This is a genomic window from Thauera sp. SDU_THAU2 (assembly GCF_038260575.1).
In the GTDB taxonomy this organism is placed as follows: Bacteria; Pseudomonadota; Gammaproteobacteria; order Burkholderiales; family Rhodocyclaceae; genus Thauera.
In genome coordinates this window covers 4515312-4741466 of sequence record NZ_JBBWUN010000003.1, presented here as the reverse complement: position 1 = coordinate 4741466, position 226155 = coordinate 4515312, and the positions used below count along the sequence as shown (strand labels likewise).

The window sequence follows — 226155 nt, the reverse complement described above, 5'->3', positions numbered from 1 at the left end:
AAGCGCGTGATCGGCCGCCTGACCGTGGCCGACGTGGTCGACTACATCCGCGAGGAATCGGAAGCCGAAATTCTGAGCAACGCCGGCCTGCGCGAGGAAGAGGACATCTTCGCCTCGGTGTGGGATTCGGTGAAGAACCGCTGGGCCTGGCTGGCGATCAACCTGGTCACGGCCTTCGTTGCTTCGCGCGTGATCGGCCTGTTCGAGGACTCGATCGAGAAGCTGGTGGCATTGGCGACGCTGATGCCGATCGTCGCCGGCATCGGCGGCAATTCGGGCAACCAGACGACGACAATGATCGTGCGCGCGATCGCGATGGGCCAGGTCGAGCAATCCGCGATGCAGCGCCTGCTGCGCAAGGAGCTCGGCGTGGCGCTGATCAACGGCGTGGTCTGGGGCGGGCTGCTGGGCGGGCTGGCATGGTGGCTGTACGACAGCGCCTCGCTGGGCCTGGTGATGACCGGCGCGACGACGCTGAATCTCTTGCTGGCCGCCAGCGCCGGCGTGATCATTCCGATGCTGCGCCAGCGCCTCGGCGCCGACCCGGCGATCGGCGGCTCGGTGATGATCACCGCGCTCACCGATTCGGGCGGCTTCTTCATCTTCCTCGGCCTGGCGACGCTGTTCCTGCTCTGAGCGGCCATGCCCGCCAGGGCAGCCGCCTCGTCGGAGGCACCCCTGCGGGGCATGTTCCGCCCGCAGCAAACAGGAGCTCGACCCACCATGAACGACGGCCCGAATCCTGCCGGCCTCCACCGCCTGATCACCGGGCAGATGGCGGACGCCCTGATCTATGCCGACCGCAACGGCATCATCCGTGTCTGGAACAGCGCCGCCGAGGCGCTGTTCGGCTTTCCGGCCGCCACTGCCATCGGCCAGAGCCTGGACCTGATCATCCCGGAACGGCTGCGCGCGACGCACTGGGCCGGTTACGACCGCGCGCTGGAGAGCGGCGCCACCCGCCTCGGCCGCCGCGCGATGCTGACCCGCGCGCAGAACCAGGCAGGTCAAACGATCTATGTGGAAATGAGTTTCGCCGTCGTCGCCGACCCGGCCACCGGCGTGCTCGGCTCGGTGGCAGTGGCCCGCGACGGCACCGCCCGCCGTGAACTGGAACTCGCCCGCCGCGTGGCGTCCTAAGCCAGCGCCGCGAACACCTCGCGCGCCGTCGCCACCGTCGCGTCGATCTCGGCCTCGCCGTGCGCGGCCGAGACGAAGCCCGCCTCGAAGGCCGACGGCGCGAAATAGTGGCCGGCGTCCAGCATGGCGTGGAAGAAGCGGCTGAAGCGATCCTTGTCCGCCGTCATCACTTCGGCGAACGAGGCCGGCACCTTGTCGGCGAAATACAGGCCGAACATGCCGCCGACGGAATCGGCGCTGAACGTCACGCCAGCCGCCCGCGCCGCAGCGCTCAAGCCATCGACCAGCCGCCTGGCGCTGGCCGTCAGACCCTCGTAGAAACCCGGCTCGCGCGTCAGCTTCAGCGACACCAGGCCCGCCGCCACCGCCACCGGGCTGCCCGACAGCGTGCCGGCCTGGTACACGGCGCCGAGCGGCGCGATCTTTTCCATGATGTCGCGGCGGCCGCCGAAAGCGCCCACCGGCATGCCGCCGCCGATGACCTTGCCCAGCGTGGTCAGGTCGGGCGTGATGCCGTACAGGCCCTGCACGCCCTGCGGGCCGACGCGGAAGCCGGTCATGACCTCGTCGAAGATCAGCACCGCGCCGTACTGCGTGCACAGGCTGCGCAGGCCTTCGAGGAAGCCGGGACGGGGCTTGATCAGGTTCATGTTGCCGGCCACCGGCTCGACGATGATCGCGGCGATCTCGTCGCCGCGGGCCTTGAACACCTCTTCGACCTGTTGCAGGTCGTTGAAGTCGAGCACGATGGTGTGCTTGGCGAAATCGGCCGGCACGCCGCCCGAGGACGGGTTGCCGAAAGTCAGCAGGCCGGAGCCGGCCTTCACCAGCAGGCTGTCGGCGTGGCCGTGGTAGCAGCCTTCGAACTTGATGATGGCGTCACGGCCGGTGAAACCGCGGGCAAGGCGGATCGCGCTCATCGTCGCCTCGGTGCCGGAGCTGACCAGGCGCACCATGTCGACCGACGGCAGCAGCGCGCAGATCAGTTCGGCCATCTCGATCTCGGCTTCGGTCGGGGCGCCGAAGGACAGGCCTTTCAGCGCCGCCTCGCGCACCGCCTCGACGATCGCCGGGTGGGCGTGGCCGGCGATCGCCGGCCCCCAGGAGCCGACATAGTCGATGTAGGCCTTGCCGTCGGCATCCCACACCCGTGCGCCCTCCGCCCGTTCGAGGAAGCGCGGCGTGCCGCCGACCGAACGGAAAGCACGGACCGGCGAATTGACGCCGCCGGGAATGGTCTGCTGGGCACGCTGGAAGAGGGTTTCGTTACGGCTGGCCATGGGGTCTTCGTCCTCGGCTGGATTCCAAAGGCGACATTATCGTCCCCGCTGCCGCGCAGGGTCCAGCATCGGGATCAAGGCAGATCCGGCTTGCTTCGATACCGCGGCTGCCGTTGACGCAACTCAAGCCCGCCCCGTTTACGCCTGGAACAGGGCCCGATAGGCTGCGGCGCGGACCGCCGGATCGGGCGCCGCGAACACGTCGCCGATCACCGCGATCAGGTCCGCGCCGGCGGCGACCACTTCAGCGGCGTTGTCCAGCGTGATGCCGCCGATCGCCGCCACCGGCAAACCCAGCTCCGCCTTCGCCTGGCCGAGCAGCGCGAACGGCGCGGGCGGCGCGGAAGGCTTGGTGGAGGACGGGAACATGGCGCCGAAGGCGACGTAATCCACGCCGGCGGCGGCACCGGCGCGGGCGCGTGCCAGGTCGGCATAGCAGGTCACGCCCAGGATGCAGCCGCTGCCGAGCGCCCGCCGGGCAGCGGCGGGATCGCCGTCGTCGCGGCCGAGATGGACGCCGTCGGCACCGACTTCGAGCGCCAGCGCGAGATCGTCGTTGATGATCAGCGGCACGCCCGCCGCACGGCACAGCTCCCGCAGCGCCGCGGCCTGCGTGCGCCGTTGCGCCGCTGCGGCGAGCTTGTTGCGGTATTGCAGCAGCGCCGGCCGGCCGGCCAGCACCTGCGCGGTCAGGGCGACGAGCCGTTCGTCGTCGGTTTCGTCGGGCGTCACCGCATACAGGCCGCGCAAGGCCATGCTCTCACTCATCGTCCTCTCCATCGTTGCCGCTCTTGCCGCGCGCCCAGAAGAAACGGTCGGGCAGCGCCCGTCCCATGCCGGCCCGGTAGGCATGGCGCAGCGCCTGCTGGGTGAATTCCTGCGCTTCGCGCACCGCCTCGGGCAAGGCCATGCCGTGTGCCAGCGCTGCCGCCGCGGCGGCAGCCAGCGTGGTGCCGGCACCGAGGAAGCGCCCACCGAGACGTGGCCAGACGTCGGTGCGCAAAGTGCCTTCCTGCCCAATCAGGCGATTGACGACCTCGGGCGCATGCTCGCCGCCGCCGGTCAGCAGGATGTATTCGGTGCCGCAGTCAAGCACCCTTTCGATGGCGTCGTCGAGCCCCGGCAGTTCGTCACTTGTCGTCGCCGCCACCGGCCACGCCGGCCAGGCGGCACAGCTCGTGCCGGCCAACCACCAGCAGCGTGGTCTGCGGCAGCACCAGGTCGGCCAGCGCCGCAGCCATCTCGTCGCCGGCCTCGCCCAGGTCGCCGGCGGCATACAGCGCCGGCTCGACGACCAGCGGCAGGCCGGGGTAGTCGGACAGCAGCTCGGCGATGGCGAGGGCATTGTCGACGCTGCCGCAGAAACCGAGCTTGAAGCCTTCGACCGGGATGTCCTCGAGCACCGCGCGCGCCTGCGCGACGACGATCTCGACATCCTGCGGCCATATTTCGTCGGCGCTGCGCGTGTCGCGCAGCAGCGCCGCAGTCTGCACCGGCAGGGGGTGGCAGCCCATGCTCGACAGGGTCAGCACGTCGGCCGCGAGGCCGCTGCCGGCCGTCGCATCTCCTGCGCCGAAGCACAGCACGGCCGGCGGCAAGTCCGGAATTTCAATCGGCATGGGTGAGAAGTCCGCCACGGAGGCGGCATTTGGAATGGGTTAAGATGCGCCTGATTTTACCCTCTGCCCTCACCTGGGTCGAACCATGGCCGACACTGCTCCCGACACCTCGTACAAGACCTGGATGTGCCGGATCTGCGGCTTCATCTACGACGAAGCCGCCGGTCTGCCGGACGAAGGCATTCCGCCCGGCACCCGCTGGGAGGACATCCCGGCCGACTGGACCTGTCCCGACTGCCAGGCCGGCAAGGACGATTTCGAACTGGTCGAGATCTGAGTCCCGGCCCCTCGGCACGATGAACAACCAAGGATGACTTGAATGGACATTGCCGGACTGAAGGTCATGGTCATCGACGACAGCAACACCATCCGCCGCAGCGCCGAAATCTTCCTCGGCCAGGCCGGATGCGAAGTCCTGCTCGCCGAAGACGGCTTCGACGCCCTGGCCAAGATCACCGACCACAAGCCCGACGTGATCTTCGTCGACATCATGATGCCCCGGCTGGACGGCTACCAGACCTGTGCGCTGATCAAGAAGAACGCACGCCTGACCGCCACCCCGGTGATCATGCTGTCGTCCCGCGACGGCCTGTTCGACCGCGCCCGCGGCCGCATGGTGGGCTCGGACGAATACCTCACCAAGCCTTTCACCAAGGACAGCCTGCTCAAGGCCGTCTCGACCCACGCCCGTCGCGATACGACGCGCTGAATCCCTTTTCCGCAGGACTTCGACAATGCCGATCAGCACGATTCTCGTGGTGGACGACTCCCCCACCGAACGCCTGGCCCTGCAGGAGCTGCTGTCCCGCGAGGGCTACAAGGTCCTGACCGCCGAATCCGGCGAGCAGGCGGTGGAACGCAGCAAGGCCGACAAGCCCGACCTGATCCTGATGGACGTCGTCATGCCCGGCATGAACGGCTACCAGGCCACCCGCACGATCTCGCGCCACGAGAGCACGCGCAGCATCCCGATCATCCTGTGCACCAGCAAGGGCCAGGAGACCGACAAGATCTGGGGCATGCGCCAGGGCGCCCTGGCCTACCTGGTCAAGCCAGTCGACCACGACGAACTGCTCGCCCGCATCCGGGCCATCGGCTGAGGCGGCCATGGCCAGACGCAGCAGCCTGCGCGAATTCCAGGAACGCCTCGCCCGCCGCCTCGCCGAGGCCCGCACGGCCGACCGCCGCGGCCTGCTCGGTTTCCAGGCGGGCAGCGAGAACTGGCTGATCGACCTCGCCGAAGCCGGCGAGATCCTGCCGCCACCGCCGCTGGCCGCGGTGCCGCTGACGCAGCCCTGGTACCGCGGCCTGGCCAATGTGCGCGGCACGCTGTACGGCGTCGTGGACCTGGCCTGCTTCCACGGCCAGGCGCCGACACCGGCCGGCGGGCGCTCGCGCATGCTGCTGGCGGGCACCCGGCTCGGCATCCACTGCGCACTGCTGGTGACGGCGTCGGCCGGCCTGCGCAGCGAGGACGATTTCGAAGCCGATCCCGGCGGCGACACACGCCCCTGGGTCGGCAAGCGCCTGCGCGACGCCCAGGGCCACCCCTGGCTGCAGCTCGACGCCGCCAGGCTGCTGGCGGCCCCCCGCTTCCTGGACGCTTCGTTCGAATGAATCCTCCGGCCTTCCGCCCGACTCCCGCTTACCCCACGCACATGGTGGAGCACGCAACATGGCATTGAAACTATTCGGCAAGAAAACGGCCTCCGCCGACAACGACAGCGCGACCATCATGGAATCGCCGCCGGCCCGCAAGGCGGAGCCGCCGCCGGCCGGCACGGCGGGGATGCGCAACTACGGCATCCTGTTCGGCATCTTCGCCCTCGCCACCGCCGGCCTGGTGGTCTTCCAGCAGCGCGAATCGGCCAACGCCACGCTGCAGATCAGCGCCTCGAGCGAAATCCAGATGCTGTCGCAGCGTATCGCCAAATCGGCCCAGCTCGCGCTGCGCGGCGACAACGCCGCCTTCGCCGAACTCGGCAGCAGCCGCGACCGCTTCGCCACGCTGCTGCAGGCGCTCGAACAGGGCGGCGCTGTGGACGCCTCCAGCATTCCGCCGGTGACGGCCTCGCTCCGGCCGCAGGTCGAAGCGCTGAGCGCCGCCTGGCAGGGCACCGAGCGCAACGCCGCCCAGTTGCTGTCGCAGCGCCAGAGCCTGATCGCGCTCGGCAGCGCCGTCGCCACCATCACCCGGGACGACGCCGCGCTGCTGGAGCAGAGCGAAAGGATCGCTCGCCAGCTCGGCGCCGACGGCGCCGCGGCAGGGCCGGCCAGCCGCAGCATGATGCTGAGCCAGCGCATCGCCAAGAACGCCAACGCCCTGCTGGTGGGCGACAGCATCGAGCCGGAAGTCGCCTTCGTCCTCGGCCGCGACATCGAAACCCTGCGCAGCGAGATCGACGCGCTCACGCAGATCGCCGGCGACAGCGAACTGCGCGACAGCGTCGCCGCGCTCGCCGCCGCGGCCACGCCCACGTTCGAAGCCGCCGGCGAGATCCTCGGCAACATCCAGAAATCCGTGCAGGCCAAACAGGCCGGCAGCCGCATCTTCGGCGACTCGGTGCCGCTGCTCGCCCGCAGCACCGAACTGACCGAGGGCCTCAAGCAGGCCCACGGCGGCCTCGGCCTGCTCCACGCCCTGATCGCCGCCAGCGCGCTCGCCAGCGTGCTGGCCCTGCTGGCGATGGCCCGCGCCTACCGCAGCGACATGGCCCGGCGCCGCGCCGCCACCGAGCAGCAGCGCCAGGACGCCGAGAACGAGCGCAACCTCACCCAGCAGGCCATCCTGCGGCTGATGAACGAAATGGGCGACCTCGCCGACGGCGACCTCACCGTGCGCGCCACCGTCACCGAGGACATCACCGGCGCCATCGCCGACTCGGTCAACTACACCGTCGAAGAACTGTCGGTGCTGGTCGGCCGCATCAACGACGCCGCCACCCGCGTGACCACCGCCACCGAAGCCGCTCAGCGCACCTCGCGCGAACTGCTCGACGCCACCGAACGCCAGTCGCGCGAAATCGAGGAAGCGGGCGCCACGGTGCAGCGCATGGCGCAATCGATGACCGACTCGTCCGAACGCGCACTGCAGTCCGCGCAGGTGGCGAGGCGCTCGCTGGACGCCGCGCGCAAGGGCGCGAATGCGGTGGAGAACACCATCCGCGGCATGAACGGCATCCGCGGCCAGATCCAGGAAACCTCGAAGCGCATCAAGCGCCTGGGCGAATCCTCGCAGGAGATCGGCGAAATCGTCGAACTGATTTCGGACATCACCGAGCAGACCAACGTGCTCGCGCTCAACGCCGCCATCCAGGCCGCCTCGGCCGGCGAGGCGGGCCGGGGCTTCACCGTCGTCGCGGAAGAAGTGCAGCGCCTGGCCGAGCGCTCGGCGGAAGCGACCAAGCAGATCGCCGCGATCGTCAAGACCATCCAGACCGACACTCAGGACGCGGTCGGCGCGATGGAGAACGCCACCCGCGACGTCGTCGCCGGCACCCAGCTGTCCGACGCCGCCGGCCAGGCGCTGTCCGAGATCGACCAGGTCTCGCTCGAAGCCGCCCGCCTGATCGAACGCATCTCGACCGACACCCAGGAACAGGCCGCCACCGCCAGCCGCGTCGCCGAGACGATGAAGAACATCCTCACCGTCACCGAGCAGACCACCTTCGGCACCCAGCAGACCGCGGTGTCGATCGGCCAGCTCGCCGACCTCGCCGTCGAACTGAAGGGCTCGGTCTCGGGCTTCAAGGTCTGAACCCCGCCCGGAACGCCAGCCATGACACACGCCACCGAGACGGATCTGGGGCCGCTGACCTGGGTCAAGGGAGAGATCGACACGGCACTGCAGCGCGCCGCCGACGCCCTGGCCGAAGCCGGTGCTGCCGAGGACGCCGCCGCCCGCCTGCAGTTCGCCCAGACGCATCTGCACCAGGTCCGCGGTGCGCTGTCCATCATCGGCCTCGACGGCCCGACCCAGTTCGCCGACGGCACCGAGCAGTTTCTCGGCCAGATGTCGCGCGGCGAGTGCCCGATCGATGCCGAGCGCCTGTCGCTGGCCTCGCGCGCCGTCGCCAGCCTCGGCAACTACCTCGAGGAAATCGCCCACGGCGCCCCCGACCAGGCGCTCAGGCTGGCCCCGCTGTACGAGGAGATCGCCGCCGTCCGCGGCCTGCCGCTGCCCTGCGCCGCCGACCTGTTCCACCCCGACCTGTCACGCCGCCCCCCGCGGCGGGAAAAGGCGCCGCCCGCGCTCGATGCCACCGTCGCCCAGGCCGCGCTGCGCCATGCGCGCTCGCGCTTCGAACGCGGCCTGCTCGAATGGCTGCGCGGCGACGCCCGCAAGGGCGCACAGGTGATGCGCGACGCCATCGCCACCGTCGAGGTCCTGCAGCCGACGCCGGCCCAGCGCAGCCTGTGGTGGGCCGCGCTGGCCTTCTACGACGGCCTGATCGACCGCAGCCAGCCGATCGACACGCCGCTCAAGCGCCTGTGCGCCCAGATCGATGCACAGTTCCGCCGCCTGCTCGGCGGCACGCCGACCGTACCCGACCGCCTGCTGCGCGACATCCTCTACCGCGTCGCGACGATGCCGGCGAACACCGCCCAGCAACAGGCGGTGCGGACCTGCTGGCAGCTCGACGCCCTGCTGCCGCCGGATGGCGCCGCCGTCAGCGACATTCCGCTCGGCCCGCTGCTCCGGACCCTGCGGCAATCGCTGGACGGCGTACGTGCGCAGTGGGATGAATTCTGCGGCGGCACCGCCATCGCCCTGGCCACGTTCGACGACAAGCTGGCCGCGCTCGCCCGCGCCGCGCAGCCGCTCGGGCGCCCGGCCACGCAAGGCCTGCTCGACGGCCTGCAGCAAACGGCGCAATGGCTGCGCCGCGACCCGCTGCAGCACTCCGATGCGCTGGCGCTCGAAGTCGCCACCGCGCTGCTGCTGCTCGAAACCGATTTCGGCGAGCACATCCCGGACACCGGCCTGGCCGCGCAGATGGACCAGCGCCTGGCACGGCTGCAAACCCTGCAGCGCGGCGAAACGCCAGCCGCCGACCTTGCCGTCACCGGCCTCAGCGGCGCCCGCGAGACCCAGGAGAAGCAGGCGCTCGCCCAGCTCTGCCACGAGATGCGCGCCAGCCTCGCCCAGGTCGAGCAGACGCTGGACGACTATTTCCGCAACCAGGCCAGGCACGAGCCGCTCGCCCAGCTTCACCAGCCGCTGCAGCAGATCGTCGGCGCCCTGAGCCTGCTCGGCGAAACCCGCGCGCTCGAACTGGTGCGCGACGCCGGCACCCGCATCGCCCACCTCGCCAAGGCCCCGGCCGAAGCCGACCGCAGCGCCTTCGAAACTCTGGCCCATCAGTTGTCGGCACTCGGCTTCTATCTCGAAGCCCTGCCGCTCGGCACCGCCAGGCTGGACGAACTGCTCGACCCCGAACATCGGCGCACGCCCGCTTCAGGTCCGGAAACGGACACGACAGAGGACGCGGTGGCGCCCGGAGCACAGCCGACCCCAGCGGCCGAGGCGCCGGCTTCGGCGGCCGGCGCAGCGCAGCCCGACGGCAGCGGCCTGCCCGCTCCATCGCTTGCTTCGCCCGCGCAGGAGGCAGCCGAAGCGATCCCCGCCGGCGAAGCGCAGCCGCCGGCAGTTGCCGGAGCCGCCGCCGACACCGCGCTGGACGAGGCCTCGCTCGAAGAACTGGAAGCACTGGTGCCGCCCGAACCCGCGCCGCTCGAGGCCGCGGCGGCCCCCGCCATCCCGCCCCCCTCGCTGCCCGGCAGCGACGCCGAGATCGATGCGGAACTGCTGTGCATCTTCATCGAGGAAGCGACCGAAGTCCTCGCCACCATCGGCGAGCAGCTCGAACTCGCCCGCAGCGAGCCGCAGCAGCTCGAACACCTGACCACGATCCGGCGCGGCTTCCACACGCTCAAGGGCAGCGGCCGCATGGTCGGGCTGAACGCCCTGGGCGAAACCGCCTGGGGCATGGAGCAGACGCTGAACCGCTGGCTGCAGCTCGACTGGCCGCTGACGCCCGCCGTGCTGCACCTCATCGATGCGGCACACCAGGTGTTCTCGGCCTGGGTCGAAGTGCTCCGCGACGGCAGCGGCGCCATCCCGGACACCCAGGCCCTGCTCGCCGAGGCCGAGCGCCTGCGCAACGGCGAGACGGCGATCGTCGAACCTGCGGCCATCGACGCGCCCCGGCCCGACGGCCTTGCCGCAGCCGAAGACGGACCCGAATTTCCCGCCCTCGACCTGTCGGCTGACGGCGAAATCCTGCCGCTGCCGGCGGCAGGCGCGGCCGAAGCCGAAGCCGAAGCCGAAGCCGAAGCCGAAGCCGAAGCCGAAGCCGAAGCCGAAGCCGAAGCCGAAGCCGAAGCCGAAGCCGAAGCCGAAGCCGAAGCCGAAGCCGAAGCCGAAGCCGAAGCCGAAGCCGAAGCCGGCAGCGATGATGCTGTGCCGGATGCCGCCCCGGCAATGGCGATCGCAGCGTCCGCAGCCGGCCTGCCGGAGGCCGATGCCGCGGAAGCCCTCGATCTTCCGCCGCCGCAGGATACGGCGCCGCTCGAAGCCACCATCGCGCCCTCTGCGACCGAGGCCGAGCCCCAGCCTGCCGCCGAAGACCGCGACGACGCGCCGCTGCCTGCGGCCGATGTCGTCCGCATCGGCGACGTCGACATCTCGCCCGCCCTGTTCGCGCTCTACCAGGCCGAAGCGCTGCAGCACATCGGCACGCTGGAGCAGGAAGTCGCCCAGCTTTCGCGGCACCCGGAGGAATCGCCGAGCGAGGCCGCGCTGCGCGCCGCCCACACCCTGGCCGGCATCTCGGGCACGGCACAACTGCCGCCCCCGCGGGAACTGGCGCGCGCACTCGAAAGTGCGCTCGGCCGCCTGCGCGATCAGGGCAGGGCGACGGCCGACGACGAACTGGCCCTGCTCCGCGACGCCGCCGGCACGCTGCGGCTGATGCTGGCCGAGATCGGCATGCAGCTCATGCCAGCCCGCGCGGAAACCCTGGCGATCGAGCTGGAGGCATGCGGCTACGCCCGCAGCGTGCCGCAAACCGGCGATGCCGCCGGGCCAGCAGCCGAACCGGTTCCGGCATCGGCCCCGGCAGCCGACGCCCGCAGCGCGGCAGCCAGCCTGCTGCCGCCGCCGCAGGACGAACTCGACCCGCAACTGCTGCCGATCTTCCTAGAGGAAGCCGCCGAGCTGTTCGGCACGCTGCATGCCGCGCTGCGCGACTGGCAGGCCGTCCCCGGTGCCGCGCAGCCGCCCGCGACCATCGCCCGCCTGCTGCATTCGCTGAAAGGCAGCGCGCGCATGGCCGGCGCGATGACGCTCGGCAGCCATCTGCACGAGCTCGAATCCCGCCTCGAAGACGGCCTGGCCGACAAGAGCGATCCCCGGACACTGGCCGACGATCTGGTCCTCGGCCTCGATGCCGCCGAACAGATGATCGACGGCATCGCCGGCCTGCAGGCCGAGGCACCGGCGCAGCCGGCGGTGGACATCCCGACCGCCGCGACCACAGCGGCTGCGCCTGCGCCCGCCCCCGCTGCCGAAGCCGAACCGATCGCCGCGGCGACGCTGCGCGTGCGGGCGGAACAGGTCGACCGCTTCGTCAACCAGGCCGGCGAAATCGGCATCGCGCGCACCCGCATCGAAGGCGAGCTGCGCACGCTGCGCCGTTCGCTGCACGATCTCACCGAGAACGTCATCCGCCTGCGCAACCAGCTGCGCGAAGTCGAGATCCAGGCCGAAGTGCAGATGCAGTCGCGCATCGCCCAGGCCGAATCGCAGCACGGCGAATTCGATCCGCTGGAAATGGACCGCTACACGCGCCTGCAGGAACTGACGCGGATGATGGCCGAGAGCGTCAACGACGTAACGACCGTGCAGCAGACCCTGCTGCAAGACCTCGACGGCGCCGACCTCGCGCTCGGCAGCCAGGCGCGCACCGCCCGCGAACTGCAGCAAGGCCTGATGCGCGTGCGCATGCTGCCTTCGACAGCCTCGCCGACCGCCTCTACCGCGTCGTGCGCCAGAGCGCGAAGGAGCTCGGCAAGCGCGCCAGGCTCGACATCCGCGGCGGCCGCATCGAGATCGACCGCAGCGTGCTGGAACAGATGGCGGCACCGCTCGAACACCTGCTGCGCAACGCCGTCGCCCACGGCATCGAGGCGCCGCAGCAACGCCACGACGCCGGCAAGCCCGAGACAGGCCAGATCGTGCTGAGCGCGACCCAGGAAGGCAACGAGATCGCCATCGAACTCAGCGACGACGGCCGCGGCCTCGACTTCGAGCGCATCGCCGAGCGCGCCCGCGCCGGCGGCCTGATCGGCGCCGACGAACATCCCGACGCCAGGCGCCTGACCAACCTGATCTTCCTGTCCGGCTTCAGCACCGCCCGGCAGGTGTCGGAAGTCTCCGGCCGCGGCGTCGGCATGGACGTGGTCAAGTCGCAGACCGCCGCGGTCGGCGGCCGCATCGACGTCAGCAGCCAGGCCGGCCGGGGCACCAGCGTCCGCATCCACCTGCCGCTGACGCTGGCGGTGACGCAGGCCCTGCTGGTGCAGGCCTGCGGCCGCAGCTGGGCAATCCCGTCGAACCTGGTGGCGCAGGCCATGGAGCTCAAGCCCGACGCCTTGCGCCGCGTGCAGGCCGAGCACGGCACCGACTGGCAGGGCGAGCGCTACGCCTACCGCTACCTGCCGCGCCTGCTCGGCGATCGCGACTCCCGGCCGGAAGAGCAGCGCTACAACTGGCTGCTGCTGCTGCGCGCCGGCGCCCTGACGCTGGCGCTGCATGTCGACAGCCTGCAGGGCAACCAGGAAATCGTCGTCAAGAACGCCGGCCCGCAGCTCGCCCGCATCGTCGGCATGGCCGGCGCCACGATCCTCGCCGACGGCGAGATCGCGCTGATCCTGAACCCGGTGGCGCTCGCCAGCCGCAGCCTGGGCAGCGACGCAGGGGACGGCGAAGAGGACAACGGGAGCGAATCGGGCATCCGGGCCGGAACCCCGTCGACGCTGCTGCGCCAGCCCACGGTGATGGTGGTCGACGACTCGCTGACGGTACGCCGCGTCACCGGCCGCCTGCTGGAACGCGAAGGCTATCGCGTGATCACCGCCAAGGACGGCGTCGATGCGCTGGAGCAACTGGTCGACATCCTGCCCGACGTCGTGCTGTCGGACATCGAAATGCCGCGCATGGACGGCTTCGACCTGGTCCGCAACCTCCGCGCCGACGAACGCACCCGCGCGCTGCCGGTGATCATGATCACCTCCCGCCTGGCCGACAAGCACCGCCGCTACGCCGAGGAGATCGGTGCCAACCACTACCTGGGCAAGCCCTACCAGGAAGAGGAACTGCTGGCGCTGCTGGCAGGCTATACCCGGGCCCGGGCCGAAACCGCCTGAGCTTTCATGCGCTCCGCCCGGCGACGCCGGGCGGAGCATGCCGCCATCCCCACGACATTCCCTGCCGCGCCCGAAGGATCGTGAAGCGAATTCACGAGGACCTGCTATTCTCGAATCGGGTGGCGCTCGATGAACACCGTCATGCGGCGTGCCCCACGTTCGCACCTGTCTCCGGGTAGCGCTCTCCTCCCCACCACGAGGATTTTCCATCATGTCCGACGCCAGCCCCCGCGAGATCACCTTCCTGATTCCGGGCCAGCGCCCGGCATCCCGCAGCGGCGACATCGCCCCCGCCTCCACCTCGTCGGACCTGCCCGGCAGCCGCAAGGATTTCATTCAACTGGCCACCCGCCGCGACGGCGGGCCGATGCTGCGCACCAGCGCAACGGTCGGCGAAGACGTGGTGGTGCTGCACATCGAGGGCGGGCCGGAACTGGTGCTGCACCCGGAGGCGGCACGCGACCTGCTGCTGGCACAGGCCGACGCGCAAGCACTGAAGCGCGGCGCGAAGGGAGAGCTGCAGTATCCCGACGAAGTACCGGTACCGGCCGAGCTGCAGTGGCGCGGACTGGAGAAGGCGGCGGTTTCGCGCGGCCCCGGCTTTCTGGGCAAGGTGCTGCTGAAGACCGTGGAGATCATCACCAATGTGCTCGGCGACCGCGAGCCTGCCAAGCGAGCTGCCGCAGCCATCGCGCGGCAGATCGACAGCGGCGTCACGCCCGGCGTTTACCAATTGAAGGCCAAGCAGCTCGGCAAGCTCAAGAACGACAGGCGGCTGAGCAGCATCTCCTTATCGGCGCCGGACAAGCCCGTGCTGGTGCTGCTGCACGGCACTTTCGTCGACACCGCCAGCACCTTCGGCAAGCTGTGGGAGCATCACCCGGCCCGGGTGGGCGAGCTGTTCACCCACTACGCCGACCAGGTCTATGCGCTGGACCACGCGACGCTGGGCGAAGGCCCGATCGGCAACGCCCTGCAACTGGTCCAGGCACTGCCCAAGGGCGTGCCGGTCAAGCTGCACCTGGTCTCGCATTCGCGCGGCGGCCTGGTGGCCGAAGTGCTGGCGCGCATGGCAGCCACGCGTGAGCTCACCGACGCGGACCGTGCGATCTTCGAGGACGAGAAGCACCGCGACCAGCTCCAGCAACTGCAGGCCCTGGCCAAGGCACTGGGCGAACGCGAGGTGACGGTCGAGCGCGTGGTGCGCGTGGCCTGCCCGGCCCGCGGCACGCTGCTGGCATCGCGCCGGCTGGACGCCTACCTGTCGATCGTGCGCTGGTCCTTGAAGCTGGCCGGCATACCGGTGCTACCGGCACTGACGGATTTCCTGGCTGCCGTCGCACGCGAGCGCTTCGACCCGGAGACGCTGCCCGGCCTGTACGCGATGACGCCGGACAATCCGCTGGTCCAGTGGCTCAACAATGCCCAGGCGCTGGTTCCGGGCAAGCTGCGCGTGGTGGCCGGCGACATCGAGGGCGATTCGGTGCTGAGCTGGCTCAAGACCCTGCTGGCTGATGCCTTCTACTGGACCGACAACGACATCGTGGTCCAGACCAGCTCGATGTACGGTGGCTCGCCGCGCAACGAGGGCGCGAGCTACATGCTCGACAAGAGCGCGGACGCCACCCATTTCAACTATTTCCGCAACAAGCTCACGGCCGACGCCATCGTCGATGGGCTGCTGCGCGACGCGCCTGCGGGCTTCGCGCCGATCGGCCCGCTGTCGTGGAAGGGCGAAAGCGCGGACGGGCGCCGCGCCGCAATGCGCAGCCAGTCCGTGCCGATGCCGGAGCGGCCGGCGGTGTTCCTGCTGCCGGGCATCCTGGGCAGCCACATCCAGGTCGATGGCAAGCGCGTCTGGCTGAGCTGGCGCGTGCTCGGCGGCCTGCTGCGGCTGGCCTACGAACCGGGGCAGCACAACATCCGCGACGATGGGCCGCTCGGCAATTTCTACGACGATCTGGTCGAACATCTCGAACAGAGCCACGAGGTGATCCCCTTCGGCTTCGACTGGCGCCGGCCGCTGGAGGAAGAAGCGCGCCGACTCGGCCAGCGCGTCGCCGAGGCGCTGGACGCGCGTGCGGCCAGCGGGCAGCCGGTGCGCTTCGTCGCCCATTCCATGGGCGGGCTGCTGGTGCGCACCATGATGCTGGAGTGCCCGGAAGTCTGGCAGCGCGTGTGCCTGCATGAAGGCGGGCGCCTGCTGATGCTGGGCACGCCGAATGGCGGTTCCTGGGCGCCGATGCAGACGCTGTCCGGCGACGACAACTTCGGCAACCTGCTGGCCAACGTGGGCGCCCCCTTCCGCGATCGCAAGGCGCGCCAGGCCATGGCGGAGTTTCCGGGCTTCCTGCAGCTGCAGGCGGGCCTGACGGACCCCCGGCTGGAACTGTCGAAAGCAGAAACCTGGAAGAAGCTGGCAGACGAAGACCTGCGGCGCGTACGCGAGGCCAGCCTGTGGCACGACGTCGGCCTGCAGCTCGGTGCTTACGAATGGGGCGTGCCGACGAAGGACGTTCTGGATCAGGCCGTCGCGCTGCGGCGGCGCCTGGACGAGCAGCGCGACAGGGACTTGCAGCGCTGGGCCGATCGCCTGCTGCTGGTCGTGGGGCAGTCGCGCTACACCCCCGACGGCTATGAGTGGGCGAACGACGGCCTCGTCTACCTCGATCTCCGCGACGGCGGCGACGGCCGGGTGACGCTGGCATCGGCGAGGCTGCCGCAGGTGCGGACCTGGACGCTGGATGTCGAGCACGGCAAGCTGCCCTCGCACCGCAGGTCTTTCGAGGCCTTCCGCGAACTGCTGGAGAAAGGCGATACCTCACAGCTGAAGCTGCTGACGACCGAGGCCCGGCGCGACGGCAGCCGGGAAGATGCGCTCGAGACCGTATCGCACGTGCGCAGCCGCCCTTCGCGCGGCCGCCTGGCCGGCGAGCGCCCGGCCGATTCGATGGACGTGGTGTTCGCACTGGCGCAGAGGCAGCAGGATGACACCGCCGCACGCCAGGCAGCGCCCGCACTTCGCGTCACGGTGCTCAACGCCAACCTGGCTTTCGTGCGCCAGCCGCTGCTGGTGGGGCACTACACTGCATCGCGGCTGTCCGGCGCCGAAGTGGCGGTGAATGCGCTGGTGGGCGGCGTGATGGAGGATGCGCTGTCGGTCGGCCGCTATCCGCAGACGATCGGGACGGCGCAGATCTTCCTGAACCACGCGGCGCCGCAGCACGATGCCCTGCTGCCCCAGCCCGAGGGGGTGATCGTGGTCGGCCTCGGCGCCGAAGGCAATCTGACCGAGGCGACGCTGGCCGAGTCGGTCTGCCAGGGTGTGCTGGCCTGGGCCGAACGCCAGGCCGAAGCCGACCAGGGGCCTGCCGGCATCGAACTGGCAGCCGTGCTGATCGGCAGCGGCGGCATCGGCATCCAGCCGGGCAACTCGGCACGCGCCATCGCCCATGGCGTGCGCGCCGCCAACAGCCGCATCGCGCAGTTGAACCAGCGCCGCAGGCGCGCGGTCTGGCCGCACATCGCCCATCTGCAGTTGGTCGAGCTCTACCTGGAGCGCGCCGCCGAAGCCTGGCGCGGGCTGCAGGTGCATGCGACGGCGAGGCCGGGCGAGCTCGACATCACGCCGACGGTCGAAACCGGCACCGCATCCCTGCGCCGGCAGGTGGATTCGGCCTACCGCGGAGCTGCATACGACTTCATCTCCATCACCTCGATGGGTGGCCGCACGGAGCGCCAGACCGCTGCCGCGCAGCAAACCGCCGAGCCGCTGGGCAGCACCGACATCCAGTTCCGCCTGGACACGAAGCGGGCACGCACCGAAGTACGGGCACTGAGCTCGCAGCCACGCCTGCTGCAGGAGATGCTGAGCCGGGCCTCGAACGACCACCAGTGCGGGCCGCAGATCGGGCGCACGCTGTTCCAGCTGCTGGTGCCGCTGGAGATCGAACCCTTCCTGGCCGGGCGCAGCCAGATGGTGCTGGAGGTGGACAAGGGCACGGCCGTCGTCCCCTGGGAACTGCTGGACACCGCGCCGGAACGCGGCCGGGAGCACGAGCACATGCCCTGGGGCATCCGCAGCCGGCTGATCCGCAAGCTCAGGACCAGCAGCTACCGTGATGCGGTGCGCGACACCGGCCGTGAAGACCATGTGCTGATCGTCGGCGAACCGAAATGCGATCCGGCGCGCTACGGCCGGCTCGAAGGCGCGCTGAACGAATCCCGTGCCGTCAGCAAGCTGATGAAGAGCCGGCGCGGCGTCGGGCCGGACCATACCTTCGATCTGCTGGGCGGGCATGATGCGACGACGATCATCAATGCGCTGATGTCCCACCCCTACCGGATCGTGCACGTGGCAGGCCATGGCGAGCCCGGCGCCGAAGGCGGCGTGGTGCTGTCCGAAGGCACGGTGCTGGGGCCGCGCGAGATCAGGCAGATGCGTGCGGTGCCGGAACTGGTGTTCGTCAACTGCTGCCATCTGGCGGCACTGCCGGCACAGCAATTCGCCCAGGCGCCGGACCCGTTCAACCGCAGCGACTTCGCCGCCAGCACGGCCGAGGCACTGATCGAAATCGGCGTGCGCTGCGTGGTGGCAGCGGGCTGGGCAGTGGACGACGAGCCGGCCCAGCTGTTTGCGGAAACCTTCTACCAGGCCTTGCTGGACCGCAGGACTTTCATGGAAGCCGTCGGCAATGCACGCGAGGCGACCTGGCGCAGCTATCCCGACAGCAACACCTGGGCGGCTTATCAATGCTACGGCGACCCGGAATGGCGCCTGCGCAGCCCGAACGACGACGATGCCGCGAAACCCGCAGCGATCACGGACGTGCAGAGCGAATACAGCGGCATCGCCTCGGCGACGGGCCTGAAGATCGCGCTGGAGAAGATCGCCACCGATGCCCGATATGGCCAGGGCGACCGCAGCGTGCTGCAGGAACACGTGCGCCACCTTGCTGCACGCTTCGGGGCCGGCTGGGGGCGAAACATCGGTTCGGTGGCCGAGGCGCTCGGCGCCGCGTATATCGAGACAGGGCTCGTCGATGAGGGCATCGAGTGGTATGAGCATGCGCTGACCGTCGAAGACGGCAGCGCCTCGCTGAGGGCTGCCGAACAACTGGCCAACCAACGCGCGCGGCGGGCATGGAAGCGCGTTTCAAAGCTGGATGTCGACGCCGGTGCGCCAAAATCGAAACAGGGCAAAATCCACAAGGAGCTCGACGACAAGCTCGAATCCGCTCGCGACGAGATCACGAGCGCACGGCATGCGCTCGAAACCCTGGTGAAGCTGAAGCCCACGATCGAACGCCATTCATTGAACGGCTCGGCTTGCAAACGCCTTGCCATGGTCGAGCGCAAGGCATGCGGCATCGCGCAGGCGTGGCTGGAAACCGCCGGCAAGGACGAAGCCGCGAACAAGGATGCGCAGCAGCAACTGACTGCTTGCCAGAAGGCTGAGGACAAAGCGCTGGAAGCGATGGCGGCTGCCTACAAGCGTGGCAAGGAACTTGCCCTCGAACAGGGTCACCCGCAGTTCTTCTATCCCGCCATCAACTACATCGCGGCCATGCTGGTATGCCCGCAAAGGCCCGGCAAGACAGGGTTCCCGGCCGAGGATGTGGCGGCCGTGCGCCAGTCGCTGGACGAGCAGCTCGCACGCAAGGCCGATTTCTGGCTGGTGGCCAGCCGCATCGAACTCGACCTGTATCTCGCCATGGCCGAAGGCCGGCTGCAGCAGGCGCTGCCGCAGATCGAAGCGCTGTTCCAGGATCTATACAGCCGCGTGCCCTCGCCCAACGCATGGGCGACGCTATATGACCAGGAGAAATTCGTGATCGAACGTTGGTGCGCCCGGCACGGCGATGCAAAAGGCGACATCGAGGCCGCCGATCGCCTGCTGCAACTGCTGCTGCAACACGCGGAAGGGAGATGAGGAATGCGACGGAAAGGATGAGGCCCATCATCGACGGCGACAGGAGGCAGTTCCTGCGCCGGATTTCATGACGGGGCTCACCGCTTGCCGCCGCCCCGTGCGGATGGCCAGCTGTACCTCGTCAAAGCTCCACCACCCTCACCTCCGGCGCAATGCCGGTCGCCCGCGCCGTCTTGCAGAAGCTCCGATCGAAAGTGTGCAGCAGCGCGGTGCCGCAAGCGGAGAGATGCAGCGCATCGGCGAAGTCGGCGCCCTGGGCATACCAGTCGAGTGCGCTGCCGACCTCTTCTGCCGCCTCCACAACGACATCGTCGGTGGCCAGCAGGGCGCCGAAGAATTCCTGCAGCTCGGCCGGCGTCTTGCGGTAGCGGGAACGCAGCACCCATTCCGTTTCGAGCAACACCGTGCGAGACAGGAAAATCGTGTTTCCTGCAATCAACTTGCGCACCACGGCCAATTGCTCGGGATGGTCGGCGACCAGCGCACGTACCAGCATGTTGGTGTCCAGCGCAATCATCAGCCCTGTCCTTCCGCGTCACCATCGTCCCGAACATGGTCGACCGGCCGGCAGAGTTCTTCGGTGGAGAGGGGCGGACCTTCGTGCTTGAGCGAACCGATCAAGTCTGCGAAGCGGCGGCCCGTTTCCTTCGGCATGGCCTTGAGCGTGACACCGGAAGCGCTGGACACCAAGGTGAGCCGCGTTCCAGCCTCCCAATGCAGCGCATCACGGATCTCCTTCGGGATCACGATCTGACCTTTGCTGGACAACGTCGTGGTAGCGACTGGCATGGTCCACTCCAACCGTGTAAGAAATAAAGTAAGACGAATTGTCCGCTCAGCCTGAAAGCTTGGCAAGGCGGTTCATGCCACGGCCGCCGCCATCCGCCGCAAGGCCTCGTCCAGCGTCGCGCGTGGGCAGCCGAAGTTCAGCCGCAGCCAGCCTGGCGCGCCGAAGGGGCGGCCGTCCGAGAGGCCGACACCGGCGGCTTCGAAGAAGGCCGCCGGGTCGTCGATGCCGCGCTCGGCCATCAAACCGCGGCAGTCGATCCAGGCCAGGTAGGTGGCTTCGGGCGAGGTCGTTGCCAGGCCCGGCATCGCCGCCACCGCTTCCAGCACGCGGGCGCGGTTGCCGCGCAGGTAGTCGAGCAGCGCGGCGCGCCACGGCCCGCCGTCGCGGTAGGCGGCTTCGGTCGCCACCATGCCCAGCACGTTGGCGTGCGGTATCAGGCCGCGCATCGCATGGCGGTAGCGGCGGCGCAGCGCAGCGTCCGGGATCACCGCGAAGGCGCAGTACAGCGCGGGGATGTTCCAGGTCTTGGACGGCGCCATCAGCGTGATCGTGCGCCGTGCCGTGGCCTCGTCCAGCGCGGCGATGGGCCGGTGCGGGCGCTCCTCGTCGAGCACCAGGCCGCAGTGGATCTCGTCGGCGCAGATCAGCAGATCCCGGCGCTCGGCAAAATCCGCCAGCCGGCGCAATTCGTCGGTATCGAACACGCGCCCGACCGGGTTGTGCGGCGAGCACAGCAGCAGCATGCGGCTGCGCGCGTCCGCGGCGCGCTCCAGCGCCTCCCAGTCCCATTGCCAGCGGCCGTCGCGCAGCACCAGTTCGCAGCGCTGCAGCACGCGGCCGGTGTTGGCCGGCGCGGACAGGAAAGGAGGATAGACCGGCGCGGCGGTCAGCACGCCGTCGCCCGGCTCGCCGGCCAGCAGGCAGGCGAGGTTGAAGCCCGTCACCACGCCGGGCAGCCACACCAGCCAGTCGGGCTCGATCGTCCAGCCATGGTCGCGCTGCAGGCCCTCGGCCACCGCCTGCTCCAGCGAAGGCCAGGCATCGGTGTAGCCGAACACGCCATGGTCGAGGCGCCGGCGCAGCGCTTCGATGACGGCAGGCGGCGCAGCGAAGTCCATGTCCGCCACCCACAGCGGCAGCACGTCACGGCCGGCATAGCGGCCCCACTTCTCGCCCGGCATGCCGCGGCGGTCGATGATGCAGTCGAAGTCGAACGGGGCGGCGGAATGGTCTGGGGCGTTCATGGTCGGCAGACAGTCGGGAACAGGGCCCTGCATTGTCCCGCAACTGCACGATGTATCCAGTGTTTCGATCAGGCCTTCAACACGCCGAAGCGCTTCAGCGTGCGCTCGCGTGCCGCCGCATGGTCGACGACCGGCGCGGGGTAGTCGACGCCGATCCGGGTGCGGCACGCGTTCTGGTCGATGCCGCCCATGGTCCACGGCGCATGGATGAAGGCGTCGGGCACACGCGCCAGTTCCGGCAGGTAGCGGCGGATGAAGCGCCCTCCGGGGTCGAACTTCTGCGATTGCGTCACCGGGTTGAAGATGCGGAAGTACGGCTGCGCGTCGCAGCCGGTCGATGCGGCCCACTGCCAGCCGCCATTGTTGGCGGCGAGGTCGTAGTCGTTCAGGTGTACGGCGAAATGGCGCTCGCCCAGGCGCCAGTCGATGCCGAGGTCCTTGCTCAGGAAAGAGGCGACGATCATGCGCAGGCGGTTGTGCATGTAGCCGGTCTGCGCCAGTTGCCGCATCGCGGCGTCGACGATCGGGTAGCCGGTGCGCGCCTCGGCCCAGGCGGCGAACAGCTCGGGCGCGTCGTCCCACGCCACGCCGTCGTACTCGGGCCGGAAGGCCCGCGCCACCACATGCGGGTGATGCCACAGGATCTGGTGGTAGAAATCGCGCCAGATAAGCTCGCCGAGCCAGGCTTGCGCCCCTTCGCCGCCATCGCGCCAGGCGTGCGCGGCGAGCTGGCGGATCGACACGGTGCCGAAGCGCAGATGGACCGACAGGTAGCTGACGCCCTTGATCGCCGGAAAATCCCGCGTCTGCGCATAGCGTCCGATGCGCGCGGCGAAGTCCTCGAACAACCTGCGTCCGCCGCTCATGCCCGTCGGCATCCGCAGCTCGGCAAGGCCGGCCGGCTCGAAACCGATGCCGGCAAGGCGGGGCAGCGCTTCGCCCGCGGGTTTGGGCGCCAGGCGGTGCGCGTACCGCTCCACCGGGTAGGACTTCACCTGGAAATCGTCGACCGCCTTCAGCCACGCGTTCCGGTACGGGGTGAACACGCTGAAAGGCTTGCCGGCCTGGGTCAGCACCTCGCCGCGCTCGAAGACCACCTGGTCCTTGAAGTCCTCGTAGCCGATGCCGGCCTCGGCCAGCCGCTGCGCCACCCGGCTGTCGCGCACGATCGCGTCCGGCTCGTAGTCGCGATTGACGAAGACCTTGTCCACGCCCAGCTCCACCGCGAGACGCGGAATTTCGTCCTCGGCGCGCCCGTGGCGCACGATGATGCCTGCACCCTGTCCGCCGGCTGCGCGCGACATGGCGTCGAGCGCAGCATCCAGCTCGGCGAGGCTGGCATGGATGAACTCGACGCGGCGGTCGCGGCGCGACGGCAAGGCGTCGAGGATGGCGGTATCGAACACGAAGGCGCAATACACGCGGCCGGCGAAACGCAGCGCCCGATACAGCGCGGCGTGATCGAAGCTGCGCAGGTCTCGGCGAAACCAGACGAGGGCTGAATTCATCGTTGCGATCCGGATGGACGGGAAGCGATTATCGGCTCACCCGGCCGTTTCTGCGACGCAGGCCCGCAGCAGAGCCGGAATCGCGGCCGGCATCCTTTCCTCGCCACACAAGAACGCGGGCGAAGTGCGTAAAATGGCAGGCATGGAAACCCCCACGGCCAACTTCACGCATCACTTCCTGATCGCCATGCCCCACATGGCCGATCCCCATTTCGCCCGCGCGCTGACCTACATCGCCGAGCACAACGAACAGGGCGCGCTGGGCATCATCGTCAACCGCCCGATCGACATGACGCTGGCCACGCTGTTCGAACGCATCGAGGTGCCGCTCGAAGCAGAAGGCTTCGACACCCAGCCGGTGTATTTCGGCGGGCCGGTGCAGACCGATCGCGGCTTCGTGCTGCACCGGCCGCTCGGCGACTGGCACTCGACGCTGAAGGTCAGCGACGAGGTCGGCCTCACCAGCAGCCGCGACGTGCTGCAGGCGATCGGCGCCCAGGGCGAGCCGCGCGAAGTGCTGGTCACGCTCGGTTATGCCGGCTGGACCGCCGGCCAACTGGAACAGGAACTGATGGACAACGCCTGGCTGACGGTGCCAGCGGACATGTCGATCGTGTTCGAACTGCCGCCCGAAGAGCGCCTGGCCGCCGCGATGCAGAAGCTGGGCGTCGATTTCGCCAACCTCAGCGAGGTCGCGGGGCATGCCTGACGCGGCATCCGCCGCCCCGCCTACCCTGCCCGCGCGCGGCACCCTGCTCGGCTTCGATTTCGGCCTGGCACGCATCGGCGTGGCCGGCGGCGAACTCGAAACCGGCCAGGCCAGCGCGCTGACCACGCTGCACGACGAATCCAACGACGCCCGCTTCAAGGCCATCGCCAGGCTGATCGCCGAATGGCGGCCGGTGGCGCTGGTGGTCGGCATCCCCGTCCATCTCGACGGTAGCGAACACGAACTCACGGCCCGCTGCCGCCGCTTCGCCAACCAGTTGCACGGCCGCTTCGGCCTGCCGGTCTTCCCCGCCGACGAACGCCTGTCCTCGGTCGCCGCCGAAGCCGAACTCTCCCGCGCCGGCCTCAAGGGCTGGGGCGAACGCAAGGCGGTGCTCGACGCCGCTGCCGCCCGGATCATCCTGCAAACCTTCCTGGACGCCCATCGCCATGAACATTCTCGATGCTGAAGCCCTGTGCCGGCAGCTCGCCGAGCAGATCCGCCCCCACGTCACGCCGGCCACCGCGCTGGTCGGCATCTACACCGGCGGCCTGTGGCTGGCCGAACGCCTGCACAAGGAACTCGGCATCAGCCAGCCGCTGGGCGCGATCGACGTTTCCTTCTACCGCGACGACTACGGCAGCAAGGGCCTGCACGCCAAGCCGCAGCGCACCGGGATCCCGTTCAGCGTCGAAAGCGCGCACATCATCCTGGTCGACGACGTGCTCTACACCGGCCGCACCACCCGCGCCGCGCTGAACGGCCTGTTCGACTTCGGCCGCCCGGCCAGGATCGAGCTGGCAGTGCTGGTCGACCGCGGCAGCCGCGAGTTGCCGATCGCCGCCCGCTACTGCGCCCACACCCTGCCCGAAGCCCTGCCGCGCGACCAGAACCTGGAGCTGCAGCGCGACGAGACCGGCAAGCTCACGCTGGAACTGACCCAGCTCGGCTGATGCCCGATCTGCCGTAACACGCTTCCGACAAAACCCTTACACCCCATCGCCAATCGCTGATTCCGAGGCAAGCCCGATGCGCAACCCCCAGCTCAACAAGCACGGCGAACTTCAGCATCTGCTGACGCTCGACGGTCTCCCGCGCGACATCATCACCGCCATCCTCGACACCGCCGCGCCCTTCACCGAAGTGGCCGAGCGCGAGGTCAAGAAGCTGCCGCTGCTGCGCGGCAAGAGCGTGTTCAACCTGTTCTTCGAGAACTCGACGCGCACCCGCACCACCTTCGAGATCGCCGCCAAGCGCCTGTCGGCCGACGTGGTGAACCTGAACATCAACACCAGTTCGGCCTCGAAGGGCGAAAGCCTGCTCGACACCGTCGACAACCTGTGCGCGATGCAGGCCGACATGTTCGTCGTGCGCCACGCCGCCAGCGGCGCGCCGATGCTGATCGCCCAGCACCTGCAGGCCACCGGCCGCGACCACATCCACGTCGTCAATGCCGGCGACGGCCGCCATGCGCACCCGACGCAAGGCCTGCTGGACATGTACACCATCCGCCACTTCAAGCAGGACTTCAGCCAGCTCACGGTGGCCATCGTCGGCGACGTGCTGCACTCGCGCGTCGCGCGCAGCCAGATCGCCGCACTGAGCACGCTCGGCGTACCCGAAATCCGCGTCATCGGCCCCAGGACCCTGCTGCCCACCGAAGTCGAAAGGCTCGGCGTGCGCGTGTTCCACGACATGCGCGAAGGCCTGAAGAACGTGGACGTGGTGATGATGCTGCGCCTGCAGAACGAACGCATGAACGGCGCCCTGCTGCCCACGCCGCAGGAATACTTCAAGGTCTGGGGCCTGACCGCCGACAAGCTGGCGCTGGCCAAGCCCGACGCCATCGTGCTGCACCCGGGACCGATGAACCGCGGCGTCGAGATCGATTCGGCGGTGGCCGACGGCGCGCAGGCGGTGATCCTGCCCCAGGTCACCTTCGGCATCGCCGTGCGCATGGCGGTGATGAGCATGCTGGGCAGCCACTGAGCCCCGGACAGTACAGGCACAAGGATTCGCGAATGAACATCCTGATTTCCAACGGCCGCGTCGTCGATCCGGCCCGCCGCACCGACGCGGTGCAGAACGTCTATGTCGCCGGCGGCAAGATCGTCGCCCTCGGCAATGCCCCCGACGGCTTCGTCGCCGAACGCACGCTCGACGCCGGCGGGCTGGTCGTCGCCCCCGGCTTCATCGACCTCGCCGCCCGCCTGCGCGAGCCCGGCTTCGAATACCGCGCCACGCTCGAATCCGAGATGGAAGCAGCGATGGCCGGCGGCGTCACCAGCCTGGCGATCCCGCCCGACACCGACCCCGCGCTGGACGAGCCTGGCCTGGTCGAGATGCTGACCTACCGCGCCAAGAAGCTGAACCGCGCCCACATCTACCCGGTCGGCGCGCTCACCATCGGCCTCAAGGGCGAGCGCCTGTCCGAGATGGCCGAACTCGTCGAAGCCGGCTGCGTCGCCTTCTCGCAGGCCAACGTGCCGATCGTCGACAACGGCGTGCTGATGCGCGCGATGCAGTACGCCGCCACCTTCGGCTTCCGCGTCTGGCTGCAGCCGCTGGCGCCCTTCCTCGCCCGCGGCGGCAACGCCCACGACGGCGAAGTCGCCACCCGCCTCGGCCTCGCCGGCATGCCGGTGGCGGCCGAGACGGTGGCGCTGTACACCTACCTGGAACTGGCCAAGATCACCGGCGCGCGCCTGCACATCACCCGCTTGTCGTCCGCCGCCGGGCTGGAACTGATCGAGCGCGCACGGACCGAAGGTATGGACGTGAGCTGCGACGTGTCGATCAACCATGTGCACCTGTGCGACATGGACATCGGCTACTTCAACTCCAACTGCCACCTGATCCCGCCGCTGCGCAGCCAGCGCGACCGCGAAGCGCTGTGCCGAGGCCTCGCCGAAGGCCGCATCGATGCGATGTGCTCGGACCATACGCCGGTGGACGACGACGGCAAACAGGCGCCCTTCGCCGAATCCGAACCCGGCGCCACCGGCCTCGAACTGCTGCTGCCGCTGACGCTGAAATGGGCCGAGCGCGCCGGCCTGCCGCTGCTCGACGGCCTCGCCCGCATCACCTCGGATGCGGCGAAGATCATCGGCATCACCAAGGCCGGCCACCTGTCGCCGGGCGCCCGTGCCGACATCTGCGTGTTCGACCCCGCCACCCACGTCACCATCGCCCACGACACGCTGAAGAGCCAGGGCAAGAACACGCCTTTCCTCGGCATGGAACTGCCGGGCAAGGTGCGCTACACGCTGGTCGAAGGCCAGGTGATGTACGAAGGCTGAACGGCCAGCACAGCAAGAACGCGCCCGCCGCCGGGGTATGCTCCCCGGCGGCGGGCGTTATACTTTCTGCAGCCCCATCCGCAGCAATACATGAGGAGCACGACATGGGCCAGGCTCTGCGCAACGACCGAACCTACACCTATGCCGATTACCTGACGTGGCCGGACGACGTCCGCTACGAGTTGATCGACGGCGTGCCCCATGCAATGTCGCCGGCACCGTCGCGAACGCATCAGGAAATTCTGCAGCAGATTGCAAGCCAGGTGCTCAACGCGCTGGACGGCAAGCCCTGCCGTCCCTACATCGCCCCTTTCGACGTGCGCCTGCCGCGCGGCAATGAAGCCAACGGCGACATCGACACCGTGGTTCAACCCGATCTCGTCGTCGTCTGCGACCGCAGCAAACTCGACGAGCGCGGCTGCCGCGGCGCGCCGGACTGGATCGTCGAAGTACTGTCGCCCTCGACCGCGGGCCACGACCTCATCACCAAGCGCCGACTGTACGAACGCGCCGGCGTGCGCGAATACTGGCTGGTGCATCCGGTCGACCACGTCGTCACCGTGTATCGCCTGCAGGACGGCGCCTTCGGCGCCCCCGACATCCACGAACTGAAGGAAACGCTCGCCGTCGGCGTGCTGCCCGAGATCGTCATCGACTGGGAGCGCGCGCTGCGCAACGTGGGCTAATCAGCCGCCGAACAGCAGCGGCGCGAAGTTGCCGCGCATGCCTCCGAGCAGCATCAGCACGATCTGCAGCACCAGCAGCAGCACCAGCGGCGACAGGTCGATATTGGCGATCGTCGGCACGATGCGGCGGAAAGGACGCAGGAAAGGTTCGGCCAGCGCATGCAGCAGCGGCGCCAGCGGCGCGTGCGGACTGACCCAGGACAGCACCGCCGAACCGAGCACGACGGCGAACAGCAGATACACCATCATGCGGATCAGCTCGATCAGGCCGACGCCCCACAGGCCCACCAGCACCGAACCGACGTTGCCGCTGAACACCGCGCCGCGCAGGCTCAGTTCGATGGCGACCAGCAGTACCTGCACCACCCAGGCCGGCAGCAGGCTGGCCATATCCAGGCCGAACAGGCCGGGCACGAAGCGGCGCAGCGGCCGCACCAGCCAGTCGGTGGTGGAGACGACGAACTGGCCGATCTGGTTGCGGAAGGAGATGCGCTGCCACTGCATGTAGAAGCGTGCCAGCAGCATCAGCGTCAGGAAGCCGCCGGCGACGTCGAGGACCAGCAGCAGGATGTTGGCGAGCATCGTGGATCAGTCCTTGCCGAGTTCGGCGCCCAGTTCCTGTCCGCGTGCCCGCGCCGCGCCGACCGCCTTGACCAGCGCACCGTGCCAGCCGGACTCGGCCAGGCTGTTCAGCGCCGCCGCGGTGGTGCCGCCCTTGGAGGTCACCTTCTCGCGCAGCACCGCGGGCGAATCCTCGGAGCCGGCCGCCAGCCTGGCCGCGCCGAGCACGGTATCGATCGCCAGCCGGCGCGCATCGGCTTCGTCGAAACCGACTGCGCGCCCGGCGTCTTCCAGCGCCTCGATGAAATGGAACACATAGGCGGGGCCGCTGCCGGAAATCGCCGTCACCGCGTCCATCTGGTCTTCGGTGTCGGCCCACACCACGCTGCCGACCGCGGCCAGGATGCGCTCGGCGGCCTCGCGGCCGTCGGCATCGACGCTCGGGTCGGCATACAGCCCGGTGACGCCGGCACCGATCAGCGCCGGCGTATTGGGCATGCAGCGCACCAGCCGGCAGTAAGGCTGGCCCGGCGCTCCCAGCCAGCGGCCGAGATCGACCAGGCGCAGGCCGGCGGCGATGCTGACGACGATCTGCTTGTCCAGCTTACCTGCGATCGGCGCCAGCGCGTCCTTCATCTGCTGCGGCTTGACCGCCAGCATCAATACGTCGCAATCGAGCGCCGCCGCATCGAAGGATTCCACCGCGCGCAGACCGAAGCGTTCGGCCAGCCGCGCACGCGTCTCGGCACCGAGGTCGACGACCTGGATGTTCGCCGCTTCGAAACCACGCTCGATCATGCCGCCGATCAGGGCCGCCGCCATGTTGCCACCGCCCAGGAAAGTGATCTTCATGATGTCCTTCTCTCTGTGAATGCCGGACCAGACGCCCGGCTGTCATCCATTGAATGCGCCTGTCGGCTCAAGACTCCACCGCCGGCCGCATGCGCTCGCCGAAAATCGCCGTGCCCACGCGCACCATCGTCGCACCTTCGGCCACCGCCGGCTCGATGTCGTGCGACATGCCCATCGACAAGGTGTCGAGCACCAGTCCCTGGTCCGCCAGTTCCGCCTTCAGCGCGCGCAGCGGCGCGAAGCGCGAGCGCAGCAAGGCTTCGTCGCCGGTCGGTTCGGGAATGCACATCAGCCCGCGCAACTGCAGGCGCGGCAGCGCGGCCACCGCTTTCGCCAGCGCCGCGGCATCGTCCGGCGCGACGCCGCTCTTGCTGTCCTCGCCACTGACATTGACCTGGATGCAGACATTCAGCGGCGGCAGATGCATGTCGCGCTGCGCCGACAGGCGCTCGGCGATCTTCAGCCGGTCGATGCTGTGCACCCAATCGAAGGCATTTGCCACCGGCCGCGTCTTGTTGCTCTGCAGCGGGCCGATGAAGTGCCATTCGAGCGGCCCATCCAGCCCCTCCTTAGGCATCGATCCGCGCAGCGCCTCGACCTTGGCGACGCCTTCCTGCACGTAGTTCTCGCCGAAGGCATGCTGGCCCGCGGCGGCGCTTCGCGCACCGCATCGGCCTGCCAGGTCTTGCTGACGGCGAGCAGCCGGACCGAGGCCGGATCGCGCCCGGCCGCCTTCGCCGCCGCTGCGACGCGAGCCTGCACGGCCCGCAGGCGCTGCTCGATTGTCGTCATGTCCGTGGTCCCTACTTCCTCTGGCTGAAGCGGCGAAAAGTATAACATTCCGCACCGATCGATCTTTTTGGGCGCCGCCCTCCCAGGGAACACGATGGACATCACCGAACTGCTCGCCTTCGCCGTCAAGAACAAGGCTTCCGACCTGCACCTTTCGGCCGGCCTGCCGCCGATGATCCGCGTCCATGGCGACGTGCGCCGGATCAACCTGCCGCCGATGGAGCACAAGGACGTGCACGCCATGGTGTACGACATCATGAACGACGGCCAGCGCAAGCAGTTCGAGGAAACCTGGGAGTGCGACTTCTCCTTCGCCGTGCCCAACCTCGCCCGCTTCCGCGTCAACGCCTTCAACCAGAACCGCGGCGCCGGCGCGGTGTTCCGCACCATTCCGTCCAAGGTGTTGACGCTCGAAGAGCTGAACTGCCCGAAGATCTTCAAGGAGATCGCCGACACGCCGCGCGGCATCGTGCTGGTCACCGGCCCCACCGGCTCGGGCAAGTCGACCACGCTGGCGGCGATGATCGACTACATCAACGAGAACGAGTACGGCCACATCCTGACCGTCGAGGACCCGATCGAATTCGTGCATGAATCCAAGCGCTGCCTGATCAACCAGCGCGAGGTGCACCGCGACACGATGTCCTTCAACAACGCCCTGCGCGCCTCACTTGCGCGAGGACCCGGACGTGATCCTGGTGGGCGAAATGCGCGACCTCGAAACCATCCGCCTGGCGCTGACCGCGGCCGAGACCGGCCACCTGGTGTTCGGCACCCTGCACACCTCGTCGGCGGCCAAGACCATCGACCGTATCGTCGACGTCTTCCCCGCCGCCGAGAAGGACATGGTGCGCTCGATGCTGTCCGAATCGCTGCGCGCGGTGATCTCGCAGACCCTGCTCAAGACCAAGGACGGCCAGGGCCGCGTCGCCGCGCACGAGATCATGATCGGCACCCCGGCGATCCGCAATCTGATCCGCGAGAACAAGATCGCGCAGATGTACTCGTCGATCCAGACCGGCCAGAACGTCGGCATGCAGACCCTGGACCAGTGCCTGGCCGACCTGGTGCGGCGCAATGTGGTGTCGCCGGTCGAGGCGCGCCTGCGCGCCCAGAACAAGGACAGCATCGCCGGCTGAACGCAGGCCGCCACCCCTCCTCCACGCCTCCCGGCCCCGCACCCGACTCCACAGGAGAGCTCGCCCCGATGGAACGCGACCAGGCACTCAAGTTCATGCACGATCTGCTGCGGCTGATGCTGCAGAAGAACGGCTCCGACCTGTTCCTCACCGTCGGCTTTCCGCCGGCGATCAAGATCGACGGCCGCATCACGCCGCAATCCAACCAGGCGATGCAGCCCCAGCACACCGCCGAACTCGCGCGCGCGATCATGAACGACCGCCAGGCGGCCGAGTTCGAGGCCACCAAGGAATGCAACTTCGGCATCTCGCCGGCAGGCATCGGCCGCTTCCGCGCCAACGCTTTCGTCCAGCAGGGCAAGGTCGGGCTGGTGCTGCGCACCATCCCGCAGCGCATTCCCGGCCTGGAAGAACTGGGCATGCCGCCGGTGCTGAACGACGTGGCGATGAGCAAGCGCGGCCTGGTGGTGTTCGTCGGCGGCACCGGCACCGGCAAGACGACTTCGCTCGCCGCCATGGTCGATCATCGCAACGAGAACAGCTACGGCCACATCATCACGGTCGAGGACCCGATCGAGTTCGTGCACCCGCACAAGAACTGCATCGTCACCCAGCGCGAGATCGGCATCGACTCCGACTCGTGGGAGGCCGCGCTCAAGAACACCCTGCGCCAGGCGCCGGACGTCATCCTGATGGGCGAGATCCGCGACCGCGAGACCATGGACTACGCCATCGCCTTCGCCGAGACCGGCCACCTGTGCCTGGCCACGCTGCACGCCAACAGCGCCAACCAGGCGATCGACCGCATCATCAACTTCTTCCCCGAGGAGCGCCGCCAGCAACTGCTGATGGACCTGTCGCTGAACCTGCGCGCGATGATCTCGCAGCGGCTGCTGCCGCTGAAGGAACGCAAGGGCCGCGTGCCGGCGGTGGAAGTGATGCTGAACTCGCCGCTGATCTCCGACCTGATCTTCAAGGGCAACATCCCCGAGATCAAGGAAGTCATGAAGCGCTCGCGCGAAAGCGGCATGCAGACTTTCGACCAGGCTTTGTTCGAGCTCTACGAGACCGGCAAGATCACTACGAAGACGCGCTGCGCAACGCCGATTCCATCAACGACCTGCGCCTGCAGATCAAGCTCCACAGCAAGCTCGGCGAACAGCCGAGCAGCGGCGGGCTGCAGGACCTCGGCCTGGTCTGAGGCTCAGCCGGCCTGGTCCGGCGCCCGCTCCTTGCGGCGATTGCTGCCGCTGACCATGCGGTACTCGAGCAGCCGGCATTCCAGTGCGCCGTTGAACAGCGGCGTGCGCTTGCTGGCCTTCAGGCCGATCAGCTTCGGCAGCGCCGGATCGGCGCTGAAGAAATAACAGCGCCAGCCGCCCCAGCGCTGCTTCAGCGCATCGCCCAGGCGCGGATAGAAGGCGGCCAGCTCCTCGGCCTCGCCGATGCGCACACCGTAGGGCGGGTTCGCCACCATCACACCTTCGGCCGCGGGCGGCGTCCGCTCCAGCACATCGGCGCGGTCCAGCGTCACGCACTTGACCAGCCCGCCGGCATCCAGATTCACCCGCGTGCGCCGCACCCATTCGCCGACGATGTCCGAGCCGAAGATCGGCAGCACACGCGGCGCCTGGCGCCGAGATTCCGCGGCGCGGCGCACCGCCGCCCAGCCGCTGCGGTCGTGGTGGCGGAACTTCTCGAAGCCGAAGCCGCGCCCCAGCCCCGGCGCGATGTCGAGCGCCATCATCGCCGCCTCGATCAGGAAGGTGCCGCTGCCGCACATCGGATCGAGCAGCACTTCGCCCGGCGTCCACCCGGACAGGCGCAGGATGCCGGCGGCCAGGTTCTCCTTCAGCGGCGCCTCGACCGCGGCGGGCTTGAAGCCGCGCTTGTACAGCGGCTCGCCCGAGGTATCGACGTACAGCGTCGCCGTGTCCTCGGTCAGGAAGAGATGGATGCGCACCGCCGGATTCGCCGTATCGACGCTCGGGCGCCGGCCGCTGACGGTGCGGAAGTGGTCGCACACCGCGTCCTTGACCCGCAGCGTGATGAACTCCAGGCTCTTCAGCGGCGACTTGCGCGCGGTGACGTAGATGCGGATCGTGTCGTCGGCGGTGAACCACTTCGCCCAGGTCACGCTGTAGGCGAGCTTGTAGATGTCGATCTCGGCCCGATAGCGGCCCTGCGCCACCCGCCACAGCACGCGCGTGGCGAGCCGGCTTTCCAGGTTGGCGCGATGGCAGGCCGCCCAGTCGCCCTGCCAGGCCACCCCGCCATGCACCGCCTGCGCGCCCTTGGCGCCGAACGACCGCAGTTCGTCGGCGAGCAGGGCTTCGAGGCCTCGCGGACAGGGTGAAAAGAAGGCTTCGGCCATTGCAGGCTCCGGACAGAAAGAGGAGCGCATTGTACCGCCCGCCGCGGACCTGCCGGGCGGAACGCTGCGTGTCCGGTGCCGCGGACGCGATATGAGCAGGAAATATGCATTTTGGCGTTTTCCATGTATCTCTGCCCCCGCCTGGGGCTATTATTCAAAATGTAAGAAAAAACGTCGGGCGACAGCGGCCAGCGCATCGTCCACTGCCGCGAGGACCACCATGGACATCAGACCTCAGCAGCGACCGCCTACCCCGCGCGCAGCCGGGATGTCGCCCTTCCTGCTCGCCCTCGCCCTGCTCGGCCACTGTGCCGCCGCCCAGGCGCAGCAGGATTTCGACTACATCGTCCAGCCCGGCGACAACCCGTGGAACATCACCACGCGTTATCTCAAGCACATCAACTACTGGCCGCGGATCCAGGACTACAACCAGATCCTCCAGCCGACCCGGATTCCGCCCGGCACCCGGCTGCGCATGCCGTTCGCGTGGATGCGGGCCGAAGCCGTGTCGGCACGCGTGCTCGACGTGCTCGGCACCGTCGAGCACGACAGCGGCGGCCGGACGAGCAGCCTCTCGCCCGGCATGACGCTCTCCGCCGGCGCCCTGATCCGCACCGGCCATGACGGCAGCGTGACGCTGCAGCTTCCGGACGGCAGCCGCAGCCTGATCGAAGCCAACTCCGAACTGCAGATACACACGCTGCATCGCCTGCAGGCCTCGGACGGGCAACTGGTCGGCATCGAACTGAAGCACGGCCGTATCGACAACAGCGTACAGTCCGTCCGGCACAGCGGCGGCCGCTACACCATCGAGACACCCGCTGCGGTGGCGGCCGTCCGCGGCACCGAATTCCGTGTCGCGGCGCTGGCCGACGGCATGCTGGCGGAAACGGTCAGCGGCGAAGTTTCCCTGCGCAACCAGCGCGGCGAGACCCGCCTCGGCTCCGCCACAGGCGCGTATGCAGCCGCGGGCAAGGCGCCCGGGCAAGCCGTCCGCCTGCTGCCTGCGCCGAGCGTGGAAGCCGTGCCCGGCGTCATCGACCGCCTGCCCTTCCGCCTGCCGATCGACGCCGTCGCCGGGGCGGTGCAGTACCGTACCCAAATCTCTCCGCAGCAGAACTTCACCGCGCTCGCTTCGGACGTCGTCGCCGACGAGGCCGCGGTGCTCGGCAGCGCCGCGCTGGCCGACGGCCGCTACCGCATGCGTGTGCGCGCCATCGACAGCCGCGGCCTGGAGGGCTTGAGCGCCGAGCGCGAGATCGTCGTCGATGCGCGGCCGGAGCCGCCCTTCCCCAGCCAGCCGCCGGCAGGCGGCTTCGCCGTGGAAGACAAGGTCGCCTTCCGCTGGGCTCGCGTCCCCGACGCCCGGGCCTACCATTTCCAGCTCGCCACCGACATCAGCTTCGCTGCACCCGTCGTCGCCCACGAAGCACTCGACGGCACCGAACTCGTTGTCGACGACGGCCTGCCCGCCGGCGATTATTTCTGGCGCATCGCCGTCAGCACGGCGGCCGAAGGCCGCGGACCGTGGTCCGATCCCCAACCCTTCCGGCGCCCGCCGGCCGGCCCTTCCGCCACGGCGGCCGAAGTGGATGGCGACACGCTCCGGCTGCACTGGCGCGCCGGCGGCGAGGGCGATCGCTACCAGATCCAGCTCAGCCGTGACGCCGGCTTCGATTCACCCGAGCACGAGTTCGACACCACCACCCCGGAGATCGCCCTCCACCAGCCCGAAGCGGGAACCTGGCACGTGCGCATCCGCATCCAGGAACCCGGCAGCCCGCCCGGCCCCTGGGGCCAGCCGCAACAGATCGACGTACCGCACAGCCGCTGGCAGGCGCTCTTCCTGCTGCTGCCGGTCATCCTCGCCCTATGATCTCCATCGCCCCTCCATCCACGAGAAGCGCTCCTCCGCCCCCGGGGAGAGCGAAGGGAGGCCGTTGCGGCGCATGGCGCCAGTTCGATGGATGGCAGCACGCGCGCATGATCCTGAACTTCCTGGCCGGGGTGAAAGGAGGCTAGCCCAGTGAGCCGCAGTCGCCTGGCCGAGGCCTCCGGACGCCACCTGCCATGGGCGGCGGCAGCCGTTCTCGCCTGCGCGCTGTCGCTGCTGTCGTGGCTGCCGGTGCAGCGCTTCGACCTGCTCGCCTACGACACGCTCGAACCGCTGTTCCACGGCAAGGCCCGCACGCAGGATTCGGTCGTGATCGCGATCGACGACGCCGCGCTCGACGCGCTCGGGCGCTGGCCCTGGGGCCGTGCCGTGCATGCCCGGTTGATCGACCGGCTCAGCGCCGCCGGGGTATCCGCCATCGGCATGTCGATCCTGTTTGCCGAACCCTCGGCCGACGACCAGCGGCTGGCCGCAGCGATTGCCGCCTCCGGCCGCGTGGTCCTGCCGGTCGCACCACGCGAGGCCGGAGACGCCGGCGGCGGCGTGGCCGACCTGCTGCCCACGCCCGAACTCGGCGCCGCCGCGGCCGCGCTCGGCCATGTCGACGTCGAGCTCGACGCCGACGCCCTGGTGCGCCGCACCTACAGCCGCGCCGGCAGCGGCACACCGCGCTGGGAAGCGCTTGCGCTGGCAACGCTGCGTCTGTCCAGCCCGGCCGGCCACGCGGCGGCCCTCGAACAGCAGGCGCAGGCCGGCGCGTGGATTCGCCGCATCGCTTCCAGTCCGCTGTGGGTACGCGAAGGCGAGCTGCTGCTGCCCTATCCCGTCGCCGAAACCGAACCGGTCCGAGTTTCGTATCACAGCCTGCTCGAACGCCCCGAACTGGCCGAGCAACTGCGCGGCAGAACCGTGTTCGTCGGCCCCACGGCCAACGGCCTCGACGCCAGCCTGCCCACGCCCGATTCTCGCCACAGCCAACCGATGGCGGCGGTCGAATTCCATGCCCGCGCTTACGACGCCCTGCGCAGCGGCCTGGTCTATCGCGGTGCCGGCGGCAGCGCAGCCCTGAGCCTGGGCCTGGCCTTGCTGGCGCTCGCCGCCGTCGTCCACGCCCGCATCCAGTCACCTTCCACGGCCGCTGCCGCAGTAGCCGGCCTCGCGCTTCTTCCGCTCGCCGCCAGCGGCATGGCACTCAATGCCTGGCAGCTGTGGATCCCGCCGAGCCCTGCGCTGAGCAGCCTGCTGTTCGGCAGCCTGCTGTGGTTCGGACTGCACCTGCAGCGCACCCGCGGCAGGCTGCGCCACGCCCAGCAGGACGCCGACGCCACGCTGCGCTCGATCGCCGACGCGGTATTCACCATCGACGAAGGCACCCGCGTCACGCTGACCAATCCGGTCGCGGAACGCCTGACCGGGCTGAAGCGCGACGAAGCCCAGGGCAGCCTGATCGGCAGCCTGGTTCGGGAACACACGGAGCAGACCTCGCAGATCGTCGCAACCGTGCTCGCCTGTCTGAAGAACCGGCACACGATACGCCTGCCGGAGCCGATCGAATGGCAGGGCCCCGACGGCAGCAGCTACGCCCTCAAGCTCACCGCGACGCCGGTCGGCGATGCCGGCGGCGGCGCGGTACTGGCGTTCAACGACGTCACCGACGCCATCGCCGCCACCGTCCGGCTGCAGCACGAGGCCACCCATGATCTGCTGACCGGATTGCCCAACCGCGCCCTGCTGCTCGATCGCCTGCGCCTGGCGCTGGCCAACGCGCAGCGCCACAACAGCATGCTGGCGCTGCTGTTCGTCGACCTCGACCGCTTCAAGCGCATCAACGACAGCCTGGGGCACGATGCCGGAGACGCGGTGCTGCGGGACGTGGCCGCGCGCCTGCAGGCGTCGGTGCGGGTCAGCGACACCATCGCGCGCTGGGGCGGCGATGAATTCATCATCCTGATGGACAAGCTGGAGGACCGCAACGCGGTGATCGCGGTGGCGCTCAAGGTGCTCGAAATCCTCGATCGCGAATTCGAGGCCGACGGCAACACCGGCCTGCTGCTGTCATGCAGCATCGGCATCAGCGTCGGGCCCGACGACAGTCCGAATGCCGAAACCCTGCTGTCGATGGCCGACAAGGCCATGTACCGGGGCAAGATCGAAGGCGGCAGCCGCTACACCTTCTATTCGCCGGAGATGAACACCTGGTCGCGCGACCGCCTGGACATGGAAACCGCGCTGCGCCATGGCCTGGCCAACCAGGAGTTCGAGCTGTTCTACCAACCGCAGATCGAGATCGCCAGCGGCCGCCTGACCGGCCTCGAATCGCTGATCCGCTGGCAACGTCCGGACAAGGGGCGGGTGATGCCGGACGAGTTCATTCCCGCAGCGGAGGAATCGGGCATCATCCGCGGCATCGGCGAATGGGCGATCCATGCCGCGATGAGGCAGACCGCGCACTGGAACCGCGAAGGGCTGCTCACGGTGCCGCTCGCGGTCAACGTATCGGCGCGCCAGTTCTCCGACATGACCATCGTCGACACCATCCGCGAAGGCCTCGCCGACAGCGGGCTCGCGCCGTCGATGCTGAAAGTGGAACTGACCGAATCGACCGCGATGCGCAATCCCGGCTACGCCGCCGAACTGCTGCACAGCATCCACAATCTGGGCGTCAGCATCGCGGTGGACGATTTCGGCACCGGCTATTCCTCGCTGTCGCTGCTCAAGCGCTTTCCGGTTTCGGAACTGAAGATCGACAGGAGCTTCGTCGGCGACGTCAACGACCACGACGCCGCCGCCATCGTGCGCGGCACCATCGCGCTGGCCCACGGCCTCGGCATGACCGTGGTGGCCGAAGGCGTCGAGACCCAGGCGCAATTGCGCTTTCTCGCCGACCACGGCTGTGACGTCGCCCAGGGCTACCTGTTCGCCCAGCCCCTGCCGCCGGACGAGATCCGCAACTGGCTCAGCGGCCCGCCGCCGCACGTGCTGCACGCCATCGACCTGCTTTCCAGCAAGTGAGCACCCGCGGCCCGGGTCCGCCTCGCCCTGCTTGCCGGCGAGCCGCTACAATCGACAGCCTGTCCCGAGACCTCAGCGCCCGCACGATGTCCACACCCGCTCCACGTCCAGCCGACCGCCGCGTCACCGGGGTACTGCTCGCCGGCGGCCAGGGCAGCCGCATGGGCGGCGTCGACAAGGGCCTCACGGAGCTGGCCGGCAGGCCGATGGCGGCGCACGCGCTCGAGCGCCTCGCACCGCAGGTGGATGAGCTCGTCATCAATGCCAATCGCAACCTCGATGCCTGGCGCAGCTTCGGCCACCCGGTGTTCGGCGACGACATCGGCGGCTTCGCCGGTCCGCTTGCCGGCCTGCATGCCGCACTGCTGCACGCCCGCCACCCGCTGGTCGCCACCGTGCCCTGCGATTCGCCCTTCCTGCCGGGCGATCTCGTCGACCGTCTCGCCGGCGCACTGCACACGGCCGGCGCCCAGCTCGCCGTCGCGCGCACCTTCGACCGGCTGCAGCCGGTGTTCTGCCTGTGCCGCCGCGAACTCGCCGGCCCGCTCGCCGACTACCTTCGCGGCGGCGGGCGCGGCGTCGCCCGCTGGCACGACACGCTGGACGTGGTAGAAGTGTCCTTCGACGACGAAGCCGCCGCCTTCCGCAACATCAACACCCCTGCGGAACTCGCGGAGGCCGGCCGCAGCATGAGCCTCGACGGCGCCCCGGCCGTCACCGACATCCAACAAAGGAACCCGACATGAAGCAATACGACTACATCGCAATCGGCGGCGGCAGCGGCGGCGTCGCCACCGCCCGGCGCGCGGCGGAATACGGTGCCCGCGTACTGCTGGTCGAAGCCGCCCGCCTCGGCGGCACCTGCGTGAACGTCGGCTGCGTGCCGAAGAAGGTGATGTGGTACGCCTCCAACATCGCCCAGACCATGCGCGACGCGCCCGGTTACGGCTTCGACGCGCCGGCAAGCCGCTTCGACTGGAACACGCTCAAGACCCGCCGCGACGCCTACATCGCCCGCCTCAACGGCATCTACGCCAACATGCTGGACAAGGCCGGCGTCGACGTCGTCGAAGGCTTCGCCCGCTTCGTCGATGCCCGCACGATCGAAGTCGAGGGCCAGCGCTACAGCGCGCCGCACATCGTCATCGCCACCGGCGGCCGCCCTGCGCTGCCGGACATCGAAGGCGCCGAACTCGGCATCGACTCGGACGGCTTCTTCGCCCTCGACCGGCAGCCGCGCCGCGTCGCCGTCGTCGGCGCCGGCTACATCGCGGTGGAGCTGGCCGGCGTGTTCAACGGCCTCGGCAGTCAAGTCGACATGCTGGTGCGCGGCCCCCACCTGCTGCGCCCCTTCGACGCCATGCTGCGCGACGAACTCGGCGAACAGATGCAGGCCGCCGGCGTGCGCCTGAACTTCGGCATCCAACCCAAGGCGGTCAGCCGCCAAGCCGACGGCAGCCTGCGCATCGATTGCGGCGACGGCAAGGCCTTCGAAGCCGACGCGCTGGTGTGGGCCACCGGCCGCCGCGCCAACACCGACCGCCTGAATCTCGACGCCGCCGGCATCGCCGCCGACGACAAGGGCGTCATCCGCACCGACGCCTTCCAGAACACCACGGTGCCCGGCATCTACGCCATCGGCGACATCACCGGCCGTGCCGAACTCACGCCGGTCGCCATCGCCGCCGGCCGCAAGCTCGCCGCCCGCCTGTTCCTGGACCAGCCCGACAGCCGGCTCGACTACGACGACATCCCCACCGTCATCTTCAGCCACCCGCCGATCGGCACCGTCGGCCTCACCGAAGAAGAAGCCCGCAAGCGCTTCGGCGAAGTCAAGGTCCACCACCCGCTTTACCGCGATGTACCACGCGCTGACCGAGCACCGTCCGCGGACGGCGATGAAGCTGGTCTGCGAAGGTGCAGACGAACGCATCGTCGGCCTGCACGTCATCGGCGACGGCGCCGACGAGATGCTGCAGGGCTTCGCCGTCGCCGTCCGCATGGGCGCGCGCAAGGCCGACTTCGACCGCAGCGTCGCCATCCACCCCACCAGTGCCGAAGAATTCGTCACGCTGCGCTGAGGACCGGACGCCATGCCGATGAGCTACGAACAGCATCTGGACGAAGTCGCCACCCTGCTCTACGAACGCTACGAGCAGAGCGAAGAAGCCGCGATCAAGCTGGTCATGGCCGCGCAGGAGGACGACTTCTTCAGCGGCCACGACGACGATCCGTCCATCTGTACGCAGGAACGCGCGGAGGCCGACGCCCGCGCGGTTTACCGGAAGTACGGCCAGCCGCGCCCGGCGGCGGCTGCACAAAAACAGGCGGAACAGCGGCCAAAGCGGAAACCCAAAAGGAAATGAGGTGGCGATTCAAGGGCGAAGCGCTGGATGGCGTACGCCCTTGAACCAGCAATGATGGCCCCGGTCTTGCACGATCGGCAGCACTTCGCCATCGACTGCATGCGCGGGAACCTGCAGCGATCGCCGGCCCGCCATGGCCGGACGGACACGCCTACTTCCAGATCATCCAGCGAAGCCCCGAAGTTGATGTGGAAAGGCTGGCCGTCGATGACCAGCGCCGGCACCGACTTGACGCCAAGGCCCTCGGCTTCGGCGATGCGGGATTTCTGCTCGCCCAGATGCACGACTTCGACCGTATAGCGCGCAGGGTCGAGCGCGCTGGCGAACTGCTGCTCCGCAGATACGCAAACCGGGCAACCCGCGTGGAAGAACACAGCCTTGCTCATGATGACTCTCCTCGGTTCAATGGACATTGATGCATCGACTCGATGCATTTTGAGCATAGACTCCATACATCACGCTGGTCAAGTCATGCATCGAGGCGATACATTATCTCCATGAGCTCCGCCACCCTGTACCTCGAACGCCTGAGCGCACTGCTCCAGCAGGCCGTGCGCGAGGACGCCGCGCGCCACGGCCTGCTGCCGATCCACATCCAGGTGCTGCAATACCTCGCCCAGGCCAACCAGTACAGCGACCTGCCGATCGCCATCGCCGACTACTTCGGCATCACCCGCGGCACGGTATCGCAGACCCTGGCCGTGCTCGAACGCAAGGCGCTGATCGTCAAGCAGGCCGACGCGCGCCACGGCAAGCGCATCCACCTGAAGCTGACACCTGCCGGCATGGCGGTGCTGCAGGACAGCTGGGCCGAGCGCATGCAGCGCGCACTCGACATGCAGCCCGACGGCGCCGCGCTCGCCGGCACCCTGCGCGACATCCTCGTCGCCCTGCAACGCCTCAACGGCCAGCACGCCTTCGGCATCTGCCGGCAATGCGCCCACTTCCGCACCGACGGCGCCACCACGCACTGCGGCCTCACCGGCGAAGCGCTGGCCATCGAACAGACCGGGAAAATCTGCCGGGAATGGGCAACGCCCGCCTGACGTCGCACGTCGAATTCAGTCCGCATATAATCCCATTCGTCATTAAACCGGGATTGTGCGATGCCAGCGCCGAGCCACGACCAGAACTTCAAGAACCTGATCCTCGACTACCCTCGGCAGGCGCTGGCCTTCTTCGCACCCGACGAAGCCCACGATCTGGATGACGCGGTGCGCATCACCCCGATCCGGCAGGAACAACTCAAGGACCGCCTCGGCGACCGCTTCCACGAACTCGACGTGCCGTTGCTGGCCGAATGGCCCGACGGCCGACGCGAAGCACTGCTGTTCGTGCTGGAGGAAGAAAGCGCACCAGGCCGTTTCTCCATCCACCGACTGGTGTCTTACTGCGCTACGCTCGCCGAGTTGATGGAAACCGACCGCGTGGTGCCGGTGGTGATCTTCCTGCGCGGCGGCGAACGGATACGCCGCCATCTGGACTTGGGCAGCGAGCGGCACACCTATCTGCGCTTCGACTATCTCGCCTGCATCCTCGCCGATACCCCGGCCGACGCCTGGCTGGACAGCTCCAACCTCGTCGCCCGGCTCAACCTGCCCAACATGCGCTGGCCGCGCGAGCGAAAACTGGAGATCTACGCCCAGGCCGTGCGCGGCCTGATCGGGCTCGAACCGAGCATCGAAAAACGTATCAAATACATGGACTTCATCGACATCTACAGTCCGCTTGACGATAATGAACGGCGGCTGTACGAACTACGCTACCCGCAGGAGAACGAGGAAATGCTGACCTGGAGCGAACGCGCCCGCCATGCCGGATTGGAACAAGGCCTTCAACAAGGTTTGTTACAGGGCCTGGAAAAGGGACGCGAGGAAGGACGCGAGGACGGCGAGCGCGAATTGCTGAGCCGCCTGCTCGCGCGCCGTTTCGGCCCGCTCGATGGCCGGACCGCCGAACGCCTGCAGCGGGCGACCCGCGCCGATCTCGAACGCTGGGGAGACAGGCTGCTGGATGCGCAAACGCTCGAAGACGTCTTCGACACGCATTGAAGCCGCGGCATCGCATCTCCCAGCCAGCCTCAACGCTTCAACGCCTTTCCTCCGACGCGACATCGCGCTCCCGCTTGCTCCGGACAGCCTGAGCACCGCCAAATCGCCCGTCGCTGTCCGCAGCTCCCGGACATGCAGCCCGACTCTGTACGGTCATTTGCGCCGAATGACCGGCATGACTCCGAAGCGGAAAGCCGGAATGTCAACTTTTGACAATCCCGCTTTCCGCTTTGTCACATCCCGCCGCGCCCTGCTGTCAACCCGGCGGTAAAAAATCACGGAAACTTGCCCGAATTTGCGCTCCTGAACCTGGCACGGCTTTCGCTAAGTACATTCCAAGCGGATCACCGCCGTACTCAAGGAGCAAGGCAAATGAAAAAGATTCAGAAGGGTTTCACGCTGATCGAATTGATGATCGTCGTGGCGATCATCGGCATTCTGGCTGCGGTGGCAATTCCGCAGTTCAACAATTATCGAGCAAAGGCAAACGACTCGACTGCTAATGCCGACGCCAAAAATGCAATCACGGTCATGATGGCCGCACAGAACTAATCATTAAGAATACTCTAAGCAGGAGTAACAATTATGTTTATTAAGAAAACTTTAGGCATTCTGCTCGGCATCGCAGTCTCCGCCTCCGTAATGGCGGCTGATGACGCAGGAACTCCATTCACAAGCGGAGAACCGATCACCAATGATGCTGCTGGCTGCTCCCTGTTGAGAGAAGCTGTTCGGATCAATCTTTCGAATCTTGTTTATGGTGCCTATGCTTGCAATACGGCAAGCAACCGAATCGCTGTAGCCACATGCCATCCAAACGGCCAAAAGGGAGCATGGACGGTAACTCCGATGATCCCCGATCCTGATTGGGTCGATCCGAATGATGGTTCCACTGCCCCCATGATCCCCGGACAACCCCAACAAGCCACGGGAGGGAGGGCTTACACTACTAGTAGCGATGGAGGACGTGTTATTGAAGCGAACTCCCAGAACTGCGTAGTTACTGGTGGCTCAGTGACTGCAGAAGCTGCAGAACGAGCTGGCCTGTAAGCTATCATGTATCCTAGAGGCTGTTGGAATCTCCCAACAGCCTCTCTATATCGGGGACAATGGCGAGCCAGATGAATATCCCTCCGTTCTCGAGACTCTATTTCCAGCATACGGTAATTTGATTTCCAACCTTTTGCTTTAAGCAGAAAGTATACCGGCGATGCTCTTTTCCCCGCTTCTTTTTATTGCCTTACGCCTTGCGCTTCGGGCTCGCTTTCTTTCCTTCGCTCTGTGGTTGTCAGTTTTCCTGATAGCCACCGTCTTGATGGTCAACCAGTTCAGCGGCCGCCAACCTGCTACCGTGGCGCTGGACGTAGGTCTATCAACAATTCGCCTCGTCTTGCCGTTGCTTTCAACTCTTCTCCTCCAAGAACTCCTCTCCCGCGAGTTCGACCGCAAGCTCTACCTCAGCTCCCTGACCTACCCTCGCCCGCGCCATCAGTTCCTGCTCGGCCGCGTCGCCGCCATCGCGCTGCTGATGCTCGGCCTGCTCGCCGTGCTCGGTGTCTTGCTCGCCGGCCTGACCACCTGGATCGGCCATAGTTACGAGCAGTCCACGCCCCCCGATCTCGGCCTGCCCTATCTCGTCACCCTCGCTTTCATCGCCCTCGACCTGCTGGTCGTGCTCGCCATTGGCACGCTGATCGCCGTCACCACCACCACGCCCAGTTTCGTCCTCATCGGCACCCTCGGCTTCATGCTGGTGGCCCGCTCCTATTCGGCCATCGTCGCGCTGCTGACGCGCGACAGCACGCTGGTCGGCCATGCCGACACTTACCAGTCGTCGCTGAGCCTGCTCGGCTATCTGCTGCCCGATCTGGCCGCGCTGGATGTGCGGATGATCTCGCTCTACGGCCAGTGGCAGTTCCTGCCCGAGGACTGGGCGCTGCGCGTGGTGTCGGCGCTGGCTTATGCAGCGGCGCTGCTGGGGCTGTCGGTATGGGCGCTGAACCGCAAGAAGTTCGCATGATGGATCGGAGGAACCTCGCTCCGCTGGCGGTCGCGGTGGCCGGCTTCGGGCTGTTTGCCGTGATCTGGGCAACGCGTCCGCCCGTCAATGCCGCGCCACCGGTCGAGGTGTTCGACCGTGTGGTGCTGTCGGCGCCGGTACAGGTGCTGCTGACCGGCGGCGACCGCTTCCTGGCGGCGAACTTCGAGTCGATCCGCGCCGTCGCCACCGCCAGTGACGCGCCGGAGGCGGCGGAAGCCAATGCCTCTTTCGCGATCCGTGCGCGGCGCGTGGTGGCGCAGTTGAATCCCTGCCACGAGGACAACTACTACCAGGGCAATGCGCTGCTGACCTGGGGCGGCGCGGTGGCCGAAGGCAACGACTTGCTCGAGCGCGCGACCGACTGCCGCTTCTGGGACGAGGTGCCGCCCTTCTTCTACGGCTTCAACCAGTATTTCTTCCTGCACGACGTCGACGGCGCCCGCGCTGCGCTGGAGACTGCTGCCGAGCGTGCCACCGACAACGCGGCCGGCTTTCGCAAATTCGCCATCATGCTGGCCGCGGGCGAGTTGAAGGACGACAGCGCGGCGCTGGAGTTCCTGCAGCGCGAGCGCGCCCAGACGAGCGATCCCAAACTGCAGGGCATGCTCGACAAGCGCATCGTCCGGCTGCAGGGCCTGATGACGCTGCGCGCCGCCCAGCAGCGCTACGAGGCACGCTTTGGCCAGGCGCTGACCAACCCGCAGGCGCTGATCGACAGCGGCGAACTGGACGCCTTTCCGGACGATCCGCTGCGCATCGGCTATGAGTTCGCCGAGGGGCGTTTCCGCTTACGGGAGCTGAAGATCGCCGGGCTCGAAAGGCCGTAGGCAAGGGGTATCCAAACCGTCCTTGCCACAGAACGAGGCACCCGCCCAAGCTACCGGCATCGCCGACCTTCTCTTGGCGGCAACCTCGATTTGTTACCGAGCGCTTGCCTTCAGGCTAGAATCAAGGCGTCAACTCTGTACAGCCACCATCATGACCATCACTGCACGAGACATCGTTTCGCTGACCACCGCCCGTGCCCAGTTGTCTGAGCTGGCGGATCAGGTCAAAGCAGGCGCGGAGAAGATCATCACCAAGAATGGTGAGAGCTATGTCGCACTGATCGATGCACAACGCCTGGATCACTACCATCGGCTCGAACGCGCGCACATCCATATGCTGCTGATCGACGATGCCGCAAGCGGCTTGCGAGACGTTGCCGAGGGCCGCAGCCGGGACGCCCGCACGGCAATCGCCGATTTCAAGACACGCCGCGCCAAGGGATGAGCAGGATCGCTGCCGTCCTCGTCACCCGAAGCTTCGAGCTTCATCTCGAAGCCATCGAAGGTTTCCTGGACGAAACCGATGCGTCCGGGCATTTCGATACGCTCCTCGATACCCTGCACGACGTGGTGATCCCGAACCTCGAGCGCCACCCGGACATGGGCTGTGATTTCCTCGCCCGCCCTGCGCAATCCATCGAAGCGGCCTCACAGCTCGAGCGGCTCGTCTCACAACTCGAAAAGCTGGACCCCACGGCCAGCCTGCGGGAATACGTGACGGCACAACATCTGGTGCTGTATGCGCACATCGGCGACACCGTGCATCTGCTCGCCATCCGTCACCACCGCCAGCTATCGTTCGATTTCGAATCGCTGCGCATGTGGAGTAGCCAAGGAAACCACCCATGACATCCGCTCTCGAATTCCGCTCCGTCAGCAAGACCTTCCATTCGCGCGGCAAGACCGTGCAGGCCCTGCACGGCGTCAGTTTCGAGGTCAGCGAAGGCGAGGTCTTCGGCTTCGTCGGCCCCAACGGCGCGGGCAAGTCGACCACGATCAAGGTGATGCTCGACGTCATCAACGACTATGAAGGCGAGGTGAAGCTGTACGGCGTTTCGGCGCGCGAGGCGGCTTCGCGCAAGGGCATCGCCTACGTGCCGGAATCGCCCGCGCTGTACGAGCAATTCACGCCGATGGAAATCCTGCGCATGGCGCTGGACATGTACGACATCCGCCGCGCGGATGCCGAGGCCTGGTGCATGCAGTGGCTGGAACGCTTCTCGGTGGCGCAGAACGCCCGGCGCCGCATCCGCGAGTTGTCGAAGGGCAACGTGCAGCGGGTGGCGCTGGCCCATGCGCTGGTCGTCGAACCGCGCCTGCTGGTGCTGGACGAGCCGCTGTCGGGCCTGGACCCGGTAGGGCGCAAGGACGTGGTGGACATCCTCGCCGACTACAAGCGCGAAGGCGGCGCGATCTTCTTCACCTCGCACGTGCTGCACGACGTCGAGCGCATCGCCGACCGCTTCGGCTTCATCCACCAGGGCGAACTGCTGACCACGCGCTCGCCGCGCGACCTGGTCAGCGAACGCGCCGACCGCTTCATCGTCCGCTACCAGGCCAATGCGCCGCTCGACGGCGAACACGCGGTGATCCGCGAAGGCGAGTACGAACAGGAACTGGACGAATCCGCGCTGCCCGCCTTCCTCACCCGCCTGCAGACCGCCGGCGGCCGGCTGGTGACGGTGAAGCCGGCGGTGTCGCTGGAGACGGTGTTCTTCAAGATTCTGGAAGAACGGCAGCCGGCCTGAAGGGCAACGCGAGCCTAAGCTCCCTCCACGCCTTCGAATACCTCGGCCACCGGGCAGCGGAAATCTACGCTGGCCAGTTCCAGCTCTTCATCCGCTGCAAACGGATAGAGCACCCAGTGCCCGGTGGCATCGCGGCGGAAGACTTCGACGCGGCGCTGCTCCACCGAAACCAGCACGTACTCCTGCAATGAGGGCAGCGTGCGGTAAGCAGCGAACTTGTCGCCACGGTCGTAGGCTTCAGTGCTGGGCGACAGCACTTCGACGACCAGCACCGGATGGCGCTTGACGTGGCTTGCCTCGGGCGTGCGGTCGCGCGGGTCGCAGGTGATGAGGATGTCCGGGTAATAAAAGCTGTTTGCTGCTTCGACATGGACCTTCATGTCGGCGATGAAGGTCTTGCAGGGCTTGCCACGCAAAAGAGCATGCAAGCTGGCAAACAGGTTTCCCGCCACCGTGCCCTGCGCGTCGGAAGCACCGCCCATGGCGAACACTTCGCCGTCCACGTATTCGCTGCGGAAGGGCTGTTCGCTTTCCCAGGCCAGGTAATCGTCTGGCCCGAACGAAGTCTTGGGCTGGGGCAGGCTCATGATCTTTCTCGTAGCAGGTCGGGGATCGAAGCACTCGCCGGGCCAGTTTAACAGCGCAAGCAGGTCCGGTTGCAGCGACCACATTCACCAGAGTGTGCGGGTTCCAAAATGCTCGAACGCAGGGTCGCGCGTAAGCAGCACGAGTTTCTCCAGTTGGCTCTGTGCAGCAAGCATGCGATCGAAGGGATCCCGATGCTCGACGGCATAAGCACCTGCTGTCAGACAATGGTAGTAAGTGATCGGAAGGTGCTCGAAACCATCTGCCGATACCAATTCGGCAAACCTGCCGACCGCCTCATCGGCTTCACCCAGTTTGCCGAGCCGATGCTTCGTCGCCAGTTCCCAGGCGCTGGCTGCACTGACGAAAACCGGGTTGGCTGGATCGGCAATTGCCCGCCGGGCAAGGACCGAAAGCCTTGGATCATCGAGCCACCACCACAACAGCGTATGCGTATCGAGCAACAGGCCGGTCATCGCCATCATTCCCAGGCGGAAAGCTCTTCGTCGGACAGAGGCTCGAAAAAAGCCTCATCGAATTGCTTGCCTGCCAGTCGGCCTGGTTGACGTATGCAAGTCTCGGGCGCCAGCGGCATCAGGCGCGCATAAGGCTTGCCCGCCTTGGCGAGGATGATCTCCTGTCCGGCATGGGCCTGCTCGAGCAGGCGAGACAATTGCGTCTTGGCCTCATGGACATTGACGGTGAGCGGCATGACCTTCTCCAATCGAACTAAGTCACTGGACCAAGTCTAGCTTGAAACGTTTCATCGGCGTGACTCCTGGATTCAGAACGGCTTGAGCACGACGAGGAAGACCACGACGAAGAGAACGAGCACCGGAATCTCGTTGAACACCCGGAACCACACGTGGCTGCGGGTGTTGCGGCCCTCGGCGAAGGCACGCAGCAGGCGGCCGCAGTAGAGGTGGTAGCCGATCAGGAAGACGACGAGCAGGGTCTTGGCGTGAAGCCAGCCGCCGGTGAAGCCGTAGCCGAACCACAGCCAGAAGCCCAGCACCACGGCGAGGATGCCCAGCGGCGTCATGAAACGGTAGAGCTTCATTTCCATCATCGCCAGACGCTCGCGGGTGGCGGCGTCCTCGACCATGGCGTGATTGACGAACAGGCGCGGCAGGTAGAACAGGCCGGCGAACCAGCTCACGACGAAGATGATGTGCAAGGCCTTGATGGTCAGCATGTCGATGAATCCCGATGATGGAGAAAAGGGAAGACGGAAGCGGCGGCTCAGTGCTTGCCCGGCAGTGCGCGCAGTCCATCCGCCACCGTCGGGTAGCGCAGCGCCGTGCGCAGTTCCCGCTTGATGCGGCGGTTGTCGAGCCGGCGCGATTCGCCCATGAAGGACAGCGTCAGCGGCGACAGCCGCTGGACGATCTGCTCGCGCGGCAGCCGCGGCGGACGCGGCAGCGCCAGCGCGTCGGCCACGGCGTCGAAATACTCGCCCATCTTCAGGCCGGAGTCGTCGCTGGCGTTATACACGCGGCCGGCGCCGGCACGGAACATCGCCATACAGGCCAGCCGGGCAAGGTCGTCGGCATGGATGTGGTTGGTGAAGACGTCGTCTGCCGCTGCGAGCACCGGGTCGCCGCGCCGCAGGCGTTCGAGCGGCAGGCGGTCCGCGGCGTAGATGCCGGGCGCCCGCAGCACGCTGACGCGCACGCCGTTGCGGCGCCCGAAGCGGCGCAGCCGGCGCTCGGCATCGACCCGCCGCAATGCCCGCGCGGTGCTGGCGCGACAGGGCCGCGTCTCGTCGACGAAGGCGCCGCCGCAGTCGCCGTAAACCCCTGTCGTACTTATGTATACGAGGCCCTGTGGTGAACTCCGGCCCGCTCCGGATGCGGCCAGGAAGCGTTTCATCCGGGTGTCGGCGGCCCCCTGCGCAGGCGGCGGAGCGAAGTACAATACGACATCGGCAAGCCCGGCCAGCCTGATCAGACTCCTGCGGTCGTCGAGATCGGCCCGTACCGGCACCGCGCCCGCAATGCGCAGCGCGTCGGCCGCATCGGCATGGCGTACGAGGGCGAGAACACGAAAGCGCTGCGTCAACCACGGCAGGCAGCGGGCGGCGACATCGCCACTGCCAACGATCAGGACTCTTTTCATCCCGTCATTATCACACGCACCATGAGCTACCGGATTTCCCTCCAGCCCGGCGACCATTCGTTCGACGCCGCCGACGGCCAGACCGTTCTCGAAGCCGCCCAGGACGCCGGCCTGCTGCTGCCGCACAGTTGCCGCGACGGCGCCTGTGGCGCCTGCAAGGGCAGGATCGTGCAGGGCTCGGTGGATTACGGCAAATACTCCGCCGGTGCGCTGAGCGCCGCCGACCAGGCCGAGGGTTATGCGCTGTTCTGCTGTGCGAAGCCGCTTTCCGACCTGGTGCTGGAGGCGCGCAACGTCACCCGCGCCGGCGACATCCCGGTCAAAAAGCTACCCAGCCGGGTGCAGAAGCTGCAGCGGCTGGCCGACGACGTGATGCTGCTCGACCTCAAGCTGCCGGCCAGCGAGGCCTTCCGCTTCAAGGCCGGCCAGTACATCGACATCCTGCTCGCCGACGGCCAGCGCCGCAGCTTCTCGATCGCCAACGCGCCGCACGATGCCAGCCACATCGAACTGCACGTGCGCCGCATCGACGGCGGCCGCTTCACGTCCCACGTCTTCGAGGGCATGAAGGAGAAGGAAATCCTGCGCCTGGAGGGTCCGCTGGGCAGCTTCTGGCTGCGCGAGGATTCGCCGCGCCCGATCGTTTTGGTCGCGGGCGGCACCGGCTTCGCGCCGATCAAGAGCATCGTCGAGCACGCGATCGAGACCGGCCTGCAGCGTCCGATCACGCTGTACTGGGGTTCGCGCGACCGCGCCGGCCTGTATCTGGACGAACTGGCGCGCAGCTGGGAAAGCCGCCTGCCGAACCTGCGCTACATTCCGGTGCTGTCGGACGAAAAACCCGGCGACGCCTGGGACGGCCGCCGCGGCCTGGTGCACCAGGCCGTGCTGGACGACTTCGCCGACCTGTCGGGCCACGAGGTCTACGCCTGTGGCGCACCGGCGATGATCGATGCGGCACGGGTGGGTTTCCATACGGAGCGCGGCCTGCCCGAGGACGCCTTCTTCGCCGACGCCTTCACCTTCGCCAGCCCGGCAAACTGAGCCGCCCACCGGAGCCGCAATGAGCCAGACCGTCCTGCTGACCCGAGAGCCCGTGGTCAACAAGCGCCACGCGATCACCGCGAACCGCATCGTCGCCCACGGTCCCAATGTCGCTGCGGTGGTCGAGGCACTGAACGCGCAGGCGGCAGCCTGGCCGGCTCAGCACGCCGTTTTCGTCAGCCTCGGGCGCCTGGTGCCGACAGCGGAACTGATGAACTGGCAGATGCCGGACAACGCCACGATCGAGATTCCGGCCCAGACCCTGGGCCATCCGCACACGCAGGCGCTGATGGCCCAGTTGCAGGAGGCCGGCCGGCCGATGAACCTGACCTGGTACGCCCGGCGCCGCCCTGCCGGCCGGCATCGACTGGCGCTTCGTGCTGATGGATGCGCGCCGCGTCGCTTCCCCGGCCGGCGCGCCCGGCCTCAAGCTGGCCTGGGGCCTGGCCGACACCGGCGCCTTCCCGCCGGCGATCGGCGCCGGCTTCGACGGCGCCTCGGGCTGGTTCTTCCTGCGCGGCAACCCGCCCGCCCGGGAACTGTCGCCCAACCATGCGCAGATCATTCGCCTGCTCAATCTGGTGCGCAACAATGGCGAAATCCGCGACATCGAAGCGGTGCTGAAGCAGGACGTCGCGCTGTCGTACAAGCTGCTGCGCTACATCAACTCGGCCGGTTTCGGCCTGATGTGCGAGATCCAGTCCTTCCGCCACGCGGTCAGCATCCTCGGCTATGCCACGCTCAACAAATGGCTGTCGCTGCTGCTCGTCACCGCCAGCCGCGACCCGAGCGCGCCGGCGATGATGCAGACCGCGATCGCCCGCGGCCGCTTCATGGAAGAAATCGGCGCCGGCTACTTCGACGCCGCCGAGCGCGACAACCTCTTCATCACCGGCGCGTTCTCGCTGCTGCCGCTGCTGCTCGGCACTTCGATGCAATCGGTGCTCGACGAAATGAACCTGCCCGCCAGCATCACCGATGCCCTGGTGCATGGCGAGGGCGAATTCGCCCCCTTCCTGCGGCTGGCGCAACAGTGCGAGAACTTCGACGGCAGCGGCCTGGCCAAGGCGGTCGACGACCTTCACCTGCCCCGCGAGCGCGTCAACCACGCCTTGCTGACCGGCCTCGGCTTCGCCGACAGCCTGCAGGCCTGAGAAGCCTGACGCCGGCTGCAAACTCGGTCACATGCGGGATCGGCACGACCCGCTAGAATCCTCCCAAGCCTCCCACCCGCGCGCCTCGCCGCCCATGCTTCCCGCCGCATTCTGCACTCTCGCACGCCAGCCCCGGACCGACGGCGCGGTGACCATCCTGCGCCTGCTGGCGGCCAGTTCGCCCAACTGGCCGGAAGTCGCCCTCGTCGCCGCCCGCGACCCCGTGCTGAGCCTCGCCCTGCTGATTGCCCAGCCGCTGGCCGGCAACGAACTCGCCGACGGGCTCAACAGCGTGCTGCGCCGGCGCCTCGAACGCATCGGCATCGACCTGCTGCGGGCCTGGCTGGTGGGGATCGGGCAAGCGGCCGGCCATGACGCGGCGGCATCCGAGCAAACCTTGCTGCAGGCCGAATGCGCGCTGCATCTCGCGATCGAAACACGCTATGCACGCCCCGACGAAGCCTACCTGGCCGGGTTGTGGCACGGTTTCGCCCCCCTTCGCCCGATGGCGGCAAAACCGCCGCCCCGGCCCGGCATGCGTCTTCGCTGGCCGCGCTGGTCCATGATTGCGGACTGCCCGCCAGCCTCGGCGACGCGCTCGAGCTGGGTGCCGTACTGGAAGAACAGCTCGCGAGCGCACACCCTTTGCTTCCCATCGTCGCCGCGGCGCTGCGGCTGGCCGACCCGCAATGGCAGGAGCGGCTGCCCGAAGCCGCCCGCCTGACCGGACTCCCTGAAGGGGTGTTGAGCAGCCTGCGCGCCGATGTGGGCTACATCGTCTCCGGCCATGCCGCCTATCCGCCGCGGCCTGCCCCGGCGGCCGACGCCCCGACAGCCGATGCTGCGGCAGCCGATGCTGCGGCAGCCGGCTCCGTGGCAGTCGCGCCGCTGGCCGACGACCCTTACCGCAGTGCCGGCATGCTCGGCCTGCTGACGGCGGCATTCGTCGACCTCGGCCCCGCGCAGGTCGAAGACCGCCTCGCCATTGCCTGCCCCCTGTTCGGCCTGCACGGCATCCCCACGCTGCTGGCGGCCGACGAAGACGGCATCCTGCGCCCCATGCTGTCCGCCACGGCGGGCAGCGCCGCCGCGCTCATCGACGAACTGCGGCTCAGACTGGACGACGAAACCAGCGTCGTCGCACTGTGCGCGCGCAACGAACACACTACCCGCTTCGTCCGGCACGGCGGCCGCAGCGGACGCAGCCTGGCCGACTGGCAGATCGCCCGCTGGCTCGGCTCCGGCGGTTTCTGCTGCCTGCCGCTCACCACCAACGGCAAACCCGTGGTGGCACTGATCGGTATGGACCATGAAGGCGAACTCGACAGCGATCTTTGCTGGCGCTACGCCGCGCTGCTCGGCGCCGCAGTACGCTCGCTGCGTGCCGCACAGCGGACGCAGAACGAAATCAGCAGCCGCGAAGCGGTGCTGCATCAGCGTTTCCACGATCATCTGCGCAAGATCGTGCACGAAGCGAGCAATCCGCTGACGGTCATCAAGAGCCGGCTGGAAATGCTCGGCATCCAGCGCCCGGACGACACGCCGCTGAAGGACGAACTGGTGCTGCTCAACACCGAGCTGGACCGCATCGACAACCTGCTGCGCAGCGCCAGCGCGTTGCCGCAGGAAGCCCCCGAGACGCCGCGCTGCCAGATACCGGCACTGTTGCTCGACATGCGCTCGATCTACGGCGACACGCTGTTCGGCCAGCGCGGCATCCAGTTCGAACTGCGTGCGGCCGGACAGCTTCCGCCTGCGGCGATTCCCGCCTCCGCGCTCAGGCAGGTCTTGCTCAACCTGTTCCGCAACGCCTCCGAAGCGCTGCAGCCCGGCAGGCGCCTGGTGGTGTCGGCGCTGCCGCAGATCATCGTCGATGGCCGCGCCAGCCTCGAGATCCGCCTCGTCGACAACGGCCCCGGCCTGCCGCCGGAACGCATGGCCGATCCGTTCTCGCCGCAGCGCAGCCAGAAGGGCGGCAAGCATCAAGGCGTCGGCCTCAGCATCGTGCACGACATCCTGTCACGCTGGGGCGCAACCCTGCTCTGCCGAAGCCAGCCGGGCAACGGCACCAGCTTCCAGATCTTTCTGCCACTGGAACAATCGGCCTGAATATTGCATCATGTTGTGATAATTAACATTTAGACATAAATTTGACGACTCATGTCGATTCCGGGCGATAAACCTTTCCAGCCCACAAAAAGCCTCGGCCCTGTGGAACCCGATTTCCGCATCCTGATCGTCGATGATGATCCGGCGCTGCGGCGCACCTTTCCGCACGTGCTCGCCCACCCCGGCCGCAGCTTCGACGAAACGGGCAGCATCGCCGAAGCCATCGTCCGGCTGGAACAGCAGCATTACGACCTGGTCCTGCTCGACTACCGGCTGCCGGACGCTTCCGGCCTCGCCCTGCTCGACTGGCTGGTCGAGCGCCGGCGCGACGAAGCCGTCATCATCATCAGCGGCGAAGACGCCATCGATGCCGCGATCGGCGCGCTGCGCCGCGGCGCGGACGACTACGTGCGCAAGCCCTACCACGTCGCCCAGCTGCAGCGCGCGGTGGAAAGCACGCTGCACAAGGGCGCGCTCGAGAAGGCCAACCGCGCGATGAGCCAGCGCCTCAGGGCCTCCGAGCAGTTGCACCGCTACCTGGTCGAAAGCTCGCCCGACCTCATCTTCACCCTCGATGCCGAAGGCCGCTTCAGCTACATCAACCCGCGCATCAAGCCCCTGCTCGGCTTCGAACGCAACGCGCTGATGCGGCGCCCGTTCACGACCCTGGTCATGCCCGAGGACATCGACCGGATCTGCAACCTGCTCAATCAGCCCAGCCGGATGCCGGGCGAGAGCTTCAACGTCGAACTGCGCCTGCGCCGCAGCCGCGGCAGCAGCATCGACGACTGCGTCACGGTGTCGCTCACCGGCCTGCCGATGCTGGCCCAGCCCGGCGACAGCCGCAGCGCCGGGCTCTACGGCGTCGCCCGCGACATCTCCGAACGCAAGCGGGCCGAGGAGATCATCTCCTTCCAGGCCTATCACGACCAATTGACGCACCTGCCGAACCGGGTGCTGTTCAAGGACCGCCTCGAACTGGCGATCGCGCAGGCCCAGCGCCGCACCGGCGCTCTGGCGGTGATGTTCATCGACATCGACCGCTTCAAGCTGGTCAACGACACCTACGGCCACGCCGAAGGCGATGCCCTGCTGCGCGCGATCGCAGCCCGCCTGTCGACCACGCTGCGCCGCGGCGACACGCTGGCCCGGCTCGGCGGCGACGAATTCACGATCCTGCTGCCCGACATCAACGTCCCTGAAGACGCGGAAACCATCGCCACCAAGATCCTCGACGCCCTTGCCGCACCGATCACGCTGAGCCAGGGCGATTACCGCGCGACCATGAGCATCGGCATCGCCCTGTTCCCGCGCGACGGCACCACGGCCGAAGACCTGACGCGCCACGCCGACATCGCCATGTACCAGGTCAAGCGCTCGGGCAAGAATGCCTTCCGCTTCTTCGATCCGGCGCTGAACACCCATCATCACGAGCGCATCACGCTGGAAAACGACTTGCGCAACGCCCTGCTGCGCGGCGAGTTCGAACTGCACTACCAGCCCCAGGTCAGCATCGCCCGCCGCCAGATCGTCGGCATGGAAGCGCTGCTGAGATGGCGGCACCCGGTACTCGGCTCCCTGTCGCCCAACACTTTCATCCAGGTCGCCGAAGAGCTGGGCATGATCGGCGAGATCAGCCGCTGGGTCATGGAAGAGGCCTGCACCCAGTTGGCGCAGTGGCGCAGCGCGGGCCACCTCGAACTGCGCATGTCGGTGAACCTGTCGCCGCTGGATTTCGACAAGCGCGACATCGTCAGCTCGATCACCGGCTGCCTGGCCCGCCATGCGCTGCCGCCGGGCCAGATCGAGCTGGAGATCACCGAGAGCCTGATGATGAACGACACCGCCGACGTCGCCACCAAGGTCCGGGAACTGCGCAGCGCCGGTCTCAGCGTCGCCATCGACGACTTCGGCACCGGCTACTCGGCACTCGCCTATCTGCAGAAATTTCCGGTCAGCACGCTGAAGATCGATCGCAGCTTCGTCCGCGACCTCGACGGCCCGAGCACCAATCCGATCATTTCGGCCATCACCGGCATCGCCCGCGGCTTCGCCCTCGACATCGTCGCCGAGGGCGTGGAACAGCCCGAGCAGGCCGAAGCCTTGCAAATGCTGGGCTGCGACGTCATGCAGGGCTACTGGTTCGCACGCCCGGCACCGGCCCACGAAGCACAGGAATGGCTGGCACAGCCGGCGCGGCTGTTCGCCGGCCACTGATTCCCGGCGCTGTAGACACAAAAAGCCGGCATCTCTGCCGGCCTGCACCAAGGCGCCGCCCGCAGGCGGCGCCCATCATCCCGGAAGCGGGATCACTTCTGCGACAGGATCCACTCCACCAGCGCCTTGGCGTCGGCGTCATTGACCTGCGGGTTGGGAGGCATCGGAATCTGGCCCCAGTTGCCCACGCCGCCCTTCTGGATCTTGGTGGCCAGCGTGGCGGCGGCATCGGCCTGGCCGGCATACTTGGCCGCGACATCCTTGTAGGATGGGCCGACCAGCTTCTTCTCCACCGAATGACAGGCCATACAGTTCTTGGCCTTGGCCAGGTCGGCACTGGCGAAGGCCGGTGCGCTCGAAAGAAGACCCGCGGTTAGCGCGGCAGCGACGAACAGTTTCATGTTTATTTCCTCGTTGATGGTGTTGGCCCTGTGGGGGCGGCCCGATGTTAACCCAGCACCTGAGCCATTCCCACCCGAAATCCCCACATAAAACAACATCTTCGTAAGAAATTCACAGAATCGGTCCGTGGATTTGACTCACATCAAAACCACATCCGGCGCTACTGCCTGACCTCCATGCGCTCGTCCGCCGGCAAGCCCTCGCGGCTGGCGCGGAAAGGGTTGATGTCGAGTCCACCCCGGCGCGTGTAGCGCGCCCACACTGCCAGCTCGCGCGGCCTGCAGCGCGCCATCAGGTCGCAGAACACGCGTTCGACGCATTGCTCGTGGAATTCGTTGTGGCCGCGGAAGGACACGATGTAGCGCAGCAGGCCTTCACGCTCGATCGCCGGTCCGCTGTAGCGCACCACCAGCATGCCCCAGTCGGGCTGGCCGGTGACCAGGCAGTTCGACTTCAGCAGGTGGGAATACAGGGTTTCGGTCACCTCCTCGCCGCCGGCGCGCAACTGCTCGGGCGCCGGCTGGTAGGTGTCGATGTCGAGCTCCAGACCGTCGAGGCAGATCCCGTCCGGATAGGCCGAAGCCCATTGCGGGCGCAGCGCCAAGGGTTCGACGCTCACCGCCACCTGCGCGCCGGCAGCGGCCGAGAGGTCGCGCGCGATCAGGCCGCGCACCTCGTCCGCATCCGCGCAGTGCTGCTGGTTGAAGGCGTTGAGATAGAGCTTCAGCGACTTGGACTCGATCAGCCGCGGCGAGGACGCCGGCACGCGAAAACTCGCCAATGCCACCACCGGTTTGCCGCGCGGATCGAGCCAGGACAGTTCGTAGGCGTTCCACAGGTCTTCGCCGACGAAAGGCAGCGCATCGGGCTTCAGCCCCAGCTCGTCGCGCTTCAACTGCCGCTCGATCGGGAACAGCAGTTCGGGCGCGTAAGTGTCGCGGTAGGCGACGGCGCGGCCGAGCGGGGAGGATTCGGCGCCGTGCGTGCGGCTGCCAGCGGGATTCGCGGAGGTGCTCATCGGTGTGCTCATTTCGGCAGGGAATGATCGAACAGGGCATCGAGGTCGCAGGCGGCTTCGACCGCGTCGGCCAGGCGCTCCAGATCCGCTTCGCGGCGCGCCGCCAGGTCGACCTGCTGCGCACCGCCCAGCCCGGCCCAGGCGAGCAGCGCCGCCAGCGCCGCCGGCGCGTCGAACAGGCCGTGCAGGTAGCTACCGAGGATCTGGCCGTCTTCCGACACCGCGCCATCGGCGCGCCGACCCACCGCCCCCGCGTCCAGCCACAGTGCCGGACGCTGCAGCGCGGGGCCGGCGGACACGCCCATGTGGATTTCGTAGCCGCGCACCGGTGCTTCGCCGCCGAGCGCGGCATCGAGCCGGCCGGCGGCATTGACGAGCTGCTTGTGCGCTTCCAGCGTCGTCTTCATGTTCAGCCAGCCCAGCCCGGGCGTCGTCCCGGGCGCGCCCTCCAGCCCCAGCGGGTCGGCCAGTTGCCGGCCCAGCATCTGGAAGCCGCCGCAGATGCCGACGAGCTTGCCGCCATAGCGCAGGTGGCGCCGGATCGCCTCCTCCCAGCCCTGTTCGCGCAGCCAGGCCAGGTCGGAGCGCACGCTCTTGGAGCCGGGCAGCACGATCAGGTCGGCCGGCGGAATCGTCTGCCCCGGCCCGACCCAGCGGAAATCGACCTGTGGATGCAGTCGCAGCGCGTCGACATCGGTATGGTTGGAAATGCGCGGATACACCGGCGCCACCACGCGCAGCGCGCCCTCGCCGGCACGCACGTCGGCCGCGCCATCGGCCAGCGCATCCTCGGCGTCGAGGAACAGCCCGTGCAGATAGGGCAGCACACCGAACACCTTGCGCCCGGTGCGCGCCTCCAGCCAGTCGAGGCCGGACTGCAGCAGGCCGATGTCGCCGCGGAAGCGGTTGATGATGAAGCCCCGCACCCGCGCCTGCTCGGACGGCGACAGCAGCTCGAGGGTGCCGACCAGGTGGGCGAAGACGCCGCCGCGGTCGATGTCGGCCACCAGCACCACCGGCACGTCCGCCGCCTCGGCAAAGCCCATGTTGGCGATGTCGCGGTCGCGCAGATTGATCTCGGCCGGGCTGCCGGCGCCTTCGACCAGCAGCGCATCGTATTTCGCGCCCAGGCGGCCCCAGCTCTGCAGCACCGCCGCCATCGCGGTGGGCTTGTAGGCGTGGTAGTCACGCGCCGACAGGTTGGCGACCGCGCGGCCGTGGATGATGACCTGGGCGCCGATGTCGCTGGACGGCTTGAGCAGCACCGGATTGAAGTCGGTATGCGGCTCGACGCCGGCGGCGAGAGCCTGCAGCGCCTGGGCGCGGCCGATCTCGCCGCCATCGACGGTGACGGCGGAGTTCAGCGCCATGTTCTGCGGCTTGAACGGCGCCACCGCCAGGCCGCGGCGGCGCAGCGCACGTGCCAGCCCGGCAACCAGCGTGCTCTTGCCGGCATCGGAAGTGGTGCCCTGCACCATCAGGGTGATCGGAGGGGACATGGCGTAGAATCCGGGATCCTCGGGTAAGGGGGGCGCCTAGCCGGGCGCTTGGCCAGGGGCATGAAGCCAGCGGGCGAAAATCAGGCGCGGAATTATCGCCGATACCGCCGTCCCGGGCACGAAACTGCTTCTTGGCCGGGCTCCCCCTGAGCCGGGCGCCCCTGACCGGGCGCCCCTGACCGGGCGTCCCTAAGCCGGGCGCCCCTGACCAGGCGTCCCTCTCCTCTGCCCGCCCTCACGAGGAGAAGGGAGAAAACAATACGGTTTCATGCGTCCATCCAGCCCTTCACCTCCATCCCCCTGCCCTCATCCTCGATGCTGCTTTCGCTCCCGACCGTCCTTGTGCTGAAGATGGCTGCCGGCCTGCTGGCCGACCGGCTGTTCGGTGAAGTCCGCCGCTTCCATCCGCTGGTGGGCTTCGGCCGCTGGGCACGCGCGGTCGAAGCCACCGTGCGCCGCCTGTTCGGCGAGCAGCGCGTCGCCGGCGTGCTGGCCTGGGCGCTTGCCGTGCTGCCCTGGGCAGCGCTGGCGCCATGGCTGCGCGGCCTGCACCCACTGGCGCACTGGCCGGTGGACATCGTGCTGCTGTATTTCGCCCTCGGCGGGCAGAGCCTCGCCGAGCATGCCGAAGCCATCGCCGTACCGCTCGACGCCGGCGACCTGGACGAAGCACGCCGCCGCGTGGGCTGGATCGTCAGCCGCGACACCCGTGCGCTGGACGCCGAAGGCGTGGCCCGCGCAGGCACCGAGTCGGTGCTGGAAAACGGCAACGACGCGGTGTTCGGCGCGCTGTTCTGGTTCCTGCTGGGCGGCGGCGTGGGCGTGCTGCTGTTCCGCCTGGCGAACACGCTGGATGCGATGTGGGGTTATCGCACGCCGCGCTACCTGCACTTCGGCTGGGCCGCTGCGCGCATCGACGACCTGCTCAATGCCGCACCCGCCCGCCTCACCGCGCTGACCTACGCCCTGCTCGGCAACACCCGGCGCGCGCTGGCCTGCTGGCGTGCACAGGCGCCGGCCTGGGACAGCCCCAATGCCGGCCCGGTGATGGCCGCCGGTGCGGGCGCGATCGGCGTCGCGCTGGGCGGCGCGGCGATCTACCACGGCAAGCTGGAGCAGCGTCCACCGCTCGGCGAAGGTCCGCCGCCGGATGCCCGCGCCATCCGCGCCGCCGTCGCGCTGGTGCGGCGCGGCGTGCTGCTGTGGTGGCTCGTCGCCGCGGCGGTGGCGCTTGCCTTCCCGCTCGTCTTCCCACTCGCAGGCCCGTTCCATGCTTGAGCACGGCGGACGCCTGCGCCGCGCCGCGCAGCAATACGGCATCGCCCTGGACCAGTGGCTGGACCTGTCCACCGGCATCAACCCCTGCGCCTATCCCGTTCCCGACATCCCGCTGTCGGCCTGGCATCGCCTGCCCGAAGACGACGACGGCCTGGAAGCCGCCGCGGCGCGCTACTACGGCAGCGATGCGCTACTGCCGGTGGCCGGCTCGCAGCCGGCGATCCAGGCCCTGCCCGCCGTGCTGCCCGGCCGGCGCGTCAGCCTGCTGGCGCCGAGCTACGCCGAGCATGCCCACGCCTGGCTGGCGCGCGAGCCACGATGGTTCGGCGACGACATCGATGGCGCAGAAGCGGCGGTGGATGCCAGCGACATCGTCGTGCTGGTTCAGCCCAACAACCCCACCGGCCTGCTGTTCGAGCGCGACCGCCTGCTGGATTGGCGCACCCGGCTCGCCCGGCGCGGCGGCTGGCTGGTGGTGGACGAAGCCTTCATCGACACCACGCCCGAAGCCAGCCTGGTGCCGGAAGCCGGCACCGACGGCCTGGTGGTGCTGCGTTCGCTGGGCAAGTTCTTCGGCCTCGCCGGCGCGCGCGTCGGCTTCGTCTTCGCCCCGGCGACGGTACGCCGGCAACTGGCCGAAATCCTCGGTCCGTGGACGGTCAGCGGCCCGGCACGCCATGCAGCGGGCGCCGCGCTGGCCGACGCTGCATGGCAGGCACAGGCACGCGCGCGGCTGGTGGCCGACGGCGAACGCCTCGCCGAGCTGCTGCACGCCGCCGGACCGGGTCGGCCCGGCGGCCCCAGCCTGTTCAAATGGCTGCCGACGCCCCGCGCCGCCGAATTGCACGATGCACTCGCCCGGCACGGCGTCCTCGTCCGCCTGTTCGACGGCGCGCCGCCGGGCGGCGCCTTGCCCGCCGTACCGCCTTCCCTGCGCTTCGGCCTGCCGCCCGACGAAGCGGGCTGGCGGCGGCTGGAACACGCACTGCGCGAATGCGCACCGGAGCGCTCCGCACCATGACCCTCGCACGCCTGCTCGCTTTCTTCGCTGCCATCGCCTGCCTGGGCCCAGGCATGGCCCTTGCGGCCCCGGCCGCGGTCGAAACCATCGACGACAGCGGCGCAGCCGTCAGGCTCGAACGCCCGGCGCAGCGCATCGTCAGCCTCGCGCCTCACATCACCGAGCTGCTGTTCGCCGCGGGCGCCGGCCCGCGGGTCGTCGGCGTGGTCGCCTACAGCGATTTCCCGCCCGAAGCGAAGTCGCTGCCGCAGGTGGGCGGCTACACCCAGGTCAACCTGGAAGCCGTGGCCGCGCTGCGGCCCGACCTCGTCGTCGCCTGGCGCAGCGGCAACCGCGACGCCCACCTCGACCGCCTGCGCGCGCTGGGCATCCCGGTCTTCATCAACGAGCCGCGCAGCCTCGACGACGTCGCCCGCAGCCTGGAAAAGCTCGGCCGCCTGGCCGGCACCGATGCCATCGCCGCCGAAGCGGCGCAGGTTTTTCGCACCCGCCACGCCGACCTCGCCAAGCGCTACCGCGACCGGCCGCCGGTGAGCACCTTCTACCAGGTCTGGAACGAGCCGATGGTGACGATCAACGACGAGCACCTGATCGCCGACGCCATCCGCCTGTGCGGCGGGCGCAACGTCTTCGGCAGCCTCGACACGCTGGCACCGAAGGTCGGCATCGAGGCGGTGCTCGCCGCCAACCCGGAAGCGATCGTCGCCAGCGGCATGGGCGAGGCGCGCCCCGACTGGCTGGACCAGTGGAAGCGCTGGCCGGATCTGGCCGCCAATACCAACGGCCACCTGTTCTTCGTTCCGCCCGACCTCCTGCAGCGCCACACGCCGCGCATCCTGGACGGCGCCGCCCGCCTGTGCGAGCAGCTCGAATCGGTGCGGGCCGACCGCGGCGACGCGCCGGCCGCACGCTGACAGTCGGCAGGGCGGGCAGAGCGGAGCGAAACCCGTCACGCCCAGCCACAGGCGAACCCCACCGATCTTGACGCCCCAATCCCGGAATGGTGGCTTTCGCCTTCGGCTCCACCCTGCCGCTTCAGCCGCGACGAGACGCTGATCAGCAAGCCCGAAACACGGACTGGCAGCGAAGAAAATCAGTTTTCGTTAATATTCTGCGTACGACAGCACACGCAGGAGACGCCCGATGCGCACGCCACAACCCGACTCACCCCCGTCCTGTCGCTCGCGCCGGCGCTTCGTGCAAACGGGGCTTGCCGGCGCGGCCGCATTCGGCCTCGCCGGCAACTGGTCGCGGCTGTCGGCCTTCGCCGCCGACATCGACAATTTCGTCCGCGGCCCCGCCGTGCCCGACATCGCGCCCACGCAACTGTCGGAACACGTCTGGATGATCTGGTCGAAGGACGGCTTCCCGACGCCCGAGAACCAGGGAATGATGAGCAACATCACCTTCGTCCTCAGCCGCGAAGGCGTGGTGGTGCTCGACCCGGGCGGTTCGGTGCAGATCGGCGAGATGGCGCTGCGCATGCTCCGCCGCATCACCGACAAGCCGGTGGTGGCGGTCTTCAACTCCCACTACCACGGCGATCACTGGCTGGCGAACCACGCTTTCGAGGACGCCTTCGGCAAGGATCTGCCGATCTATGCCCATCCGGTAACGAAGCGGGAAATCGAAGGCATCCAGGGCAGCGCTTGGCACAGCCTGATGGAGCGCTGGACGAACCAGGCCACCGCCGGCACCCGCATCGTGCCGCCCACGCGCACCGTCGAGCACGGCGCCGAATTCGACTTCGGCGACGTCACGCTGCGCATCCACCACTACGGCACGGCCCACACGCCGGGCGACATCTGCGTCGAAGTCGTGCAGGACGGCCTGACCCATGTCGGCGACATCGCCATGGACCGCCGCATCGCCAACATGGACGACGGCTCCTACGTCGGCACCTTCCGCTTCTACGACGAACTGGAAAGGAACGCGCCCTCGCGCATCTGGGTGCCCGGCCACGGCCACCCCGGCGCCGAGGTGCTGAACTGGAACCGTGCGATGTTCGAGGGCATCTACGAAAACTGCCTGAAAGCGGTCGAAGACGGCCGCGGCGCCGACAGCGCTCGCGAGGCGGTGTTGAAAGACCCCCGCGTCGCCGGCCGCGCCGCCGATACCGCGGGCTTCGAATCGAACATCGGCAAGTACGTCAGCCTGGCCTATCTGGAAGCCGAGCAGAACGCTTTCTGAACCGCATGCGCGCGGGTCTTGCCGACCGCTTCCGGCGGACGCAGGAACTCAGAACGAACGCTGCAGCAGCGCCAGGCGGATGCGCTCGATCGCGTGCGAGGGGCTCAGGCCCTTCGGGCAGACTTCGGTGCAGTTCATGATCGTGCGGCAGCGGTACAGGCGGTAGACGTCGTCGAGGTAATCCAGGCGCTCGGCCGTGGCGGTGTCGCGGCTGTCGGCGATGAAGCGATAGGCCTGCAGCAACCCGGCAGGGCCGACGAACTTGTCGGGGTTCCACCAGTAGGACGGACAGAAGGCGCTGCAGCAGGCGCACAGGATGCATTCGTAGAGGCCGTCGAGGCGGGCGCGCTGTTCGGGCGTCTGCAGCCGCTCGCGCTCGGGCGGCAGGCCGTCGGCCATCAGGTAGGGCCTGATCGAATGGTAGTGGGCGAAAAACTGCGTCATGTCCACGATCAGATCGCGGATCACCGGGAAGCCGGGCAAGGGGCGCAGCACCACCGGCTCGGCCAGCCCGTCCAGTGCGGTCAGGCAGGCGAGGCCGTTGCGGCCGTTGATGTTCATCGCGTCGGAGCCGCATACGCCCTCGCGACAGGAGCGGCGGAAGGCCAGGCTGTCGTCGACCGTGCGCAGGCGCATCAGCAGGTCGAGCAGTTTCTTGTCGCCGGCCTCGGCTTCGATCTCGTAGGCCTGCATGCGTGGCCTGTCGCCGGTTTCCGGGTTGAAGCGGTAGATCGAGAGCTTCATGTCGTCTCCTCCGCGCGGGCCTTGCCGGCAGTGGTCAGGCGAGCGGGGCGAAATGGGTGGCGAGCGTCAGCAGCACGCGCACGAGCACCGCGAACAGGATGAGCGCAAGCAGCGTCAGCACGACCAGGCGCGGGGCGCGGGGGTGGATGTAGTCGAGCACGATGTCGCGCATGCCGACCCAGGCGTGCGCGCACAGCGCAGCGAACAGCAGCATGATCAACGGGCCGCCGTGAAGGCCGGTGGCGAAAGCGTGCCAATGCGCATACTCGAGCGGCGGGCCGGACAGCAGCGCCAGGCCGCCGGCCGCGAGCAGGATCAGCACCAGCAGCGCGCTGATGCGCTGCATCAGCCAGGCGCTCTGGCCGCGGAACAGTCTCATGACAGCCCCCGCCAGGCAGCGAACAGGGCGGCGAGCAGCGCAATCGCCAGCACTGCGCGGGCACTGGCACGTGCCGTACCGAGCGCGCTGCCGACACCGACGTCCATCAGCAGGTGGCGGATGCCGGCGAGCAGGTGGTGCGTTGCTGCCCACGCCAGGATCGTGCCGAGCACGATCCGCCACGGTGCCGGCAGCAAGCTGCGCAGGGCCTCGAACTGCGCCTCGCCACGCAGCGACATGTCCAGCCCGAGTGCCAGCGGCGGCAGGGCGAGGAAAAGCAGGACGCCGGAGACCCGGTGGAGGATCGATGCGATCGCACCGATCGGAAAGCGGATCCGGAAGAGATCCAGGAACACGGAGCGCGAGTCGCCGGGTTTCGCCATGCCCTCCTCCCTCATCCGCTCTGCAGCGGCCGTGCGAAGTCTGCCGGAGCTGCATCTGCGCCGGCTTCTCGTCTGACCATAGACCATGAAACGGGAAAAGGCCTGCTCAGGCGGGCGTCGGAAGCATCGGGGGAGGGGCGCAGTCGAATCGTGCCCGGGCCAAGCCATGGCCGTGCGACCAGAGAGCTTTCATCGGCCGTGTTCTGGGCGGTCCGGCGTCGGGCCGATGAGCGTCGGGCCTGGCATCGCGGCCGCGGCGCTTCCGGCCTGCGAGGCGCTCCTCTCAGCCTTCGAACATCTCGTAGCGCCTGCGCCTGTTCTTGCGCCACGCCCGCCACCAGGCGCGGTCGAAGGACATCGCCAGGCGCGGCAGCACCGGCGCGAGGAAATGCACGGCGGCCGAAGTCCCTTCGCCTGCGGGCACCCGGCAAGGCACGCGCAGCGCGCTCAAACGCTGCTGCAGGGACGGATGGAAGGCGTAGCGCTCGTCCAGGCTCTCCTCGACCGCCACCGCATGGTCGGACACCGTGCGCATGAAGCCCGCCTCCACGCCGAGCGCCATGTCGCGGAACGGCCATAATGCCGGCCGCGCGCGGCTGGCGTTGTAGGCCTCGATCTGCGGCCAGAAATCGTGTTCCAGGAAATGCGACTTGAGGCTGACTTCGACCAGTGCCTCGCCCATCAGGTCATGGCCGACGAGCTCGGCCGCAATGGCATCCGCCTCGAACTCCTCGATGCGCGCCAGGCGCAGCATCTGGACGCAGAAGCCGACCGACTTCTCGTCCAGCCACGGCGCGATGCAGGCAAACCCGGTGCTCGCACGATCCAGGGTCCGCGCCCACCACGCGCGCAATGCCCCGGCGACGCCGGCCCAGCCGCGCCGCTGGGCCGAAAGATGCCCCAGCTCATGAGCCAGTACCGCGGTGAACTGTGCCGGCGACAGGCTGTGCGCAAGCGGCAGGCCGATCATCAGGCAGGTGCTCAGCGGCCCGGCCACGCCCCAGGCAGGCCGCTGGTGGATGTGCGCGTTCATGTCGTCGGTGATGAACACGTGCTGGATCGGCTCGATGCCCAGCCGCGCGGCCATGGTATCGAGCAGCGCAAACAACCCCCCGGCCGTCTCGCGTGTCAGGCAGATGCCCTGCGGCCGGGGCGGTGCGCTGAACAGAACGTCGGCGACCGCGGCGCTGCACAGCGACAACAGCACTGCGCACAGGCTCCACAAGCCGCTGGCGAAGGGATGGCCGCTGACGACCGCATCCCAGCTGCAGGCCAGCGCATGCACCACCCCGCCGACCAGGACGGCGAGCAGCAGCATGCCCCCGGCAAAACCGGCCAGGGCGAGCAAGGTCAGGCGCCGGGCGAGGCGTGCGCGCAATACGAACAGCCTTTTGCCGGAAGCGGGCGATCTCATGAGAAACGGAGTACCTGAGAACATAGAGCACCATTCTGAACCGGGAACTTTAACGCATTCCACACAGGGTTCTCACTGGCACGACCGGGCTTCCGGCACCGTGCCCCACCTTCCACCGCCCGGGCAAACGCGGCGCCCGCTCCATGCCTCTTCCTGCGCACGAGCACTGGCGCTCCTTCATGCCTTTCGATTATGCCTTATGGATTATTACGAATGGATTTTCATCTTGCAACATATTTTTCTTACATAATTTGTTTTTTGCTCTGCAGCAGGACTTTTGCGTGATGTGTTAGGAGCCAGGCAGCGACGGCTGCCGGCTGGACCGCTCGCAAGCCTGGGCATCGATTCGGGCACAGCTGCGATGCTGCCCGAGATATACCCATCTTTTCGCTGCTGTGCACAAAAAGCTCGCATCGAGCCCGCATAGCCTCTATAGTGCCGACTCGCCGTGGCTTGACCGATCGATCGCGGCGATTCCTGCAACGATCCGGCCGGCCCCTGCCGCGGATCTCTCCCGCCAGTCCGGATTGGTGTCGCCACGAATGCGCGACGGACTGGCGCCGGAAACCATCGAATGAATTCCGAAGTCGTCACTTTCGCCAGCCTCGGGCTGGCCGAACCCATCCTGCGCGCCATCGGCGAAGCGGGCTATACCTCGCCGACGCCGATCCAGGCCCAGGCCATTCCGCAAGTACTCGCCGGCGGCGACCTGCTCGCCGCCGCCCAGACCGGCACCGGCAAGACCGCCGGTTTCACGCTGCCGCTGCTGCACATGCTGTCGCAGACCCACGCCCACCCGCACCCGCCCGGCCGCCCGCGCTGCCTGATCCTGACGCCGACGCGCGAACTCGCCGCGCAGGTCGAGGAATCGGTCAAGACCTACGGCAAGCACCTGCCGCTGACTTCGCTGGTGATGTTCGGCGGCGTCAACATCAATCCGCAGATCGGCGCGCTGAAAAAGCGCGTGGACATCCTGGTCGCCACGCCCGGCCGCCTGCTCGACCACGTCGGGCAGAAAACCGTGGACCTGTCCGGCGTCGAGATCCTGGTGCTGGACGAAGCCGACCGCATGCTCGACATGGGCTTCATCCGCGACATCCGCAAGGTACTCGCGCTGCTGCCGAAGAAGCGCCAGAACCTGCTGTTCTCGGCCACGTTCTCGGACGAGATCCGCGAACTGGCCCACGGCCTGCTGCACGATCCGGCCACGGTCGAAGTCGCGCCGCGCAACACCACCGCCGAACGCGTCGACCAGGCGGTCTACATGATCGGCCAGAAGCAGAAGCGCGAACTGCTCGCCCACCTGATCAAGGAAAAGCAGTGGTTCCAGGCGCTGGTGTTCACCCGCACCAAGCATGGCGCCAACAAGCTGGCCGAATACCTCACCAAGCACGGCATCGCCGCCGCCGCGATCCACGGCAACAAGAGCCAGGCGGCGCGCACGCGGGCACTGGCGCAGTTCAAGGACGGCTCGCTGCCGGTGCTGGTGGCGACCGACATCGCCGCACGCGGCCTCGACATCGACCAGTTGCCGCAGGTGGTCAACTTCGAGCTGCCCAACGTGCCGGAAGACTATGTGCACCGCATCGGCCGCACCGGCCGCGCCGGCGCCGCCGGCAACGCCATCTCGCTGGTCGATGACGAAGAGATCAAGCTGCTGACCGCGATCGAGCGCCTGATCAAGCGCCGCATCGACCGTGCCGTGGCCGAGGACTTCGTGCCCAGCGCCGGCGCCGAAGCCGCCCATGACGCCGACCACCAGCGCGAACCCTTGCAGCGCCGTGGCGGCGGCCGTCCCGGCCAGGGCCGCAATGGCGCCCAGTCCGGCGCACCACGCGGCGATCGTGCCAACGCCGGCGGACGCGGCACCGGCCAGGGCAAATCGGGCAGCCGCTCGCAGCCGCGCCGCGGCGAGGCCGACGGCAACCGCGCACCGCGCAGCAGCGAGCCACGCGAGATCAACGGCAACCGCATGCAGCCCTCGCGCCCCGATGTGGACGGCAATCGTGTTTCCCATGCGTCGCGCCGCGGTGAAGCCAACGGCAACCGCGCCGTCGACAACCGCCGCGCGGACGTCGATGGCAATCGAGCCCGCGCCAGCCGTCCCGCCGCGCCGCGCGCAGCCTTGTTCTCCGCCAAGCCCGGCAACGGCAACCGCTGAACCTGAAGCGCCGGGCCGGCACAAGCACGCGTGCCGGCCCGCTCCCACCCGACTCGCGGCTTGCCAAACCCCCGGGCCCTCACTTAAGCTTCGCGCGCATTCGATCCAGGTGCCCTGTCACGCCGTCGCGGACAGGGTGAAACGGGAAGTCCGGTGATACCGCCTCCAGCGGCCATTCCGGCGCAGCCCCCGCTGCTGTAGTCCTGACGGATTCCGCCCCCTGCCACTGGGCCATGCCCGGGAAGGCCGCGGACATCCGGACGAAGGAGAGCCAGAAGACCGGCCTGGTCGATTGAAGGTCACTGCCCCGGGGTGCGGGCGATCGCCGTCTGGCCTGCCGTCCCGGCTTTGGCCTTCCGTTCTCCGTCCCCAGGCCGATCGTCGCCACAGCCGCAGCCATGGACCAGGACAACACGCGCCACGACCTCTCTTTTTCCCACGCCTTCAGGGCCGGCACGGTGCAAGCGCCCGGCGCCGGCAGCTGAGATGGCCGTGCGCCTGCTCGCCGCGCTGCTGGCCCTGCTGCCCGGCACTTTCGCCTTCGCTGCGTCCGGCACGGCGCTGCCGCGCGTGATGTCGACCAACCTGTGCGCCGACATGCTGGTGCTCGGCCTCGCCGACCCGGCGCAGATCGTCTCGGTGTCGCGCAAGAGCCAGGACCCGCGTCGTACCGACATGTACGAACAGGCTCGCCGCCATCCCGTCAACGACGGCAGCGCCGAGGAAGTGCTGGCCCTGCGCCCCGATGTCGTGCTGGCGTCGCGGCGCTGGCAGGCACGCCACCAGGCCGCGCTGTTCGAGCGCCACGGCATCGAGATCGTCACCGTGCCCTACCCCACCGACTGGGACGGCATCTTCGCCAGCACCCGGCAGATCGCCGGCCGGCTCGGCCGCAGCGCCGCCGGCGAGGCGCTGGTGGCGAACGTCCAGGCCCGCATCGCCCACCTGCAGGCGATCACGCATCCGGCCCGCGCGCTCTACCTGCGCCCCAACGGCGGCACTGCCGGCGCCGGCACCTATGTCGACGCGGTGTTCCAGGCCGCCAGCGTGCGCAACCACGCGACCGAATCCGGCCGCCGCGGCTGGGGCCGGGTCGCGCTGGAGGACGTGGTGACCGACCCGCCCGATGTCTTCGTCGTCAGCAGCATGCTCAACGACACCGCGTATGCCCGCTCCGGCTTCGCCCGCCATCCGCTGATGCGGACGCTGCTCGCCGAACGCCCGGTGGTCCGCATGGACGGCAACGACTGGGGCTGCAGCAACTGGCAGCTCATCGAGGCCGCCGAAGACATCGCCGCACAATTGGCCCGCCTGAGCCCGCCGGCCCAGTTGTCCCTGAGCCAGGCGCCCCTCTCCCCAAGCGGCGGAGGGGTCGAGGGGGAAACGACGAACGGCAGGCAGCAAATCACAGCCTCACCGACACAGGTGCCACAATGACGGCCGGCCAAGCCACATCCCGTACACCGCTGCCGCGCACCGGCCAACACGCGCTGCCGCTCAACGGCCTGCTCGCGCTGGCCCTGCTTGCGCTCGCGCTGGTTTCGCTCGGCATCGGCCCGGTGCAACTGGCGCTGACCGACGTCGCCGCCGCGCTGCTGCCGGTCGGCGATGGCGCGTCCGAAGCGCTGGCCCGCCAGCATGCCATCGTCGCCGAGATCCGCCTGCCGCGCGTGCTGCTGGCGATCCTGGTCGGCGCTTCGCTCGGCATGTCGGGCGCGGCGCTGCAGGGCCTGCTGCGCAATCCGCTCGCCGAGCCGGGCCTGCTCGGCATCAGCTCCAGCGCCAGCCTGGGCGCAGTGCTGTGCCTGTACTTCGGCCTCGCCCAGTTGACGCCCTGGCTGCTGCCGGCTGCGGCGATGAGCTGCGCCGGCCTGGCGACGCTGGTGCTGTACCGCATCGCCCGCCGCGGCACCGGCAACCTGACGCTGATCCTGGCCGGCGTGGCGCTGTCCTCGCTGGCCGGCGCGCTGACTTCGCTGGCGATCAACCTCGCCCCCAACCCGACCGACGTCCAGGACATCGTGCTGTGGCTGCTCGGTTCGCTGGCCGATCGCAGCTTCGACGACATCCGCCTGTGCCTGCCTTTCGTGCTCACCGGCCTCGCCCTGCTGGCCGCCTGCGGGCGCGACCTCGACGCGCTGTCGGTGGGCGAGGACGAAGCCGCCAGCATGGGCGTCAATCTCGCCCGCCTGCGCGCGCAGGTGGTCGTCGGCACCGCGCTGTGCGTCGGCGCCAGCGTCGCCGTGACCGGCGCGATCGGCTTCGTCGGCCTGGTGGTGCCGCACATGCTGCGCCGCGCCGTGGGCTACCACCCGGCGCGCCTGCTGGTGTCGAGCGCACTCGGCGGCGCGGTGCTGCTGCTGGCCGCCGACGTCGTGCTGCGCCTGGTCAGCGGCGGCTTCGAACTGATGCTGGGCGTGGTCACGGCATTGATCGGCGCGCCCTTCTTCTTCGTGCTGGTGCTGCGCGAACGGCTGGGGCGGGCATGACGCGGCTGCTCATCGAATCCCTCTTCGTGCGCCGCGGCAGCGCGACCCTGGTCGACGGCGTCTCGACCGAAATCGGCCAGGGCGAACTGTTCGGCCTGATCGGCCCCAACGGCGCCGGCAAGAGCAGCCTGCTGCGGGCGGTGGCGCAGTTGCTGCCGCACCAGGGCGCGATCCGGCTCGACGGCACACCGCTGGCCGCGCTGTCGCCGCGCCAGCGCGCCACCCGGCTGGCCTATCTCGCCCAGGGCGACCATGCCGCCTGGCCGCTGACGGTGCGCGACTTCGTCGCCCTCGGCCGCCTGCCACACCGCCCACGCTGGCGCGCGGCACCGGACGGCGACGAGGCCGTCACCCGGGCGATGGCCCAGATGCGGCTGGAAGCGCTGGCCGAGCGCCGGCTCGATCAATTGTCCGGCGGTGAACGCGCCCGCGCCCGGCTGGCACGCGCCCTGGCCGTCGATGCGCCGCTGCTGCTGGCCGACGAGCCGGTCGCGGCGCTCGACCCCTTCCACCAGCTGAGCGTGATGGAACTGCTGCGCGAGCAGTGCGCGCTCGGCCGCACGGTGATGGTGGTGCTGCACGACTTGACGCTGGCCAGCCGCTTCTGCCACCGCGTGCTGCTGATGGACCACGGCCGCGCCGTGGCCTGCGGCGCCCCGCGCACCGTGCTCACCGCCGCCAACCTGCAGCGCGTGTACCAGGTGCAGGCAATGCTGGGCGAGCACGAACGCCAGCCCTACGTCGTACCCTGGCGCTGCCGGCCCGAAGGCGCGGCACAAGCACCTGAGAACGATGTGGGCGCATCGGCGCCTGCACCCTCCAGCAAAGATTCGCATGCCGGAACGGCTGCTCCGCCCGCAAGCGCGTTCGCATCCCCCAGCCGCTGAATTCCCGACCTTCCAGGAGAAACTCCATGTCCGTCCAGGCCAGAATCCCCGCCACCATCGTCACCGGCTTCCTCGGCAGCGGCAAGACCACGCTGCTGCGCCACATCCTGAACAACGCCGAGGGCCGCCGCATCGCCGTGATCGTCAATGAGTTCGGCGAGCTCGGCATCGACGGCGACATCCTGCGCGGCTGCGGCATCGGCTGCGACGAGGACGGCCAGGAACGTCCGGGCGAACTGTTCGAGCTGGCCAACGGCTGCCTGTGCTGCACCGTGCAGGAAGAGTTCTACCCGGTGATGCGCGAACTGATCGCGCGCCGTGGCGAGATCGACCACATCCTGATCGAGACGTCCGGCCTGGCCCTGCCCAAGCCGCTGGTGCAGGCCTTCAACTGGCCCGAGATCCGCAACGCCTGCACGGTGGATGCGGTCGTCACCGTGGTCGACGTGCCCGCCGCCGCGTCCGGCCAGTTCGCCGCCAATCCGCCGGCGGTCGATGCCCAGCGCCGCGCCGATCCCAACCTGGACCACGAATCGCCGCTGCACGAGCTGTTCGAGGACCAGTTGTCGGCCGCCGATCTGGTCGTGCTGTCCAAGACCGACCTCGCCGACGCCGAGGCCCGCGCCCGCGTCGAAGCCCTGGTGCGCGAGGAGCTGCCGCCCGAGGTGAAGATCGTCGCCGCCGACCAGGGCCGCATCGACCTCGGCATCGTGCTCGGCCTCGGCGCCGCCTCGGAAGAGAACATCCACCTGCGCCAGAGCCACCACGATCACGAGGAAGGCGAGGAGCATGACCACGATCACGACGCCTTCGACTCGGTGGTGATCGATCTGCCGCTGGTCGAGCGCGAGCGCCTGCTCGAGATCCTGCACACGCTCACCGCCGAAAACGCCATCTACCGCGTCAAGGGCTTCGTCGCCCTGCCCGGCAAGCCGATGCGCCTGGTGGTACATGGCGTCGGCCGCCGCTTCGACAGCTACTTCGACCGCCGCTGGCTGGCCGACGAGACGCCGCGCACCCACCTGGTGCTGATCGGCGAAGACCTCGATGCCAACACCCTGCGCGACGCCCTGAACGCGGCCGCCATCGCTGCCGACGCCCCCGCCGGAGCCGCCTGATGCACCTGCTCGCGGCCCAGCCCGGCGGCTTCGTCGACGACGCCTCGGTCATCACGCGCATCGCGCAGGATCCGGCCGACATCGTCATCCTCAGCGCCGCCGACACCACGCTGGCGCTGCTCGCCGCCGCCTGGCCGGCCGCGAGCGAGGGCATCGAAGGTTTTCCGAGCCTGCGGCTGGCCAACCTGCTGCACCTGCGCCAGCCGGCTTCGGTCGACCTCTACCTCGACGACGTGCTGCAGCATGCCCGCGTCATCGTCATCGACCACCTCGGCGGCGAGAGCTACTGGCCCTACGGCACCGAGCGCATCGGCGAACTGTGCCGCGCGCGCGGCATCGCGCTGGTGATGTTCTCCGGCGACACCACCGAAGACAGCAATCTGCTGCAGAAGAGCACGGTCGATGCCGATACCTGCCGCACGCTGTGGCGCTACCTGCGCGAAGGCGGGCCGGCCAACGCACGCGCCTTCCACCAGTTCCTCGCCGCGCAGTTCTTCGCGCTGCCCTTGCAGATGCCGCCGCCGCGGCCGCTGCCCTCGGTGGCGGTGTTCCACCCGCGCCAGGAACTCGGCTCGGTGGAAAGCTGGCAAAGGGACTGGCAGCCCGGCGCACCCTGCGTCGCCGTGCTGTTCTACCGCGCCCACCTGCAGGCCGGCAACACCGCGGTGTTCGCCCACCTGTGCGACACGCTGGCCGCGCGCGGCCTGAACCCGCTGCCGATCGCGCTGCTGTCGCTGAAGGACGCGCTGTGCGCCGACACCCTGCGCCGGCTGTGCCGCGAGCACGAAGTGGCGCTGATCCTCAACACCACCGCGTTCTCGCAGTCCGCGCTGGACGATCCCGGCGACCATGCGCTGGTCGACGACATCCCGGTGCTGCAGCTCATCCTGTCCGGCGGCAACGAGGAAGGCTGGCGGACCGATCCGCACGGCCTGGCGCCGCGCGACATCGCCATGCACATCGCCCTGCCCGAAGTGGACGGCCGCATCATCAGCCGCGCGGTCAGCTTCAAGGGCTTGTCGCACCGCTGCGAACTGACCCAGTGCGACGTCGTGCAATACCGCCCGCAGCCCGAGCGCATGGCCTTCGTCGCCGAGCTGGCGCGGCGCTGGTGCCGGCTGCGCGCGCTGCCCAACGCCGGCAAGCGGCTGGCGCTGATCCTGGCCAACTACCCCAGCCGCGAAGGCCGGCTGGGCAACGGCGTCGGCCTCGACACCCCGGCCTCGGTGATCACCATCCTCGAACGCCTGCGCGACGAGGGCTATGCCACCGAGGCCATCCCGGCCGACGGCGACGCACTGATGCTGCAGTTGAAGGAAGGCATCACCAACGATCCCGAGCAGTGGGCCTTACGCCCGGCGCGGCAGAGCCTAGCGATGGAGACCTACCTCGCCTTCTTCGAGCGCCTGCCGCAGGCCGTGCGCAACGCGGTGAACGAACGCTGGGGCCCGCCGGCCGGCGACCCGATGACGCGCCAGGGCCGCTTCATGATCGCCGGGCTGCGCTGCGGCCAGGTCTTCGTCGGCATCCAGCCCGCGCGCGGCTACGAGCTCGACGCCCAGGCCAGCTACCACGACCCCGACCTGGTGCCGCCGCACCACTACCTCGCCTTCTACTGCTGGCTGCGCGAAGTCTGGCGCAGCGACGCCATCGTGCACGTCGGCAAGCACGGCAACCTCGAATGGCTGCCGGGCAAGAGCGTGGCGCTGTCGGACGAATGCTGGCCCGACGTCGCCTTCGGCCCGCTGCCCCACCTCTACCCCTTCATCGTCAACGACCCCGGCGAAGGCACCCAGGCCAAGCGCCGCGCCCAGGCGGTGATCATCGACCACCTGATGCCGCCGCTGACCCGCGCCGAAAGCTACGGCCCGACGCGCGACCTCGAACGCCAGGTCGACGAATACTACGAAGCGCTGATGCTCGACCCGCGCCGCGCCGAGCTGCTGCGCCGCCAGATCCTCGACCACATCCTGCGCCACGACCTGCACCGCGACCTCGGCTTCGACGAACCGAAGACGGCCGAAGAGGAACAGCGCCTGCTCAACCGCACCGACGCCTACCTGTGCGACCTGAAGGAAGCGCAGATCCGCGACGGCCTGCACATCTTCGGCCGCTCGCCCACCGCACGGCTGCGGCGCGACACCCTGCTCGCGCTCGCGCGCCATCCGGTCGGCGACGGCCGCGGCGGCAAGGAAGGCCTGACCCGCGCGCTGGCGACCGACCTCGGCCTGTGCAGCGAAGGCTTCAACCCGCTCGACTCCGACTGGGGCCAGCCCTGGCACGGCCAGCGCCCGGCCGTACTCGCGGAACTCGGCGACGGCCTGTGGCGCAACGCCGGCGATACCCGCGAGCGGCTCGAACTGCTGGCATTGCAGGTGCTGGAACAAGGCCTGCCGGCAAGCCACGACTGGCCGCTCGCCGGCGCCGTGCTCGAACGCATCGACCACGAACTGCGCCCGCGCCTCGACGCCTGCGGCGAACAGGAACTGCTGCAACTCACGCGCGGCCTCGCCGGCCGCTTCGTGCCGCCGGGCCCGAGCGGCGCCCCCACCCGCGGCCGCCCCGACGTGCTGCCGACCGGGCGCAACTTCTACTCGGTCGACACCCGCGCCGTGCCCACGCAGACGAGCTGGGCGCTCGGCCTGAAGTCCGCCGCGCTGCTCGTCGAACGCTATGTGCAAGAGCACGGCGACTACCCGCGCGCGATCGGCCTGTCGGTATGGGGCACGGCGACGATGCGCACCGGCGGCGACGACATCGCCCAGGCCTTCGCGCTGATCGGCGTGCGGCCCAAGTGGGCCGACGGCAGCCACCGCGTGGCCGACTTCGAGATCCTGCCGATGTCGCTGTTCGACCGTCCGCGCATCGACGTCACGCTGCGCGTGTCCGGCTTCTTCCGCGACGCCTTCGCCAACGTCATCCGCCTGTTCGATGCCGCAGTGCAGGCCGTCGCCGAGCTGGACGAAGCCGAGGACGTCAACCCGATCCGCGCCCGCATCCTGCGCGAAGCCGCCACACTGGCCGCCGAAGGCATGGATGCGAGCGAGGCCCGCCGCCACGCCGGCCACCGCATCTTCGGCGCCAAGCCCGGTGCCTACGGCGCCGGCCTGCAAGGCCTGATCGACGGCCGCAACTGGGACGACGACGCCGACCTCGCCACCGCCTGGCTCGAATGGGGCGGCCACGCCTACGGCCAGCACGACTACGGCAGCGAGGCCCGCAACACCTTCGCCCGCCGCCTGTCCGGCATCGACCTGGTGATGCAGAACCAGGACAACCGCGAGCACGACCTGCTCGACTCCGACGACTACTACCAGTTCCAGGGCGGCATGACCGCCGCGGTGCGCCACCTGTCCGGCAGCCAGCCGGCGGTGTATTTCGGCGACCACGCCAACCCGCAGGCACCGGTGGTGCGCTCGCTGGAGGAGGAAATCAGCCGCGTCGTGCGCTCGCGCGTGACCAACCCGAAATGGATCGCCGGCATCAAGCGCCACGGCTACAAAGGCGCGTTCGAGATGGCGGCCACGGTCGATTACCTGTTCGCCTTCGACGCCACCGCCCGCGTCGTCCGCGACGACCAGTACGCCCGCGTCGCCGACGCCTATATCGAAGACACCCACACCCGCGACTTCCTGCAGCGCCACAACCCCGACGCGCTGCGCGAGATGTGCGAACGCCTGCTCGAAGCCATTCAGCGCGGCCTGTGGCAGGAACCCGGCGACTGGCGCGAACGCATCGAGCAGCACCTGCTCGCCGCCGAACAGCATCTGGAAAAACGATGAACGCCTCCACGACCTCCGCCGTGCCCCGATATCCTTTCGCCGCGCTGCACGGCCAGCCGCGCCTGCGCACCGCGCTGCTGCTCGCCGCCGTCGACCCGCTGATCGGCGGCGTGCTGATCGAAGGTCCGCGCGGCACGGCCAAATCCACCAGCGCACGCGCGCTCGCCGAGCTGCTGCCGAAGGACCACGGCGGCGGCCGCTTCGTCGACTTGCCGCTGGGCACCAGCGAGGAACAGCTCGTCGGCTCGCTCGACCTCGAAGCCGCGCTGCAGGACGGCCAGGTGCGCTTCCGCCCCGGCCTGCTTGCCCAGGCCCACGACGGTCTGCTCTACATCGACGAAGTCAATCTGCTCGCCGACGGCCTGGTCGACCTGCTGCTCGACGTCTGCGCCAGCGGCATCAACCGCGTCGAGCGCGACGGCGTCTCGCACCAGCACCCGGCAAGACTGACTCTGGTCGGCACCATGAACCCGGAAGAAGGCGAGTTGCGCCCGCAACTGCTGGACCGCTTCGGCCTGTTCGTGCGCCTGGACGAAGCCATCGCCCCCGCCGCGCGCCAGGCCATCGTGCGCGCCCGGCTGGCCTTCGATGCCGACCCGGCCGGCTTCGTCCGCCGCTTCGAGGCCGAACAGCGCGAACTTGCCGGGCGCATCGCCCGCGCCCGCACGGCACTGGCCGGCATCGGCTTCAGCGACGCGACCCACGACCGCGTCGCGACGCTGTGCCACGCCGCCCAGGTCGAAGGCGTGCGCGCCGACCTCGTGATGCTGCGCGCCGCGCGTGCCCATGCCGCGCTCGACAGCCGCGGCGAGATCACCGATACCGACATCGACGCCGTGGCCGAACTGGTGCTCGCCCACCGCCGCAAGGCGGCCGAGGATGTTCCGCCGCAGCGCCGCGACGAATCGGTGCCTAACGACACCCCCCAACGCAAGGATGCCACGAACGATCAAACTGATTCGGGCAGCTCCGAGAGCTCCGGCCAGCAAGATCAACAGGACCAGCAGGACGACTGGGGCGCCCTGCCGCCGCAGCCGGTGCCCATCCAGGCGGTCAAGAACGTCAGGCCGCTGCGCCCAAAAAAGCCCTGACGCGTCCGGCGGCCGCGCCCGGCAGGGCGACCGCCGGACGCGTTGCCAGCCCGACAAAAAAAGGCCGCCCTGGCCCGGTCGCCGGCACGCGCATCGACTGGCCGCGCACGCTCGCGGCCAAGGCGAACACGACTCTCGCCCCCGCCCACCTGCGCTGGCGCGCGCAGCCGGCCGGCGGCGGCGTGCTGCACTGCATCCTGCTCGACTGCTCGGCCTCGATGCTGCGCGGCAAGCGCCTGTCGCTGGCCAAGGGCCTACTGCTGCGCTGGACCGCCGAGTTCTACCGCCGCCGCGAAGACCTCGCCGTGATCGGCTTCTCCGGCGAGCAGGCGCGCGTGCTGCAGCCGCCGCGCAAGGCCGTCGCCTTCAACGAAGCCTGGATCGCCGCCATCCCCGGCGGCGGCGGCACCCCGGCGCAGTCGGCCGTCGCCCTTGCCGACACCCTGCTGCGCAAACGCCGCCGCGCCGTGCCCGAACAACACGTCGCGCTGTGGCTGCTGACCGACGCCCGCTTCGACGACATCCCGCCGCGCCCGCGCGACGCCGATATCTGCACGGTGGTGGATTTCGACGATGCGGCAGTCGCACTCGGCCGCGCGACACGCATCGGCGCAGCCTGGGATGCGGAAGTGGTCCGCGCAACCGATCTGCTTGGAGTCCTATGAACTGTTCCCTATTCACCTGTAGTTAGCTGCACCCAACCCGCATCATTTCCCTGGAGAAAACCATGCACATCGAACCCGGAATCGTCGAAGGCTCCAAGATGCTCCTGAGCTACGGCACCGCCGCCGCCGCGCTCGCCTACACCGCCAAGACCTCGCTCGACACCATCCGGCGCGACGGCGCCGCTTCGCTGCTGCTGCGCGCCGCGCTGGCGAGCCTGCTGGTGTTCTGCTTCTTCGAGGTCTTCCCCCACCACCCGGTCGGCGTCTCGGAAGTCCACCTGATCCTCGGCACCACGCTGCTGCTGATCTTCGGCCTCGCCCCCGCGGCAATCGGGCTGGCCGGCGGCCTGCTGGCGCAAGGTCTGCTGTTCGCCCCCTTCGACCTGCCGCAGTACGGCATCAACGTCACCACCCTGCTGGTGCCGCTGTTCGCCACCGCCGTGCTGGCGAAGAAGATCATCCCCGCACACACGCCCTACGTGGACATCCGCTACGGCCAGGCGCTGAAACTCTCGCTCGCCTACCAGGGCGGCATCGTCGCCTGGGTCGCCTTCTGGGCCTTCTACGGCCAGGGCATCGGCGCCGACAACCTGGCGGAAGTCGTCTCCTTCGGCGCCGCCTACATGACCGTCGCCATCGTCGAACCGCTGATCGACCTCGCCGTGCTCGCCGCGGCCAAGTTCCTCAACGGTCTGCGCAACACGATATTCGTCGAAAAAAGGCTGTATAGCGGGACGCAGGGCTAAACAAAAGACGGCGGGCGTGCAGAAAGCCCGCCGATGCAAGGCCAAAAAACGCGATACGGCTATTGAGTAGCGCAGCAGAACGGCTCAATAGCCACGTAGCGCATCACCATCCCGGAAGATTCTTTCCAGCGCTCCAATCAAGATACGGGCCAAGATCCTCAAGCGCCCTGTCTTCAAGCAAACCAGTAACGACCTCGACCCCCGCAGCCCTGAGAATTTCTATCCCTGCCCCCGCGTTGCGTGGATCGGGATCAAACATGGCGACAACCACGCTCGAAATGCCACGAGCCACGAGCATCCTGGCACAGGACGGTGTCCTCCCATGGAATGAACAAGGCTCAAGCGTGACGTATGCAGTCACTCCGGATGCTTCTCCAAACACTTGAGAGAGCGCCATCGCCTCGGCGTGATGTTCCCCTGGTTTCTGAGTGAAGCCGCTCGCAATGACTCGACCACTCTTCACCAGGACACAGCCGACAGGTGGGTTGGGAAGGCACGCTGGCAGCGCCTTCCGACCTTCCAGCAGGGCAAGATGCATGAAGTGTTCTTCTGGAGAAAACATGGTTGCTGAAGATCCAGCTAACCCGCTGGACGTTCCGCAAACTGGGGCAGCGAGTCAGAACCTCGTACCAGTCGGCCTTGGAAGCGACGAAGATATGCGCAGAAGGACGCACTGATTCGAGCGGTGTGTCGAGGGTTCCCAGTCGCAGCCGAAGTACGCCCGGCATGCTGTCCCGCTTGCTGAAGATCGGCGAGCCGCAAGTGGAACAGAACAAGCGATGGACGCCTTCTGGCGTACTGAACGATTTCAGCGAATCCTTCCCGCTCGCGAGTTCGAACGCGGCCTCATCCACAGTGGCATTCGCGGCAAACACCGAGCCGTTGGCCTTGCGGCAACGGGAGCAATGACAGAAAGCCGCAGCACGAAGATCGCCACGAATCACGTACTTGACGGAACCACACAAGCAGCTACCTTCGTGCATCGGAAGCCTCCTTATCTCACAGGCCAAGGATGAACTTTGCCCATCCCGCGTTTGGCACCAAGCACCCTCTGGAACCACTTTGGAATTTACAACGTTTCCTGCCGGGCACCCACTTGGATCAACCGCCCTTCGCCTTACGGTTCGTGAAGAAGCGTCTATGCAACGGGACACAAGCCTAAACAGCACACGGCGGACATATGGAACACCCACCGTTTCAAGACAGCCATACCGCAATAGTTCACCGTACTTTTCAGCCCATCATTTGACGCCGAAGGCCATCCAGCCCGATCCCCACTCATTGTTGCCGATGGGCACGAGCAGTATCTGCCTGCCGTTCGCCATGTAGGTGATCGGCCCGCCGGTGGTGCCGGCCGGAATGGGGCTCTGCCAGAGCGTGTCACCGGTCGTCTTGTCGTAGGCGCGCAGCCAGGTGTTCTCCTTGAGTCCGGCTTTGCCGTACAAGGCGTCCGAAGCATCGCCGAGGAAGAGCAACGACTTCGTCACCAGCGCCACCGGCCGGCCGATGTTGCCGAGCGGCGGCAGGTTCAGGTCCTTCAGCAGCGGATGGTTGCGGGGGCCGTCGCCGTTGGCCACCGTCCACAGCTTGTCACCCTTGTTCATGTCGAATGCGGTGATGCGTCCATAGGGCCCTTTCAGCAGCGGCAAGCCGTCCGGGCCAGGGCCATAGGCCGACATGATCTCCCTTGGCGGCCTGCTTACCCGATAAGCGATCTTGTCCTTGCCTTCATCCGTCACCTTGGTCAGGGCCAGCACGGCCGGCAGGGTCATCGACACCGCGTAATAACGCCCGGTCTCGGGGTCGAAGGCGCCGGTGTTCCAGTTGCCGCTGCCCCAGCCGCCCGGCATCAGCAGCGTGCCCTTCTTGCCGCCGTTTGCGCTTTCGTCGAGCGTCGGCGGCATGAACAAGGGGCCGTGGTTGAAGCCGGCCAGCAAGGCCTTGGCCTTCTCCTTCAGTTCGGGCGTGTAATCGATCAGCTCATCCTCGCTGATGCCCTGACGGTCGAAGGCGGGCGGTTTGGTCGGAAAGGGCTGGGTCGGAGACAGCTGCTCACCCGGCGTCGTCGATTGCGGCACCGGCCGCTCCTCGATCGGCCACACCGGCTCGCCGTTTCGGCGGTCGAACACATAGAGAAAACCGGTCTTGCCCGGCTGGATCACCGCCGGGATGCGCTTGCCGTCCACCTTCAGGTCGGCCAGCGTCGGTGGTGCAGCGACGTCAGAATCCCATACGTCGTGATGAACCAGCTGGAAATGCCACACCAGCTTGCCGGTTCTGGCGTCGAGGGCAACCAGGCTGTTGGCATAGAGATTGTTGCCTGGCCGATGTCCCCCATAAAAGGCGTTGGTGGGCGAGGACAGCGGCACATAGACGATCCCCAGCTCCTCGTCGGCGGCCAGCGGCGCCCAGGCGCCCATGTTGCCGGTATAGCTCGCGGCCTCCGGCGTCCAGGTCTCGTAACCCGGCTCGCCCGGACGCGGCAGGATGTGGAAGGTCCACAACTGCCTGCCGGTGCGCACGTCGTAGCCGCGGATGTCCTCCGGCCGGGCTTCCTTGGTGTCGCCGCCATCGGCATAGCCGCCGCCGGCCTTGCCGCCGCCCTGCCCACCGATGACGATGACGTCGCCGACGATGATCGGACCGTTGAAGCCGAAGAAAGGCGCCTCGTCGAGCGTATTGCGGTTGAGCGAGACGCGGCCCTGGTCGCCGAAGCTGGCGATCGGCGTACCGTCACCGGCGTCGAGCGCATAAAGATACTCGCCGCGGACCGAGATGATCCGCTTGTCTGCACCCTGCTCCCAATAATCGACGGTGCGGGTGCTCTGCCCCGAGGCCTCCTTGAGCGTGTTGGCGAAGGGCTGCTGCACCCACTTGGTGGCGCCGGTCGCCGGATCGAAGGCCTCGACCAGACCGACCGCGTTGGGCGCATAGAGCACGCCGTTGATCAGAATCGGCGTACCGCGCAGATAGCCCGATGGCGTGAGATCGGGGAACGCGTCCTTGATCGATGCATCCAGCCCCGGCCGCGTCCACAGCGGCTGCAGGCGCGACACGTTGCCCTTGTCGATCTGGCCGAGCGGTGAATAGCGGTCGAAGCGCTTGCTGCCGCCGAAGTAAGACCATTCGCTTCCCGCACTCTCCGCCGAGGCAGCAAGGCCCGCTCCGGCCAGCAGCAGCGCCATCGCCAGCGGGGCCAACAGACTTTTCCTACGCATTCAGGAATTCCTTCCGATCAGGTTGTTCATACTCGAAGACATCACGTGCTCAGTCGCTTGGCTCGGTCATCGTCACCGCATCCAGCTCGTTCGCGTCGGCATAACCGGCGGCAGGCAGCGCCTGCCTGTTGGCACCGAGAATGAAAGCGGTGATATCCACCACCGTCTTCGCCTCCAGACTGCCCGGATCATCCAGCGGCATCGTGCTGATGATCCGGCCATAAAGCTGGCGCGCCGACTTTCCTTCCCACGACGCCCAGAACGCCTCGCCGGCAAGCTCCGGCGCGTGATCCGTGCCGGCCAGGTCGCTGCCATGACAGGCCGCGCAATGTCTGGCATAAGCCGCAGCGCCTGACATGACCTGGGGCAGCCGAGCCGTCGTGGATTCAGCCATCAGCGCCGTATTGCCGGCGGCGATCGAAGGCATGGCCAAGATTGTCGCGATGAGCGTTCCCAGCCGGAATTTCGATTGAGTCATGGCACCGCTTTGCAAAAAACATCGAACACCCGCCGTGGCCTTGCGATCCGCCTCGCAACGTGGCGCTGCCCTATGGCAACGCGCCAGGGAGACGATGCGGTATCACGACAAGGGCACATCATGAATATTCCACTCCAAATGCACGTTGCTCCCATTGGCATTGCAATGCGATCAACGTCGAAGGAAACCGTGGAATACGACACCGGCTGGCCGGCACCAGGTGAATGCTCGACCTGTACAGAATCACCACCCCCTCCCCCGCCTGAAACAATGTTTCCCGGGGGAGGGTTACACGAGCTCAATAACTGGTTTCTAGAACCTTACGCTCATGCCGACAGTGAATCTTCTGCCATCAAGCAATTGCCCGTAAGTGGCATTGGTGATTTTCTTGTTGGCTGCATTATAAACGCCAGCCTGGAAGCTTAGGTCTTCCTTCGCCCTGAATACGACGCCCGCATCAAAGGTGCCATATCCTGGTGCGCCTTCGCTGTTATTGGCGCCACTTTTCCTGCCCCTGTAATTATATGTCGTCCAGGCATTCCAGGCGTCTGAAACATCCCAGTCGAGTCCAACATTCACCATGTTCTTCGAGATGTCATTCAAAGGCTTGCCTTTGTACTGCCCGCTTTTTTGCTCGGAGTCGGTATATGTGTAACTCGTTCTTACGGTCAAGTTGTGAAGAATATCGTAGTCCAGGCTGAACTCGACACCCTTCAGTTCAGCCTTGTCGATATTCTCGCTTGTCTGCAGGAAATAGTAGTTGTTTGGCCCGTACCTGCAATTCCAGGCGGCGGGGTTGTTTCTGTTCGCACTTCCTGTCACATCGGTCTGGCAAAGATTTTTGGTGGCTATCTTGTCCTTGAAGTCCGTGTGGAAAAGCGTCAGGCTGCCAAACAGGCCGATATCGTGGTTCGTGTAGTTGAGCCCGATTTCAGTGCTCGTGCTTTTTTCCGGATCCAGGTCTTCGCTACCCAGCAACAATCCTCTGGGGTATGCCGCCGGCGAACCACCGCCTCCCGTTCCCTGTCCGAAGTTCTCCAGGGTTTGCGCAATTCTTGGCTGCTTGTATCCAGTACTGACACCGCCCTTTACGGTCCAGGTATTTGTCAAATGATAAACACCGTAAATTCTGGGCGTAATATGGTTGCCGAATACCTCGTCCTTGATGTACCTAAGCCCCGTCGTCAAGGCAAAGTCATCTGTCAGGCCCCACTCATCTTCCACGAACAGTGCCATTTCCCATCTGTCGGCACTGGCCTGGCCAATGGGGTTCCAGTTGTTTCCGTTCGTGAGCTTTTCCTTCTTGTACTCCCCGCCAAAAGTGATGACGTGGTTTCCTGCAACGAGAGACGACTGTGTATTCAATGTATCGATGGCCTCTTTTATCGGCCCCTGATTGAAGAATGTTTCCGTTTCTTCTCGCTGGTAATATGTTGTCGTAATAAAATTATTGAATCGCCCGCTATGGGAAATCAAATAATCGGTTTTCTCGATTTCGCTGCTCGAGCCTGTCGCCGTTTGGGCTATGCTTTTGCCCGGAGTCGTCGTGTAATCCTGTTTTGTATGCCCATACCTGAGGCTCAGGTCATTTTTCTCATTCAAGTTCCAGGTGAGCTCAGCGCCGAGCTTCCTGACTTTTCTCTCTTCTTTGCCGCCGCTGATATTTCTACTGCTCAACTCGCTTTCATCATTTCCTTGCAAGGTGCCATCCACGCTCAGAGCCAGCCTGTCCTTGATCAGCGGCCCGGTCAGGTACAGGCTCGTACCCCATTCATCCTCGGATATGTCGTTGTCGGATTTCGTGTATTCGGTGGTTATTCCACCTTTCCAGGCATCGCTGGACGCCTTTTTTGTGATGATGTTTATGACCCCGCCCATCGCGTCGGAGCCATACAGGGATGACATGGGCCCCCTGACCACTTCCACTCTTTCGATCATCTCGATGGGAGGCAGGTAGTTGGATACATTCCCGTAATTTCCGGTATTCGCCCAGATGTTTCGTCCCTGGCTTACCGGCTTGCCGTTGATCAGGAATTTTGTATAGAGATAGCTCATGCCCCTGATGTTTATCTCTTGCCTATTTGCACTGCCAGACACAAATACACCCGGGATGTTTTTTACGGCATCGGTGACATCCCTATACGCTTTCTTCTGCAACTCTTCGCCAGTGATTACCGAGATGGACGCAGGTGCATCAGCGATTTGTTGCTCGAATCCGGACGCCGTAATGACGACGGTATCCAAAGCCCTGTCTTTATTCTCTGTTTCAGCAAATGCCTGAACGTTCGCCAACATTAATGCTGCAGCAACGGACGATAGACGTGCTGTGTGCGTATCCATTTATACAATTCCTCGGATTGGGGGATTGAAACATTATTCCACACTAGATAAATGCAGATGATAATGATTATTGTCTGTATTAAAAATTTACCTTTTTTGGGTGCAAGAGTCAAGATGGCAGCCATGTTCCTGATGCTGTCTGGATTCTGGATTGCAGCACTGGGATGGGTCGGCTTTCGTGCTGGGCATGCCATTCAAGACATGGCTGAATACACTAAAGGAGGCTCACAAGCTGGCGGTAAAGGCGCCAGCGTCATGACGGACGCAGGCGAATCCGGTGGCGCGATCAAGCTGGTGCGCAAGCGGCCCGCCGCCGACTTCCAGGCCCACGTCGAAGCGCAACTGGGCTCATGGGATGGCAAGCATGTGGCGGGCAACATCTCCGGCCAGCAGGTGGAGCCGGATGCCATTCGTGAACGGTTGGTAGCCGTGGTGGATCGTTCCGATTCCTTCGTGGATCACATGCACGAGTTCTGATGCGGCGCGTGCAACCCGCGTTCCGGGCTGTGCACGAAGAAGCTGTACCGGGCGGGCATTCATGCCTGCCCTTGAATCACCGTACAGTCCCGGCGGCGCTCGTGTGGCCGAACACCTGCCCGATGGAGACCGCACCCGGCGCGTAGGCGGACATGGCGGCGCCGAGGATGGCGACAAAGACCGCCGTCGCGGCAAACGGGACGACGGTGCGGCTGACGGCACTCGTGAGCCAATGCCGGGGGTCGTGACCGCGCAGATGGCGGAACAGGGCATAGGAAAGCGCACCATCCACGAGGACTTCGGCAAAGACGACCGGCGCGATGTAGATGACGTAGAGCGATGCAATGGCGAGGCCAACGGCAAGCGCCAGCGCGACGAGCGGAATTGCGAGTTCGTCCGCATCTTCGATGGGGCTGAGCACCTCTTTGAATGGTGCGCTGGCGCCCGTGGCCAGACCGTCTGGAGGGATTGCGATCACATCGCTTGCGCCAGATGAGGCCTCGAAGGAGGCGGATGCCCCACCGCCACCGAAATCACCGCCTTCGCCACTGCGGAACTCCGGTGCCGGAGAGCCTTGCCCGCGGCCCGTATTGCCGAAACCCGGCGAGAGATCGGGCAGATCCAGATAATCCTCGGCATTGGTGCGAAGCCAGAGCCAGACAAGGAACAGAAAGCACAGGTAGGCGCAGCAAACCGCGAGCGGGTAGCGAATAGCCATGCTGTCCAGGCCGAGCTGGAGCATCACGAAGGAGCTCAGCAAACCGAAGCCGCCGGTCAAGGCTGCGATGAGCGTCATCTGGGCGCGGGGAAAGGACCGATCGAGCAGTCGCTGCCTGACCCGGGCCACAGCCAAGGAACGGAGAAAGGCGGGAGAACGCTGTCGCATCTGCTGAATTCTTCATTGGCCGCGAGGCCAGCTCAGCAGATCGTCGAGGTGCGCGCGCACCTCCGGCCATTCACCCTGGTGCAGGCTGTACATCACCGTGTCGCGGATGCTGCCGTCGCGTCGCAGCGCATGGCCGCGGATCACGCCATCCTTTTTCGCGCCCAGGCGCTCGATCGCACGCTGGCTGGCAAAGTTGAAATTGTCGGTGCGCCAGCCAACCACGTTGCAGCCCAGGGTATCGAAAGCATGTGTCAATAGCAGCAGCTTGCAGACGGTATTGACGTGCGTGCGCTGCACCCGCTTTGCGTACCAGGTGTAGCCGATTTCCAGCCGCCTCACGGCAGGCAGGATGTCGTGATAGCTCGTGGAGCCGAGAACCGTGCCGCTGACCTCTTCGATGACGGCAAAGGCAAAGCGCTGGCCTTCCTCACGGCTTTTCAAGGCTGCTTCGACATACCCGCGTGTCTCATCGGGCTCAGGCACCGACGTGACACGCAGCTTCCACAACTCTCCGTCAGCGGCGGCGGCACGCAGGCCGGCTTCATGCTCGAGAGTGAGCGGAAGGAGTTGGACGCCGTGAGCAGCGAGAACAACGGGTTCGACAAAAGCCATATGTACGCTCGAATGTCTTCCTGAATCAAACCGGTCAGGCCTGCGATCCAGTCATGGATGACGGGACTGAGCCAATGCGATCGCAGCCTGGATCGCAGCCCGAGCCTGGGGGCTGTTCTTCCAGCAGGTGGAGCCGACGATGGCCGAGGCTCGGGAGACGATATCCAGCGCATTCGCTTTACTCAGATGGGCCAGGGACTCGAACCCCATCTGCTCGAGGCGGGCCACCACCGTGGGGCCTACTCCCTTCACGCCCAGCAAGGCCTTACGTTCTTCAGGCAAAAACGGCACGGTATTTCTCCATCGAAGTGCAGCAGTTCCTCAATTGCTCTCTTCTTGCTGCACAGCCGGCTCCAGCACCGGCAACGCCCCTACCAGGCACGATGTCAGCCACGAAACGGCTCCTGAGTGCGCGGAGCATCCGGCGCCTGCTCGTCCAGAGACTCACGATACCTGATGCAGCCACGCATGAAGTGCGGCCACTCTGGAACGGCTATCCTGGGTTCCACTTTCTCCGGCAGGAGCGCCCACAGCGCCGGATGGTGCCAGCACAGATCATGGCCGGTACTGTCCCTGTGCGCGCGGATGCCTTGACGCAGCTTGAGAACCTCCACGATCAACTGCTCTCGCGACATATCCTGCAGGTCGGCGTCCATTGTCTTTCCAGTATGGCCTCAGTTGCCGGACGCCCATGGCGCCCCTTTCAGCTCGACGACATTTCCTTCCGGATCGCTTACATAGATCGACGGCCCCTGGCCTTCCGCCCCATAGCGGGATTCGACGGCACCCGGCTCGACGCCTTTGCTCTTCAAGTGGCGAACGATCTCCTCGGCGTCGAAGGGATCGATGCGAAGGCAGAAATGATCCAGGTTCCTGCCTTCCTTCCCCGGAGCAACTCCGCCCATGCTGCCCAGGCGGCCATCCACGGGAATCAGGTCTATCAGCGAATCGCCAGCCCTGAGCTGGTACAGGCCAAGCTCATCCTGGACCCTCTCCAGCGAGCAGCCAATCACGCCGACGTAGAAATCGAGCATCGCCCGGACATCGGCCACCCTGAGCACGAGGTGGTCTATATGCCTGATTTTCAGCATCTCAACGCCCCCTCTGACAAATACACGGCAAAGAAAGATCGATTGCGATCACCACGTCTGCCACCCAATCGCCAGGCCGATAGTCAGACCCCCTGGAACAGAAGATCCAATGCGCTCGTAATCTCAGCACGCCTGTCCTCAAGTCCGGGCACTGTGGCCGTCAACATGCGCGCAGGAACCGCTGCCATGAATTGGGTCACCATCGACACCTCTTTGCCCTCCACCTCGAAAACCGGATTCAGCGTCTTCGCCGGCTTTGGTGCCCTGTCCAATGGCAGCAGAGGCACAACCATCCGTGTATTCAGATGATCCAGCAGATCGGCCTGGACATCGAGCAGATAACCTACCCCTTCCGGATGCCGGTAAACCCCGAAGCGGGCCATCAGAAACCCCTGTACTGCGCCAGCGGCAAACCATGCTCCTGGACATAGGCATTGGAGCTCTCCAGCGCCTCTCGATTCTCCGCCAGCCAACGCTCGCCCCTTTTCGCGGCTACTGCGCTCGCCAGCCCTGCCTCGGCTGCCTGCGAAATATCGATATGCAGCACTTCGGCCTCGGCAAGCAGCGCTTCGTCCAGCGAAACCTTGGCAGCTTTTCGCGCAATACCGGACGTAGCGGATACGGTAGCAACCATTGTCTTTTCCTCATGATGGAGCGACGGACTCTCACGTCGAAGCATGGGCAGAAACACCCGACCTGTAAACCGTCACCCTCGGTTGCGCTGCACTCACCGCCTCGAATCACCCTCACCCCGATACACGCAACACTCCTCATCCACCGTCCCTTGATCCAGATGTTGGTCGACGATGCGGTCGATGGCCGCCTCGTCCAATTTTCCGTACCAGGTTCCATCGGGATAGACGATCATCAGCGGCCCGTGGTTGCAGGGATACTGGCAACTGGTCTGCAGCATCATCACGGTTTTCTGCAGTTTGCCGCTGGCACGCAGGCGGTCGCCGAGGTGCTGCCAGAGCGTGGCGCCGCCGAGCGCGGCGCAGCGCGGCCCGAGGCAGAACAGCACGTGGCGTTTGTGGGGCGGGATGTTCGACCAGGCGATGGGATCGCGCTGCCAGTCGCCGCCCGCGGAGTCCGCCACGTCGGGCAGTTGATCGGCGACGCAGGCCTGGCGGGCGAGCATGGCCGGGAGTTCCGGCAGGCTGCCGAGCGCAGGGGCAAAGGCGATTTCGGGCAGGGGCACATCTGCCGGCTGGCGAGCACGCCAGCGCATCGCGACCTTGTGCAGCCAGCGCAGCAGGGATTTGTCGCCGGGGATGAATACCGGCAACACGACGATCCTATGTACGCCGGCGCAGGCGTCCAGCGCTTCCGGCAGCGAAGGTGCTTCGCGGTCGACAAAGGCGGGTTCCACCCGGGTATCGGGCAGGGCCGCACGCACGCCTTCGATCATGGATTCCATCTCTTCCCTGGCGGCGGGGCCGAGGCCGCCGCGTCCCAGCAGGATGATGGCAGGCGGCGTTTGCGACATATCAGACGGGTTCATCGGGCATGAATTCGATATGGGGTTTGCCCGTCTGCGAATGCAGGCGGACGGCGGCGCGGACGCCATAAACACTGGCGATGGTTTCTTCGGTCAGCACCTCGGCGGGAGATCCACTGGCTGCGAGGCGACCGCTCTGCAGCAGGTAGAGCCGGTCGCAGTAGTGCGCGGCGATATGCAGCTCGTGCAAGGCGGCGATGGCGGTGACGCCCAGGCTGCGGATCAGGTTCATGATCTCGAACTGGTAGCGCACGTCCAGGTGATTGGTTGGCTCGTCCAGCACCAGCAAGCCGGCTTCCTGGGCGAGCGCGCGAGCCATCAGCACACGCTGCTTCTCGCCGCCGGACAGGGTGGCGAAGCTGCGTTCAGCCATGACCAGCACGCCGGTGCGCTGCATCGCGGACTGAACGATGTCGGCATCGCGCCGGTCGTCGCGGGCGAAGGGCGATTTGTGCGGCGTGCGCCCCATGGAGACCATCTCGCGCACGCTGAAGCCGCCGAAATCACCGCCGGCGTCGAAACCGCCGCCCTGCTCCTGCGCCAGCACCGCCATCAGGCGGGCGTTCTCGCGCGCGGAGATGTCCCATACGTCGCGGCCATCGATCGACACCGCGCCCGCCGTCGGCCGCAGGATGCGGTAGATCATGCGCAGCACGGTGGATTTGCCGCTGCCGTTGGGGCCGATCAGGCCGACCAGTTCGCCGTCGCCGACGTGCAGCGACACGTCCTCGACGATCGCCCGCGCCGTGCCGGAATGGGACGGACGCCAGTGCAGCTGGCTTGCCTGCAGCTTCATCGCCCCACTCCGGGCGACATGCCGCGCCGATACAGCATCCAGACGAAGAAGGGACCGCCGATCAGCGAGGTGATGATGCCGACCGGCAGTTCGGTGGGCGCAAAGGCGATGCGCGCGCCCGCATCCACCCACACCAGGAAGATGGCGCCGACCAGCGCCGCCACCGGCAGCACGCGGCGGTGCTCGGTGCCCACCAGCATGCGGGTGACGTGCGGCACCATCAGGCCGATGAAGCCGATGGCGCCGCTGACGGCCACCATCACGCCGGTCAGCAGCGACACAAGCACGAACAGGCCGCGCCGCATCCGCGTCGTATCCACGCCCAGGGTGCTGGCGGTTTCGTCGCCGGCGAGCAGGGCATTCAAGCCGCGCGCCTGCAGCAGCAGCCAGGCGATGCCCGCGACCAGCACCAGCGCCGGCAGGCCGAGTTCGTCCCAGCGCGTGCCGGCCAGGCTGCCCAATGTCCACGACAGCACCGCATTGGCCAGTTCGCGCTGCCCGGCGGTCAGCGTGATCAGGCTGGTGATGCCGCTGAGGCAATAACCGATCGCCACCCCGCCCAGGATCAACCGCGGCGCCAGCAGCCGGCCGCTGCTGTGCGCCAGCCAATACACCGCGACGCAGGCCAGCAGCGCACCGCAGAACGCGCCCAGCGGCAAGGCATAGATGCCGGCGAAGCCCAGCACGCCGTACGCCAGCACCATCACCGCGCCGACCGAGGCGCCGGACGACACGCCAAGCAGATAGGGGTCGGCCAGCGGGTTGCGCACCATCGCCTGCATGGTCACGCCGACCACCGCCAGCCCGGCGCCCACCAGCGCCGCCAGCAGCACGCGCGGCATGCGTATCAGCCACACGATCTGATGCTGGGCATGCGTCCATTCGCCCGGCGCCGAGTCCAGCCCCAGCCGCAGCGCAAGCTCGTGGCCGGCGATGCGCCAGACGCTGCCCGGCGAGATATCCACCGGCCCCAGCGTGATGCCGAAGGTGATCGAGAGCAGCAGCAGGCCGGCCAGCGCGAGCAGCAGCACCGGCATGCGCCGCCGCCGTGCAGAAAGGACGTCCGCGGCTTCCCCGCTTCGGACTGGCAGTACGTCCTGCTGCCTCACTGCATCCGTCCGGGATGGAAGGCCTGCGCCAGCGTGCGCACGCGCGCGACGTTGCTCGGCCCGGGCGTGGCCTCGGCATAGGTGAGGACGACGAAATTCCCGCGCCGGATCGCCTCGACTTCGGACAGCTCGGGCCTGGAGCGCAGGAAGTCGATCTTGCCCTCGGGATCGGGGTGGTCGTAGTCGATGATCACGATCCACTCGGGGTTGCGCTCGACGACGTCTTCCCAGTTGCCGCGCGGCCAGTTGCTGGGAATGTCGTCGAAGATGTTGCTGCCGCCGGCGGCTTCGATCATGGCATTGGGCATGCCGAAACGGCCCGCGGTGGTGAAAGCATCGGTGCCGCCGTCATAAACGAACACCTTCGGCCGCGATTCGATGCCTGCCAGTGCATCGGTGATGGCCTGCAGCTCGGCGCGCTGCTGCGCGACCAGCGCCTGGGCGCGCTGTTCGATGCGGAAGATCCGGCCGAGATTGAGCATGTCGTTGAAGGTGTCCTCCAGCGACACCCGGGTGCGCGCCACCTTGCGCACGCAGGACTCGGTCAGGATGTAGGACTGGATGCCGAACTCCCGCAATGCCGCCGGCGTCACCTCGCCTTCGCGGAAGCCGTAGCTCCAGCCGGCGAAGACGAAATCGGCCCGGGCACCGACGATCGCCTCGATGTTCATGCCTTTCCGGGACAACTCGGGCACCTTGGCCAGTTGCTCGCGGTATTCCGGCGCGATGTTCTTGTTGCCGCGGATGCCGCTGTAGCCGACCAGACGGTCGCCAAGACCTAGATACAGGAAGATCTCGGTGATGTTGACGTCGTGCGTGACGGCCCGCTGCGGCACGCTGTCGTAGCGCAGCGTTTCGCCGCAGACGTCGATGCTGACCGGCTGCACCCGATCTTCGGCCACCGGCGGCGCCGAGGTGACCGGCGGCGCATCCGGTGCGCAGGCTCCCAGCACGCCGGCACCGGCCATCAGCAGAAAACGATTGATCCACATTGTTGTTCCCTCAACGGCCGTGCCGGCCGAGCACCGGCACGGCCGATGGCATCAGAACTTCATCTCGGCAATCAACTCCACCCTGCGGTCGTCGCCCATGACGAAGTTGCCGCCGTAGGAAGCCGCCGCATAGACCTTGTCGGTCAGGTTGCGGCCGAGCAGCCGCAGCGTGGTGTTCTGGTCGTATTGCCAACTGATGGCGGCGTCGAACACGGTGTAGGACGGCAGCGTCAGCGAGTTGGCGTTGTTGGCGTAGCGCTTGCCGACATAGCGCGCACCCAGCGAAGCCTGCCAGTCGCCGATCAGGTAATGCCCCCACAGGTTGGCGATGTTGCGGGCCACATTGGCAGGCCGGTTGCCGGCGCGGTCGGCGCCACCGGCTTCGACCAGTTCGTCGAACTCGGCATCGATCAGTGCGTAGTTGCCTTCGAACATCAGCTGCCGGGTCGGCCGCAGCACTGCAGTCAACTCGATCCCCTTGGAATGCTGGCTGCCGCCCTGCACCGAAATCGCCGGCTGCACCGGGTCGCGGGTGATGATGTCGTCCTTCTCGATGCGGTAGATCGCCGCCGTCCATTCGCCGAGGCCCTGGCCGAACTGCTGCTTCAGGCCCACTTCGACCTGCTTCGCCGAAGCGAGCTTGAACGCGCTGTTGGCCAGGCTCAGCGACAGCATGTTGTCGATCGGGTCGTAGCCCTTGCTGACCTGGCCATAAACGCTGAGATCGTCGCTGACGAAGTGCGTCAGCCCCAGCCGCCACGAAGTGCCGGACAGCTTCTTGCCGAAGGACACGCCGGTCAGCCGGTCGCGGCGGTCGTAGTCGCTCAGGTCGCGGCGCGCGCCGAACAGCAGCTGCCACTTGTCGCTGAAGCGCCAGGCATCCTCGAAGTAGAAGGCATTCTGGGTGGTGTCGGTATCGGTCTTGGGCTGGGTGACGCCCGGGTTCACCCACAGACCATGGATCGGATCGCGCGCATCGACGCTGGACGAACCACCGTAGGGCGCGTTGTTGGAAAGCCGCAGGTCGGCCTGCGAGTATTCCCAGCCGAGCACCGCCTTGTGCTGGCCGGCGGTGATGGTCGCTTCCAGGCGGTTGCCCGTCTGCTCCAGGTCGTGGAAGATTTCCAGGTAGTCGGAGCGCGACACCGTGTCCGTCGCCGGGTCGTAGCGATAGCCCTCGACGTTCTTCCAGTGCCGGTCGGAAGCGAAGTGATAGACCTCGTTGCGGATGCTCAGCCACTCGTTGGCCGTCCATTCGGCCCGCGCGCGCAGGCGGGTGTCCTTGTAGCGGACGACGCCGTCGGTGACGTTGTAGTTCTCGTGGCGCAGATGCTTCATCACCTTGCCGTTGTAGACCGGCGTGCCCCAGTAGTCCCCCGGCTTCTGCTCGCTGAAGTCGGCCAGAAGTTCGAAGCGCAGATCGCTCGACGGCTGCAGTCGCAGCGTGCTCATGAGCTTGCCGCCGTGCGAACGCGCATGGTCGCGCTTGGCATCCGACTGGTGGCCATAGACGTCGACGCGATAGCTGGCGATCTCGCCGATGGGGCCGGTGGCGCCCAAGCCCAGGCGGTAGGTGTCGTACTGGCCCAGGCCCAGCAGCAGTTCGGTGGAACGCTCGCGGCTGGGCTGCTTGCGCACCGCGTTGATGACGGCGCCCGCCGTGCCGGCGCCAGAGACGATCGAAGCCGGGCCGCGCAGCACTTCGATGCGCTCGTAACCCCAACTGGTGTTGGGATAGTTGATCGTGCCGGCGGCGGTGCCGATGCGCGCGCCGTCTTCGGCGACACCAACCGAATTCACGCCCGCGAAACCGCGCACGGAAAACGACAGGCCGCCGTTGCCGCCGGTGCCCTGCGAAGTCAGGCCGGTCGTGCGGGTGACGGCCTCGACGACGCCGAAGTCGCCGCGCCGGCGCATCGTGTCGGCATCCATCTGCTCCAGGCTGGCTGGCAGCTCCTGCGCGGACAGGCCGGTGCGGCTGCCGGTGGCGGACGGCCGGTTCAGGCCCAGGCTGCCGTCGGGCACGGCCGTCACCTCCACCGGTGCCAAGGTGGTCTGCGCCACGGCGGGCGCGGACAGGAATGCCGCCAGCAGGGCGAAGGGGAGCGGGCGAAGCTTCGCCGGGCTACGGCGGGAAACACAAGATTTGGTGAGTTTCATGGTCAGATCGCAGTGCTGACCGTCCGGACATGCGCAGCGGCACACCACGTCACCCGATGCACACGACATCCGGACCACCTGGAGCCACCACCTGCTTCCCCGCAGACGGTCTGTTGCCAAAAGCCGCGCATCCGACGCGGGATGCACGACGCCAACAGGCCGGTCTCCGGGCTCGCACAGCGTATCCGGGCGCACAGCGCCGGATACCGGACTCACCGCCTTCCCGATGCGTTCGCGCGCTTCCTCGGCGGAAGCCACGTGGCGCATCAGTGGCTGGCCCGGGCGTCGATCGCTCGACGGCCGGAGCCGGGGTGAATCCCGATGTGCTTACCGTTGCGGGGGCAGCCAAGGCCTTGTGCCACCGAAGCCATCATCGCTCCGGCCGCACGCACCTTGTTCCCGTTTACCCAGGCACCTCCCTCGAAGGTGGATGCCCAGCACCTGTAGTTCTCGTCGATCGCGCCACGCACAGGTGCGCAGCCACATCGACGCGACGGGCAGTATATCGCTACGGCAGCGACGCCGATGCCTGGCAAGCCGGGTTTCGCAGTGCAGGCACAAGCTTGCGACGCTACATCCGATTGCGTATGCTCGCCGCCACTTGATCCGGTGTCCGTCCGCGCAGCCGCGTGGCCGGGTGAAACGGGAAGTCCGGTACACGAGGCTCGTCAGCCTCGCCATCCCGGCGCAGCCCCCGCTGCTGTAAACCTTTCAGATGCCGCCATCCATGCCACTGGGCCGTTCAGTTGCCCGGGAAGGCGGTGGCATCGGTCGAAGGCGAGCCAGAAGACCGGCCGGATCAGGAAGAAGTACCAACTCCGGGGTGTGGGTTGTCCGTCTTTTGTGCGCGTGCCGGCAGAAGCTTTCTCCGTCGCATGCCGCAATCGTCTGCTGTCGCCGCAGGGACGCACGGTCTGCACGTACTTTTTTGCCGTTTGCAGGCGATGCGACACATCATGAAAACTTCCATTCCTCAAGGCCTCCGCTCCGCGCTGGCGCTCTCCTGCGCGGCCTTGTGCCAGCCGCTGTGGGCCGTGACGCCCACCGTCACGCTCAACAGCGTCGTGATCGAGGCACCCTCGGTGGAGACCACCACCACCGCCGAACTGGCCCAGTTCGGCAGCAAGACCGAAATCGTCACCCGCGAGCAGATCGAGCGCGCTGGCCCCAGCGCGGACGTGGCGCGGGTGCTGCAGATGTACGTGCCCGGCCTGTTCATCGCGCCCAAGAACGGCCCCTTCGACTACACCGCGGTGTCGCTGCTCGGCGGCCGCACCGACGACACCCTGATCCTGCTCGACGGCGTGCGCCTCAACAACCGCCTGTACGGCGGCATCTACATCGATACGCTGCCGGCCGCCGCGGTGGAGCGCATCGAAGTGCTGAAGGGCGGGCAGAGCCTGTTCTTCGGCACCCAGGCCATTTCCGGCGTCATCAACATCGTCACCCGCCGCGCCCGGAGCAGCGAATATTCCGGCCAGGCCAGCATCGGCGTGGACACTTTCGGCGGCATCAATGCCGAAGGCCGCGTCGAGCGCGTGTTCGAGAACGGCCTCGGCGCATTCGAGTTCCTCGCCTTCGCCAGCCACAACGAATCCGACGGCTACGAGCCCTATCGCCGCAGCGACACCACGGCGACGCTGACCAAGCGCAAGCGCGCCTACGAAGTCACCACGGTCGGCGCCAAGCTGGCGCAGAACTTCGGCAACAATGCGCGCGCCGAGCTGTTCTACCAATACACCGACGCCGATCTCGATTTCGCCCGGCCGACGCAAAACCGTGACACGCGCAACGTCCGCGACCACCACATCCTGACGGCGACCTTCGAGCATGCGCCGAACGACAGCTTCCGCTATTTCGTCAAGGGCCACTTCAACAAGTGGGACACCGACTACACCCGCGTCTACAACCTGCCGGGCGGCGGCATCAGCGTGATCAACGACAAGGACTACTGGGGCTTCAAGGACTGGGGCGTGCAGGCCCAGGCCACCGCCGTGCTGCCCGGCGCGCACGAACTCGTGTTCGGTGTGGACAGCCAGCGCTACCGTGCCCGCGACGACATCACCGAAGTCCATGACCACCAGGCCGAAGCCTATGGCGCCTACGTGCAGTTCCGTCCGGTATTCGAATCCGCACCGAAATGGCAACCGGCCGTCGGCGTGCGCCACGAGAAAATGAGCGGCGGCGGCAGCGCCACGGTGTGGAACCTCAGTTCGCGCTACCAGCTCGACGACCAGTGGGCCTTGCGCGGCCAGATCGGCACCGCCTTCAAGCTGCCCACCGCCTACCAGCTTTACTCGTTCGAGGACGGGCTGCTCGGCAATACCGGCCTGAAGCCCGAGCGCAGCCGCAACATCGAGCTGGGTTTCGACTGGGTGTCGCGCAGCTCCAATCTGCCGCTGCGCCTGTCGTCCACAGTCTTCAAGCGCAAGGTCGAGGACCTCATTTCCGTCGTCGGCGGCCAGTACAACAACAGCAAGGGCGAAATCGACGTCAAGGGCATCGAGTTCGACGGCCAGTTCCAGTTGACCCGCAACTGGGGCATCGGCGGCGACTACGTCCGCACCATCAGCGAAGCGCAGAACGGCTCCCGCCTGACCGGCGTGCCGGCCTGGATGGCACGGGCGCGCGTCAACTTCGACAGCAACGATGCCCGCTTCGGCGGCGAAGTGGCGTGGCGCTTCATTGCCGACATCGCTCACAACGCCACCGTCGAATACGGCCGTTATGCCGTCGTCGATGCCAGCGCGTACTACTATCTGGACGCCGCGCGCAGCCACAAGCTGAGCCTGCTGGTGGAGAACCTGTTCGACCGCGACTACGGCACCGCGCTGATCACCAACGGCAGCCGCCTGGTGCCGCAACTCGGCCGGCCGCTGAACGCCGAACTGCGCTACACCTACCGTTTCTGATTCACCCGCGCCAGACCGCCCGCCGCGTTGCGGGCGGTCTGGCCGAGGCTTCAACTCGGCCATCCACACTCCACGGCCGCCGTATATGACGTTGCCGGCATGCCGAACACTCGCGAAACCGCACCGTGCCCATCATTCCGTCCGCCCTGCCAGCTGCCTTCCTGCCCGCTTGCCGCTCCCTGGCACAAAGGCTCCTGCCAGCACTGCTGCTTGCGCCGGCACTGATTTCCGGCACGCCCGCACATGGCGCGAGCACGGACGATACGGCGCCGCTGCGCTACGACAACTGCGGGCAGGAATGGCAGTTGCCGCATCCACCGCAACGCATCATCGCGCTGAACCAGCATGCCGCCGACCTGGTGCTGGCACTGGGCGGCAAGGACCGCCTGATCGGCGTCAGCTGGCTCGACGACGACGCCGAGGCAGCAGCCAGCGGCCTGTACCAGGGCGTACCGGTCATCGCCCGCCGCTACCCGTCGCTGGAGGCGGTGCTCGCCCATGAAAGCGATTTCCTCGTCGCCGGCTTCGCCACCGCCTTCATGCCGGGGCGCGGGCCGGGAACACGCGACGTGCTGAGCGCCGAACGCATCGGCAGCTATCTCGTCGAGGAGGCCTGCGATCCCTTGCAGCGCACTGCCGATGTTTTTGGCGACGTGCTGCACGACCTGCGGACGATGGGCCGGCTGCTCGGCGCGGAGCAGCGGGCGCAAACCCTGGCCGACAGGTTTTCCGCGCAGCTCGCGGCGGCACGCAGTCAACCGCTGCCGCGACCGGTGAATGTGCTGGTGTTCGACAGCGATCTGCGCGCCCCCATCGTCGAAGGCGGGCGCGGTTTCGTCACCGCCATGCTGTCGCTCAGCGGCGCCCGCAACGTCTTCGACGACCTCGATCTCAGCCGCGGGAACGTATCCTGGGAACAGGTCGTGGCGCGCTCGCCGGACGTGATCGTGCTGATCGATGCCAACTGGTCGAGCGCCGCCGACAAGCGCAGCTTCCTGCTGCACGACCCCATCCTGTCGGCCCTGCCGGCCGTGCGCGACGGCCGCTTCATCGAATTGCGCTTCACCGCGGCCGTGCCCGGCATCAAGAGCGGCGAAGTGCTGGAACGCCTGACACGCGAACTGCACGCCGCAGCCGCCAAGCTGCCTCCCGCGGCGCAATGAGCATGTCCGGCACCGCCCCTGCCGGGCCTTTGCTTCAGGCCCACGCCCTCGCCTGGCACAGCAGACCGGGGCAGGCCATCGTGAGCGGCATCAGCTTCGCATTGCAGCCCGGCGAAGTATTGGGCGTGCTCGGCCCCAACGGCGCCGGCAAGACCACCTTGCTGCGCCTGCTGTACCGCCATCTGCGGCCGAGCGCCGGCGAGGTCCGGCTTCGCGGCATCGACATCTGGCGATGGACGGCACGCGACTTCGCCCGCGAGGTGGCGGTCGTGCCGCAGGACACGCCGGCCGATTTCGCCTTGAGCGTGCGTGACATCGTCGCCACCGGCAGGCTGCCGCGAATCGGCCGCTGGCAGTGGTGGGACGGCAGCCACGACGGCGCCGTGGCGCGCGCGCTGGCCGCCTTCGAACTCGACGCCCTCGCCGACACCCGCTTCGCCCTGCTGTCCGGCGGCGAGCGCCAGCGCGTGCTGTTTGCCCGCGCCCTGGTGCGCGATCCCGTGTTGCTGCTGCTCGACGAGCCCACCAACCATCTGGACATCCGCCACCAGCTCGATGCGCTGGAGAAAATGCGGGCGCTGGGACTGAGCGCAGTCGTCTCGCTGCACGATCTCAATCTCGCCGCACGCTACTGCGACCGCGTGCTGGTGCTCGCCAGGGGCACTGCGGTGGCCTGCGGAACGCCGGTGGAGGTATTGCGGCCCGGCCTGCTGAGGGAGGTTTTCGGCGTCGATAGCGAAGTGCTGGACGATCCGCGCACCGGGCGCCCCTGGCTGGCGTTCTACCCGTCGAAGCCTGCGCCATGACACGCTTGTCCACCCGTCCCGTGCCGTATGCGCTGCGATTGTCGCTCCTGGCTGCATGCACGCTGGCGCTCGCCGTCGGCACTTTGCTCAAGGGTACGCTCAGTTTCACGCCGGCACAGTTGTACGAGCTGCTGCACGCGGCAATGCACGGCGACCCCTCCGGCGTGCTGGACAGTCCCTCGGCCCGCATCCTGCTGGGGCTGCGCATTCCGCGCATGCTGCTCGCCTTCCTGGTCGGCGCAGGGCTGGCCGTGGCCGGCGCGGTGCTGCAGGCCAGCACGCGCAACCAGCTCGCCGACCCCTACCTGTTCGGCCTGTCTGCCGGGGCGACGCTCGGCGTGGTCGGCCTGATCACGCTGGCCGGTGCCTCGGTCGGCACCACCTCCATCGCGCTGGCCGCGTTCTGCGGCGCCACGCTGGCGCTGGTACTGGTCGCCGGCTCGGCCTTTCCGCGGCGCGGCGAAGCGCCGGAAAGGCTGGTGCTGGCCGGCGTCGCGGTTGCCTTCCTGCTCTCGGCGGCGAGCAACTTCCTGATCTACTGGGGCGGTCGCGAGGTGGCGCAGTCGGCGCTGTTCTGGGCGCTCGGCAGCCTGGGCGGCGCACGCTGGCCGATGCTGGCGCTGCCCGCCGCAGTGGTCGCCGCCGGCTTCCTGTTCTGCCTTTATCACGGCCGCCGGCTCGATGCCCTGACGATGGGCGAGGAAAGCGCCACCACGCTGGGCATCGACGTTCGCCGCACCCGGCTCGCGCTGCTGCTGGTGGCGACGCTGATGACGGCGGTGCTGGTCTCCCAGGCCGGTGCGATCGGTTTCGTCGGCCTGGTGGTGCCGCATCTGGCGCGCTACCTGGCCGGCGGTGCGCATCTGCGCCTGCTGCCGGCCTGCGCGCTGCTCGGCGGCGCCCTGCTGATGGCCGCCGACTGGCTCGCGCGCATCGTCGTCGCGCCGGCCGACCTGCCGGTCGGCATCGTCACCGCCGGCATCGGCGGGATCTACTTCCTGCTGATGCTCAACAGCCAGCGGCGCTGAGTGTGCAGCCTTTCTCCAAACCCGGACACGTCCCCACCTGAGCATGGCAGCTCAGGGAGCACGAACGGACACCATTCCGCACCCGATTCACCTTGCGCACACCACTGCGGCATACGGCCCGAACGCCCGAGCGAAAGAGAATCCACGATGCTAGAGTGGTTTGTGGCCCCGATGCCCGCAAACAACACCGATCATCCACTGGAGGAAGACACAATGACTCTGCCGACTCGTGTACAGGCGCACAAGCTGTCCCCGCACGCCTCGCTGTGCGCTCCCGGCTTCTACCTGATCGGCGCAGACTCGCCCGCCATCGAGGCAATGACCGATTTCACCCGCGTCAGCGCGGCCACCATCACCGCCGGCGACTCGATCAGCGAAGCCAATACCCGCATGATTTCGCGCGGCGTACGCCTGCTGATGGTGCTCGACGGACAGGAACGGCTTGCCGGCGTCATCACCGCGCGCGACATCCTCGGCGAAAAACCGCTGCAGATCACCCGTGCACGCTCCTGCAGGCACGACGAACTGACGGTCGGCGACCTGATGACACCGATCGCCACCATCGACACGCTGTATCTCGGGGAGATCCTGAATGCCCGCGTGGCCGACGTGCTGGAGGCACTGAAGAACCTCGGCCGCCAGCACATCCTGATCGAGGATACCGACCCCGCGACCGGCCAGCCGCGCGTGCGCGGCCTGTTCTCGGCCACCCACATCGGCCGCCTGCTCGGCGTGCCGGTGCTCGGCTTCGACCTGCCGCGCACCTTCGCCGAAATCGAGGCGGCGCTGGCGGGCTGAAACCACCGCGGCCTGCTGCGGCAGGCCGCCCACCTGGCTCAGTCCTTTTGATCCGTCTCCGGCACGTAGATGAAGGAGCCGTCCTTCATCCGATAGGCCACACCCGCACGCGAGCCTTCGCCGGTGCCGATCTCGCCGCTGGCCTGGTAGTGCTCGATGATCTCGCCTTTCTTGACGATCATCTCCATGTTGGGCTGGCCGGGGTTCTTGATGACTGTCACGTCTTCCTGGACGAAGGGATTCATCGGGTTGCTGGCAACGGCGAGCAGCAGCGCGGCGATGATGACCAGGAACACGTCGATCAGGTTGACCACCGACAGGATGGGATCGTCGGCCTCGATGTCGTCCATCAGGCGCAGGCCGGCGCGGCGAGGGCCGCCGGCGCCGCGCGCCCTGGCCGGCGGCAGCGCCGCCGCGGGAGCGTTCGGGCGGGTGCTCACAGCACGCCCTCCGCAGCCAGCGGCGCCACGGGATCGTCGTGTTCCCGCGTCTCGGGCAGGCTTTCGTGCTCGATCTCGGCCAGTTCGGTGGCCAGCCAGCGCCGCCGCACGCTGGCGATGCCGTAGGTGATCGCGGACGCGATCAGGGCCAGGATCACCGCCGAGAAGGCGACCATCAGGTTGCGGCTGACTTCCTGCAACTGGCCGTCGGCCAGCGCCATCAGCGCCGGCCCCATCGGAATCATCGTGGCGACGAGGCCGAGCATCGGGCCGACCCGGCTGGCGATGCGCAGCATTTCCAGCCGCTTGACCGCGATCGCTTCGAGCGCGGTCAGGTGCAGGCCCGGGCGGGCGCTCAGCGCCGCACGCAGTTCGAAGGCGCGCAGTTCACCCCGCTGCCGCTGCCTGGCCTGCACGGCGAAGCAGCCGAGCGCATAGAAGGCATAGAAGAACAGGGCGGCGACCAGCAGCAGCACCGGCAGCAGGAACAACTGGGAAAGGCCGTACATGGCCGATTCGACGATTTGCGACATGCTTCTTTTTCTCCGGGGGAAGTGAAAGGATGCGGACGGCGAAAACGGATTTCCTCACCGCCTGCCCGATTGGATGCACAAGTACTACGACGCGACGCCCCGACCTCCCGGATGAACCACTCTTCGTCACGCGGTGGGATCGTGACGAAGGCTCGGGGGCAGTGAGCCTGCGCCCTACCATTTGCCTTCCAGCGCCAGCAGCCAAGTGCGCTCGCCGCTGTCGCGCCCGTCCAGGCGCCAGCTTTCCGCGCCATGGCGCGCATGGCGATGCTGGCGCTCGTCGGCGCCGAGCAGGTTGTCCACCGACAGGCGCAGATCGACACCGCGGGCGATCTGGCGGGTGATGTGGGCGTCCAGCCGGGTGCCGCTGCGGATGCGGGCGATGCGCTCGTCGCCCAGGCGGGTGCGCGCCGGGCCGCTGTGCTTGAGCTGGAAGCCGAAGCGGGTGGCCACGCCCGCCGGCGCGTGCTCGTAGCTCAGGCTGAAAAGATGGCGCGGGGTGTCGTTGGCGATGCGGCGGATGCCCAGGCGAGCATCGTCCACCCGTGCGTGCGGCAGGGTCAGCGTAGCGCGCAGGCTGCCGCCGTCCAGCGCCCTGGCAAGCAGCGCGGCGTCGAGCCTGGCGCTCAGTTCCACGCCCCAGTGGCGGGCGTCGCCGGCATTGTACGGGCGGTCCACCCAGCGTCCGGCCTCCAGCGCGCTATGGCGCTCGATGAAGTCGCGCGTGCGGCGCGCGTACAGATTCAGGCCGAGCACGCTCTTCTCGCCGGCGAGATAGCGTTCGACGCCGAGCTCCACACGCAGCACGCGTTCGGCCGAAAGATCGGGATTGCCGCCGATGTCGGCTTCCAGCGGGGTGTTGTACTCGGTACTGCGCGTCACCAGCGGCGTGATCTCGTCCAGCTTGGGCACGCGCAGGCCGGTGCCGGCCGAGGCGCGCAGCACCCAGGCCTCGGCCGCCTGCCAGCGCAGCGCGAGCGAGGGCGACACCGCCCGCTCGCTGTGCCAGCCGCTGCCGGCATACTGGCGGGCGACTTCCAGGCGCAGGCCGGTGGTCAGCGTGAGGGTTTCGCTCAAGGTCCATTCGTCCTGCAGCCACAGCGCGGCATTGCGCTCGCGCACCACATGGCGGTGGCGCGCGGTATCCAGCGCCTGGCGGTCATGGCGGGAAAAGGCCGCGCCCTCCAGCGCCAGCGACAGCAGGTGGGTCTCGGCCAGCGCCTGGTCCAGCCGCAGCGAGCCGGTGAATTCGCGTTCGTGGCGGTCGAGGGATTCGGACCAGGCCGGCGACAGCGGCCCGGCGCGCCGGGTGCGGGTGTCGCGCTCGCCGTCCATCAGCGCCAGCCGGGTGCTGAGCTTGCCGTCCGCACCGACGCGGGTTTCGCCGTCGGCGCGCAGCCGAGCGATGCGGAAGGCGCTGCGCTCGCGGTCGTGGCGGGCGGCCGCCAGCGGCTCGCCGGCCTCGCCGCGCTCGGCCGTCTGCCGGCGCTGGCCATCGTTGCGGTAATAGCTCGGCCACAGGCTCAGGCGGGTGTCGCCGGCTTTCCACGACAGCCGCGGCGACAGGATCAGTTCATCGACGCTGTAATGGCCGGACAACGTTTCGGCGGACCACGCGGCCGGCAGCGTGCGCCACTGCCGGCTGTCGACCGGCATGCGATGGCGGTTCACGGTGACCGGCAGCAGCCAGCTGAAGCCGCCCTGCCCGCCGCCGAGGCTGGCGGTGAGCTGGGCGTTGGGCTCGTCGCCGCGCTGGCCGCCGACCACGCGCAGCGAGGCGCTGCGCTGGCTCACCGGCGCCTTCATGACCAGGTTGACGACGATTTCCGCCGTGGCGCCGAATTCGGCCGAGCTGCCGCGCAGCAGTTCGATGCGTTCCAGCTCGCCGGCCGGCAGGCGGCCGACCAGGGTCAGCGCATGGCGGCCGCTGGCGGTGGGGCGTTCGCCATTGACCAGGATCAGCACCGCGTCGCGCGCCACGCCGCGGGCGCCGGCAGCGGCGGAGTCCGCGCCGTGGCCGGCGCGCTCCAGGCCGGGCAGCTTGCGCAGCACCTCGGCCACCGACAGGCCGCCCAGGCTGCGGATTTCCTCCGCATCGATGACCAGCTTCACGCCGGGGGCGAGGCGCTGTTCGGTCAGGGCGTCGAAAGTGGCGCTGACGCCGACTTCGGGCAGCAGCGTGGCGTCGGGCTCCGCCGCCCAGCCGGCCAGGGCCAGCGTGCAAGCCGCCGCAGCGGCGGCGCTCCTGCATGCGATGGCAGCGGCTGGCCTCATGGCGCCAACGGCCGGACACGCCACTGGCGCAGCATGCCGCCCAGGAAAGCGAGCAGGGTCAGCGCGGCGAGCAACAGTTCGAACCAGGGCGCGGGCGCGGCGCCCTGCTCGGCCTGGACCTGCTCCAGTACCTGGCCGGTGACCTGCTCCGGCGCGGCGGCACCGCCGGCTTCGCCCTGTGCCGGCTCGCCGGCGGACTCGAGGCCGAAGCCGGCGGCAAGCGTCTGCACGTAGTCGCCGACCATGCTGCTGGCGGGCTGGTAGTCGAGGCGTTCGACGGCGTCCCGGTACACCTCCACCAGCTTGCGCAGGGTCTGATCGTCGGTGTTCCAGTATTCCTTGCGCGCCGCTTCCAGCATGCGCTCGGCGATCTGCGCCTTGGCGGTCGGGTTGTGCTGCTCGAACCACTCGTCCATCTTCATGTCGAGCGAATCGTCGATATAGACGTCGAAGAAGCTCTGCCACTGGTCGTCGCGCACGATCTCGGGCGCCACCGCGGTCCAGCCCCAGAAGTTGTTGACGGTATCGACCACGTTCATCGTGCCGGCATGGCCTTCCTGCTGCATGGCATCGATCCACTGCGGATGGAAGTAGCGCGAGCGCAGTTCGCCGGCGAGGAAGCGCGCGGCGGATTCGACCTTGCTGCTGTCGGCGTCGCGCAGGTTGCTGATGTACAGCTCGGGGCTCTTGCCGCCGAGATGGCGCACCGCCAGGCCGATACCGCCCAGGTACTGGAAGGGGTCGTCGGTGGTGAGCATGCCGTAGAGGTTGGACGAGCGCGCCAGTACCGCCGCCTCGACCTCGCGCAGTTGCTCGGCGTAGAGGTTGATCTGCGCCGGCTTGCTGCCCCAGCGCGACTCGGTGGGGCCGAAGGCGTACTGCATGCGCTGCAGGTAGAGCTCGGCGAGCTTGCCTTCGTCCTCCCAGGTGTCGGTGGCCATCGCGGCGTCTTCCAGCCCGGTGCCGTAGCTGCCGCTTTCGCCGGAGAAGATCCGGGTCAGCGCGTGTTCGCGCGCGTCCTCGGCCGAGAAACCCTGCTCCAGCAGGCGTTTTTCCAGCGCCAGGGTGTTGCTCCGCACCGCGTTGTCCGGCTCGTCCAGTTCGGCGACGAGCTCCACCGCGCGCGCCAGATGCAGCATCACGTTGGGGAAGTGGTCGCGGTACAGGCCGGTGGCGGACAGCACCACATCCACCCGCGGACGGCCGAGTTCGGCGCGCGGGATCACTTCGATGTCGCTGATGCGGCCGAAGCGGTCCCACACCGGCTTGACGCCGAGGGCATGGAAAGCCTGGGCTTCGAGCACGCCGAGGTGGCGCATCGCCTCCACCGACCACAGCGAGAACGCCACCTTGCGCAACTCGCTGCCGTGCTGGGCGCGATGCGCGGCGAGCAGTTGGGCGAAAGCTTCGGCGCCGGCGGCATAGGCCTGCTCGGTGGGCAGGCGCGAAGGATCGAAGCCGTACAGGTTGCGCCCGGTGGGCAGGCTTTCGGGGTTGCGCACCGGGTCGCCGCCGTAATGGGTGTCGATGAAGCGCCCATCCAGCGCCGCCAGCAGGCCGACGTGCTCGCCGGCGGCCGACAGCGCATCGAAATGGCCGCGGGCCTCGGTCAACAGTTCGGCCAGTTCAGGATCTGCGGAGCCGGCCGGTACGGCAGCGGCCTTCCCGGCATCGGTCGTCGCGGCGCGGGCCGCCCCGGCAGGGGCCGCCCCGACATCCGCAGCCACGGCAGGGGCTTCCCGGTCTCCAGCCGCCGCAGGCTGACCGGTCGGAGAAGCGCTGCCCCCCTCGGCACCACTCGGCGCAGCACTGACCTGTGCGGCACTATCCCGTGCGGCAGCTTCGAGCAGATGGCCGGCGAGCAGGCGGTAAGGAGGTGTCTCGGAAAGCTTGCGGAAGTCGTCGACGAACAGCTCCTTGGGGTCGTCCAGGCCGAGCTTGCCGTACAGGCGCTCGCCCAGCATCTGCATCACCGTGCTCAGGCGGTGTTCGGCCTGCGGCGCCTGGCCGAAGGTGTGCAGGCCGAGCGGCTGCGCGGTCTGCGCCAGCGCGTGCAGCCAGTCGTGCAACTCGCGCTCGAAGGGCACGAAGTCGGCGCGGGCGCGCTCGGTCGTCCAGCCGATGTCCTCGATCAGGTTCAGCCGCGCGGCTTCGTCGACGATCGCGGCAATGGTGCGCTCCTTCACCGCGCCGTCGTCGAGCAGGCCGTACTCGTGCAGCAGGTCGTGCAGCGGCATCAGCTTTTCGTGCAGACCGGCGGGGGCGAAGGACGGCGTCTGGTGGCTGATGATGGTCGCCCGCCCGCGGCGCTTGGCCTGGGTGGCCTCGCCGATGTTGTCGACGATGTAGGGGTAGATGATCGGTGTGTCGCCGAGCGTCAGGTAAGGGTCGTCGTGGATCGACAGCCCGCGCTCCTTGCCCGGCGTCCATTCCTGGCTGCCGTGGGTACCGAAGTGGATCAGCGCATCGGCGTCGAACTGCGTGCGGGCGTAGAGATAGGCAGCGAGGTAGAAATGGGTCAGCGGCACCCGGGTGTCGTGGTAGATGGCCTTCTCCGCCGGCTCGCCGGCGCGGCCGCGCGGCGGCTGCGGCAGGATGGCGAGATTGCCCAGCTGCAGGCGCGGGATGGCGAAAGCGCGCTCGCCTTCGGCGCCGATCAGCATCGGATCCTCGGCCGGCACGCCCCAGTGCGCTTCGATGCGGCTGCGCACCGGCTCCGGCAGGGCCTCGTACCAGGCGAGGTAGTCGGCCAGCGGCAGGCGCGCGGCCAGGTTGCGCGCCACCAGTTCGTCGAGGCGGCGCACCGCATCGGCACGATAGAACGGCGCCAGCATGTCGGCAGCAGCATCGACCATGCCCTGCTCCTCCAGCGGCTCGACCGCATAGCCGGCGCCGCGCAGCTTCTCGGTCAGCAGCGCCAGGCTGCGCGGTACGTTCATGAACGAAGCCGACAGGTTCTTCTCGCCTTCCGGATAGTTGTAGAACATCAGCGCGACGCGCTTGTCGGCATTGGCCTTGGCGCGCAGGCGGATCAGCTTGAACACCTTGTCCACCAGCGCATCGGCCTGCTCGGGGATCAGCACCGCGTCGCCGTCCTCGATCGCAGCGACCATCAGCGGGTCGGTGAGCCCGGCGAACTCCGGGATCGCCAGGTAGAAGGGCACGCCGCTGGTCGGCACGCCGACCGGGTCCGCGCGCCAGTCGTCGGCGTTGCCGCCGCGCCAGGTCAGCGCCTGCAGCACCGGCACGCCGAGGCGCAGGTAGTCCTCGCGCCGGCTACCCTGGTACATCACCTGCAGGTTGACGATGACATCCACCGCCGGCTTGCCGTCGTCGCCGTACAACAGGTCGAGCGCGCCGGCGCCCGCGGTGGCCGGGTGGAAATACACCAGCGGCAGCGCGCCACGCGCTTCCAGCCGGCGCACCAGCTCGTCCACATGGGCCATGCCGAGGTTGCCGATGTAGGCGCGATGGATCGCGATGCCGACCGCCGGTCTGCTCGCGGCACGCTCCGCGCCCAGCCAGACACGGTAGGCGGCCAGGTCGGCGACCACCAGATCCGGGTGGTCCGGATGATAGAAGCCGGCTTCCGGGTAGATCGCCGGCTCGGGCACCTCGACACCGCGCTCGCCTGCCAGGTGATGGCGCACATAAGCGAACAGGCCGGCGAAGTTGCGCTGGCCGCCGTTGCGGTAATAGTCGTGCAAGCTCTGGCCGTGGGTGGCGTCGAGGCCGCCGCCGGCCTGCGGCCCGCGTGCCGACGACAGCAGCCAGGGCACCCCCGCCTGTTCGAGCAGCGGCCCCATGCGTTCGAGCAGGCGGCGGCTGTCTTCCTCGCGCGGCGCGTCGAGCAGCACGAGGTCGGCCTCGCCCAGCGCAGCGCCGATGCGGGTGTCGTCGTCGCGATCGATGTTGAGCGCATCCACTTCGACGCCGGCGGCCTTGCCGATCTCGCCCAGCGCGGTGAATTTGCCGGCGAGGACGAAATCGCTGCTGACCACCGCTACCCGCGGCGTGCCGGTGGCGGCACGCAGAGCGAACAGCGCCACGACGGCAATCAACAGCACGGCGACGAACACCAGCAGCGTGCGGCGGCTGGGAGTCCCCGTGGGCGGGTTCGGCTGTTCTGCAGGAAGTTGGGAGGATTCCGGAGTCATGGGCTGGCAGGAGTCGTAAACAAGGCAAAACCGGCGGACGGCTCAGCGCGCGTCCGCCGGCGGAATGGCAGGATCAGAACGAACCGTGCAGCGACACGCGCAGCGTACGCGGCGTCTCGGAATAGCTGAACGCTTCGGACTTCTCGGCCAGGCGAACATCGGTCAGATTGTCCACACCGAGACTGACGCCCAGGTGCTCGTTGATGCGGTAGCCCGCGCTGGCATGCAGCAGATTGTAGGACGGTGCCCGGTCGCCATCGAGATACTGGCGGCCGATGTGCTCGGCCCGCAGCACGGCATCCCACGGTCCCTGCTTCCAGCCCGCGCGGGCGTTGAGCAGGATGCGGGAGCGGCCGTCGAGCTCGTCGCCGGTCTCCTTGTCCTTGGTATCGAGCCACTGCGCGTTGCCGCCGAGGTAGAAGCCGCGGCCGAGCTGCCACTTCGCCGCCGTTTCGACGCCGATGATCCGCGCTTCGTCGACGTTGTCGTATAGATAGTGGCGGCGCGGGATCGGCAGCCCGCCGGAAGGCGGCGTGACGCGCAACAGGCGCGTGGTGATCAGATCCTTGACGTCGTTGTGGAACACCGTCGCTTCCCACTCGATGCCGTCATGCGCATAAGCCACGCCGAACTCGACCGAGCGGCTGGTCTCCGGCTTGATGTCGCCGTTGCCGTAGAACGAATGCGGCCCTTCGTGGCCTTCGTAGTTGGGCGAGATCTGCTTCAGCGTCGGCGCGCGGAAACCTTCGCCGTAGCCGCCGCGCACGGTCCAGCGATCATCGACGTGCCACACCAGGTAGGCGCGCGGACTCGTCTCGCCGCCGAAAATGCTGTGGCGGTCGTGGCGCACGCCGAGTGTCAGCATCACCGAGTCCGACAGGCCGATCTCGTCCTGCAGGTACAGCGCCTTGTGCGTGGCATCGTCCTTGCCGCCGGCGAGGCCGGCGTTCTTCATCTCCTCCTTGCGCGCATCGAAGCCGATCGTCAGGTGCTGGGCGCTGCCGATGCCGAAGCCGACACGGCCATCGACGCCGCGCTCCTCCATGCTCTGCGGCCGCGTCGGCGCCACGCCGTTGGTGCGCTTGCTCTTCACCGAGAAGTCCGACTCCCACACCCGCAACTGGCTGTCGACTTCGCCCCAGTTGCCCTTCCAGGTGGCGATGGACTGGCTACGCTCGATGTCGTAGAGATCCCTGTAGTAGGTGCCGCCGCTGATCTGCTGGCGGGTGCGCTCCTCGTCGGCGACGCGGTGCTCCAGGTCGAAGGTGTGGCCGGCCAGCGGCGCCCACGACAGCAGCAGGTGGCCGGCATCCATCTTGGTACCCTCGATCTCGGACAGCCGGCGGTTCTCCTTCAGCTCGAGCGGGTCGCGGTCGAGGTGGGTCGCCGACAGGCCGATGCGCAAGGTCTCGCCGAGCGGGCCGGACAGATGGACGCCGCCGCCCACCGCATCGCCGCCGCCGGCGCCGCGGGCATCGCTGCCGGACAGGCGCACGCTGCCCTGCCAGTGGTCGGCGGGACGGCGGCTGATGGTGTTGACCACACCGCCAAGCGCGTCCGAGCCATACAGCACCGACATCGGCCCGCGCACCACCTCGATGCGTTCGACGTCGTCGACCGGCGCCCAGTCGTACTGGTAGTCGGAGTGGCCCACCCAGTCGTCGGTCGCGATCACGCGCAGGCCGTCGACCAGGTAGAGCGTGTGCTTGCCGTCCATGCCGCGCAGCGACATCGTCTTGCGGCCGCCGACGCTGCGGCCGAGCAGGCCGATGCCGGGCGTCTCGCGGATCGCGCCGAGCACGTTGTCGGCACCGCTGCTGCGGATGTCCTCGCGCGTCACCACCGAGGCGGCGGCCGGCACGTCGCGGATGGCCTGCTCGCGCTGGGTGGCGGTGACCACGACCTCGCTCAGGCGCTGGCCGTCCTCGGCCGCCAGCCCGGCTGCCGGCGCCAGTCCGGCCAGGGCCAGCAACGCGCCGTACAGCGGCGCCGGGCGAAGCGGCACCTTCATTCCATCACCACGCCCGGACGCACGGGCAGACAACAGCTTCAGCATGGGTATCTCCATCGGAATCTGGCTGGCTGCCTAGCCGCATGGGCGTCGGTTGCTTGCTGAACATCGGGTCGAAAGGTGCGCGCATGGCCGGGAGCGGATCACGCGGGCCGGGCGGCTTCCCGTGTGCCGCGCCGCATCTGGCGGGCATCGCACGGAACGGCGTGATTATATCAATTAATGACAATCATTCTCATTTGATCAAGATCAATTCGGCGCCGACAAAACTGGCTTCCATTGACCTGGATCAAACCCCGCGGGAGAGGTCCGCCGGCGATCTGGCCTACACTGAAGAAGCCCTACGGCACTCTCCAGGAGGGAAGTCTCATGACGATGATGAAAGCAACCGTTTTCGTAGCCCCTGGCCGCATCGAACTGGTGGACAAGCCGATTCCCGACATCGGCCCGAACGATGCCCTGATTCGCATCACCACCACCACGATCTGCGGAACCGACGTCCACATCCTGAAAGGCGAATACCCGGTCAAGCCCGGCCTGACGATCGGCCACGAGCCGGTCGGCGTGATCGAGAAGCTCGGCAGCGCCGTGCAGGGCTACAGCGAAGGCCAGCGCGTGATCGCCGGCGCCATCTGCCCGAATTTCAACAGCTATGCCGCGCAGGACGGCTTCCCCTCGCAGGACGGCAGCTACCTCGTGCCCGGCGGCCAGTGCGGCTGCCACGGCTACAAGGCCACCGCCGGCTGGCGCTTCGGCAACATGATCGACGGCACCCAGGCCGAATACGTGCTGGTACCCGACGCCCAGGCCAACCTCGCACCGATTCCCGACGGCCTCACCGACGAGCAGGTGCTGATGTGCCCGGACATCATGTCCACCGGCTTCAAGGGCGCCGAGAACGCCAACATCAAGCTCGGCGACACCGTAGTGGTGTTCGCCCAGGGCCCGATCGGCCTGTGCGCCACCGCCGGCGCGCGCCTGCTGGGCGCGACCACCATCATCGCCGTCGATGGCAACGATCATCGCCTCGGCATCGCCCGCAAGATGGGCGCCGACGTGACGCTGAACTTCCGCAACTGCGACGTGGTGGACGAAGTCATGAAGCTCACCGGCGGCCGCGGCGCCGACAGCTCGATCGAGGCGCTGGGCACGCAAGCGACTTGGGAGCAGTCGCTCAAAGTGCTGAAGCCCGGCGGCACGCTGTCCAGCCTGGGGGTGTATTCGGAAGACCTGAAGATCCCGATCGCCAACTTCGCCGCCGGCCTCGGCGACCACACCATCCGCACCGCACTGTGCCCCGGCGGCAAGGAGCGCATGCGCCGGCTGATGAACGTGCTCGCCGCCGATCGCCTCGACCTCGGCGTGCTCGTCACCCACCAGTACAAGCTCGACGACATCGTCGCCGCCTACGAGCTGTTCGCCAACCAGCGCGACGGCGTGCTGAAGGTGGCGATCAAGCCTTCCTGAGCCGCCGCAACCCGCAGCAAGGAAGCGTGCCCGCCCTCTCCAGGGGCGGGCATTTTTTCACCGCTTGCACCGCAAGCCTGGCATGAAGGCCAGGACAGCAGCCGGCACGGTGCCGATCACCTCCGGTCGATGCCCGGCGCACCTTCGTCCCAAAAACGCCCCCGCACCGCAATCCAGGCGGCAAGACTGCCGACGACACAGGCACAGCCGCCGGCCAGCAGGGCCGTGGACACGGCGAAGCGCCGGGCGACGTAGCCCATCTGCAGGCCGCCGAGCGCCGGCCCCAGCGCCGACTGCAGCAGCCAGAATGCCGACACCCGCCCGCGCAGTCCGTCCGGCGTGTGCTGCTGCAGCAGCGCGCCGCGCACGATGTCGCCGACGGTATCGGCGCTGCCGGCCAGCGCCAGACAGGCCAGCATCATCCACAGGCTGCCGGTGAGGCCGGCCGCGGCCACCGCCAGCCCCCACAGCACCGCCATCGCCGCCAGGACGCGGCCCGGGCGGCTCAGCGTGCGCGTCCAGCCGGATGACAGCGCGGCCACCAGCGCGCCCAGCGCCGGCGCCGCATGCAGCACGCCGACCAGCGCCGCATCGCCGCCCAGCGTCTCGCTGGCGATCTGGGGCAGCAGCACGAAGGGCATCGCCAGCAGGCTGGCGATCAGGTCGAGCAGCAGCATGCCGGAGATCACCGGGCTGCGGCGGATGAAACGCAGGCCGTCGCGCCATTCCGCCAGCGCGCCCTGCCCGTTTTTTTGCCCCGATTCCTGTCCTTTGCCGGGCGGCTCATCGGCCGCCCGGGCGGCATCCAGCCGCGGCAGCCGCGCAAGCAGCAGCGGCGTGATCGCCGAGGCCGCCATCACCACCGCGTAGCAGCTCGCGAGCCCGGCGCCGGCGATCAGGAACCCGGCCACGATCGGGCCGACCAGCGCGGCAAGCTGCAGGGCGATGGCGCTCAGCGCGCCGGCCGCGGCAAGCTGCTCGCGCGCCACCAGCGACGGCAGCACCGCCATCAGCGCCGGCGCACCGATGCCGCTGCTGAGGCCGCCGGCCAGCGCCGCCAGGTAGATGAGGCCGAGCTGGGCCTGCGGCAGCAGGGTGTTGGCCAGCAGCAGGCCGACGACGCCGACATAGGCGATCCGGCTGCCGACCATCAGCGTGCGCCGGTCGTGCCGGTCGGCCAGGCGGCCGCCGAACACCAGTCCGGCAAGCTGGCCGCCGGCCAGGCAGAAGCCGACCAGGGCCACATGCAGCGAGGACTGCGTAAGCGCATAGACCTGCCAGGCCACGGCGACGGCGTTGATGCCGTACACCATCAGCGCCACCGTCCGCGCCAGGTACAGCAGGCGGAAGCCCGGGCTGGTCCGCAGCGGGCCGATGTCCACCACGAATCGGGTCAGGCGCGCCCCGCTGGCCTGGGCCTTTGCAGTCCGAGTCTCACCCGGCAGGAGCTTTTCTGGCCGGGCGCTGCCACCCGGCCCGGGACAGGATTCGCCCGCCGACTCGGGACAGGCGGTGCCCGCAGGCGAGGTGCATGGCGTCCTCGGTTCAGTCATCGGCAGGCACGTTCTTGAACTCGGTCTCGCTGCGCCCACGCCGCCAGTAGGCCACCACCAGATGTTCGGCCGGCGTGAGGCCGCGTTCCTTGCGCACGTACGCACGCACTGCACGGAAGGCGTCGAACTCCAGGCCGGCCCAGACGAACAGCCGCGTACCGGCTTCCGGCCAGGCCACGGCGCGCACGGCGTCCGGCAGCAGGGTCGTGGTGCCCGGCGCCTGTGAGCCGCGCAGCAGCCAGCGCAGTTCGATGCCGGCCGGCGCGCGCAACGCCTGGCGGTCGCTTGCGTCCTGGACTTCGACCAGCGCCACGCCGCGCGCGTCGGCCGGCAGGTTCTCCAGGATGCGTGCGATGGCCGGCAGCGCGGTTTCGTCGCCGGCGAGCAGAGTCCAGTCGGCCTCGCGTGCGCCCAGGCCGCCCGGCCCGCGCATGCCGACCCGGTCGCCGGGGCGGGCGCGCTGCGCCCAGCTGCCGCCCGGGCCGGCAGGTTCATGCACCACCATGTCGATCTCCAGCGTGCCCGCCGCCGGGTCGATGTCGCGGATGGTGTAGGTGCGCATGTCCAGCCGCTTGTCGCCCTCCGGCATGCGCAGCAGGCCGTTGGCATCCAAGGTCGGCCATTCCGGCTCGGTGTTGCCCGGCTGCGGCAGCAGCAGCTTGCAGTGCAGATTGTCCAGGCCGGCATAGCGTTCGAGCCGCTCGCCGGCAAGGGTGATGCGGCGCATGCGCGCAGTCAGGTCGCGCGCGGCGGTCACCCGCAGCACACGGAAGGCCGGCGGCTCGCGCAACTGGCTGCCGTCGCCGTGCCAGCGGATCTCGACCGGCTGGGAAGAAAACTCCACCAGGTGGCTCGCCACCACGACCTTGAGGTCGTACAGCGCATCCATCGTCGCGGCTTCGGCGCGGATGTCGAGCAACTCGCCGTCGACGCGGATATGGATCAGGCCGCCGTGGATGGCGAGCTTCCAGTCGGCGCCGTCACGCTGGAATTCGAAACCGTGTTCGCGCATGTGTTCGCCCAGGCGCGTCAGAGTGTGTTCGGCTTCGGCCAGGCGCACCTGCGCCTGCGCAACGAGCTGGGTCATGATGAAGACTCCTCGGTCGAGGGGGAAATGAATTCAGGCCGGCGGCGCTTCCGCGGGGCCATCGATCAGCACCATCGTGCGGCCACGCTCGCAGCGCTGCACGCGCGCTTCCACGCCGTAGGGACGGTGCGCAGCATCTCCGGCGTGATCGCGGCCTGGGGCGTGCCGCAGGCATGCAGGCGGCCCCGGTGTATCACCAGAATGTGGTCGGCCCACTGCGCCGCCAGGGCGAGGTCGTGCAGCACCGTGATCACCAGATGGCCGCTGTCGGCCAGCCTGCGCACCGTGTCCATGACCCGCCACTGGTGGCGCAGGTCGAGCGCGCTGGTGGGCTCGTCGAGCAGCAGGATGGGAGAGTCGCGCGCGATCGCCTGGGCCAGCGCGGCAACCTGGCGCTGGCCGCCGGACAACTGGTCGAGCCGCCGCATCGCGAGGTCGTCGATGCCCAGGCGTTCGAGCACCGCCATCGCCGCGAGCTCTTCCTCGCGCGCCGGCAGGTTGCGGGCCTGCATCGCCGTCAGGGTGACTTCCAGCACGTTCAGTGCGGCGGTTTCCGGCAGGCTCTGCGGCATGTAGCCGATGGTGCGCGCCAGCGCGGCGGCAGGCATGGCGAGCAGGTCCTGGCCGTCCCAGCGTGCCTGGCCGCTGGCCGGCACCAGCCGGGCGAGCGCGCGCAGCAGGGTGGACTTGCCGGTGGCATTGGGGCCGACCAGGGCCACCAGCTGGCCCGGCAGCAGCGGCGGCAGGCTCAGGTCGCCAAGGACGGTGTGGCTGCGATAGGACACCGTGAGGTGCTGGATTTCCAGCGCCGGCGCAGCATTCGTGGTGCTCATGACCTCATCTCCGCCGGTGGCGCCGGGTGATCAGGGCCAGGAACACCGGCAGGCCGACCAGCGAGGTGGCGATGCCCACCGGCATCAGCACGCCGGGCACCAGGGTCTTGCTGATCACCGAGGCCAGCGACATCAGCAGCGCACCGCAGACCACGCTGGCCGGCAGCAGGAAGCGGTGGTCCTCGCCGACCAGCAGGCGCGCCATGTGCGGCCCAACCAGGCCGACGAAGCCGATGGTGCCGACCAGCGCCACCGCCGTCGCCGCCAGCAGGCTGGCGCGCACCAGCGCCCACAGGCGGAGGCGATCGACGTTGACGCCGAAGCTGCGCGCGCGGTCGTCCCCCAGCCGCAGCGCGGTGAGCCGGCGCGCAGCGCGCCACGAGAACGGCATCGTCACGACCAGCACCGCGACCAGCAGGCCGACGTTGGTCCAGTCGGCACGCGCCAGGCTGCCCATGGTCCAGAACACCAGTTGCTGCAGCGCGTCCTCGCTGGCGACGAACTGCAGCAGCGACAGCAGCGCGCCGGCGGCGAAGCCGATGGTGATGCCGAACAGCACCAGCGTCTCCGGCCCGGCATGGTGGGTGCGCGCAAGCAGTTGCAGCAACATCAACGCGCCAAGCGCGAAGACGAAGGCATTGGCCGGCACCAGCCAGGACAGCTCCAGCCCCGGCACGCCCACGCCGAGCACGATCGCGAGCGCGGCGCCGAGCGCCGCCGACGAGGACACGCCGAGCGTGAAGGGCTCGGCCAGCGGATTGCCGAGGATGGTCTGCATCTCGACCCCGGCAAGCGCCAGCGCCATGCCGACCAGCACCGCCAGCACCGCGATCGGCAGGCGTACCTCCCACAGGATCACACGCTGGCCGCGCCCCAGCGATTCGGCATCGAACAGCCCGCGCAGCGCATCCGCCACACCGAGCGAGGACGGGCCGCTGACGAAGTCGGTCAGCGCGCTGGCCAGTGCAAGAACCAGCAGCAAGGCCACCAGGCCGCGGCGGCGCCAGGTCAGCCGGCGGTACTCGTCCAGCGTATCGAGCCCGGCCGTCGACACCACCACGGCCGGATGACAGGCCTCGCGCGTCATCGGCTGCTCCGGCCGGGAACGGCGAAACCGGTGGGCTGCCCCGGCCCGTTAGTCCAGAAGGTGCCGCGCAGCGGCGTAGCGAGGAAGCGGCTGTTGATCTCGTCCATCGTCGCCTGCGGATCGATGTCGGCATACACGTCGGGCAGCACCCATTTGGCGACGACTTCGAGCGCGACGATGCTCAGGCCGCCGGTGAGCGGAAACCAGATGCCGTGGGTGCGTCCGTCCTCGACCGCGCGCATGCCGGACATTCCCTTGCGCTGCAGTACCCGGCCCAGCGAGGCCTGCGCGGCGGCCGGCGTGGTATTCACGCCGAGCACCAGCCCGCCGCGCTCGGCGAGGTAGGCGCCGCCCGCGCCGATATAGACCTCCGGATCCTGGTCGAGCACGTACTCCAGGCTCAGCTGGCCGAACATGCCGGGCAGCACTTCCTCGCCGATGTGGCGCCCCCCGGCGATGGTGACGAGGTCGCCGATGCTCTCGCCGCTCCCCACCGAAGTGCAGCAGGCGGCACTGCCCGCGTGCGGTTCGAGCAGCACCACGGGGCGCCGCTGCACGGTCGCGGCGCGGCTGCGGATGCGCTCGAGACGCTCCTGGAAGAAAGCCACGTAGGCGTCGGTCTGCTCGCTGCGGCCGATCAGCACGCCGAGCTGCTGCAGACCGTCCAGCGGCCGCTCGCTGCGGAAGCTGGGCGTCAGGCGCAGGACCACCACGCCGATGCCGGCCGCCTCCAGTTGGCGGATCAGGCGCCCGACGGCCATGAAACGCGGATGCAGCACGACCAGGTCCGGTTTCAGCGCGATGACGCGTTCGAGCGGGAAGTTGTTCGGATCGTCGACGCTGAGCTGCAGGATGTCGTCGAAAGCGGGATCGGCCTCGCGCAGCGCGCCCAGCGTGTCCGCATCCAGGCGCCAGCGGTTCCACGCCACCAGGCGCTGCGCCGGGCGGTCGTCGATGAGGGCGAGGGTGATGAAGTCCGAGGTGTCGGTCAGCACGATGCGCTGCGCGGGCTGGGACAGCACCACGCGGCGGCCGGCCTGGTCGGTCACCGCCACTTCCGCCGCCGCCCCCAGCGACAGCGCAAACAGCAGGCCGACCAGAGCGGCACGCAGGGCCCGGCACAAACGCCGCATGCCCATCAGAAGCCCGCGTTCAAGGCCACCCACAGGCGACGGCCCTCGTCCTGCATCCAGTTGCCGTCGAGGCCGGTGGTGCGGGTGCGGTTGTCGATCGCGACCATGCGGTCGGTGACGTTGAGCAGCGCGGCCTTCAGCGTCAGCGCGGGGCTGAAGGCGTACTGCCCGCCGATGTCCAGCGTGGCCGAGGCCGGGCGCTCGCGCACGTTCGTCGCGCCGTTGCGGAAACCGGCGTAGTAGGACTTGCCGTAGTAGTTGGCGCGCAGCCAGCCGGAGAAGGCATCATTGGGCGTCCAGTCGAGCTGGGCCTTCAGCATGTGCCTGGGCGTCTTGTCCAGCGGCTTGCCGTCGAGCGAGCTGTTGTCGTAGGAGAACTCGCCGCCGCCCTCGCGCTCGGACTTCACGTAGGTGTAGTTGCCGTCGAAGCCCAGCGTGCGGGTGAGCGGAAAGTTCAGCGCCACTTCCAGGCCGCGGATGGTGACGTTGTCGATGTTGTCATAGACGTAGATGCTGCGCGAGGGCATGCGCGGATCGTCCACGCCGGTGTCGTAGCTGGCGACCTTGTTCTTGAAGTCGTTGTTGAACACCGTCGCGCTGAGGCTGGAACGCGGCGCCCACTGCCAGGCCACGCCGAACTCCTGCGTCAGGCTGGTTTCCGGATCGAGGTTCGGGTTGCCGCACAGGTTGCCGCGCTTGGGCGTGTTGCCGCCGGTGGTCATGCAGTAGCCCGCCACGCTCTGGCGCAGCGTCGGCGCCTTGAAGCCGCTGGCGATGCCGCCGCGCAGGGTCCACGCCTCGTCGAGCTGATACACCCCGTACAGCCGCGGCGACCAGTGCGAACCGTAGAGTTCGTGGTGGTCGAGGCGCACGCCGGCCGTCAGCGTGAAGCGATCGCTGAAGAAGAAGTCGTCTTCCGCCGACAAGGCCCACGAATCGATGTCCACCTTGTCCACGTTCGGCGCCGGGAAGCCCGGGATGGAATCCTGCTGGCTGATGCCTTCGACGCTGCTGAGCTGATACTGGGCGCCGAGGCGCAGCAGGTGGCGGCTGAAGGGCAGCGACAGCTGGCCGTCGAACACGCGGTTGGTCACTTCCGGGCGGGCGACGTTGCGCACGCCGTTGGTGTAGTCGTTCTGCTTGCCGACTTCCTGGCTGAGCACGACGCGGGAGGTGCCGAAGGACCAGCGCCCTTCGTGCGTCAGCGAGATGTGGTCGCGGCTGTGACGGGTCTCGGTGCCGTCCGCAGTGGCGGCGATGGAATGGCCCGGCTCGCGCAGATAGCTGAAGTCCTCGGTGCCCACGTCCAGGGTCAGGTCCTGGTTGTCGCTCAGCTTTGCGCTGAGCTTGGCGCCGATCGAGCGGTCGCGGCTGCCGTGGGCGCCGCTGACGAAAGGCAGGGGGTAGTAGATGTCGTCCTCGTAGCGGCGCACGTACTGGCCGTAGACCTGCAGGCCGAGCGCATCGGCCTTGATCGGGCCGCCCACCCAGAAGTCGGCCTGGCGGCTGTCGCCGAGATCGGAATGTTCCTGCTTGGTCGCCGACAGCGTGACCGAGCCGCGCCACGCTGTCGGCACCTTGCGGGTGATGATGTTGATCACGCCGCCCATCGCGTCGGCGCCGTACAGGGTGCCCATCGGGCCGCGCACCACCTCGATGCGCTCGATCGCATCGAGCGGCGGCAGGAAATTGGCCTGCACGCCGCCGGTGCCGCGGTTCATGGTCTCGCGCGTGCCCTGCCGCTTGCCATCCACCAGGATCAGAGTGTATTCGCCGGGCATGCCGCGGATCGAGATGTCGCTGGAATTGGGGCTGTCGCCATTGACGTTGACGCCTTCCAGGCGGTTGATGGCGTCGACCGCGCTGCCGACCGGCAGCTTGTCGATCTCCTCGCGGGTGATCACGGAAATCGACGCCGGCGCGTCCTTGACCATTTGCTGCTTGCCGGCGGCGGAGACGACGACCGCGCTCAGCATGCTCTCTTCCTGGGCGTGGACGGAAGCGCTGCCCGCCATTGCCGCGATGGCGGCCAGGATGCAGCGGGCAAGCGGCAGGACGGAACGATGGGAATGGATGTCGGCGGTGGGTTTCATGGGCGTGGGCAGCTTCGGCTTCGGTAGGATCTGGAGTCGCGCACTGCGCGAGCGACAGGCACGCACGGAACCCGAGCGTGCTTCGGCAGGCATTTCAGCATTCCATCGCCTTGCCGTGGTTTGCCGGACACGCACGAATGTTTGCCGGATGCGCTTTGCGGCCACAGCGCCGTTCAGATGCGTGCGCGCACCATCTTGGGCGACAGTCCGAAGCGGCGCTTGAAGGCCGTGGCGAAATTGGCGGCGCTGTTGTAGCCCGCCACATGGGCGGCCTGGGCCACGCTCGAGCCGCGCTGTTCCAGGTCGATGCGCGCCTTGTGCAGGCGCGCATCGCGCCGGAACTCGACGATCGAAGTGCCGTAGGCGGCACGGAAGTGGCGCTGCAGCGCGCTGGCACTGAGCCCCGCCCAGCGGGCGATCTCGTCCAGGCTCAGATCCAGCGCCGCATCGCTGGCGAGGAAATCGCGCAATCGGGCCAGGCGTTCGTGCTGGCATGGACGCAGCCCAGCATTGCCGGCATGCTCCGTCAGGCTGCCCAGCGCCTCGTGGGCCAGTTCGACCGCCCGGCTGTTGATCAGCAAGCGCCCCAGCGGTGCCGGGCCGGCCGTCAGCTGCATCAGTTGCTCGGCCAGCGCCACGGCGCGCGGCGACGGCCGCCAGGGCTGTGTCGCCAGATTGCGGTCGAGAAAGCTGCGCACGCGCGGGTCCGTCCCGGCATCGGCAAGACCCTGCTGCTGCAGCCATTCGGACGACATGAACAGGCTGACCTTGCGCTCGAGCTTGCCCTGCTGCCAGCGGCGCTCGAAAGTCTCCTGCCGCGTGGTGCCGACCATCATGCCGCATGCGGTGGCTTGCCGCCGCCCCGCCGACAGATCGACGCACTGCGCGCCGAAGGACACATCGACGTTGCCGACCAGCAGTACCGTGACGCGCAAGCCCGGGGCCAGCGAGACCCGTGAGCGCAGGTCGCGAAGATCGCAGACCTGCGAGCAATGCACTTCGAGCCCGTCCTGCGCCCCCAGGCGAGACACCCGGCCGGCGAGCACCGGTTCGTCCGGCGTCATGCGTGCGCCGACGAAGTGGTAATCGCCTCCATTGAACTCGCCGGCCAGCATCATGCCCGGCGGCAGAACGAAATCACGGGCGATTGCCGCACCCATTGCTTGATTCGAGGTCATCCGTGCTTCCAATCGGATGAGCCAGACTCGCAGAACCGTCCGGAGGCTGGTCACTGAAGTTAGTAATGATGTCCATTATCATTTACTTTCACGGAGATCTCTGCAAGCCTTTTGTGCATTGCAACCAGCACGGCGCCTCAGCCTCGCGAGCAAGGCCGCATGACGTCCTGCTGCACGGACCGCTGCGGGGCTTCGCTGCTCAGCGCATGTCGCCGCGCCAGGCTTCGGCGACGACTTCCATCGCAGCGACGATCGGCGGCTCCTTGACCCTGTCCTTGCGGCAGATGAAGCCCAGCGCCGCCGGCACGACGACGGCGTCGGCGATCACCACGCCGTCGGCATGGGCGGCATGCAGGGCCAGGCTGTCGCGCGCCAGCGATAGCGCGACGCCCGATCTGACCAGATCCATCATCGAAGGCTCCAGGTCGACCTGGGCCACGACCTTGAACTCGACGTTCTCCGCCGCGGCGATGCGGTTCAGCAGGCGGTGATGCACCGATTCCGGCGGCGTCCAGATCCAGGGCAATTGAGCCAGCGCCCGCCAGCCCTTGCCCCGGACCTGCCCGCCCCAGCTCGGCGGCGCGACGACGCGGTAGATGAAGCCGGTCAGCGACAGGACATGGAAGCGATCCTGCAGGTCTTCCAGGCCCGGCGCACCGAGCGCGAAGGCGGCATCCAGGCTGCCCGCTTCCACCTCGCGCGCCATCGCACCCGACATGCCGTGGCGCAACATGAAGGACACGCCGGGATGGCGCTCGGCGAGCAGGCGCAGGCAGACCCCCAGGCGCAGGAACTCGGGATCGACGATGGTACCCAGGCGCAGCGTGCCCATCAGGCTGCCCTTGAGGTCGGCCGCCGCGGCGCGGAACTCGGAAGCCGCCGCCAGCGCCCGCTCGGCCGCCGGCAATAACTGGCGGCCCGCCTGGGTCAGGCGAACGCCGCGCGGCAAGCGTTCGAACAGGCTCAGATCGAGGGATTCCTGCAGCTTCTTGAGCTGCAGGCTCAGGGCCGGCTGGGTGATGTACAGCCGCTCGGCCGCCCGCGTCAGGTTCCCCTCCTGGGCAGTCATCACGAAAGCCCGCAGGCCCGAATAGTCCATTTGATATTAGCAATCGAAATAACTAATCCAATGATAACTCATTGGACCGGATGGTTTTCGGCGGTTTTAAATCCCTCGCGCTGCACCCGTGCGCCCTTTCGCAATGAAGGGGGAATTTTCTTTCGTCATAACCAGAAGAGGAGATACCGTGAGTCTGCTGATCGTCATCGCGGCGCTTGCCTTCCTGATGTTCGTGGCCTACCGCGGCTACAGCGTCATCCTGTTTGCCCCCGTCGCAGCGCTAGGCGCGGTGTTCCTGGTCGATCCATCCCTGGTGGCGCCGATGTTCTCCAGCGTCTTCATGGAAAAGATGGTGGGCTTCGTCAAGCTCTACTTCCCGGTCTTCCTGCTGGGCGCCATTTTCGGCAAGGTCATCGAGTTGTCGGGCTTTTCCAAATCGATCGTCTCCACGGTGATCGGACTCGTCGGCCAGAAGCGGGCGATCCTCTCCATCGTGCTGGTCTGCGCGCTGCTGACCTACGGCGGCGTGTCGATGTTCGTCGTCGTCTTCGCCGTCTATCCCTTCGCCGCCGAGATGTTCCGCCAGAGCAACATCCCCAAGCGGCTGATCCCGGGCACGATCGCGCTGGGCGGCTTCACCTTCACGATGGACGCGCTGCCCGGCTCGCCGCAGATCCAGAACATCATTCCCAGCACCTTCTTCAAGACCGACACCTGGTCCGCGCCCTGGCTGGGCGTCACCGGCGCGGTGTTCATCCTGATCACCGGCCTGATCTACCTGGAAGTCCAGCGCCGCCGCGCGGTGACTGCCAACGAAGGCTACGGCAACAGCCTGGTGAACGAGCCCGAACCTTTCGACCACGACAACCTGCCCCACCCCGCGATCGCGCTGCTGCCGCTGGTGATGGTCGGGGTGATGAACAAGGTCTTCACCAGCCTGATCCCGCGCTTCTACGGCGACACCCATGAAATGGTCCTGGCAGGCACGGCCACGCCGATAACGACCGACGTCTCCAAGGTCGTCGCCATCTGGGCGGTGGAAGCGGCCTTGCTGGTGGGCATCCTGACGGTGATGCTGTTCGCCTTCAAGACGGTGACCAAACGCTTCGCCAAAGGCACCCAGCTCGCGATCGGCGGTTCGCTGCTGGCGACGATGAACACTGCATCCGAGTACGGCTTCGGCGCGGTCATCGCCGGCCTGCCCGGCTTCCTGGTGGTGGCGGAAGGGCTCAAGGCCATTTCCGACCCGCTGATCAACCAGGCGGTCACGATCACCGCCCTGGCCGGCATCACCGGCTCTGCCTCCGGCGGCATGAGCATCGCATTGGCCGCGATGGCCGACACCTTCATCCAGAACGCGACGGCGGCGGGCATCCCGATGGAAGTCCTGCACCGGATCTCCGCCATGGCTTCCGGCGGCATGGACACCCTGCCGCACAACGGCGCGGTCATCACGCTGCTGGCAGTGACCGGCCTGACCCATCGCCAGTCCTACAAGGACATCTTCGCCATCACCGTCATCAAGACGATCGCGGCCTTCCTGGTCATCGCGGTGTACTACACCTTCGGCATCGTCTGAGGCGCGTATTCGCGCCTGCTCCGGGGACTGGCTCCAAAGGCTGGAGATATTAGCAATCAAAATATCGAATCTAATGATAAGTCATTGGACCGGTACCCCCTCAGCCGCTTTAATGCAAGGCTCCAAGCCCCCACACACCACAGCAGGAGAAATCGACATGAGCTTCACCTACGCATCGCCCCAAGGCCGCGTCGGCCACTGGATCGACAACGAATTCCGCCCCGGTGAAGGCGGCCAGGCCCCGGTTTACGATCCCGCCTTGGGCAAGGTCGCGCGCCAGGTCGCGCTTGCAACCCAGGCCGAAGTCGATGCTGCGGTCGCCTCCGCCGCCGCTGCCCAGCCCGAGTGGGGTGCACTGGCCGTCCAGCGCCGTGCCCGCGTGCTGTTCAAGATGAAGGAACTGGTCGAGCGCCACACCGACGATCTCGCCCGCCTGATCACCCGCGAACACGGCAAGACCTTTCCCGACGCCAGGGGCGAAGTGCAGCGCGGCCTGGAAATCATCGAGTTCGCCTGCGGCATTCCGCAATTGCTGAAGGGCCAGTACTCCGACAACGTCGGCGGCGGCATCGCCAACTGGAACCAGCGCATGCCGCTGGGCGTCACCGCCGGCATCACGCCGTTCAACTTCCCCGTCATGGTGCCGATGTGGATGGCGCCGGTGTCGATCGCATGCGGCAACGCCTTCGTACTGAAGCCCTCCGAGCGCGACCCCTCGCCCTCGCTGCTGCTCGGCGAGCTGTTCCGCGAAGCCGGCCTGCCGGCGGGCGTATTCAACGTCGTGCAGGGCGACAAGACCGCGGTCGATGCGCTGCTGAACCACCCCGACGTGCAGGCGATCAGCTTCGTCGGCTCGACCCCGATCGCGAAGTACATCTACGAGACCGCCGCCCGCAACGGCAAGCGCGCGCAGGCCCTGGGCGGCGCCAAGAACCACATGGTGGTGATGCCCGACGCCGACCTCGACCAGGCGGCCGACGCGCTGATCGGCGCCGCCTACGGCTCGGCCGGCGAGCGCTGCATGGCGATCTCGGTGGCGGTCGCGGTGGGCCACATCGCCGACGAGTTGATCGCCAAGGTGAAGAGCCGCGCCGAACAGCTCAAGGTCGACGACGGCGAAGCCCGCGGCGCCGACATGGGCCCGGTGGTCACGCAGGAGGCCAAGGCGCGCATCGAGGGCTACATCGCCTCCGGCGTCGAACAGGGCGCCAGCCTGGTGCTCGACGGCCGCGGCCTCGCCGTGCCCGGCCGCGAGCAAGGCTACTTCCTCGGCCCCACGCTGTTCGACAAGGTCGAGCCCGGCATGAAGATCTACGACGAGGAAATCTTCGGTCCGGTGCTGTGCGTGGTCCGCGTCGATACCTTCGCCGAGGCGGTGGCGATGATCAACGCCCACGCCTTCGGCAACGGCGTCGCCTGCTACACCCGCGACGGCCGCACGGCGCAGGAGTTCGCCCAGAAGATCCAGGTCGGCATGGTCGGCATCAACGTGCCGCTGCCGGTGCCGATGGCCTGGCATTCGTTCGGCGGCTGGAAGCAGAGCCTGTTCGGCGACCACCACAGCTACGGCGAGGAAGGCGTGCGCTTCTACACCCGCTACAAGAGCATCATGCAGCGCTGGCCCGACAGCGGCTCCAAGGGGCCCGAGTTCGTGATGCCGGTCAACTGACGACCCGGCAAGTCCTCCTCAACGGACCGTCCCCCGCCCTCCGGCGGAGGACGCGACGAAACTCGCCCCTCAGGAGTACCCCATGAAAGACTTCGGTGAATTCGATTACATCGTGGTCGGCGGCGGTGCCGCCGGCTGCGTGCTGGCCAACCGCCTGTCGGCGGACCCCGACGTCAGCGTGCTGCTGCTCGAAGCCGGCAACGACGAAAGATGGATCTGGACCAGGATCCCGGTCGGCTACCTGTACTGCATCAACAACCCGCGCACCGACTGGTGCTACAAGACCGAGCCCGAACCGGGCCTCAACGGCCGCTCCATCATCTATGCCCGCGGCAAAGGCCTGGGCGGCAGCACGCTGATCAACGCCATGCTCTACCTGCGCGGCCAGGCGCGCGACTACGATTCCTGGGCCGAAGCCACCGGCGATGCCGGCTGGGCCTGGAAAGAAGTCATGCCGCTGTTCAAGCGCGTCGAGGACCACTGGAGCGGCGGCAACGACCTCCACGGCGGCAAGGGCGAATGGCGGGTGGAACGGCAGCGCCTGAGATGGGACATCCTCGACCGCTTCGCCGAAGCGGCAACGCAAGCCGGCGTTCCGGCCACGCCCGACTTCAACGGCGGCAACAACCTGGGCGTCAGCCAGTTCGAAGTGAACCAGAAGCGCGGCACGCGCTGGAGCAGCGCACGCGGCTTCCTCGATCCGGTGCGCGGCCGCCCGAACCTGCGCATCGTCACCGGTGCGCTGTCCGACAAGCTGGTGCTGGAAGGCCGCCAGGCACGCGGCATCGAATTCCGCCTCGGCAACGAGGCCTGCGTGGCACGCAGCCGCATCGAGGTCGTGCTCGCCGCCGGCGCCGTCGGCTCACCGGCCATCCTGCAGCGCTCCGGCATCGGCGATCCGGCCCTGCTGCAGGAACTCGGCATTCCGGTCGCCCATGCGCTGCCCGGCGTCGGCCGCAACCTGCAGGACCATCTGCAGATCCGCAGCGTATACAAGGTGCAGGGCATCAAGACGCTGAACCGCCAGGCCAACAGCCTGTGGGGCAAGGCCATGATGGCGCTGGAATACGCCTTCAAACGCAGCGGCCCGCTGACCATGGCACCCAGCCAGCTCGGCCTGTTCGCGCATTCCGACCCCTCGGTGCCGACACCCGATCTGGAATACCACGTCCAGCCGCTGTCGCTGGACAAGTTCGGCGACCCGCTGCACAAATTCCCGGCCTTCACCGCCAGCGTCTGCGACCTGCGCCCGCAATCCCGCGGCCACATCGACATCCGCGACCGCGACCCGGCCAGCGCACCGAAGATCGCCCCCTGCTACCTCAGCCACGAGGCCGACCGCCAGAAGGCCGCACGCGCGCTGCGCCTGACCCGCAAGATCGCCAGCCAGCCGGCGCTGGCGCCGTTCAAGCCGGTCGAGCACCTGCCGGGGCCGGACTTCACCACCGACGAACAACTGATCCACGCCGCCGGCAACATCGGCACCACCATCTTCCACCCGGTCGGCACCTGCAGGATGGGGCGCAGCGACGACGGCTCCGCCGTCACCGACTCCGAACTGCGGCTGTGCGGCATCGCCGGCGTCCGCGTGGTCGATGCCTCGATCATGCCCAGCATCACCTCGGGCAACACCAGTTCGCCGACGATCATGATCGCCGAGCGAGGGGCCCAACTGATCCGCGCGGCACGGAGGCGCTGAACACGGGAGACGGAAAATACCCACGCTCCGCAACACCACCTTCATGGCTTCTGGCCCTGGGGTGCACCTGCGGCGAAAATAAGAACGGCGGCCGCGCAGCACGTTCCTGCGCAGGCCGCCGCGTACCATCGAGGAGAGACGATGAACGAACACACCGAATCCATTCCGGCAGCGGCGAACGACTGCGTGACCCTGCGCGAAATCTCCACCGCCTGCGGCCGGCGTTTCGGCCATGCCACACTGAACGCGCCCAGGAGCCTCAACGCCCTGTCGCTGGAGATGATCGACCGCCTCGCGCCGCAGCTCGACGCCTGGGCGGCCGACCCCGCCATCGTCGGCGTGCTGCTCGACGGCTCGCTGGAGAAGGCCTTCTGCGCCGGCGGCGACGTCGCCGCGCTCTACCACGCCATCGAGGCCATGCCCGCCGGCCAGGCGCCGCAGGCGGCGAAGGACTTCTTCGAGCGCGAATACCGGCTCGACCACCGCATCCACACCTACCCGAAGCCCATCCTGTGCTGGGGCCAGGGCATCGCCATGGGCGGCGGCATCGGCCTGATGGCCGGCGCCTCGCACCGTGTCGCCACCCCCACCACCCGCATGGCGATGCCCGAGATCACCATCGGCCTGTACCCGGACGTCGGCGGCAGTTGGTTCCTGCGCCACATGCCGGGCCGCAGCGGGCTGTTCCTGGCGCTGACCGGCGTACCGATCAACGCCGCCGACGCACGCTTCGCCGGACTGGCCGACTTCATCATCGACGACGCCCAGCGTACGCAACTGCCGGCACTGCTCGCCGACACCCGCTGGGAAGCACCGGATGCGGCCGGCAACATGGCCAACCACGCCCGTCTGGGCGCCCTGCTCGACCGTCTGAGCGAATCGGCAGCCGTACCGGAATCACCGTTGCGTGCCCATTACGACCGCATCGAGGCATTGATCGGCCACGACGGGCTGGCAGCCATCGCCGCCCGCCTGGCCGCGCTGGTCGACGATGCCGACCCCTGGCTCGCCAACGCCGGCAGGACCTTCGCGCACGGCGCGCCGAGTTCGGCACGGCTGTCGTGGGAACTGTGGCAAAGGACGCGCCACATGTCGCTGGCCGAGGTGTTCCGCACCGAATACCACGTCTCGGTCGCCGCTACCGCCCACGGCGACTTCGCCGAAGGCGTGCGGGCGCTGCTGATCGACAAGGACCGCAAGCCGCGCTGGCAATTCGCCACCGTGCAGGCCGTCGCCGACGAGATCGTCGCGGATCACTTCACGCCCCGTTACAGCGGCCCGCATCCGCTCGCCGATCTCGGTGCCTGATTTTTCCGCCGGACGATCGCGGTCTCCGGCCCTGGCCGCTCAGGTCGAAGACGGCATCTTCACCTGCGCCGGGCCGCAACCAGATCGTGCACGAAGGCGAGCTTTTGCCGCACGACGTCGGGCAAGGCGAAGGGATAGAGGTCGGCAGCACCCATCGACCGGTTCAGCGCGTTCAGCGCCACGGTGAGCGGCACCCAGGCGGACAGCAGCCGCTTCACCGCCACCGCGCGGTAGGGATCGACATCGATGTCGGCGGACAGCTCGCCTGCATCATCCACCTCGGGCTCCAGCTCGATGCCGAGCACGGCGGCGGTTTCCAGGGTGTCGACCATGTGCAGGTAGTGCGCCCAGGTCTCGGCCCAGTCTTCCCAGGGGTGCATGGTGGCGTAGGCCGAGACGTGGCTCGCTTCCCAGCCTTCCGGCGGCCCTTCGCGGTAGTGGCGGTCGAGCGCCTGGGCGTAGTCGGCGCGCTCGTCGCCGAACATCGCCCGGAAGCCGTCCAGCGCGCCGCCGTCGCGCACCAGCAGATCCCAGTAGTAATGCCCGATCTCGTGGCGGAAATGGCCGAGCAGCGTGCGGTAGGCCTCGCCCATCTCGGCGCGCATGCCTTCGCGCGCGGCATCGTCGGCCTCTTCCAGTGCGATGGTCACCACGCCGCCGGCATGGCCGGTCATCACCGGCTCGGCGCTGCCGGGCAGCTCGGCGAGAAAATCGAACACCAGCGGCTCGGCATGATCGTCGCCCGGTACCGGACGCGGCAGCCCGAGCCGGGCGAGCGTATAGATGAGCCTGCGCTTGGCGGACTCGATCTTTTGCCAGCGGGCGAGATGGACCGGGTCGTCGAGATTGGGCACGGTGCGGTTGTGGCGGCAGGCCGGACAGAACTCGGCCGCATCGTCCGGCACTTCCGCGTCGCCATCGTCGCCGGCGGGCACCATCCAGTTGCAGGCGCTGAGCTCCCAGTTGCGGCAGAAACGCCAGCGCCGGTTGTCGTCCGCCCCGTCCGCGCCGGGCAATACCCGCCAGCGCGGCCCGTCGGCTTCCACCGCCGCCATGCGATCCTGCTCCGGTAGATAGCCGAGCGTCTGCCCGCAGCGCAGGCAGACGGTATTCTCGAAATGCACCACCTGTCTGCAGCACTGGCACTGGAACAGCTTCATCGCCATCTCCTCCGCAACGGGTTTCTCGGGCGAGCCATTGTCCGCCTGCGCAGGCAGCGGCCGCGCGATGTGTATCGACTTTTTACCATTTCCGCTTTGGCACCGCACAACGCGCCTGCATAATCCGGATTACACCGCCATCGCGGTGGCCGCCGCAGCAGTGGCGGCGCGCGATTCCACTGTTTCCACTGATTTGGAGGACGTGCAGATGAGCGACATGGGTGTCGGCTGGTTGGCCGCCGTGATCATCGGCGGCATCGCGGGCTGGATTGCTTCGGGCTTGATGAAGAGCAATACCGGCGTCCTGATGAACATCGTGCTCGGCATCATCGGCGCCTCGGTGGCGAGCTTCCTGTTCGGAATTCTCGGCGTCTCCTTCGGCGGCTGGCTCGGCTACCTGGTGGCCGGCGTCGTCGGCGCCTGCATCCTGATCGGCATCGTCAGAGCGGTCAGGAAATGAAGCTGCCCGGAGCGTGCCGACCCGGCACGCTCCGAATCACACCGCGCTGTTCTACTCCCCCCTGGCCGGGAAGCGGCCATCCGGCCGCGGCATGCGCCCCGGCGGCGGATCGCCCGGCTCACCTCTCGGCCCCCGGCCTCCCCGGCGGGCGCCACTGGCCCGGCACAGCGGATCGTCCATGGACTGGCGGACCACCAGCGTCTTGTGGGCGAACATCACGCCATCGTCCAGGCGGCTGACCTCGAACAGATAGGGAGCCTTGTCCGCTTCCCCGCCGATCACGCCATCGGTATCCAGCGTGGTATCCGGCTGGCCGAAGGTCCGGTACAGCGCGTGCTCCTCGAATATCCGGCTATTCAGTTCATCGCTGAACAGCAACTGCGTGACGACGCTGCTGGGCGCGCGGTCGTCGGCCTGGTAATCACCGATCTGCACGCGCACATGAACATGCACCGCGCGGCCGCGGTACCAGCCGGGATAGCAGCTGTCGAAAGCGGCGACGCCACGCGCATCGGTGCGCTGATAGCCGCGGAAGAACTGCCTGTCGCGGTCGTCCGGGTCGTTGTTGCACATGCGCATGATGTCCCCGGAATAGCCCCCGGTGTAGTTGGTGTGCCAGATCTCGACGATTGCGTCCGGCACCGGACGGCAGGCCTCATCGACGACGCGCAGCGCCATGCGCAGCGGGATGCCGTCCCAGCCGTCGCTGATGTCGACGCGTTCCGGCGAGGCGGTATGACAGGGCCCGATGGTCGTCGAGCAGATCAGCCTGCACGCCGATTCGAGCGAATCCGTGAACGGGTCCGGAAAGCTCATCGCCTGGCCGATCCGGCGCGTGCCGCCGCTGGCCCATGCGCCGAGTGCGGCGCCCGTGCCGCCGGACGAAGTGGCAGCGGCTGCCGCCATCGGCCGCTGCCCGAATAGCGTGCTCAGCAGCAGCGAACCGGCCGCCAGGCGGAACAGGCTGCGCCGGCTGCTGCTTGGCGGGTCGGCTTGCCGGGACGACTCCGGAACGGAATGTGTATTCTTCATGGCGGAACCTGCGCGTGGTTGGAACGGGCCGGCACTGCCACCGATACGCGGCATCCTGCGCCCGAAGGAGGGCTTCACCTGCGCTTTGCCAGCAGGCTGTCCAGTTGGTTCCCGAAGGCCTGCCGGTCGGCATTGGAAAAGGCGCGGGGGCCGCCCGTTTCCACGCCGCTGCTGCGCAGGCCCTCCATGAAGTCGCGCATGCTCAGGCGCTCCTGGATGTTGGCGGCGGTCAGGCGCTCGCCGCGCGGATCGATCACCGTGGCGCCCTTGGCGATGACCTGGGCGGCGAGCGGGATGTCCGCGGTGACGACGACGTCGCCCGCCTCGACTTCGCCGGCGATGCGCTGGTCGGCGACGTCGAAGCCGCCCGGCACCTGCACCGCCCTGATCCACGGCGAAGGCGGTACCCGCAGCATCTGGTTGGCGACCAGGGTCAGCGGCGTTTCGGTGCGCTTGGCCGCGCGGTAGAGGATTTCCTTGACGACGGCCGGGCAGGCGTCCGCATCGACCCAGATTTTCATGGCGGCGTTTTCTCCTGGTGAGCGCCGACGATAGCACTCACCTCAGCGCCTGCCATCCCCGATCGAAGCGGGGCGCCGGCCGGCGCCCTCCGGCTTGCACCTGCCGGTGGACGCCAACGCACGGATTCACGCTTCCGCCACCCCGGCGCTCATTCGGCCGATGGCAGCTTGCCGTCGCGCAGCAGTGCCGTGACCAGGCTCACCCAGTAGCGCACGCCCAGCGGCAGCAGCGCATCGTTGAAGTCGTACTTGGGGTTGTGCAGCGATGCGCTGTTCTCGCCATTGCCCATCCAGATGTATGCGCCCGGGCATCGCTGCGACATGAAGGCGAAGTCCTCCGAGCCCATGCTGGGCGGCAGGTTGCGATGCACCTTGTCTTCGCCCAGCAGTTCGGCCAGCACGCCGGCGCACGCTTCGGCGTGTGCCGGAGCGTTGATCGTGGCCGGGTAATTGACGATGTAATCCAGCTCCGCGGTCAGGCCGTGCAGGGTGGCGGTGGCGGCAATGACGTCGCGCAGGCGCTGCTCGATGCGGGCGCGCTGTTCCATGTCGAAGCAGCGCACGGTACCGCGCAGCTTGACCTGCTCGGGCACGACGTTGAAGGTGTCGCCGGCGTTGAAGCTGGTCACGCTCAGCACCGCCGGCTTGTGCACCGGCTGCTCGCGGCTGATCAGCGCCGGCAGCTGGGTCACGAGATGGCAGGCCGCGAGCAGGGTGTCCTTGCCCAGATGCGGCATGGCGGCATGGCAGCCCTGCCCCGACAGCGTCAGGCTGAAGATGTCGAACGCCGCCATCATCGGGCCGGCATTGACCGCCGCGGCTCCCACCGGCAGGCCGGGCCAGTTGTGCATGCTGTAGACGGCCTGCATCGGGAAACGCTCGAACAGCCCGTCCTCGATCATGACGCGCGCGCCGCCTTCGTTTTCCTCGGCAGGCTGGAAGATGAAATACACCGTACCGCTGAAATCCGGCTGCGCGGCCAGCGTCCGGGCGGCGCCCAGCAGCATCGTGGTATGGCCGTCGTGGCCGCAGGCATGCATGCGGCCGGGATTTGCCGAGGCATGGGCGACGTCGTTCATCTCGGTCACGTGCAGCGCATCCATGTCGGCGCGCAGGCCGATCGCCGGCCCTTCGCCCCGCTGGCCGCGCAGCACGGCAACGATGCCGGTGCCGGCCAGGCCTTCATGCACCTCCAGCCCCCAGCTTCGCAGCAGTTCGGCCACCCGCGCGCTGGTACGGTGCTCTTCGAAGGCGGTTTCGGGGTGGCGGTGGAAATCATGCCGCCACGCTTCGAGATCGGCCTGCTCGGGCCATGCGATCGTCGTCATGAAAAGCTCCTCGATGATCAGAGATAACCAAACGGCGCCGCCGGCTCGGCGGCGGTCTCGACCCAGACGCTCTTGACCTGGGTGTATTCCTTCAGCGCGTCCAGGCCGCTGGAACGGCCGTAGCCGCTCTGGCGATAGCCGCCGAACGGCGACGCGACGTTGATGGTCTTGTAGCCGTTCACCCAGAAGGTGCCGGCCTGGACCTGCGCCGCCACGCGATGGGCACGGCCGACGTCGCGGGTCCACACCGCACCGGCCAGGCCAAAGCGGCTGTCGTTGGCGATGTCGATGGCCTCCTGCTCGGTATCGAACGGAATCACCGCCACCACCGGACCGAAGATCTCGTTCTGCGCGACCTCCATGCCGTTGGTCACGCCGGTCAACACCGTCGGCGGCACGAAGTAGCCGGCCGCGCCCGCCTCGGCGCCGCCCAGCGCCAGCTTCGCCCCTTCCCGCAGCGCCGCCGCGATGCAGTTGCGCACATGCGTGAACTGGCGCTCGTTGCAGATCGGACCGACTTCGGTGTCCGCATCCAGCGGATCGCCCACGCGCAGGCGGCGCGCGCCGTTGACCAGCTTTTCCACCAGCTTGTCATGCACGCTGCGCTGCACCAGCAGGCGCGAGCCCGACACGCAGCTCTGCCCGGCGCCGGAGAAGATCGCCGCCTGCGCACCCAGGCAGGCGCGATCCAGGTCTGCGTCCTCGAACACGATGTTGGCCGACTTGCCGCCCAGCTCCAGCACGCAGGGCACCAGGTGCCCGGCCGCGAGGGCGGCGATGCGGGCACCGGTCGGCACCGAGCCCACGAACACCACCTTGCCGACATCGGCGGTCTCCAGCGCCGCGGGCACCGTCGTCTGGCCGTAGCCGGCCAGCACATTGATCAAGCCCGCCGGCACGCCGGCCTGCACCACGATCGACGCCAGCGCCAGCGAACTGAACGGCGTCAGCTCCGAGGGCTTGAGCACCACGCCGTTGCCGGTGGCGATGGCGGGCGCGATCTGCCAGCCCGCGGTGAACACCGGCGCATTCCAGGGCGTGATCTGCAGCACCACCCCGATCGGCTCGCGGCGCGTGTAGTTGAGATGGCCGCTGGGCACGGGAATCACATCGCCATACAGCTTGTCGGCCCAGCCCGCGTAGTACTCGAACATCTCCGCCACGCGCAGGACCTCGCCGCGGCAATCGCGGATCGGCTTGCCGCTGGTCAGCGCCTCGAGCTGCGCGAGCGGCTCGGCCTGGGCACGGATCTGCTGGCCCACGGCATGGATCACCCGGCCACGCTGGGCATGCGACAGCGCCGCCCATTCGCGCTGCCCCCGGCGCGCCGCCTCGACCGCCGCCCGCGCCACGTCCGCTCCGGCGTCGGCGTAGCGCAGGGTTTCCTCGGCCGTGGCGGCATTGCGCAGCACGACGTCCTCACCCTGCCCCGCCAGCAGGCTGCCGCCGACATGGGAGCCGATGGCCCTGGCATCCGGAAAGAAAACGCGAAAGGCCTGCCAGATACGTTCGTTCATCGTGCTCTGCCCGCTCATCGTGCCTGCTCCTCATAATCCACGATACGGTTGAAATCCTCGCCGTCGTCGACCGACGCGGCCGAATCGGCCCACAGCCGCAGTGCCTCGCGCGCCAGCGGTACGCTGGCGCCGCTCTGCTCGATCATCGCCACCGCCAGACGCAAGTCCTTGCGCATCAGCTTCATGGTGAAGCCGGAATCGAACGCGCCGTTCAGGATCCAGGTCGGGCAATTGACCTCGGTGACGCCACTGCGGCCCGAGCCGGCATTGACCCCCTTGAGGATCTGCTCGACGTCGAGCCCGGCGGCACGCGCCACGCGGATGGCCTCGCCCGCGGCAATCAGATGGATGCCGCACAGCAGGTTGTTGAACAGCTTGGCCGAATGGCCCGCACCCACCGGCCCCACATGCACGCGCTTGCCGGTCAGGGCATCGAGCACCGGCGCCAATGCCTTCAGGTCGGCAGCTTCGCCGCCCAGCAACATGGTCATGGAGCCGCCATGCGCGGCCCTGGGGCCGCCACTGACGGGACCGTCGACCAGGCGCAGCGCGCTGCCCTGCAGCGCCTGGGCGATGCGCAGCGTGCTGGCGGGGTCCGCCGTCGAGGTATCGAGCACGATCTGGCCCTCACGCGCATGCTGCAGCAGGCCACCCTCGCCCAGCACGACTTTCTCGACCACGTCGGAAGTCGGCAGCGACAGCACGATCACGTCCGCCTGCGCCGACAGCGCCGCGAGATCGTCGACCAGCGTCACACCCGCTTCCTGCAATACCTGCCGCGATTGCGTGGCGGGGTCGAATCCCACCACCTTCAGACCGGCGCGCACGGCCGACAAGGCCATGCCCGCGCCCATGTTGCCCAACCCGACCACACCCAGCTTCACCATGAAATCTGCTCCTTGTTGCTGCGTCAGAGGGAATGCACGAAAAACTGCGCGATCACGGCGGCGGCCAGGAAGACGCCCGCGTTCGCCATCAGCGATACCACCACGATGCGCCAGCCCAGGCGGCGGAAGGCGGGGATGTCCTTGGCCATCGACAGGCCGGCGAAGGTCAGCATCGGCGTGATCATGGCGAGGAAGTTCACCTTGCCGGTCAGCGCGGCCACTTCGGCGGCATACGGCGTCTGCGGGAAGGTCATCGCCATGGCGATGAAGGAGATCCAGCACACCGCCGGCAGCTTGCGCTTCGTTGCGACGTAGATCAGGTCGCCGGCCAGCACCGCGCCGATGATCAGCGCCACGCCCGGCAGCGATTCCAGCAGCGGCACGCCGAAGCCGATCAGGTTGCCGAGCATCACCATCAGGCCGACCAGCAGCCACGACACCACGCGCATGCCGAAACCCAGCACGGGCGCATGCACCGTCTCGGCCTTGACCTCGGGCGCACCGCCATCCTCGACCGCGACGCCCTTGCGGTTGCGCCCCAGGATGGGCTCCATGAAGCGGTAGGCATGCACCGCCAGCGGCAGCGAAATGAACAGCGTCAGGTAGGTGCCGAGCGTGGTCGCGATCAGATTGGCGGCAGCCGCGAAGGCAGCCACGTCCTTGGCCATTTCGGGCGTCTGCTGGGCGGCGATGGCACCCACGGCAGCCGCAGTCATGCTGCCCGAGCCGACGCCTGCGCCCATGGCGAGCGCCAGCGGGTGGAAGATGTTCAGGCTGGTGACGAAGCCGGCCAGCAGCGAGATGAAAATGGCGCCGACCAGGGTGCCGGTGATGTACTCGGCCAACACCCCACGCCCTTCGGGGGAGTCCATGCCGAAGCGCTCGCCGATGATCGCCAGACCGGGTTCGCGGCCGATGGAGAAAGTCGCGCCGACGGCCTCGCGCTTGATCCCCAGCAGCAGCGCGACCGGCATGCCCAGCAGGATACACCCGACCAGATTGCCGACCTCCTGCAGGGCCAGGCCCCAACCCGCCTCGGCCAGTTTCGGCAAGGAGCCGCCGACCAGCAGGCCGAGCTTGGCGATGAACAGGAACAGGGCCGACGACAGAATCGTCGCCGCCAGATGCTGGCCGTGCAGGCTGAGCCTGAGCGGCCCCGGCATGCGCTTGCTGAACATCCCCAACCCCAGGCCGATCAGCAGCGCCCAGATCATGGGCAGCAACACCACCTTGCCGACCCCCAAGTCGATGGGCAAGGGCCCGAACCATTCGGACAGCGCCGCAATTGCCAGCGCCAGCACGAAGATCTGCGCCACGCTGCCAAGCTCCAGCGGCGCGCTTGCTCGATGGGCAACAACACTCATATGGCTTCCCCTCATTCGCCGCCCGGCCTGCGCAGGCAGCCTGGTTGGCATGGAAACGTTGAACGGCATTCCTTTTTTTATGGCTCCGGACCGCGTCCAGGCACATAAGGCCATTCAATATATCAATGCATTTAATATATAAATATATATTTTTTGTTCTAAAAATTAGAACATCATCCGGTCCCCACCCTACTCACCGATCGCAGGATTTTCCCATGCACGCCTTCCATGACTCCCGCGTCCGCTACCTGTACGAGACGCTCTCGTGCGGCTCGGTCCGCGCCGCTGCCGACAAGCTGGGCATCGCCCCCTCGGCCGTGAGCCGCCAGATCAGCCTGCTGGAAGAAGAACTGCAGGCGACGCTGCTGGAGCGCCAGCGCAAGGGCGTCGTGCCGACCGATGCCGGCCAGTTGCTGATCGACTACTACCAGCAGCACATGGCTCACCGCCACGACATGCTGGCCAAGATCGAATCGCTGCGCGGCCTGAACAGCGGCTCGGTCTCGGTGGCCAGCGGCGAAGGCTTCGCCCAGGCGATGATCGCGGGGCCGATCCGGCAATTCCGCCAGCATTACCCCGGCGTATCGATCTCGCTGGACATTGCCGGCACCACCGAAATCATGCGCCGGCTGCGCGAGGACGAGGCGGAAATCGGGCTGGTCTATTACGCCCCCGCCGACGTGCATATCGTATCGCGCTGGTCGGCGCACGAACCCCTGTTCGCCGTCGTCGGCCCCGAGCACCCGCTGCGGCATGCGCAGCGGACCTCGCTGCGGGAACTCACCGCCTGGCCGATCGCACTGCTGAACGGCATCTACGGCATCCGCCAGTTGCTGGAACACGCCGAGCGCACGGACAAGATTCGCCTGGAAGCGGCATTGACGACCAACCTCATCCATGTGCTGATCAGCTTCGTGGCCAGCAACCAGGGCGTCACGCTGCTGCCCCGGCTGGCGGTATCGACCGAACTGGCGGCGGGGCGCGTCCATACGGTCCCCGTCGACAACGCGGCGCTGCAGCATGCGACCGTGCAGTTGATCACGCGGGCAGGCCGACACCTGTCGCCCGCCGCGAACCGATTCATGCAGTTCTGCATCCACGGAATGCAGGCGCTTCAGACTGCCCGCTGAGTGCCCGGGCCGACGCGCCGCCCGGCGCCGGCATTCCCTCCACTTCCCGGCCGAGGTGCCCGGCCCGGCTCAGCCCCCGGTCCCGCCGGCCATTCACTCGGTTATAGTCCTCTCCTCGGTCACCCCCGCTGCCGTCCATGCCGCCTGTCCTGCAAGCCCCCCTCATCGTCCGCACGCTGCTCCTGCTGATCCTCGCCGCCGGGGCGTATTTCCTCAGCGGCTTCCTCGTACCGGTGCTCGCCGCGCTGATCATCGGCTTCGCCAGCTGGCCGCTCTACCGCCGCGGCGTCGCGCTGTGCAAGGGCAACACCACGCTGGCCGCGAGCGTGGCGATCATCGTCGTCATCTGTGCGCTGATCGTGCCGCTGACCATCGCGCTGCACTACGCGCTGAAGGAAGCCGGCAATTTCATCGCCTGGCTGCTGGAGGCGAACCGCACCGGGGCGCCGGTGCCGGAATGGATACGGGCGCTGCCGCTCGTCGGCGAGCGGCTCGCCGAATACTGGCAGGATCACCTCGGCAGCCCCAGCGCCCTCGGCGAATGGGTGCAGATCCTCAGCGGCGAGCACCTCGGCAACATCTACCGCATGGTGCTGAGCGCCACCGGCGACCTGTTCCGCCTGGCGCTGACCACGCTGTTCATGCTGATCACGCTGTTCTTCGTCTACAAGGACGGCCGGCGCCTCGCCGCACAGCTCGACGTCGTCGGCGAACGCATCCTGCCGGCGCGCTGGCAGCGCTTCTCGCGCGTGGTGCCGGCCACCGTCAGCGCCACCGTCACCGGCATGGGGCTGATCGCGCTCGGCGAAGGCGTGGTGCTGGGCGTGGCCTACTGGGTCGCCGGCGTGCCCTCGCCGGTGCTGCTGGGCGTCGCCACCGGCTTCATGGCGCTGATTCCGGGCGGCGCGCCGCTGTCGTTCACGCTGGTATCGCTGTACCTGGTCGGCTCGGGCAACCTCGTCGCCGGGCTCGGGCTGTTCGCCTGGGGCTCGATCGAACTCTTCATCGTCGATAAGACCCTGCGCCCGCGCCTGGTCGGCGGACCGGTGAAGCTGCCTTTCCTGCCGACCTTCTTCGGCCTCGTCGGCGGCGTGCAGACCATGGGCCTGGTCGGCCTGTTCGTCGGCCCGGTGCTGATGGCGCTGCTGGTGGCGATCTGGCGCGAATGGCTGCACAGCATCGAGGAGCCGGCCCCGTTCCCGACGAACACCTCCGAGCTGCACGGCACGGCGGCCGGCGCACCGGCGGCTGCCAATCCGGTGGCCGGCAATCCGGTGGCCGGCACTCCGGTGGCCGACCGTCCGACCGCCGCCGAACCGCCGCTCCATACGCCCTAGTATGGAATGACCTATAATCCCTTCTTTATGCCCATAGAACGACAGGGACAGGAGGGGGAGCGAATGTCGGCAGTCCAGACCCTTTACGAACAGAAGCGCATGACGGCGGCGGATGCGGCCGGCCTGGTCCGCGACGGCGACACCGTCGTCGTGCCGACCGGCGTCGGCGAGCCGCCCGCGCTGCTGCACGCGCTGTCCGAGCGGCGCCACGAACTGCGCGGCGTCGCCGTCAGCCAGATCCTGCCGCTGCGCAAGTTCGCCTACCTGAACCCCGAGACGCAGGCCAACATCCGGCACGACGCCTATTTCTTCGGCGGTGCCACCCGCGAGGGCGGCAAGGCCGGCTGGGTGGACTACGTGCCGGCCTATTTCTCCGAACTGCCGATGCTGCTCGACCGCGGCCTGACGCCGGCCGACGTCGTCGTGTCGATGGCCTCGCCGATGGACGAGCACGGCTACTTCAGCCTGTCGCTGGCGCCCGACTACACGATGGCGGCGATCCGCCGCGCCCGCGTCGTGCTGCTGGAAGTCAATCCGAACGTGCCCTTCGCCAACGGCAACTGCCACATCCACGTCTCGCAGGTCGGCGGCGTGGTCGAAAGCGACGAACCGCTGTTCGAAGTCGGCCTGCCGCAGATCGGCCCGGTGCAGGAAGCAATCGGCAAATACGTCGCCGACCTCATCGACGACGGCTCGACGCTGCAGATCGGTTACGGCGGCATTCCCGACGCGGTGGTCATGCAGCTCCGGCACAAGCACGACCTCGGCATCCACACCGAGATGATCGGCGACGGCATCCTGTCGCTGCTCGAGTCCGGCGCCGTCACCAACCGCCGCAAGACCTTCATGCCCGGCAAGCTGGTCGCCACCTTCGCGCTCGGCTCCAATCGCCTGTACCGCACGCTGCACCGCAATCCGGCGATCGAGATGCATCCGGTCGACTTCACCAACGACCCGTATCTGGCCGCACGCAACGACAAGCTGTGCGCCATCAACGCCACCTTGCAGATCGACCTGATCGGCCAATGCGGCTCCGAATCGCTCGGCCACCTGCCTTATTCCGGTACCGGCGGCCAGGTGGATTTCGTCCGCGCCGCCAACCGCTCGAAGGACGGCAAGGCTTTCATCGTGCTGCCGTCGACGGCGAAGGACGGCACCGTGTCGCGCATCGCGCCGATGCTGTCGCCCGGCACCCACGTCACCACCAGCAAGAACGACATCAACTACGTCGTCACCGAATACGGCGTCGCCGAGCTGCGCGGCAGGACGGCCAGGCAGCGTGCCGAGGCGCTGATCGGCATCGCCCATCCGGATTTCCGCGGTGAACTGCGCGAGGCGGCGCGGCGAATGAAGCTCGCCTGATCCTGCATCGGGAGGAGCGAGCAGAGTGCGCACCGACTTGGTGCGCACGGCGGGCCTGCGCTAAGATCGCTGCCCACTCTCTCCTCCCGGCAGCGTGCCGGGCCGACGCCCCTGTCCGGAACGCTGCGTGCAACGCCTGTCTTCCTGGTTGAAGGCCTTCTGGCCTGCTCCCCTCCCCGCAAGCCTGCGCGAACGTCTGCTGGGCGGCATCGGTGCGTTCATCGGCCTGCTCGTCACCGAAATCGTCAGCCGCTACATGCTGGGCATCAGCGTGCCCTGGTTCGTCGCGCCGATGGGCGCATCCGCGGTGCTGTTGTTCGCAGTGCCGGCCAGTCCGCTCGCCCAGCCCTGGTCGATCGTCGGCGGCAACTTCGTCTCGGCGCTGATCGGCATCGGCTGCGCCCACTGGATTCCCGATCCCGCGCTCGCGGCAACACTGGCCGTCGGCCTGGCGATCATCGCCATGTTCCAGCTGCGCTGCCTGCACCCGCCCGGCGGCGCAATGGCGCTGACGAGCGTGCTCGGCGGCCCCGAGGTCGAACGCCTGGGCGTGCTGTTCGCGTTCACGCCGGTGGCGCTCAATTCGCTGCTGCTGTTGCTGACGGCGCTGTTGTTCAATGCCGCGCTGCGCCGGCGCTACCCGCATCGCTCGGCCGAAGTCCCGGCCGCCGCACAACACCATACGGCCGATCCGAAACCCAGCGACCGCCTGGGCGTCCGCCCCGAGGACCTGCAGGCGGTGCTGCAGGAGCGGGGCGAGATGATCGACATCAGCAGCACCGACCTCGAGGAAATCCTGCTGGCCGCCGAGCAGCGCGCCTGGCGGCGGCGCTTCGGCGTTCTGCGCTGCGCCGACGTGATGTCGCGCGACGTGGTCACGATCACGGCCGACGCGACGCTGGAATCGGCCTGGGCACAACTGGCCCACCACCGCGTCAAGGCCTTGCCGGTCGTGGTGGATGAGGATCGGCTGATCGGCATCATCACGCTGCACGACTTCCTGCTCGCGCAGGAAATGCCCTGGGAAACCGTGGGCGAAGTGATGAGCGCCGACGTATTCACCGCCAGTCCGGATCAGAGCATCGTGGACCTGGTGCCGGCCTTCTCCGATCGCGGCCGGCACCACGTGCCCATCGTCGATGCGGACAATCGCGTGGTCGGCATGCTGACGCAATCGGACCTCGTCGCCGCGCTGTTCCAGGCCGGCCTGGACCAGGCCCTGGCCGGTTGCTAGCGGACCAGGGCCAGCGGTTGCGGCTCAGAGGATGACGGTGATTTCCTCGCGCCGCACCAGCTCGGTGCCGAAATCGAGCGCGTCGAGTTCCAGCGCATCGCGCGCGGTGACGAGGCCCAGCGGGCATTTGACGGCGTCGATCACCGGCACGTGGCGCACGCCATTCTCGTACATCAGGTGAAGCGCATGGCCGAAAGGCTTGTCCTCGGCCAGCGTCAGCGGATTGTGGGTCATGACTTCGCCGACCGATGTGGCATCGGCATCGAGGCCGGCGGCCAGCACGCGGAAAGTGGCGTCACGTTCGGTGAAGATGCCGGTGAGCACGCCATGCTCGACCACCAGCGCGGCGCTGCTGTGCTGCTCCTGCATCATGCGCGTCACGCTGCGCACGGGCGTGTCGGCGCACACGCACAGGAAGGGACGATCGGAAAGTACCTGATGGATGGGACGGCTTGGCATGATCTGTCTCCTTGATGCATTTTATGGAAAGGCATGATTGCCTAGCGTCAATCGTGCCAGCTTGGACGCACGCTGCAAACGAAATTTTTCGGCTATCGTTTCCACGCCCAAGTTCTTGTTGTAGCGCATCTTTTTTACAGATTGACGACAATGCCGATATGCTGCATTGCAGCACAACGGCATTGCAGCATGCACTCCCATCGTGCATGCCCGCCATCCGCCGCCCAGCAATGGGGCGTGGCACGGCCTCAGGCAGCCGGCGGGCGCTGCCCCATCGCTTCGCCCAGGCGCACCGGGTGCGCCGCCGCCCAGGCGGAGTCGAAGCGCATCGTGCCTTTCGGGAACAGCATCACCACCGTCGAGCCGAGCAGGAAACGGCCCATCTCATCGCCCTTGCGCAGTTCGACCTCGCCCGGCGCATAAGCGTGCTTCTCGATGTCGGGCCGGCGCGGCGGATTGACCACGCCATGCCAGACGGTCGCCATGCTGCCGACGATGGTGGCGCCGACCAGCACCATCACGAAGGGGCCGGCCTCGCCTTCGAACACGCACACCACGCGCTCGTTGCGCGCGAACAGGCCGGGCACGCCGCGCGCAGTGGCCGGGTTGACCGAGAACAGGTCGCCCGGCACGTAGATCATCTGCAGCAGCCGGCCGTCGCAAGGCATGTGGATGCGGTGGTAGTCGCGCGGGCTGAGGTAGATCGTGGCGAACTCGCCGTCCTCGAAATGCGCCGCCAGGCTGCGGTCGCCGCCGACCAGGGTGGTGGTGGTGTAGAAATGGCCCTTGGCCTGGAAGATCTGGTCGCGCTCGATCGGACCGAACTGGCTGATCGCACCATCGACCGGGCACAGGTAGTCGGCTTCGGCGAACGGCCTCGCGCCTTCGCGCAACGGACGGGTGAAAAACTCGTTGAAGCTCGCGTAGCTCGCCGGGTCCGGGTTCGCCGCTTCATCCATGTTCACGCCATAGCGCCCGATGAACCAGCGGATCACCGCCGTCGTCGCCTTGCCGCCCTTCAGGCCGGCGAGCCTGCCGGCAAGCTGGGTCAGGGCGCGCTTGGGCAGGACGTACTGGAGGGCAACGGAGAGGCGTTCGGACACGGCGGGATTCCAAGGGTCAGGTCATCGAACTGCGATTATACCGCCATGGTGTTTACCCTCTTTGCCGCAACGAAAAACAGAGAGGAGCGCGCTCCACTCGCCCATTACCGGAAACATGAGCGGCTTCGCTCATAGAAGCACCCGACGCCCCGTAGGCACAGCCTTAGCCGCAGTACGGTTCAGATAAGCGTGGCGGCTTGTTTCCGTAGGCGCGGCTTTAGCCGCGAATGCCTGAAATGCGCCACATCTTTCGCGGCTGAAGCCGCTCCTACAATGACCGGGAGCGCACTCACTGAACCGTATTGGCCTTAGCCGCGATGCGGCTCATGGGAAAACACAGCCCTCCGCGAACGCGGAAGGACTCAGGCCAGCCGCAGCAGCGCCCCCACGCATACCCCGCTGCCGTCCGGCAGATTGCTGGCCGACAGGCTGCCGCCGTGGAAGGCCGCGATCATGCGCGCCACGTACAGCCCCAGCCCCAGGTGCGGCTCGCCGCCGCCCTCGGCCTTGCGCACCGACACCATGGCCTCGAACATCCGCCCCGCCAGCGCCGCCGGCAGTAGCGGCCCCTGGTTGATCACCGCCAGCGTGGCGGTGGTGGTCTGGAACTGCAGCACGATGCGGATTGGAGTATCCGGCAGGGCGAAGTCGGCGGCGTTGTCCACCAGCTTGTCGAGCATCTGCGCGGCCAGGTCGGGGGCGCCGCGCACCCACACCGGATACGGCGGCAGATCGTCCTCGAAGGCGCGCGTGGGGTGCGCCACGCGATAGCCGCGCACGCATTCGCCGACCACCGCGCGCAGATCGAAGCGCTCGCTCTCGGTGCTGGCCAGGGCCTGCTCCATGCGCGTGGCCTCGCTCATGCGCGAGAGCATGCGCGACAGCCGGTTCAGCCCTTCCTCGGCGCGCGTCATGTAGGTGCGCGCGGATGCCGGCAATTCTTCGGCGTGCAGGTTCTCCAGCGAGGAACGCACCACGGCGATGGGCGTGCGCAGCTCATGCGACAGCCGGCTCGCCATGTTTTCCAGATAGGTGTGATGGCCGGCCAGGCGTCCGAGCAGCGCCGAGAAGCTGCGTGACAGATCGCCCACCTCGTCGCCCGCGTTCGAGGCCGTCAGCGGCGCGGCGATGCGCCCCTGGCCGTCGATGGCGCTTTCCGCCTCGTCGCGCAGGCGGCGGATGCGCGAGGACAGCCGGGTGGCGAACCACAGCACCGGCAGCGCCACCAGGCACAGCCCGGCCAGGGTGATCAGCAGCAGGCTTTCCAGCGCGCGCTGGCGCAGCGAGACGATGGAGCGCGAATCCTCTTCGACCACCACCGCGCCGATCACCCGGTTGCCCTCCCAGATCGGGTGCGCGGCACTCACCAGCAGCGCGCCGCCGTCGTAGGTGGCGCGCGTCTGTGCGCCGGCGATGCCCATCAGCGCATCATGCACCTCGCGCGCGCGCAGCGGGCTCCAGTCCGCGCCGATGGTCTCGCCGGGCGGCGGCAGGATGCGCGCGGCCAGCCTGCGCCACGCCGGCAGCCCTGCGCCCCCGTCTTCCGCCGCCGGCAGGCTGCCGGTGACCGCCAGCACGCGCAGGTCGCGGCTCACCAGGCTGATGCGCGCGCTGCTGCGCTGCACGCCACGCAGGATGGCGACCACCTCGTCCATGCGGCGCGGCTCCTCGGCCAGCGTGGCGACCGGCGCGCGCAGGGCCTCGACGACCTCCTCGCCGGGCAGCAGGGATTGATCCACGGTGACGCGCGAGGAGCGCGTCCATTGCGGCACGCCGAGCAGTTGCGGGCGTTCGTGCAGGGCGGTGGCCACCGCGCGGGCAGTCGCCAGCACGGCCTGCTGCTGGCTGTCCACCAGGAAGGCCTCCAGCTCGACCAGATAGCGGTAGCCCACCCAAGGCAAGGCCAGCAGCGGCAGCGCGAGCAGCGCCAGCTTGAGCCGCAGGCTCACGCGCGGCGTGTTCATCCGGCGCTCTTCCAGCGGTAGCCCATGCCGTAGACGCTTTCGATGGCGTCGAACCGCGCATCCACCACGGCGAACTTGCGGCGGATGCGCTTGACGTGGGAGGTGATGGTGCCGTCATCGACCAGGCGCGCGTCGCGCATCAACTGCTCGCGGCTCTTCACGTGGCCGGGCAGCTGCGCCAGCGTATGCACCATCCAGAACTCGGTGAGCGTCAGGTCCACTGCCCGGCCCTGCCAGCTTGCCGCCAGGCGCAGCGTGTCCAGGCGCAGCGCGCCGCGCTCCAGCACGTCCTCGCGCGCGCCCGGTTCGGCCAGCGCCTCGACGCGGCGGAACAGCGCGGCGATGCGCGCCAGCAGGTGCGGCATGGAAACGTCCTTGGTCAGATAGTCGTCCGCGCCCAGGCGCAGGCCGGAAACCACGTCGAAATCGCTGTCGCGCGCGGTCAGGAAGATGATCGGCAGACGCCTGGACAGCGCGCGCAATTCCGCGCACAGCGTGAAGCCGCCTTCCGGCTCGTCGCCCAGGCCGATGTCGATCACCGCCAGATCGGGCAGGCTCGCGCGGCACGCGGCCAGCGCGCCGGGGCGGTCGGCGTGCGCACTGACCTCGTAGCCCTGGCGGGCCAGGGCCTCGGCATAGTTGTCGCGGATGGCGGCTTCGTCCTCGACGATGGCGATGCGGCGTCCCATGGGCATTCCTGCGCTTGAATCCGGCGCCGACTATAGCACCGCCGCCGCGTCCGCCCACGACCTGCCGCCCGCGATCCGCAAGAGCCATTTTCTTGCCACATTTCGCCCGCGCGGCGCCCTTTTCTCCCCATGCCGTCGACCTTTTCCCCGGTTGAAATGCCCCCATCGACAAACCGTTGGCCGCATCCAGGGAGAAAAACACCATGAACACCCACCTGCCCGGTTCCGCCCGCCGCTGGCACGATCTGCTGGAAATCGCCGCGCTGGCGGCACGCATCTTCCTCGTCGGCCTGCTGGTCGCCTTCGCACTCGCCGTGCTGACCCTGCTGTTCGCCGCGCCGTCCTATGCCGGCGAAGGAGACACCGGCCAAGGCACGCTGATCATCCGCCTGCCGGACGGCAACGGCGTGGCGCTGCCGGCGCTGGACACCGAGGTCGCCATCCGCGTCAACGGCCCGCTGGCGCGCACCCGCGTGGTGCAGACCTTCCACAACGCCAGCGATGGCTGGCAGGAAGGCGAATACCTCTTCCCGCTGCCCGAGAACGCCGCCGTCGACCGCCTGCGCATGGTGATCGGCGAACACGTCGTCGAGGGCGAAATCCGCGAGCGTGCCGCCGCGCGCGCCGAATTCGAGCAGGCCCGCGCCAGCGGCCGGCGCACGGCGCTGGTCGAACAGCAGCGCCCCAACCTGTTCACCACCCGCGTCGCCAACATCGCCCCGGGGGCGCGCATCTCGGTGGAAATCGAATACCAGCAGACGCTGGAATGGCGCATGAATGAGGACGGCGGCCATTACGGCCTGCGCTTCCCGATGGTCGCCGCGCCGCGCTACCTCCCGCTGCCCACCACCGCCGAGGAAATCGCCGACGCCCAGCACATCACCGCCCCGGTACGCCACCCGGCGGCAGGCCCGGCGATCAACCCGGTGCGCATGCGTGTGGAACTGGATGCCGGCATGCCGCTGTCCGCGCTGCGCAGCCCCTCCCACGCGCTGCGCGTGGATGCCCCGCACGCCAACCGCCGCGTCGTCGAATTCGCCGATGGCGCGGCGCCGGCCGAACGCGACTTCGTCCTCGAATGGACGCTGGCCGCCGGCCAGGCCCCGCGCGTCGCGCTGTTCGCCGAGCGCGGACAGGATGTGGACCACGCCCTGTTGATGCTGATGCCCCCGCGCCTGCCCAGCGACGGCCGCCCGCTGGCGCGCGAGGTGGTGTTCGTCATCGACACCTCGGGCTCGATGGCCGGCGCTTCCATCGCCCAGGCGCGCGCCGCCCTCGCGCTCGCCCTGCGCCGCCTGCGCCCGGAAGACCGCTTCAACGTCATCGAATTCAACTCGGCCACCCGCGCGCTGTTCGATGCCGCCCGCCCGGCCAGCGCGGACAACGTGGAGCACGCCGCGCGCTGGGTGCGCAAGCTAGATGCCACCGGCGGCACCGAGATGGCCCCCGCGCTGGCCGCCGCGCTGGGCGGCGGCGCCGACCCGGAACGCGTGCGCCAGGTGATCTTCCTGACCGACGGCGCGGTGGGCAACGAGGAAACCCTGTTCCGCCTGATCGAACAGCGCCTGGGCGACGCCCGCCTGTTCCCGGTGGGCATCGGCTCCGCGCCCAACGGCCACTTCATGCGCAAGGCGGCGGCTGCCGGGCGCGGCAGCTTCACCTACATCGGCCGCCTGGACGAAGTGCAGGAACGCATGAGCGCGCTGTTCGAGCGCCTCGAAGCGCCCATGCTGAAGGACATCGAACTGGCCTGGCCGGACGGCGCCCAGGCCGACTACTGGCCGCGCAAGGTGCCCGACCTGTACGCCGGCGAACCGCTGGCGGTAGCCGTCGCCCTGCGCCGGGCCAGCGGCACGCTGAAGGTCGGCGGACGCGGCCCGCAGGCCGCCTGGAACACCGAGGTCGATCTCGGCCGGGCCGCCCCCGGCAGCGGGCTGGGCGCCCTGTGGGCGCGCCACAAGATCGACGCCCTGCTCGACCTGCTGCGCAGCGGCACGCCGGAAGACGAGGTGCGCCCGCAGATCGTCGAACTCGCCCTCGCCCACCGCCTGGTCAGCCGCTACACCAGCCTGGTGGCGGTGGACAAGACCCCGGTGCGCCCGGCCGCCGCGCCGCTGCAAGGCGGCCGGCTGCCCCTCAACCTGCCCGCCGGCTGGCAATACGAAAAGGTCTTCGGCCAACTGCCCACCGGCGCCACCGACGCGCGCATGCACCTGCTGGGCGGCACGCTGACCCTCGCCCTGGGCGCCCTGCTGTTCGCCCTCACCCGCCGCCGCAACGCCTTCGCCTGAATCCCGCGCCCTGAACCCACGGAGAACCGCCATGAAAGCCACGACAAACTGCCACCACTGCAACGGCTGCGATTTCCTCGGCGTGGAATGCGCCTGGCCCGCCCCCGACTGCCTTGGCGACACGCGCAGGCGCGACGCCGAACGGCGCCGCACGCACCTGCTGCGCGCCGCGCTGGTGCTCGCGCTGGCCGCCGCGCTGTGGCAGTTCGGCCAGGCCGGCTACATCCACGCCAAGGCCTGGCTGGCCCAGCACCTGATCACCCAGGCCTGGGCGCAGACCCGCGCCGGCGGCGCGCCCACGCGCCCCTGGCCATGGGCGGACACCTGGCCGGTGGCGCGCCTGAGTGCCCCCGCGCAAGGCGTGGAGGTGTACGTGCTGGCCGGCGCCGACGGCGCCACGCTGGCCTTCGGCCCGGGCCACCTGTACGGCACCGCGCAGCCGGGCGAACCGGGCAACAGCGTGCTGGGCGCGCACCGCGACACCCATTTCGCCTTCCTGCAATGGCTGGAGGACGGCAGCGAACTGGAACTGGAAACCGCCCATGGCGAGGTGCTGCGCTACTTCGTCACCCACCGCGAGGTGCTCGACCACCGCGACACCCGCCCGCTCGCCCAGCCGGACAGCGGCCGCCAGCTCACCCTGGTGACCTGCTGGCCGTTCGACGCGCTGCGCGCGGGCGGTCCGCTGCGCTACGTAGTCACCGCGCAGGCGCGGATCTGCGAGATCGGGAACGCCCCTGTAGGCGCTTCAGCCGCGATGGGACTGAGAGGCCAACCAGGCACAGTTTTCGCGGCTGAAACCGCCCCTGCGAACGCGTGGTGTGCATGGCATCATCTTTATCGGCGGAAGACGCGGCGGGGATACCAGACGCTCGTGCGGCCTTGTGCAGATTTGAAGCTCGAGACGGTGCCTCGGCCCTTTCAGCCCAGTAGCGCCGCCACTGCCGCCGGGCATGACGGAAACCAGAAGTGCACGTAGGACGCGGTGATGGCCCCCACGCGGTAAATGGCTTCGCCTTCGCCGCCGTCCGGCCGCTGCGCGCGCAGCCAGGGTTCGAGCGGCGTGTCGGCCTTCGAGTAGTGGAAGGTGTGGCCGGTCAGGCGGCCTTGCGGAAAGTCCGCCTGCTGCATGCCGAGCGCGGCGAGCCGTTTCTGCATCCGTGCGCGGCCCGGCAGCAGGCCGCCGAAGGCATGGGCGGTGCCGGCCGTGTCGATGACGGCGTCGAGCAGGCTCATCCATCCGCCGCATTCGGCCAGCAGCGGCCTGCCGGCTGCCACATGGGTGCGCAGCCCGGCCCAGAAGCCGGTGTTGGCGGCGAGCGCGGCGCCGTGCAGTTCCGGATAGCCGCCCGGCAGCCACACCGCGTCGCACGCGGCGGGCAGGCCCTCGCCCGCCAGCGGCGAGAAGAACACCGGCTCGGCACCCAGCGCGCGCAAGGTATCGATATTGGCCGGGTAGATGAAGCCGTAGGCCGCGTCGCGCGCGATCGCGATGCGCTTGCCGGCCAGCAGGGGTGGAACGGCCGGCGCCGGCGCCGCCGGAAAATCGACGGCCGGCGGCAGCCCGGCAGCACCGGTCTGTTCCAGGTGGTCGGCCAGGCGGTCCAGGCGGATGCCGAGATCGTCGATCTCCTGCGCCTGCAGCAGGCCGAGATGCCGTTCCGGCAAAGCCGCGGCGGCGTCGCGCGTCACCGCGCCGAACCAGCGCATGCCCGCCGGCAGCGCCTCGCGCAGCAGCTCGGCGTGGCGCGCGCTGCCGACGTGGTTGGCGAGCACGCCGGCGAAGGGAATGCCGGGCCGGTAGTGCGCCAGGCCCCAGGCCACCGCGCCGAAAGTCTGCGCCATCGCCCGCGCGTCGATCACCGCCATCACCGGAATGCCGAAGCGGCGCGCGATGTCCGCGCCCGACGGCGCACCGTCGTACAGCCCCATGGCGCCTTCGACCAGGATCAGGTCGGCCTCGCAAGCCGCCTTGTGCAGCCGCCGGGCGATGTCGGCCTCGCCGCACATGCCGAGGTCGACGTTGTACACCGGTGCGCCGCTGGCGACCGCGTGGATCTGCGGGTCGAGGAAATCCGGCCCGCACTTGAACACCCGCACCCTGCGCCCCAGCCGGGTATGCATGCGTGCAAGCGCGGCGGTGACGGTGGTCTTGCCCTGGCCCGACGCAGGCGCAGCGACAAACAGCGCCGGGCAGCGCGCGGCAGCGGCCATCAGCCTTGCTCGTCCGGCAGCCCGGCGCCGGGATGCACTGCGGTACAGCCCGCATGCGGCGCCGGCGCGGACGGCGGCGGCTCGCTCGGCTGGAACCAGTTCAGGCGCGGGTACAGGCTGACGACGTCGCCCACCACCGTCAGCGACGGCGGCCGGATACCCTGCCGCTTCACCTCGTCGGCCAGCGTGGCAAGGTCCGCCCTGGCGACGCGCTGCGCATGCGTGGTGCCGCGCTCGATGACGGCCGCGGGCGTGCTCGCCGGCAGGCCGTGGGCAACGAGCTGGGCGCAGATCTCCGCCAGCCGCGACACCCCCATGTAGATCACCAGCGTCTGGCCGCGATGGGCCAGCAGCGGCCAGTCGAGATCGAGCGAGCCGTCCTTCAGGTAGCCGGTGGTCAGCACCACCGACTGCGCGTGGTCGCGGTGCGTCAGCGGAATGCCGGCATAGGCGGCGATACCCGCCGCCGCGGTGACGCCCGGCACCACTTCGACGGTGATGCCGGCTTCGAGCAGGTCCTCCATCTCCTCGCCGCCGCGGCCGAAGATGAAGGGGTCGCCGCCCTTCAGCCGCACCACGCGCTTGCCGGCCTGCGCCAGGCGCACCAGCAGGGCATTGATCTCGTGCTGAGGCAGGGTGTGGTCGGCCGCCTTCTTGCCGACGTAGATGCGCTCGGCCGCGGCCGGCGCGAGATCGATGATGGCCGGCGCGACCAGGTTGTCGTACACCACCACGTCCGCCGCGGCCACCAGGCGTGCACCGCGCAGCGTCAGCAGCTCCGGGTCGCCCGGGCCGGCGCCCACCAGATAGACGTGGCCCGGCAGCGGGCCGGCGCGGAAGGCTGCAAGATCAGGGACAGGACTCATGGAACACGGGCTCGGACGGAGATTCAATCAGGAACGAAGACGATGCGCCCTTCGCTTTCGAAGCGGCTCAGGGGGTGGCCGAAAGCCTGGCTCAACAGCTCGGCGCGCATCACGCTGTCGCGATCGCCGGCGATGACGCCGCCGCGGCCGTCGAGCAGGATAACGTGATCCGCGTAGCGGGCGGCAAGATTGACGTCGTGAAGTACCAGCACCACGCCGGATTTCCTGCCGCCGTCTCCTCCGCCAGGCGCCCCTGCGCCGGACAGGAGGCGCTCCAGCGTGGGAGAGCCCGTCTCGCCGCGGACGAGGCGGCGAAACAGTTCGAGCGTGGCGATCTGGTGGTGGAGGTCGAGGTGGTTCAGCGGCTCGTCGAGCAGCAAGAGCCGCGGCGCCTGGGCCAGCAGCGCGGCGATGGCGACGCGCTGGCGCTCGCCGCCGGACAGGGTCAGGACGTCGCGGTTTTCGAAGCCCTGCAGGCCGACGTCGGCCAGCGCCCGGCGGGCGATGGCCTCGTCCCGTTCCGTTTCCCAGCCCCAGCGGCCGAGATGCGGATGGCGGCCGATCAGCACCGTCTCCAGCACGGTGGCCGCGAACAGATCGGGCTGCTGCTGCGTCAGCAGCCCGCGAAAGCGCGCCGCCTCGGCCGCCGACCAGCCGGCATAAGGCCGCCCGCCGATGCGCACCTCGCCCACCGACGGCGCACGCAAGCCGGCCAGGGTGTGCAGCAAGGTGGTCTTGCCCGCACCGTTCGGCCCCAGCAGGACCAGGCATTCGCCCGGCTTCAGGCGCATGCTGAAGGCGCAGCACAGCCAGCGCTCGCCCACCTGCAGCGCGAGGCCTTCGGCTTCGAGCAGCGGCCCGGTCTCGTTCATCGCGCTGCCGGCCCTGCTCATCGCCGGTGCCTCGCCAGCAGGAACAGGAACACCGGCACGCCGATCAGCGCGGTCAGCACGCCCACCGGCAGTTGCTGCGGCGCGATCACGGTGCGCGCGGCGGTATCGGCCACCGTCAGCAAGGCACCGCCGGCCAGCGCCGCCGCCGGAATCAGCGTGCGCTGGTCGTTGCCCAGGGCCAGCCGCACCAGATGCGGCACGATCAGGCCGACGAAGCCCACCGAACCGATCAGCGTCACCGCGGTGGCGGTCAGCAGCGAAGCCAGCACGTACAGGCCCATGCGCAGGCGGCGCACGTCGACGCCGAGCGCCCGCGCATTCAGCTCGCCGCGCGCCAGCACGTTGAGGTCGCGCGCGAAGGGCATCACCGCCAGCAGCCCCAGCACCAGCACGACCAGCCCGGGCCAGGGCCGCGCCGCGCCGCTGGCGTCGCCCATCAGCCAGAACAGCATCGACTGCACGCGTACGTCGGACGCCAGCGCCAGCATCAGGGTCACCGCCGCGCCGCAGCCGGCGGCGACGATGACGCCGGTCAGCAGCAGCCGCGTCTGCGTCCAGCTGCCGTCGCCGTGCGCCAGGCCGAACACCAGCAGCATCGCCGTCAGCGCACCGGCGAAGGCCAGCGCATCGACCCACAGCGAAGCCGCCCCGAGCAGGATCGCCACCAGCGCGCCGACCGCCGCGCCGCCGGAAATGCCCAGGATGTAGGGGTCGGCCAGCGGATTGCGCAGCAGCACCTGCATCACCGCGCCGGCCATAGCGAGCAGGCCGCCGCAGACGAAGGTGGCGACCGCGCGCGGCAGGCGCAGCTCGCGCACGATGCCGGCGGCCATGCCATCGCCGCCGGCCAGCGCGACCAGCACTTCGCCCGGCCCGATCGGCATCTCGCCCGCCATCAACGCCCATGCGAAGGCCAGCACGCCGGCCGCCAGCAGCGCAGCAATCACCGACACGGCATGGGTGCGCGGCTTCATCCGGATCGGCAGCCGGAGGCGCCGTCAGCGCGGCGCATAACGCAGCCCGACGAACACGCTGGCACCCGGCGTGCGATAGCCCCGCGCCAGTTCGTAGTCCGCATCGAGCAGGTTGTTCGCCCGCGCCTCGACCCGCCATTGCGGCGACAGGCGGTAATGCAGATAGGCATCGAGCAGGCCGTAGCCGTGCAGATCCACGGTGTTGGCCGCATCGTCGTGGCGGCGGCCGGCGCCGTTCCATTCCACGCCCCAGTCCAGCGGCCCGGCGGCATGGGCCAGCCGCAGAAAACCGGACTGCCGTGCCCGCCGCGGCAGCCGCCGGCCGTTCTGCTCGTCCTTCGCATCCAGCCAGTCCAGGCCCGCGCTGACGGTGAATGCGCCCAGCGACAGCATGTAGCCGAGCTCCGCGCCCTTGAGCCGCGCCTCGGCGACGTTGACCTGCTGTCCCCGCAACGCATACACCGGGTTGCCGGCGATCAGGTCCTTGACCCGGTTGTCGAAGTAGTTCAGTTCGACGCTGTGCGCCCCCCGGGTCCAGCGGATGCCGAGTTCGCGGTTCAGCGCCCGCTCCGGCTTCAGATCGGGATTGCCGTGGTAGCTGGTCGGCGACGACGCCATCGGCCAGTAGAGCTGGTTGAAGGTCGGCGCGTTGAAGGCGGTGGCGATGCTGCCGCGCAGGCGCAGCGAAGGTGTCAGGTCGTAGCCGTAGGCGAGCAGGCCGGTGGTCTTGCCGCCGAACTGGGAGTTGTCGTCGTGGCGGGCGTTGAGCTGCAGGTGGTGGGCGTCGATCTGCGCCGACCAGCCGAGCAGCAGCGAATTCACCCGGCGGCTGTCCTTGTTGTACACGGTGGTGCTGTCGAGCCGGGTTTCGACGTATTCATAGGCCAGCAGCAGCCTGCCCAGCGCCAGATCGACGTCGTGCTGCCACATCAACTGATCCTGCTCGGTATCGTGCCGGCTCGGCGCCGCGGCGCTCGCCCGGTTCAGCGACTCGTCGATGCTGCGGCCCAGGCGCAGGGTGCTGGTCCAGCCGGCACGCAGCTCGTTGCGCAGATGCAGGCTCAGCGTACCGGCGGTCTTGTCCATCCAGGAGTCGAAATAACTCGCCGCCGAGGCATCGTAACGGCTGCGGCTGTCCGAGTACGTGAAACCCAGGCCGATCTCGTCCCTGTCGCGGAAGCCCAGCGTGACCGAGCCGCCGGCATGGGTGTTGCGGAAGCCGTCGTCGTCCGCCCAGTAGGACGTCCGCGGCGGCGTGCCCGCCCAGAAGGCCGGGTCGCGCTTCGAGTTGAAGCCGTCGGTGTGCTCGGCGCCCACGTTCAGGCTGTAGCGCAGCCGCCCGACCCCGCCCGACAGCGCGGCCGATGCCTTGCGGGTGTGTTCGGAGCCGTAGCCGACGAAGAGCTCCGGCCTGAAGCCCGCCTCGCCCTTGCGGGTGAACACCTGGATCACGCCGCCGATGGCCTCCGAGCCGTACAGCGCGCTGGCCGGCCCGCGCAGCACTTCGATGCGCTCGATCAGGCCGAGCGGAATGTTCTCCAGCGTCGGCGCCCCCGAACTGGCCGAGCCGACCCGCAGGCCGTCGATCAGCAGCAGCGTGTGCCGCGCCTCGGCGCCCCGGACGTAGACGTTCGCATTCGCCCCCGCGCCGCCGTTGGCCGTGCCCCGGATGCCGGGCAGCGCCCGCAACACCTCGATCAGCGAGGAATGCCCGGCGCGCTCGATGTCCTCGCGTTCGATCACCTCCACCGCGGCCAGGCTGTCCTCGATGCGCTGCTGCTGGCGGGAGGCGGTGACGACGACGGCTTCGAGCGCGCCGCCGCCCGGCGCGGGCGCTGCCAGCAGCGGAAAAGGCAGCACCAGTGCGGCGGCAAGCATGGAGAAACGGACGGCGGGCATGGGGAACGACGGCTCAGCGCGGCGCATAGCGCAGTGTGACGAAAGCGTTGGCACCGGCGGTGGCGAAGTTGCGGGCAAGCTGGTAGTCCTTGTCGAAGACGTTGTTCGCCCGCAGCTCGAGCCGCAGTTCGGGCGTCAGTTGGTGATGGACCCAGGCATTGACGATGCCGTAGCCGCCCAGCCGCGTGCCGGCGTCCTCGCGCTCGCTCTGCCCGCGCCATTCGGCCCCCCAGCTCCACTTGCCGACCGTGCGGTCGATGCCGAGCGAGCCCGCGCGGCGCGCGCGGCGCACCAGGCGCGCATCCGTATCCTCGTCCTTGGCATCGAGCAGGTCGATCGTCGCCCGCACGCGGTAGTCGGCCACGGTCGCGCTCACGCCCCATTCCAGCCCTTCCAGCCTGGCGCGGCCGACGTTGTCCGGGGTGCTGCCCCACTGGATCAGGTTCTTCACCCGGTTGTTGTAGTAGGTGGCCGTCATCTGCAGCCCGCCCTGCTCCCAGACCAGGCCGATTTCGCGGTTCAGCGATTCCTCGGGCTTCAGGTCCGGGTTGCCTCCGAAGCAGCCGAAAGGCGGGAAGCAGGCGAGCGGGAAGTACAGGTCGTTGAAGGTCGGCGCCTTGAAGGCCGTGCCGATGCTGCCGCGCAGCCGCCATTCGGGCAGGAACTGGTAGCCGTAGGCGAGCAGCCCGGTGGTCTTGCCGCCGAACTGCGAATCGTCGTCGTGGCGTGCGTTGATCTGCAGATGATGCTTGTCGAACTGCCCGCCCCAGCCCAGCAGCGCCGAATTCACCCGGCGCGTGTCGCGTTCGTAGGTGCCGGTGGTGTCGATGCTCTGCTCCAGATGCTCGACCGCCGCGAGCAGCAGGCCGCCGCCCAGCGAGACGTCGTTCTGCCACGCGAACTGGGTCTGCTCGGTGTCGAAGCGGTCCGTCGGCGCCGTGCTCCATTTGCTGTGCGAACGGTCCTTGCTGTAGCCCAGGCGCAGCGTGCTCACCCAGCCGTCGGCGAGCTTGTTGCGCATGTGGATGCCGGCGGTATCCAGCCCCTTGCTCACGCGGGCATCGTATTCGGTGTCGGAATCGAACCAGTTGCGCCCTTCGGAATGGAACAGCGTCAGCCCGATCTCGTCATCGTCCCTGAATCCCAGCGCGGCGGAAGCGCTCAGGTAGTCGTTGTGGAAGCCGTCGCGATCGCGATCGGCCGCGGTGGCAGGATTCTTTCGTGCATTGAAGCCGTCGGTGCGCTCGCGCCCCGCCGACAGGTTGTAGCGCAGGCGATCCTGGCCGCCGGCCACCGTCGCGCCGAGGGCGTAGCTGTGCTCGGTACCGGCGCCCACGCGCAGGCTGGGATGGAAGCCCGCCGTGCCCTTGCGCGTGAAGATCTGGATCACGCCGCCGATGGCGTCCGAGCCGTACAGCGCACTCGCCGGCCCGCGCAGGATCTCGATGCGCTCGATCAGTTCGGGCGGAATCGTCTCCAGCGCAGGCTGGCCGGAGGTCGCCGAGCCGACCCGCATGCCATCGACGAGCACCAGCGTATGCCCGGAATTGGCGCCGCGGATGAAGATGCCGGTATTGGCGCCGGGGCCGCCGTTGCTGCTCACCTGGATGCCGGGCTGTGCCGCCAGCAGGTCGGTCAGCGTGCTGTGGCCGCCGCGTTCGATCTGCTCGCGCGTGATCACATCGACGCTGGACAAGCTCTCGTCGGCGCGCTGCTGCTGGCGGGTGGCGGTGACGACGACCTCCCCCAACGCGTCCTGCGCGAGCGCGGACGGTAGATACATCGGAAAAGCGCTGGCAACGGCGATCGCCGTGGTACAGAAGCGGATCTTCATCGTTTGGATCTCCCTGCGCCAAGGCGCCGCGTCCCCGCGCGCCATGGCGATACGCAACAGGACGGTCCAGGGAGGGAAAAGGAAACGAACGGCGCCACGGAACACGCCATGCCATCGCCGCCACCCCGCGACACATCCGCCTTTCGCGTTCCGGCCGGTCTCCGGGCTCGTGTGTGTACCAGCCTGCCGGCCGGACGGATGGACCGCCTTCCCAGGTCATGAACCCAGTGGCTGCGTGGTCCACCTTGCGCACACCTACCGTTGCGGGGGCAGCACAGGCATTGCGGCCTCATGGCGAGATGGGCCGCGCACCTGTTTCCCGTTCAACCCCGGGCGTGAATCGCCCGCGGGCACCGATGACGCGCCGCCCCTTCCGGGGCAGTGGGGGCGGATGATACCGTACCGGCCAGTATCGTGCACTGCACCAGCACAAGGCCCCAGCGGCGAAAAAGGCAATCAGCACCATGACATACGAACTGATCCTGGGTGGCGCCCGTTCCGGCAAGAGCCGCGAAGCCGAAAGCCGCGCCGCCGCATCCGGCCTGGCCGTCACCGTGATCGCCACCGCCGAGGCACTCGACGACGAAATGGCGGCCCGCATCCGCCGCCACCAGGCCGACCGGCCGGCAGGCTGGCGCACCGTCGAAGCGCCCGTGGCGCTGGCCGCCGCACTGCGCCGCGAAGCCACACCCGAGCGCTGCCTGCTGGTGGACTGCCTGACGCTGTGGCTGGCCAACCTGCTGATCGACGCCGACAGCCTGCCACCCGGCGCCGATGCCGAAGCCCTGCCGCTGTTCCGCGCCGAACGCGACGCCCTGCTCGCCACCCTGCCGACGCTGCCCGGCCGCATCATCCTGGTCGCCAACGAAGTCGGCCTCGGCCTGGTGCCGGAAACCCCGCTCGGCCGCCTGTTCCGCGACGAAGCCGGACGGCTGAACCAGGCCGTCGCCGCGCTGTGCCCACGCGTGGTGTTCGTCGCCGCCGGCCTGCCGCTGGTGCTGAAGGGCGGCTAAACTGGAAGCCGACGGACGACACGGGAGACTGCCATGGGCCTGCCTGCGGAAAAGCATGCGATGACGCTGGATGAATTCCTCGCCTGGGAAGCGGACCAGCCTGAACGCTGGGAATTTTTCCACGGCGAAGCCTTCATGATGGCCGGCGGGTCGGACGTGCACAACGTCATCGGCCTGAATACCGCATTTGCCCTGCGTGCCGCATTCAGGGGCACACCTTGCAATGTCTTCATGTCCGACGTCCGCCTGCGCCTGGCTGAAGCGAGCGACCTTTTCTACCCCGACGTCTTCGTCACCTGCTCGGACGCCGACCGCGAACGCCGCCAGCTCAAGGAAGAGCCGGTGCTGATCGCCGAAGTGCTGCCGCCCTCGACCGAAGCCTACGACCGCGGCGCCAAGTTCGCCGCCTATCGCCGCTTCCCCGGGCTCAAGACGGTGCTGTTCCTGTCGCAGGATCGCACCCACGTCGAATGCTATTCCCGCACCGCCGAAGGCGACTGGCTGCTGACCGAAGCCAGCGGCGAAGCCGCCAGGCTGACCCTGCCCGCCTTCGGCTTCACGCTGGTACTGGCAGAGCTGTATCAGGATCTACCCGCCGATCCCGCCTGAAGTCATTGCCCGCCGGCTTCGTCCAGCCTGCGGATCCGTTCCGCAGTCGGCGGATGGGTGGAGAGGTAGCGCCACCAGCCTTCGTCATGGCAGTCGTCGTGGGCCCCGCCGGCCTCCTGCCCGCAACCTGCGGCATGGCGCTTGTCCAGCCGCGCCAGCAGGCTGCCCAGCAGCGCGGGCGGCAGGCCGTGCCGTTGCAGCACCTCGGCTGCGTGGCGATCGGCCTCGAACTCGAAATCGCGCGAATAGCCGAGCTCGGTGAGGATCACCGGCACGGCCGCGACCACCGACGAGATCGACGACACGTCGCCGCTCAGCACCGTCGCCGCCAGGCCCACGGCCGAACCCTGGATCGCACGGCGCAGGGCGTGGCGGTGCTCGATGTGGCCGATCTCGTGGGCGAGCACGCCGATCAGCTCCTCGTCGCTGCCGGCCAGCTGCACCAGTTGGTCGGTGAACACCACCGTGCCCGACGGCAGCGCCAACGCATTCGGCCCCAGGGTGTCGGCAGCGTCGCGGAACTCCACCCGCAGCGGCATACCGCCGCCGGCATCGCGCATGAAGGGCTCGAAGCGCACGCGCAGCCGCGCCTGTTCTTCGTCGGACAGCGTGCTGGGCCCGAGCATGCTGCCATCGAGCAGTTCGAGCACGCCGTCGCCCAGCCGCGCCGCCAGATGCGGCGGCACCGCGTGCGCCGCCGACTCGGCCAGCGCCGGAATGCCATGGCGTACCACGCCCCAGGCGAAGACCACCGTCACCGCCAGGCCGAGCAGCACATAGCGCAGCCGCGATTCCAGCCGGTGGGCCAGATCGTGGCGCGGCCGCAGCGGCGTCAACAGCGCGTCGACCGCGGCGTTGTCGGCGGTCTCGAACGCGCCCTCGTCAGGAAAGCGGATGAATCGCGGCGTGTCGCCCACGCGCGAACTCACCTCCAGCGCGGCGAGCGACTGCGGGCCGGCGAGCATCCCGCCGTTACCGGCTTCGATCCATGCGCCATCGGCGCCGCTACGCAGTACCGCCCGCACCCGCGCCGAGCCGCCCGGCGCAAAGTAGGCACCGGCGATTCCGTCCGCCGTGGCGCCGGCCGGAGTCGCGGATGGCTGCATCACAAACCAACATCCACGTCGAACAGTTCGGCCATCTCGCCGCCGGTCGAGGACACCGCATCGCGCTGCGTGGCGACGAAACCGTCGAGATCGTCCTCGGCAACGAAATCGGTATGCTCGGCCGCGTAGCGCGCGTTACGCACCCTGGCCCAGGGGTAGAACAGGCCCAGCGTCAGCACCATGCCCAGCGCGTTGCCGAGCATCAGCATCAGGTACGAACCGAACTCGTAGCGGGCGACGAAGCGATGCCCGCCGAGCACGCTGCCGCCGAACACCAGGTTGGTGAAACGGGCCTTGAACCATGCGACCAGCACCAGCCAGACGAGGGCCATCGCCACCATGCCCAGCGGCGGGAACAGCATGCCGAGCAGGAAGCCGATCACGCCGCCGGCGGCGGCGATCAGCAGCGCCAGCCCGAACAGGCGGTAGAACGGGCGCGCCCCCGCCTCGAAGCCGAAACGGCTGGTGCCGTAGCGCGCGTTGTCGATCACGAAGCGCTGCTGGCGCTGCATCGCCAGCGGCATCAGCAGGCCCAGGCTCAGCACGCCGGCCAGCGGCCACAGCAGCAGCGCCTTCACCGCCTCGCCCACCTTGCCGTCGAAGCCGAAGCGCACGCCGCGCCAGGCGCTGTGATGGTTGCGGAAGGCCAGCGAACGCACCACGATCCACGGCGTGGCGATCATCAGCAACAGCATCAGCGCCGCACCGACCAGCGGCACCAGACTGTCGGCGACGACGTAGATCGCGAACAGCGCGAAGGCGATCAGCCTTCCCTTCAGGATCTGCTTCGGCGTCGCCAGGTATTCGAAACTGCTGCCGTCCAGGCTGGTGTTGCCGTAGAAGTAGCGCTGCGTGCGCACCTTGGCCCAGGCCGAATAGATGCCCAGCGTGACGATGGACAACAGCACGTTGACGATCCAGATGCGGAAGAACTCGCCGCCCTTGCCGGCAAAGGCGAAAGGCAGCACCCGCGGCCCATCGCCGGCCACGGCCGGCACTGCAGCCGGCGGCAGCGGCTCGCCGCCGGCCAGCTCGCTACCGAACACATCCCCAAGGACCGCTTCCGTCATTCCTGCCTCCCGCAGAGCACGCGATTCGAGCCACGATGCGCCAGGGACAGGCATCGCCGAAAAATCCGGTTGCGATGATACAGTCAATGACAATCAAATTAAACGAGAATCAATCACAAGCCGATCCCGCCACACCTGGGCAAGCCCGACGTGCCGCAACTATCGCGATCTGCTACCTTTCGTCTCGTACCTGCGCCCCGTCGCGACCGCAACCGAACGACAGCACCCACGAATCCCTCATGCAGACCCACATCATTCCCCCGAACCAGGCACTCGCCACAGCACTGCAGCAGAAAATCGACCGCAAGACCAAGCCGCTCGGCGCGCTCGGCCGACTGGAGTCACTCGCCTTGCAGATCGGCCTCGTCCAGCAGACGCTGGAACCCGAACTGCGCCAGCCCCAGATCGTCATCTTCGCCGGCGACCACGGCGCGGCGCGGGCGGGCGTGTCGGCCTATCCGCAGGACGTCACCTGGCAGATGGTGGAGAACTTTCTCACCGGCGGTGCCGCGATCAACGTCTTCTGTCGACAGATGGAACTGGGGCTGAGCGTGGTCGATGCCGGCGTCAACCATGACTTCGGCGAGCGCGACGGCCTCATCGACGCCAAGATCGCCTACGGCACGGCAAGCTACCTCGAACAGCCGGCCATGACCGCCGAGCAGTGCGATGCCGCGCTGCAGCGCGGACGCGAGATCGCCTACGCCCTGGCGGACAAGGGCTGCAACTGCGTCGGCTTCGGCGAAATGGGCATCGGCAATACCGCCTCGGCTTCCCTGCTGACGACCTGCCTGATCGGTGCCGAACACGGCGCGGACCTCTACACCGTGACCGGGCCCGGCACCGGACTCGACGACACGGGCCTGGCATACAAGCGCGAACTGCTGAAGGAAGCGCTGCATCGCGGCGGCTGGCCGACCGATCCGCTGCAGGCGCTGTCCGAATACGGCGGCTTCGAAATCGCGATGATGGCCGGCGCCATGCTCGGCGCAGCCGAGCGGCGCATGCTGATCGTCATCGACGGTTTCATCGTCACCTCGGCGCTGCTGGTTGCCCACGCCCTCAACCCGAACCTGCTGCCCTACTGCGTGTTCGCCCACCGCTCGCTCGAGCCCGGCCACCGCGTGCAGTTGGCCTTCCTGATGACCCAGCCGCTGGTTGAACTCGATCTGCGCCTCGGCGAGGGCACCGGCGCTGCACTGGCTTGGCCGCTGCTGCAGGCGGCGGTGAATTTCCTCAACGACATGGCGAGCTTCGAGTCGGCCGGCGTCGATTCCGCCAGCAGTGAGCACGCGATGGATGACCTGAGCGCGTTGCGCTGACGCGCCGATGCGCCGCCAGGCGGAACTGTTCTTCACCGCGCTGGGTTTCTTCACCCGCCTGCCGGTACCCGCCTGGGTGCCCTGGTCGCCCGAGCGCCTGCGCCATGCGGTGCGCTACCTGGCGCTGATCGGCTGGATCGTGGGCCTCGCCGGCGCGGCGGGCTACCTCGCGCTGTCGTGGCTGCTGCCGCCGGCGCTGGCGGTCGTGCTGTCGATGGCGCTCACCATCCGCCTCACCGGCGCGCTGCACGAGGACGGCTTCGCCGACGCCTGCGACGGCCTCGGCGGCGGCTGGGACAAGGCCCAGGCGCTGGCGATCATGAAGGACTCGCACATCGGCAGCTACGGCGCGATCGGCATCGTGCTGATGCTGCTGGCGAAGACCGCGGCGCTGGTGGAACTGGCGGCGGTCGGCAGCTTCGACGCGCAAGGCATGCCGGCCGGCATCGTCGCTGCGCTGCTGGTCGCCCATCCGCTGTCGCGCCTGGCGGCCACCAGCCTGGTCCATCTGCTGCCCTATGCACGCGACGACGACAGCAGCAAATCCCGGCCGCTGGCGCAGCGCCTGACGCCGGCCGGGCTTGCCATCGCCTGTCTCTGCGGCCTGCTGCCGCTGGCACTGCTGACGCCGGCCGAAGCCGTAGCGGCCCTCGCCGCCACGGCCCTCGTCACCGCCTGGTGCGCACGCCTGTGCCTGCGCCGGCTCGGCGGCCATACCGGCGACCTGCTCGGCGCCACCCAGCAGCTGGCCGAACTGGCCTGCTACGCCGGCCTGCTGGCCGCGCCCCGGCTGACCGCGCTGTTCGCCGCCACCTAGCAACCGATACCGGCCTTACGACGATGGAACTCCACCTCATCCGCCACCCCCGCCCCGCAGTCGAGCCGGGCGTCTGCTACGGGCAGCTCGATATCGGCATCGCCGAATCCGCCGCCGACGTCGCCGCACGCCTGCGTCCGCTGCTGCCGGAGCGCTTCGACCTGCACGCCAGCCCGCTCGTACGCGCACGGATGCTCGCCGACGAACTCGGCGCGCCCCGGCTGGACGAACGCCTGAAGGAGATCCATTTCGGCGAATGGGAAGGGCGCGCCTTCGACGACATCGGCGAGGCCATCGACGACTGGGTGGCCGACCCGCTGGGCTTTCGCGCCCCCGGCGGCGAATCCGCGCGCGAAATGACGGCGCGGGTGCTGCACTGGCTGGAAGAACTGCGGGCCGCGGCCCCGGCCGCAGCGGTCGTGGTGGTCGCCCATGGCGGCCCGCTGCGCGTGCTGGCCGGCCACCTGCTCGGCCTGCCGCCCGAACGCTGGCTGGGACTGGACTTCGGCTGCGGCCAGACGACGCGGCTGGACGTGGAAAGCTGGGGCGTGGAGCTGCGCTGGTTCAACCGCTGAACGCCATGCGCCCCTCCCCCGACACCCTCTCTCAGGCCCTTCTCCCAGCACCACGCGGCTTCGTGGGATAATTCCGCCCCCGCCATCCCTGCGCCCAAGCCGAGCCATGACGACTTCCCTGCCCGAGTTTTCCCGCGGTCGCCTCGTGATCGTCGGCGACGTCATGCTCGACCGCTACTGGCACGGCTCGACCAACCGCATCTCGCCCGAGGCGCCGGTACCGGTGGTCAAGGTCGAAGCCGACGAGTACCGCGCCGGCGGCGCCGGCAACGTCGCGCTCAACGCTGCGATGCTGGGCACGAACACAGAACTGGTGGCGCTGGTCGGCCGCGACGAAGCGGCGCAGCGCCTGCGCGAGAAGCTCGAAGCCGGCCAGGTCGCCTGCCGCCTGCTCGAAGCGCCGCAGCACCCGACGATCACCAAGCTGCGCATCATCAGCCGCCACCAGCAGTTGATCCGGCTCGACTTCGAGGACAGCTTCGCGGTGCTGGAATCGGCCGGCATCGAACAGGCTTTCGGCGACACCCTGCCCGGCGCCGGCGCAGCCGTGCTGTCCGACTACGGCAAGGGCACGCTGGCCCAGGCCGGCAGCCTGATCCGCAGCGCCCGCGAACGCGGCGTGCCGGTCGTGGTCGACCCCAAGGGCACGGATTTCGACCGCTACCGCGGCGCCACCGTGATCACCCCCAACATGAGCGAGTTCGAGGCGGTGGTGGGCCATTGCGCCGACGAAGCGACACTGCGCGAGCGCGGCGAAGCGCTGCGTGCCTCGCTTCAACTCGACGCCGTGCTGATCACCCGATCCGAGCGCGGCATGACGCTGCTGCAGGCCGGCCAGGCGCCGCTCGACCTGCCGACCCGCGCCCGCGACGTGTTCGACGTCACCGGCGCCGGCGACACCGTGGTCGCGGTGCTCGGCGCCGGCCTGGCCTGCGGCCTGGCGCTGGCCGAGGCGACCGCGGTGGCCAACGTCGCCGCCGGTATCGTCGTCGGCAAGCTCGGCACCGCCACCGTCAGCCCCGAAGAACTCGCCGCCGCGCTGCGCGGCAGCGGCACACCAGACTGAAGGAAACCAGCATGATCATCGTCACCGGCGGCGCCGGCTTCATCGGCAGCAACATCGTTCATGGCCTCAACGCCCGCGGCATCCGCGACATCCTGGTGGTCGACGACCTCACCGACGGGCGCAAATGCCTCAACCTGTCGGACGCCGACATCCTCGACTACATGGACAAGGACGACTTCCTCGCCCGCATCCAGGCCGGCGAGGACTTCGGTAGCGTCGAGGCGGTGTTCCACGAAGGCGCCTGCTCCTCGACCACCGAGTGGGACGGCCGCTTCGTCATGAAGGTGAACTACGAATACACCAAGGCCGTGCTGGCCTGGTGCGTGGCTGGCAAGGTACCGCTGATCTACGCCTCGTCGGCCTCGGTGTACGGCATGGGGCCGGTGTTCCGCGAAGCGCGCGAGTTCGAGCAGCCGCTGAACATGTACGCCTACTCCAAGTTCCAGTTCGACTGCCATCTGCGCACGAAACTGGCCGGCATCGGCAGCCAGGTCGTCGGCCTGCGCTACTTCAACGTCTATGGCCCGCGCGAGCAGCACAAGGGCAGCATGGCCAGCGTTGCCTTCCACTTCTACAACCAGCTCGCCGAATCGGGCCGCGTGCGCCTGTTCGAAGGCAGCGACGGCTACGGCCCCGGCGAGCAGCGGCGCGACTTCATCCACGTGGATGACATCGTCGCGGTCAACCTGTGGCTGCTCGACAACCCGCAGGTGTCGGGCATCTTCAACCTCGGCACCGGCCGCGCGCAGAGCTTCAACGACGTCGCCCACGCCGCCACCCGCTGGCACCGCGCGCAGGGCCACGAAGGCGGCGGCATCGACTACATCGCCTTCCCCGACCACCTGAAGGGCCGCTACCAGAGCTTCACCGAAGCCGACATGGGCGCGCTGCGCGCCGCCGGCTACGAGCGCCCCTTCATGAACGTCGAGACCGGCGTGCCGGCCTACCTCGACTGGCTCGCCGCGCGCGGCTGAGCGGACCGCCGCAGGCATGACGTCCGCCACCTCGCGCAAGATTCTCGTCGTCGGCCCCTCGTGGGTCGGCGACATGGTGATGGCGCAGAGCCTGTTCAAGGCGCTCAAGCAGCGCGGCGCCTGCGACATCGACGTGCTCGCGCCGGGCTGGTCGCTGCCGATCCTCGAGCGCATGCCGGAAGTGCGGCGCGGCGTGGTGATGCCGCTCGGCCACGGCGAGTTCGATCTCGGCAAACGCCGTCAACTGGGCAAGTCGCTGGCGGGCGAAGGCTACGACCAAGCGATCGTGCTGCCCGGCTCGCTGAAGTCGGCTTTCGTGCCCTTCTTCGCCGGCATTCCGCAGCGCACCGGCTTCCGCGGCGAGATGCGCTACATCCTGCTCAACGACCTGCGCAAACTCGACAAGGTGGCGCTGCCGATGACGGTGCAGCGCTTCACTGCCCTCGCCGCGCCGGCCGGCACGCCGCTGCCGGAACCCCTCCCGATGCCAAGGCTGGTCGCCCAGGCCGACAACCAGCCCCACCTGCGCGAGAAGCACGGCCTGCCCGCCGAAGTGCCGGCCGTCGCCTTCATGCCCGGCGCCGAATACGGCCCCGCCAAGCAGTGGCCGATCCCGCACTTCGCCGCGCTGGCGCGCAGCCTGGCCGAACAGGGCTTCCAGATCTGGGTGCTCGGCTCGAACAAGGACCGCGAAGCCGGCGAGGTCATCGCTGCCGGCAACCCGGCGGTGCACAACCTGGCCGGCCTCACCGCGCTCGGCGACGCGGTCGACCTGCTGGCGATGAGCGCCGCCGCCGTCACCAACGACTCCGGCCTGATGCACGTCGCCGCCGCACTCGACGTGCCGCTGGTGGCGATCTACGGCTCGTCCAGCCCGGAACACACGCCGCCGCTGTCCTCGCGCGTCTCCATCCAGACCCTGCGGCTCGACTGTTCGCCCTGTTTCAAGCGCGTCTGCCCGCTGGGCCACACCCGCTGCCTGACCGACATCGCCCCCGAGCGCGTACTGGCGGCGCTGGGCGAACTCGGCCTGCCCTGTACGGCCGCCGGCGGGACCGCACAGGTCATCCCGCTGGTTCGCGGAGCCTGACGCAGCGATGCGCGTGCTGATCGTCAAGACCTCCTCGCTCGGCGACGTCATCCACACCCTGCCCGCATTGACCGATGCCGCCCGCGCCCTGCCCGGCATCCGTTTCGACTGGGTGGTCGAAGAAGCCTTCGCCGAGATCCCGCGCTGGCACCCGGCGGTCGACCGGGTGATTCCGGTCGCGGTGCGGCGCTGGCGCAAGCATCCCTTGCAGGCCCGCCGCAGCGGTGAATGGCAGGCCTTCCGGCAGGCGATCGGCCTGCACCGCTACGACGCCGTGATCGACGCCCAGGGCCTGTTCAAGAGCGCCTGGCTCGCCCGCCACACCCACGGCCCGCTGCACGGCCTGGACAGGCGCTCGGCGCGCGAGCCGCTGGCGAGCCTGTTCTACCGCCATCGCCATACCGTGCCCTGGGGCCGCCACGCGGTGCTGCGGGTGCGCGAGCTGTTCGCGCAGGCGCTGGGCTACGCCCTGCCGGCCGATGCCGCGGCCAGCCTCGGCGACCATACTCCGACGCACGACCCCTACGGCCTCGACCGCAGCCGCGTATTGGCAGGCGCCGGCCAGGCGACCAAGGATGGCTGCTCACCTTACGTCGTCTTCCTGCACGGCACGACCTGGGACACCAAGCACTGGCCGGAAGCCTACTGGCGCCAGCTTGCCGAGCGTGCCTGCGCCGCCGGCTGGCAGGTGCGCCTGCCCTGGGGCAATGCCGCCGAACACGAGCGCGCCGAACGCATCGCCGCCGATCTGCCGGGCGTGCAGGTACTACCCCGCCTGCCGCTGGCCGGTGTTGCCGCCGAAATCGCCGGCGCCCGCGCCTGCGTCGCGGTCGACACCGGCCTGGGCCACCTCGCCGCCGCGCTCGCAGTGCCGACGGTGTCGCTGTACGGCCCGACCAACCCCGGTTTCACCGGCGCCTGGGGTTTCGGCCAGCGCCACCTGGCGGCGGATTTCCCCTGCGCCCCCTGCCTGAAGAAGCAATGCAGCTACGTGCCGACGGCAGAGGACAAGGCGCGGCCGGATTTCGCCCACACCCAGCCGCCCTGCTTCACCCAGCTGCCGCCCGACTACGTCTGGCAGGAGCTCGCCCGGCTGCTCGAGCGGCCGGATGCTGTCGCCGGCTCGGCAGATGACGATCGATTGCGCCCGGAAGCACCAGCACCCGCTGCCAGCCTGCCCCCCGCGGAGGCTCACTGATGCAGCTCGCCTTCTGCCTGTACAAGTTCTTCCCCTTCGGCGGCATGCAGCGCGACTTCCTGCGCATCGCCCAGGCCTGCCAGGCGCGCGGCCACGCGATCCGGGTGTATGTGCTGGAGTGGCAGGGCGAGGTGCCGCCCGGCTTCGACGTGATCCACGTGCCGGTGCGCGCGCTGTTCAACCACCATCGCTACCGCAAATACACCGACTGGGTGCAGGCCGACCTCGCCCGCCGGCCGGCGGACCGGGTCGTAGGTTTCAACAAGATGCCGGGGCTGGACGTGTATTACGCCGCCGACCCCTGCTTCGAGGACAAGGCCCAGACCCTGCGCAACCCGCTGTACCGGCTCGGCAGCCGCTACCGCCACTTCGCAGCCTGGGAGCGCGCGGTATTCGGGCCGGACAGCCGCACCGAGATCCTGATGATCTCCAGCGTGCAGCAGCCGCTGTTCGTCAGGCACTACGGCACGCCGGTCAGCCGCTTCCATCTGCTGCCGCCGGGCATCGCCGCCGACCGCCGCGCGCCGCCGAACGCGGCAGCGATCCGGGCGGAATTCCGCAACGAGTTCAAGCTGGGCGATGAGGACCTGCTGCTGGTGCAGATCGGCTCCGGCTTCAAGACCAAGGGTGTGGACCGCAGCCTGAAGGCGCTGGCCGCGCTGCCGGACGCGCTCAGGCGCCGCACCCGGCTGATGGTGATCGGCCAGGACGATCCCAAGCCCTTCAAGCTGCAGGCCGCCACCCTCGGCCTGGGCGAGCGCGTCGACTTCCTGAAGGGCCGCAGCGACGTGCCGCGCTTCCTGCTCGGCGCCGAGCTGCTGATCCACCCGGCCTACAACGAGAACACCGGCACCGTGCTGCTGGAAGCGATCGTCGCCGGGCTGCCGGTGCTGGCGAGCGCGGTGTGCGGCTACGCCCACTACATCGAGGATGCCGACGCCGGCCGCGTCGTGCCCGAACCCTTCGTGCAGGCCCAGCTCGACCACATGCTGGCGGAGATGCTGACCGACGGCAACGCACGCCAACGCTGGCAGACCAACGGCCTCGCCTTCGCCGAACACGCCGATCTCTACAGCCTGCCCGAGCGTGCCACCGATGTGATCCTCGACCTGCCGGCGACAGGGCGGAAGGCATGAGCACGCTGTTCCTCGACGAACCCTTCCGCAGCCTGTGGCAGGGCCGCGACGCCTTCGAGGCAGTCGAGGCGCTGCAGGGCGAAGTTTTCCGCGAACTCGAAGGCCGCCGCACGCTGCGCACCGAAGTCGCCGGCCGGGCCTTCTTCGTCAAGATCCACCGCGGCATCGGCTGGCGCGAGATCTTCAAGAACCTGCTGTCGCTGCGCCTGCCGGTGCTCGGCGCCCGCAACGAATGGGAGGCGATCGCGCGCCTGAACGAGGTCGGCGTCGCCACCATGCGTGCCGTCGCCTACGGCGAACGCGGGTCCAACCCGGCGCGCCAGCACTCCTTCATCGTCACCGAAGCGCTGGCGCCGACGATCAGCCTGGAAGACTGGTGCCGCGACTGGGCCGAACATCCGCCGCCGCCCGCGCTCAAGCACGCGCTGATCGCCCGCGTCGCCGACATGGCGCGGCGCATGCACGAAGGCGGCATGAACCACCGCGACTTCTACCTCTGCCACTTCCTGCTGCACACCGAGCCGTCGCCCACGCCGGACGCGCTGCGGCTGTCGCTGATCGACCTGCACCGCAGCCAGGTACGCAGCGCCACGCCGCGGCGCTGGCGCGACAAGGACTTGGCCGGGCTGTATTTCTCGGCACTGAACATCGGCCTGACCCGGCGCGACCTGCTGCGCTTCCTGCGCGATTACTTTCCCCGCCCCTTGCGCGACACCCTGCGCGAAGAAGCGCCGCTGCTGCGCAAGCTGACGCAGCGAGCAGAGAAGCTGCAGGCGCGCTACCTGCGCAAGTACGCGCCGCCGCAGGACAGACAGCCATGACGCAGTGGCGCCTCTGCCCCGGCTACGACACGCCCGCGCTGCGCGAGGCCTTCGGCTCGCTGGACGCCGTGTTCGCACTGGAGGGCGAGCACATCACCGGCGATCCGCTCAGCGAAGTCCTGCGCGTCACCGTCGACGGCACCCGCTACTACGTCAAGCGCTACCACCGCGCGGCCAAGAATCCGCTGCGCAGCTGGGTCGGCCGGCCGCGCATCCAGGCCGAATGGGAGAACCTGCTGACCTTCCAGGCGTGGGGCATCCGCACCGCGAACATCGCCGGCTACGGGCTCGAACGCCGCGCGGGCACCTTCTTCCGCGGCGCCCTGATCACCGAGGAAATACCCGGCAGCATCGATCTCGCCCAGTTGGCCAACGCACGCGATCCGCGGCTGTACGATCGAAACTGGCTGATGCCGGTGATCCGGCAAGTCGCTGCGGCCACACGCACGATGCACGCCCATCGTTTCGCCCACAACGACCTCAAGTGGCGCAATCTGCTGGTGGATGACGGCACACCGCCGCTGGTGTATCTGATCGACTGCCCGGCCGGCGGAAGCTGGAGCGGCGCAATGCTGCGCCGGCGCATGATGAAGGACCTGGCCTGCCTCGACAAGGTGGCGCACCATGTCCTGTCGCGCACCTGGCGCCTGCGCTTCTTCCTCGCCTACCGCGGCCAGGACCGCCTGGCCGAGACCGACAAGCCGCTGCTGCGGCAGGTCGTGGCCTACTTCGAGGGACGGGAATGAGGGCGCCGGCCACCCGGACCGCGGTTTCGCTGCGCGCCGCCGGACGCGAGCCGCCGCTGCCCTTCGCAGTCGCGCTCGACGACGGCCGCGAACTCATCCTGCATCGCATCCTGCGCCTGCTGCCCGGCAAGCGCATCGTCGGCGAAGCCGAGCTGGCCGGCAGCCGCGTGCTGGCGAAACTCTTCATCGCTCCCGGCAGCGCGCGGCACTGGCAGCGCGAGCGCGAAGGCATCGCGGCGCTGGCCGCTGCCGGCATTCCGACGCCTGCGCTGCTTCATGCGGGCGAGCTCGCGGAGGGCGGCCATGCGCTGCTGACGGATTTCCTCGCCGACGCGGTGAGCCTGGCAGAACGCTGGCAGGCCGTCGCCCGGCTGCCTGCCGGCCACTCCGACGCGCTCGCGGTGCTGGAACCCGCCTTCGCCATGCTCGGCCGCCTGCATATGCACGGGCTGGTGCAGGACGACCTGCACCTGGGCAATTTCCTCGTCAGCGGCGGCAAGCTGATGGTCATCGACGGCGACGCAGTGCGGGCACTCACCCCCGGGCAACCGCTGCAACCCAACGCGGCCACGACCAACTTCGCCATCCTGGCGGCACAGCTGCCGGCCGGCTGGGACGAACACCTCGCCCCGCTCATCGACGCTTGGCACCAGGGCGGCGAAGGCCTGCCCGCGCTCGACCCGACAGCACTGCGCGAACACATCGCCCAAACCCACGATGCCCGGCTCAAGGACTTCCTCGCCAAGACGCGCCGCGACTGCACGCTGTTCAAGGCGGAAAAGACTTTCGACCGGCTGACGATCGCGGTGCGCACCGAAGCGGACGAACTCGCCGAAGTGCTGGCCGACCCGGACGCCGCCATCGCCCGCGGCAGCCTGCTGAAGGACGGCGGCACCTGCACGGTGGCGAAGCTGGAGCAAACCGGCCAGCCGCTGGTGATCAAGCGCTACAACCTCAAGAACGCCCGCCACGCGCTGTCGCGGGCCTGGCGGCCGAGCCGAGCCGCGCATTCGTGGGTGGAAGGCCATCGGCTCGCCTTCCTCGGCATCGCCACGCCCGCGCCGCTGGCCATGATCGAGGAACGCGCCGGCCCCTTGCGCCGCCGGGCCTGGATCATCAACGCCTGGTGCCCCGGACAGGACCTGGCCACCCACCTCGCCCCTTACATCGACAGCGGCCCGCCGCCTGCGGAAGCCGAGGCCCTGCGCACGCTGTTCGCCATCCTGCACCGCGAACGCATCTCGCACGGCGACATGAAAGCCACCAACCTGCTGTGGCACGACGGCCAGGTCGTGCTGATCGACCTCGACGCCATGCAGCAGCACCGCAACGCAGCCTCCCACGCCCGCGCCTGGCGCCGCGACCGCGCCCGCCTGCTGCGCAACTGGCCGGCGGACAGCGCGCTGTGGCGCTGGCTGGATGCCAATCTGCCACCTGCGTGAACCGCGATTGGCGGGGTTACCTGCTGCGTTCAGGAATCAGGGATATTCCTGTCTGGCATGCAGTACGTTGAGAACTTTGATGCAGGCCAGTTCGACGCGATACACAATGATGTAATTCGGATGGACGACGATTTCACGCGTGCCAAGCACCCGGCCGGGGCGAAACAAATGGGGATGTTCCGGCAAAGGCCAGGTGCTTTCTCGAATGGCATCACCCAGCCGCTCTGCTGCCCAAGGGTCGCGTTCACCAACGAACTCAATGATCGAGAGCAGATCTTCCTCCGCCCGAGCGCTCCAGACCACCGGAAGCATCACGCAACCTTCTGATGCTTGGCTTTCAGTTCGGCAATGCGCGCACTCATCCGCGCCATGACTTCATCGTGCGGAATCCCCGGGCGTGGATCATCGATCGCTTCCTGCACCTTCGCACGAAACCACTTGTCATGGCTATCAGCCTGCTCCTTGGTCTCGAACTCGGATACGCGGGGATCTAGAGGGGTGCTCATGGCAAGCTCCTGAATACGGGATTGCGAGCAACACGACAATGGCGCTGCTCGCGATGCGGCGTCGAACACGGTGATCGAGCGTATCACATACGCCCAAGACCTCCGGTTCGAAGCGCAGTTCCGAAGTCCATGTCAAGAAGGACCACCGCGATTGACGGTGTTCATCAAGCTGAAACTGCCGCTTCGCCGGCATGGCGGTTAAGATGCGCCTGTAACATTCTGACAACAGACATGTCCGACAGCGCGATCGACTATTCCACCCTGCGCGGCGACGCCGAAGTCGTCGAGGCCGACGGCCACGGCGAGAAGGTGTTGCGCCATGCCGACGGCAGCTATCTCAAGGTCTTCCGCCGCAAGCGGCTGTTGACGTCCGCCGCGTGGTACCCCTACGCGCGCCGCTTCGCCGACAACGCCGCTGCCCTCGCCCGGCTAGGCGTGCCCTGTCCGCAGGTGATCCAGGTGCATCGCTTCCCGGCCCTGCGCCGCGACGTCGTCCATTACCGTCCGCTGCCCGGTCTCACGCTGCGCCAGATCATCCAGGGCACGCGGCTGGAGAGCGGCACGCACGCGCTGCTCGGCCAACTCGGCCGCTTCGTCGCGACATTGCACGATGCCGGCGTATTCTTCCGCTCGATCCACCTCGGCAACATCGTCCTCGGCGAGGATGGCCGGCTCGGCCTGATCGACATCGCCGACATGCAGATCGGCCGCCGCCCGCTGCCGCGCTTCAAGCGCAAGCGCAATTTCGCCCACCTGCTGCGCTACCGCGAAGACCGCGCTTGGCTGATGGCCGACGGCGGCCAGGCCTTCGCCGAAGGCTATGCTGCACAAGCAGGCAAAGGCTACGAAGCAGCGGATCTGCAGGCGTGGCTGAACGCCACCGCCGGAGCTGGACGCTGAATAGCCTTAACGCGCTCTGCAGCCAAGCGGGCACGTGGTGACAGCACTGAAGGATCAGCCTTCAAGGCGTCGCAAGCTGGCCCTACCCGGCTATGCGCCCAGCCTTCAACAGCGCGATATGTGCCATCGGTACTCCGTACTCCTTTCGCTCACTACTCAGCATCATTCCACATCCTTAAACTGATGCGCGTGCAAACCGGCATAGTGGCCGCCGGCGGCGAGCAGTTCGGCGTGGGTACCACGTTCGACGATGCGGCCATGGTCCATCACCAGGATCAGGTCGGCCTTCTCGATCGTCGACAGCCGGTGGGCGATCACCAGCGTGGTGCGGCCGGAGGTAGCTCGGTCCAGCGCCGCCTGGATGTGGCGCTCGGACTCGGTGTCGAGGGCGGAAGTGGCTTCGTCCAGGATCAGGATCGGCGCATTCTTCAGCAGTGCGCGCGCGATCGCCAGGCGCTGGCGCTGGCCGCCGGACAGGGTCACGCCGTTTTCGCCGATCTCGGTATCGAAGCCCTGCGGCAGGCGGTCGATGAACTCCCTGGCGTAGGCCGCCTCGGCCGCGGCTTCGATGGCTTCGCGCGGCGCACCGGCAAGGTCGCCATAGGCGATATTGTTGGCCACGGTATCGTTGAACAGCGTCACCTGCTGGGTGACCAGGGCGATGTGGCGGCGCAGGTTGCGCAGGCGGTAGTCGCGCGAATCGACGCCGTCGATCAGGATCTGCCCTTCGCTGTAGTCGTAGAAGCGCGGAATCAGGTTGGCCAGCGTGGACTTGCCGCTGCCCGAGCGGCCGACCAGGGCCACCATCCGGCCGGGCAGAATATCGACATCGATGTCCTGCAGCACCGCCTGTTCGGCGCCGGGATAGCGGAAGTTCAGCCCCCGAATCTCGATGTGCCCTTCCAGGCGATCACGCTCGACCGTGCCCTTGTCCACCTCGGGCGCCTCGTCGAGCTGCTCGAAAATGCTTTCGGCGCCAGCCACGCCGCGCTGGATCGTGGAGCTGACTTCGGACAACTGGCGGATCGGCTTGGGCAGCAGGCCGGCGGCGGTGATGTAGGCAACCAGGTCGCCCGCAGTGGCATCGCCCCGCAGCAGCAGCACCAGGAACAGCACCACCGCCATCGCACCATAGGTGACGATCTGCAGGCTGGGCGTGAACACGGCGCCGGTCTTGACCATGCGCAGTTGCTTCCTGGTGTTGTCGACGCTGGCGCGGACGAAGCGTTCGGACTCGTAAGGTTCGCCACCGAAACTACGCACCACACGATAGCCCTGGATACTCTCCGACACCACGTGCGTCAGATCACCCATCGCCGCCTGGATGCGCTTGGCCTGCTTGCGGAACTTGCGGCTGGCCCGCCCCACCAGTACGCCGATCAAGGGCAGCACTGCGACCATGACGAAGGTCAGCTTCCAGTTCATCCACAGCAGGAAGCCGAACAGGAAAATCACTGTCAGGCCTTCCCGGAACACGACCTTGATCGCATCCGTCGCCGCCCCGGTGACCATCGTCACATTGAAGGTGATGCGCGAAATCAGATGACCGGAGTTTTGCTGATCGAAATAGCGGTTCGGCAGGCTCAGCAGGCTGTCGAACAGCTTGACCCGCAAGTCGTGCACCAGCCCGAGGGAAACCCGCGCGAGGAAGTAGTTGCCCAGGTAGGAACCCACCCCCTGCCACAACGCGATCAGCACGATCATCAGCGGCACCGCCTTCATCAGCGACATGCCGGCGAACAGTGCGTCGAGCGATGCCCAACCCACGCTGAACTGGGCGTTCGGGTCGTTGAGGCCATCGACGAAGTATTTCATTACCGTCGCCAGCATCGGCTGGGACGAAGCGAAGATGACGAAGCCGAGGATGCTGACAGCGAACGTGGCCCTGTAGGGCCGGACGTAGGCCAGCAGGCGGAGGTAGATTTTCAGGGAGGAAGCCGAAGAGGTCTTGTCTTGCGACATGTGACGCCGGGCGTTGACGCGATGCGGGAGTTTAGCATGCAGCTGACGCCTGCCTGCCGGAAACCTGCCTCACGGGAAGAAGGAGCGAAAGTGCCTTGCACATATTGAGTGCTACACTCCGTCTGCCTGCAAGGTTCATATCCTCCCACGCACGGCAACGCCTCCCTCAATGAATCTCGAGCACATGCTCCCGGCAATGACAAAGCAGAAGGCCCATCTTCCGGACAGAAATGAAAACATTCTTTTCATTCTGTCCGCGATATGGATTTCAGGATATTTCCTGCTGCCATTCGGCAAGATTCATCAGCAACTGTTCCATCTCTGCTTCACCCTGCCCGGCGCCTGGATTCTCCTGAAGAGCAGATTCGAAACGGGAATCCAGCCATCCGGGATTTTTCTGGCCTCCATGGCATATGGCGTCTATTACGTCATCAGCCTGGCTTGGGCGCCGCCTGAAAGCACCGTCGATCCTCTGGGCGAGATCAAGAGAGTCATCTATCTGATTCTATTCTGGATAGCACTGAACCACTGGATGAAGGCATCTCCGGAAAGGCTGGCGTCACTGGCGAAAGTGCTTACAGCAGCCGCACTGGTCGGGATGGGAGCCAATGCCGTACTGTTCTACGGCATCAACGGATTCGGCCTCGCAGATCGATTCGTGAGCATCGGCAGGCTATGGAACCCCCTGTGGTCCGGAGCGGCATATGGCGCCTTCGCCGTACTGATGTTCAGCTTGATGAACTGGAGGCATGCCTCTCTGGAGCGCAAGGAGAAGCTCCTCTACCTTCTGGCCTTCCTGGTCTTTGCGGCCGCAACGATCCTCACCCACAGCAGGGGACCGGTTGGCGCGATGCTGATCACATGCTCGGCCATACTGCTGACCAGCAACATGGCCATGAAAAGGAAAATAGCCTTATTGGTCACGACATCCATCGTGCTCCTCTCCCTTCTATACGTGATGGATGACTATTTCCGGCCCAGCATCGAAAGAGGGCAGAGCTACCGGCTGGATTTATGGCAAGGCTTCATGGAACGGGCAAGGGAGCACCCGATTTTCGGTTTCGGCGCTGGAGCGCAGGTTTTCATCCACGCCCCGGGAGAGTTCGTCGATGACTGGGGGCACTACCACAGCGTATATGTCGGCTCTCTCGTCGAACTGGGGATCACAGGCCTGCTGATGCATCTGTCCTTGTGCTGCATCGTCATCAGGACAGGATGGAAGCATCGGCACGACCTTCATGCCCGCATTGCACTCGTCCTGTTCATCTACACGATGATCATCGGCACCACCTTTGGCCAGGGCATCATCACGAGACCGGACGTGCAATGGACTCTTTTCTGGCTGCCGGCCATCATTCTTGCCACTTTCCCTCGCACGACGCGGGCAGGGGATGAAAGCCCTCGGCACTGATGGCCCAGCATGAACGTGCCGCCAAATCCGGCTCGGCAACCCGCTCTCCAGGAGCCAACTCTGCCCAGCGATGCCCTTTCCAGACAAGGAAATGGAGATACGGAAAATCACGTCCGCCGTCACGATCCGTATGAAGCCGCCCGTCGCGCCACACCCATTGCGTTGGAAAATCGAAACTGCCATCGGTCCAGGGGATGCGCGCATAGGGGGTACTGAATGCTTCAACGAACTCGCAGCGCTTGAGCATCGGGCTCAGCGCTCGGCGGCAACGCCGCAGCAGCTCCGGCCAGTTCTTGTTCTTCACGAACAACTTGCTGAACGCCTTTTCGTCGAAAGCCCGATGCGCCGGGTCAGCCAGTGCCGCCTGCCATCCAGGCACTTCCGTAAATGCTTTTCGCATCTTTTCATCATTGCGCAACAGGCACAAGTGTCCGGAAACCCGGGTCGAATGGGTGGACAACAAATCGTAGCATCCCAGGCGCTCATCATCGAAATAGCGACGCAGATCTCCATATACCAGATCGATGTCACCAAACCCCCAGAAATCGAAACCATCCAGGCAGTCGGCATGAACAAAACCGAGCGCAGGTTTCAGGTCGCACAGTTTGTAAGGATTCGGCGGAGCAAACTCGATGCCAAGCCGCTCGGAAACCAACGTGCAATACGCAGCATAGGACAGCTCACGGATCTCGACATTCGGGGGGCAGTCCTGCGGAGCACCACAATCCGAGAAAAACAGCCATTCGACGCTCGGATTGTAACGACAGCTCTGCAGAAAGAATGGCATCCAGAAAGGCCATTTCCCGAAATATGGAATGAGAAAACGAATCCGAGCCTGCCCCATCTTCACGCTCCGCCATAAGCACCGTTACACGTTTCTTCTGCCCACGCCTCGATCATCCAAGCCAGGCACGCAGGCAGCGAAACGCCATGAAGCACCGCCGTCCGTATTCGTCGGTGAACCTCGCCGGAACATGCACGCAACGGTCCACCGGCTCCGCACTCAGGACGTTCGCCAACGCAGCCGCGTTCCCCAACGGGAAGGTCCTGCCTACGCCCTCGACCACCTCTCTCCCGCCACCGCAGTCGCTGCAGATCACCGGCACACCCGCAGCCATCGCCTCCAGCAATACCATACCGAAGGGTTCATGGTCCGAAGTCAAGGCGAACACATCGAATGCCTTGAAATAGCGCCGTCCATTGGGCACTTGACCGAGAAAGCGCACCTGCGCTGCGATACCCAGTTCATCGGTCAATTTACGCAGCGCCCCCTCCAAGCGACCGCTTCCCATGATCGCCAGCAGGCTGTCCGCCGGCAGCCGCGGCAGGGCCTCGGCGAAGCCGCGGATCAGCGTGGCCTGATCCTTGTCCGGGTGCAGGCGGCCAACGTTGCCCACCACCCAGGCGTCGTGCGGCAGCCCCAACGCCTCGCGGGCCGTCTCGCGCGACACCTGTTCGGCCTGCACGGTTTCGACGTCGATCCGGTTGTGCAAGGTCTGGATGCGCTCGGGGTCCCAGGCCGGCAGGTGGGCGCGCATCTCGTCACGCACCGCATCGGACACGCCCAGCAACAGCAGGCGCGACTGGAAACGGCTGACGAACCAGCGCCGCATGGCACGCTCGAAGACACCGAAAGCGTGGAGAACGCCGACCACCGGCAAGCGGGTCGCCAGCAGGGCGATGTAAATCGGTTTGAAGCGGTGAGCGATACACAAGCGAAAATCCCGCCCGGCGACGATCTGCCGCAAGCGGCGCATGGCACCGAGCTTGAGGCCGCGGACCTCGCGGCTGTCGTAGCCGAGGAAGATCACCTCGTCCGAGGCCGAGCCACTCTCGGCTTCCGCGTTGGGCGCGCCCGTCAGATAAACGGTACAGACCTTGTACTGCGTATCTTTGAACAGCACCCCGTACTGGCGCGCGACGTCGAGGAAAGGGCCGTCATAGCCATGACAGAACTGCAGCACCCACGGCTGGCGGCTCATGTCAGGCCGCGCCTTCCTTCACCACCAGCACGTCCTCCATGATCAGATACTGCAGATCCGAGCCGAAGAACATGTTCAGCGCATCCGTCGGCGAGCAGATCATCGGCTCGCCGCGGCGGTTGAGCGAGGTGTTCAGCACCACGCCGTTGCCGGTGAGCTTTTCCAGTTCCTTCATCAGATCGTAGTAGCGCGGATTGAACTCGCGCTTCAGCACCTGGGCGCGGGCAGTGCCGTCCTCGTGCACCACTTCGGGCACCCGCGCCTTCCACTCCTCCGCCACTTCGAAGGTGAAGGTCATGAAGGGCGCCGGGTGTTCGGTCTGCAGCATCTGCGGTCCGACGGTGTCTAGCATACTGGGGCAGAAGGGACGCCAGCGTTCGCGGAACTTGATCTGCTCGTTGATGCGGTCGGCCACGCCGGCTGCGCTCGGGCAGCCGAGGATGGAGCGCCCGCCCAGTGCGCGCGGACCGAACTCCATGCGGCCCTGGAACCAGGCCACCGGGTTGCCGTCGGCCAGGATCTGCGCGATGCGCTGCGGCACGGCGGTTTCGCCGTCTGCGATCAGCTCCCAGCGCGGCTTCGACGGGTGCTTGGCGCAGGCAGCAATCACCTCTTCGTTGGTGTAGCGCGGGCCGAGATAGACGTGTTCCATCTTCTCGACCGGCACGCCGCGCTTCACCGACACCCAGGACGCCGCCCCCACCGCGGTACCGGAATCGCCCGAAGCCGGCTGGACGTAGAGCTCCTTCACTTCCGGGCGGGCGATGATCTTCTGGTTGAGCTTGACGTTGAGCGCGCCGCCGCCGGCGAAAGCCAGCCGGCCCGTCTCGCGCAGGATATCGCCCAGGTAGTGGTCCATCATCTGCAGCGCGAGATCCTCGAACAGCTTCTGCATGCTCGCCGCGTAGTGGATGTAGGGGTCGTCGGCGATGTCGCCATGCCGCATAGGCCCAAGCCACTGGATCAGCTTGGGCGAGAAATAATAGCCCTTGCCCTGCTCCTTGTAGCGGCGGAAGCCGATCACATTGGCGTAGTCGGTATCGATGATCAGTTCGCCGTTCTCGAACTTGGCCAAGCGCGAGAAATCGTACTTGGTCGGGTCACCATAGGGCGCCATGCCCATCACCTTGTACTCGCCGTCGAGCATCTCGAAGCCAAGGTATTCGGTGATCGCGCCGTACAGGCCGCCGAGCGAGTCGGGATCGTAGAACTCCTTGATCTTGTGGATGCGGCCGTTCTCGCCGTAGCCGAAGAAGGTGGTCGCGTACTCGCCCTTGCCGTCGATGCCCATGATCGCGGTCTTTTCGGTAAAACCCGAGCAGTGATAGGCGCTGGAGGCATGCGCAAGGTGGTGCTCGACCGGCTCGATCTTCACCTTCTTCAGGTCGAAGCCGAGCTGCTGCAGGCACCACTGGATGCGCTTCTTGTAGCGGTGGAAACGACGGTTGCCCGCCAGGATCGCATCCAGCCCGCGGTCGGGCGCGTACCAATAGCGCTTGGCGTAGTGCCAGCGCGCCTTGCCGAACAGGCTGACCGGCGCGAACGGAATCGCCACCACGTCCACGTCGGCGGGCTTGATGGCGGCAAAGTCCAGGCAGAACTTCGCCGACTCGTAGGGCATGCGGTTCTTGGCATGCTTGTCGCGGACGAAGCGTTCTTCTTCCGCCGCGGCAACGAGCTTGCCGTCGATGTAGAGCGCGGCGGACGGATCGTGGGTAAGCGCGCCGGAAAGGCCGAGGATGGTGAGCGCCAAGGTAGTCGTTCCTGCGTGAAGAGGATGGCCACCGGACACGGCAGGCCCGGCGTGGGAACCCGGCGGATGGCCGGCCCGAAAGGCCAGATTATAGCGTGGCACGGCTTGCCGCCATCGACGGCGGTAGCCGACAATGAACGGCAGGCCTACAAACTGCGAAAGAACCAAAATGAAAGGCATCATCCTCGCCGGCGGCTCCGGCACCCGGCTGTACCCGATCACCCGCGGCGTTTCCAAGCAGTTGCTGCCGATCTACGACAAACCGATGATCTACTATCCGCTGTCAGTCCTGATGCTGGCGGGGATTCGTGACATCCTGGTCATCTCCACGCCGAACGATCTACCAGGCTTCCAGCGCCTGCTCGGCAACGGCGACGGCTTCGGCATCCGCCTCAGCTACGCCGAACAGGCCAGCCCGGACGGCCTTGCCCAGGCGTTTCTCATCGGTGCGGAACACATCGGCCAGGATAGCGTCTGCCTGGTCCTCGGCGACAACATCTTCTACGGCCAGTCGTTCAGTGCGCAGTTGCGCACGGCAGCGGGGCGGAGCAAGGGCGCCACCATCTTTGGCTATCACGTCTCCGATCCGGAACGCTTCGGCGTGGTCGAATTCGATACGCAGGGGAAAGCCGTTTCGATCGAGGAAAAACCCGTACAACCGAAATCCAGCTACGCCGTCACCGGATTGTATTTCTACGACAACGACGTCATCGACATCGCCCGCTCAGTGCGCCCTTCTGCGCGCGGCGAGCTGGAAATCACCGACGTCAATAACGCCTACCTGCGGCGCGGCGACCTTCACGTCGAACTGCTCGGGCGCGGCTTCGCCTGGCTCGATACCGGCACCCACGACTCGCTGATGGACGCCGCTGCCTTCGTCCAGACCATCGAGAAGCGCCAGGGCATGAAAATCGCCTGCCTGGAAGAAATCGCCTTCCGCAACGGCTGGCTCGGCATCGACGACGTCCTTGCCGAAGCCCGGAAACTGGAAAAGACCGGCTATGGGCAGTACCTCGCCCAGGTCGTCCGTGAAGTGCAACGAGGCCGCCCATGAACGTCATCCGCACTGCCATCCCGGACGTGCTGATCCTCGAACCCAGGGTGTTCGGCGACAGCCGCGGCTTCTTCATGGAAAGCTGGAACCAGCGCGCCTTCGATGAGGCCGTCGGCCGCCGCGTCGCTTTCGTGCAGGACAACCACAGCCGCAGCCGCAAGGGCGTGCTGCGCGGCCTGCACTACCAGCTCGAGCACCCCCAGGGCAAACTGCTGCGCGTCACCCAGGGCAAGGTATTCGACGTCGCGGTGGACATGCGCAGCAACTCGCCCACTTTCGGCCAGCATGTCGCCACCCTGCTCGACGGCGACTCGCACCGCCAGTTCTGGATTCCCGAAGGCTTCGCCCACGGCTTCCTCGTGCTCAGCGAATCCGCCGACTTCCTCTACAAGACCACCGACTACTACCACCCGGCGTCGGAATGCAGCCTGCTGTGGAACGACCCGGCGCTGGCCATCGCCTGGCCGCTGGCGGAGATCGACGGCCAGCCGGCGCTGTCGGCGAAAGACGCGGCAGGGGCTCCGCTGGCGGGGGCGCCGGCATTTTAGTCATGCAAGAACGCCATCCCGGCAGGCTTTCCTATCGGCCGGACATCGACGGCCTCAGGGCCATCGCGATCCTGCTGGTGGTGGTCTTCCACTTTTTCCCGGCGCGGCTGCCCGGCGGTTTCATCGGTGTCGACGTCTTCTTCGTCATTTCCGGCTTCCTGATCTCCCGGATCATCTTCAGAAAGCTCGAAACCGCCGAATTCAGCTTCGCCGAGTTCTATGCTCACCGCGCCCGCCGCATTTTTCCCGCCCTCATCACGGTCCTGCTCGCAGGCTACGCTGCAGGCTGGTTCATGCTGCTGCCGGACGCATTCGGCAGCCTCGGCAAGCACATGGCCGGCGGCGCGGCATTCGTGCAGAACATCGTGCTGCTGCGCGAACACGGCTATTTCGACACCGCATCCGAGCTGAAACCGCTGCTGCACCTCTGGTCGCTGGCCATCGAGGAACAGTTCTACCTGCTCTACCCCTTGCTCGTCTGGACTGCCTGGCGGCTCGGATTCCATCTTGCCATCACCATCGGGCTGCTCTGCCTGCTGTCCTTCGCGCTCAACATCGCATGGACTCAAGATGCACCGGTAAAAGCCTTCTTCCTGCCCCTGACACGATTCTGGGAGCTGTTCGCCGGCGGCATGCTGGCCTGGCTGCTGACGCGCGGCGAACGGCGGAGGCCTGCTGCCGAAGCGTTCGCAGTGCTTGCCTCGGCATCAGGCCTGCTGCTGATCGCCACGGCGCTCGTCCTTGTCGATCATGACACGCCCTTCCCGGGCTGGTCGGCGCTGCTTCCGGTCATCGGCGCCTGCCTGCTGATCGCTGCCGGCCCCCACAACTGGATCAACAAGCACATCCTCGGCAACCGTGCGGCCGTCTTCATCGGCCTGATCAGCTATCCGCTCTACCTGTGGCACTGGCCCATCATCAGCCTCACCCGCATCGCCACACCCGAAGCGCCCTCGCTCGCCATCCGCGCTGCAGGTCTGCTGCTCAGCTTCGTGCTCGCCTTTCTCACCTACCGACTCATCGAGCGCCCCATCCGCTTCGGCGCCCGCGTCCCGACCCTGCTTCTCTGCGTGCTGCTGGCCCTCACCGGCGGCTTCGGCTACCACGCCTGGCAGCGCCACGGCTATCCGGAGCGTTATCCCCCGCAAGTCCAGGCGCTGCTGCAAGCCGACGACTACGACACCTGGTTCGCCGCGGTCCGCACCGGGGCGTGCCATCTGCAAACGGCCGAAGCCAGCGAACGCTCGGCGGACTGCATCGAAACCCGGCGCCCACTGCTCATGCTGTGGGGCGACTCCCATGCCGCCTCGCTCTACCCCGGGCTGCATCATCTGCAGAACCGCCAGGGCTTCGGCATCGCCCAGTTCACCCAGGCGGGCTGCGGACCGGTGCTCGACCTGCCGGTGCTGCTGCACAAGAAGAACTGCAACACGCTCAATCGCCAGGCGCTCGCCGCTGCCCGCGATTATCAGCCCGAAATCCTCATCCTTCATGGCGCATGGCTGCACGCACACTGGCCGATCGACGTTCTCACGCTGGAGACGAAGCTGAGGATCACGCTCGACACCGCCCGCAGCGCCCTGCCGAATACCCGGATCATCGTCATCGGGCCGGTGCCGCAATGGCACAACTCGGTGAACAAGCTGGTCTACGAATTGTGGCAAAGCGATCCTTTCCATCGCTATCCCGGCCAGTACATGCGCCATGGCCTGATCGAAGAGCTCGCCGACTACGAACGCGCACTTGCCGAGACGGCACACGAGGCCGGCGTCGGCTTCATCTCGGCCCGCGCGCCGCTCTGCACCCCGGAAGCTTGCATGACACGGCTCGGGCCGGAAATCGACGCACCGCCGATCTATGTCGACTTCGGCCATCTCACCACCGCGGGCTCGATCCATCTCGTCGAAGCGATACGCAATCAGATTTTCGGCGACATCGTTACCGATCCAGCCTCATATTGATGCGGATTGCGGGCATGGCGGGCGTGGTTGATGGGCAGCGCCGCCGGCGAAACCCACGCGGCCCGACCCATCACAACTTCAGGCGCTTGAACAGGCTCTCGGGCACACTACGCACCGCGAACATGATCCAGCGCCAGAAGCCCGGCGCATAGAAGACGTCCCAGCCAGCGGCGATGCCGCGCACGATCCGCGCCGCCACCACCTCCGGCGCAGCAACCAGCGGGCCCGGCAGCGGCAACCCGCGTGTCATCGGCGTATCGACGAAACCGGGCTTGATCGTCACGACCTTCACGCCATGGCGGAACATGCGTGCGCGCAAACCCTGGCAATAAACCGTCACCGCCGCCTTGGCGCTGCCATAGACATGGTTCGAACCCCGGCCGCGATCGCCGGCCACCGACGAAATCACCGCGATCGTGCCTTTGCCCTGGCGCTCGAAAGACTGCGCCAGCCAGCCAAGCACACCGATCACCGAGCTGCAATTGACTACGTGGTGATGCAGGGCAAGATCCACGTTGCGCTCGCACTCGGCCTGATCCGGCAGCGAACCATGACCGACCAGGACGAGATCCACCTGCCCCAGCGCCGCAAAGGCCGCCGCCGCCATCCCCTGATGGGCGGCGAAATCGGTCATGTCCATGCAATGGATCGCCACCTCCGCAGCGCCCCGTCCCCGCAAATCGTCCGCCACCATCTTCAGACGCTCGCCATTGCGCCCGACCAGGAAGAAAGCCGCCCCATCGGCGGCCCACAAGCGTGCGCACGCCACGACGATCGCCGACGTCGCACCCACCAGCAGAATCCTCTTCATTCCAGCACCCGCCTCCAGAAACGGGACATCAATCTCGGCTCACGCAGCGCCTCCACCCTTTCCCAGCCAGGATAGGCCGCACGGAAGTGTTCGCCGCTCATGTGAGCATCCTTGGCCGGATAAAGCCGTCCGCCAGCCTCATGCACGATGCGGTCCAGTCGCTGCAACAAATCCCCCAACCCCGGGCCCTGGGCAAAATCGAGCGCGAGGGACACCCCCGGCATCGGAAAGGAAAGCCAGCCCGGCGAGACCAGCCCGCCACAACGCTTCAATACGGCCAGGAAGGATCCCGCCCGCGACCGCCCCACCTCTTCCAGCACCGCGCCGACGGCCATCTCCGCATTCGCCTCCGGCACCACGCACTGAAACTGCTGGAAGCCCTTTCGCCCGTATATCCGGTTCCACTGCCCGATTCCGTCCAGCGGAAAGAAAACGGTTCGATCCGGGCCTCGCTCCGCGTCCGGCTGGCCGGATGCCGGTGCCAATAGGCACAATTGAAAGCCGTCACGCTCCAGCGGTTCACCAGCGACACGGGCGGCGTGAAAGGCACTGCCCACGAAGCCTGCCGCGACAGGCCACCCGCGTACCGTTCTCCGCCATCGGCATGATCACCCCAGAACGCCACTCCGCGCCCGACGCCCTTGTCCCGCGCCACGCAGTCGACCCAGGCCACTGCATACTCATGCTGCTCGTCGTACTCGGCGGACAAGGCAAAAAACTCCGCCAGGCTGTCGAAACGTTGCGTCTGCACCTCGATCCGATCCGAACGCACTGGCATCAGGCGCAACTCGGCCCAGCAGATAACGCCACTCAGGCCCAGTCCCCCGACCGTCGCCGCAAACAACTCGGGCTCCTGCTCTGCGGAGCAGACCACCTCCTCGCCATGGCGCAGCAAGCCCAGCGCCGTCACGTGGCAGCCGAAAGTGCCCCGGCGGTGGTGATTCTTCCCATGCACGTCATTGGCGATGGCACCGCCCAGCGTCACGAAGCGGGTGCCAGGCACCACCGGCAGGAACCATCCCCGCGGCAGCGCGCAGGCCAGGATGTCCGCCAGCAGGACGCCGCTCTCCGCCCGCAGCACACCGCGCTCCCAATCGGCTGCGACGATGCGGTTCAGCCCGGTCATCGCCAAAACATGGCCACTCTCCGCCAGGCAGCTGTCGCCATAACTCCGGCCATTGCCGTAGGGCAGGCAGCTTCCTGCCTGCGCCGCAGCCTGCTCCAGCAGGCCAGCCAATTCGTCGGGCCAGGCCGGATGGTGGCCCAGTTGGGGGCAATCCGGATAGCAGCCCCATGAGAGCAGTTTCCCATTCATGCCGCGACTCCGAAAATCAGCAGGAAGGCGACGCCAATGGCGATGCTGGTCCGGTCGCGCAGGGCGAACACCATCGGATCGTCGTGCATCTCGCCACGGTGGGCCAGCATCCACATTCGCGTCAGCCAGAAAAGCAACAGAGGGCAAGCCATCCAGATCAGCTCCGGACGGGCGTAAGCCGCCGCGGTCGCCGGGTCGTGAATGTACAGCGCCAGCACCAGCACCGACAGATAACCTGCCGCTGCGCCCAGCGGGCCAAGCATTTCCAGGTCGCTGGGCAGATAGCCTCGCCCACGCCCCCCCACATCCGCGCCGCTGGCCCGTGCATCGACCAGTTCGGCATAGCGCTTCAGCATCGCGAGGCTGAGGAACATGAACATCGAGAATGCCAGTATCCAGAAGGACAGCGGCACCTGCGCCGCCGCCGCGCCGGCGACGATGCGGAAGGTATACAGCACGGCGAGTGCGATCACATCCAGGCCGATCATGCGCTTGACGTGAAGCGAATACGCCAGCGTCAACAGATAGTAGCCTCCCATCGCTGCTACGAACGGCCATGGCAGCAGGAGCGCCGCCAGCCCAAAGGCGGGCAGCAGCAGCAAAGGCGACACCAGCAACCCCGCCGCCACCGGCAGTTTTCCCGCGGCGAATGGCCGTTCCCGTTTGCGCGGATGGCGCCTATCCTCTTCGAGATCGAGCAGATCGTTCAGCAGATACACGCTCGATGCACACTGGCCGAACAGCACGAAAGCGGCAAACACGGCCAGCAGACGCGAGGGATCGTCGAACACATGGGCGGCCAGCAAGGGCACGAACAACAGGATGTTCTTCGCCCACTGGTGCACGCGCAGTGCACTCAGCCAGTCCCGCCACGCCTGGCCGCGCCGATCGGCAGCGGCGCCGAGCACGCCGGCAACATTGCCCTGCGCGCACGCGCGACGCAACAGCCCTTCACCGGCATTCACCACATAGGCATGGCGCGCAGCACGCCAAACCGGCAGGTCCGCGGACGCATTCCCGGCGTAGTCGAATCCTCTCTCGCCGAAACGCTCGACCAATAGATCACGCTTGAGCCCACCCGCCAGGTTCGTGGTCTCCGTCGATGCGACGATTTCATCGAAGCAGCCGAGATGCTCCGCCACGGCGTCCGCAAGCGACACATGACTCGCCGTCGCCAGCACCACCGGCCGCCCATCGCGTCTGGCCTCGTCGATCAGCGCCAGCACTGCCGGCTCGTACGGCAAAGTCGTCACATCGACCTCGCCCCGCTCGGCCAGCCTGGTCTTCAGCAACGCCTTTCCTTGCCCCAGCCACAGCAGCGGCCGCATCGCCTCCAGAGGCGAGCGCCGCAGGTAACGCAGCCCGCACTCCACCAGCAGGTCGCTGCGAATCAGCGTTCCATCCAGATCAACGACAAGGGGACAAGCCACACCACATCCTCACGATACTCGAATCGGCAAAGCCGTCATTCTCCCGCATCAGGACAGCCATCCTCGGCAAGCACCGCCAGCAGGGCCTCGACCCCGCTCGCAGCGTCCCTGTTCGACGCATTTGCATGAACCACCGGGAGACCACAGGTCACGGCCAGGTCGACACCGCCATCTCTAGCCCCGGAACAACTGAAATACGCATCGGCCGCCAACAGCCAGGGCAGAGAATCGACATCCGCGTGAATGAACAGATGCCGCCCGGCCAGCGGCAGGCGCAAGACCTCGTCCGCAGCCTCGGTCCAGGTTTCGTCAATCGTCCCTACGCCGGGCGCCCCTTTACCGAGTTCCCCTTTGCCAGGCCCCCCAGCCACACGAAGACCACGCCATTGCGCACCGCCGCCACAGCCTCTGCAGCGCGGGCGAAATCCAGCAGGCCGTCATTCACCTCACTGTCTCCAATACCGATCACCAGCCGGGTGGCATCCGGCACGCCCAGCGCATCACGGCAGACACGTCGCTGTTCGGCTCGCATCAGCCGAACGGCTTCGCTGTTGCCACGGCTACTGCCATTACCACCGTTGGCCGCCTCGGACATCTGTCCACCCGGCACGCCTACAGCAGCGGGCTCACTCACCACCACCCGTCCACCAACGGCATTTATCGCATCAGACGGTGCGATGCGCGGGCGACGCAAGAGGCCCACCAAAGCACGCAGTGGTGCAGTCAGCCGCCACGAAGTCGAGGTTCGCAGCGCCCGCGCCTCGCCCTCGGCGCAGGCCAAGCGCTGACGCAACTCCTCGGTTTCAGCCCGTGCGGCCGCCAGTTCGCCGTCAAGAAAATCGACATGGCCACGGACACCAGCGTCAGCAACCTGCCATGAACGATGCACGCCATCCAGCTCCCGTGTGCGGAATTCCAGCCAGTCGCGCGCCTCTCGCATGCCGGCAAAGGCCTGCCACAGCAGGGTCTGCCCGCCGCCTGCTTGTGCCGATGCAAGCTCCGGCTGCACGGCCAGCAAGACATGATAGTCCGCCGCCATCTGCGCCGCCGTGCGCGCCGGGCGGCGGCGCAACTCCGCTGCGGCAGCCTCCAGATGCTGGGGCGCTGCTGCCAGTTCGCGCAGGCTGTCCAGTATTGCCGACGCCTCGGGCGGCACCAGCCAGCCGGTTACGCCATCCTCGATACGCTCGGCGAAAGCACCCAGCGCCGTCGCCACTGCCGGCACCGCCAGTGCCTGCATCTCGCTCAGGGTATAGCTGAAGGACTCGGGCAGCACTGCTGGCAGCAAGGCGCAATCAGCGCCGAAAGCCGCCACATGCGCCGCCATCTGCATCGGTCCGTATTCGACCACCACCCGCACGTGCGGCAGATAAGCGAAAGCCTGGCCGGCGTCGCCGCTGCCCAGCAGCAGCACGTCGGCAAAATCCGCCAGCGCCGGCAGCAGCTCGCGCACCAACCCCAGCCCCTTGTGCGGCAACAACCGCCCCGGCACCACCACCCGCAAGCGCCGCACCGCGGCACCCGTCGGCCCATCCCGCCGCGTCAGCGGCGGTGGGCACAGCGCCAGGCCATGCTGCACCAGGTGCCAGGGTTTGTCCGCCAGCACGGGCAGCAGAGTACGGTAACGCTCGAGCACCGAACGGCTCGGCGCCACCACCGTCACCGCCGGTCCCGCCAACACCCGAGCAAAGGCTTCGCGCAGTACCAGCCATGCCTGCGGCGAGGCTTGATGCCAGAACACATTGAGATTGTTGCCGGCGAAGCAGCGGCGCAGGCGCTCGCCATCGCAGTCCGTGCAGGCTCCGTCGTACCAGCCGAACAGCGCCGGGCAGAACGGAAACAGGTCGTGCATCACCCAGAGCGTCGGCCTGCCGCTGCCGAATACTTCCAGCGCATGCCCGATCAGCGAAGACACCACCACCACCTGCACGCCGCAGGCGTCCAGCACCGCATCGAACACCGCCCGCCAACCGGCGTGATGCTCCGCGCAGAAGGCGATCGGCTCGTCCAGGTCCCAAGCCAGCAGCACAGTGTCGGAGACACCCGGCTCCAGCAGTTCGAGCCTCACCCCGGCGTCGTTGCGTCCGGTGCGCGAGCGCAGGCACAAGTGCCGTGCCTGCGTATCTGCGGTCGCCATGTCGCGCACCCAGCGCTCGGTGCCACCACCCCAGCCATGCAGCAGGTGCAGCCACACCGGCCTGCCGTCGGTCTCCGGAGTGCCGGCCACCGGCAGCGGCAGGCCGCCGGCCGGGCAACGCTCCATGCCCGCATAGCTGTGCAGCATCCTCGGCGTGGGCGGTGGCATGGCGCCTCGAGCCGGCTCGGTGGCCCGCTCCACGCGCAGTGCATCGGCCTCCGCGCCGCCCAGTGCCTCACGCGCAGCATCCACCGCATCGCGCAGCGGCCGCAGCGGATCGGCGGCGATGAAGGTGCGCACCACACCGTCGTACTCAGGATGCAACCGTCGCAGCGCCTCCGCGCCGGCAGCCATCAACGCCTCCCGTCCAGCGCCGAAGCTCACGCCACCCTTGTGGTGAGACGAACACGTCCGCACACAGCAGGTTGCGCCAGCCGGCCTTCGCCGCGCGGCGGCACAGATCGTTTTCCTCGCCATAGCCACGGCCGAAAGCCGCTTCGTCCAGCAGCCCGACCTGGTCGAGGCAGGAACGCCGCAAGTACATGCAGAAGCCCACGCCAGTCGGCAGGTCGGCCGCCACACCCGCCAGCGTGCGCGCGAACAGGGCATCCAGCCCCGCCAGCCCCAGCGTGCCGGGCACCTCGCCCGTCCAAGCTTCGAACGGGTAGGAGCAGATCGTCGCATTGTTGGAAAACGGCGTGATCGTCCCGGCGTCAGGATGCTCTTCGGCGCAGCGCAGCAAGCGCGCCAGCCAGTCACCGGCCACCTCGGTATCGCTGTTGAGCAGCACCACGTCCCGCTGCGGATGCAGCGCCAGCGCCCGGTTCACCGAACCGGTGAAACCCAGGTTGTACGCGTTGCGCAGCAAGGTGATGCTCCCTGCCGCTGCCAGTTCGTCCAGCCAGGCGGACAACGCTGGCTCCGGCGAACAGTCGTCCACCACCACCAGTTCGTGCACGGCTCCGCCGCCGGCGAACACCGCCTCCAAACAGCGCCGCACGAACGCCTCGCCGGAATAGACCGGCACGATCACATCGATCAAGATTTACCTTCTCCCGCAAACCACCCATCCGCGGCACAGCATGCGCGCCGCCTGTTGGCGAACCCGTGATAATACCCGCCCCCCAACCAACGGCGTGCGGCCATCATCGACAGCCCGGCAGGCCTTCTATACACTGCGCCGCACCGCCCGCCTCCGCTGCTTCATGCCATCCCGCATCACCCGCGCGCTCCTGCATCTCGCCCTGCTCCTGACTGCGGTCTGCATCTTCGTGCCCCTGCTACCCACCCTGGCACAGGATGGGCTGGATGAGTCGTGGATGTTCGGCATGAATACCGCGCTGGCCCAAGGGCTGGTTCCGGGGCGCGACATCGTCTTCACGCTGGGCCCCTACGCCGCCATCTACACTCGGGCCTACCATCCGGCGACCGACGCCGGCATGGTCTGGGGATCACTCTTCCTCGCCCTGTCGTTCGCTTTCGTGTTGCAACGGCTGTGCAGACAGGCCGGCTGGCCACGGCTTCTGCTCGTCCTTGCCGTGTTCGCCGGAATCGCCTATTCGCGCGATGCCCTGCTGCTCTTCGTCCCGCTGCTGGCAGGCGCCTACGCCTACGGCCTCGCCCGCCGCGGCACGCACGACAGCCTGCGTACTCCTGCCACGCTCGCCGCACTCGCGCTGGCCTACGCTCCGTTCGGCCTGCTGGTGCTGGTGAAAGGCTCGATGCTCGTCGGCTGCGTGGTCACGCAATTGCTGGGCGTGGCCCTGTTCCTCGTCCGGCGCCAGGCACCTGCCGCGCTGACCATTCTGCTCGCACCACTATCCGGCGCGCTGCTGTTCTGGAGCCTCGCAGGCCTGCCCCTGGGAGCCCTCCCCGATTACTTCAGCACCATCTTCCCGATCATCTCGGGCTACACCGAGGCCATGGCCACCTCCGGCCCCCTGGCCGAAGTGCTGCTCTACCTGTTCGTCATCGCCGCGCTGACCACCTGCCTGACGATCGGGGAAAAAGAACACGGCCTGGCCGCAGTCTATTTCGTCCTGGTCTTTGCCGCGTCGGCCTTCCTCGCCTTCAAGGGCGGCTTCGTCCGCCACGACGGCCACGTCGGCCACGCGCTGCTCGCTGCCTGCCATCTCGTTCTCGCCGCACTGCTGGTCCATCTGCTCAGACCATCGCGCGCAACACTGGCGCTGGTGTTCGTCAGCCTCCTGGCCTGGCTCGGCAGCAGCGTCCATCACGCAATTCCCCGCGCCGGCTTCGCGCTCATCCCGCCGACCTTCGTCATGCCAGACAGGCTGCTGCTGCAAAAGCAGCTCGAAGCCGGCGAATGGACCGCCGCCGCCCGGCTCAGCCTGTCGGCCGGCGCCCGCCATTTCGTCAGCAGCGTCCGCAATAACTACGGCGAAGCCGCACGCGGCCTCGCCATCCGCCTCGGCAACGGCGCCAGCCTCGACGAACGACATGCCGAACGGATTGCCGCGATCGCCGCCCGCGCCAGCTTGCCGCAACTGCCCGGCAGCACCGATATTTACTCCTTCCGCCAGACCCGCCTGATCGCCACCGGCAACCAGTGGAACCCGCGACCGGTGTTCCAGAGCTACACCGTCTACACCCCTGCGCTGGCCGAACTCAACCGCCGGCATCTCGTCGCCGAACACGCACCCGACAACATCCTGCTGCGCCTCGAACCGATCGACGGCCGCCTGCCCGCGCTCGAAGACGGCCCGAGCTGGCCCGCTCTGCTCAGCCATTACGCCCCGGCAGGCTTCGACAACGGTTATCTGCTGCTGAAGAAAGCCCCCCCGGCAGCCACGGTCACGGTCACGGCGCTGCCTGCCCAGCGCGGCAGACTCGGCCAGCGCATCGAACTGCCGGGCGGCAGCACGCCGCTGCTGGCCCGGGTCCACACCAGGCCGAGCCTCATCGGTAAGCTGGCCGCGCTGTTCTACAAGCCGACGCCGCTGCACATCACGCTCGAGCTGCAAAACGGCAGCACGCGCGACTACCGCTTCGTCAGCAGCATGGCACAGGCCGGCTTCCTCCTATCGCCCTTCATCGGCAGCGCCGCCGATTTCGCCCGCCTCTACGACGGCGCCCGGCTGCCCGCCGGCCTCGCCGTCACGGCAGTCACGGTGCACGGCGACACCCGGCTATGGCAGGAAGATTTCGACATCGAACTCACTCCGCTGGCATTGCCGGCGGCTGCGTCCATCACGCCGCGGCTGCCCGGCCTAGCCGTGCCGCAGCCGGTACCCCTGCCCCTCCGGGAGGCAGCCCATTGCGACGGCAGCATCGCCCGCATCAATGGAACCCGCTCCCATGACGCGCAGATCGTGGAAGGGCTGCTTCACACCACCGGCTGGTCGGCCCGTTCGATCCAGTCCGGTGAAGCAGCACACGGCATCCAGCTCATCCTCACCGACACTGCCGGCCGGCACCTGCGCCTGCAAACCCAGCCCGACCCGCGGCCCGACCTCGCCACCTATTTCGAGCAGCCGCAGCTCGCGGACAGCGGCTACGTCGTCGCCGCCGACCTGCGGGGCTTGAGCGGCGAGTACACCTTGCGTGTCGCGCATGAACACGAAGGCGAGATCAGGCTTTGTCCGTCCCCGGTGATTCCGTTGCGGTTGAGCGATACGAGCCGATGAGGAGGGAGGCCATTCCGGATACGATGGGTTCATGGGGTGATGGGTTTCGCTGCGCTCTGCCCATCCTACTTCATTGTCATCAGCAGGATGGGTAGGGCCGCAGGCGAAACCCATCACCCCACCATGAGACACAATCCCGACTAAAACGACCCGTATTCCACCACCTTCTGCAGCCAGTGCGCCTTGCCCGCCTCATCCGGCTCGTTGCGCCAGATCACCATCACATGCGGCGCGCCGGTATGGCGGAAGCCGACCCGCAGATCGACCTTCTCCGCCTGCTTGTTACCCACATAGCCCCAGATGCCGATCAAGTCCTGTGGCAGCATCGCAATGCTGGTGCCGAGCAACAGTTCCGCCACTCCGCCCCGGGCACGGATCAGTTGCCGGTCGGCCGTCGGCACGCGCCTGTAGAGCCGCTCATCGATGACCAGGCCTCCCCCATCGCCTGGCCCTCCCAGATTTCGAAGTGCACGTAGCCCAGCGGCAACAATCCACCACTCGCATCCCGGTAGAAGGCGACGAAATGCTTCGGCGTGCGGGGAAAGGAGTCCGTGCCGAAACGGCGCCGGAACAGGTCGCCGACCAGGAAATCGGCATCGGCCACCTCCACCACCTGGAACAGCGCGTCGAGATCGCGCGCCGGCGCCTCCATCGGCTCCGCTTCCGGCACAGGTGCCCGCGATTCGACCACGGCCGGCAGCGGCTCGGGCGTCGCGACAGCCTCGGTGATCGCACTCCCCGTCCTCGCATCGGGCAACAGCCTGCCCAGGCGCTTCCACAAGCTCATCGTCGCTGCCTCGCTCGTCCGTCCATCCAGGCGCTCATTTGACCGCCCATCTCACCGCTCTCCACGCTCCACCGAATCCAGCAAGGCCATGAACTCCTCCGGATCATGCCAGTGCCAGCCGCAGACGAAGCGCGGAATGTCCCACAGCGGCGAGTCTGCGCTCACGCTCGCGCCGCCGGTGCCGAAAGCCGCACGCACGCCGGCTCGCGCTCCATGCCGGGGAAAATACTCGTCACGTACATAGGGCGGCACATGACCGTAAGGATAGGCGAACAACGGCAGGGCACGACCCGCACACAAGCGGTCGATCTCGGCCTGTGCCTCGGCGATCTGGCCCTCGGCATCCTCGAAGGTATCCACGTGGAAGAAGGAACCCTTGAGATTGTCGCGCTGGCGCACCGTTTCCAGGGTGTCATGCACATGGTCCCAACCGTGATTGCCGATGCCCAACACCCGGCCCTCTGCGCATGGCGCCCACCAATCGTCCTCCCATTCACCGCGGCCCGAACCGCAAGTGACGTCCAGTTCCCTGCGTGCATGCGCCGACGCCAGCACGAAGGACACCGCCATCGGCCCCACGCCCAGCACCTCGATACGTGCCCGGCTCAGAATGGTGTGCATCGACGGCACCAGTGCACCATCCGCGCCCGGCAGGTCGCGGTAATCGTGATCGCGCCCGTCATCGAAGCTCAGGCCCACCAGCTTGCGGCCCGCCAGTTCGCTGCCGGGCCGCTCTCCACGCAGCACCTCGACCAGCATGGGCAGCGGCAGCACCGCGTAGCCGCGCGCGGCAAGACAGGCCAGATCGGTCTCCAGCGCCACATGGTCATTGCCCTGATAGGTCGTGGTCTCCATCGTCCAGCTGTGATAGCACAGCACTGGCACCCGCCAGCCTGGCGGCGGGCCGGGTTCGGGCTGCCGGCTGCCGAACAGGCGCTGCATCAAGCCACTCAGCATTCGTTCATCCTCATGCGATTCAAGGTCACCCCATGCACGCGCATCACGCGTGTCCCCCTGCCGGTTTGCGAAAGCACAGCAAGGCATTGTCGTCCCAGGCCCAGGTCTGATTGACTTCCCACAGGCGGCCCACGGCGGCCTCCAGCACGTCGACTCGCGCACGCTCGGCCGCCAGTTCGGCCCGTGTCGCCAGGCCGAGGCGAGCCAGCAGCCGGCGCGGCCAGCGGGCGGGCGGCGGCGCAGCCGGCGCGGCCAGCGGCGGCTCCATGCTGAAGGACACCACCCGGCGGCCGGGCACGCGCTGGCCATCGTGCACCAGCACCAGTCCACAAGCCGCGGCCATCACCGTCACCAGATCGGGGTGGTAGAAACGCACATGCTCGGGATCGCGCCAGAACCCCAGCAACTGGCTGCGGATCGATTCCGGATCTGGGAACACGAACACCGCCAGCCCGCCTGGGCGCAGGGCAGCGGCCGTGCGGCGCAGCAGCAGTTCGGCCGCCTCCACCGGTAGATGCTCGATGAAATGCGAGCAATACACGCCGTCCCAGCATGCCTGCTGGCCGGCGAGGAAATCCAGCGCATCCGCCTCCACGATTTCGTGGCCGAGACTGCGTGCGTAGCGCACGCTCATCGCATTGCGCTCCACGCCCGTCGCGCTCGCCCCCTGGCGCGCCAGCACCTCCAGAAACACGCCGGTACCGCAGCCCAGATCCAGCACCTGCCGGCAACCCGCGAAATGCGCCGCATAACGCTCCTGCATCGCCAGCAGCAAGCCGTGATCACGGTTACCGAAGGCGTAGGCCTCGTAGCCGAAACCATCCGTCGCCGGCGGCGCAACTGCAGGTGGCACAGCGTCCTCGGCGACGCAGGCCGGCAGGCCCGGCAGCACGGCACGCAAGGCGGCTTCGTCGGCCTCGTGCTGCGGCGGCAGGCAATACGGCACCGCACCCAGCAAGCCGCCCAGCCAGCGCAACGAATGCCCGTCGTGCCCCACCCGCGCAGCCTCCGGCCAGCGCAACGTCACCTCGAAGCCCAGTGCCAGCGCCACCCGCGCCAGCTCCGCCGACACGCCCGACAAGGCATCCACCGCCACACCGCAGGGCCGCATGCCCAGCAGGATGCCGACGAACTGGTGCAAAGGTTCGAAGGGAGCGAAACAAGCGCGCAGCGTCAGTTCGTCCCCCGACAACGGAAAACGGCGCAGCTCGCCGTTCGGCAGATGCCAGCGCATCACCCGTCCTTCCGCCACCACCTCTTCATCTATCCGCAGCATCCGCGCTCCCCGCACCATGGCCGGCAATCCTACTACAATCCCGCATTTGCCCCGCTGCCGCCTCATACATGACCACAGCCCAACTCATCGACGCCGCCCGCACCCTTCTTGCCAGCGGCCAGCCCGGCCAGGCCGCGGCCTGTCTGCAAGCCGTCCAGCGGCTCGAACCCGGCAACCTGGATGCGCAGAACCTGCTCGAAGAACACAAGCTGGACGGCGCTCTGGGCCATGCCTTCGGCCTGGAGGGCCGCATCCACCCTGACGACGACATCTTCCGCTTCTTCGCCAGCCATCCCAGCTCGACCAACCCAGTCCGTGACTATCTCGCCGATGGCTGGCGTACCCTGGCCGAGCTGCGCGAACTGCACGAGAAGCTCGACCGCAAACTCGGCACCACGCCGCGCTTCCTGGAATTCGCCAGCGGGCATGGCCGCTTCACCCGCCACTTGGTCAAGGCGCTGCCCGCCGGTAGCCTCACGGTGTCGGACATCCTGCCCGGCAGCACGGAGTTCCTGTGCCAGACTTTCGGTATCAAGGGCTTCCCGTCCTGCGCCCAGCCCGAAGACCTCGACACCCGGGGCGAGTACGACACCATCTTCGTGCTCTCGCTGTTCAGCCACCTGCCCGACGGCCTTTGGCAACGCTGGCTGGCACGGCTCTACCGTGCGCTCGCGCCGGGCGGCATGCTCATCATCACCACGCACGGCGAATTCTGCGTGAAGCTCGTCGGCATCGAGCTGTCGCCAGAGGGCTATCACTTCATCGGCAGCAGCGAATCCTCGCTGCTCGACCCCAGCCTGTACGGCAACACCTTCGTTTCACCGATCTACGTCCGCGCCGCGATCGACGGCCTGCCGGAAAAGCCGGCGCAAGTGGAGCACGTTCCAGCGATCTTCTGGGGCCGGCAGGACGCCTGGGTGATTCAGCGGCCTTGATACATGGCTGCCGTCATCCGCCGCCCTGGGCAGCCTTGCGTGTCCATTCTTCGTGATGGTGGTCGGCGCGAATGCGGTAGCGGTTGAGCGCGTCGACCACTTCGCGTGCGCGGACCTCGCTCAAGCCCTCGGCGCTCTCCATCGCAGTCTTCCTGCCGCTCAGGCGGATCGTGCCTTCGCCATCGGGGCAGAACACATCCACCAGGTCGCGGGTATCGCCCCGGCCGTGGTACAGGCAGCGCGGCTGGCTCTGTTCCGGCGCCAGCATGTCGCGCACACCGTGCCGGCCGCAGAACTCGTCGGCCGTGGCGCGGTCGAGCGTATCCAGCAGATCAGCCTGGTGGAAAGGCAGGCTCACTTCACCGGGCGTCACACCCTTGCCTGCCCAGAACGCCGGAATCCGTGACAACACCGCGCGCCCCAGAAGCTGGCGCTCGGCCATCCCCACCGGCACCATCGCGCGGTGATCGCTGATCACCAGCAGGCTGCCGTGCTCGAAATAGCCCCGTGCCTGCAAGGCACGGTAGAAGGCCGCCGCCTGCGCGTCGGTATAGCGGAACACCGACTCCGCATCGCGCGCTCCGGTATGAGGATGGACGTGCGGGTGGTGGGAAGACACGGTTTCGATCACCAGCAGATAAGGCTGTCGCTCGGGCGCGCTTTCCAGTTCATCCAGGTGCGCCAGCGTCCGCCGATACAAGGCCTCGTCCGGCGCGGAATCGAAATGCAGCCTCGGCAAACCGTCGTAGGCCGGATGGTCATGGCCTTCGACGTAGTCGAAGCCGACGTCGCGCAGCCATTCGCCCTTGCGCGTGAAGCTGAGGTTGCCCGTGGTAAGGAAGGACGTCCGGTAACCGTGGGCACCCAGCACGCGCGGCAAGCTGCGCTCCACCCCCCAGGCCGTTTCAAAAGGCGTCGCATGAAAGAAAGACTTCACCGGCGCCACCAATTCCGCCCCAACCAGCAAACCCATCAAACCTTCATTGGTGGTGAAACCCGCTGCGTACATGCGGGAGAACCAGGCGTTGCTCCGCGCGATCGCATCCAGTTCGGGGGTCCAGTCGTTCAGCCCGCCGCCAAAAAGGGCGCTCTGGTAAGGCGACCACGACTCCACCATAAGCACGATCACGTCGTCGCGCTCGCCGCGGCCGGGGCTGCACTGCAAACTGTCCGGCGCCGCCAGCGCTTCCCTGACCATGCTGCTGCGGTAGCGCTTGGAGACACCGGTGTTCAGGTTCTCCGCCAGCACATTGCGCACACCCCAGTCATGCACGTACTGGCCGGGGAAAATCAGCTGCCCTGCCACCATGCCCACCAAGGCCAGGCCCAGCAAGGCAAGAGCGGCCCGGCCGCGGAGGACACGCAGCGAGGGCCACAGCAAGGCCAGCAGCAGCGCAAAAGCCGCAGCGCCCGCTCCCAGCCACATCTTCGTGCCGACCAACCCGGTATTCTCCACATGCTTCTTCAACAGGCCCAGATCGGAGCCGAATTGCATCACGTCGCTGAAGCGCAGTCGGGCAAAGAATTCACGGGCCACGACGATGTCCATGGCGTAGATCAGCAGCCCGAACAAGGCCAATGACCTTGCCAGCAGCGCCAATGGCCACCGGCTAAGACGGAAGCCCAGCAGCAGCAGCAGCAGCACGCCCGACATATAGGTCAAGTCGTTCACCACCACGCTACGGTAGAAACAGCCGCTACAGCCCGCCGCACCGCCAAAATCCTTATCGACCTGCAGCACCCGCGTCACGAGCAGCGTCACCGTCAGGCCGATGGTGCTGGCCAGCAGCAGCCAGCCGATGATTTCCCTCGCCAAAGGCCAACGCCGCATCCTGAACCTCACTCTTCAATCCAGTTGTGCGCCAGGCGGCACAAACCCATCTCGCGTGTCTGCCCGCTCACCACCAGCGAGCGCGATACCTCGTCGAACAGACGCAGACCTTCGGCATCCATCGCATGGCCGCGCACCGTGTAACGGCCCGGCAGCAAGGGCAGATCGGGAACTTCGAGGGCAAAGGCGAACAGATTGTCGCCGACCGCACGCAACTCATGACCGTCCATATCGGACGACAGCCCATAAATGGACGAACCATCGGCACGGACGAAGCCGACGGCGACCACCGGCGGACGGCCATCGGGGGCGAACACCGTGCCGCTGACCACCAGGCGGCCGTGCATCGGCAGCGCCAGTTCAGCGTCATCCACGCCGTTGAGCCGCAGGCTGCGCACCGCATGCAGGCCTGCCGCCTGCACGCCCACACCGGGGCGGGACTGTGCCAGGCGTGCCTCGTGCCAGCACAGGTAATCGCGCGTCACCGCCGGAGCCTCGCCATAGGCGCGGATCGCGCCCTCATGCACCCAGGCCGCCTTGCTGCACAGCTTGTCGATGTGGAACATGCTGTGCGAGCACAGCAGCAAGGTGCCGCCCTCGCCCAGGTAATCCTCCATCCAGGCCGAGCATTTGCGCTGGAAGGACTCGTCGCCCACCGCCAGCACCTCGTCGGTGATCAGGATGTCGGGCCGCACGCAGGTCGCCACCGCGAAACCGAGGCGCACCACCATGCCGGACGAATAATGCTTGATCGGCTGGTCGATGTGCTCGCCGATGTCGGCGAAGGACAAGATGTCATCCAGCCGGGCGCAGGTTTCCTCGTCGCTCAGGCCCATCAACGAGGCCGCCAGGAACACGTTCTGCCGCCCGGTATATTCGGGGTGGAAGCCCGCGCCAAGCTCCAGCAGCGCCGACACCCGGCCATTGATCTGCACGCTGCCGCTGGACGGACGGACCACGCCGGCGATCGTCTTCAGCAGCGTCGACTTGCCCGCGCCATTGGCGCCCACCAGGCCCAGCGATTCGCCGCGCCGCACCTCCAGGTCGACATCGCGCAGGGCATGGAAAGGGTTGGCGTAGGCGCGGCCGGCCAGCAGGCGCGCAATGGTGCGCAGGCGCCCGCTTCCGCCCGTCTCCATCGGATACTGCTTGCACACGCCGCGCAGGCGGATCAGCACCTCGTCCGCCATCACAGGAAATCCTCGAAGCGGGCGGACAGGCGGGTGAACACCCAGCGCCCGGCCCACAGCAGCAGCAGCGCCAGCAGCGCCATACCGAGCAAGGAAGCGATCTGCCACTGGCCCTGCAACAGGGCCGCACGCAGCGGCTCCAGCGCATGCACCATCGGATTCAGCCCCATCCACGGTGCGAAAGCCTCCGGCACCATACTCATCGGATACAGCACCGGGGTGGCATAAAAGCCCAGCATGAACAACGGGCCGAGCATGTGATCGACGTCCTTCAGCACCACCTGCATGCCCGAAGTCAGCAGCGCCAGCGCCAGCGCCAGCACGGCCAGCACGGCCCAACCCGCCAGCACCAGCGGCAGCGTCGCCAAGTGCAGGTTCTCGCCCCACAGCGACAGCGCCAGCAGCACCACGCCGAAACCGGCCAGATGCACGGTGAAGCTGCCCGCCACCGCCGCCATCACCAGCAATTCGCGCGGGAAAGCCACCTTGCGCACCAGATCGGCATTATTGACCACCGCCACCGTGCCACGCTGCACGCCCTCCTGGAACGCCATCCACGGCCACAGCGCACAGGCCACCACGGTGACGTAGCTATTGCCGCCCAGGTCAGGCAGCTGCACACGGAAGACCAGGCGGAAGACAAAAGCGTAAATCGCCAGCAACAGCACCGGCTGGATGAAGGCCCACAATGCCCCCCCCATGGTGCCGGCGTAGCGCGTGCCGAGTTCGCGGCGCAAAAAGCCCAGCAGCAGGCTTCGGCGGCGCCAGACGGAGCGGAACAAGACCGTACGCCCCCTGCTCAGCGTGCCGGACCGGCGATACAACACCGACCGGCGAGACAGGACACGGCGGCACGCACGCTTTGGCAACGGAACGAATGCATGGAGGACAGTCCGGCGGGAAAGGCAAGATTGTACAAAAAACGGCATATCTCCGGCGTGGCAGCACGGCCCATCCCCGCACCACGGCGTAAGCATTGGTGTCATGGAAGACCCTACAATAAGAACAGCAACTCAAAAGGCGGCGACGTGGATTTGTTTATCGCGCAGGAGCGCAACGCAGGCTTGCGGCAGATTCACCCAATGGCATAATCCGTCAAATCTATGACATTGCGATCTCCATGCCCTCCACCCCCTACGACGGCAAGGCCAGATGGCGGGCCAGTGTCGAAGTCGCCGAACTGATCGCCGCGCCCGGCAGCCTGGCGCGCTGGAGCCCGCGCTTCCGCCATCACCTGCTCGACCAGGGACGGGTGCCGGAAGAAGAGCTGAAGCGCCTGTCGGACAATCTGATGGCGCGCCTGATCGAGCTGGAGACCCACCTGCCTGACGACCCGGTCATCATCGAGACGACCCGGGCACTGATCCAACTCGTCAAAGGTCCCGGCTTCGACAGCCTGAGTCGCGCCTTTACGGTGTTCTACCGGCGCACTATCCTGTCGAAACTGAATCCGGGGCAGACGATCGAATTGCCCGAGACTTTGCAGGAGATCGACACCATGCTGGCCGAACGCATCGACGAATGGATGGAAGGCCTTCGCCAGGAAGGCGCGCTCAAGGGGCGGCAGGAAGGGCGACAAGAAGGACAACGGGAAGGAAAACAGAGCGAAGCCGCCCGGATGCTGGGTCGCCTGTTGAAGCTGCGTTTCGGCGCCCTGCCCGGCTGGGCAGAAGCGCGGCTGGCGCAGGCGCCGCTGGAGCAACTGGAAGGCTGGATCGAGGCGGTGTTGACGGCCGAGAACCTGGAAGGGGTGATCGGGCCGGAGGGCTGAAGCCGCCGCAGGCGGGAAGCCGCGCAATATGTCGGAAGAAACCGGCTGATTGCGCGGTTTTTTCAACGGTTCCTACGATCGCAGGCAGGATGGGTAGAGCGCAGCGAAACCCATCACTCCGACTGAAGTCATTGCAAAGGCTCCCACGGATCGAGGATGGTCACGCCCGTAGGCTTGAAGTCGGCCACGTTGCGCGTGACGACCGCCATACCATGCGCCAACGCCGTCGCCGCGATGAGGGCGTCACGCTCGTTGCGCCTGTCGGGAACATGCAATCGGGCACAGCGTTGCGCCACAACGGTATCGACAGGCAGCGTGCGGCCGGAGAACTCGGGCAATACATGCTGCTCCAGCCACGCGCGCAGCCTGTTTCCCTGGGCCGCATCCTTGCGCTCCATCGACAAAACACCAAGCTCCAGTTCCATGATGGTAATGGCCGACACGAACAGGTCCGCGGCATCGACGCTTTCCGCCCATGCCGCCAGGTTCGCATCGGCCTTGCCAAACCGCAGCTTGCGCAGCTCGGACACCACGTTGGTATCGAGAACGTACATCATGAAAGATCGGCTGGGCTGATTTCAACGGTCACGCGCGGCGGCTCGAATTCGATGTCCGCAACGTCCGGCATCGCCAAGGCGTCGGCAATGCTGCGCCGCTGCCTTGTCAGCCGCTGATAGTCCTCGAAGCTCAACAGCACGTGCGCAGGTTTGCCGCGATCCGTGATGAACACAGGGCCACTCCTGGCCGCCTTCTTGGCTCGCGTCACATCCTGGTTCAGTTCCCGGCTGGACAAGGTCGTGATGGTCATCACAGCACCTCCCGCATCAATTTATGTAGCCACGTTACTACAAGCATGATCGAGAAGCAAGCGACAGACCAAGGTAGCAGGACAGGATGGGTAGAGCGTAGCGAAACCCATCAGTTTGCAGGCGCTTCGATGCTGCGGAGCTTTTCGAGGGCGGCGGCGAGGGCGGCTTCGTCGATGGTGAAGCCTTCCTCGGCGTGCAGGGCGAGGACGTAGTCGTTGCGGGCCTTGTTGCGCAACTGGGTGGTGATGCTGGCTTCGAGCTGTTCGCGGACTTCGTCGAAAGTGCGCTGGCCTTCGTCGCGGCGGGATTCGAGGCGGATGATGTGGTAGCCGAAGCGGGTTTCGACGAGGTCGGACAGTTCGCCCGGCTCCTTCAGCGCGAAGGCGGCGTCCTCGAATTCCTTGACCATGCGGCCACGGACGAAGGAGCCGAGATCGCCGCCCTTCTCGGCATTGGACTTGTCGATCGAGAATTCGGCGGCCAGCGCAGCGAAGTCCTCACCGGCCTTCAGCCGGGCGAGCACGGCCTCGGCCTGGGCGCGGCCCTTGTCGTCGACGCAGGCGCAGGACGGCAGCAGGATGTGGCGGGCGCGTACTTCCTCGCCACGGCGGAAGCGTTCGGGGTAGGCGCGGTATTCCTCGCGCGCCAGCGCGGCGACGGCCGCGGGGTCAACGGCGGCGTCGGCGACGCGCGTCAGTTGCGCTTCGAGTAGCACCATGTCGGCGGCCTGGCGGGCGCGGGCAGCCAACACCGGGTCGGCATCGAGCTTGTCGGCGCGGGCGCGTTCGGCCAGCACCCGGCGGGTCAGCAGATCGGCGGCGAAATTGCGCGCCGAGTCGGGCTTCTGCAGCACGGCAGCACGCAGATCCGGCGCCATCGTGGCGAAAGCGGCTTCGAGTTCGGCGGCATCGACATGCTGGTCATGATAGGCAGCCACATCCGCGGCAGCGGCAGGCAGGGCCAGCAGGGCGATGCAGGAGACAAACAGGCGTTTCAAGTTCAACAGACGCATGGCTTCGTCCCGTGAAAAATCAATTTACAAACGACGGAAACAACAAAGGCGGGCAAGCCCGCCTTTGTTTTGCGAGAGCCGGCGGGCCGAAGCCCGCCGAACCCACACGTTCAGCTTAGTCCAGCGTACGCAGCGGCAGGACCTGGCCGTAGTTGGTGCCCGCGGCACCGGCACCGGAGTTGAAGATGTTGATCGCGGTGAAGCCGACCACCGGCAGTTGATAACCCAAGCTATTACCGGCCAGGTTCAGATTACCCGTATTAGCAATCCACTTGAGGGCGGTGCCGCTGTCTTCCACCGTCGTCGTGCTCAGCACGGCCCAACCCGCGGTGTAGGGCTGGCTGAAGCTCCAGTCGACGTCGGTCAGGCGGGCGCCGATGGCTTCGGTCGGAGCGTCGGCAGCGCCGCGCTTCTTGATCGACACCACCGAAACTTCGCCTTCCAGGTAGTACTTGGCGGACTCGCCCGGCTCCTGCGGCGACACGACGATGTCGTCTTCGGAAACGAAGGTCTGCTCTTCGCGATCCCAGAAGGTCGGCGCGCCGACTTCAACCTTGTTGCTGAGCGTCAGTTCCGCGTACGGCGTCTGGTGTTCACCGCTCACCAGATAATTGACGCCACGGATCGTGCGGTTGAAGTTCGTACCGGCGGGGGCCACCGCGTAGTCGTAGAAGTAGCGGCGAAGCGGCTGGCTCAGCACGACGTCGGTCGAAGCCTGGATGCTCGAGGCGATGACGTAGTCGGTGGCCACCGAACCCTTCTGCAACTGCACAGCGATCATGTCACGCCATTCGACTGCATCGGAAGTACCGTCGAACGGGGTGCTCAGGTCGGGCAGGTCGAACTGGAACACCGGATAGTTGGCGCCCAACTGGGGCAAATCCGCGACCGCCGTGGCGGTCCCCGCAACCACGGTACCCGCAACCTGCTCGGGCCAGAACAGGCGGTCGGCCGTCAGGAGGCGAGCGTCGTCATTGGTACCAAAGTTGCTCGAGGTGTTCGACTGGCGGAAGTACTGGACTTGCGCGAAATCAGTGTTATCACCCCGAATCGCCACGCCCGGCACGGTGAAAGCCTTGGAATCCTGCACGGCGATCACGGTTGCGCTGGACATCAGGCTGGGGGTGGCCGGAACCAGCCACGAGCCCTGGGCCGACGCAGCCGCAGCCTCAGCCTCGGTGAGGTTGGCCGTGGTGACATCGATGAGCGGAGTAATACGATCACGGGTGCTGTTTTCGAGCAGGCCACTCACCGTCGTACCGCAAGTCGCCACGCCATCCTTGTGCTTGACAGCCGTCCACAACGGGTTGTCACGGATGCTAGAATCAGCAGGATCCTCGCCATTCAGCTTCTTCGGAATGTCGGCCATCGTGATGATCTCGACATAGCCTTCCTTCAGGCGGTTCACGTCGCCACCCTCGACACGGATGGTGGTGAACTCCTGGCCGTCCAGGTTGGCCGGCAGGGTGCACGACTTGTCCGAAGTCTTCAGCACCAGCTTGCCATCGACGATGCCGAAGGCACCGGTCCACACGTCGGCGGGCGACAGGAAGATCTGGAAGTCCAGCGCGTCGTCCGACCACTCGGCGGCGCGGAAGCGAATCTTGACCACTTTGCCATTGCCCACTTCCGCACCATTCAACATGCGCGTGTCGGTGTTGGTGATGGTGATCAGGGTGTTGTAGCTGTCTTGCACGCTGTAGTAGGGCAGGACGTTGATCTGGCCGATATGAACGGTGTCCTGGACTGTCAGCGCAGCAGTAGCGGCACCGGACAGCGAACCGAGCGCAAGGGCCAGGCTGGCGGCGAGAAGATTCTTCTTCATTAACAAAACTCCTTTTGTATCGAAACGAACAGCGTACCAAGTTAACTTAGCTCAACGTGCCCATAGCAGTATTACGCTGGCTGAGGCGAAACTTACTAACTTTTCAATAAGTAGAGTCATTCCAGGATATAGCGGCACTCTGGCTGCCTGAAAAATGACTTCACGAGTTCAGGGAGCTTCTGGATGCTGCGCAATGCACCGAGTGCGAGTCGCTTCATCTCCTCGGCACTCTCGACCAACTGGCGCGAAACCTTGCGCTTCACATGAGCCCAGACCGTTTCATCGGGGTTCAGATGCGGCGAGTACGGCGGCAGGTAGAAGAGTTTGAGCTTGCCGTCCAAGCCCTCGACGTAGCTCTTGACCATCTTTGCCTTGTGGATCGGATGACCATCGACGATCAGAAACACCGGCTTCTCGGCATTGACCATCAAGCGCTTGAGGAACTCGACGAACACCTTCGCGCCAACCGAGCCTTCATGCAACATGAATCGAAACTCGCCCTGCGTGCTAACCGCCGAGATCATGTTCAGCGAGAAGCGCCGGCCCGTCGCCTGCACCACCGGCGTCTGGCCCTGCGGCGCCCAGGTCGTGCCGGTGTGGTAATCCGAGCGGATACCCGACTCGTCGCCAAAGTAGATCGTTGCGCCGACCCGCTTGGCTTCGGCGCGGATCGTGGGGTAGGTCTCCGTCTCCCACGTGCGCACCAGCACCGGGTCTTGCTGCCACGCCTGGTAGAGCGGCTTCTGGGCGCTGAAGCCCAGGATCTTCATGAGACGGTGGACCGAGGAGACCGACAACTCCTTCTTGAACTGGCGCTTGATCAGGTGACGGATCAGCGACAGCGTCCACAAGCCGAACTCGAACTTGAACTGCTGCGGGTTATGGTCACGAACGGCATTGGCGATCCACGACAACTCCTCGGCGCTGAGTTTGCTGGGGCGCCCCGGAATCGGCTTGGCCAGCAATGCGTTCTGCCCGCCATTGGCAAAGTCGGCGAGCCACCGGAAAACGCTGCGCTCATTCACGCCATACGCCGCCGCGACGCTTTGCACTGTCTGCCCCTCACGCACTGCTTTGACAGCCTGCTGCCGCATCACCTGCAAGGTGTGATGATCGAGGGCACGGCCGTCGGAAGGTCGTTTGCATTTCATGGGGCATATTATCGCTCACATGACACTACTTACGGGAACGTTAGTAGCACAGGAAGTAACGCAACACAATCGAACAGGATGGCATGACAGCCCATTTTTCGTTGCATTTGCACAACATTGTGCAATAAAAAACCCGGGCGAGGAACCCTGTCACACCCGCCGGCGAAAAGCCCGCCGTTACACGGGATCGGGCTCACAGCGGGAGGCGAATGTACCACTGGCCGCCGTCGAGAATCCAGCGCCCGGTGAAGCGGGTATTCATGCCCGGGAAACGGGGCTGGAGCGGCAGGTGGATGTAGCCGGTGCGGCGATGGGTTTCGCCTTCGGCTCTACCCATCCTACGGCTGCTCCTCGTGCCTCATTGCGTTTCCACCTCGAAGCCCACCACCCGGCGCTGCTCGCGGCTGAACTCCACGCCGACCAGGTGGATCGGCTCCTGCCGGTCGCGGTACTTGTCCGCATACCCCCGCGCCTTGATCTGCGCCAGCGCGCCGCCTTCCGGCTCGATCTCCACCACCTTGAACTCGAACAGGTACACCTGCCCGTTGAAGCGCACCGCCATGTCCAGCCGGCCCGCGTTGCTCGATTCCTCCGGCACGATGTCCAGCCCCAGCGCCGCAAAGTAAGCGTAGAACACGCTGGCGTAGTAGCCCTCGTACTGCGCGATCGGCGTGTTGCGGAACCAGTCGTGCGGGATGCTGGCGAAAAACGCCGTGAACAATTGCTCCATGCCGGCGAAGTCGTTGGCCTCGAGCAGCCCGTACAGCCGTCCCGAACGTTCCAGCACCGGGCCCGGTTCGGGCGACAGCCGCCGCAGCAGGGCTTCGGTGAGGCTGGCGCGCACTTCCAGATTCGGGTAGCGCAGCCGGTAGCGCGGCATCACCCCCAGGCGCTGCACCCCGCCAATGGTCAGATAACCCGTCTGGAACAGCAGCGCCTCGGTACCGATGTCCCCGGCCTCGAAGGCCGACAGCAGACTGTCCGACGCTTGCAGCCGCTCCAGGTCGGGCAGGAAGGTGCGCCGCTCGGTCAGCACGTCGATCAGGAAGGTCGGCGTGCCGGTCTCGAACCAGTAGGCCCGAAAGTCACGGTTGGAAAACAGCAGCAGCAGGTCGAAGGGGTTGTACACCGACTCCCCCGTCCAGTTGTAGCCGTTGTACCACTCGCGGATGCGCTGCCGATCCAGGCCCGGCAGCTCCGGCGCGAATTCGCCATCCACATCCGCATCGGTATAGCCGCAGATCGCCGAGTAGCGCGCATCGACGGTGATGTCATTGAGGTTGTTCAGCCCCGAGAACAGGCTCACCTTGCTGAACTTCGACACCCCGGTGAGCATCGCGAACCTGATGTGCGCGTCCGCATCCTTGATCACCGAGTACAGGTCCCGCAGCCCGTCGCGCATCTGCCGCGCAACGTCCGGACGCGTCAGGTTGTCCAGGATCGGCTTGTCGTACTCGTCGACCAGCACCACCACGCGCCGGCCATGCCGCTGTCCGGCCCGTTCGATCAGCGTGCCGAAGCGGTTCGGCACCGGGCCCGGCGGCAGCTCATCCAGGCCCAGACGCTGCGCATTGTGTTCCAGCAGATACGCAATGCGCTCGTCCAGTTCGGCACGGCTTTCCATCACCCCGCTGCCGAAGCTGAGGCGGATCACCGGATACCTGACCGACCAGTCCCACTGCCCGTGGCAGTACAGACCGCGGAACAGCGCCTCCTTGCCTTCGAACAGCTCGCCCAGCGTGTCGATGAACAGGCTCTTGCCGAAGCGCCGGGGGCGCGACAGAAAATAGTGCGTACCCTCGTCGATCAGCCGCAGTGCGAAGCGGGTCTTGTCGACGTAGTAATAGTCCGCCTCGCGAATCTTGGCGAAAGTCTGGATGCCGATCGGCAGCTTCTTGCGGGACATGGCGACTCCTGACGGAAAACGGACACAGCCCCGGATTCTACGGGCTTGGCGCTCTCCCGCCAGTTCGGTGATGGGTTTCGCCTGCGGCTCTACCCATCCTACAGGCTGCGGGAACCCGCAGGATGGGTAGAGCGCAGCGAAACCCGTCGGGCGCGCGGAGAAGGGGAGTCGGTGATGGGTTTCGCCTGCGGCTCTACCCATCCTACGGGTTACGGGCTCACGGCAGAGTAGGATGGGTAGAGCGCAGCGAAACCCATCAAGGCGCGGTGCGGGGATGTTCGGTGACGGGTTACGGGTGCCGGGTTTCCACTTCGAAGCCCACCACCCGGCGCTGCTCGCGGCTGAACTCCACGCCGACCAGGTGGATCGGCTCCTGCCGGTCGCGGCACTTGTCCGCATACCCCCGAGCCTTGATCTGCGCCAGCGCGCCGCCTTCCGGCTCGATCTCCACCACCTTGAACTCGAACAGGTACACCTGCCCGTTGAAGCGCACCGCCATGTCCAGCCGGCCCGCGTTGCTCGATTCCTCCGGCACGATGTCCAGCCCCAGCGCCGCAAAGTAAGCGTAGAACACGCTGGCGTAGTAGCCCTCGTACTGCGCGATCGGCGTGTTGCGGAACCAGTCGTGCGGGATGCTGGCGAAAAACGCCGTGAACAATTGCTCCATGCCGGCGAAGTCGTTGGCCAGCAGCAGGTCGTAGAGTCGGGTGCTGTACGCGCCATACTCGGCCGGATTGGGGCGCAGGCGTTGCAGCAGCGCGCCGTTCAGGCTGGCGCGCACTTCCTGATTGGGGAAACGCAGACGGTACTGGCCGAAGGCACCGATGCGGCGTACCGATTCGATGGTCAGATAGCCGGTCTGGAACAGCAGCGCCTCGGTGGAAATGTCACCGACCTCGAAGGCCGACAGCAGGCTTTCAGGCGCCTGAAGCCGTTCCAGGTCGGGCAGGAAGGTGCGCCGCTCGGTCAGCAGGTCGATCAGGAAGGTCGGCGTGCCGGTCTCGAACCAGTAGGCCCGAAAGTCACGGTTGGAAAACAGCAGCAGCAGGTCGAAGGGGTTGTACACCGACTCCCCCGTCCAGTTGTAGCCGTTGTACCACTCGCGGATGCGCTGCCGATCCAGGCCCGGCAGCTCCGGCGCGAATTCGCCATCCACATCCGCATCGGTATAGCCGCAGATCGCCGAGTAGCGCGCATCGACGGTGATGTCATTGAGGTTGTTCAGCCCCGAGAACAGGCTCACCTTGCTGAACTTCGACACCCCGGTGAGCATCGCGAACTTGATGTGCGCGTCCTGCCCCTTGATCACCGAGTACAGGTCGCGCAGCCCGTCGCGCATCTGCCGCGCGATGTCCGGACGCGTCAGATTGTCCAGAACCGGTTTGTCGTATTCGTCCACCAGCACCACCACGCGCTGGCCGTATCGCCGTTCGGCAGCCTGTATCAGCGCGATGAAACTGTCTGGCACCGGCAAGTCCGGACGGTCGGCCACGCCCAGGCGTTCGGCATTGACCCGCAGGATGCTGCGAATCCGCTGCGCCAGCACGCCCTGCTCCTGAAGCACGCCTTCGGCAAAGCTGATGCGGATCACCGGATACGCCACCGACCAGTCCCATTTGTCGTGGCAATGCAGACCACGGAACAGCGCCTCCTTGCCTTCGAACAGCTCGCCCAGCGTGTCGATGAACAGGCTCTTGCCGAAGCGCCGGGGGCGCGACAGGAAGTAATGCTTGCCTTCGCGGATCAGCCGCAGGGCAAAACCCGTCTTGTCGACGTAGTAGCAGCCGTCCTCGCGGATTTCGCGGAAAGTCTGGATGCCGATCGGCAGCTTCTTGCGGGACATGGCGACTCCTGACGGAAAACGGACACAGCCCCGGATTCTACGGGCTTGGCGCTCTCCCGCCAGTTCGGTGATGGGTTTCGCCTGCGGCTCTACCCATCCTACAGGCTGCGGGAACCCGTAGGATGGGTAGAGCGCAGCGAAACCCATCGGGCGCGCGGCGAAGGGGAGTCGGTGATGGGTTTCGCCTGCGGCTCTACCCATCCTACAGGCTGCGGGAACCCGTAGGATGGGTAGAGCGCAGCGAAACCCATCGGGCGCGCGGTGAGGGATGTTCGCCTACGGGCCTCACAGCGGCAGGTGGATGTACCAGCGGCCGTCTTCGAGAATCCAGCGCTCGGTCATGCGGGTGTTCATGCTCGGGAAGCCGGGCTGGAGCGGCTGGTAGGCCAGCAGCAGGGTGGCGGTGCAACTGTCGGGCTGGGGGCATTCGACGCCGGAGACCTCGATGCCCTGGCGGCGGATGACGGCGCTCTGCAGGCGGCCCTGGTAGGCCTCGAGCTTGTTGGTGGCGCGATAGCCGGGGGTGGTGTACTGGTAGGCGGCCTGCCAGTCGTTGGCGATGATGGCCTCCCAGCGCGCGGCGGCGCGTTCGGCGACGATCTGCTCGGGCGTCCTGGAATCGAGCGCGGCGCAGCCGCCGAGCGCGAGGGCGGCGATCAGCGGGAGGGCCGCCGCGGCGGCCCGGGTGGCATGGCGCGTGTCGGGGAATTTCATTCGGCAATTCTCTCCTGGATGATGGGTTCGACGATGACCTCGGCGGCCGGCGCGGCCGGCAGGTGGTGCAGCTTGCCGCGCAGGTCGGGAGATTCGAGCAGGTCGCGCAAGCCGCGCATGCGTTCGCGGATTTCGGCACCGGCCTCGCGCACGTCGAGCTCGGTGCGCACCACCCTGGGGGTGATCATGACCAGCAGCTCGGTGCGGGTGGTCTGGACCGTGGTGGAGCCGAAAAGGTTTCCGAGCACCGGGATGTCGTGCAGCAGCGGAATGCCGCTGCGGGCGTCGGTCTTGTTGTCGCGGATCAGGCCGCCGAGGATGATGGTTTCGCCGCTGCGCACGGCGACTTCGGTGGACAGCTGGCGATCCATGAAGCTGCGCTGCTTGGTCGCGTCATCGATCGGGCCGACGTCGGTGATGGACTGGTCGATCAACAAGCTGACCATGTCGCCGGCATTGACCGTGGGCGTGACCGACAGCGACACGCCGGTGTCCTTGTACTGGATGGATTCGGTGGTGAGGTTGCCGCTTTCGCTGGTGGAGGTGGCGGTCTTGATCGGCTGCTGGTCGCCGACCTGGATGAAGGCGGTGCGGTTGTCCTGCACCATGACCGAGGGCGAGGACAGCACGTTGAGCAGCGACTTGCCGGCCAGGGCGTTGAGCACGGCGCGGATGGAGCCGTCGGCGCCGAAGATGGAGTAGGAGAAGCCGGGGGAGATCGGGCCGATGGTGCCGCTCTCGTCGCCGGTGAGCTGGCCGATGCCGACGCGGCCGCCGCCGTCGGCGCCGCCCTTGAAGTACCACTGCAGGCCATAGCGCAGCTCGTCGTTGAGGGTGACTTCGAGGATGCTGGCCTCGATCAGCACCTGCACCGGCGAGACGTCGAGCTTGCGCAGGGCTTCGGCGAGGCGGCGGTAGTCGTGGCCGCTGGCGTAGATCAGCAGGGCGTTGTTGCGGTCGTCGGCGACGACGCGGATGTTGGGGGCGAGGTCGACGCGGGTCAGCGCGGGGCCGCTGCCGGTACCGCCCTGGCCGGCGGTGCCGGTGTTGCGCTGGTTGCTGGCGCCCAGGCCGCTGCTGGTGCCGGTGTTGCGGCTACCGATGCGCCCGGTCTGGCCCAGGCCGGGGGCGACGCCGCTGTCCTGGCGGGCGGTGGTGCCGACTTCGCCGCCTTCGCCGCCGTAGAGCGCGCTGAGCAGGCTGGCGAGGTGCTGGGCGTTGCCGTTCTGCACCGGGTATACATATAGGCGGGTGTCGTTGCCGAGGCCGGCGGGACGGTCGAGGCGTTCGATCCACTGCCGGGCCTGCTGCAGGTAGTGGGCACGCGGGGTGACGACGAGCAGGGCGTTGAGGCGTTCGATGGGCAGGATGCGGACCAGGCCGGTGAGCGGGCCGAGGTTGCCGCCGCCCGGCGTGGGCGCGGCGCCGATGGCCGCCGCCGCCCCGCCGCCACCGCCCCGCGGCGCAGGCTGCGCGGCGGCGGCACCGCCGGGCGCAGCAGCGCCGCTGCCGGTGGCGACGCCCTGCTCGCCGAACATGGCGCGCAGCGTGGCATCGACGTCGGCAGCCGAGACGTTGATCAGCGGGAACAGGCCGACCGACACGCCCTTGAGGAAATCCACGTCGAAGGTGGCGACGAGTTCGAGCCAGCCTTCGATCTGGTTGCGCGAGCCGGTGAGCATGATGAGGTTGCGCACGGTATCGACACGGACGATGGCGGCGTCGCTGGCGACCGGGCGCAGGATCTCGGCCATTTCGGCGGCGCTGATGTATTGCAGCGGGACGATGACGCTGCCGCTGCCGGCCGGCAGGGCGGCAGGCCGGCTGGGCGGCGGAATGTCGCCGCTGACGACATCGACGCGGCCGATGCGGTAGCGCCCGGCGGCATCCTGGGCGATGCCGAAGCCGTTGGCCTTCAGCAGCGAATCGAGCAGGTCGAGCACCTGGTCGCGGCCGACCGGGCGCTGGGTGTAGACGGTGATTTCGCCGGCCAGCGGGGTGACGATGGCGTAGTCGAGGCCGAGCATGTCGCCGAAGACGGCGTGCACGACTTCTTCGATGGGCGCTTTCTCGAAACGCAGGCTGACTTTTTCACCCTTGCCGCTGATGACGCCGCGCGCGGACGGGGTCTTGATCATGATGTCGTTGCCGGCGAACAGCATCGGTTCGCCCTGCTCCGGCAAGTCTTCGGCATCGAGGCCGGCGGCGCGGGAATCGGCACGGGCGATGGGCAGCAGTTCCTGCGCGCTGCCCACCGGCCGTTCGATGTGCCGGTTGCCGGCGCAGCCGGCGAGCAAGGTGGCGAGCAGGAACGCGGGGAGCACGCCGTAGCGGGTGCGGGAGCGCGGGATGGGCTGATGGGTCATGGGCATTGGATTACCGGCGATGGTTGGGCCCGTCAGCGGCGTGGGCGCGGAGGCTTGCCGACGACGGCCTGCGGTATGCGGACGAAAGGCAGTTGGCGGGTTTCGGTGCGCGGCTCCTCGCGGTTGCCGATTTCGCGTTCGAAGGTCGCGCCACGGGTGTCGACGGCGGCCAGCTGCCAGCCATGCAGGGTCTGGCCGATGCGCAGGCGCTTGCTGCCTTCGGCCACATGCAGGATGGCGACGCTGTTGCTGCCGCTGCCGAGGACGCCGACGAGGCGGGCAGCGTCGAGCAGGTCCGGGGTTTGTTGCTGTTCGGCCGCCTGCTCCGCGGCAAGCTCGGGCGGTGGTGGCGGACGGCGGCTGGGCGCGAACAGCGGGCGGGCGGCGATGATGGCGGCGGCATCCGCCGGCACCGGCGGGGTTTCCAGAGCCCGGGGGGCAAGTGCGGACAGCTCGGGCAGCAGGGGATCGGGCGGCTGCCAGCGGCTGCCCGCCAGCCAGGCGGCCGCGATCAGCAGCAGCAGGATGAGGATGCCGGCGACGAGCAGGCGCTGCGCCGGCCAGGTGGCCGAAGGGTGGACGACCGTGCGGAAGCAGAGCGGGCTTTCATTGCGTCACCCTGAAAGCATTGAGCCTGGCCTGGACGGTGAGGCGCTGGCCGTCCTCGCCTTCGGCATCGGCGGTGTTGCGGCCACGCCGCCCGCCCCGCACGGGCCGCAGGCTGAGGCTTTCGACATGGATGGCCGGGCGCTGCTGCTGCAGGGCGGACAGCATCTCCTGCAGCGCGGGCAGGTCGGCTTCGAGATTGATGGTGACGGCGATGCGCTCGAAGGGTTCGGCCGGCGTGCCATCCCGCGCAGACGCGGGCGGCACGGTGGTGATCTGGCTGCCCTGGATGCTGAGGCCGGCCTGCTGGGCGACGGCGCGCAGGCGCTGCTGCAGGTCGGCACCGGCGCGGTCGGTGTCCAGGCTGGCCGGATAGACCTGCTCCTGCAGCACGGCCTCGGCCTGTGCGCGGGCGCGTTCGATGCGCTCGGCCATTTCCTGCAGGCCGAGCAGGCGGGCGTAGCGTGGCTCGATGTCGCCGATGATGCCGTCGGCCCACAGCTTCTTGTCGACGATATAGCCGAGGGGCAAGGCGAGCAGCAGCAGGACCAGGCCGAGGGCAAGGGCGAGGCAGAGCCGGGCGCGGAGCTGGCGGGGGTTCATTGGCCTTGCTCCGCTGCGGGTTCGGCCGGTGCAACCGGTCCGGCGGCCCGGGCCGGCCCAGGTGCTGACTCGGGCACGCGGTAGTGGAGCTGGATGATGAAGGTTTCGCGCCCACTGGCCTGGTTGCGGACGATGGCGGAGGCCGGGCGCACTTCGCTGATGCCCGGTTCGTTGCCGAGCAGTTCGATGAGGGCGCCGGCGTTGTCGGCGGTGCCGCGCATGGTGGCTTCGTTGCCCTTGATGTCGAGCTGGGTCAGGTGCACGCTGTCGGGCAGCCGCTCGGTGAGGCGAACGAGCAGCCAGCTCGGATCGGGCAGCCCGGCGAGTTGCCGGCCCAGGGCTTCGAGGCGGAGATTGGCGCGGCCGAGCGCCTCGCGGGCAGCCGCGGCGGGCGCGGTCTGGCCGGACAGCAGATGCCAGGCGTCCTGGGCATCGAAAGCCTGCTGGCGGCGGTGCAGCACCGGCACGGCGGCCAGCGCGACCAGCAGGGCCAGGAAGAGCGCGGCCAGCGCGCCCGTCCTGAGCAGGCGCTGGCGGCGGAGGCGCTGGCGGCGGTGCTCGCCATGGCCCGGCAGCACCAGCGGCGCATCGCCGGCCCAGGCCCAGACTTCGACCGCGGCCGGCAGGGCGTGGACGGAACGCTGGGCCTCGAGATGGCGTTCGACGTGGCTGCGGGCGGCAAGGGCGTAGTGCACGAGCGTGGCGCCGCCGAGGGTGTCGACGCGGTGCCCCCAGACGGTGTCCTCCGGCGGGAACGGGCTTGCGCCCTGCACCGCCAGGGCGGCGGCCTGGGCGCATTCGTCCGGCGAGGCGCTGGCAGGCAGCCGCAGCGAGGCCGCAAGAACGACATCGTCCGGCAGGCGGACCGCAGCCAGGCTGGTGGGAGCGGCCTGGGCCGGCGCGGCACCGGCCGCCGCCCCTGCCACGGCCTGGCCAGTGGGCAGCACCAGGGTGACGCTGCCATCGGGCTGGTACAGCCTGACGGGCTCGGCGGGCAGCAGCTGCTGGAACAGAGGCCAACGGGCAAGGTCGGCAAAGCCCTGCCGGCCCAGTTCATAGAGCCGGTAGAGGTCGAGGCCGAACAGGTTGAAGTTGCTGCGGTCGAGTGCCATGTATGTCAATTGGAAAGCGCGGGTGCGTAGCGGGCCGGTTCGGTTGCGGCGGATTGCCAGGGCGTGCCATCCTCCCCTACCCTGGCTTCCACCCAGCGACCGCGCACGATGGACGCGCCGTCGTCCATGACGACCGTGGCCTGGACGTGGAACACACCAGCACTGCCGGTGCCCAGGTAAGCGGGGTTGAGCGGGCTGGTGTCGAACATCGCACCATCATTTGCCCGCTGCCGGGCGATCGATTGCGCCAGACCGAGATCGCCTTCGGCCAGCACGGCCAGCACCCCTTCGGGCGCGGCCAGTGGATCGACGCCGCGATGGCTCCCCCACACGGTGATCAAAGGCTCGATTCTAGCAAAGAGATCGAGGCCGATACCGGCAACTTGCAACAGGTCTTCCTTGCTCAGAAAGGCACCGTTGCGCGGGCGCACGGCAAGGCCGGTGGCGAGATAGGGTTCGAGTTCGCTGCCACCGCCATAAGCTATCTCATCGGTATCGCGCCAATCGACGACACGCAGGGCCAGGATCTCGGCGCTACCGGCATCCATGCCGCCGGCGGCATGGAAAAGCTCCGCCAGCAGTTCGGGCGGGGCGAAATTGATGTTGATGTAGCCACTGGCCGGAGTCAGCTCGACCCGGATGGTGCGGCCATCGAACACATACTGCCCGCTGCTGCCGCCAAGGTTGTCAGGCAGGTGACGCGATTCGGCGAGCGCGAGCTGGATGGCGGCATCGCCCGCGGCGGTGGCCTGAATCAGCGCAGCATGATTCTGGGCGCTCCGGGTGGTGGCACGGGACATCGTCAGCAGACTGGCAACCAGCAGCGTGAGCGCGGCAACCATCCACAGCACGGCGACGAGGGCAAGGCCGCGCTGGGGTGTGGGGTCAGCGGGCAGGCGGATCATTCTTCCTCCCCGGCGACGATGCGCTCGCCGACGCTGCGCCCGGCGGCGGCGTCGAGGGCGACGATGAGGGGGCGCGGTGCTGCCCGGCGATGACGAGATCGATGCGCAGCCGTCCGGGCAGGTGCTGAGGATCGTCCCAGAACGAAAACCATTCGGCTTCTTCGCCGGGCTGCCGCGGCCGGGTCTGGTAAGCGATCCGCAGCAGATCGAGATGCGGGCTCAGCAGATGCACAGCGGCGGTCGACCAGTCGGGCGGCTCGGTGTTGCCAGGATGCGGCAAGTACTGGAGGTAGAGGCCGCCTTCGCCAGCGAACAGCCGCATGTAGTGCATGCCGCCGGCGCCATGGCGGGCGGGGAAATTGCCGAGCCAGCGAAGTTCGCCGGCAGAGCCGGAAAACGGCACGACGGGGCCGTCGTCGACGGTCTGCACGCGCGGCTGCGCCACGGCGCGGGTCAGGGTGGTGCGGAGAAAGTCGGCCAGCAGCCGGGTCTCGGTACTGTCGCCACTGCGGGCATCGAGCGTGCTGGCGGTGTCACCGAAGGTGCGCAGCGCACTGACCAGGCCGAGCATGATGAGCGCGACCAGGCTGAGGGCGACGATGACTTCGACGAGGGTGAAGCCATGCGCAACGGAACGCGGCGTGCTCATTTGGGCAGGCGCAGGTCGTTGAAGTTGGCCGGCAGCAGCGTGGCGAGGCTGACCGAGCCGCCCTGCCCCCAGCCGACGGTGATGTGTACATAGTGCAGCGGCCAGCCGGGCGGCTGCTCGAAGGCGGTTGGATACGGCGTGCTGACGATCTGCCAGCGCAGACCGGCCTCTTCACCAGCTGCGTTCAGACCACCGGACGGCACGGTGCTGTAAGCGTCGAGCAGCGATTGGGCGAGCAGCAGCGCCTGGGTGCGCTGGTCGGCGCGCTGCACGCTGCGTACGCTGCCGCCCGCGGCCTGGTAGAGCGCGCCGAGCGACAGCGCCATGATGCTGACGGCGACGAGGACTTCCAGCAGGGAGAAGCCGGCGCTGCGACGGGCGGCCGTTTTCATCCGGACCAGGCCTCCTGGCTGATACGGCCGAGCAACCAGTCGATCCGCAGGCGCACGCCCTGACCATTGGGCCGCGCCAGCACGATGCTGCCCCCCGTGGCGCCGCCGTCCGGGTAGAAACGCAGCCGTCCGTGGCCACGGGGATCGAGATCCTGCGCAGCGAGATGCAGTTCGACCTTCAGGGGGTCGGGGATGGTGCTGTCGCAGCGCCCACCGAGGCCGAAGCAGCGGCGGCGGAGGTCGATGTCGAAGTGCACTTCCCTGCCCTGGCGCTGGGCGAGGTTACGTGCGGCGTGGAGTCCGGCAGTCAGTTCCCTGAGCGTTGCGCGATAGCCGACGCTGTCGTTGAGGCGGCTGTAGCTGGCGCCGAGGGCGCCCATCAGCAATGCTGCGAGCGCCAGCACGACGACCAGTTCGACGAGCGTGAAACCGCCTTGAGCGCCTGCCCGGGCATGCGGCTCAGGGCGGGACATCACTTCCAGTTGCCGATGTCCGCGCGATCGCCTTCGCCACCGGGGGCGTTGTCGGCACCGTAGCTGTAGATGTCGATGTCCCCGTTGCGGCCCGGGTTTTCGTAGCGATAGGGGTTGCCCCAGGGGTCGGCAGGCAGTCCCTTGCGCAGGTAGGGGCCGTTCCAGCCCGGTACGTTGACCCTGTTGACCAGCGCATCGAGCCCTTCGGCAGTGGTCGGGAAGCGGCCGACGTCGAGCTTGAAGAGTTCGGCAGCCTGCTCGAGATCCTTGATCTGCACTGCGGCGGTCTTGCTCTTGGCGCCATCGAGCTGGCCCAGCACGCGCGGACCGACAAGCCCGGCCAGCAGGCCGAGAATGGCAAGCACGACAAGGAGCTCGACCAGCGTGAAACCAGCGACGCGCCGCACGCGGGCGACGGGTGATTGAATCATGTTGCGTACCTTCATGGTGTTGATGCGTCGGCGGGAATTCTACCCGCAAGCGGGGGGATTGAAGTGCTACGGGTAGTTGCGGGGGGCCTGGCTCTCCAAGGGATCACGGGCCGACATCAATGCTCGTCGAATACATCCTGCAACGTGCGGGCTTCCAGCATGTTGTCGGCCCAGCGTTCGAGCTCGGCGCAGGTGGCGCGTTGCAGGCGCTCGGAGGTCTGGCGGTCGAGCGGGCCGAAGCGGCGGGAGAGCAGGCGGGTCAGCAACTCGCGCTCGCCGTCCTCGCGGCCTTCTTCACGGCCTTCTTCACGGCCTTGCAGCAAGCCTTGTTGTATTCCGGCGTGGCGGGCGCGTTCGCTCCAGGTCAGCATTTCCTCGTTCTCCTGCGGGTAGCGTTGTTCATACAGCCGCCGTTCATTATCGTCAAGGGGGCTGTAGATGTCGATGAAGTCCATGTATTTGATACGTTTTTCGATGCTGGGTTCGAGTCCGATCAGGCCTCGCACGGCTTGGGCGTAGATTTCCAGTTTTCGCTCGCGCGGCCAGCGCATGTTGGGCAGATTGAGCCGGGCGACGAGGTTGGTACTGTCCAGCCAGGCATCGGCCGGCGTCTCGGCGAGGATGCAGGCAAGGTAGTCGAAGCGCAGATAGGTGTGCCGCTCGCTGCCCTGCACCAGTCGGCGGCGCACACGTTCCCCACCGCGCAGGAAGATCACCACCGGTACCACACGGTCGGTATCCATCAATTCACCAAGGGTGGCACAGTAGGATACAAGGCGATGGATCGAGAATCGCCCCGACGTGCTCTCCTCTTCCAGCACGAATAGCAGCGCCTCGCGCCGGCCGTCGGGCCATTCGGCCAGCAGCGGTACATCGAGTTCGTGGAAGCGGTCGCCAAGCCGATCCTTGAGCTGTTCCTGCCGGATCGGGGTGATGCGGACCGCGTCATCCAGGTCATGGGCTTCACCGGGAGCAAAGAAGGACAGCGCCTGGTGCGGGTAGTCGAGGATCAGGTTCTTGAAGTTCTGGTCGTGGCTCGGCGCTGGCATCGGATCACCCCATCTTCATGACAGATGGAATTATATGCCAAACAATTCGCCGCCACGATCGATGACTCAGCCGGCGAGATCGTTCACCGACAGGATGCCCATCAGGATGGAGACGATGATGGCGGCGATGATGCCGCCGAGGACGAGGATGAGCAGCGGCTCGAGCAGGGTCAGGCCGCGTTTGACGCCGGCCTGGACGTCGCCGTCGTAGACGCGGGCGAGTTCGAGCAGCATGGCGTCGAGCCGGCCGGTTTCCTCGCCGAGGCGGACCATGTTGAGGGCGAGCGGGGTCATCAGGCCGGTGGCGGCGAGGGCGTCGGCCAGGCGCACTCCCTGCTTGATGCCGGCCGGCACGGATTCGAAGGCCGAGCGCAGAATGCTGTTGCCGACGGTATCGGCGGCGATGCGCAGCGAGACGACGATGGGCACGCCGTTGCCGAGCAGGGTGCCCATGCTGCGGGCGAAGCGGGTGAGTTCGTATTTGCGCATGATCTGGCCGAACACCGGCAGGCGCAGCAGCAGCGCGTCGCGCCAGGCCGCACCGGCCGGCGTGCGCAGCCAGCGGCGCACGAGCCAGACGATGAGCGCAATGGCGCCGGCAAGCAGCCACCACCAGTCGGAGACGAAGTGGCCGAGAGCGACGATCAGGCGGGTGGGCAGCGGCAGGGCCTCGCCCATGTCGTCGAACAGGGTTTCGAACTGGGGGACGACGAAGCCGAGCATCAGGAACACCGAGATGCAGGCGACGACGACGAGGATGGCAGGATAGATGAGCGCGGAGACGACCGATTCGCGCAGGTTCTTGACCCGTTCCAGATGCTCGGACAGCCGCACGAGCACGTCGGCGAGCTGGCCGCCGGCCTCGCCTGAACGCACCATGTTGATGTAGAAGTCGCCGAAGTGCTGCACATGGGGCTGCAAGGCCTGCGACAGGCCCTTGCCGCCCTTGACCGACTTGAGCACGTCCTGCAGCAGCGCGGCGACGGAGGGTTTTTCGGCCATGCCGCCGAGCACGCGCAGGGCGCGATCGAGCGGCAGGCCGGCACGCAGCATGACCGCCAGTTCGTTGGTGAGGTTGTGGATGTCTTCGTGACGGATGCCGCGGTCGGTATTCAGGCCGAAACGCCGGGCGCCGCTGCGCTGGGCGTCGGCACGCGGAACGCTGGCGCCGGCCTGCGGCACAGCGGCGTCGATGCGGATCGGGGTGAGCCCGCGGGCACGGAGCTGGCTGGCGGCGGCGGCGGCATCGGCGGCTTCGACGCGGCCTTCGGTGAAGGCGCCGCGCACGTCGGCGGCACGGTAGGAAAACTCAGCCATTGCCTTGGTCCTGCGTCACCCGCAGTACTTCTTCGAGCGAGGTGAGACCCGCTGCGACCTTGCGCAAGCCGTCCTCGTACAGCGTGAGCATGCCGCCCTGGCGGGCGACGTTGTGCAGCGTGGTGGCGTCGGCGCCGGCGAGAATGGCCTTGTGGGCAACATCGTCCATGACGAAAAGCTCGTGCACCGAGGTGCGGCCGCGATAGCCGGAGTGCTTGCAGTCGGGGCAGCCGGCGGCAGTGTGGACGGTGCGCTGGCCCGCCGGCATGAAGCGCGCGAGGCCGCTGCGGGCCAGCGCCTCGTCGGGCAGTTCGGCGGCAGTGCGGCAGCTCGGGCACAGGGTGCGCAACAGGCGCTGCGACAGCACCCCGTTGACCGTCGAGGTGATGAGATAGCGCTCCACGCCCATGTCTTCGAGGCGGACGATGGCGCCCGCAGCGGTGTTGGTATGCAGGGTGGAGAGCACCAGGTGGCCGGTCAGCGAGGACTGCACGGCGATCTGCGCGGTTTCGGTGTCGCGCATTTCGCCGATCATGATGACATCCGGGTCCTGGCGGAGAATGGAGCGCAGCGCGTGGGCGAAGCTCATGCCGATCTGGGCATGGACCTGGACCTGGTTGACGCCGCCGAGCTGGTATTCGACCGGGTCCTCGACGGTGATGATCTTGAGCGTTTCGGCATCGAGCTTGGCCAGCGCGGCGTAGAGCGTGGTGGTCTTGCCCGAGCCGGTGGGGCCGGTGACGAGCAGGATGCCGTGCGGACGGTCGATCAGGCTGCGGAAGCGCTCCAGGGTGTCGGGCGAAAAACCCATGTCTTCGAGTTCGAGCCGGATGCTGGCGCGGTCGAGCACGCGCATGACGACGCTTTCGCCGTGGACGGTGGGCAGGGTGGACACGCGCAGGTCGATTTCGTGGCCCTTGACGCGGGTCTTGATGCGACCGTCCTGCGGCAGGCGGCGCTCGGCGATGTTGAGGTGGGCAAGCAGCTTGATGCGCGAGGTGATGGCAGCGGCAAGCGCGGCTTCGGCCACTTCGGCACGATGCAGTACGCCATCGACGCGGTAGCGGATGTGGACGCCGTCTTCGTAGGGTTCGATGTGGATGTCGGACGCGCGCAGGTCGATGACGCGGGAAATGATCTGGTTGACCAGCCGGATGACGGGCGCCTCGGTGGCGAGGTCCTTCAGGTGTTCGACGAATTCGCTGTCGCTGCCGAGGGCGCCGTCGAGCAGGCCATCCTCGTCTTCGGTCTCCTCCTGCTGCACGTACAGGCGCTCGAGCGCGGCGCGAAGCTCGGATTCGAGCGCCAGCCGGGGTTCGACGCGCAAGCCGGTGGCGAGCGCCAGCGCCTTGAGCAGAAAGGTGTTCTGCGGTTCGGCCAGCGCAGCGGTGAGCGTGCCGTCGGCGACGGCCAGCGGCAGCACGCCGTGGGCGACGAGGTAGTCCGTCGTCAGGCCGGGTACTTCGACTGCCTCTTGCGGAAAGGCGGCGGCCGGTACGAAGACGAGGCCGAGCTGCTCGACCAGCGCCTCGGCGACGTCGTTTTCGGCAACGAGGCCGAGGCGGATCAGCACATGGCCGAGCAATCCGCCCATTTCGCCCTGGGCGGCGAGGGCCTGTTCGAGATCGCGGGCGCCCAGCCGGTTGCGCCGCAGCAGCAGTTCGCCGAGCCGTGCGCGAGCATCGCCCTGAGCGACGGGAGGGGCTTGAACGGCAAGGGCGGCTTGGGTCATGGCGTCGGGAGGGAAACAGGACAGCGCGGCTGAAAGGCTGCGGAACGGATGAGTTTACCCGGGTTTCGGCTGCTCTGCCGGAGTGTGCGGGGCGATGGGCGCAGGAGGGTATGTTCGTGCCGCAACAAACGACAACGGTATTCGCCCGGCCCGCTCCCTGCTCACGTAAAACAGCAGCGCAGCCAGCAACAGCGACCACAGCAGCGCCCGCGCCAGCGTGTGCCACGAGGCATGGCGGGGAAGATCGGCCAGTCTGCCGTGGGGAGGCAGATCGATGACGATTTCGCCTACCGCAGGCGCACGAGTGTCGATGATGCGCGAAAAGCTGCCGTCATCCACCCGCACGCGGCCGCCATCCGGACCAGTGGCGAGACGGAGCCGTACCGTCTGATGAAGGTTTTCGATGCGGGTCTTCAAAGGCTGCATCGACGCCTGCCCCGCCGGCGCGATCCGCGTGTCGCCGTCCTGGAGCCAGCCGGGGGCCTCGATCTGCCCTTCGAGCGTGCGCCACATCCATGCCGGAATGGATGCGGTTCGCAGGTGAGTGACGGCGATGACGCCGTCGTCCAGCGGCATGAGCACGATGTCGCGCTTTTCGAGCGGCAGCTTGAAGGAGCCGAAGACCAGCGTGATCATGACGGCGGTGATGGCGCAGACCGCCAGCCGGGGCATGGAGGACAGTTGCCGTCGCTGCCGGCGAGCCTCGCCCCTGCCCACCCAGGCAGCCACCAGCGTGAGCGCCAGTCCCAGCCAAGCGGCAAAGCTGCTCCAGTAGAAATAGCGGTATTCCGCCGAGACGTTGAACGGGAACCAGGTGAGCAGGTAGATCGCACCCGAGGCCTGCACCGCCAGGGCAAAGGCGCCGAGCCGGGTGGCGGCCAGGCGCTGCACGAGCAGCAGCGCAGTGCCGACACCGAGCACCAGGGCAAACATCCACGGCCTGCCGAAGCGGTCATGGTGCTTCCACACCACATAGGCCTGGGTGAGCCAGCTCGTCAACCGCAGTGGCCGGGCAATCTCCCAATTCACCCGATCCGTTTTCGGCGGCGGATAGAACATGGCCCGCGAGTTCGGCTCGTGCATGCTCAACTGGAAAGTCGCCGCCATCGCCGACCACGCCGACAGCGGATTCGCCACCAGTTCGGCCAACCAGGTGCGAGTCATCGAGGTGCTGCCCCACAGCCCCTGCCGCACCAGCCCCTTGTAAATAAACGAGCACTCCCCCCAAGGGGCCGCCTTGTCCCACTGCAGCGGGGAATAGCAGGCATCGACGACCGTCCGCGATTCTTCCTCCGTCCATTCCCCCGGGAACAGGTTTCGGCCTTCGAAATACGACATGGCCAGCAGGTGATAGGTCTTGATGGAACCCGTGGGGTGCTGGGAAACCACGCCGAGCAAACGGTTCTGCACCGACTGCGTCAGCGGCATGAGCACCAGCAGGGCGGCCATGAGCATCAGCCCGCGACGACGGCCAAGGCGGTGATTGGTATACAGCAGCAAGGGAATCAGGCCGAAAATGGCGTTCGGCCGGGTCAGGAAGGCGGCCACCGCAAGCAGGTTCGCCAGCACCAGCAGGACCAGCCGGGCGCGCGGGCCGATGGCGTCGTCGTTGCCCTGGAAAGCGCAGGCAAAGGCCGCCAGCATCCAGGCAACCAGCATCGCGTCCTTATGGACATGGCCGAGGTAGTTGAACGCACCGGGCAACACCGGCACGGCCAGGATCGCCAGCCCCCACCAGCCAGCGACACGTGCCACGCCCATCGCCACCACGGCCAGCGCACTCCAGATCAGCAGGTTGTCGAAGACGATGAAGCCGACCGGCCCGGGGAACAGTTCGAGCAGCCCGGACCAGATCAAGGAAATGAAGGGGGCGTGCCAGTCGTCCCACCAGCCGTTATAGATGTTGGTCAACTGAGGTGACCGAATCCGGATTCAAATAACCCGGATAACTGGCATGGAGCACGAAGGCGAAGCCCACCAGGGCCAGGATTGCCATGGTGAAGCAGGGTACCCTCGACGGACCGGCATGCCGATGTCCAGTAATTTCTTTCACCACCTTCATCCTCATCCAGGAGACACGCAAGGACTGATCGATGGCTTTCGCCTCACGTCCCCGTCCTGCCAACATCCTTGTTCGACAACGGCCTCAACAGCGTCATGGACAGCTTGCCAAGGCCGCAATACAGGAATGCGACAATGCGCGAAATTCCGCAGAATGAGTGGGGCCGCATAGGTGGAGGCGGCGCAGATCTGACCGCAGTATGTGAAACCGCAAACGAAA

The 226155-nt window shown here is 67.6% G+C and carries 197 protein-coding genes, 8 pseudogenes and 4 riboswitches (1 of these 209 cut by a window edge); of the genes and pseudogenes, 89 read left to right on the top strand and 116 right to left on the bottom strand.

Annotation, left to right across the window (positions count from 1 at the left end; all coding sequences use genetic code 11):
• Together mgtE and AAFL97_RS23845 are read left to right on the top strand one after the other, a co-directional pair.
• Positions 1–636, top strand: partial view of a magnesium transporter gene (mgtE, locus tag AAFL97_RS23850; protein WP_263462942.1) — the end only. The gene continues 807 nt to the left of window position 1, outside the view; only the last 636 of its 1443 coding nucleotides appear in the window; its start codon lies off the left edge, out of view; the stop codon is at positions 634–636.
• Between the two features lie 87 nt (positions 637–723).
• Positions 724–1140 carry a PAS domain S-box protein gene (locus AAFL97_RS23845; protein WP_341647056.1) on the top strand — a complete coding sequence of 139 codons (417 nt, stop codon included), beginning with the start codon at positions 724–726 and terminating at the stop codon, positions 1138–1140.
• On the opposite strand, the gene hemL is transcribed toward AAFL97_RS23845, so the two are convergent.
• From hemL to AAFL97_RS24820, 4 genes are all read right to left on the bottom strand, one after another.
• Positions 1137–2420, bottom strand: a complete 1284-nt coding sequence (hemL, locus tag AAFL97_RS23840; protein ID WP_341647055.1) for a glutamate-1-semialdehyde 2,1-aminomutase — start codon at positions 2418–2420, stop codon at positions 1137–1139. The genes AAFL97_RS23845 and hemL overlap by 4 nt on opposite strands.
• Before the next feature lie 138 nt (positions 2421–2558).
• Entirely contained in the window at positions 2559–3188 is a 630-nt protein-coding gene (gene thiE, locus AAFL97_RS23835; RefSeq protein WP_341647054.1) for a thiamine phosphate synthase, read from the bottom strand.
• The gene (locus tag AAFL97_RS24825) at positions 3181–3570 is read right to left on the bottom strand and encodes a bifunctional hydroxymethylpyrimidine kinase/phosphomethylpyrimidine kinase (RefSeq protein ID WP_445954520.1); all 390 of its coding nucleotides are present in this window, start codon (positions 3568–3570) and stop codon (positions 3181–3183) included. The genes thiE and AAFL97_RS24825 overlap by 8 nt, the downstream gene beginning before the upstream one ends.
• Positions 3551–4039: a bifunctional hydroxymethylpyrimidine kinase/phosphomethylpyrimidine kinase gene (locus AAFL97_RS24820; protein ID WP_445954519.1), complete on the bottom strand. Its 489-nt coding sequence runs from the start codon at positions 4037–4039 to the stop codon at positions 3551–3553. Before AAFL97_RS24820 ends, AAFL97_RS24825 begins: the two co-directional genes overlap by 20 nt.
• Positions 4040–4163: 124 nt before the next feature.
• Here AAFL97_RS24820 and AAFL97_RS23825 point away from each other — a divergent pair, with 124 nt between their 5' ends.
• From AAFL97_RS23825 to AAFL97_RS23790, 8 genes are all read left to right on the top strand, one after another.
• The gene (locus AAFL97_RS23825; protein WP_327084837.1) at positions 4164–4316 is read left to right on the top strand and encodes a rubredoxin; all 153 of its coding nucleotides are present in this window, start codon (positions 4164–4166) and stop codon (positions 4314–4316) included.
• A 42-nt stretch (positions 4317–4358) separates the two neighbouring features.
• Entirely contained in the window at positions 4359–4748 is a 390-nt protein-coding gene (pilG, locus tag AAFL97_RS23820) for a twitching motility response regulator PilG (RefSeq protein ID WP_263462949.1), read from the top strand.
• A gap of 25 nt (positions 4749–4773) precedes the next feature.
• Positions 4774–5139 carry a response regulator gene (locus AAFL97_RS23815; protein WP_068635333.1) on the top strand — a complete coding sequence of 122 codons (366 nt, stop codon included), beginning with the start codon at positions 4774–4776 and terminating at the stop codon, positions 5137–5139.
• A 7-nt stretch (positions 5140–5146) separates the two neighbouring features.
• Positions 5147–5656 carry a chemotaxis protein CheW gene (locus tag AAFL97_RS23810; RefSeq protein ID WP_341647053.1) on the top strand — a complete coding sequence of 170 codons (510 nt, stop codon included), beginning with the start codon at positions 5147–5149 and terminating at the stop codon, positions 5654–5656.
• A gap of 58 nt (positions 5657–5714) precedes the next feature.
• On the top strand, positions 5715–7796 hold the full coding sequence (locus tag AAFL97_RS23805; protein ID WP_341647052.1) for a methyl-accepting chemotaxis protein: 2082 nt from the start codon (positions 5715–5717) through the stop codon (positions 7794–7796).
• Positions 7797–7817: 21 nt separating this feature from the next.
• The gene (locus AAFL97_RS23800) at positions 7818–12284 is read left to right on the top strand and encodes an Hpt domain-containing protein (protein ID WP_341647051.1); all 4467 of its coding nucleotides are present in this window, start codon (positions 7818–7820) and stop codon (positions 12282–12284) included.
• On the top strand, positions 12176–13468 hold the full coding sequence (locus AAFL97_RS23795) for a hybrid sensor histidine kinase/response regulator (RefSeq protein ID WP_341647230.1): 1293 nt from the start codon (positions 12176–12178) through the stop codon (positions 13466–13468). Before AAFL97_RS23800 ends, AAFL97_RS23795 begins: the two co-directional genes overlap by 109 nt.
• 211 nt (positions 13469–13679) lie before the next feature.
• Entirely contained in the window at positions 13680–19400 is a 5721-nt protein-coding gene (locus tag AAFL97_RS23790) for a DUF7379 domain-containing protein (RefSeq protein ID WP_341647050.1), read from the top strand.
• A 121-nt stretch (positions 19401–19521) separates the two neighbouring features.
• Here the strand turns inward: AAFL97_RS23790 and AAFL97_RS23785 are convergent, their stop codons facing one another.
• The 4 genes from AAFL97_RS23785 to AAFL97_RS23770 all read right to left on the bottom strand — a co-directional run bounded on the left by AAFL97_RS23785 (position 19522) and on the right by AAFL97_RS23770 (position 22942).
• A complete protein-coding gene (locus AAFL97_RS23785; RefSeq protein WP_341647049.1) occupies positions 19522–19917 on the bottom strand; it encodes a type II toxin-antitoxin system VapC family toxin in 396 nt (131 codons plus the stop codon).
• Positions 19917–20189, bottom strand: a complete 273-nt coding sequence (locus AAFL97_RS23780) for an AbrB/MazE/SpoVT family DNA-binding domain-containing protein (protein WP_341647048.1) — start codon at positions 20187–20189, stop codon at positions 19917–19919. Before AAFL97_RS23780 ends, AAFL97_RS23785 begins: the two co-directional genes overlap by 1 nt.
• 72 nt (positions 20190–20261) lie before the next feature.
• Positions 20262–21434, bottom strand: coding sequence for a MalY/PatB family protein (locus AAFL97_RS23775; RefSeq protein WP_341647047.1), 1173 nt, complete (start codon positions 21432–21434; stop codon positions 20262–20264).
• A gap of 68 nt (positions 21435–21502) precedes the next feature.
• Positions 21503–22942 carry a cryptochrome/photolyase family protein gene (locus AAFL97_RS23770; protein WP_341647046.1) on the bottom strand — a complete coding sequence of 480 codons (1440 nt, stop codon included), beginning with the start codon at positions 22940–22942 and terminating at the stop codon, positions 21503–21505.
• Positions 22943–23075: 133 nt separating this feature from the next.
• Here AAFL97_RS23770 and AAFL97_RS23765 point away from each other — a divergent pair, with 133 nt between their 5' ends.
• The 6 genes from AAFL97_RS23765 (at position 23076) to AAFL97_RS23740 (ending at position 27636) form a co-directional block, all read left to right on the top strand.
• A complete protein-coding gene (locus tag AAFL97_RS23765; protein ID WP_442806768.1) occupies positions 23076–23651 on the top strand; it encodes a YqgE/AlgH family protein in 576 nt (191 codons plus the stop codon).
• Positions 23644–24120 (top strand): Holliday junction resolvase RuvX, encoded by a 477-nt coding sequence (gene ruvX / locus AAFL97_RS23760; protein WP_341647045.1) that lies wholly within the window; start codon positions 23644–23646, stop codon positions 24118–24120. Before AAFL97_RS23765 ends, ruvX begins: the two co-directional genes overlap by 8 nt.
• The gene (pyrR, locus tag AAFL97_RS23755) at positions 24101–24604 is read left to right on the top strand and encodes a bifunctional pyr operon transcriptional regulator/uracil phosphoribosyltransferase PyrR (protein WP_341647044.1); all 504 of its coding nucleotides are present in this window, start codon (positions 24101–24103) and stop codon (positions 24602–24604) included. Before ruvX ends, pyrR begins: the two co-directional genes overlap by 20 nt.
• A gap of 76 nt (positions 24605–24680) precedes the next feature.
• Positions 24681–25640: an aspartate carbamoyltransferase catalytic subunit gene (locus tag AAFL97_RS23750; RefSeq protein WP_341647043.1), complete on the top strand. Its 960-nt coding sequence runs from the start codon at positions 24681–24683 to the stop codon at positions 25638–25640.
• A gap of 32 nt (positions 25641–25672) precedes the next feature.
• On the top strand, positions 25673–26950 hold the full coding sequence (locus AAFL97_RS23745) for a dihydroorotase (RefSeq protein WP_341647042.1): 1278 nt from the start codon (positions 25673–25675) through the stop codon (positions 26948–26950).
• Positions 26951–27054: 104 nt separating this feature from the next.
• On the top strand, positions 27055–27636 hold the full coding sequence (locus AAFL97_RS23740; RefSeq protein ID WP_341647041.1) for a Uma2 family endonuclease: 582 nt from the start codon (positions 27055–27057) through the stop codon (positions 27634–27636).
• Here the strand turns inward: AAFL97_RS23740 and AAFL97_RS23735 are convergent, their stop codons facing one another.
• The 3 genes and pseudogenes from AAFL97_RS23735 to AAFL97_RS23725 form a co-directional block, all read right to left on the bottom strand.
• Positions 27637–28218: a YggT family protein gene (locus AAFL97_RS23735; RefSeq protein ID WP_341647040.1), complete on the bottom strand. Its 582-nt coding sequence runs from the start codon at positions 28216–28218 to the stop codon at positions 27637–27639.
• Between the two features lie 6 nt (positions 28219–28224).
• Positions 28225–29049 carry a pyrroline-5-carboxylate reductase gene (gene proC / locus AAFL97_RS23730; RefSeq protein WP_341647039.1) on the bottom strand — a complete coding sequence of 275 codons (825 nt, stop codon included), beginning with the start codon at positions 29047–29049 and terminating at the stop codon, positions 28225–28227.
• Between the two features lie 67 nt (positions 29050–29116).
• Positions 29117–29841 (bottom strand): annotated as a pseudogene (locus tag AAFL97_RS23725) (YggS family pyridoxal phosphate-dependent enzyme).
• Positions 29842–29935: 94 nt separating this feature from the next.
• Here AAFL97_RS23725 and AAFL97_RS23720 point away from each other — a divergent pair.
• A pseudogene (locus AAFL97_RS23720) lies at positions 29936–30980 on the top strand (type IV pilus twitching motility protein PilT).
• 68 nt (positions 30981–31048) lie between these two features.
• Positions 31049–32181, top strand: a pseudogene (locus tag AAFL97_RS23715) (PilT/PilU family type 4a pilus ATPase).
• Positions 32182–32184: 3 nt separating this feature from the next.
• Here the strand turns inward: AAFL97_RS23715 and AAFL97_RS23710 are convergent.
• The gene (locus AAFL97_RS23710) at positions 32185–33354 is read right to left on the bottom strand and encodes a THUMP domain-containing class I SAM-dependent RNA methyltransferase (RefSeq protein WP_341647038.1); all 1170 of its coding nucleotides are present in this window, start codon (positions 33352–33354) and stop codon (positions 32185–32187) included.
• 268 nt (positions 33355–33622) lie between these two features.
• On the opposite strand from AAFL97_RS23710, the gene AAFL97_RS23705 reads away from it, so the two are divergent.
• The 5 genes and pseudogenes from AAFL97_RS23705 to AAFL97_RS23685 all read left to right on the top strand — a co-directional run.
• Positions 33623–35230, top strand: coding sequence for a FecR domain-containing protein (locus AAFL97_RS23705; RefSeq protein WP_341647037.1), 1608 nt, complete (start codon positions 33623–33625; stop codon positions 35228–35230).
• Positions 35231–35380: 150 nt separating this feature from the next.
• Positions 35381–38260, top strand: a complete 2880-nt coding sequence (locus AAFL97_RS23700) for an EAL domain-containing protein (protein WP_341647036.1) — start codon at positions 35381–35383, stop codon at positions 38258–38260.
• 86 nt (positions 38261–38346) lie between these two features.
• Positions 38347–39006, top strand: coding sequence for a molybdenum cofactor guanylyltransferase MobA (mobA, locus tag AAFL97_RS23695; RefSeq protein WP_341647035.1), 660 nt, complete (start codon positions 38347–38349; stop codon positions 39004–39006).
• Positions 39003–40341: pseudogene (gene gorA / locus AAFL97_RS23690) on the top strand (glutathione-disulfide reductase). The gene mobA and the pseudogene gorA overlap by 4 nt, the downstream one beginning before the upstream one ends.
• A gap of 12 nt (positions 40342–40353) precedes the next feature.
• A pseudogene (locus AAFL97_RS23685) lies at positions 40354–40557 on the top strand (hypothetical protein); the annotation flags it as partial.
• Here AAFL97_RS23685 and AAFL97_RS23680 read toward each other — a convergent pair.
• Positions 40539–41012 carry a thioredoxin family protein gene (locus tag AAFL97_RS23680; RefSeq protein WP_341647229.1) on the bottom strand — a complete coding sequence of 158 codons (474 nt, stop codon included), beginning with the start codon at positions 41010–41012 and terminating at the stop codon, positions 40539–40541. The pseudogene AAFL97_RS23685 and the gene AAFL97_RS23680 sit on opposite strands and share 19 nt — an antisense overlap.
• Positions 41013–41123: 111 nt before the next feature.
• Between AAFL97_RS23680 and AAFL97_RS23675 the strand changes: the two genes are divergently transcribed.
• The 9 genes and pseudogenes from AAFL97_RS23675 to AAFL97_RS23635 all read left to right on the top strand — a co-directional run bounded on the left by AAFL97_RS23675 (position 41124) and on the right by AAFL97_RS23635 (position 47293).
• Positions 41124–41672 (top strand): MarR family winged helix-turn-helix transcriptional regulator, encoded by a 549-nt coding sequence (locus AAFL97_RS23675; RefSeq protein ID WP_341647034.1) that lies wholly within the window; start codon positions 41124–41126, stop codon positions 41670–41672.
• 60 nt (positions 41673–41732) lie between these two features.
• Positions 41733–42677, top strand: coding sequence for a DUF4351 domain-containing protein (locus AAFL97_RS23670; protein ID WP_341647033.1), 945 nt, complete (start codon positions 41733–41735; stop codon positions 42675–42677).
• Positions 42678–43049: 372 nt separating this feature from the next.
• Positions 43050–43137: pseudogene (locus AAFL97_RS23665) on the top strand (pilin); the annotation flags it as partial.
• A gap of 125 nt (positions 43138–43262) precedes the next feature.
• Entirely contained in the window at positions 43263–43727 is a 465-nt protein-coding gene (locus AAFL97_RS23660; protein WP_341647032.1) for a hypothetical protein, read from the top strand.
• 160 nt (positions 43728–43887) lie between these two features.
• On the top strand, positions 43888–44697 hold the full coding sequence (locus AAFL97_RS23655; protein WP_341647031.1) for a hypothetical protein: 810 nt from the start codon (positions 43888–43890) through the stop codon (positions 44695–44697).
• Positions 44694–45545, top strand: coding sequence for a hypothetical protein (locus AAFL97_RS23650; RefSeq protein ID WP_341647030.1), 852 nt, complete (start codon positions 44694–44696; stop codon positions 45543–45545). Before AAFL97_RS23655 ends, AAFL97_RS23650 begins: the two co-directional genes overlap by 4 nt.
• A 151-nt stretch (positions 45546–45696) precedes the next feature.
• Positions 45697–45990: a type II toxin-antitoxin system Phd/YefM family antitoxin gene (locus AAFL97_RS23645; protein WP_263462619.1), complete on the top strand. Its 294-nt coding sequence runs from the start codon at positions 45697–45699 to the stop codon at positions 45988–45990.
• Entirely contained in the window at positions 45987–46394 is a 408-nt protein-coding gene (locus tag AAFL97_RS23640) for a type II toxin-antitoxin system RelE/ParE family toxin (protein ID WP_341647029.1), read from the top strand. The genes AAFL97_RS23645 and AAFL97_RS23640 overlap by 4 nt, the downstream gene beginning before the upstream one ends.
• Positions 46391–47293 carry an ABC transporter ATP-binding protein gene (locus AAFL97_RS23635; protein ID WP_341647028.1) on the top strand — a complete coding sequence of 301 codons (903 nt, stop codon included), beginning with the start codon at positions 46391–46393 and terminating at the stop codon, positions 47291–47293. Before AAFL97_RS23640 ends, AAFL97_RS23635 begins: the two co-directional genes overlap by 4 nt.
• Positions 47294–47307: 14 nt before the next feature.
• Here the strand turns inward: AAFL97_RS23635 and AAFL97_RS23630 are convergent, their stop codons facing one another.
• From AAFL97_RS23630 to AAFL97_RS23610, 5 genes are all read right to left on the bottom strand, one after another.
• The gene (locus tag AAFL97_RS23630; protein WP_341647027.1) at positions 47308–47880 is read right to left on the bottom strand and encodes a Uma2 family endonuclease; all 573 of its coding nucleotides are present in this window, start codon (positions 47878–47880) and stop codon (positions 47308–47310) included.
• A gap of 84 nt (positions 47881–47964) precedes the next feature.
• Positions 47965–48354 carry a type II toxin-antitoxin system VapC family toxin gene (locus AAFL97_RS23625; protein ID WP_341647026.1) on the bottom strand — a complete coding sequence of 130 codons (390 nt, stop codon included), beginning with the start codon at positions 48352–48354 and terminating at the stop codon, positions 47965–47967.
• Positions 48355–48359: 5 nt separating this feature from the next.
• Entirely contained in the window at positions 48360–48590 is a 231-nt protein-coding gene (locus AAFL97_RS23620; protein WP_341647025.1) for a type II toxin-antitoxin system Phd/YefM family antitoxin, read from the bottom strand.
• Between the two features lie 72 nt (positions 48591–48662).
• Positions 48663–49073: a CopD family protein gene (locus tag AAFL97_RS23615; RefSeq protein ID WP_341647024.1), complete on the bottom strand. Its 411-nt coding sequence runs from the start codon at positions 49071–49073 to the stop codon at positions 48663–48665.
• 47 nt (positions 49074–49120) lie between these two features.
• A complete protein-coding gene (locus AAFL97_RS23610) occupies positions 49121–49996 on the bottom strand; it encodes an NAD-dependent epimerase/dehydratase family protein (protein WP_341647023.1) in 876 nt (291 codons plus the stop codon).
• A 21-nt stretch (positions 49997–50017) separates the two neighbouring features.
• On the opposite strand from AAFL97_RS23610, the gene AAFL97_RS23605 reads away from it, so the two are divergent.
• The 5 genes and pseudogenes from AAFL97_RS23605 (at position 50018) to AAFL97_RS23585 (ending at position 56520) form a co-directional block, all read left to right on the top strand.
• Positions 50018–51040 (top strand): CDP-6-deoxy-delta-3,4-glucoseen reductase, encoded by a 1023-nt coding sequence (locus AAFL97_RS23605; protein ID WP_341647022.1) that lies wholly within the window; start codon positions 50018–50020, stop codon positions 51038–51040.
• 19 nt (positions 51041–51059) lie between these two features.
• Positions 51060–52194, top strand: a pseudogene (locus tag AAFL97_RS23600) (EAL and HDOD domain-containing protein).
• Positions 52195–52288: 94 nt separating this feature from the next.
• The gene (locus AAFL97_RS23595) at positions 52289–52918 is read left to right on the top strand and encodes a hypothetical protein (protein WP_341647021.1); all 630 of its coding nucleotides are present in this window, start codon (positions 52289–52291) and stop codon (positions 52916–52918) included.
• The gene (locus AAFL97_RS23590) at positions 52840–54303 is read left to right on the top strand and encodes a HAMP domain-containing sensor histidine kinase (RefSeq protein WP_341647020.1); all 1464 of its coding nucleotides are present in this window, start codon (positions 52840–52842) and stop codon (positions 54301–54303) included. Before AAFL97_RS23595 ends, AAFL97_RS23590 begins: the two co-directional genes overlap by 79 nt.
• Positions 54304–54354: 51 nt before the next feature.
• The gene (locus AAFL97_RS23585; RefSeq protein ID WP_341647019.1) at positions 54355–56520 is read left to right on the top strand and encodes an EAL domain-containing response regulator; all 2166 of its coding nucleotides are present in this window, start codon (positions 54355–54357) and stop codon (positions 56518–56520) included.
• Positions 56521–56612: 92 nt separating this feature from the next.
• Here AAFL97_RS23585 and AAFL97_RS23580 read toward each other — a convergent pair whose 3' ends face one another.
• The 3 genes from AAFL97_RS23580 to AAFL97_RS23570 form a co-directional block, all read right to left on the bottom strand.
• Positions 56613–56921 carry a c-type cytochrome gene (locus AAFL97_RS23580; protein WP_341647018.1) on the bottom strand — a complete coding sequence of 103 codons (309 nt, stop codon included), beginning with the start codon at positions 56919–56921 and terminating at the stop codon, positions 56613–56615.
• Between the two features lie 161 nt (positions 56922–57082).
• Positions 57083–57940: an NADPH-dependent 7-cyano-7-deazaguanine reductase QueF gene (gene queF / locus AAFL97_RS23575; RefSeq protein ID WP_341647017.1), complete on the bottom strand. Its 858-nt coding sequence runs from the start codon at positions 57938–57940 to the stop codon at positions 57083–57085.
• An 8-nt stretch (positions 57941–57948) separates the two neighbouring features.
• Positions 57949–59439, bottom strand: a complete 1491-nt coding sequence (locus AAFL97_RS23570; protein ID WP_341647016.1) for a cobyric acid synthase — start codon at positions 59437–59439, stop codon at positions 57949–57951.
• A 315-nt stretch (positions 59440–59754) separates the two neighbouring features.
• Between AAFL97_RS23570 and cbiB the strand changes: the two genes are divergently transcribed.
• The 4 genes from cbiB to AAFL97_RS23550 all read left to right on the top strand — a co-directional run bounded on the left by cbiB (position 59755) and on the right by AAFL97_RS23550 (position 63928).
• A complete protein-coding gene (gene cbiB, locus AAFL97_RS23565; RefSeq protein WP_341647015.1) occupies positions 59755–60717 on the top strand; it encodes an adenosylcobinamide-phosphate synthase CbiB in 963 nt (320 codons plus the stop codon).
• Entirely contained in the window at positions 60710–61738 is a 1029-nt protein-coding gene (gene cobD, locus AAFL97_RS23560; protein ID WP_341647014.1) for a threonine-phosphate decarboxylase CobD, read from the top strand. Before cbiB ends, cobD begins: the two co-directional genes overlap by 8 nt.
• Positions 61735–62652, top strand: a complete 918-nt coding sequence (locus AAFL97_RS23555; protein WP_445954518.1) for a cobalamin-binding protein — start codon at positions 61735–61737, stop codon at positions 62650–62652. The genes cobD and AAFL97_RS23555 overlap by 4 nt, the downstream gene beginning before the upstream one ends.
• Before the next feature lie 229 nt (positions 62653–62881).
• Positions 62882–63928, top strand: coding sequence for an MBL fold metallo-hydrolase (locus AAFL97_RS23550; protein WP_341647013.1), 1047 nt, complete (start codon positions 62882–62884; stop codon positions 63926–63928).
• Positions 63929–63976: 48 nt separating this feature from the next.
• Here AAFL97_RS23550 and AAFL97_RS23545 read toward each other — a convergent pair whose 3' ends face one another.
• From AAFL97_RS23545 to AAFL97_RS23530, 4 genes are all read right to left on the bottom strand, one after another.
• A complete protein-coding gene (locus AAFL97_RS23545) occupies positions 63977–64672 on the bottom strand; it encodes a succinate dehydrogenase iron-sulfur subunit (protein ID WP_341647012.1) in 696 nt (231 codons plus the stop codon).
• A 34-nt stretch (positions 64673–64706) separates the two neighbouring features.
• Positions 64707–65051 (bottom strand): succinate dehydrogenase, hydrophobic membrane anchor protein, encoded by a 345-nt coding sequence (sdhD, locus tag AAFL97_RS23540; RefSeq protein ID WP_341647011.1) that lies wholly within the window; start codon positions 65049–65051, stop codon positions 64707–64709.
• Complete coding sequence (gene sdhC / locus AAFL97_RS23535; protein WP_341647010.1) at positions 65048–65434, bottom strand: succinate dehydrogenase, cytochrome b556 subunit; 387 nt, start codon at positions 65432–65434, stop codon at positions 65048–65050. Before sdhC ends, sdhD begins: the two co-directional genes overlap by 4 nt.
• Before the next feature lie 283 nt (positions 65435–65717).
• A complete protein-coding gene (locus AAFL97_RS23530) occupies positions 65718–66848 on the bottom strand; it encodes a M48 family metallopeptidase (RefSeq protein ID WP_341647009.1) in 1131 nt (376 codons plus the stop codon).
• Positions 66849–67422: 574 nt separating this feature from the next.
• Here AAFL97_RS23530 and AAFL97_RS23525 point away from each other — a divergent pair.
• The 9 genes from AAFL97_RS23525 (at position 67423) to AAFL97_RS23485 (ending at position 79787) form a co-directional block, all read left to right on the top strand.
• Positions 67423–69009, top strand: a complete 1587-nt coding sequence (locus AAFL97_RS23525) for a DEAD/DEAH box helicase (RefSeq protein ID WP_341647008.1) — start codon at positions 67423–67425, stop codon at positions 69007–69009.
• Between the two features lie 89 nt (positions 69010–69098).
• A riboswitch (cobalamin riboswitch) is annotated at positions 69099–69311 on the top strand.
• 184 nt (positions 69312–69495) lie between these two features.
• Entirely contained in the window at positions 69496–70446 is a 951-nt protein-coding gene (locus tag AAFL97_RS23520; protein ID WP_341647007.1) for an ABC transporter substrate-binding protein, read from the top strand.
• Positions 70443–71498, top strand: coding sequence for a FecCD family ABC transporter permease (locus AAFL97_RS23515; protein ID WP_341647006.1), 1056 nt, complete (start codon positions 70443–70445; stop codon positions 71496–71498). Before AAFL97_RS23520 ends, AAFL97_RS23515 begins: the two co-directional genes overlap by 4 nt.
• Positions 71495–72385, top strand: a complete 891-nt coding sequence (locus tag AAFL97_RS23510) for an ABC transporter ATP-binding protein (protein WP_341647005.1) — start codon at positions 71495–71497, stop codon at positions 72383–72385. The genes AAFL97_RS23515 and AAFL97_RS23510 overlap by 4 nt, the downstream gene beginning before the upstream one ends.
• Positions 72386–72411: 26 nt before the next feature.
• A complete protein-coding gene (cobW, locus tag AAFL97_RS23505; RefSeq protein ID WP_341647004.1) occupies positions 72412–73503 on the top strand; it encodes a cobalamin biosynthesis protein CobW in 1092 nt (363 codons plus the stop codon).
• Positions 73503–77285: a cobaltochelatase subunit CobN gene (cobN, locus tag AAFL97_RS23500; RefSeq protein ID WP_341647003.1), complete on the top strand. Its 3783-nt coding sequence runs from the start codon at positions 73503–73505 to the stop codon at positions 77283–77285. The genes cobW and cobN (AAFL97_RS23500) overlap by 1 nt, the downstream gene beginning before the upstream one ends.
• Positions 77282–78376: an ATP-binding protein gene (locus tag AAFL97_RS23495; RefSeq protein ID WP_341647002.1), complete on the top strand. Its 1095-nt coding sequence runs from the start codon at positions 77282–77284 to the stop codon at positions 78374–78376. The genes cobN (AAFL97_RS23500) and AAFL97_RS23495 overlap by 4 nt, the downstream gene beginning before the upstream one ends.
• 182 nt (positions 78377–78558) lie before the next feature.
• Entirely contained in the window at positions 78559–79041 is a 483-nt protein-coding gene (locus tag AAFL97_RS23490; protein ID WP_341647001.1) for a vWA domain-containing protein, read from the top strand.
• Positions 79042–79103: 62 nt separating this feature from the next.
• Positions 79104–79787: an energy-coupling factor ABC transporter permease gene (locus AAFL97_RS23485; RefSeq protein WP_341647000.1), complete on the top strand. Its 684-nt coding sequence runs from the start codon at positions 79104–79106 to the stop codon at positions 79785–79787.
• A 103-nt stretch (positions 79788–79890) separates the two neighbouring features.
• Here AAFL97_RS23485 and AAFL97_RS23480 read toward each other — a convergent pair whose 3' ends face one another.
• From AAFL97_RS23480 to AAFL97_RS23460, 5 genes and pseudogenes are all read right to left on the bottom strand, one after another.
• Positions 79891–80349 (bottom strand): bifunctional diaminohydroxyphosphoribosylaminopyrimidine deaminase/5-amino-6-(5-phosphoribosylamino)uracil reductase RibD, encoded by a 459-nt coding sequence (locus AAFL97_RS23480; RefSeq protein WP_341646999.1) that lies wholly within the window; start codon positions 80347–80349, stop codon positions 79891–79893.
• Between the two features lie 142 nt (positions 80350–80491).
• Positions 80492–80770 (bottom strand): annotated as a pseudogene (locus AAFL97_RS24815) (GFA family protein); the annotation flags it as partial.
• A gap of 258 nt (positions 80771–81028) precedes the next feature.
• Positions 81029–83005 carry an outer membrane protein assembly factor BamB family protein gene (locus AAFL97_RS23470; RefSeq protein ID WP_341646997.1) on the bottom strand — a complete coding sequence of 659 codons (1977 nt, stop codon included), beginning with the start codon at positions 83003–83005 and terminating at the stop codon, positions 81029–81031.
• Positions 83006–83054: 49 nt separating this feature from the next.
• Positions 83055–83483, bottom strand: coding sequence for a c-type cytochrome (locus AAFL97_RS23465; RefSeq protein ID WP_341646996.1), 429 nt, complete (start codon positions 83481–83483; stop codon positions 83055–83057).
• A 312-nt stretch (positions 83484–83795) separates the two neighbouring features.
• Entirely contained in the window at positions 83796–85823 is a 2028-nt protein-coding gene (locus AAFL97_RS23460) for a TonB-dependent receptor domain-containing protein (protein ID WP_341646995.1), read from the bottom strand.
• Between the two features lie 63 nt (positions 85824–85886).
• Between AAFL97_RS23460 and AAFL97_RS23455 the strand changes: the two genes are divergently transcribed.
• The gene (locus tag AAFL97_RS23455; RefSeq protein WP_341646994.1) at positions 85887–86300 is read left to right on the top strand and encodes a hypothetical protein; all 414 of its coding nucleotides are present in this window, start codon (positions 85887–85889) and stop codon (positions 86298–86300) included.
• A 76-nt stretch (positions 86301–86376) separates the two neighbouring features.
• Here AAFL97_RS23455 and AAFL97_RS23450 read toward each other — a convergent pair whose 3' ends face one another.
• From AAFL97_RS23450 to AAFL97_RS23395, 12 genes are all read right to left on the bottom strand, one after another.
• Positions 86377–87096 (bottom strand): hypothetical protein, encoded by a 720-nt coding sequence (locus AAFL97_RS23450; RefSeq protein WP_341646993.1) that lies wholly within the window; start codon positions 87094–87096, stop codon positions 86377–86379.
• 102 nt (positions 87097–87198) lie between these two features.
• Positions 87199–87798 carry a GNAT family N-acetyltransferase gene (locus AAFL97_RS23445; RefSeq protein ID WP_341646992.1) on the bottom strand — a complete coding sequence of 200 codons (600 nt, stop codon included), beginning with the start codon at positions 87796–87798 and terminating at the stop codon, positions 87199–87201.
• Positions 87799–87849: 51 nt separating this feature from the next.
• Positions 87850–88089: a hypothetical protein gene (locus AAFL97_RS23440; protein ID WP_341646991.1), complete on the bottom strand. Its 240-nt coding sequence runs from the start codon at positions 88087–88089 to the stop codon at positions 87850–87852.
• A 95-nt stretch (positions 88090–88184) separates the two neighbouring features.
• Positions 88185–88454, bottom strand: a complete 270-nt coding sequence (locus tag AAFL97_RS23435; protein WP_341646990.1) for a hypothetical protein — start codon at positions 88452–88454, stop codon at positions 88185–88187.
• 18 nt (positions 88455–88472) lie between these two features.
• A complete protein-coding gene (locus AAFL97_RS23430) occupies positions 88473–88889 on the bottom strand; it encodes a VOC family protein (RefSeq protein WP_341646989.1) in 417 nt (138 codons plus the stop codon).
• Between the two features lie 83 nt (positions 88890–88972).
• Positions 88973–89272 (bottom strand): CcdB family protein, encoded by a 300-nt coding sequence (locus AAFL97_RS23425; protein WP_341646988.1) that lies wholly within the window; start codon positions 89270–89272, stop codon positions 88973–88975.
• Positions 89272–89523, bottom strand: a complete 252-nt coding sequence (locus AAFL97_RS23420; RefSeq protein ID WP_341646987.1) for a type II toxin-antitoxin system CcdA family antitoxin — start codon at positions 89521–89523, stop codon at positions 89272–89274. Before AAFL97_RS23420 ends, AAFL97_RS23425 begins: the two co-directional genes overlap by 1 nt.
• Positions 89524–89616: 93 nt before the next feature.
• Entirely contained in the window at positions 89617–90390 is a 774-nt protein-coding gene (locus AAFL97_RS23415; protein WP_341646986.1) for a CbiX/SirB N-terminal domain-containing protein, read from the bottom strand.
• Positions 90377–91183, bottom strand: a complete 807-nt coding sequence (locus AAFL97_RS23410; protein WP_341646985.1) for an ABC transporter ATP-binding protein — start codon at positions 91181–91183, stop codon at positions 90377–90379. The genes AAFL97_RS23415 and AAFL97_RS23410 overlap by 14 nt, the downstream gene beginning before the upstream one ends.
• Positions 91180–92220 (bottom strand): FecCD family ABC transporter permease, encoded by a 1041-nt coding sequence (locus AAFL97_RS23405; protein ID WP_341646984.1) that lies wholly within the window; start codon positions 92218–92220, stop codon positions 91180–91182. The genes AAFL97_RS23410 and AAFL97_RS23405 overlap by 4 nt, the downstream gene beginning before the upstream one ends.
• A 68-nt stretch (positions 92221–92288) precedes the next feature.
• Positions 92289–93284, bottom strand: a complete 996-nt coding sequence (locus AAFL97_RS23400) for an ABC transporter substrate-binding protein (RefSeq protein ID WP_341646983.1) — start codon at positions 93282–93284, stop codon at positions 92289–92291.
• A gap of 51 nt (positions 93285–93335) precedes the next feature.
• Positions 93336–95444 (bottom strand): TonB-dependent receptor, encoded by a 2109-nt coding sequence (locus tag AAFL97_RS23395; protein WP_341646982.1) that lies wholly within the window; start codon positions 95442–95444, stop codon positions 93336–93338.
• Between the two features lie 140 nt (positions 95445–95584).
• Positions 95585–95904: riboswitch (cobalamin riboswitch) on the bottom strand.
• 130 nt (positions 95905–96034) lie between these two features.
• Positions 96035–96257: riboswitch (cobalamin riboswitch) on the top strand.
• A gap of 143 nt (positions 96258–96400) precedes the next feature.
• Between AAFL97_RS23395 and AAFL97_RS23390 the strand changes: the two genes are divergently transcribed.
• The 5 genes from AAFL97_RS23390 (at position 96401) to AAFL97_RS23370 (ending at position 102151) form a co-directional block, all read left to right on the top strand.
• The gene (locus tag AAFL97_RS23390; protein ID WP_341646981.1) at positions 96401–98356 is read left to right on the top strand and encodes a TonB-dependent receptor plug domain-containing protein; all 1956 of its coding nucleotides are present in this window, start codon (positions 96401–96403) and stop codon (positions 98354–98356) included.
• Positions 98357–98481: 125 nt separating this feature from the next.
• Positions 98482–99519, top strand: a complete 1038-nt coding sequence (locus AAFL97_RS23385; RefSeq protein ID WP_341646980.1) for an ABC transporter substrate-binding protein — start codon at positions 98482–98484, stop codon at positions 99517–99519.
• A 2-nt stretch (positions 99520–99521) separates the two neighbouring features.
• Positions 99522–100325, top strand: a complete 804-nt coding sequence (locus AAFL97_RS23380) for an ABC transporter ATP-binding protein (RefSeq protein ID WP_341646979.1) — start codon at positions 99522–99524, stop codon at positions 100323–100325.
• Entirely contained in the window at positions 100322–101353 is a 1032-nt protein-coding gene (locus AAFL97_RS23375) for a FecCD family ABC transporter permease (protein ID WP_341646978.1), read from the top strand. The genes AAFL97_RS23380 and AAFL97_RS23375 overlap by 4 nt, the downstream gene beginning before the upstream one ends.
• 213 nt (positions 101354–101566) lie before the next feature.
• Positions 101567–102151 (top strand): CBS domain-containing protein, encoded by a 585-nt coding sequence (locus AAFL97_RS23370; RefSeq protein ID WP_341646977.1) that lies wholly within the window; start codon positions 101567–101569, stop codon positions 102149–102151.
• Between the two features lie 38 nt (positions 102152–102189).
• On the opposite strand, the gene AAFL97_RS23365 is transcribed toward AAFL97_RS23370, so the two are convergent.
• The 5 genes from AAFL97_RS23365 to AAFL97_RS23345 form a co-directional block, all read right to left on the bottom strand.
• A complete protein-coding gene (locus AAFL97_RS23365) occupies positions 102190–102591 on the bottom strand; it encodes a DUF2149 domain-containing protein (protein WP_341646976.1) in 402 nt (133 codons plus the stop codon).
• Entirely contained in the window at positions 102588–103124 is a 537-nt protein-coding gene (locus tag AAFL97_RS23360) for a MotA/TolQ/ExbB proton channel family protein (protein ID WP_341646975.1), read from the bottom strand. Before AAFL97_RS23360 ends, AAFL97_RS23365 begins: the two co-directional genes overlap by 4 nt.
• A gap of 174 nt (positions 103125–103298) precedes the next feature.
• Positions 103299–105398 (bottom strand): TonB-dependent receptor plug domain-containing protein, encoded by a 2100-nt coding sequence (locus tag AAFL97_RS23355; RefSeq protein WP_341646974.1) that lies wholly within the window; start codon positions 105396–105398, stop codon positions 103299–103301.
• Positions 105395–109555 (bottom strand): cobaltochelatase subunit CobN, encoded by a 4161-nt coding sequence (gene cobN, locus AAFL97_RS23350; protein WP_341646973.1) that lies wholly within the window; start codon positions 109553–109555, stop codon positions 105395–105397. Before cobN (AAFL97_RS23350) ends, AAFL97_RS23355 begins: the two co-directional genes overlap by 4 nt.
• Before the next feature lie 73 nt (positions 109556–109628).
• On the bottom strand, positions 109629–111611 hold the full coding sequence (locus AAFL97_RS23345) for a TonB-dependent receptor plug domain-containing protein (protein WP_341646972.1): 1983 nt from the start codon (positions 111609–111611) through the stop codon (positions 109629–109631).
• Between the two features lie 330 nt (positions 111612–111941).
• Between AAFL97_RS23345 and AAFL97_RS23340 the strand changes: the two genes are divergently transcribed.
• The gene (locus AAFL97_RS23340; protein ID WP_341646971.1) at positions 111942–113033 is read left to right on the top strand and encodes an NAD(P)-dependent alcohol dehydrogenase; all 1092 of its coding nucleotides are present in this window, start codon (positions 111942–111944) and stop codon (positions 113031–113033) included.
• Between the two features lie 116 nt (positions 113034–113149).
• Here the strand turns inward: AAFL97_RS23340 and AAFL97_RS23335 are convergent, their stop codons facing one another.
• From AAFL97_RS23335 to AAFL97_RS23300, 8 genes are all read right to left on the bottom strand, one after another.
• A complete protein-coding gene (locus AAFL97_RS23335) occupies positions 113150–114415 on the bottom strand; it encodes an MFS transporter (RefSeq protein WP_341646970.1) in 1266 nt (421 codons plus the stop codon).
• A 163-nt stretch (positions 114416–114578) separates the two neighbouring features.
• Entirely contained in the window at positions 114579–115673 is a 1095-nt protein-coding gene (locus AAFL97_RS23330; protein WP_341646969.1) for a siderophore-interacting protein, read from the bottom strand.
• A gap of 65 nt (positions 115674–115738) precedes the next feature.
• Positions 115739–116506 carry an ABC transporter ATP-binding protein gene (locus AAFL97_RS23325; protein ID WP_341646968.1) on the bottom strand — a complete coding sequence of 256 codons (768 nt, stop codon included), beginning with the start codon at positions 116504–116506 and terminating at the stop codon, positions 115739–115741.
• A gap of 4 nt (positions 116507–116510) precedes the next feature.
• Positions 116511–117593 (bottom strand): FecCD family ABC transporter permease, encoded by a 1083-nt coding sequence (locus AAFL97_RS23320; RefSeq protein ID WP_341646967.1) that lies wholly within the window; start codon positions 117591–117593, stop codon positions 116511–116513.
• Positions 117590–118732 carry an ABC transporter substrate-binding protein gene (locus AAFL97_RS23315; protein ID WP_341646966.1) on the bottom strand — a complete coding sequence of 381 codons (1143 nt, stop codon included), beginning with the start codon at positions 118730–118732 and terminating at the stop codon, positions 117590–117592. Before AAFL97_RS23315 ends, AAFL97_RS23320 begins: the two co-directional genes overlap by 4 nt.
• On the bottom strand, positions 118732–120819 hold the full coding sequence (locus AAFL97_RS23310) for a TonB-dependent receptor domain-containing protein (protein WP_341646965.1): 2088 nt from the start codon (positions 120817–120819) through the stop codon (positions 118732–118734). Before AAFL97_RS23310 ends, AAFL97_RS23315 begins: the two co-directional genes overlap by 1 nt.
• A gap of 173 nt (positions 120820–120992) precedes the next feature.
• Positions 120993–121997, bottom strand: a complete 1005-nt coding sequence (locus AAFL97_RS23305; protein ID WP_341646964.1) for a helix-turn-helix transcriptional regulator — start codon at positions 121995–121997, stop codon at positions 120993–120995.
• 199 nt (positions 121998–122196) lie between these two features.
• The gene (locus AAFL97_RS23300) at positions 122197–123096 is read right to left on the bottom strand and encodes a LysR family transcriptional regulator (protein WP_341646963.1); all 900 of its coding nucleotides are present in this window, start codon (positions 123094–123096) and stop codon (positions 122197–122199) included.
• Between the two features lie 148 nt (positions 123097–123244).
• On the opposite strand from AAFL97_RS23300, the gene AAFL97_RS23295 reads away from it, so the two are divergent.
• The 4 genes from AAFL97_RS23295 (at position 123245) to AAFL97_RS23280 (ending at position 129312) form a co-directional block, all read left to right on the top strand.
• On the top strand, positions 123245–124636 hold the full coding sequence (locus AAFL97_RS23295; RefSeq protein WP_341646962.1) for a GntP family permease: 1392 nt from the start codon (positions 123245–123247) through the stop codon (positions 124634–124636).
• A 157-nt stretch (positions 124637–124793) separates the two neighbouring features.
• Positions 124794–126305, top strand: a complete 1512-nt coding sequence (locus AAFL97_RS23290; RefSeq protein WP_341646961.1) for a CoA-acylating methylmalonate-semialdehyde dehydrogenase — start codon at positions 124794–124796, stop codon at positions 126303–126305.
• An 82-nt stretch (positions 126306–126387) separates the two neighbouring features.
• Positions 126388–128004 (top strand): GMC family oxidoreductase, encoded by a 1617-nt coding sequence (locus tag AAFL97_RS23285; RefSeq protein WP_341646960.1) that lies wholly within the window; start codon positions 126388–126390, stop codon positions 128002–128004.
• Positions 128005–128145: 141 nt separating this feature from the next.
• Positions 128146–129312 (top strand): enoyl-CoA hydratase/isomerase family protein, encoded by a 1167-nt coding sequence (locus tag AAFL97_RS23280; RefSeq protein WP_341646959.1) that lies wholly within the window; start codon positions 128146–128148, stop codon positions 129310–129312.
• 59 nt (positions 129313–129371) lie between these two features.
• Here AAFL97_RS23280 and AAFL97_RS23275 read toward each other — a convergent pair whose 3' ends face one another.
• Positions 129372–130472: a zinc-binding metallopeptidase family protein gene (locus AAFL97_RS23275; protein WP_341646958.1), complete on the bottom strand. Its 1101-nt coding sequence runs from the start codon at positions 130470–130472 to the stop codon at positions 129372–129374.
• Positions 130473–130539: 67 nt separating this feature from the next.
• On the opposite strand from AAFL97_RS23275, the gene AAFL97_RS23270 reads away from it, so the two are divergent.
• Positions 130540–130932 carry a GlsB/YeaQ/YmgE family stress response membrane protein gene (locus tag AAFL97_RS23270; RefSeq protein WP_341646957.1) on the top strand — a complete coding sequence of 131 codons (393 nt, stop codon included), beginning with the start codon at positions 130540–130542 and terminating at the stop codon, positions 130930–130932.
• 51 nt (positions 130933–130983) lie between these two features.
• Here the strand turns inward: AAFL97_RS23270 and AAFL97_RS23265 are convergent, their stop codons facing one another.
• The 6 genes from AAFL97_RS23265 to AAFL97_RS23240 all read right to left on the bottom strand — a co-directional run bounded on the left by AAFL97_RS23265 (position 130984) and on the right by AAFL97_RS23240 (position 137581).
• Positions 130984–131964, bottom strand: a complete 981-nt coding sequence (locus AAFL97_RS23265) for a dioxygenase family protein (RefSeq protein WP_341646956.1) — start codon at positions 131962–131964, stop codon at positions 130984–130986.
• 74 nt (positions 131965–132038) lie between these two features.
• Complete coding sequence (locus AAFL97_RS23260) at positions 132039–132485, bottom strand: YaiI/YqxD family protein (RefSeq protein WP_341646955.1); 447 nt, start codon at positions 132483–132485, stop codon at positions 132039–132041.
• A gap of 149 nt (positions 132486–132634) precedes the next feature.
• Complete coding sequence (locus tag AAFL97_RS23255) at positions 132635–133813, bottom strand: M20 aminoacylase family protein (RefSeq protein ID WP_341646954.1); 1179 nt, start codon at positions 133811–133813, stop codon at positions 132635–132637.
• 17 nt (positions 133814–133830) lie between these two features.
• The gene (locus tag AAFL97_RS23250) at positions 133831–135330 is read right to left on the bottom strand and encodes an aldehyde dehydrogenase family protein (RefSeq protein WP_341646953.1); all 1500 of its coding nucleotides are present in this window, start codon (positions 135328–135330) and stop codon (positions 133831–133833) included.
• Between the two features lie 14 nt (positions 135331–135344).
• Positions 135345–136217: an NAD(P)-dependent oxidoreductase gene (locus AAFL97_RS23245; RefSeq protein ID WP_341646952.1), complete on the bottom strand. Its 873-nt coding sequence runs from the start codon at positions 136215–136217 to the stop codon at positions 135345–135347.
• 23 nt (positions 136218–136240) lie between these two features.
• Positions 136241–137581: a DUF3100 domain-containing protein gene (locus AAFL97_RS23240; protein ID WP_341646951.1), complete on the bottom strand. Its 1341-nt coding sequence runs from the start codon at positions 137579–137581 to the stop codon at positions 136241–136243.
• Between the two features lie 215 nt (positions 137582–137796).
• Here AAFL97_RS23240 and AAFL97_RS23235 point away from each other — a divergent pair, with 215 nt between their 5' ends.
• From AAFL97_RS23235 to AAFL97_RS23220, 4 genes are all read left to right on the top strand, one after another.
• The gene (locus AAFL97_RS23235; RefSeq protein ID WP_341646950.1) at positions 137797–138711 is read left to right on the top strand and encodes a LysR family transcriptional regulator; all 915 of its coding nucleotides are present in this window, start codon (positions 137797–137799) and stop codon (positions 138709–138711) included.
• 137 nt (positions 138712–138848) lie between these two features.
• On the top strand, positions 138849–140048 hold the full coding sequence (locus tag AAFL97_RS23230; RefSeq protein WP_341646949.1) for an AI-2E family transporter: 1200 nt from the start codon (positions 138849–138851) through the stop codon (positions 140046–140048).
• A 63-nt stretch (positions 140049–140111) separates the two neighbouring features.
• Positions 140112–141410 carry an acetyl-CoA hydrolase/transferase family protein gene (locus tag AAFL97_RS23225; RefSeq protein WP_341646948.1) on the top strand — a complete coding sequence of 433 codons (1299 nt, stop codon included), beginning with the start codon at positions 140112–140114 and terminating at the stop codon, positions 141408–141410.
• Between the two features lie 127 nt (positions 141411–141537).
• Complete coding sequence (locus tag AAFL97_RS23220) at positions 141538–142644, top strand: HPP family protein (protein WP_341646947.1); 1107 nt, start codon at positions 141538–141540, stop codon at positions 142642–142644.
• A gap of 24 nt (positions 142645–142668) precedes the next feature.
• Here the strand turns inward: AAFL97_RS23220 and AAFL97_RS23215 are convergent, their stop codons facing one another.
• The 4 genes from AAFL97_RS23215 to pdsR form a co-directional block, all read right to left on the bottom strand.
• Positions 142669–143103 (bottom strand): CBS domain-containing protein, encoded by a 435-nt coding sequence (locus tag AAFL97_RS23215; RefSeq protein ID WP_341646946.1) that lies wholly within the window; start codon positions 143101–143103, stop codon positions 142669–142671.
• A 248-nt stretch (positions 143104–143351) separates the two neighbouring features.
• Complete coding sequence (gene asd, locus AAFL97_RS23210) at positions 143352–144206, bottom strand: archaetidylserine decarboxylase (RefSeq protein ID WP_341646945.1); 855 nt, start codon at positions 144204–144206, stop codon at positions 143352–143354.
• A gap of 362 nt (positions 144207–144568) precedes the next feature.
• A complete protein-coding gene (locus AAFL97_RS23205; protein ID WP_341646944.1) occupies positions 144569–146170 on the bottom strand; it encodes an ATP-binding protein in 1602 nt (533 codons plus the stop codon).
• Positions 146167–146859 (bottom strand): proteobacterial dedicated sortase system response regulator, encoded by a 693-nt coding sequence (gene pdsR, locus AAFL97_RS23200; protein ID WP_341646943.1) that lies wholly within the window; start codon positions 146857–146859, stop codon positions 146167–146169. The genes AAFL97_RS23205 and pdsR overlap by 4 nt, the downstream gene beginning before the upstream one ends.
• Positions 146860–147062: 203 nt before the next feature.
• On the opposite strand from pdsR, the gene AAFL97_RS23195 reads away from it, so the two are divergent.
• Positions 147063–149150: a marine proteobacterial sortase target protein gene (locus AAFL97_RS23195; protein WP_341646942.1), complete on the top strand. Its 2088-nt coding sequence runs from the start codon at positions 147063–147065 to the stop codon at positions 149148–149150.
• 31 nt (positions 149151–149181) lie between these two features.
• Entirely contained in the window at positions 149182–150129 is a 948-nt protein-coding gene (locus AAFL97_RS23190) for a class GN sortase (RefSeq protein WP_341646941.1), read from the top strand.
• Here AAFL97_RS23190 and AAFL97_RS23185 read toward each other — a convergent pair.
• The 6 genes from AAFL97_RS23185 to AAFL97_RS23160 are packed head-to-tail and all read right to left on the bottom strand — an operon-like array spanning position 150072 to position 157830.
• On the bottom strand, positions 150072–151364 hold the full coding sequence (locus tag AAFL97_RS23185) for a cobyrinate a,c-diamide synthase (RefSeq protein WP_341646940.1): 1293 nt from the start codon (positions 151362–151364) through the stop codon (positions 150072–150074). The genes AAFL97_RS23190 and AAFL97_RS23185 overlap by 58 nt on opposite strands.
• A complete protein-coding gene (gene cobA / locus AAFL97_RS23180; protein ID WP_341646939.1) occupies positions 151364–152230 on the bottom strand; it encodes a uroporphyrinogen-III C-methyltransferase in 867 nt (288 codons plus the stop codon). The genes AAFL97_RS23185 and cobA overlap by 1 nt, the downstream gene beginning before the upstream one ends.
• A gap of 23 nt (positions 152231–152253) precedes the next feature.
• On the bottom strand, positions 152254–153123 hold the full coding sequence (locus AAFL97_RS23175) for an ABC transporter ATP-binding protein (protein WP_341646938.1): 870 nt from the start codon (positions 153121–153123) through the stop codon (positions 152254–152256).
• The gene (locus tag AAFL97_RS23170) at positions 153120–154097 is read right to left on the bottom strand and encodes a FecCD family ABC transporter permease (protein ID WP_341646937.1); all 978 of its coding nucleotides are present in this window, start codon (positions 154095–154097) and stop codon (positions 153120–153122) included. The genes AAFL97_RS23175 and AAFL97_RS23170 overlap by 4 nt, the downstream gene beginning before the upstream one ends.
• A 24-nt stretch (positions 154098–154121) precedes the next feature.
• Positions 154122–155996: a TonB-dependent receptor domain-containing protein gene (locus AAFL97_RS23165; protein ID WP_341646936.1), complete on the bottom strand. Its 1875-nt coding sequence runs from the start codon at positions 155994–155996 to the stop codon at positions 154122–154124.
• Positions 155997–156009: 13 nt separating this feature from the next.
• Positions 156010–157830 carry a TonB-dependent receptor domain-containing protein gene (locus AAFL97_RS23160; RefSeq protein WP_341646935.1) on the bottom strand — a complete coding sequence of 607 codons (1821 nt, stop codon included), beginning with the start codon at positions 157828–157830 and terminating at the stop codon, positions 156010–156012.
• Positions 157831–157980: 150 nt separating this feature from the next.
• Positions 157981–158187, bottom strand: a riboswitch (cobalamin riboswitch).
• A 107-nt stretch (positions 158188–158294) separates the two neighbouring features.
• On the opposite strand from AAFL97_RS23160, the gene cobU reads away from it, so the two are divergent.
• Together cobU and AAFL97_RS23150 are read left to right on the top strand one after the other, a co-directional pair.
• The gene (gene cobU / locus AAFL97_RS23155) at positions 158295–158843 is read left to right on the top strand and encodes a bifunctional adenosylcobinamide kinase/adenosylcobinamide-phosphate guanylyltransferase (RefSeq protein ID WP_341646934.1); all 549 of its coding nucleotides are present in this window, start codon (positions 158295–158297) and stop codon (positions 158841–158843) included.
• Positions 158844–158876: 33 nt separating this feature from the next.
• Positions 158877–159452, top strand: coding sequence for a Uma2 family endonuclease (locus AAFL97_RS23150; protein ID WP_341646933.1), 576 nt, complete (start codon positions 158877–158879; stop codon positions 159450–159452).
• A gap of 2 nt (positions 159453–159454) precedes the next feature.
• On the opposite strand, the gene AAFL97_RS23145 is transcribed toward AAFL97_RS23150, so the two are convergent.
• The gene (locus tag AAFL97_RS23145) at positions 159455–160558 is read right to left on the bottom strand and encodes a M48 family metallopeptidase (protein ID WP_341647227.1); all 1104 of its coding nucleotides are present in this window, start codon (positions 160556–160558) and stop codon (positions 159455–159457) included.
• Entirely contained in the window at positions 160558–161628 is a 1071-nt protein-coding gene (locus AAFL97_RS23140) for a YjgN family protein (RefSeq protein WP_341646932.1), read from the bottom strand. Before AAFL97_RS23140 ends, AAFL97_RS23145 begins: the two co-directional genes overlap by 1 nt.
• A gap of 239 nt (positions 161629–161867) precedes the next feature.
• On the opposite strand from AAFL97_RS23140, the gene cobT reads away from it, so the two are divergent.
• The 11 genes from cobT (at position 161868) to AAFL97_RS23085 (ending at position 172815) form a co-directional block, all read left to right on the top strand.
• A complete protein-coding gene (gene cobT, locus AAFL97_RS23135; protein WP_341646931.1) occupies positions 161868–162950 on the top strand; it encodes a nicotinate-nucleotide--dimethylbenzimidazole phosphoribosyltransferase in 1083 nt (360 codons plus the stop codon).
• A gap of 7 nt (positions 162951–162957) precedes the next feature.
• Complete coding sequence (locus AAFL97_RS23130; protein ID WP_341646930.1) at positions 162958–163767, top strand: adenosylcobinamide-GDP ribazoletransferase; 810 nt, start codon at positions 162958–162960, stop codon at positions 163765–163767.
• Positions 163768–163790: 23 nt separating this feature from the next.
• Positions 163791–164342, top strand: a complete 552-nt coding sequence (gene cobC / locus AAFL97_RS23125) for an alpha-ribazole phosphatase family protein (RefSeq protein ID WP_341646929.1) — start codon at positions 163791–163793, stop codon at positions 164340–164342.
• Positions 164343–164448: 106 nt separating this feature from the next.
• Positions 164449–165408: a D-glycero-beta-D-manno-heptose-7-phosphate kinase gene (gene rfaE1 / locus AAFL97_RS23120; protein ID WP_341646928.1), complete on the top strand. Its 960-nt coding sequence runs from the start codon at positions 164449–164451 to the stop codon at positions 165406–165408.
• A gap of 11 nt (positions 165409–165419) precedes the next feature.
• Positions 165420–166382 (top strand): ADP-glyceromanno-heptose 6-epimerase, encoded by a 963-nt coding sequence (gene rfaD, locus AAFL97_RS23115; RefSeq protein ID WP_341646927.1) that lies wholly within the window; start codon positions 165420–165422, stop codon positions 166380–166382.
• A gap of 16 nt (positions 166383–166398) precedes the next feature.
• Positions 166399–167472: a lipopolysaccharide heptosyltransferase II gene (gene waaF, locus AAFL97_RS23110; protein ID WP_341646926.1), complete on the top strand. Its 1074-nt coding sequence runs from the start codon at positions 166399–166401 to the stop codon at positions 167470–167472.
• A 7-nt stretch (positions 167473–167479) separates the two neighbouring features.
• A complete protein-coding gene (waaC, locus tag AAFL97_RS23105) occupies positions 167480–168670 on the top strand; it encodes a lipopolysaccharide heptosyltransferase I (RefSeq protein ID WP_341646925.1) in 1191 nt (396 codons plus the stop codon).
• Positions 168670–169806, top strand: coding sequence for a glycosyltransferase family 4 protein (locus AAFL97_RS23100; protein WP_341646924.1), 1137 nt, complete (start codon positions 168670–168672; stop codon positions 169804–169806). The genes waaC and AAFL97_RS23100 overlap by 1 nt, the downstream gene beginning before the upstream one ends.
• Positions 169803–170627: a lipopolysaccharide core heptose(I) kinase RfaP gene (rfaP, locus tag AAFL97_RS23095; RefSeq protein ID WP_341646923.1), complete on the top strand. Its 825-nt coding sequence runs from the start codon at positions 169803–169805 to the stop codon at positions 170625–170627. The genes AAFL97_RS23100 and rfaP overlap by 4 nt, the downstream gene beginning before the upstream one ends.
• Complete coding sequence (locus AAFL97_RS23090; protein ID WP_341646922.1) at positions 170624–171373, top strand: lipopolysaccharide kinase InaA family protein; 750 nt, start codon at positions 170624–170626, stop codon at positions 171371–171373. Before rfaP ends, AAFL97_RS23090 begins: the two co-directional genes overlap by 4 nt.
• Positions 171370–172815: a lipopolysaccharide kinase InaA family protein gene (locus AAFL97_RS23085; RefSeq protein ID WP_341646921.1), complete on the top strand. Its 1446-nt coding sequence runs from the start codon at positions 171370–171372 to the stop codon at positions 172813–172815. The genes AAFL97_RS23090 and AAFL97_RS23085 overlap by 4 nt, the downstream gene beginning before the upstream one ends.
• 36 nt (positions 172816–172851) lie before the next feature.
• Here the strand turns inward: AAFL97_RS23085 and AAFL97_RS23080 are convergent, their stop codons facing one another.
• Together AAFL97_RS23080 and relB are read right to left on the bottom strand one after the other, a co-directional pair.
• Entirely contained in the window at positions 172852–173127 is a 276-nt protein-coding gene (locus AAFL97_RS23080) for a type II toxin-antitoxin system RelE/ParE family toxin (RefSeq protein ID WP_341646920.1), read from the bottom strand.
• Positions 173127–173321: a type II toxin-antitoxin system RelB family antitoxin gene (relB, locus tag AAFL97_RS23075; RefSeq protein WP_341646919.1), complete on the bottom strand. Its 195-nt coding sequence runs from the start codon at positions 173319–173321 to the stop codon at positions 173127–173129. Before relB ends, AAFL97_RS23080 begins: the two co-directional genes overlap by 1 nt.
• Positions 173322–173552: 231 nt before the next feature.
• Here relB and AAFL97_RS23070 point away from each other — a divergent pair, with 231 nt between their 5' ends.
• Positions 173553–174221 carry a lipopolysaccharide kinase InaA family protein gene (locus tag AAFL97_RS23070; protein WP_341646918.1) on the top strand — a complete coding sequence of 223 codons (669 nt, stop codon included), beginning with the start codon at positions 173553–173555 and terminating at the stop codon, positions 174219–174221.
• A gap of 162 nt (positions 174222–174383) precedes the next feature.
• Here the strand turns inward: AAFL97_RS23070 and msbA are convergent, their stop codons facing one another.
• Positions 174384–176183 (bottom strand): lipid A export permease/ATP-binding protein MsbA, encoded by a 1800-nt coding sequence (msbA, locus tag AAFL97_RS23065; RefSeq protein WP_341646917.1) that lies wholly within the window; start codon positions 176181–176183, stop codon positions 174384–174386.
• A 169-nt stretch (positions 176184–176352) separates the two neighbouring features.
• Here msbA and AAFL97_RS23060 point away from each other — a divergent pair, with 169 nt between their 5' ends.
• Positions 176353–177594, top strand: coding sequence for an O-antigen ligase family protein (locus AAFL97_RS23060; protein ID WP_341646916.1), 1242 nt, complete (start codon positions 176353–176355; stop codon positions 177592–177594).
• Here AAFL97_RS23060 and AAFL97_RS23055 read toward each other — a convergent pair.
• The 3 genes from AAFL97_RS23055 to AAFL97_RS23045 are packed head-to-tail and all read right to left on the bottom strand — an operon-like array spanning position 177536 to position 181329.
• Entirely contained in the window at positions 177536–178438 is a 903-nt protein-coding gene (locus tag AAFL97_RS23055) for a DUF6625 family protein (RefSeq protein WP_341646915.1), read from the bottom strand. The genes AAFL97_RS23060 and AAFL97_RS23055 overlap by 59 nt on opposite strands.
• A 52-nt stretch (positions 178439–178490) precedes the next feature.
• On the bottom strand, positions 178491–179576 hold the full coding sequence (locus AAFL97_RS23050) for a glycosyltransferase (protein ID WP_341646914.1): 1086 nt from the start codon (positions 179574–179576) through the stop codon (positions 178491–178493).
• Between the two features lies 1 nt (position 179577).
• Positions 179578–181329 (bottom strand): carbamoyltransferase family protein, encoded by a 1752-nt coding sequence (locus AAFL97_RS23045; RefSeq protein ID WP_341646913.1) that lies wholly within the window; start codon positions 181327–181329, stop codon positions 179578–179580.
• Positions 181330–181498: 169 nt separating this feature from the next.
• Between AAFL97_RS23045 and rfbA the strand changes: the two genes are divergently transcribed.
• From rfbA to AAFL97_RS23030, 3 genes are read left to right on the top strand one after another with little or no spacing between them, the layout of a single operon-like run.
• Entirely contained in the window at positions 181499–182383 is an 885-nt protein-coding gene (gene rfbA, locus AAFL97_RS23040) for a glucose-1-phosphate thymidylyltransferase RfbA (protein WP_341646912.1), read from the top strand.
• The gene (rfbC, locus tag AAFL97_RS23035; protein ID WP_341646911.1) at positions 182380–182931 is read left to right on the top strand and encodes a dTDP-4-dehydrorhamnose 3,5-epimerase; all 552 of its coding nucleotides are present in this window, start codon (positions 182380–182382) and stop codon (positions 182929–182931) included. The genes rfbA and rfbC overlap by 4 nt, the downstream gene beginning before the upstream one ends.
• Before the next feature lie 2 nt (positions 182932–182933).
• Entirely contained in the window at positions 182934–184892 is a 1959-nt protein-coding gene (locus AAFL97_RS23030; protein ID WP_341646910.1) for an acyltransferase family protein, read from the top strand.
• A gap of 70 nt (positions 184893–184962) precedes the next feature.
• Here AAFL97_RS23030 and AAFL97_RS23025 read toward each other — a convergent pair whose 3' ends face one another.
• Genes AAFL97_RS23025 through AAFL97_RS22995 form a run of 7 tightly spaced genes read right to left on the bottom strand, consistent with a single transcriptional unit; the run spans position 184963 to position 191618 of the window.
• On the bottom strand, positions 184963–185703 hold the full coding sequence (locus AAFL97_RS23025; RefSeq protein WP_341646909.1) for an SDR family oxidoreductase: 741 nt from the start codon (positions 185701–185703) through the stop codon (positions 184963–184965).
• A complete protein-coding gene (locus tag AAFL97_RS23020; protein ID WP_341646908.1) occupies positions 185700–186038 on the bottom strand; it encodes a hypothetical protein in 339 nt (112 codons plus the stop codon). Before AAFL97_RS23020 ends, AAFL97_RS23025 begins: the two co-directional genes overlap by 4 nt.
• A complete protein-coding gene (locus AAFL97_RS23015) occupies positions 185972–187018 on the bottom strand; it encodes an FAD-binding oxidoreductase (protein WP_341646907.1) in 1047 nt (348 codons plus the stop codon). Before AAFL97_RS23015 ends, AAFL97_RS23020 begins: the two co-directional genes overlap by 67 nt.
• Entirely contained in the window at positions 187015–188448 is a 1434-nt protein-coding gene (locus AAFL97_RS23010) for a UbiA family prenyltransferase (protein WP_341646906.1), read from the bottom strand. Before AAFL97_RS23010 ends, AAFL97_RS23015 begins: the two co-directional genes overlap by 4 nt.
• A gap of 35 nt (positions 188449–188483) precedes the next feature.
• Entirely contained in the window at positions 188484–188726 is a 243-nt protein-coding gene (locus tag AAFL97_RS23005) for a hypothetical protein (RefSeq protein WP_341646905.1), read from the bottom strand.
• A 41-nt stretch (positions 188727–188767) separates the two neighbouring features.
• A complete protein-coding gene (locus AAFL97_RS23000; protein ID WP_341646904.1) occupies positions 188768–190939 on the bottom strand; it encodes a glycosyltransferase in 2172 nt (723 codons plus the stop codon).
• Positions 190899–191618 (bottom strand): glycosyltransferase family 2 protein, encoded by a 720-nt coding sequence (locus AAFL97_RS22995; protein WP_341647226.1) that lies wholly within the window; start codon positions 191616–191618, stop codon positions 190899–190901. Before AAFL97_RS22995 ends, AAFL97_RS23000 begins: the two co-directional genes overlap by 41 nt.
• Positions 191619–191790: 172 nt before the next feature.
• Here AAFL97_RS22995 and AAFL97_RS22990 point away from each other — a divergent pair, with 172 nt between their 5' ends.
• Entirely contained in the window at positions 191791–194232 is a 2442-nt protein-coding gene (locus AAFL97_RS22990) for a hypothetical protein (RefSeq protein ID WP_341646903.1), read from the top strand.
• A gap of 140 nt (positions 194233–194372) precedes the next feature.
• On the opposite strand, the gene AAFL97_RS22985 is transcribed toward AAFL97_RS22990, so the two are convergent.
• From AAFL97_RS22985 to AAFL97_RS22970, 4 genes are read right to left on the bottom strand one after another with little or no spacing between them, the layout of a single operon-like run.
• Positions 194373–194633 (bottom strand): hypothetical protein, encoded by a 261-nt coding sequence (locus AAFL97_RS22985; RefSeq protein ID WP_341646902.1) that lies wholly within the window; start codon positions 194631–194633, stop codon positions 194373–194375.
• A complete protein-coding gene (locus AAFL97_RS22980) occupies positions 194609–195013 on the bottom strand; it encodes a hypothetical protein (protein ID WP_341646901.1) in 405 nt (134 codons plus the stop codon). The genes AAFL97_RS22985 and AAFL97_RS22980 overlap by 25 nt, the downstream gene beginning before the upstream one ends.
• Before the next feature lie 57 nt (positions 195014–195070).
• Entirely contained in the window at positions 195071–195976 is a 906-nt protein-coding gene (locus AAFL97_RS22975; protein ID WP_341646900.1) for a hypothetical protein, read from the bottom strand.
• Positions 195977–196019: 43 nt separating this feature from the next.
• Positions 196020–197252, bottom strand: coding sequence for a class I SAM-dependent methyltransferase (locus AAFL97_RS22970; protein WP_341646899.1), 1233 nt, complete (start codon positions 197250–197252; stop codon positions 196020–196022).
• Positions 197253–197320: 68 nt separating this feature from the next.
• Here AAFL97_RS22970 and AAFL97_RS22965 point away from each other — a divergent pair, with 68 nt between their 5' ends.
• Complete coding sequence (locus tag AAFL97_RS22965; protein WP_341646898.1) at positions 197321–198187, top strand: class I SAM-dependent methyltransferase; 867 nt, start codon at positions 197321–197323, stop codon at positions 198185–198187.
• A 13-nt stretch (positions 198188–198200) separates the two neighbouring features.
• Here the strand turns inward: AAFL97_RS22965 and AAFL97_RS22960 are convergent, their stop codons facing one another.
• Genes AAFL97_RS22960 through AAFL97_RS22950 form a run of 3 tightly spaced genes read right to left on the bottom strand, consistent with a single transcriptional unit; the run spans position 198201 to position 201990 of the window.
• Positions 198201–200003 carry a sulfatase-like hydrolase/transferase gene (locus AAFL97_RS22960; protein ID WP_341646897.1) on the bottom strand — a complete coding sequence of 601 codons (1803 nt, stop codon included), beginning with the start codon at positions 200001–200003 and terminating at the stop codon, positions 198201–198203.
• Between the two features lie 23 nt (positions 200004–200026).
• Positions 200027–201208, bottom strand: coding sequence for an ABC transporter ATP-binding protein (locus AAFL97_RS22955; RefSeq protein ID WP_341646896.1), 1182 nt, complete (start codon positions 201206–201208; stop codon positions 200027–200029).
• Entirely contained in the window at positions 201208–201990 is a 783-nt protein-coding gene (locus tag AAFL97_RS22950) for an ABC transporter permease (protein ID WP_341646895.1), read from the bottom strand. Before AAFL97_RS22950 ends, AAFL97_RS22955 begins: the two co-directional genes overlap by 1 nt.
• A gap of 338 nt (positions 201991–202328) precedes the next feature.
• Here AAFL97_RS22950 and AAFL97_RS22945 point away from each other — a divergent pair, with 338 nt between their 5' ends.
• Complete coding sequence (locus AAFL97_RS22945) at positions 202329–202979, top strand: DUF4351 domain-containing protein (RefSeq protein WP_341646894.1); 651 nt, start codon at positions 202329–202331, stop codon at positions 202977–202979.
• Between the two features lie 128 nt (positions 202980–203107).
• Here AAFL97_RS22945 and AAFL97_RS22940 read toward each other — a convergent pair whose 3' ends face one another.
• The 22 genes from AAFL97_RS22940 to AAFL97_RS22835 form a co-directional block, all read right to left on the bottom strand.
• Positions 203108–203536 (bottom strand): type II toxin-antitoxin system VapC family toxin, encoded by a 429-nt coding sequence (locus AAFL97_RS22940; protein WP_341646893.1) that lies wholly within the window; start codon positions 203534–203536, stop codon positions 203108–203110.
• On the bottom strand, positions 203533–203787 hold the full coding sequence (locus tag AAFL97_RS22935) for a type II toxin-antitoxin system Phd/YefM family antitoxin (protein ID WP_341646892.1): 255 nt from the start codon (positions 203785–203787) through the stop codon (positions 203533–203535). The genes AAFL97_RS22940 and AAFL97_RS22935 overlap by 4 nt, the downstream gene beginning before the upstream one ends.
• 110 nt (positions 203788–203897) lie before the next feature.
• Positions 203898–204800, bottom strand: coding sequence for a peptidylprolyl isomerase (locus AAFL97_RS22930; protein ID WP_341646891.1), 903 nt, complete (start codon positions 204798–204800; stop codon positions 203898–203900).
• Positions 204801–204915: 115 nt separating this feature from the next.
• Positions 204916–206625: a hypothetical protein gene (locus tag AAFL97_RS22925; RefSeq protein ID WP_341646890.1), complete on the bottom strand. Its 1710-nt coding sequence runs from the start codon at positions 206623–206625 to the stop codon at positions 204916–204918.
• Positions 206626–206741: 116 nt separating this feature from the next.
• Complete coding sequence (locus tag AAFL97_RS22920) at positions 206742–207776, bottom strand: IS630 family transposase (protein WP_048705947.1); 1035 nt, start codon at positions 207774–207776, stop codon at positions 206742–206744.
• Positions 207777–207969: 193 nt separating this feature from the next.
• On the bottom strand, positions 207970–208113 hold the full coding sequence (locus AAFL97_RS22915) for a hypothetical protein (protein WP_341646889.1): 144 nt from the start codon (positions 208111–208113) through the stop codon (positions 207970–207972).
• 21 nt (positions 208114–208134) lie between these two features.
• Entirely contained in the window at positions 208135–209682 is a 1548-nt protein-coding gene (locus tag AAFL97_RS22910) for an ATP-binding protein (RefSeq protein WP_341646888.1), read from the bottom strand.
• Positions 209683–209971: 289 nt separating this feature from the next.
• Positions 209972–211525 carry an ATP-binding protein gene (locus AAFL97_RS22905; protein ID WP_341646887.1) on the bottom strand — a complete coding sequence of 518 codons (1554 nt, stop codon included), beginning with the start codon at positions 211523–211525 and terminating at the stop codon, positions 209972–209974.
• Positions 211526–211810: 285 nt separating this feature from the next.
• Positions 211811–212239: a hypothetical protein gene (locus tag AAFL97_RS22900; RefSeq protein ID WP_341646886.1), complete on the bottom strand. Its 429-nt coding sequence runs from the start codon at positions 212237–212239 to the stop codon at positions 211811–211813.
• Positions 212236–214605: a type II secretion system secretin GspD gene (gspD, locus tag AAFL97_RS22895; protein WP_341646885.1), complete on the bottom strand. Its 2370-nt coding sequence runs from the start codon at positions 214603–214605 to the stop codon at positions 212236–212238. The genes AAFL97_RS22900 and gspD overlap by 4 nt, the downstream gene beginning before the upstream one ends.
• 32 nt (positions 214606–214637) lie before the next feature.
• Positions 214638–215018 carry a hypothetical protein gene (locus tag AAFL97_RS22890; RefSeq protein WP_341646884.1) on the bottom strand — a complete coding sequence of 127 codons (381 nt, stop codon included), beginning with the start codon at positions 215016–215018 and terminating at the stop codon, positions 214638–214640.
• 193 nt (positions 215019–215211) lie between these two features.
• Positions 215212–215814, bottom strand: coding sequence for a type II secretion system protein GspM (gene gspM, locus AAFL97_RS22885; RefSeq protein ID WP_341646883.1), 603 nt, complete (start codon positions 215812–215814; stop codon positions 215212–215214).
• On the bottom strand, positions 215811–216926 hold the full coding sequence (locus tag AAFL97_RS22880; protein ID WP_341646882.1) for a PilN domain-containing protein: 1116 nt from the start codon (positions 216924–216926) through the stop codon (positions 215811–215813). Before AAFL97_RS22880 ends, gspM begins: the two co-directional genes overlap by 4 nt.
• Positions 216927–216931: 5 nt before the next feature.
• Positions 216932–217831, bottom strand: coding sequence for a general secretion pathway protein GspK (locus AAFL97_RS22875; RefSeq protein ID WP_341646881.1), 900 nt, complete (start codon positions 217829–217831; stop codon positions 216932–216934).
• Positions 217812–218480, bottom strand: a complete 669-nt coding sequence (locus tag AAFL97_RS22870) for a prepilin-type N-terminal cleavage/methylation domain-containing protein (RefSeq protein WP_341646880.1) — start codon at positions 218478–218480, stop codon at positions 217812–217814. The genes AAFL97_RS22875 and AAFL97_RS22870 overlap by 20 nt, the downstream gene beginning before the upstream one ends.
• Complete coding sequence (locus AAFL97_RS22865) at positions 218477–218872, bottom strand: prepilin-type N-terminal cleavage/methylation domain-containing protein (RefSeq protein ID WP_341646879.1); 396 nt, start codon at positions 218870–218872, stop codon at positions 218477–218479. Before AAFL97_RS22865 ends, AAFL97_RS22870 begins: the two co-directional genes overlap by 4 nt.
• Entirely contained in the window at positions 218869–219345 is a 477-nt protein-coding gene (locus AAFL97_RS22860; RefSeq protein ID WP_341646878.1) for a GspH/FimT family protein, read from the bottom strand. Before AAFL97_RS22860 ends, AAFL97_RS22865 begins: the two co-directional genes overlap by 4 nt.
• A complete protein-coding gene (gene gspG, locus AAFL97_RS22855; protein WP_341646877.1) occupies positions 219345–219776 on the bottom strand; it encodes a type II secretion system major pseudopilin GspG in 432 nt (143 codons plus the stop codon). Before gspG ends, AAFL97_RS22860 begins: the two co-directional genes overlap by 1 nt.
• A gap of 116 nt (positions 219777–219892) precedes the next feature.
• Complete coding sequence (locus AAFL97_RS22850; protein ID WP_341646876.1) at positions 219893–220825, bottom strand: DUF4351 domain-containing protein; 933 nt, start codon at positions 220823–220825, stop codon at positions 219893–219895.
• A 66-nt stretch (positions 220826–220891) separates the two neighbouring features.
• Positions 220892–222142: a type II secretion system F family protein gene (locus tag AAFL97_RS22845; protein ID WP_341646875.1), complete on the bottom strand. Its 1251-nt coding sequence runs from the start codon at positions 222140–222142 to the stop codon at positions 220892–220894.
• Complete coding sequence (gspE, locus tag AAFL97_RS22840) at positions 222135–223874, bottom strand: type II secretion system ATPase GspE (RefSeq protein ID WP_341646874.1); 1740 nt, start codon at positions 223872–223874, stop codon at positions 222135–222137. The genes AAFL97_RS22845 and gspE overlap by 8 nt, the downstream gene beginning before the upstream one ends.
• A 54-nt stretch (positions 223875–223928) precedes the next feature.
• Positions 223929–225785, bottom strand: a complete 1857-nt coding sequence (locus AAFL97_RS22835; RefSeq protein WP_341646873.1) for a hypothetical protein — start codon at positions 225783–225785, stop codon at positions 223929–223931.
• Positions 225786–226155: the final 370 nt, after the last annotated feature.

Excerpts from the sequence above, each read along its gene's own strand:
- AAFL97_RS23845 (WP_341647056.1), top strand. The coding sequence starts at position 724 with ATGAACGACGGCCCGAATCCTGCCGGCCTCCACCGCCTGATCACCGGG.
- hemL (WP_341647055.1), bottom strand. The coding sequence starts at position 2,420 with ATGGCCAGCCGTAACGAAACCCTCTTCCAGCGTGCCCAGCAGACCATT.
- thiE (WP_341647054.1), bottom strand. The coding sequence starts at position 3,188 with ATGAGTGAGAGCATGGCCTTGCGCGGCCTGTATGCGGTGACGCCCGAC.
- AAFL97_RS24820 (WP_445954519.1), bottom strand. The coding sequence starts at position 4,039 with ATGCCGATTGAAATTCCGGACTTGCCGCCGGCCGTGCTGTGCTTCGGC.
- AAFL97_RS23825 (WP_327084837.1), top strand. The coding sequence starts at position 4,164 with ATGTGCCGGATCTGCGGCTTCATCTACGACGAAGCCGCCGGTCTGCCG.
- pilG (WP_263462949.1), top strand. The coding sequence starts at position 4,359 with ATGGACATTGCCGGACTGAAGGTCATGGTCATCGACGACAGCAACACC.
- AAFL97_RS23815 (WP_068635333.1), top strand. The coding sequence starts at position 4,774 with ATGCCGATCAGCACGATTCTCGTGGTGGACGACTCCCCCACCGAACGC.
- AAFL97_RS23810 (WP_341647053.1), top strand. The coding sequence starts at position 5,147 with ATGGCCAGACGCAGCAGCCTGCGCGAATTCCAGGAACGCCTCGCCCGC.
- AAFL97_RS23805 (WP_341647052.1), top strand. The coding sequence starts at position 5,715 with ATGGCATTGAAACTATTCGGCAAGAAAACGGCCTCCGCCGACAACGAC.
- AAFL97_RS23800 (WP_341647051.1), top strand. The coding sequence starts at position 7,818 with ATGACACACGCCACCGAGACGGATCTGGGGCCGCTGACCTGGGTCAAG.
- AAFL97_RS23795 (WP_341647230.1), top strand. The coding sequence starts at position 12,176 with ATGGCGGCACCGCTCGAACACCTGCTGCGCAACGCCGTCGCCCACGGC.
- AAFL97_RS23790 (WP_341647050.1), top strand. The coding sequence starts at position 13,680 with ATGTCCGACGCCAGCCCCCGCGAGATCACCTTCCTGATTCCGGGCCAG.
- AAFL97_RS23785 (WP_341647049.1), bottom strand. The coding sequence starts at position 19,917 with ATGATTGCGCTGGACACCAACATGCTGGTACGTGCGCTGGTCGCCGAC.
- AAFL97_RS23780 (WP_341647048.1), bottom strand. The coding sequence starts at position 20,189 with ATGCCAGTCGCTACCACGACGTTGTCCAGCAAAGGTCAGATCGTGATC.
- AAFL97_RS23775 (WP_341647047.1), bottom strand. The coding sequence starts at position 21,434 with ATGAACGCCCCAGACCATTCCGCCGCCCCGTTCGACTTCGACTGCATC.
- AAFL97_RS23770 (WP_341647046.1), bottom strand. The coding sequence starts at position 22,942 with ATGAATTCAGCCCTCGTCTGGTTTCGCCGAGACCTGCGCAGCTTCGAT.
- AAFL97_RS23765 (WP_442806768.1), top strand. The coding sequence starts at position 23,076 with ATGGCAGGCATGGAAACCCCCACGGCCAACTTCACGCATCACTTCCTG.
- ruvX (WP_341647045.1), top strand. The coding sequence starts at position 23,644 with ATGCCTGACGCGGCATCCGCCGCCCCGCCTACCCTGCCCGCGCGCGGC.
- pyrR (WP_341647044.1), top strand. The coding sequence starts at position 24,101 with ATGAACATTCTCGATGCTGAAGCCCTGTGCCGGCAGCTCGCCGAGCAG.
- AAFL97_RS23750 (WP_341647043.1), top strand. The coding sequence starts at position 24,681 with ATGCGCAACCCCCAGCTCAACAAGCACGGCGAACTTCAGCATCTGCTG.
- AAFL97_RS23745 (WP_341647042.1), top strand. The coding sequence starts at position 25,673 with ATGAACATCCTGATTTCCAACGGCCGCGTCGTCGATCCGGCCCGCCGC.
- AAFL97_RS23740 (WP_341647041.1), top strand. The coding sequence starts at position 27,055 with ATGGGCCAGGCTCTGCGCAACGACCGAACCTACACCTATGCCGATTAC.
- AAFL97_RS23735 (WP_341647040.1), bottom strand. The coding sequence starts at position 28,218 with ATGCTCGCCAACATCCTGCTGCTGGTCCTCGACGTCGCCGGCGGCTTC.
- proC (WP_341647039.1), bottom strand. The coding sequence starts at position 29,049 with ATGAAGATCACTTTCCTGGGCGGTGGCAACATGGCGGCGGCCCTGATC.
- AAFL97_RS23710 (WP_341647038.1), bottom strand. The coding sequence starts at position 33,354 with ATGGCCGAAGCCTTCTTTTCACCCTGTCCGCGAGGCCTCGAAGCCCTG.
- AAFL97_RS23705 (WP_341647037.1), top strand. The coding sequence starts at position 33,623 with ATGTCGCCCTTCCTGCTCGCCCTCGCCCTGCTCGGCCACTGTGCCGCC.
- mobA (WP_341647035.1), top strand. The coding sequence starts at position 38,347 with ATGTCCACACCCGCTCCACGTCCAGCCGACCGCCGCGTCACCGGGGTA.
- AAFL97_RS23680 (WP_341647229.1), bottom strand. The coding sequence starts at position 41,012 with ATGAGCAAGGCTGTGTTCTTCCACGCGGGTTGCCCGGTTTGCGTATCT.
- AAFL97_RS23675 (WP_341647034.1), top strand. The coding sequence starts at position 41,124 with ATGAGCTCCGCCACCCTGTACCTCGAACGCCTGAGCGCACTGCTCCAG.
- AAFL97_RS23670 (WP_341647033.1), top strand. The coding sequence starts at position 41,733 with ATGCCAGCGCCGAGCCACGACCAGAACTTCAAGAACCTGATCCTCGAC.
- AAFL97_RS23660 (WP_341647032.1), top strand. The coding sequence starts at position 43,263 with ATGTTTATTAAGAAAACTTTAGGCATTCTGCTCGGCATCGCAGTCTCC.
- AAFL97_RS23655 (WP_341647031.1), top strand. The coding sequence starts at position 43,888 with ATGCTCTTTTCCCCGCTTCTTTTTATTGCCTTACGCCTTGCGCTTCGG.
- AAFL97_RS23650 (WP_341647030.1), top strand. The coding sequence starts at position 44,694 with ATGATGGATCGGAGGAACCTCGCTCCGCTGGCGGTCGCGGTGGCCGGC.
- AAFL97_RS23645 (WP_263462619.1), top strand. The coding sequence starts at position 45,697 with ATGACCATCACTGCACGAGACATCGTTTCGCTGACCACCGCCCGTGCC.
- AAFL97_RS23640 (WP_341647029.1), top strand. The coding sequence starts at position 45,987 with ATGAGCAGGATCGCTGCCGTCCTCGTCACCCGAAGCTTCGAGCTTCAT.
- AAFL97_RS23635 (WP_341647028.1), top strand. The coding sequence starts at position 46,391 with ATGACATCCGCTCTCGAATTCCGCTCCGTCAGCAAGACCTTCCATTCG.
- AAFL97_RS23630 (WP_341647027.1), bottom strand. The coding sequence starts at position 47,880 with ATGAGCCTGCCCCAGCCCAAGACTTCGTTCGGGCCAGACGATTACCTG.
- AAFL97_RS23625 (WP_341647026.1), bottom strand. The coding sequence starts at position 48,354 with ATGACCGGCCTGTTGCTCGATACGCATACGCTGTTGTGGTGGTGGCTC.
- AAFL97_RS23620 (WP_341647025.1), bottom strand. The coding sequence starts at position 48,590 with ATGCCGCTCACCGTCAATGTCCATGAGGCCAAGACGCAATTGTCTCGC.
- AAFL97_RS23615 (WP_341647024.1), bottom strand. The coding sequence starts at position 49,073 with ATGCTGACCATCAAGGCCTTGCACATCATCTTCGTCGTGAGCTGGTTC.
- AAFL97_RS23610 (WP_341647023.1), bottom strand. The coding sequence starts at position 49,996 with ATGAAAAGAGTCCTGATCGTTGGCAGTGGCGATGTCGCCGCCCGCTGC.
- AAFL97_RS23605 (WP_341647022.1), top strand. The coding sequence starts at position 50,018 with ATGAGCTACCGGATTTCCCTCCAGCCCGGCGACCATTCGTTCGACGCC.
- AAFL97_RS23595 (WP_341647021.1), top strand. The coding sequence starts at position 52,289 with ATGCTTCCCGCCGCATTCTGCACTCTCGCACGCCAGCCCCGGACCGAC.
- AAFL97_RS23585 (WP_341647019.1), top strand. The coding sequence starts at position 54,355 with ATGTCGATTCCGGGCGATAAACCTTTCCAGCCCACAAAAAGCCTCGGC.
- AAFL97_RS23580 (WP_341647018.1), bottom strand. The coding sequence starts at position 56,921 with ATGAAACTGTTCGTCGCTGCCGCGCTAACCGCGGGTCTTCTTTCGAGC.
- queF (WP_341647017.1), bottom strand. The coding sequence starts at position 57,940 with ATGAGCACCTCCGCGAATCCCGCTGGCAGCCGCACGCACGGCGCCGAA.
- AAFL97_RS23570 (WP_341647016.1), bottom strand. The coding sequence starts at position 59,439 with ATGTCCCCTCCGATCACCCTGATGGTGCAGGGCACCACTTCCGATGCC.
- cbiB (WP_341647015.1), top strand. The coding sequence starts at position 59,755 with ATGCTGCTTTCGCTCCCGACCGTCCTTGTGCTGAAGATGGCTGCCGGC.
- cobD (WP_341647014.1), top strand. The coding sequence starts at position 60,710 with ATGCTTGAGCACGGCGGACGCCTGCGCCGCGCCGCGCAGCAATACGGC.
- AAFL97_RS23555 (WP_445954518.1), top strand. The coding sequence starts at position 61,735 with ATGACCCTCGCACGCCTGCTCGCTTTCTTCGCTGCCATCGCCTGCCTG.
- AAFL97_RS23550 (WP_341647013.1), top strand. The coding sequence starts at position 62,882 with ATGCGCACGCCACAACCCGACTCACCCCCGTCCTGTCGCTCGCGCCGG.
- AAFL97_RS23545 (WP_341647012.1), bottom strand. The coding sequence starts at position 64,672 with ATGAAGCTCTCGATCTACCGCTTCAACCCGGAAACCGGCGACAGGCCA.
- sdhD (WP_341647011.1), bottom strand. The coding sequence starts at position 65,051 with ATGAGACTGTTCCGCGGCCAGAGCGCCTGGCTGATGCAGCGCATCAGC.
- sdhC (WP_341647010.1), bottom strand. The coding sequence starts at position 65,434 with ATGGCGAAACCCGGCGACTCGCGCTCCGTGTTCCTGGATCTCTTCCGG.
- AAFL97_RS23530 (WP_341647009.1), bottom strand. The coding sequence starts at position 66,848 with ATGAGATCGCCCGCTTCCGGCAAAAGGCTGTTCGTATTGCGCGCACGC.
- AAFL97_RS23525 (WP_341647008.1), top strand. The coding sequence starts at position 67,423 with ATGAATTCCGAAGTCGTCACTTTCGCCAGCCTCGGGCTGGCCGAACCC.
- AAFL97_RS23520 (WP_341647007.1), top strand. The coding sequence starts at position 69,496 with ATGGCCGTGCGCCTGCTCGCCGCGCTGCTGGCCCTGCTGCCCGGCACT.
- AAFL97_RS23515 (WP_341647006.1), top strand. The coding sequence starts at position 70,443 with ATGACGGCCGGCCAAGCCACATCCCGTACACCGCTGCCGCGCACCGGC.
- AAFL97_RS23510 (WP_341647005.1), top strand. The coding sequence starts at position 71,495 with ATGACGCGGCTGCTCATCGAATCCCTCTTCGTGCGCCGCGGCAGCGCG.
- cobW (WP_341647004.1), top strand. The coding sequence starts at position 72,412 with ATGTCCGTCCAGGCCAGAATCCCCGCCACCATCGTCACCGGCTTCCTC.
- cobN (WP_341647003.1), top strand. The coding sequence starts at position 73,503 with ATGCACCTGCTCGCGGCCCAGCCCGGCGGCTTCGTCGACGACGCCTCG.
- AAFL97_RS23495 (WP_341647002.1), top strand. The coding sequence starts at position 77,282 with ATGAACGCCTCCACGACCTCCGCCGTGCCCCGATATCCTTTCGCCGCG.
- AAFL97_RS23485 (WP_341647000.1), top strand. The coding sequence starts at position 79,104 with ATGCACATCGAACCCGGAATCGTCGAAGGCTCCAAGATGCTCCTGAGC.
- AAFL97_RS23480 (WP_341646999.1), bottom strand. The coding sequence starts at position 80,349 with ATGTTTTCTCCAGAAGAACACTTCATGCATCTTGCCCTGCTGGAAGGT.
- AAFL97_RS23470 (WP_341646997.1), bottom strand. The coding sequence starts at position 83,005 with ATGCGTAGGAAAAGTCTGTTGGCCCCGCTGGCGATGGCGCTGCTGCTG.
- AAFL97_RS23465 (WP_341646996.1), bottom strand. The coding sequence starts at position 83,483 with ATGACTCAATCGAAATTCCGGCTGGGAACGCTCATCGCGACAATCTTG.
- AAFL97_RS23460 (WP_341646995.1), bottom strand. The coding sequence starts at position 85,823 with ATGGATACGCACACAGCACGTCTATCGTCCGTTGCTGCAGCATTAATG.
- AAFL97_RS23455 (WP_341646994.1), top strand. The coding sequence starts at position 85,887 with ATGATTATTGTCTGTATTAAAAATTTACCTTTTTTGGGTGCAAGAGTC.
- AAFL97_RS23450 (WP_341646993.1), bottom strand. The coding sequence starts at position 87,096 with ATGACGCTCATCGCAGCCTTGACCGGCGGCTTCGGTTTGCTGAGCTCC.
- AAFL97_RS23445 (WP_341646992.1), bottom strand. The coding sequence starts at position 87,798 with ATGGCTTTTGTCGAACCCGTTGTTCTCGCTGCTCACGGCGTCCAACTC.
- AAFL97_RS23435 (WP_341646990.1), bottom strand. The coding sequence starts at position 88,454 with ATGGACGCCGACCTGCAGGATATGTCGCGAGAGCAGTTGATCGTGGAG.
- AAFL97_RS23430 (WP_341646989.1), bottom strand. The coding sequence starts at position 88,889 with ATGCTGAAAATCAGGCATATAGACCACCTCGTGCTCAGGGTGGCCGAT.
- AAFL97_RS23425 (WP_341646988.1), bottom strand. The coding sequence starts at position 89,272 with ATGGCCCGCTTCGGGGTTTACCGGCATCCGGAAGGGGTAGGTTATCTG.
- AAFL97_RS23420 (WP_341646987.1), bottom strand. The coding sequence starts at position 89,523 with ATGGTTGCTACCGTATCCGCTACGTCCGGTATTGCGCGAAAAGCTGCC.
- AAFL97_RS23415 (WP_341646986.1), bottom strand. The coding sequence starts at position 90,390 with ATGAACCCGTCTGATATGTCGCAAACGCCGCCTGCCATCATCCTGCTG.
- AAFL97_RS23410 (WP_341646985.1), bottom strand. The coding sequence starts at position 91,183 with ATGAAGCTGCAGGCAAGCCAGCTGCACTGGCGTCCGTCCCATTCCGGC.
- AAFL97_RS23405 (WP_341646984.1), bottom strand. The coding sequence starts at position 92,220 with ATGCCGGTGCTGCTGCTCGCGCTGGCCGGCCTGCTGCTGCTCTCGATC.
- AAFL97_RS23400 (WP_341646983.1), bottom strand. The coding sequence starts at position 93,284 with ATGTGGATCAATCGTTTTCTGCTGATGGCCGGTGCCGGCGTGCTGGGA.
- AAFL97_RS23395 (WP_341646982.1), bottom strand. The coding sequence starts at position 95,444 with ATGAAACTCACCAAATCTTGTGTTTCCCGCCGTAGCCCGGCGAAGCTT.
- AAFL97_RS23390 (WP_341646981.1), top strand. The coding sequence starts at position 96,401 with ATGAAAACTTCCATTCCTCAAGGCCTCCGCTCCGCGCTGGCGCTCTCC.
- AAFL97_RS23380 (WP_341646979.1), top strand. The coding sequence starts at position 99,522 with ATGTCCGGCACCGCCCCTGCCGGGCCTTTGCTTCAGGCCCACGCCCTC.
- AAFL97_RS23375 (WP_341646978.1), top strand. The coding sequence starts at position 100,322 with ATGACACGCTTGTCCACCCGTCCCGTGCCGTATGCGCTGCGATTGTCG.
- AAFL97_RS23370 (WP_341646977.1), top strand. The coding sequence starts at position 101,567 with ATGACTCTGCCGACTCGTGTACAGGCGCACAAGCTGTCCCCGCACGCC.
- AAFL97_RS23360 (WP_341646975.1), bottom strand. The coding sequence starts at position 103,124 with ATGTCGCAAATCGTCGAATCGGCCATGTACGGCCTTTCCCAGTTGTTC.
- AAFL97_RS23355 (WP_341646974.1), bottom strand. The coding sequence starts at position 105,398 with ATGAGGCCAGCCGCTGCCATCGCATGCAGGAGCGCCGCCGCTGCGGCG.
- cobN (WP_341646973.1), bottom strand. The coding sequence starts at position 109,555 with ATGACTCCGGAATCCTCCCAACTTCCTGCAGAACAGCCGAACCCGCCC.
- AAFL97_RS23345 (WP_341646972.1), bottom strand. The coding sequence starts at position 111,611 with ATGCTGAAGCTGTTGTCTGCCCGTGCGTCCGGGCGTGGTGATGGAATG.
- AAFL97_RS23340 (WP_341646971.1), top strand. The coding sequence starts at position 111,942 with ATGATGAAAGCAACCGTTTTCGTAGCCCCTGGCCGCATCGAACTGGTG.
- AAFL97_RS23330 (WP_341646969.1), bottom strand. The coding sequence starts at position 115,673 with ATGACCCAGCTCGTTGCGCAGGCGCAGGTGCGCCTGGCCGAAGCCGAA.
- AAFL97_RS23325 (WP_341646968.1), bottom strand. The coding sequence starts at position 116,506 with ATGAGCACCACGAATGCTGCGCCGGCGCTGGAAATCCAGCACCTCACG.
- AAFL97_RS23320 (WP_341646967.1), bottom strand. The coding sequence starts at position 117,593 with ATGACGCGCGAGGCCTGTCATCCGGCCGTGGTGGTGTCGACGGCCGGG.
- AAFL97_RS23315 (WP_341646966.1), bottom strand. The coding sequence starts at position 118,732 with ATGGGCATGCGGCGTTTGTGCCGGGCCCTGCGTGCCGCTCTGGTCGGC.
- AAFL97_RS23310 (WP_341646965.1), bottom strand. The coding sequence starts at position 120,819 with ATGAAACCCACCGCCGACATCCATTCCCATCGTTCCGTCCTGCCGCTT.
- AAFL97_RS23305 (WP_341646964.1), bottom strand. The coding sequence starts at position 121,997 with ATGACCTCGAATCAAGCAATGGGTGCGGCAATCGCCCGTGATTTCGTT.
- AAFL97_RS23300 (WP_341646963.1), bottom strand. The coding sequence starts at position 123,096 with ATGGACTATTCGGGCCTGCGGGCTTTCGTGATGACTGCCCAGGAGGGG.
- AAFL97_RS23290 (WP_341646961.1), top strand. The coding sequence starts at position 124,794 with ATGAGCTTCACCTACGCATCGCCCCAAGGCCGCGTCGGCCACTGGATC.
- AAFL97_RS23285 (WP_341646960.1), top strand. The coding sequence starts at position 126,388 with ATGAAAGACTTCGGTGAATTCGATTACATCGTGGTCGGCGGCGGTGCC.
- AAFL97_RS23280 (WP_341646959.1), top strand. The coding sequence starts at position 128,146 with ATGAACGAACACACCGAATCCATTCCGGCAGCGGCGAACGACTGCGTG.
- AAFL97_RS23275 (WP_341646958.1), bottom strand. The coding sequence starts at position 130,472 with ATGAAGCTGTTCCAGTGCCAGTGCTGCAGACAGGTGGTGCATTTCGAG.
- AAFL97_RS23270 (WP_341646957.1), top strand. The coding sequence starts at position 130,540 with ATGTGTATCGACTTTTTACCATTTCCGCTTTGGCACCGCACAACGCGC.
- AAFL97_RS23265 (WP_341646956.1), bottom strand. The coding sequence starts at position 131,964 with ATGAAGAATACACATTCCGTTCCGGAGTCGTCCCGGCAAGCCGACCCG.
- AAFL97_RS23260 (WP_341646955.1), bottom strand. The coding sequence starts at position 132,485 with ATGAAAATCTGGGTCGATGCGGACGCCTGCCCGGCCGTCGTCAAGGAA.
- AAFL97_RS23255 (WP_341646954.1), bottom strand. The coding sequence starts at position 133,813 with ATGACGACGATCGCATGGCCCGAGCAGGCCGATCTCGAAGCGTGGCGG.
- AAFL97_RS23250 (WP_341646953.1), bottom strand. The coding sequence starts at position 135,330 with ATGAACGAACGTATCTGGCAGGCCTTTCGCGTTTTCTTTCCGGATGCC.
- AAFL97_RS23245 (WP_341646952.1), bottom strand. The coding sequence starts at position 136,217 with ATGGTGAAGCTGGGTGTGGTCGGGTTGGGCAACATGGGCGCGGGCATG.
- AAFL97_RS23240 (WP_341646951.1), bottom strand. The coding sequence starts at position 137,581 with ATGAGTGTTGTTGCCCATCGAGCAAGCGCGCCGCTGGAGCTTGGCAGC.
- AAFL97_RS23235 (WP_341646950.1), top strand. The coding sequence starts at position 137,797 with ATGCACGCCTTCCATGACTCCCGCGTCCGCTACCTGTACGAGACGCTC.
- AAFL97_RS23230 (WP_341646949.1), top strand. The coding sequence starts at position 138,849 with ATGCCGCCTGTCCTGCAAGCCCCCCTCATCGTCCGCACGCTGCTCCTG.
- AAFL97_RS23225 (WP_341646948.1), top strand. The coding sequence starts at position 140,112 with ATGTCGGCAGTCCAGACCCTTTACGAACAGAAGCGCATGACGGCGGCG.
- AAFL97_RS23215 (WP_341646946.1), bottom strand. The coding sequence starts at position 143,103 with ATGCCAAGCCGTCCCATCCATCAGGTACTTTCCGATCGTCCCTTCCTG.
- AAFL97_RS23205 (WP_341646944.1), bottom strand. The coding sequence starts at position 146,170 with ATGAACACGCCGCGCGTGAGCCTGCGGCTCAAGCTGGCGCTGCTCGCG.
- pdsR (WP_341646943.1), bottom strand. The coding sequence starts at position 146,859 with ATGGGACGCCGCATCGCCATCGTCGAGGACGAAGCCGCCATCCGCGAC.
- AAFL97_RS23195 (WP_341646942.1), top strand. The coding sequence starts at position 147,063 with ATGAACACCCACCTGCCCGGTTCCGCCCGCCGCTGGCACGATCTGCTG.
- AAFL97_RS23190 (WP_341646941.1), top strand. The coding sequence starts at position 149,182 with ATGAAAGCCACGACAAACTGCCACCACTGCAACGGCTGCGATTTCCTC.
- AAFL97_RS23185 (WP_341646940.1), bottom strand. The coding sequence starts at position 151,364 with ATGGCCGCTGCCGCGCGCTGCCCGGCGCTGTTTGTCGCTGCGCCTGCG.
- cobA (WP_341646939.1), bottom strand. The coding sequence starts at position 152,230 with ATGAGTCCTGTCCCTGATCTTGCAGCCTTCCGCGCCGGCCCGCTGCCG.
- AAFL97_RS23175 (WP_341646938.1), bottom strand. The coding sequence starts at position 153,123 with ATGAGCAGGGCCGGCAGCGCGATGAACGAGACCGGGCCGCTGCTCGAA.
- AAFL97_RS23170 (WP_341646937.1), bottom strand. The coding sequence starts at position 154,097 with ATGAAGCCGCGCACCCATGCCGTGTCGGTGATTGCTGCGCTGCTGGCG.
- AAFL97_RS23165 (WP_341646936.1), bottom strand. The coding sequence starts at position 155,996 with ATGCCCGCCGTCCGTTTCTCCATGCTTGCCGCCGCACTGGTGCTGCCT.
- AAFL97_RS23160 (WP_341646935.1), bottom strand. The coding sequence starts at position 157,830 with ATGAAGATCCGCTTCTGTACCACGGCGATCGCCGTTGCCAGCGCTTTT.
- cobU (WP_341646934.1), top strand. The coding sequence starts at position 158,295 with ATGACATACGAACTGATCCTGGGTGGCGCCCGTTCCGGCAAGAGCCGC.
- AAFL97_RS23150 (WP_341646933.1), top strand. The coding sequence starts at position 158,877 with ATGGGCCTGCCTGCGGAAAAGCATGCGATGACGCTGGATGAATTCCTC.
- AAFL97_RS23145 (WP_341647227.1), bottom strand. The coding sequence starts at position 160,558 with ATGCAGCCATCCGCGACTCCGGCCGGCGCCACGGCGGACGGAATCGCC.
- AAFL97_RS23140 (WP_341646932.1), bottom strand. The coding sequence starts at position 161,628 with ATGACGGAAGCGGTCCTTGGGGATGTGTTCGGTAGCGAGCTGGCCGGC.
- cobT (WP_341646931.1), top strand. The coding sequence starts at position 161,868 with ATGCAGACCCACATCATTCCCCCGAACCAGGCACTCGCCACAGCACTG.
- AAFL97_RS23130 (WP_341646930.1), top strand. The coding sequence starts at position 162,958 with ATGCGCCGCCAGGCGGAACTGTTCTTCACCGCGCTGGGTTTCTTCACC.
- cobC (WP_341646929.1), top strand. The coding sequence starts at position 163,791 with ATGGAACTCCACCTCATCCGCCACCCCCGCCCCGCAGTCGAGCCGGGC.
- rfaE1 (WP_341646928.1), top strand. The coding sequence starts at position 164,449 with ATGACGACTTCCCTGCCCGAGTTTTCCCGCGGTCGCCTCGTGATCGTC.
- rfaD (WP_341646927.1), top strand. The coding sequence starts at position 165,420 with ATGATCATCGTCACCGGCGGCGCCGGCTTCATCGGCAGCAACATCGTT.
- waaF (WP_341646926.1), top strand. The coding sequence starts at position 166,399 with ATGACGTCCGCCACCTCGCGCAAGATTCTCGTCGTCGGCCCCTCGTGG.
- waaC (WP_341646925.1), top strand. The coding sequence starts at position 167,480 with ATGCGCGTGCTGATCGTCAAGACCTCCTCGCTCGGCGACGTCATCCAC.
- AAFL97_RS23100 (WP_341646924.1), top strand. The coding sequence starts at position 168,670 with ATGCAGCTCGCCTTCTGCCTGTACAAGTTCTTCCCCTTCGGCGGCATG.
- rfaP (WP_341646923.1), top strand. The coding sequence starts at position 169,803 with ATGAGCACGCTGTTCCTCGACGAACCCTTCCGCAGCCTGTGGCAGGGC.
- AAFL97_RS23090 (WP_341646922.1), top strand. The coding sequence starts at position 170,624 with ATGACGCAGTGGCGCCTCTGCCCCGGCTACGACACGCCCGCGCTGCGC.
- AAFL97_RS23085 (WP_341646921.1), top strand. The coding sequence starts at position 171,370 with ATGAGGGCGCCGGCCACCCGGACCGCGGTTTCGCTGCGCGCCGCCGGA.
- AAFL97_RS23080 (WP_341646920.1), bottom strand. The coding sequence starts at position 173,127 with ATGCTTCCGGTGGTCTGGAGCGCTCGGGCGGAGGAAGATCTGCTCTCG.
- relB (WP_341646919.1), bottom strand. The coding sequence starts at position 173,321 with ATGAGCACCCCTCTAGATCCCCGCGTATCCGAGTTCGAGACCAAGGAG.
- AAFL97_RS23070 (WP_341646918.1), top strand. The coding sequence starts at position 173,553 with ATGTCCGACAGCGCGATCGACTATTCCACCCTGCGCGGCGACGCCGAA.
- msbA (WP_341646917.1), bottom strand. The coding sequence starts at position 176,183 with ATGTCGCAAGACAAGACCTCTTCGGCTTCCTCCCTGAAAATCTACCTC.
- AAFL97_RS23060 (WP_341646916.1), top strand. The coding sequence starts at position 176,353 with ATGAATCTCGAGCACATGCTCCCGGCAATGACAAAGCAGAAGGCCCAT.
- AAFL97_RS23055 (WP_341646915.1), bottom strand. The coding sequence starts at position 178,438 with ATGGGGCAGGCTCGGATTCGTTTTCTCATTCCATATTTCGGGAAATGG.
- AAFL97_RS23050 (WP_341646914.1), bottom strand. The coding sequence starts at position 179,576 with ATGAGCCGCCAGCCGTGGGTGCTGCAGTTCTGTCATGGCTATGACGGC.
- rfbA (WP_341646912.1), top strand. The coding sequence starts at position 181,499 with ATGAAAGGCATCATCCTCGCCGGCGGCTCCGGCACCCGGCTGTACCCG.
- rfbC (WP_341646911.1), top strand. The coding sequence starts at position 182,380 with ATGAACGTCATCCGCACTGCCATCCCGGACGTGCTGATCCTCGAACCC.
- AAFL97_RS23030 (WP_341646910.1), top strand. The coding sequence starts at position 182,934 with ATGCAAGAACGCCATCCCGGCAGGCTTTCCTATCGGCCGGACATCGAC.
- AAFL97_RS23025 (WP_341646909.1), bottom strand. The coding sequence starts at position 185,703 with ATGAAGAGGATTCTGCTGGTGGGTGCGACGTCGGCGATCGTCGTGGCG.
- AAFL97_RS23020 (WP_341646908.1), bottom strand. The coding sequence starts at position 186,038 with ATGGCCGTCGGCGCGGTGCTGGAAGAGGTGGGGCGGTCGCGGGCGGGA.
- AAFL97_RS23015 (WP_341646907.1), bottom strand. The coding sequence starts at position 187,018 with ATGAATGGGAAACTGCTCTCATGGGGCTGCTATCCGGATTGCCCCCAA.
- AAFL97_RS23000 (WP_341646904.1), bottom strand. The coding sequence starts at position 190,939 with ATGGCTGCCGGCGCGGAGGCGCTGCGACGGTTGCATCCTGAGTACGAC.
- AAFL97_RS22990 (WP_341646903.1), top strand. The coding sequence starts at position 191,791 with ATGCCATCCCGCATCACCCGCGCGCTCCTGCATCTCGCCCTGCTCCTG.
- AAFL97_RS22975 (WP_341646900.1), bottom strand. The coding sequence starts at position 195,976 with ATGCTGAGTGGCTTGATGCAGCGCCTGTTCGGCAGCCGGCAGCCCGAA.
- AAFL97_RS22970 (WP_341646899.1), bottom strand. The coding sequence starts at position 197,252 with ATGCTGCGGATAGATGAAGAGGTGGTGGCGGAAGGACGGGTGATGCGC.
- AAFL97_RS22965 (WP_341646898.1), top strand. The coding sequence starts at position 197,321 with ATGACCACAGCCCAACTCATCGACGCCGCCCGCACCCTTCTTGCCAGC.
- AAFL97_RS22955 (WP_341646896.1), bottom strand. The coding sequence starts at position 201,208 with ATGGCGGACGAGGTGCTGATCCGCCTGCGCGGCGTGTGCAAGCAGTAT.
- AAFL97_RS22945 (WP_341646894.1), top strand. The coding sequence starts at position 202,329 with ATGCCCTCCACCCCCTACGACGGCAAGGCCAGATGGCGGGCCAGTGTC.
- AAFL97_RS22940 (WP_341646893.1), bottom strand. The coding sequence starts at position 203,536 with ATGATGTACGTTCTCGATACCAACGTGGTGTCCGAGCTGCGCAAGCTG.
- AAFL97_RS22935 (WP_341646892.1), bottom strand. The coding sequence starts at position 203,787 with ATGACCATCACGACCTTGTCCAGCCGGGAACTGAACCAGGATGTGACG.
- AAFL97_RS22930 (WP_341646891.1), bottom strand. The coding sequence starts at position 204,800 with ATGCGTCTGTTGAACTTGAAACGCCTGTTTGTCTCCTGCATCGCCCTG.
- AAFL97_RS22925 (WP_341646890.1), bottom strand. The coding sequence starts at position 206,625 with ATGAAGAAGAATCTTCTCGCCGCCAGCCTGGCCCTTGCGCTCGGTTCG.
- AAFL97_RS22920 (WP_048705947.1), bottom strand. The coding sequence starts at position 207,776 with ATGAAATGCAAACGACCTTCCGACGGCCGTGCCCTCGATCATCACACC.
- AAFL97_RS22915 (WP_341646889.1), bottom strand. The coding sequence starts at position 208,113 with ATGGGTAGAGCCGAAGGCGAAACCCATCGCCGCACCGGCTACATCCAC.
- AAFL97_RS22910 (WP_341646888.1), bottom strand. The coding sequence starts at position 209,682 with ATGTCCCGCAAGAAGCTGCCGATCGGCATCCAGACTTTCGCCAAGATT.
- AAFL97_RS22905 (WP_341646887.1), bottom strand. The coding sequence starts at position 211,525 with ATGTCCCGCAAGAAGCTGCCGATCGGCATCCAGACTTTCCGCGAAATC.
- AAFL97_RS22900 (WP_341646886.1), bottom strand. The coding sequence starts at position 212,239 with ATGAAATTCCCCGACACGCGCCATGCCACCCGGGCCGCCGCGGCGGCC.
- gspD (WP_341646885.1), bottom strand. The coding sequence starts at position 214,605 with ATGACCCATCAGCCCATCCCGCGCTCCCGCACCCGCTACGGCGTGCTC.
- gspM (WP_341646883.1), bottom strand. The coding sequence starts at position 215,814 with ATGAACCCCCGCCAGCTCCGCGCCCGGCTCTGCCTCGCCCTTGCCCTC.
- AAFL97_RS22880 (WP_341646882.1), bottom strand. The coding sequence starts at position 216,926 with ATGGCACTCGACCGCAGCAACTTCAACCTGTTCGGCCTCGACCTCTAC.
- AAFL97_RS22875 (WP_341646881.1), bottom strand. The coding sequence starts at position 217,831 with ATGATCCGCCTGCCCGCTGACCCCACACCCCAGCGCGGCCTTGCCCTC.
- AAFL97_RS22870 (WP_341646880.1), bottom strand. The coding sequence starts at position 218,480 with ATGAGCACGCCGCGTTCCGTTGCGCATGGCTTCACCCTCGTCGAAGTC.
- AAFL97_RS22865 (WP_341646879.1), bottom strand. The coding sequence starts at position 218,872 with ATGAAAACGGCCGCCCGTCGCAGCGCCGGCTTCTCCCTGCTGGAAGTC.
- AAFL97_RS22860 (WP_341646878.1), bottom strand. The coding sequence starts at position 219,345 with ATGTCCCGCCCTGAGCCGCATGCCCGGGCAGGCGCTCAAGGCGGTTTC.
- gspG (WP_341646877.1), bottom strand. The coding sequence starts at position 219,776 with ATGATTCAATCACCCGTCGCCCGCGTGCGGCGCGTCGCTGGTTTCACG.
- AAFL97_RS22850 (WP_341646876.1), bottom strand. The coding sequence starts at position 220,825 with ATGCCAGCGCCGAGCCACGACCAGAACTTCAAGAACCTGATCCTCGAC.
- AAFL97_RS22845 (WP_341646875.1), bottom strand. The coding sequence starts at position 222,142 with ATGGCTGAGTTTTCCTACCGTGCCGCCGACGTGCGCGGCGCCTTCACC.
- gspE (WP_341646874.1), bottom strand. The coding sequence starts at position 223,874 with ATGACCCAAGCCGCCCTTGCCGTTCAAGCCCCTCCCGTCGCTCAGGGC.